The 230,686-nt window shown below is 41.0% G+C and carries 223 protein-coding genes, 1 tRNA gene and 1 riboswitch (2 of these 225 cut by a window edge); of the genes, 122 read left to right on the top strand and 102 right to left on the bottom strand.

Going from position 1 to position 230,686, the window contains the following annotated elements; translation table 11 throughout:
* Positions 1-2,052, bottom strand: partial view of a S9 family peptidase gene (locus KXJ59_RS13570; protein ID WP_295205668.1) — the 5' portion only. It extends 102 nt beyond the left edge of the window; only the first 2,052 of its 2,154 coding nucleotides appear in the window; its start codon is at positions 2,050-2,052; its stop codon lies off the left edge, out of view.
* 84 nt (positions 2,053-2,136) lie between these two features.
* On the opposite strand from KXJ59_RS13570, the gene KXJ59_RS13565 reads away from it, so the two are divergent.
* Positions 2,137-2,490 (top strand): carboxymuconolactone decarboxylase family protein, encoded by a 354-nt coding sequence (locus KXJ59_RS13565; RefSeq protein ID WP_295205658.1) that lies wholly within the window; start codon positions 2,137-2,139, stop codon positions 2,488-2,490.
* A 58-nt stretch (positions 2,491-2,548) separates the two neighbouring features.
* Positions 2,549-3,589, top strand: coding sequence for a 2-oxoacid:ferredoxin oxidoreductase subunit beta (locus tag KXJ59_RS13560; protein WP_295205655.1), 1,041 nt, complete (start codon positions 2,549-2,551; stop codon positions 3,587-3,589).
* 136 nt (positions 3,590-3,725) lie between these two features.
* On the opposite strand, the gene KXJ59_RS13555 is transcribed toward KXJ59_RS13560, so the two are convergent.
* On the bottom strand, positions 3,726-4,376 hold the full coding sequence (locus KXJ59_RS13555; protein WP_295205653.1) for a response regulator transcription factor: 651 nt from the start codon (positions 4,374-4,376) through the stop codon (positions 3,726-3,728).
* 325 nt (positions 4,377-4,701) lie between these two features.
* Positions 4,702-5,589 (bottom strand): cupin-like domain-containing protein, encoded by an 888-nt coding sequence (locus tag KXJ59_RS13550; protein ID WP_295205651.1) that lies wholly within the window; start codon positions 5,587-5,589, stop codon positions 4,702-4,704.
* Between the two features lie 233 nt (positions 5,590-5,822).
* Between KXJ59_RS13550 and KXJ59_RS13545 the strand changes: the two genes are divergently transcribed.
* Positions 5,823-6,431 (top strand): L-threonylcarbamoyladenylate synthase, encoded by a 609-nt coding sequence (locus KXJ59_RS13545; RefSeq protein WP_295205648.1) that lies wholly within the window; start codon positions 5,823-5,825, stop codon positions 6,429-6,431.
* Positions 6,432-6,433: 2 nt separating this feature from the next.
* Here the strand turns inward: KXJ59_RS13545 and KXJ59_RS13540 are convergent, their stop codons facing one another.
* A complete protein-coding gene (locus tag KXJ59_RS13540; RefSeq protein ID WP_295205645.1) occupies positions 6,434-7,033 on the bottom strand; it encodes a ribonuclease HII in 600 nt (199 codons plus the stop codon).
* Positions 7,034-7,260: 227 nt separating this feature from the next.
* On the opposite strand from KXJ59_RS13540, the gene KXJ59_RS13535 reads away from it, so the two are divergent.
* Complete coding sequence (locus KXJ59_RS13535; protein ID WP_295205642.1) at positions 7,261-8,331, top strand: COX15/CtaA family protein; 1,071 nt, start codon at positions 7,261-7,263, stop codon at positions 8,329-8,331.
* Between the two features lie 54 nt (positions 8,332-8,385).
* Complete coding sequence (locus KXJ59_RS13530) at positions 8,386-10,617, top strand: hypothetical protein (protein ID WP_295205640.1); 2,232 nt, start codon at positions 8,386-8,388, stop codon at positions 10,615-10,617.
* On the opposite strand, the gene KXJ59_RS13525 is transcribed toward KXJ59_RS13530, so the two are convergent.
* The 4 genes from KXJ59_RS13525 to KXJ59_RS13510 form a co-directional block, all read right to left on the bottom strand.
* Positions 10,618-11,523 carry a YegS/Rv2252/BmrU family lipid kinase gene (locus tag KXJ59_RS13525; protein ID WP_295205637.1) on the bottom strand — a complete coding sequence of 302 codons (906 nt, stop codon included), beginning with the start codon at positions 11,521-11,523 and terminating at the stop codon, positions 10,618-10,620.
* A 103-nt stretch (positions 11,524-11,626) separates the two neighbouring features.
* A complete protein-coding gene (locus KXJ59_RS13520; protein ID WP_295205634.1) occupies positions 11,627-12,676 on the bottom strand; it encodes a beta-ketoacyl-ACP synthase III in 1,050 nt (349 codons plus the stop codon).
* 124 nt (positions 12,677-12,800) lie between these two features.
* Entirely contained in the window at positions 12,801-13,796 is a 996-nt protein-coding gene (locus tag KXJ59_RS13515; protein WP_295205632.1) for an alpha/beta hydrolase, read from the bottom strand.
* A gap of 59 nt (positions 13,797-13,855) precedes the next feature.
* Positions 13,856-14,221, bottom strand: a complete 366-nt coding sequence (locus tag KXJ59_RS13510; protein WP_295205630.1) for a MauE/DoxX family redox-associated membrane protein — start codon at positions 14,219-14,221, stop codon at positions 13,856-13,858.
* A 161-nt stretch (positions 14,222-14,382) separates the two neighbouring features.
* Here KXJ59_RS13510 and typA point away from each other — a divergent pair, with 161 nt between their 5' ends.
* A complete protein-coding gene (gene typA / locus KXJ59_RS13505) occupies positions 14,383-16,197 on the top strand; it encodes a translational GTPase TypA (protein ID WP_295205627.1) in 1,815 nt (604 codons plus the stop codon).
* 54 nt (positions 16,198-16,251) lie between these two features.
* Here the strand turns inward: typA and KXJ59_RS13500 are convergent, their stop codons facing one another.
* The 8 genes from KXJ59_RS13500 to KXJ59_RS13465 all read right to left on the bottom strand — a co-directional run bounded on the left by KXJ59_RS13500 (position 16,252) and on the right by KXJ59_RS13465 (position 21,150).
* Positions 16,252-16,707 carry a GNAT family N-acetyltransferase gene (locus KXJ59_RS13500; RefSeq protein WP_295205624.1) on the bottom strand — a complete coding sequence of 152 codons (456 nt, stop codon included), beginning with the start codon at positions 16,705-16,707 and terminating at the stop codon, positions 16,252-16,254.
* Positions 16,691-16,882 (bottom strand): hypothetical protein, encoded by a 192-nt coding sequence (locus tag KXJ59_RS13495; RefSeq protein ID WP_295205621.1) that lies wholly within the window; start codon positions 16,880-16,882, stop codon positions 16,691-16,693. The genes KXJ59_RS13500 and KXJ59_RS13495 overlap by 17 nt, the downstream gene beginning before the upstream one ends.
* Before the next feature lie 174 nt (positions 16,883-17,056).
* Positions 17,057-17,443 (bottom strand): hypothetical protein, encoded by a 387-nt coding sequence (locus KXJ59_RS13490; RefSeq protein ID WP_295205619.1) that lies wholly within the window; start codon positions 17,441-17,443, stop codon positions 17,057-17,059.
* Between the two features lie 175 nt (positions 17,444-17,618).
* Positions 17,619-18,026 carry a hypothetical protein gene (locus KXJ59_RS13485; RefSeq protein WP_295205616.1) on the bottom strand — a complete coding sequence of 136 codons (408 nt, stop codon included), beginning with the start codon at positions 18,024-18,026 and terminating at the stop codon, positions 17,619-17,621.
* Between the two features lie 258 nt (positions 18,027-18,284).
* Positions 18,285-19,295 carry a GTPase ObgE gene (gene obgE, locus KXJ59_RS13480; RefSeq protein WP_295205615.1) on the bottom strand — a complete coding sequence of 337 codons (1,011 nt, stop codon included), beginning with the start codon at positions 19,293-19,295 and terminating at the stop codon, positions 18,285-18,287.
* 50 nt (positions 19,296-19,345) lie between these two features.
* Positions 19,346-19,954: a transferase hexapeptide repeat family protein gene (locus KXJ59_RS13475; protein ID WP_295205613.1), complete on the bottom strand. Its 609-nt coding sequence runs from the start codon at positions 19,952-19,954 to the stop codon at positions 19,346-19,348.
* Positions 19,951-20,364 (bottom strand): hydroxyphenylacetyl-CoA thioesterase PaaI, encoded by a 414-nt coding sequence (paaI, locus tag KXJ59_RS13470; RefSeq protein WP_295205610.1) that lies wholly within the window; start codon positions 20,362-20,364, stop codon positions 19,951-19,953. The genes KXJ59_RS13475 and paaI overlap by 4 nt, the downstream gene beginning before the upstream one ends.
* Positions 20,365-20,373: 9 nt before the next feature.
* Positions 20,374-21,150: an enoyl-CoA hydratase-related protein gene (locus KXJ59_RS13465; RefSeq protein WP_295205607.1), complete on the bottom strand. Its 777-nt coding sequence runs from the start codon at positions 21,148-21,150 to the stop codon at positions 20,374-20,376.
* A 60-nt stretch (positions 21,151-21,210) separates the two neighbouring features.
* Here KXJ59_RS13465 and KXJ59_RS13460 point away from each other — a divergent pair, with 60 nt between their 5' ends.
* The gene (locus tag KXJ59_RS13460; protein WP_295205605.1) at positions 21,211-22,218 is read left to right on the top strand and encodes a DUF4421 family protein; all 1,008 of its coding nucleotides are present in this window, start codon (positions 21,211-21,213) and stop codon (positions 22,216-22,218) included.
* Here KXJ59_RS13460 and paaD read toward each other — a convergent pair.
* The 4 genes from paaD to paaA form a co-directional block, all read right to left on the bottom strand.
* Positions 22,215-22,742: a 1,2-phenylacetyl-CoA epoxidase subunit PaaD gene (gene paaD, locus KXJ59_RS13455; RefSeq protein ID WP_295205602.1), complete on the bottom strand. Its 528-nt coding sequence runs from the start codon at positions 22,740-22,742 to the stop codon at positions 22,215-22,217. The two genes, KXJ59_RS13460 and paaD, sit on opposite strands and share 4 nt — an antisense overlap.
* A 3-nt stretch (positions 22,743-22,745) precedes the next feature.
* Complete coding sequence (gene paaC / locus KXJ59_RS13450; RefSeq protein ID WP_295205599.1) at positions 22,746-23,498, bottom strand: 1,2-phenylacetyl-CoA epoxidase subunit PaaC; 753 nt, start codon at positions 23,496-23,498, stop codon at positions 22,746-22,748.
* 20 nt (positions 23,499-23,518) lie between these two features.
* Positions 23,519-23,887, bottom strand: a complete 369-nt coding sequence (gene paaB, locus KXJ59_RS13445) for a 1,2-phenylacetyl-CoA epoxidase subunit PaaB (protein WP_363266166.1) — start codon at positions 23,885-23,887, stop codon at positions 23,519-23,521.
* Between the two features lie 201 nt (positions 23,888-24,088).
* Complete coding sequence (gene paaA / locus KXJ59_RS13440; RefSeq protein WP_295205596.1) at positions 24,089-25,033, bottom strand: 1,2-phenylacetyl-CoA epoxidase subunit PaaA; 945 nt, start codon at positions 25,031-25,033, stop codon at positions 24,089-24,091.
* Positions 25,034-25,188: 155 nt separating this feature from the next.
* On the opposite strand from paaA, the gene KXJ59_RS13435 reads away from it, so the two are divergent.
* The gene (locus KXJ59_RS13435) at positions 25,189-25,851 is read left to right on the top strand and encodes a GDSL-type esterase/lipase family protein (protein ID WP_295205593.1); all 663 of its coding nucleotides are present in this window, start codon (positions 25,189-25,191) and stop codon (positions 25,849-25,851) included.
* Between the two features lie 71 nt (positions 25,852-25,922).
* On the opposite strand, the gene paaE is transcribed toward KXJ59_RS13435, so the two are convergent.
* Positions 25,923-27,002, bottom strand: a complete 1,080-nt coding sequence (paaE, locus tag KXJ59_RS13430) for a 1,2-phenylacetyl-CoA epoxidase subunit PaaE (RefSeq protein ID WP_295205591.1) — start codon at positions 27,000-27,002, stop codon at positions 25,923-25,925.
* Positions 27,003-27,014: 12 nt separating this feature from the next.
* Positions 27,015-27,605 (bottom strand): TetR/AcrR family transcriptional regulator, encoded by a 591-nt coding sequence (locus tag KXJ59_RS13425; RefSeq protein WP_295205588.1) that lies wholly within the window; start codon positions 27,603-27,605, stop codon positions 27,015-27,017.
* Between the two features lie 178 nt (positions 27,606-27,783).
* Between KXJ59_RS13425 and KXJ59_RS13420 the strand changes: the two genes are divergently transcribed.
* From KXJ59_RS13420 to KXJ59_RS13410, 3 genes are all read left to right on the top strand, one after another.
* Positions 27,784-28,707, top strand: coding sequence for a PfkB family carbohydrate kinase (locus tag KXJ59_RS13420; RefSeq protein ID WP_295205585.1), 924 nt, complete (start codon positions 27,784-27,786; stop codon positions 28,705-28,707).
* Between the two features lie 290 nt (positions 28,708-28,997).
* Complete coding sequence (locus KXJ59_RS13415; protein WP_295205582.1) at positions 28,998-29,987, top strand: aspartate-semialdehyde dehydrogenase; 990 nt, start codon at positions 28,998-29,000, stop codon at positions 29,985-29,987.
* 265 nt (positions 29,988-30,252) lie between these two features.
* Positions 30,253-31,035, top strand: a complete 783-nt coding sequence (locus KXJ59_RS13410) for an IPT/TIG domain-containing protein (protein WP_295205579.1) — start codon at positions 30,253-30,255, stop codon at positions 31,033-31,035.
* Between the two features lie 9 nt (positions 31,036-31,044).
* On the opposite strand, the gene KXJ59_RS13405 is transcribed toward KXJ59_RS13410, so the two are convergent.
* Positions 31,045-31,716 carry a DUF2461 domain-containing protein gene (locus KXJ59_RS13405; RefSeq protein WP_295205576.1) on the bottom strand — a complete coding sequence of 224 codons (672 nt, stop codon included), beginning with the start codon at positions 31,714-31,716 and terminating at the stop codon, positions 31,045-31,047.
* Positions 31,717-31,720: 4 nt separating this feature from the next.
* The gene (ligA, locus tag KXJ59_RS13400) at positions 31,721-33,841 is read right to left on the bottom strand and encodes an NAD-dependent DNA ligase LigA (protein ID WP_295205573.1); all 2,121 of its coding nucleotides are present in this window, start codon (positions 33,839-33,841) and stop codon (positions 31,721-31,723) included.
* 143 nt (positions 33,842-33,984) lie between these two features.
* Here ligA and KXJ59_RS13395 point away from each other — a divergent pair, with 143 nt between their 5' ends.
* The 9 genes from KXJ59_RS13395 to KXJ59_RS13355 all read left to right on the top strand — a co-directional run bounded on the left by KXJ59_RS13395 (position 33,985) and on the right by KXJ59_RS13355 (position 42,514).
* Positions 33,985-34,722: an NUDIX domain-containing protein gene (locus tag KXJ59_RS13395; protein WP_295205570.1), complete on the top strand. Its 738-nt coding sequence runs from the start codon at positions 33,985-33,987 to the stop codon at positions 34,720-34,722.
* 261 nt (positions 34,723-34,983) lie between these two features.
* Positions 34,984-36,078: a SusE domain-containing protein gene (locus KXJ59_RS13390; protein WP_295205568.1), complete on the top strand. Its 1,095-nt coding sequence runs from the start codon at positions 34,984-34,986 to the stop codon at positions 36,076-36,078.
* Positions 36,079-36,162: 84 nt separating this feature from the next.
* The gene (locus KXJ59_RS13385; RefSeq protein WP_295205565.1) at positions 36,163-37,038 is read left to right on the top strand and encodes a YicC/YloC family endoribonuclease; all 876 of its coding nucleotides are present in this window, start codon (positions 36,163-36,165) and stop codon (positions 37,036-37,038) included.
* 44 nt (positions 37,039-37,082) lie between these two features.
* Positions 37,083-37,550 carry a gliding motility lipoprotein GldH gene (locus KXJ59_RS13380; RefSeq protein WP_295205562.1) on the top strand — a complete coding sequence of 156 codons (468 nt, stop codon included), beginning with the start codon at positions 37,083-37,085 and terminating at the stop codon, positions 37,548-37,550.
* Positions 37,547-38,524, top strand: coding sequence for an ATP-binding protein (locus tag KXJ59_RS13375; protein WP_295205559.1), 978 nt, complete (start codon positions 37,547-37,549; stop codon positions 38,522-38,524). The genes KXJ59_RS13380 and KXJ59_RS13375 overlap by 4 nt, the downstream gene beginning before the upstream one ends.
* Positions 38,521-39,225, top strand: coding sequence for a response regulator transcription factor (locus KXJ59_RS13370; protein WP_295205556.1), 705 nt, complete (start codon positions 38,521-38,523; stop codon positions 39,223-39,225). The genes KXJ59_RS13375 and KXJ59_RS13370 overlap by 4 nt, the downstream gene beginning before the upstream one ends.
* An 85-nt stretch (positions 39,226-39,310) precedes the next feature.
* A complete protein-coding gene (locus KXJ59_RS13365; RefSeq protein WP_295205554.1) occupies positions 39,311-40,444 on the top strand; it encodes a formimidoylglutamase in 1,134 nt (377 codons plus the stop codon).
* A gap of 80 nt (positions 40,445-40,524) precedes the next feature.
* On the top strand, positions 40,525-41,058 hold the full coding sequence (locus tag KXJ59_RS13360; protein WP_295205551.1) for a PH domain-containing protein: 534 nt from the start codon (positions 40,525-40,527) through the stop codon (positions 41,056-41,058).
* Positions 41,045-42,514 (top strand): PH domain-containing protein, encoded by a 1,470-nt coding sequence (locus KXJ59_RS13355; RefSeq protein WP_295205548.1) that lies wholly within the window; start codon positions 41,045-41,047, stop codon positions 42,512-42,514. The genes KXJ59_RS13360 and KXJ59_RS13355 overlap by 14 nt, the downstream gene beginning before the upstream one ends.
* 1 nt (position 42,515) lies before the next feature.
* Here the strand turns inward: KXJ59_RS13355 and mutL are convergent, their stop codons facing one another.
* Complete coding sequence (gene mutL / locus KXJ59_RS13350) at positions 42,516-44,366, bottom strand: DNA mismatch repair endonuclease MutL (protein ID WP_295205545.1); 1,851 nt, start codon at positions 44,364-44,366, stop codon at positions 42,516-42,518.
* Between the two features lie 122 nt (positions 44,367-44,488).
* Between mutL and KXJ59_RS13345 the strand changes: the two genes are divergently transcribed.
* Entirely contained in the window at positions 44,489-46,210 is a 1,722-nt protein-coding gene (locus KXJ59_RS13345; RefSeq protein ID WP_295205542.1) for a M3 family oligoendopeptidase, read from the top strand.
* 77 nt (positions 46,211-46,287) lie between these two features.
* On the opposite strand, the gene ricT is transcribed toward KXJ59_RS13345, so the two are convergent.
* The 5 genes from ricT to radA form a co-directional block, all read right to left on the bottom strand.
* The gene (gene ricT / locus KXJ59_RS13340; protein WP_295205539.1) at positions 46,288-47,649 is read right to left on the bottom strand and encodes a regulatory iron-sulfur-containing complex subunit RicT; all 1,362 of its coding nucleotides are present in this window, start codon (positions 47,647-47,649) and stop codon (positions 46,288-46,290) included.
* Positions 47,650-47,902: 253 nt separating this feature from the next.
* The gene (locus KXJ59_RS13335) at positions 47,903-49,102 is read right to left on the bottom strand and encodes a DNA polymerase III subunit delta' (RefSeq protein ID WP_295205537.1); all 1,200 of its coding nucleotides are present in this window, start codon (positions 49,100-49,102) and stop codon (positions 47,903-47,905) included.
* Between the two features lie 184 nt (positions 49,103-49,286).
* Entirely contained in the window at positions 49,287-49,817 is a 531-nt protein-coding gene (locus KXJ59_RS13330) for a glutathione peroxidase (RefSeq protein WP_295205527.1), read from the bottom strand.
* 68 nt (positions 49,818-49,885) lie between these two features.
* Positions 49,886-50,575: a ComF family protein gene (locus KXJ59_RS13325; protein WP_295205524.1), complete on the bottom strand. Its 690-nt coding sequence runs from the start codon at positions 50,573-50,575 to the stop codon at positions 49,886-49,888.
* A 90-nt stretch (positions 50,576-50,665) separates the two neighbouring features.
* Positions 50,666-52,039 carry a DNA repair protein RadA gene (gene radA, locus KXJ59_RS13320; RefSeq protein WP_295205521.1) on the bottom strand — a complete coding sequence of 458 codons (1,374 nt, stop codon included), beginning with the start codon at positions 52,037-52,039 and terminating at the stop codon, positions 50,666-50,668.
* Between the two features lie 465 nt (positions 52,040-52,504).
* Here radA and KXJ59_RS13315 point away from each other — a divergent pair, with 465 nt between their 5' ends.
* Positions 52,505-53,194, top strand: coding sequence for a zinc metallopeptidase (locus KXJ59_RS13315; RefSeq protein ID WP_295205518.1), 690 nt, complete (start codon positions 52,505-52,507; stop codon positions 53,192-53,194).
* A 47-nt stretch (positions 53,195-53,241) separates the two neighbouring features.
* Here the strand turns inward: KXJ59_RS13315 and KXJ59_RS13310 are convergent, their stop codons facing one another.
* From KXJ59_RS13310 to KXJ59_RS13300, 4 genes are all read right to left on the bottom strand, one after another.
* Entirely contained in the window at positions 53,242-54,792 is a 1,551-nt protein-coding gene (locus KXJ59_RS13310; protein WP_295205516.1) for an Rne/Rng family ribonuclease, read from the bottom strand.
* 201 nt (positions 54,793-54,993) lie between these two features.
* Positions 54,994-55,089 (bottom strand): AURKAIP1/COX24 domain-containing protein, encoded by a 96-nt coding sequence (locus KXJ59_RS16030; RefSeq protein WP_225975540.1) that lies wholly within the window; start codon positions 55,087-55,089, stop codon positions 54,994-54,996.
* A 33-nt stretch (positions 55,090-55,122) separates the two neighbouring features.
* Positions 55,123-55,974, bottom strand: a complete 852-nt coding sequence (locus KXJ59_RS13305) for a hypothetical protein (protein WP_295205512.1) — start codon at positions 55,972-55,974, stop codon at positions 55,123-55,125.
* A 22-nt stretch (positions 55,975-55,996) separates the two neighbouring features.
* Positions 55,997-56,287 carry an HU family DNA-binding protein gene (locus KXJ59_RS13300; RefSeq protein ID WP_294991008.1) on the bottom strand — a complete coding sequence of 97 codons (291 nt, stop codon included), beginning with the start codon at positions 56,285-56,287 and terminating at the stop codon, positions 55,997-55,999.
* Between the two features lie 216 nt (positions 56,288-56,503).
* On the opposite strand from KXJ59_RS13300, the gene mutY reads away from it, so the two are divergent.
* From mutY to KXJ59_RS13265, 7 genes are all read left to right on the top strand, one after another.
* The gene (mutY, locus tag KXJ59_RS13295; protein WP_295205509.1) at positions 56,504-57,568 is read left to right on the top strand and encodes an A/G-specific adenine glycosylase; all 1,065 of its coding nucleotides are present in this window, start codon (positions 56,504-56,506) and stop codon (positions 57,566-57,568) included.
* Between the two features lie 82 nt (positions 57,569-57,650).
* Entirely contained in the window at positions 57,651-58,082 is a 432-nt protein-coding gene (locus tag KXJ59_RS13290) for a single-stranded DNA-binding protein (protein ID WP_295205505.1), read from the top strand.
* A 74-nt stretch (positions 58,083-58,156) separates the two neighbouring features.
* Positions 58,157-59,491 carry a gliding motility-associated protein GldE gene (gldE, locus tag KXJ59_RS13285; protein ID WP_295205502.1) on the top strand — a complete coding sequence of 445 codons (1,335 nt, stop codon included), beginning with the start codon at positions 58,157-58,159 and terminating at the stop codon, positions 59,489-59,491.
* A gap of 24 nt (positions 59,492-59,515) precedes the next feature.
* Complete coding sequence (locus tag KXJ59_RS13280; RefSeq protein ID WP_295205499.1) at positions 59,516-60,139, top strand: hypothetical protein; 624 nt, start codon at positions 59,516-59,518, stop codon at positions 60,137-60,139.
* A 176-nt stretch (positions 60,140-60,315) separates the two neighbouring features.
* A complete protein-coding gene (locus KXJ59_RS13275; RefSeq protein ID WP_295205496.1) occupies positions 60,316-60,909 on the top strand; it encodes a DUF3109 family protein in 594 nt (197 codons plus the stop codon).
* 6 nt (positions 60,910-60,915) lie between these two features.
* The gene (locus KXJ59_RS13270) at positions 60,916-62,298 is read left to right on the top strand and encodes a LutB/LldF family L-lactate oxidation iron-sulfur protein (RefSeq protein WP_295205493.1); all 1,383 of its coding nucleotides are present in this window, start codon (positions 60,916-60,918) and stop codon (positions 62,296-62,298) included.
* A gap of 12 nt (positions 62,299-62,310) precedes the next feature.
* A complete protein-coding gene (locus KXJ59_RS13265; RefSeq protein ID WP_295205491.1) occupies positions 62,311-63,594 on the top strand; it encodes a polysaccharide deacetylase family protein in 1,284 nt (427 codons plus the stop codon).
* 77 nt (positions 63,595-63,671) lie between these two features.
* Here KXJ59_RS13265 and KXJ59_RS13260 read toward each other — a convergent pair whose 3' ends face one another.
* From KXJ59_RS13260 to KXJ59_RS13225, 8 genes are all read right to left on the bottom strand, one after another.
* Positions 63,672-64,589: an EamA family transporter gene (locus KXJ59_RS13260; protein WP_295205489.1), complete on the bottom strand. Its 918-nt coding sequence runs from the start codon at positions 64,587-64,589 to the stop codon at positions 63,672-63,674.
* Between the two features lie 5 nt (positions 64,590-64,594).
* On the bottom strand, positions 64,595-66,079 hold the full coding sequence (gene purH, locus KXJ59_RS13255) for a bifunctional phosphoribosylaminoimidazolecarboxamide formyltransferase/IMP cyclohydrolase (protein ID WP_295205486.1): 1,485 nt from the start codon (positions 66,077-66,079) through the stop codon (positions 64,595-64,597).
* 61 nt (positions 66,080-66,140) lie between these two features.
* Positions 66,141-68,255 carry a ComEC/Rec2 family competence protein gene (locus KXJ59_RS13250; RefSeq protein ID WP_295205483.1) on the bottom strand — a complete coding sequence of 705 codons (2,115 nt, stop codon included), beginning with the start codon at positions 68,253-68,255 and terminating at the stop codon, positions 66,141-66,143.
* A 30-nt stretch (positions 68,256-68,285) separates the two neighbouring features.
* Positions 68,286-69,482, bottom strand: coding sequence for an ATP-grasp domain-containing protein (locus KXJ59_RS13245; protein ID WP_295205480.1), 1,197 nt, complete (start codon positions 69,480-69,482; stop codon positions 68,286-68,288).
* A gap of 89 nt (positions 69,483-69,571) precedes the next feature.
* Entirely contained in the window at positions 69,572-69,790 is a 219-nt protein-coding gene (locus KXJ59_RS13240) for a hypothetical protein (RefSeq protein WP_295205477.1), read from the bottom strand.
* A 26-nt stretch (positions 69,791-69,816) separates the two neighbouring features.
* Positions 69,817-70,170 carry a hypothetical protein gene (locus KXJ59_RS13235; protein ID WP_295205474.1) on the bottom strand — a complete coding sequence of 118 codons (354 nt, stop codon included), beginning with the start codon at positions 70,168-70,170 and terminating at the stop codon, positions 69,817-69,819.
* 11 nt (positions 70,171-70,181) lie between these two features.
* Positions 70,182-70,760, bottom strand: a complete 579-nt coding sequence (locus KXJ59_RS13230; protein WP_295205471.1) for a sigma-70 family RNA polymerase sigma factor — start codon at positions 70,758-70,760, stop codon at positions 70,182-70,184.
* A gap of 92 nt (positions 70,761-70,852) precedes the next feature.
* Entirely contained in the window at positions 70,853-72,403 is a 1,551-nt protein-coding gene (locus KXJ59_RS13225; protein WP_295205468.1) for a sulfatase, read from the bottom strand.
* A gap of 67 nt (positions 72,404-72,470) precedes the next feature.
* On the opposite strand from KXJ59_RS13225, the gene KXJ59_RS13220 reads away from it, so the two are divergent.
* Both KXJ59_RS13220 and KXJ59_RS13215 read left to right on the top strand, forming a co-directional pair.
* The gene (locus tag KXJ59_RS13220) at positions 72,471-73,379 is read left to right on the top strand and encodes a DUF72 domain-containing protein (RefSeq protein WP_295205466.1); all 909 of its coding nucleotides are present in this window, start codon (positions 72,471-72,473) and stop codon (positions 73,377-73,379) included.
* A gap of 64 nt (positions 73,380-73,443) precedes the next feature.
* Positions 73,444-73,995, top strand: coding sequence for a DUF4136 domain-containing protein (locus tag KXJ59_RS13215; RefSeq protein ID WP_295205463.1), 552 nt, complete (start codon positions 73,444-73,446; stop codon positions 73,993-73,995).
* Here the strand turns inward: KXJ59_RS13215 and KXJ59_RS13210 are convergent, their stop codons facing one another.
* From KXJ59_RS13210 to umuD, 3 genes are read right to left on the bottom strand one after another with little or no spacing between them, the layout of a single operon-like run.
* Complete coding sequence (locus KXJ59_RS13210; RefSeq protein WP_295205457.1) at positions 73,996-75,276, bottom strand: Y-family DNA polymerase; 1,281 nt, start codon at positions 75,274-75,276, stop codon at positions 73,996-73,998. It lies immediately after the preceding gene.
* A gap of 15 nt (positions 75,277-75,291) precedes the next feature.
* Entirely contained in the window at positions 75,292-75,666 is a 375-nt protein-coding gene (locus KXJ59_RS13205) for an endonuclease domain-containing protein (RefSeq protein ID WP_295205454.1), read from the bottom strand.
* Positions 75,667-75,720: 54 nt separating this feature from the next.
* Positions 75,721-76,152 (bottom strand): translesion error-prone DNA polymerase V autoproteolytic subunit, encoded by a 432-nt coding sequence (gene umuD / locus KXJ59_RS13200; protein WP_295205451.1) that lies wholly within the window; start codon positions 76,150-76,152, stop codon positions 75,721-75,723.
* Positions 76,153-76,225: 73 nt separating this feature from the next.
* On the opposite strand from umuD, the gene KXJ59_RS13195 reads away from it, so the two are divergent.
* The 8 genes from KXJ59_RS13195 (at position 76,226) to KXJ59_RS13160 (ending at position 83,700) form a co-directional block, all read left to right on the top strand.
* Positions 76,226-76,825 carry a hypothetical protein gene (locus KXJ59_RS13195; protein WP_295205449.1) on the top strand — a complete coding sequence of 200 codons (600 nt, stop codon included), beginning with the start codon at positions 76,226-76,228 and terminating at the stop codon, positions 76,823-76,825.
* A gap of 46 nt (positions 76,826-76,871) precedes the next feature.
* Positions 76,872-77,486: a 2'-5' RNA ligase family protein gene (locus tag KXJ59_RS13190; protein ID WP_295205446.1), complete on the top strand. Its 615-nt coding sequence runs from the start codon at positions 76,872-76,874 to the stop codon at positions 77,484-77,486.
* Positions 77,487-77,488: 2 nt separating this feature from the next.
* A complete protein-coding gene (locus KXJ59_RS13185; RefSeq protein ID WP_295205443.1) occupies positions 77,489-78,550 on the top strand; it encodes a PA0069 family radical SAM protein in 1,062 nt (353 codons plus the stop codon).
* A gap of 48 nt (positions 78,551-78,598) precedes the next feature.
* A complete protein-coding gene (locus KXJ59_RS13180) occupies positions 78,599-80,011 on the top strand; it encodes an amino acid permease (RefSeq protein WP_295205441.1) in 1,413 nt (470 codons plus the stop codon).
* 73 nt (positions 80,012-80,084) lie between these two features.
* The gene (locus tag KXJ59_RS13175; RefSeq protein ID WP_295205440.1) at positions 80,085-81,524 is read left to right on the top strand and encodes an RNase adapter RapZ; all 1,440 of its coding nucleotides are present in this window, start codon (positions 80,085-80,087) and stop codon (positions 81,522-81,524) included.
* A 6-nt stretch (positions 81,525-81,530) separates the two neighbouring features.
* Entirely contained in the window at positions 81,531-82,256 is a 726-nt protein-coding gene (locus tag KXJ59_RS13170; protein ID WP_295205437.1) for a sugar phosphate nucleotidyltransferase, read from the top strand.
* A 1-nt stretch (position 82,257) separates the two neighbouring features.
* Positions 82,258-83,232 (top strand): Gfo/Idh/MocA family oxidoreductase, encoded by a 975-nt coding sequence (locus KXJ59_RS13165; RefSeq protein ID WP_295205434.1) that lies wholly within the window; start codon positions 82,258-82,260, stop codon positions 83,230-83,232.
* 3 nt (positions 83,233-83,235) lie between these two features.
* The gene (locus KXJ59_RS13160) at positions 83,236-83,700 is read left to right on the top strand and encodes an acyltransferase (RefSeq protein WP_295205432.1); all 465 of its coding nucleotides are present in this window, start codon (positions 83,236-83,238) and stop codon (positions 83,698-83,700) included.
* Between the two features lie 35 nt (positions 83,701-83,735).
* Here the strand turns inward: KXJ59_RS13160 and KXJ59_RS13155 are convergent, their stop codons facing one another.
* On the bottom strand, positions 83,736-84,869 hold the full coding sequence (locus KXJ59_RS13155) for a heparan-alpha-glucosaminide N-acetyltransferase domain-containing protein (RefSeq protein ID WP_295205429.1): 1,134 nt from the start codon (positions 84,867-84,869) through the stop codon (positions 83,736-83,738).
* Between the two features lie 160 nt (positions 84,870-85,029).
* Between KXJ59_RS13155 and rfbB the strand changes: the two genes are divergently transcribed.
* The 13 genes from rfbB (at position 85,030) to KXJ59_RS13090 (ending at position 96,262) form a co-directional block, all read left to right on the top strand.
* The gene (gene rfbB, locus KXJ59_RS13150) at positions 85,030-86,085 is read left to right on the top strand and encodes a dTDP-glucose 4,6-dehydratase (RefSeq protein ID WP_295205425.1); all 1,056 of its coding nucleotides are present in this window, start codon (positions 85,030-85,032) and stop codon (positions 86,083-86,085) included.
* Between the two features lie 2 nt (positions 86,086-86,087).
* Positions 86,088-86,645 carry a dTDP-4-dehydrorhamnose 3,5-epimerase gene (gene rfbC, locus KXJ59_RS13145; protein ID WP_295205421.1) on the top strand — a complete coding sequence of 186 codons (558 nt, stop codon included), beginning with the start codon at positions 86,088-86,090 and terminating at the stop codon, positions 86,643-86,645.
* 2 nt (positions 86,646-86,647) lie between these two features.
* Positions 86,648-87,505 (top strand): glucose-1-phosphate thymidylyltransferase RfbA, encoded by an 858-nt coding sequence (gene rfbA, locus KXJ59_RS13140; protein ID WP_295205419.1) that lies wholly within the window; start codon positions 86,648-86,650, stop codon positions 87,503-87,505.
* 138 nt (positions 87,506-87,643) lie between these two features.
* Positions 87,644-88,525: a MerR family transcriptional regulator gene (locus KXJ59_RS13135; protein WP_295205416.1), complete on the top strand. Its 882-nt coding sequence runs from the start codon at positions 87,644-87,646 to the stop codon at positions 88,523-88,525.
* Between the two features lie 184 nt (positions 88,526-88,709).
* Positions 88,710-89,210, top strand: coding sequence for an RNA polymerase sigma factor (locus tag KXJ59_RS13130; protein WP_295205412.1), 501 nt, complete (start codon positions 88,710-88,712; stop codon positions 89,208-89,210).
* A gap of 24 nt (positions 89,211-89,234) precedes the next feature.
* Positions 89,235-90,707: a phytoene desaturase family protein gene (crtI, locus tag KXJ59_RS13125; RefSeq protein WP_295205409.1), complete on the top strand. Its 1,473-nt coding sequence runs from the start codon at positions 89,235-89,237 to the stop codon at positions 90,705-90,707.
* 49 nt (positions 90,708-90,756) lie between these two features.
* Positions 90,757-91,593: a phytoene/squalene synthase family protein gene (locus tag KXJ59_RS13120; protein ID WP_295205406.1), complete on the top strand. Its 837-nt coding sequence runs from the start codon at positions 90,757-90,759 to the stop codon at positions 91,591-91,593.
* 32 nt (positions 91,594-91,625) lie between these two features.
* A complete protein-coding gene (gene idi, locus KXJ59_RS13115; protein WP_295205403.1) occupies positions 91,626-92,150 on the top strand; it encodes an isopentenyl-diphosphate Delta-isomerase in 525 nt (174 codons plus the stop codon).
* Positions 92,151-92,154: 4 nt separating this feature from the next.
* Positions 92,155-93,654, top strand: coding sequence for a 1-hydroxycarotenoid 3,4-desaturase CrtD (crtD, locus tag KXJ59_RS13110; RefSeq protein ID WP_295205400.1), 1,500 nt, complete (start codon positions 92,155-92,157; stop codon positions 93,652-93,654).
* Positions 93,651-94,334 (top strand): carotenoid biosynthesis protein, encoded by a 684-nt coding sequence (locus KXJ59_RS13105; RefSeq protein ID WP_295205397.1) that lies wholly within the window; start codon positions 93,651-93,653, stop codon positions 94,332-94,334. The genes crtD and KXJ59_RS13105 overlap by 4 nt, the downstream gene beginning before the upstream one ends.
* 1 nt (position 94,335) lies before the next feature.
* Complete coding sequence (locus KXJ59_RS13100; protein ID WP_295205394.1) at positions 94,336-94,806, top strand: sterol desaturase family protein; 471 nt, start codon at positions 94,336-94,338, stop codon at positions 94,804-94,806.
* 29 nt (positions 94,807-94,835) lie between these two features.
* Entirely contained in the window at positions 94,836-95,990 is a 1,155-nt protein-coding gene (locus KXJ59_RS13095; protein WP_295205390.1) for a lycopene cyclase family protein, read from the top strand.
* A 200-nt stretch (positions 95,991-96,190) separates the two neighbouring features.
* A tRNA-Arg gene (locus tag KXJ59_RS13090) sits at positions 96,191-96,262 on the top strand.
* Between the two features lie 251 nt (positions 96,263-96,513).
* Here KXJ59_RS13090 and KXJ59_RS13085 read toward each other — a convergent pair.
* The 8 genes from KXJ59_RS13085 to KXJ59_RS13050 form a co-directional block, all read right to left on the bottom strand.
* Positions 96,514-98,091, bottom strand: coding sequence for a Na+/H+ antiporter (locus KXJ59_RS13085; RefSeq protein ID WP_295205387.1), 1,578 nt, complete (start codon positions 98,089-98,091; stop codon positions 96,514-96,516).
* A 942-nt stretch (positions 98,092-99,033) separates the two neighbouring features.
* Positions 99,034-100,062, bottom strand: coding sequence for a permease prefix domain 2-containing transporter (locus tag KXJ59_RS13080; protein ID WP_295205384.1), 1,029 nt, complete (start codon positions 100,060-100,062; stop codon positions 99,034-99,036).
* The gene (locus KXJ59_RS13075) at positions 100,049-100,372 is read right to left on the bottom strand and encodes a MarR family transcriptional regulator (protein ID WP_295205381.1); all 324 of its coding nucleotides are present in this window, start codon (positions 100,370-100,372) and stop codon (positions 100,049-100,051) included. Before KXJ59_RS13075 ends, KXJ59_RS13080 begins: the two co-directional genes overlap by 14 nt.
* Before the next feature lie 149 nt (positions 100,373-100,521).
* Positions 100,522-100,878, bottom strand: coding sequence for a TM2 domain-containing protein (locus KXJ59_RS13070; protein WP_295205378.1), 357 nt, complete (start codon positions 100,876-100,878; stop codon positions 100,522-100,524).
* Positions 100,841-101,101 (bottom strand): DUF2752 domain-containing protein, encoded by a 261-nt coding sequence (locus KXJ59_RS13065; protein ID WP_295205375.1) that lies wholly within the window; start codon positions 101,099-101,101, stop codon positions 100,841-100,843. Before KXJ59_RS13065 ends, KXJ59_RS13070 begins: the two co-directional genes overlap by 38 nt.
* Before the next feature lie 59 nt (positions 101,102-101,160).
* Positions 101,161-101,739, bottom strand: a complete 579-nt coding sequence (locus KXJ59_RS13060; RefSeq protein WP_295205372.1) for a MarC family protein — start codon at positions 101,737-101,739, stop codon at positions 101,161-101,163.
* A gap of 98 nt (positions 101,740-101,837) precedes the next feature.
* Entirely contained in the window at positions 101,838-102,056 is a 219-nt protein-coding gene (locus KXJ59_RS13055) for a cysteine-rich CWC family protein (protein ID WP_295205369.1), read from the bottom strand.
* Between the two features lie 110 nt (positions 102,057-102,166).
* Positions 102,167-104,080: a TonB-dependent receptor gene (locus KXJ59_RS13050; RefSeq protein ID WP_295205367.1), complete on the bottom strand. Its 1,914-nt coding sequence runs from the start codon at positions 104,078-104,080 to the stop codon at positions 102,167-102,169.
* Positions 104,081-104,192: 112 nt separating this feature from the next.
* Positions 104,193-104,456, bottom strand: a riboswitch (cobalamin riboswitch).
* A gap of 176 nt (positions 104,457-104,632) precedes the next feature.
* Here KXJ59_RS13050 and KXJ59_RS13045 point away from each other — a divergent pair.
* The 5 genes from KXJ59_RS13045 (at position 104,633) to KXJ59_RS13025 (ending at position 111,371) form a co-directional block, all read left to right on the top strand.
* Positions 104,633-105,985 carry an APC family permease gene (locus KXJ59_RS13045; protein WP_295205364.1) on the top strand — a complete coding sequence of 451 codons (1,353 nt, stop codon included), beginning with the start codon at positions 104,633-104,635 and terminating at the stop codon, positions 105,983-105,985.
* 1 nt (position 105,986) lies between these two features.
* Complete coding sequence (locus KXJ59_RS13040) at positions 105,987-107,159, top strand: PLP-dependent aspartate aminotransferase family protein (RefSeq protein WP_295205361.1); 1,173 nt, start codon at positions 105,987-105,989, stop codon at positions 107,157-107,159.
* Positions 107,160-107,243: 84 nt separating this feature from the next.
* Complete coding sequence (locus KXJ59_RS13035) at positions 107,244-108,707, top strand: TolC family protein (protein WP_295205359.1); 1,464 nt, start codon at positions 107,244-107,246, stop codon at positions 108,705-108,707.
* A gap of 34 nt (positions 108,708-108,741) precedes the next feature.
* Positions 108,742-110,094, top strand: a complete 1,353-nt coding sequence (locus tag KXJ59_RS13030) for an efflux RND transporter periplasmic adaptor subunit (protein ID WP_295205357.1) — start codon at positions 108,742-108,744, stop codon at positions 110,092-110,094.
* 269 nt (positions 110,095-110,363) lie between these two features.
* The gene (locus KXJ59_RS13025) at positions 110,364-111,371 is read left to right on the top strand and encodes an NAD(P)H-dependent glycerol-3-phosphate dehydrogenase (protein ID WP_295205354.1); all 1,008 of its coding nucleotides are present in this window, start codon (positions 110,364-110,366) and stop codon (positions 111,369-111,371) included.
* A 269-nt stretch (positions 111,372-111,640) separates the two neighbouring features.
* Here the strand turns inward: KXJ59_RS13025 and hemW are convergent, their stop codons facing one another.
* Positions 111,641-112,768 (bottom strand): radical SAM family heme chaperone HemW, encoded by a 1,128-nt coding sequence (hemW, locus tag KXJ59_RS13020; protein WP_295205352.1) that lies wholly within the window; start codon positions 112,766-112,768, stop codon positions 111,641-111,643.
* 73 nt (positions 112,769-112,841) lie between these two features.
* Between hemW and KXJ59_RS13015 the strand changes: the two genes are divergently transcribed.
* From KXJ59_RS13015 to gldN, 7 genes are all read left to right on the top strand, one after another.
* Positions 112,842-113,828, top strand: coding sequence for a DUF4271 domain-containing protein (locus KXJ59_RS13015; RefSeq protein ID WP_295205350.1), 987 nt, complete (start codon positions 112,842-112,844; stop codon positions 113,826-113,828).
* A 29-nt stretch (positions 113,829-113,857) separates the two neighbouring features.
* The gene (locus KXJ59_RS13010; RefSeq protein ID WP_295205347.1) at positions 113,858-114,655 is read left to right on the top strand and encodes a uroporphyrinogen-III synthase; all 798 of its coding nucleotides are present in this window, start codon (positions 113,858-113,860) and stop codon (positions 114,653-114,655) included.
* 73 nt (positions 114,656-114,728) lie between these two features.
* Positions 114,729-116,783, top strand: coding sequence for a thioredoxin domain-containing protein (locus tag KXJ59_RS13005; RefSeq protein WP_295205345.1), 2,055 nt, complete (start codon positions 114,729-114,731; stop codon positions 116,781-116,783).
* A 187-nt stretch (positions 116,784-116,970) separates the two neighbouring features.
* Positions 116,971-118,254, top strand: a complete 1,284-nt coding sequence (locus KXJ59_RS13000; protein WP_295205342.1) for an SUMF1/EgtB/PvdO family nonheme iron enzyme — start codon at positions 116,971-116,973, stop codon at positions 118,252-118,254.
* Between the two features lie 67 nt (positions 118,255-118,321).
* A complete protein-coding gene (gene gldL / locus KXJ59_RS12995; protein ID WP_295205339.1) occupies positions 118,322-119,068 on the top strand; it encodes a gliding motility protein GldL in 747 nt (248 codons plus the stop codon).
* 60 nt (positions 119,069-119,128) lie between these two features.
* Positions 119,129-120,682, top strand: a complete 1,554-nt coding sequence (gldM, locus tag KXJ59_RS12990) for a gliding motility protein GldM (RefSeq protein WP_295205337.1) — start codon at positions 119,129-119,131, stop codon at positions 120,680-120,682.
* Between the two features lie 10 nt (positions 120,683-120,692).
* Positions 120,693-121,739 carry a gliding motility protein GldN gene (gene gldN / locus KXJ59_RS12985; RefSeq protein WP_295205334.1) on the top strand — a complete coding sequence of 349 codons (1,047 nt, stop codon included), beginning with the start codon at positions 120,693-120,695 and terminating at the stop codon, positions 121,737-121,739.
* A 200-nt stretch (positions 121,740-121,939) separates the two neighbouring features.
* Here the strand turns inward: gldN and uvrC are convergent, their stop codons facing one another.
* The 4 genes from uvrC to KXJ59_RS12965 form a co-directional block, all read right to left on the bottom strand.
* Positions 121,940-123,751, bottom strand: coding sequence for an excinuclease ABC subunit UvrC (gene uvrC, locus KXJ59_RS12980; protein ID WP_295205331.1), 1,812 nt, complete (start codon positions 123,749-123,751; stop codon positions 121,940-121,942).
* A 10-nt stretch (positions 123,752-123,761) separates the two neighbouring features.
* Positions 123,762-124,355, bottom strand: coding sequence for a hypothetical protein (locus KXJ59_RS12975; RefSeq protein WP_295205328.1), 594 nt, complete (start codon positions 124,353-124,355; stop codon positions 123,762-123,764).
* 79 nt (positions 124,356-124,434) lie between these two features.
* Positions 124,435-125,871, bottom strand: a complete 1,437-nt coding sequence (locus KXJ59_RS12970) for an outer membrane beta-barrel protein (protein ID WP_295205326.1) — start codon at positions 125,869-125,871, stop codon at positions 124,435-124,437.
* A 12-nt stretch (positions 125,872-125,883) separates the two neighbouring features.
* Positions 125,884-126,465, bottom strand: a complete 582-nt coding sequence (locus KXJ59_RS12965) for a sigma-70 family RNA polymerase sigma factor (protein ID WP_295205324.1) — start codon at positions 126,463-126,465, stop codon at positions 125,884-125,886.
* A 188-nt stretch (positions 126,466-126,653) separates the two neighbouring features.
* On the opposite strand from KXJ59_RS12965, the gene KXJ59_RS12960 reads away from it, so the two are divergent.
* The 4 genes from KXJ59_RS12960 (at position 126,654) to KXJ59_RS12945 (ending at position 133,033) form a co-directional block, all read left to right on the top strand.
* Positions 126,654-128,312 carry a DUF1800 domain-containing protein gene (locus KXJ59_RS12960; RefSeq protein WP_295205323.1) on the top strand — a complete coding sequence of 553 codons (1,659 nt, stop codon included), beginning with the start codon at positions 126,654-126,656 and terminating at the stop codon, positions 128,310-128,312.
* A 12-nt stretch (positions 128,313-128,324) separates the two neighbouring features.
* The gene (locus tag KXJ59_RS12955) at positions 128,325-129,896 is read left to right on the top strand and encodes a DUF1501 domain-containing protein (RefSeq protein ID WP_295205321.1); all 1,572 of its coding nucleotides are present in this window, start codon (positions 128,325-128,327) and stop codon (positions 129,894-129,896) included.
* 84 nt (positions 129,897-129,980) lie between these two features.
* Positions 129,981-132,392 (top strand): TonB-dependent receptor, encoded by a 2,412-nt coding sequence (locus KXJ59_RS12950; RefSeq protein WP_295205318.1) that lies wholly within the window; start codon positions 129,981-129,983, stop codon positions 132,390-132,392.
* Positions 132,393-132,589: 197 nt separating this feature from the next.
* Entirely contained in the window at positions 132,590-133,033 is a 444-nt protein-coding gene (locus tag KXJ59_RS12945; protein ID WP_295205315.1) for a DUF2721 domain-containing protein, read from the top strand.
* Between the two features lie 95 nt (positions 133,034-133,128).
* On the opposite strand, the gene KXJ59_RS12940 is transcribed toward KXJ59_RS12945, so the two are convergent.
* The gene (locus KXJ59_RS12940) at positions 133,129-134,901 is read right to left on the bottom strand and encodes an ABC transporter ATP-binding protein (RefSeq protein ID WP_295205313.1); all 1,773 of its coding nucleotides are present in this window, start codon (positions 134,899-134,901) and stop codon (positions 133,129-133,131) included.
* Between the two features lie 241 nt (positions 134,902-135,142).
* Here KXJ59_RS12940 and KXJ59_RS12935 point away from each other — a divergent pair, with 241 nt between their 5' ends.
* Positions 135,143-135,616: a ribonuclease H-like YkuK family protein gene (locus tag KXJ59_RS12935; RefSeq protein WP_295205310.1), complete on the top strand. Its 474-nt coding sequence runs from the start codon at positions 135,143-135,145 to the stop codon at positions 135,614-135,616.
* Positions 135,617-135,768: 152 nt separating this feature from the next.
* Here the strand turns inward: KXJ59_RS12935 and KXJ59_RS12930 are convergent, their stop codons facing one another.
* From KXJ59_RS12930 to gpmI, 7 genes are all read right to left on the bottom strand, one after another.
* Positions 135,769-135,978 carry a Txe/YoeB family addiction module toxin gene (locus KXJ59_RS12930; protein ID WP_295205307.1) on the bottom strand — a complete coding sequence of 70 codons (210 nt, stop codon included), beginning with the start codon at positions 135,976-135,978 and terminating at the stop codon, positions 135,769-135,771.
* Between the two features lie 22 nt (positions 135,979-136,000).
* Entirely contained in the window at positions 136,001-136,243 is a 243-nt protein-coding gene (locus KXJ59_RS12925; RefSeq protein WP_295205304.1) for a type II toxin-antitoxin system prevent-host-death family antitoxin, read from the bottom strand.
* Positions 136,244-136,290: 47 nt separating this feature from the next.
* Entirely contained in the window at positions 136,291-136,917 is a 627-nt protein-coding gene (gene yihA, locus KXJ59_RS12920) for a ribosome biogenesis GTP-binding protein YihA/YsxC (protein ID WP_295205301.1), read from the bottom strand.
* A 124-nt stretch (positions 136,918-137,041) separates the two neighbouring features.
* Positions 137,042-139,267 (bottom strand): TonB-dependent receptor, encoded by a 2,226-nt coding sequence (locus KXJ59_RS12915; protein ID WP_295205298.1) that lies wholly within the window; start codon positions 139,265-139,267, stop codon positions 137,042-137,044.
* 386 nt (positions 139,268-139,653) lie between these two features.
* The gene (locus KXJ59_RS12910; RefSeq protein ID WP_295205295.1) at positions 139,654-140,115 is read right to left on the bottom strand and encodes a hypothetical protein; all 462 of its coding nucleotides are present in this window, start codon (positions 140,113-140,115) and stop codon (positions 139,654-139,656) included.
* Between the two features lie 45 nt (positions 140,116-140,160).
* Positions 140,161-140,652, bottom strand: a complete 492-nt coding sequence (locus KXJ59_RS12905; protein ID WP_295205293.1) for a heme-binding domain-containing protein — start codon at positions 140,650-140,652, stop codon at positions 140,161-140,163.
* A 22-nt stretch (positions 140,653-140,674) separates the two neighbouring features.
* On the bottom strand, positions 140,675-142,195 hold the full coding sequence (gpmI, locus tag KXJ59_RS12900) for a 2,3-bisphosphoglycerate-independent phosphoglycerate mutase (RefSeq protein WP_295205290.1): 1,521 nt from the start codon (positions 142,193-142,195) through the stop codon (positions 140,675-140,677).
* Positions 142,196-142,314: 119 nt separating this feature from the next.
* Between gpmI and KXJ59_RS12895 the strand changes: the two genes are divergently transcribed.
* The 4 genes from KXJ59_RS12895 (at position 142,315) to KXJ59_RS12880 (ending at position 145,952) form a co-directional block, all read left to right on the top strand.
* Positions 142,315-142,695, top strand: a complete 381-nt coding sequence (locus tag KXJ59_RS12895; RefSeq protein ID WP_295205287.1) for a DUF4783 domain-containing protein — start codon at positions 142,315-142,317, stop codon at positions 142,693-142,695.
* Positions 142,696-142,792: 97 nt separating this feature from the next.
* A complete protein-coding gene (gene nadC, locus KXJ59_RS12890; RefSeq protein WP_295205286.1) occupies positions 142,793-143,653 on the top strand; it encodes a carboxylating nicotinate-nucleotide diphosphorylase in 861 nt (286 codons plus the stop codon).
* A 72-nt stretch (positions 143,654-143,725) separates the two neighbouring features.
* Entirely contained in the window at positions 143,726-145,615 is a 1,890-nt protein-coding gene (locus tag KXJ59_RS12885; RefSeq protein WP_295205283.1) for a tetratricopeptide repeat protein, read from the top strand.
* A complete protein-coding gene (locus KXJ59_RS12880) occupies positions 145,608-145,952 on the top strand; it encodes a translation initiation factor (protein WP_295205281.1) in 345 nt (114 codons plus the stop codon). Before KXJ59_RS12885 ends, KXJ59_RS12880 begins: the two co-directional genes overlap by 8 nt.
* 125 nt (positions 145,953-146,077) lie before the next feature.
* Here the strand turns inward: KXJ59_RS12880 and KXJ59_RS12875 are convergent, their stop codons facing one another.
* The 6 genes from KXJ59_RS12875 to dnaB all read right to left on the bottom strand — a co-directional run bounded on the left by KXJ59_RS12875 (position 146,078) and on the right by dnaB (position 153,996).
* Positions 146,078-146,527 carry a (4Fe-4S)-binding protein gene (locus KXJ59_RS12875; RefSeq protein ID WP_295205278.1) on the bottom strand — a complete coding sequence of 150 codons (450 nt, stop codon included), beginning with the start codon at positions 146,525-146,527 and terminating at the stop codon, positions 146,078-146,080.
* Between the two features lie 151 nt (positions 146,528-146,678).
* Positions 146,679-148,478 carry a DNA polymerase III subunit gamma/tau gene (locus tag KXJ59_RS12870; RefSeq protein WP_295205275.1) on the bottom strand — a complete coding sequence of 600 codons (1,800 nt, stop codon included), beginning with the start codon at positions 148,476-148,478 and terminating at the stop codon, positions 146,679-146,681.
* Positions 148,479-148,633: 155 nt separating this feature from the next.
* Entirely contained in the window at positions 148,634-149,806 is a 1,173-nt protein-coding gene (locus KXJ59_RS12865) for a hypothetical protein (protein ID WP_295205274.1), read from the bottom strand.
* 99 nt (positions 149,807-149,905) lie between these two features.
* A complete protein-coding gene (locus tag KXJ59_RS12860) occupies positions 149,906-151,540 on the bottom strand; it encodes a L,D-transpeptidase family protein (protein ID WP_295205271.1) in 1,635 nt (544 codons plus the stop codon).
* A gap of 99 nt (positions 151,541-151,639) precedes the next feature.
* Positions 151,640-152,338 (bottom strand): RsmE family RNA methyltransferase, encoded by a 699-nt coding sequence (locus tag KXJ59_RS12855; RefSeq protein ID WP_295205268.1) that lies wholly within the window; start codon positions 152,336-152,338, stop codon positions 151,640-151,642.
* A gap of 71 nt (positions 152,339-152,409) precedes the next feature.
* Complete coding sequence (gene dnaB / locus KXJ59_RS12850; protein ID WP_295205265.1) at positions 152,410-153,996, bottom strand: replicative DNA helicase; 1,587 nt, start codon at positions 153,994-153,996, stop codon at positions 152,410-152,412.
* A gap of 515 nt (positions 153,997-154,511) precedes the next feature.
* On the opposite strand from dnaB, the gene pheT reads away from it, so the two are divergent.
* The 9 genes from pheT to KXJ59_RS12805 all read left to right on the top strand — a co-directional run bounded on the left by pheT (position 154,512) and on the right by KXJ59_RS12805 (position 163,230).
* Positions 154,512-156,929, top strand: coding sequence for a phenylalanine--tRNA ligase subunit beta (pheT, locus tag KXJ59_RS12845; RefSeq protein WP_295205262.1), 2,418 nt, complete (start codon positions 154,512-154,514; stop codon positions 156,927-156,929).
* Positions 156,930-157,072: 143 nt separating this feature from the next.
* Positions 157,073-157,360, top strand: a complete 288-nt coding sequence (locus KXJ59_RS12840; RefSeq protein WP_295205259.1) for a hypothetical protein — start codon at positions 157,073-157,075, stop codon at positions 157,358-157,360.
* Positions 157,361-157,364: 4 nt separating this feature from the next.
* Positions 157,365-157,661 carry a cell division protein ZapA gene (locus tag KXJ59_RS12835; protein ID WP_295205256.1) on the top strand — a complete coding sequence of 99 codons (297 nt, stop codon included), beginning with the start codon at positions 157,365-157,367 and terminating at the stop codon, positions 157,659-157,661.
* A 169-nt stretch (positions 157,662-157,830) separates the two neighbouring features.
* Positions 157,831-159,393: a ribonuclease Y gene (rny, locus tag KXJ59_RS12830; protein WP_295205253.1), complete on the top strand. Its 1,563-nt coding sequence runs from the start codon at positions 157,831-157,833 to the stop codon at positions 159,391-159,393.
* Between the two features lie 97 nt (positions 159,394-159,490).
* Positions 159,491-159,850 (top strand): four helix bundle protein, encoded by a 360-nt coding sequence (locus KXJ59_RS12825; protein ID WP_295205250.1) that lies wholly within the window; start codon positions 159,491-159,493, stop codon positions 159,848-159,850.
* 88 nt (positions 159,851-159,938) lie between these two features.
* Positions 159,939-160,289, top strand: coding sequence for a 50S ribosomal protein L19 (gene rplS / locus KXJ59_RS12820; RefSeq protein ID WP_295205248.1), 351 nt, complete (start codon positions 159,939-159,941; stop codon positions 160,287-160,289).
* Positions 160,290-160,423: 134 nt separating this feature from the next.
* Complete coding sequence (locus KXJ59_RS12815) at positions 160,424-160,633, top strand: twin-arginine translocase TatA/TatE family subunit (RefSeq protein ID WP_295205245.1); 210 nt, start codon at positions 160,424-160,426, stop codon at positions 160,631-160,633.
* A 28-nt stretch (positions 160,634-160,661) separates the two neighbouring features.
* Entirely contained in the window at positions 160,662-162,098 is a 1,437-nt protein-coding gene (gene gatA / locus KXJ59_RS12810; RefSeq protein ID WP_295205242.1) for an Asp-tRNA(Asn)/Glu-tRNA(Gln) amidotransferase subunit GatA, read from the top strand.
* A 70-nt stretch (positions 162,099-162,168) separates the two neighbouring features.
* The gene (locus KXJ59_RS12805) at positions 162,169-163,230 is read left to right on the top strand and encodes a lytic transglycosylase domain-containing protein (protein ID WP_295205241.1); all 1,062 of its coding nucleotides are present in this window, start codon (positions 162,169-162,171) and stop codon (positions 163,228-163,230) included.
* Between the two features lie 2 nt (positions 163,231-163,232).
* Here KXJ59_RS12805 and KXJ59_RS12800 read toward each other — a convergent pair whose 3' ends face one another.
* From KXJ59_RS12800 to KXJ59_RS12785, 4 genes are all read right to left on the bottom strand, one after another.
* Positions 163,233-164,465, bottom strand: coding sequence for an anthranilate synthase component I family protein (locus KXJ59_RS12800; protein ID WP_295205238.1), 1,233 nt, complete (start codon positions 164,463-164,465; stop codon positions 163,233-163,235).
* A 69-nt stretch (positions 164,466-164,534) separates the two neighbouring features.
* The gene (locus KXJ59_RS12795; protein WP_295205235.1) at positions 164,535-164,996 is read right to left on the bottom strand and encodes a hypothetical protein; all 462 of its coding nucleotides are present in this window, start codon (positions 164,994-164,996) and stop codon (positions 164,535-164,537) included.
* An 86-nt stretch (positions 164,997-165,082) separates the two neighbouring features.
* Positions 165,083-166,345 (bottom strand): adenylosuccinate synthase, encoded by a 1,263-nt coding sequence (locus KXJ59_RS12790; protein WP_295205232.1) that lies wholly within the window; start codon positions 166,343-166,345, stop codon positions 165,083-165,085.
* A gap of 157 nt (positions 166,346-166,502) precedes the next feature.
* Positions 166,503-168,764 carry a bifunctional (p)ppGpp synthetase/guanosine-3',5'-bis(diphosphate) 3'-pyrophosphohydrolase gene (locus KXJ59_RS12785; protein WP_295205229.1) on the bottom strand — a complete coding sequence of 754 codons (2,262 nt, stop codon included), beginning with the start codon at positions 168,762-168,764 and terminating at the stop codon, positions 166,503-166,505.
* 188 nt (positions 168,765-168,952) lie between these two features.
* Between KXJ59_RS12785 and KXJ59_RS12780 the strand changes: the two genes are divergently transcribed.
* The 11 genes from KXJ59_RS12780 (at position 168,953) to KXJ59_RS12730 (ending at position 177,363) form a co-directional block, all read left to right on the top strand.
* Complete coding sequence (locus tag KXJ59_RS12780) at positions 168,953-170,776, top strand: ABC transporter ATP-binding protein (RefSeq protein WP_295205226.1); 1,824 nt, start codon at positions 168,953-168,955, stop codon at positions 170,774-170,776.
* Positions 170,777-170,787: 11 nt separating this feature from the next.
* Positions 170,788-171,009 carry a hypothetical protein gene (locus tag KXJ59_RS12775; RefSeq protein ID WP_295205224.1) on the top strand — a complete coding sequence of 74 codons (222 nt, stop codon included), beginning with the start codon at positions 170,788-170,790 and terminating at the stop codon, positions 171,007-171,009.
* Between the two features lie 91 nt (positions 171,010-171,100).
* Entirely contained in the window at positions 171,101-171,514 is a 414-nt protein-coding gene (locus KXJ59_RS12770; RefSeq protein WP_295205222.1) for a hypothetical protein, read from the top strand.
* An 80-nt stretch (positions 171,515-171,594) separates the two neighbouring features.
* Complete coding sequence (gene atpB / locus KXJ59_RS12765; protein WP_295205219.1) at positions 171,595-172,692, top strand: F0F1 ATP synthase subunit A; 1,098 nt, start codon at positions 171,595-171,597, stop codon at positions 172,690-172,692.
* 36 nt (positions 172,693-172,728) lie between these two features.
* Positions 172,729-172,941 carry an ATP synthase F0 subunit C gene (gene atpE, locus KXJ59_RS12760; RefSeq protein ID WP_026768996.1) on the top strand — a complete coding sequence of 71 codons (213 nt, stop codon included), beginning with the start codon at positions 172,729-172,731 and terminating at the stop codon, positions 172,939-172,941.
* A 94-nt stretch (positions 172,942-173,035) separates the two neighbouring features.
* Positions 173,036-173,545: a F0F1 ATP synthase subunit B gene (atpF, locus tag KXJ59_RS12755; protein ID WP_295205216.1), complete on the top strand. Its 510-nt coding sequence runs from the start codon at positions 173,036-173,038 to the stop codon at positions 173,543-173,545.
* Positions 173,546-173,654: 109 nt separating this feature from the next.
* On the top strand, positions 173,655-174,218 hold the full coding sequence (gene atpH / locus KXJ59_RS12750) for an ATP synthase F1 subunit delta (RefSeq protein WP_295205213.1): 564 nt from the start codon (positions 173,655-173,657) through the stop codon (positions 174,216-174,218).
* Positions 174,219-174,253: 35 nt separating this feature from the next.
* Positions 174,254-175,831 (top strand): F0F1 ATP synthase subunit alpha, encoded by a 1,578-nt coding sequence (gene atpA, locus KXJ59_RS12745; protein WP_295205211.1) that lies wholly within the window; start codon positions 174,254-174,256, stop codon positions 175,829-175,831.
* A 135-nt stretch (positions 175,832-175,966) separates the two neighbouring features.
* Entirely contained in the window at positions 175,967-176,536 is a 570-nt protein-coding gene (locus tag KXJ59_RS12740) for a Crp/Fnr family transcriptional regulator (protein WP_295205208.1), read from the top strand.
* A gap of 81 nt (positions 176,537-176,617) precedes the next feature.
* Positions 176,618-176,965: a YciI family protein gene (locus KXJ59_RS12735; RefSeq protein ID WP_295205205.1), complete on the top strand. Its 348-nt coding sequence runs from the start codon at positions 176,618-176,620 to the stop codon at positions 176,963-176,965.
* A 23-nt stretch (positions 176,966-176,988) separates the two neighbouring features.
* Entirely contained in the window at positions 176,989-177,363 is a 375-nt protein-coding gene (locus tag KXJ59_RS12730; protein WP_295205202.1) for a hypothetical protein, read from the top strand.
* A 54-nt stretch (positions 177,364-177,417) separates the two neighbouring features.
* Here the strand turns inward: KXJ59_RS12730 and KXJ59_RS12725 are convergent, their stop codons facing one another.
* Entirely contained in the window at positions 177,418-178,263 is an 846-nt protein-coding gene (locus tag KXJ59_RS12725) for a pirin family protein (RefSeq protein ID WP_295205199.1), read from the bottom strand.
* A gap of 112 nt (positions 178,264-178,375) precedes the next feature.
* Here KXJ59_RS12725 and KXJ59_RS12720 point away from each other — a divergent pair, with 112 nt between their 5' ends.
* The 11 genes from KXJ59_RS12720 (at position 178,376) to KXJ59_RS12670 (ending at position 187,095) form a co-directional block, all read left to right on the top strand.
* Positions 178,376-178,699 (top strand): helix-turn-helix domain-containing protein, encoded by a 324-nt coding sequence (locus KXJ59_RS12720; RefSeq protein WP_295205196.1) that lies wholly within the window; start codon positions 178,376-178,378, stop codon positions 178,697-178,699.
* A 185-nt stretch (positions 178,700-178,884) separates the two neighbouring features.
* On the top strand, positions 178,885-181,089 hold the full coding sequence (locus KXJ59_RS12715) for a TonB-dependent receptor (protein WP_295205193.1): 2,205 nt from the start codon (positions 178,885-178,887) through the stop codon (positions 181,087-181,089).
* Between the two features lie 80 nt (positions 181,090-181,169).
* On the top strand, positions 181,170-181,436 hold the full coding sequence (locus KXJ59_RS12710) for a 2TM domain-containing protein (protein ID WP_295205192.1): 267 nt from the start codon (positions 181,170-181,172) through the stop codon (positions 181,434-181,436).
* A 101-nt stretch (positions 181,437-181,537) separates the two neighbouring features.
* Positions 181,538-182,164, top strand: coding sequence for a hypothetical protein (locus KXJ59_RS12705; RefSeq protein WP_295205190.1), 627 nt, complete (start codon positions 181,538-181,540; stop codon positions 182,162-182,164).
* Positions 182,165-182,212: 48 nt separating this feature from the next.
* A complete protein-coding gene (locus KXJ59_RS12700; protein ID WP_295205188.1) occupies positions 182,213-182,878 on the top strand; it encodes a hypothetical protein in 666 nt (221 codons plus the stop codon).
* A gap of 5 nt (positions 182,879-182,883) precedes the next feature.
* On the top strand, positions 182,884-183,495 hold the full coding sequence (locus KXJ59_RS12695) for a hypothetical protein (protein WP_295205186.1): 612 nt from the start codon (positions 182,884-182,886) through the stop codon (positions 183,493-183,495).
* Positions 183,496-183,498: 3 nt separating this feature from the next.
* On the top strand, positions 183,499-184,185 hold the full coding sequence (locus tag KXJ59_RS12690; RefSeq protein WP_295205183.1) for a hypothetical protein: 687 nt from the start codon (positions 183,499-183,501) through the stop codon (positions 184,183-184,185).
* Positions 184,178-184,468, top strand: coding sequence for a transcriptional regulator (locus KXJ59_RS12685; protein ID WP_295205180.1), 291 nt, complete (start codon positions 184,178-184,180; stop codon positions 184,466-184,468). The genes KXJ59_RS12690 and KXJ59_RS12685 overlap by 8 nt, the downstream gene beginning before the upstream one ends.
* Positions 184,469-184,606: 138 nt before the next feature.
* The gene (locus KXJ59_RS12680) at positions 184,607-185,533 is read left to right on the top strand and encodes an ABC transporter ATP-binding protein (protein ID WP_295205177.1); all 927 of its coding nucleotides are present in this window, start codon (positions 184,607-184,609) and stop codon (positions 185,531-185,533) included.
* Complete coding sequence (locus KXJ59_RS12675; RefSeq protein ID WP_295205174.1) at positions 185,517-186,392, top strand: ABC transporter permease subunit; 876 nt, start codon at positions 185,517-185,519, stop codon at positions 186,390-186,392. Before KXJ59_RS12680 ends, KXJ59_RS12675 begins: the two co-directional genes overlap by 17 nt.
* Before the next feature lie 10 nt (positions 186,393-186,402).
* The gene (locus KXJ59_RS12670; protein ID WP_295205172.1) at positions 186,403-187,095 is read left to right on the top strand and encodes a hypothetical protein; all 693 of its coding nucleotides are present in this window, start codon (positions 186,403-186,405) and stop codon (positions 187,093-187,095) included.
* Here KXJ59_RS12670 and KXJ59_RS12665 read toward each other — a convergent pair whose 3' ends face one another.
* Positions 187,096-187,971, bottom strand: coding sequence for an aldose 1-epimerase family protein (locus KXJ59_RS12665; RefSeq protein ID WP_295205169.1), 876 nt, complete (start codon positions 187,969-187,971; stop codon positions 187,096-187,098).
* 3 nt (positions 187,972-187,974) lie between these two features.
* A complete protein-coding gene (gene pdxA, locus KXJ59_RS12660) occupies positions 187,975-189,126 on the bottom strand; it encodes a 4-hydroxythreonine-4-phosphate dehydrogenase PdxA (protein WP_295205167.1) in 1,152 nt (383 codons plus the stop codon).
* A 69-nt stretch (positions 189,127-189,195) separates the two neighbouring features.
* On the opposite strand from pdxA, the gene rsmA reads away from it, so the two are divergent.
* Both rsmA and KXJ59_RS12650 read left to right on the top strand, forming a co-directional pair.
* Positions 189,196-189,951 (top strand): 16S rRNA (adenine(1518)-N(6)/adenine(1519)-N(6))-dimethyltransferase RsmA, encoded by a 756-nt coding sequence (gene rsmA, locus KXJ59_RS12655; protein ID WP_295205164.1) that lies wholly within the window; start codon positions 189,196-189,198, stop codon positions 189,949-189,951.
* A gap of 23 nt (positions 189,952-189,974) precedes the next feature.
* Positions 189,975-190,913 carry an NAD(P)-dependent oxidoreductase gene (locus KXJ59_RS12650; protein ID WP_295205161.1) on the top strand — a complete coding sequence of 313 codons (939 nt, stop codon included), beginning with the start codon at positions 189,975-189,977 and terminating at the stop codon, positions 190,911-190,913.
* A gap of 82 nt (positions 190,914-190,995) precedes the next feature.
* Here KXJ59_RS12650 and KXJ59_RS12645 read toward each other — a convergent pair whose 3' ends face one another.
* Positions 190,996-191,706, bottom strand: coding sequence for a CPBP family intramembrane glutamic endopeptidase (locus KXJ59_RS12645; RefSeq protein ID WP_295205159.1), 711 nt, complete (start codon positions 191,704-191,706; stop codon positions 190,996-190,998).
* Between the two features lie 179 nt (positions 191,707-191,885).
* Here KXJ59_RS12645 and greA point away from each other — a divergent pair, with 179 nt between their 5' ends.
* The 5 genes from greA to KXJ59_RS12620 all read left to right on the top strand — a co-directional run bounded on the left by greA (position 191,886) and on the right by KXJ59_RS12620 (position 195,638).
* Positions 191,886-192,362, top strand: a complete 477-nt coding sequence (gene greA / locus KXJ59_RS12640) for a transcription elongation factor GreA (protein ID WP_295205156.1) — start codon at positions 191,886-191,888, stop codon at positions 192,360-192,362.
* A 67-nt stretch (positions 192,363-192,429) separates the two neighbouring features.
* A complete protein-coding gene (locus KXJ59_RS12635; RefSeq protein WP_295205154.1) occupies positions 192,430-192,819 on the top strand; it encodes an HIT family protein in 390 nt (129 codons plus the stop codon).
* A 107-nt stretch (positions 192,820-192,926) separates the two neighbouring features.
* Positions 192,927-194,246: an MFS transporter gene (locus KXJ59_RS12630; protein ID WP_295205151.1), complete on the top strand. Its 1,320-nt coding sequence runs from the start codon at positions 192,927-192,929 to the stop codon at positions 194,244-194,246.
* Positions 194,247-194,248: 2 nt separating this feature from the next.
* Positions 194,249-195,118, top strand: coding sequence for an MBL fold metallo-hydrolase (locus KXJ59_RS12625; RefSeq protein WP_295205148.1), 870 nt, complete (start codon positions 194,249-194,251; stop codon positions 195,116-195,118).
* A 154-nt stretch (positions 195,119-195,272) separates the two neighbouring features.
* Entirely contained in the window at positions 195,273-195,638 is a 366-nt protein-coding gene (locus KXJ59_RS12620; protein ID WP_295205145.1) for a hypothetical protein, read from the top strand.
* Here KXJ59_RS12620 and KXJ59_RS12615 read toward each other — a convergent pair.
* The gene (locus KXJ59_RS12615) at positions 195,635-196,429 is read right to left on the bottom strand and encodes a DUF3108 domain-containing protein (RefSeq protein ID WP_295205142.1); all 795 of its coding nucleotides are present in this window, start codon (positions 196,427-196,429) and stop codon (positions 195,635-195,637) included. The two genes, KXJ59_RS12620 and KXJ59_RS12615, sit on opposite strands and share 4 nt — an antisense overlap.
* A gap of 10 nt (positions 196,430-196,439) precedes the next feature.
* Positions 196,440-197,312: a hypothetical protein gene (locus KXJ59_RS12610; protein WP_295205140.1), complete on the bottom strand. Its 873-nt coding sequence runs from the start codon at positions 197,310-197,312 to the stop codon at positions 196,440-196,442.
* 278 nt (positions 197,313-197,590) lie between these two features.
* On the opposite strand from KXJ59_RS12610, the gene ruvC reads away from it, so the two are divergent.
* Positions 197,591-198,154 carry a crossover junction endodeoxyribonuclease RuvC gene (ruvC, locus tag KXJ59_RS12605; RefSeq protein WP_295205137.1) on the top strand — a complete coding sequence of 188 codons (564 nt, stop codon included), beginning with the start codon at positions 197,591-197,593 and terminating at the stop codon, positions 198,152-198,154.
* Positions 198,155-198,272: 118 nt separating this feature from the next.
* Here ruvC and KXJ59_RS12600 read toward each other — a convergent pair whose 3' ends face one another.
* From KXJ59_RS12600 to KXJ59_RS12590, 3 genes are all read right to left on the bottom strand, one after another.
* Positions 198,273-199,070 carry an undecaprenyl-diphosphate phosphatase gene (locus KXJ59_RS12600; RefSeq protein ID WP_295205134.1) on the bottom strand — a complete coding sequence of 266 codons (798 nt, stop codon included), beginning with the start codon at positions 199,068-199,070 and terminating at the stop codon, positions 198,273-198,275.
* A gap of 101 nt (positions 199,071-199,171) precedes the next feature.
* Positions 199,172-199,411 carry a DUF3098 domain-containing protein gene (locus tag KXJ59_RS12595; RefSeq protein WP_295205131.1) on the bottom strand — a complete coding sequence of 80 codons (240 nt, stop codon included), beginning with the start codon at positions 199,409-199,411 and terminating at the stop codon, positions 199,172-199,174.
* Positions 199,412-199,519: 108 nt separating this feature from the next.
* Positions 199,520-200,395, bottom strand: a complete 876-nt coding sequence (locus KXJ59_RS12590) for a permease-like cell division protein FtsX (RefSeq protein WP_295205129.1) — start codon at positions 200,393-200,395, stop codon at positions 199,520-199,522.
* A gap of 268 nt (positions 200,396-200,663) precedes the next feature.
* Between KXJ59_RS12590 and KXJ59_RS12585 the strand changes: the two genes are divergently transcribed.
* A complete protein-coding gene (locus KXJ59_RS12585; protein WP_295205126.1) occupies positions 200,664-203,609 on the top strand; it encodes a class I tRNA ligase family protein in 2,946 nt (981 codons plus the stop codon).
* 21 nt (positions 203,610-203,630) lie between these two features.
* On the opposite strand, the gene KXJ59_RS12580 is transcribed toward KXJ59_RS12585, so the two are convergent.
* Positions 203,631-204,113, bottom strand: a complete 483-nt coding sequence (locus KXJ59_RS12580; RefSeq protein WP_295205124.1) for a hypothetical protein — start codon at positions 204,111-204,113, stop codon at positions 203,631-203,633.
* A 135-nt stretch (positions 204,114-204,248) separates the two neighbouring features.
* On the opposite strand from KXJ59_RS12580, the gene KXJ59_RS12575 reads away from it, so the two are divergent.
* Together KXJ59_RS12575 and KXJ59_RS12570 are read left to right on the top strand one after the other, a co-directional pair.
* Entirely contained in the window at positions 204,249-207,362 is a 3,114-nt protein-coding gene (locus KXJ59_RS12575) for a S41 family peptidase (RefSeq protein ID WP_295205122.1), read from the top strand.
* 78 nt (positions 207,363-207,440) lie between these two features.
* Positions 207,441-208,091, top strand: coding sequence for a peptidoglycan DD-metalloendopeptidase family protein (locus tag KXJ59_RS12570; RefSeq protein WP_295205118.1), 651 nt, complete (start codon positions 207,441-207,443; stop codon positions 208,089-208,091).
* Between the two features lie 76 nt (positions 208,092-208,167).
* Here the strand turns inward: KXJ59_RS12570 and KXJ59_RS12565 are convergent, their stop codons facing one another.
* Positions 208,168-208,818, bottom strand: a complete 651-nt coding sequence (locus KXJ59_RS12565; RefSeq protein ID WP_295205115.1) for an NAD(P)H-binding protein — start codon at positions 208,816-208,818, stop codon at positions 208,168-208,170.
* A gap of 173 nt (positions 208,819-208,991) precedes the next feature.
* Here KXJ59_RS12565 and ruvB point away from each other — a divergent pair, with 173 nt between their 5' ends.
* Complete coding sequence (ruvB, locus tag KXJ59_RS12560; RefSeq protein WP_295205112.1) at positions 208,992-210,026, top strand: Holliday junction branch migration DNA helicase RuvB; 1,035 nt, start codon at positions 208,992-208,994, stop codon at positions 210,024-210,026.
* Positions 210,027-210,101: 75 nt separating this feature from the next.
* On the opposite strand, the gene KXJ59_RS12555 is transcribed toward ruvB, so the two are convergent.
* Both KXJ59_RS12555 and KXJ59_RS12550 read right to left on the bottom strand, forming a co-directional pair.
* The gene (locus KXJ59_RS12555) at positions 210,102-210,800 is read right to left on the bottom strand and encodes a response regulator transcription factor (RefSeq protein WP_295205109.1); all 699 of its coding nucleotides are present in this window, start codon (positions 210,798-210,800) and stop codon (positions 210,102-210,104) included.
* 123 nt (positions 210,801-210,923) lie between these two features.
* Positions 210,924-211,871, bottom strand: coding sequence for a cytochrome c peroxidase (locus tag KXJ59_RS12550; protein WP_295205106.1), 948 nt, complete (start codon positions 211,869-211,871; stop codon positions 210,924-210,926).
* Positions 211,872-211,951: 80 nt separating this feature from the next.
* Between KXJ59_RS12550 and KXJ59_RS12545 the strand changes: the two genes are divergently transcribed.
* The gene (locus KXJ59_RS12545) at positions 211,952-212,323 is read left to right on the top strand and encodes a co-chaperone GroES family protein (RefSeq protein WP_295205103.1); all 372 of its coding nucleotides are present in this window, start codon (positions 211,952-211,954) and stop codon (positions 212,321-212,323) included.
* A 67-nt stretch (positions 212,324-212,390) separates the two neighbouring features.
* Here KXJ59_RS12545 and KXJ59_RS12540 read toward each other — a convergent pair whose 3' ends face one another.
* From KXJ59_RS12540 to KXJ59_RS12525, 4 genes are read right to left on the bottom strand one after another with little or no spacing between them, the layout of a single operon-like run.
* A complete protein-coding gene (locus KXJ59_RS12540) occupies positions 212,391-212,624 on the bottom strand; it encodes a helix-turn-helix transcriptional regulator (RefSeq protein ID WP_295205100.1) in 234 nt (77 codons plus the stop codon).
* Positions 212,624-213,220: a hypothetical protein gene (locus tag KXJ59_RS12535; RefSeq protein ID WP_295205097.1), complete on the bottom strand. Its 597-nt coding sequence runs from the start codon at positions 213,218-213,220 to the stop codon at positions 212,624-212,626. The genes KXJ59_RS12540 and KXJ59_RS12535 overlap by 1 nt, the downstream gene beginning before the upstream one ends.
* A gap of 9 nt (positions 213,221-213,229) precedes the next feature.
* The gene (locus KXJ59_RS12530) at positions 213,230-213,853 is read right to left on the bottom strand and encodes a DUF2975 domain-containing protein (RefSeq protein WP_295205094.1); all 624 of its coding nucleotides are present in this window, start codon (positions 213,851-213,853) and stop codon (positions 213,230-213,232) included.
* A gap of 3 nt (positions 213,854-213,856) precedes the next feature.
* Positions 213,857-214,852: a DUF2975 domain-containing protein gene (locus tag KXJ59_RS12525; protein ID WP_295205091.1), complete on the bottom strand. Its 996-nt coding sequence runs from the start codon at positions 214,850-214,852 to the stop codon at positions 213,857-213,859.
* A 117-nt stretch (positions 214,853-214,969) separates the two neighbouring features.
* Between KXJ59_RS12525 and KXJ59_RS12520 the strand changes: the two genes are divergently transcribed.
* Positions 214,970-216,520: a helicase HerA-like domain-containing protein gene (locus KXJ59_RS12520; RefSeq protein ID WP_295205088.1), complete on the top strand. Its 1,551-nt coding sequence runs from the start codon at positions 214,970-214,972 to the stop codon at positions 216,518-216,520.
* On the opposite strand, the gene KXJ59_RS12515 is transcribed toward KXJ59_RS12520, so the two are convergent.
* Both KXJ59_RS12515 and KXJ59_RS12510 read right to left on the bottom strand, forming a co-directional pair.
* Positions 216,503-218,416 carry an ATP-dependent DNA helicase RecQ gene (locus KXJ59_RS12515; protein ID WP_295205085.1) on the bottom strand — a complete coding sequence of 638 codons (1,914 nt, stop codon included), beginning with the start codon at positions 218,414-218,416 and terminating at the stop codon, positions 216,503-216,505. The genes KXJ59_RS12520 and KXJ59_RS12515 overlap by 18 nt on opposite strands.
* 191 nt (positions 218,417-218,607) lie before the next feature.
* Positions 218,608-220,149 carry a YifB family Mg chelatase-like AAA ATPase gene (locus KXJ59_RS12510; RefSeq protein WP_295205082.1) on the bottom strand — a complete coding sequence of 514 codons (1,542 nt, stop codon included), beginning with the start codon at positions 220,147-220,149 and terminating at the stop codon, positions 218,608-218,610.
* 198 nt (positions 220,150-220,347) lie between these two features.
* On the opposite strand from KXJ59_RS12510, the gene KXJ59_RS12505 reads away from it, so the two are divergent.
* A complete protein-coding gene (locus tag KXJ59_RS12505; RefSeq protein ID WP_295205078.1) occupies positions 220,348-220,707 on the top strand; it encodes a four helix bundle protein in 360 nt (119 codons plus the stop codon).
* A gap of 37 nt (positions 220,708-220,744) precedes the next feature.
* Here KXJ59_RS12505 and KXJ59_RS12500 read toward each other — a convergent pair whose 3' ends face one another.
* The 4 genes from KXJ59_RS12500 to ubiE all read right to left on the bottom strand — a co-directional run bounded on the left by KXJ59_RS12500 (position 220,745) and on the right by ubiE (position 225,069).
* Positions 220,745-222,058 carry a DNA mismatch repair protein MutS gene (locus KXJ59_RS12500; protein ID WP_295205076.1) on the bottom strand — a complete coding sequence of 438 codons (1,314 nt, stop codon included), beginning with the start codon at positions 222,056-222,058 and terminating at the stop codon, positions 220,745-220,747.
* A gap of 116 nt (positions 222,059-222,174) precedes the next feature.
* Positions 222,175-223,515 (bottom strand): dihydroorotase, encoded by a 1,341-nt coding sequence (locus tag KXJ59_RS12495; RefSeq protein WP_295205074.1) that lies wholly within the window; start codon positions 223,513-223,515, stop codon positions 222,175-222,177.
* 118 nt (positions 223,516-223,633) lie between these two features.
* Positions 223,634-224,353, bottom strand: a complete 720-nt coding sequence (locus KXJ59_RS12490; protein WP_295205073.1) for a porin family protein — start codon at positions 224,351-224,353, stop codon at positions 223,634-223,636.
* Positions 224,326-225,069, bottom strand: a complete 744-nt coding sequence (ubiE, locus tag KXJ59_RS12485; RefSeq protein ID WP_295205071.1) for a bifunctional demethylmenaquinone methyltransferase/2-methoxy-6-polyprenyl-1,4-benzoquinol methylase UbiE — start codon at positions 225,067-225,069, stop codon at positions 224,326-224,328. Before ubiE ends, KXJ59_RS12490 begins: the two co-directional genes overlap by 28 nt.
* Positions 225,070-225,229: 160 nt before the next feature.
* Here ubiE and rsgA point away from each other — a divergent pair, with 160 nt between their 5' ends.
* Positions 225,230-226,153, top strand: a complete 924-nt coding sequence (gene rsgA, locus KXJ59_RS12480; protein ID WP_295205069.1) for a ribosome small subunit-dependent GTPase A — start codon at positions 225,230-225,232, stop codon at positions 226,151-226,153.
* A gap of 46 nt (positions 226,154-226,199) precedes the next feature.
* Here the strand turns inward: rsgA and KXJ59_RS12475 are convergent, their stop codons facing one another.
* On the bottom strand, positions 226,200-227,417 hold the full coding sequence (locus KXJ59_RS12475) for an aspartate aminotransferase family protein (RefSeq protein ID WP_295205068.1): 1,218 nt from the start codon (positions 227,415-227,417) through the stop codon (positions 226,200-226,202).
* A 37-nt stretch (positions 227,418-227,454) separates the two neighbouring features.
* On the opposite strand from KXJ59_RS12475, the gene KXJ59_RS12470 reads away from it, so the two are divergent.
* A complete protein-coding gene (locus tag KXJ59_RS12470; protein ID WP_295205066.1) occupies positions 227,455-227,967 on the top strand; it encodes a gamma carbonic anhydrase family protein in 513 nt (170 codons plus the stop codon).
* 90 nt (positions 227,968-228,057) lie between these two features.
* On the opposite strand, the gene bshA is transcribed toward KXJ59_RS12470, so the two are convergent.
* Positions 228,058-229,194 (bottom strand): N-acetyl-alpha-D-glucosaminyl L-malate synthase BshA, encoded by a 1,137-nt coding sequence (gene bshA, locus KXJ59_RS12465; RefSeq protein ID WP_295205064.1) that lies wholly within the window; start codon positions 229,192-229,194, stop codon positions 228,058-228,060.
* A 171-nt stretch (positions 229,195-229,365) separates the two neighbouring features.
* Between bshA and KXJ59_RS12460 the strand changes: the two genes are divergently transcribed.
* A protein-coding gene (locus tag KXJ59_RS12460; RefSeq protein ID WP_295205063.1) for a M20/M25/M40 family metallo-hydrolase crosses the window boundary here: on the top strand, positions 229,366-230,686 show its 5' portion. 44 nt of this gene lie beyond the right edge of the window; the window shows 1,321 of its 1,365 coding nt (coding positions 1-1,321); it begins with the start codon at positions 229,366-229,368; the stop codon falls past the right edge of the window.

Here is a 230,686-nt window from a genome sequence, read left to right as displayed (position 1 = left end):
ATGTCTTACGTACTCTACAGTTCTGCCAAGCACTTTCAGACTTTTGTATAACATTTCACTTTGTATTACACCAGTGCGCAAATCATTTTCTCCATGGAAAATGATAAATGGTGTTTTAATCCTGTCTACATAATTAATGGGTGATTCACGTGCAAGAACAGGTTTTACTTTTTCTTCCCATGGATAACCGCCAAAATAGTTAGGCACCAGGCGCCATGCATTTCCCTCTCCAAAGAAAGTGCCGAGTTCATATACACCCCGTTGGGCGCAAGCGGCTTTAAAACGCTGGTCATGCGCAATGATCCATGCAACAAGATAGCCGGCATAGGAACCCCCAGTAACAGCCAGTCTTGACGTATCAATAAATCCAGCGCCTGCTGCTTTTGTCAGGTAAGTCAATACATCAGATGTAGGGCCTGCTCCCCAGTCGTTTACATTGGCCCTTAAGAAATCTACACCATAACCGCCCGATCCTCTCGGGTTACCATATACTATCACATAACCTTTGGCTGCATAATATTGAAACTCATGCCACATAGAACTTTCACCAGGACCCCACATGGCAGATGGGCCACCATGAATATTAAGAATGGTGGGATATTTTTTACCAGCTTCATAATTGGCCGGTTTCATTACCCAATATTCAACTGTTAATCCCTTTTCATTTACAAAAGAGGCTTTCTCGGGAAAACTTAGTTTCTTTTGTTGTAACCAGTTGTGATTAAAAGAAGTAACTCTTTTTTCACTCTGCATGGCTGTATTGTTGCTGTACAATTCTGATGGATTACTCACCTGTGTTTTGCTATACACGACCATGTCGTTATAAATATCGAAACTGTTAATGCCACCATCATAATCAGATAATTGTTTTACCTGTTTTGTTTTTACATCGGCTCTATATAAAGGGGCGCCACCATTGCTTTGTGCAGTGAAGTAAATAAACTGCTCATCTTTACTCCAGGTAAGTCCACCCTTGTTTCTGTCGAACGGAATGATAACCATATCTGCTGCTTTCCCATTTAATGGCATGATGGCCAGAGAAGGAACACTTACAAATGAGGTACCACCAAACTGAAAAGCCATCCATTTACCACCTGGAGATACTACGGGGTTATTGTAGCTCTTTCCTTTCTCACCCAATACTTTTTTCAAGTTGCTTCCATCGGTATTTGCGAGATAAATTTCATTTTCTAACACCCGGTCCGGATGTTCTGTTAGCATTGCATTACCTGTAATAATTAATTGCTGTCCATCAGGTGTAAATTCAACACCGGAGAAACGGTTAAAACCATGTGTAATTGCTTTAGGTGTTGTATTGCCCTCTGCATCCATTATAAAGAAATGTGTAAAGTTCAGTTCACCCGAAGTGGTAGCTTCCTGCTGTAAGTTTAGCTTATTGAATACTTTGGCTTTTTGTGCAACAGTATTGAGGTTGAGGTAAGCCCTGATTTCTTCGGTATTACCATCGGGGTCGGGTTTGGCATTATTTAATAAGAATTCATTTGCAGCAAACCCTGGTTTTTCCAGCGACCATACCGGTGTTTTTTTGCCCGGGTTCAGCTCTTCATCATTTAGCAACTGTTCAAGACGAAGGTTTACGGAAAAGATGATTTTCTTTCCATCCGGACTCCAACGGGGGCTTCCGGTACCGTATTTAAAACGCGTTAATTGTATGGGCTCACCACCTTCGAGGGATAGGAGGAATAATTGCGCCCGGCCATCTACGGGGCGAACAAAAAGCAGTTGCTTACTGTCGGGGCTCCAGGTTGGCTGTCCGGCCGATTCTCTTCCCCCTGTGATGGCTTTAACAGAAGCGGAACCATCATTATTAAGCAGGTATAACCTGTTTACATAACGGTACTCCCATTTGGTATCGCCTTCGGGCTCAATACTGGTTACGGAGAACAATGTTTTACTGCCATCTGGGCTGATGCTCACATTGCCCACCTGGTTAATTTTAAGCATATCGGTTATTTTAATGGCTTCAGAGCCGGATTGAGCCATCAAAAACTGGGTCAGACAGAGGCTGATCCATAGAAATAACTGCTTCATGGTAATGGTTTAGGTGTTTAAAGTACAAATAAATGACATGCCCAGTCGCAGGCTTTTGTATTTTTACAGGCTAAAAACTGAAATATGGGTAAACTGGCAGAAGAATTTAATTCGTACCGTGAGAAAATGAATGATGTGATCCTGAGTAAGAATAACCTGGTGATGAAGCGCCTCTGGAACCTGGATACCAATACATACGATGATGGGGCTCTGGATAAAAAAACAAAGGAAATGCTCGGGCTGGTGGCCAGTATGGTGTTGCGTTGCGACGACTGTATTAAATACCATCTGGGTAAATGCCATGAACTGGGTATAAATACCGATGAAATGTATGAGATATTTGCTGTGGCCAACATTGTAGGCGGCACTATTGTTATACCCCATACACGCAGAGCCGCAGAATATTGGGAAGAATTAACAGGAGCCACTGCTTCATAAATCTTTTTTCGGAACTTTACAGGAACACCCTGTCTGATCATTTTAATTATTGATAAGCATGTCAGCAACAACTACAACCGCACCGGTATTAACAGCCAAAGATTTTGCCACCGACCAGGAAGTGCGTTGGTGCCCTGGCTGTGGCGACTATTCTATACTGGCACAGGTACAGAAAATAATGCCGGGTATCGGAGTACCCAAAGAAAATATTGTCATTATAAGTGGCATCGGCTGTAGCAGCCGTTTCCCTTATTATATGAATACATATGGTATGCATTCAATTCATGGCAGAGCCACGGCCATTGCAAGTGGACTAAAAGCTACCCGCCCTGAACTGAGTGTATGGATTGTTACCGGCGATGGCGACAGCCTTAGTATTGGTGGTAACCATACAATTCATTTATTAAGAAGAAATTTCGATGTAAATATTCTTCTGTTCAATAACCAGATATATGGATTAACCAAGGGGCAGTATTCACCTACATCTGAAGAAAACAAGATAACCAAGAGTACACCCTATGGTAGTATAGACCATCCGTTTAATCCATTGGCACTGGCCATGGGTGCTGATGCCAGCTTTATTGCCAGGAGTATGGATCGTGATCCCAAACACCTGCAGGCAATGCTCACCCGCTCTCATCAACACAAGGGAGCGTCGATGCTGGAAATATACCAGAACTGTAACATCTTTAATGATGGGGCTTTTGAAATATTTACCGAGAAAGGATCCAAACCAGATGAAGCTTTGTTCCTGGAACAGGGTAAGCCTTTAATTTTTGGTGCCAGTCAGCAAAAAGGAATTAAGATCGATGGAATGAAACCTGTAGTGGTTGATTTAACAGATGGTTCTACCAGTGCAGATGATCTCTGGATACATGATGAAAGAGATTTTTACAAAGCACAGGCCCTCATTCGTATGTTTGATGATCCCGGTCAACAGGGTATTCATTTTCCTCGCCCCTTTGGCGTTTTTTATGAAACAGACAGGGCCTGTTATGAAGATGTAATGGCTATGCAACTGGAAGAAATCATTGCTACCAAAGGCAAGGGAAACCTTGATAAATTATTGCGTGGCAGAGAAGTGTGGGAGATTGTGTAAAACAAAAAAACAGAGGAACAGAGAAATCTTCAACTTCAAAGTTGGATATTTCTCTGTTCCTCTGTTCAATGAAAAGTCCCGGCTTGCTGCCCGGGACTTTTTTTATTCAACAAAATCGATCGAAGGGAGACATGAATTATAACTTTGCGATATCATGTTTAATCGCAAAGAGTGCCAGTCCAACCCGGGTAGCTGTCTGTAGTTTCTGAAAGAGATGATCTCTTGTTTCATCCACATTGCGTAGGCTGGTACCCATGAGTTCTGCTATTTCACGATAGGATTTATCGGTACAGGCCCATCCGAGGAATTCTTTTTCCTGATCGGTGAGTTCTGTGAACTTTAGTATATCAGCATCTTCTTCAGGTGAAGTTTTCATGGTGTGCATGATATTATCACACATCAGTTTGTTCAGGTATACGCCCTTGTTAACAATACCGTCGAGTGCTGCTTTGAGTTCCTGTGGTTTGCTGTCTTTGAGTAAATAGCCTTTAGCCCCGTTTTTAAACATGCGTATGATGGAACGTTCATCATTGAGCATGGTGAGTGCCAGTATTTTTACCTGCGGATAATGTGTGGTAAGCCATAAAGCAGTTTCATACCCATTCATATCCGGCATTGTAATATCGAGCAAGACCACATCAGGTAAATTATTGGAGTCTAATAATTCAATCATGTGTTTGCCGCTATTTGCTTCAAACAAGACTTTATATCCACTAAAAGAATTAACCAGTGAGGCAAGCCCGTTTCTCAACAGTACATGGTCATCAACCAGGGCAATTTGAATCATATAAGACAATTAACAACAATAAAAATCCACATGATGGGGTATGCGGATGTAGATTTTCGATGGTAAATTACATTTTTTTGTGCTGCAAATCTCCGTTTTATCCAGAATTTATCTTTGATGTTTTCACCGAATTGTCATCAGTGAAAACACCCTATTAATTTGGGTGTTTTCAACGTTGGATTTTTTTGAGGACTATACTACTTTTGATATGGGTAGAGAAAAAACAGCAGAAATGCCTGAAATTTTTCTCGTATTCAGTTTTCATTAGGGGTTACAAGTGAAAAAGGCGGCACAAGGCCGCCTTTTTCTATTCTTTTTTGCAAGGTTATATTTCTTCCTTCTGAAGTTCTTTTTCAGCATACTCAAATATTTTTCTCTTCTTCCAGTTATACCATGGATGTGGCATTGTCTTCTTCATCAATGTATCGATATTACGCATACCAAACAGATTCCATACACCATTGAGTTTTCCCCCGAATGATGACTGTAAAGCCCTCAAACTCATGGCAAAGCCACTGTCGAGGTATTCCATGTGATGCCAATAACCGGCAGGCATATAAAGTGTGTCGCCATGTTCGAGTGTAATATCATAACCATTCGCCAGTTTTAATGCGGGGAACTGGTTATAATCCGGCGATCCATTCAGGTGATGATAATTACTGAAATCTGCCAGACTCAATACTTCAAAGGGTTTGCGATATAGTTTATGTTGTTCTTCAAAAGGAAATAATAAAACTTTTTTCCTGCCTACGAACTGGGTATGCAGTATATGACTCATGTCTATATCGAAGTGCATATGAGTAATGCTGGTAGCGCCACCCACAAATAGCATGGGATACCTTTTTATAAAGCCAGTCATCATTTCATCAGGCCAGGTAAAATCTTTGGTGAGCTGTGGAGCGTGCTCAAAAATATTGAACAAAAAAATTCGCCAGGCTGCAGGGCCTGTTCGGATCATGTCAATATAGTCACCAAAAGTTTTATAATCATCTGCCTTATTGATAGGTGTGTAAGCATCGCTTTTAATATTATTGTACAGGCCTACTTTTTTATCACCTACCAGTGTTTTAAAATAATCCCAGTTCCATTTATCGTAAGCAGTCCAGTTTTTGGACATGTTACGCATTACCACCGGTTTTTTAGGCAGGTAGTAATACGCTTTAAAATCTGCAGGGCTGATTTTGTCAACGATATCAACTGCCTGTAAACGCATGGATGAAGTTTTTGCAAAAATAAGAGGAACTCATTGTTAATAAAAGCATAATCAGAACAATTGAAATGGAATGTATAATGTATTGTATGAAGAGTTTTAGCCACAGATTCACAGATTATTGAACGATCATCTGTGAATCTGTGGCTAAAAAATCAACTCTTATTCTTTATACTGAATCAGAGCCAATTGAGTTACTAATTTTATCTTTTGCCATTAAGACCTTATATTTAGTAATGCTGCTTGAGGTTCACCCTGATAATCCTAACCCCAGGCACCTGCGTATGATTGCAGAATGCCTGCTTTCCGGAGGTGTCATTATTTATCCAACAGATACCATCTATGGACTGGGGTGTGATATCTTTCAACATAAAGCAGTAGAGCGAATTGCAAGAATTAAACAGGTTGACCCCAACAAAGCCCAACTAAGTTTTGTTTGTTATGATCTCAGTGATTTAAGTCAGTATACAAAAAGTATTTCAACCCCTTTATACCGTCTGCTGAAAAGTTATTTACCGGGCCCCTATACTTTTATTTTACCAGCGAGTAAGGAGGTGCCCAAAATTTTGCAGAGCAAAAAAAGTACCATCGGTTTAAGGGTACCCGATAATAATATTGCCCGTCAGATTGTACATGAACTTCGTCATCCTATTTTATCGGCTTCACTTCCGGGAGAAATGGTTGAGGAATACACCGATCCTGGTATCATTTATGAAAAATTCGAAAAACTGGTAGATATAGTCATAGATGGGGGTAATGGCGGTATGATACCGTCAACCGTAATTGATTGCACAAAAGATAGCTATGAAGTAATTCGGGAAGGAGCAGGAGAATGGAACGAATAATATTAGATTGGCAGACTTAACTGTTGCGGCATAATATTGAAACTTTTTCGGTGGTGCTCACAAAGACCATATGTTTCGATGGCACTGCGGTGTTCAGCAGTTCCATATCCTTTGTTATTATTCCATCCGTATTGAGGGTATTGTTCATGCAACCGCATCATAAATTCATCGCGATAAGTTTTGGCCAGGATGCTCGCTGCAGCAATACTGCTGTATTTTCCATCACCTTTCACGATACACTGGTGTGCAATTTTTTGGTAAGGAATAAACCTGTTTCCGTCTATCAGCAATAATTCAGGTGTACTGTTTAACTGGTCAATAGCCATATGCATAGCTTTATAAGAAGCTTTCAGGATGTTAATCTGATCAATTTCCTCATTGCTTACAGAAGCTACTGCCCAACTGATGGCTTCTTGTTCGATGATACCTTTGAGTAATTGTCTTTGCTTTGCATTAACCTGTTTACTGTCGTTGAGCAATGGATGCTGGAAATCTCTGGGCAGGATAACGGCTGCAGCAAAAACAGGACCGGCATAACAGCCCCGTCCGACTTCATCGCAGCCTGCTTCAATCAATTTTTGCTGGTAAAATGGCAATAACATTGCCTAAAATTCCAGAAACTTGATGACATAAGGCTATTTTTTTCTGTTTCAGAAAATCCTCTCCGAAAACTCAGCGTCCTCGTGTTCTCTGCGGTGAATCTACTCGAATAGTCACCGCAGAGCAATGAAGAACGCAGAGATTTCGCAGGTAAATGATAAAATCAGTAAAACAAAATCGTTAATCCTTTTAATATCCCAATAACTTTGCCACAATCAAGAATATATATATGGAACAGGTGAATGACAGGTCTTCAAAGCTGGTAGCGAGATGGTTATTATTGGGAGTATTCATGACAGTTATACAGGTAGCCCTGGGGGGTATTACCAGATTAACAGGCAGTGGATTATCTATTACAGAATGGGATGTAATTACCGGAACCCTGCCGCCATTAAATGCGCAGGCATGGCTCACCGAATTCGAAAAATATAAAACTACTCCACAGTTTCAACTGCTCAATTTTGAATTTGGATTATCTGATTTCAAGTTTATTTTTTTCTGGGAATGGTTTCATCGTTTGTGGGCCAGGTTAATTGGATTGGTATTTGCCGGCGGCTTTATCTGGTTTATGATTCGCCGACATTTCAAAAAAGAGATGGTTCGCCCGCTCTTGATTTTATTTTTACTCGGAGCCTTACAGGGAGCTGTGGGATGGATTATGGTAGCAAGCGGACTTACAGGGGACGCCGTATATGTAAAACCTACCAGACTTGCATTGCATTTTATTTTTGCACTGGGACTGCTTTGTTATACTTTCTGGTTTGCCTTGAAATTACTGGTAAGCGAAAAACAAAGTGTTGTTCATTCATCATTAAGAAAAACCAATCTCTGGCTCATTGGTTTATTGGTGTTACAATTATTATATGGGGCTTTAATGGCTGGTCATAAAGCCGCGAACGTAGCTTCCAGCTGGCCAAAAATCAATGGCGACTGGTTGCCACCATCTTTGTTCTCACACAAACCTTTTTTACTGAATTTCATCGATAATAAAATACTGATTCATTTTATACATCGTGGTCTCGCTTATATTATCCTGGTATGGATCATCCTGTGGACCATTCGTATGGCCAAACATAAAGGCAGTATCCTGTTTGAAAATATTAAACGTGTACCATTGTACCTTACATTTTTGCAGGTGTTGCTGGGAATTTTAACTATCTTAACCAGTACGGGTATCGTACCGGGTAAATGGGGTACATTTGAATGGATGGCACAACTGCACCAGCTAACAGGTATGTGTTTATTGTTGTCGCTGGTGGCTACCTTGTTTGTATTACGAAATCGTACTGCCAGTTACTAAACCCGGCGTAACAAAGGTTGAAAGCAAAGACTTTCAATCAAAATGCTGTATCAGATGAACAAGTTGAAACAATATTTATCGGGTTTCTGGTTTTCTTTGCCTGTTCAGTTATTCTTACTTCATTTTCGCAGGTATCAGGTTTTTCTGGTATTCTGGTATATCCTTTTCTCTACAGTAGCGGGCGGATTTATGCGCACTTTTGGTGCAGATTCACTTTTTCTGGCTCCGGAATATTTTGGTAAGATAAACTTACTCAGTACAGCCATCGTTGGCTTTGCGCTGGGTATTTTTATCATGAGCTGGAATATCACCACATTTATTCTATTCAGTAAATATTTTCGTTTTCTGGCCACTACAGCCCAACCTTTTTTAAAATACTGTATCAATAATGCAGTGCTGCCACTTATTTTTCTGGTATTCTATTTTGTAAAAGCAGTGGCTTATGCCCGTTACCAGCAATTATTCGGTACTGCTGAAATTGTTTGGATGGTGGTTGGGTTTGCGGCAGGCATCATATTGTCGATACTGATTGCATTTGCTTATTTTTTTGGAGCCGATAAAACTATTTACAGAAGTATGGCTTCTGTAATTGATACTGCCAATGTACATTATGCACTGGCTTCTAAAAACAATCCCTTGCCAAAAGATAAGGCAGAAATGCGGATCGACTGGTTCTTCAGTGCCAGGCTGGGTTTGCGTAAACCAAGGGATGTACGGCATTACAGTCTTGTTTTTCTCGACTCGGTTTTTAAACGGCATCATTTTGCAGCAGTGATAGCCATTACCATTGCTTTCTTTTTCCTTATAGGCATTGGTTATATTTCTGACGCAAGGTTATTTCAGTTGCCGGCTGCAGCCAGTATCACTGTTTTCTTTGCAATTCTGATTGCTGCTGCGGGAGCTATATCTACATTTTTGCATAGCTGGAGTATTCCGGTTGTGGTAGTGTTATACCTGCTGGTTAATTTTTTATACCAAAAAGACATCATTGACCTCCGTAATAAAGCGTATGGATTGAATTATTCAGACACAACAGAACGACCGGTTTATTCAAGAGAATCGGTGATGCAACTGGCGAATGATAAGGATATAGCGTCAGATAAAAAGACTTATATCCGTATGCTTGATCAATGGAAAGCGAAACAGGGAAGCGATAAGCCGGTGATGTTCCTGATTAATACCAGTGGTGGTGGTATCAGAAGTGCCACATTTACCATGAATGCATTACAACAACTCGATAGTATGTTTGGCGGTGAGTTGATGAAACGTACTTTTCTGATCAGTGGTGCATCGGGAGGTATGCTGGGGGCTGCTTATTTCAGGGAACTCTACTATCGGAAACAAAAGGGAGCCAATATAAACCTGCATAACAAACAATATGTAGAAGATATTTCAAACGATTTGTTGAGCCCGTTGTTTTCTTCTTTTGTTACCCGCGATCTGATGGGACCGGCTAAGCCTTTTATGAAACATGGGTACAGGTATACCAAAGACAGGGGTTATGCTTTTGAACAGAAACTGAATGAAAATACAAGGGGTTATCTCAATAAAACATTAAGTGATTACAAAGCGCCTGAAGAAAAAGCAGAGATACCACTGATTTTTTTTAATGCAGTGATTACGCGCGACGGAAGAAAACTTGTAATGGCTACTCACCCTGCAAGATTTATGATGCGTCCCATTACCGATTCGGTCAATATCCTTCCTTTTGATGCGGATGCCATAGATTTTCATAGTTTTTTCGGCAGGCAAAATGCAGCTAACATAGGCATATTATCGGCCCTCCGTATGAATGCTACTTTCCCCTATGTGTTACCCAATGTATGGCTGCCCACCAACCCGGTTATTGATGTAATGGATGCCGGCCTGCGTGATAATTTCGGACAGGAAACATCACTGCGTTTTGTGGAAGTATTTCATGACTGGTTAAAAGAAAATACCAGTAAAGTAGTGTTGTTGCAATTGCGTGACAGAAGCCTGAGCGACTGGGACCGCCCGCTGGAAGGAACCAGCTTAGTTGGTACTTTCACCAAACCCTTTTTATTATTACAGAATAACTGGTACAAATTGCAGGATTATTATCAGCATGACCAGCTTGAATATAGTTTTGAAGCGTACGGTTCACAGTTTCACCGCATTTGTTTTCAGTACGTTCCTTCAAGAAAGGAAGCGCCTGCCAGCCTGAGTTTTCATATTACCGCTGCTGAAAAAAGAGATATTGCAATGGCGCTGGGAGCGGAAGACAATCAGAAAGAGTTTAAACGCCTGCGTGTACTGATGAAGTAATTATACGGGCTGTATCAGTGAAAAATGATTTTTCATGATATGTATAGAAAGTTCATCTGCTGTTTCTCTGGGTTCACCATCAATATGTAAAGGAGCATGTTTTAAATTTCTTATGGTGATTTGTGGTGTCTGAAAATAGAGGATATTTTTCCTTGTCATATCTTCTACCAGTTGTTGTAATTTATTGTTTCCCCGGATCTGGCGAAGAATGGCAAAAGGTAGTTTTGCTTTGTTCATTTTCTGTACAATCACAATATCGAGCATGCCATCATGCAAACTGGCCTGTGGTGCTATTGTAAAATTGTTGCCAAACTGGTTACTGTTGGCAATGCTGATAAAAAAAGCATCCGAGTAAAAAGAAAAATTATCAAGTTGTATCTCAAACTGGTATGGGGTAGCTTTGAAATAATTGATGATACTTTGTTGGGTATAGGTAAGCAGGCCACGTGAAGCTTTACTGGCAAAATCATGTGCCACCTGTGCATCGAAACCAATACCACTCAACATACAGGAATAGTGCTCATTTACCATAAAAGCATCAATAGGCCGGGATGTTCCGTTGAAAATAAGTGCCAGTGCCAGTTCTGGTTTGGTAGGAATACGTGCTGCGAGTGCCAGACCATTACCCGAACCCACGGGAATGATACCAAACTGAACAGGTAGTCCGTGTAAAGCCTGTGTAATCTGGTTAACAGTGCCATCGCCACCAATAATTACCACATCGGTAATGCGTTCGGCTCGTATTTTTTCACGCAATAGCTGGTAATGCCCGCCGGCATTGGTATGCATGATTTCAAAGGGTATGCCTTTAGCAGTTGTTTCCTTTTCTATTAATTTCTTGATCCCGTCTTTTTTAGAAGTACCTGAAATGGGGTTCACCAGGTATACTATTTTTCTTTCCATCATCTCCTACATTAAAAATGAATATTGCCTTACTACAGGATCAGTCGATTGCAAGCCTGCAATATTGCATTTTCTTTCTGTAAAATCCTGTTAAACTAAAGCTGTACTACCATTTCATCAATGCACTGGCCCAGGTAAAACCACTGCCAAATGCAGCCAGACAAACCAGATCTCCGTCTTTAATTAATCCTTTTTCCCATGCTTCACACAACGCAATCGGAACAGATGCTGCGGTTGTATTTCCGTAAGATTGAATATTATTATACACCTGTGTATCATTCAACCCCAGTTTTTGCTGAACAAACTGACTGATCCGGAGATTGGCCTGATGGGGAATTAGCATATTGATGTCTGATGATGTATACCCGTTTTGTTGTAAAGCTTCCATAATTACTTCCGGGAACTTTACCACTGCTTTTTTAAATACAGAAGGACCATCCATATTCGGGAAATTCTGTGCGTTGTCGATCATGTTATGGCTCATAAACATCTGTCCGATTTCAGCATCATCAAAATCTGCATAATTCTTATCGGCCCAGTAGTTGGCATGCGTACCCGGATTATACATGGCGAGTATTTCTGCAGCTTCGCCATCGCTGTGTAAGTGCGTGCTTAAAATACCACGGCCTTTTTCTTCTGTAGGCTGCAATACAACAGCACCTGCACCATCACCAAAAATTACCGATACATTTCTGCCACGGGTAGAGAAATCCAAACCAAATGAATGTTTTTCACTACCTACTACCAGTATGTTTTTATACATGCCGGTTTTAATAAACTGATCGGCAACACTTAGTGCATACACAAAACCGCTGCACTGGTTGCGTATATCCAAAGCGCCTATCTCACCCATTTTCATAGCACGTTGTAATAACACACCACATCCTGGAAAATAATAATCTGGTGAGAGGGTTGCGAATACAATAAAATCTATTTCTTTAGCCGTTGTGCCTGCTCTTTCCATTGCAATGCGGGCTGCTTCAACAGCCATGGTAGTAGTGGTTTCTTCAGTACGATGCGCATACCTTCTTTCTTTGATACCTGTTCGCTCCTGTATCCATTCATCGCTGGTTTCCATGTACTTGGTAAGGTCCTGGTTGGTAACAACGTTTCTGGGTACGTACATACCAATTCCTGCAATTTTACTGCTTGGCATAGGCAATCGTTTGTTTTCTAACAGGCTAAGATAGGGAATAGCTGATAGTTCATAGTCCATAGTTTATAGTTCATGATCGATAGCAAGAACTATAATTGAAAGTTAAGTAGCAAATAACTATAGACTATTCACCATTCACTTTCATCACTTCCTTCAAAAATGCAGTTGCTTCTTTCTCTACTGTAACAATATCTTTCGACTGAATAGGCGAACCCAGTACATGATTACCGGCATTTGGTATGGCAATCATTCTTTTCAAAGTTGCGGGTGTGCTTACCTGCTCAAACATTTTTTTCATCTCCGATACTTTTACAACGGGGTCCTGTTCTTTTTCATTTTTAAAATAGTAGAGCGTGAGCAGGGGCTGTTGTATTTTCTCGAAGTTAATTTTCGTCATACCTGTTTCTAATAATTCCTGTAATTCTGTTACAGCTTCCAGACGATATTCATGGTTCCAGTATTTCTTGTACTCATCTGTTTTATTGGGAATAATATTCATCTTACCTCCTTTTACCAGCCGGGCAATCTGTAAACCCCATGGGTTATTGGTGAGCCATGCATTCGGATCGTTGATGGCAATATTGGGGGATAATAAAATCAGTCCGGCAATATCGGGATAAGCAGCAGCTAATTGCAGCGCCAATGTACCACCGGTTGATGTGCCCATAAGGATTACTTTATCTCCCAATTGTTTGCCGATGGCATATGCTTCTTTGGCTGTTTCCCATAAACTGGTGGCTGTCATGTTTAATAAAGCATCTGATGTATCGATACCATGACCTGATAAACGGGCAAGATAAAGATTGGCACCAAATTGTTTAGCCAGGTTGCGGTGAACAGGATCACCTTCTTTCTGACTGGCGCTGAAGCCATGGAGGTACACAATAGAATAGGCTGTTTTACCATGAACAGAATCATTGGCCCATACCACCCTTGCTTCATTATCGGGTTTTACTTTGTGTTTCAGTTCAAGAGAAGCTATATAAGTATCAATACTATCTGCAGTAGCCGGAATGGAAGGAAGTGTTGTTGTATACTCAGGTGTTTTAGGATTGGGTCCAAGCAAATAAATAACTACAAGGACGGCAAGAGCGAGTAATATTTTTTTTAGCAATCGCATAATAATCGATGTTTATAGAAAGATAAGCATAGTTCTATCAAGAAATAAACAGACACTATTTATTTTCTGCACCACCATGCCCATGCCATCAATAAAGGGTGAATCAGCAGAAGCCTTACCCAACCCAGCCACTCGGGAACACAAAGTCCATCAGGAATGCAACTGTTGATCTGAATAAAGTAAATATGTGCAGGAATAAAGCATACCAATAAAATAATGATGCCTGTTACGGCAGCTCTTCTTGTTTTAGGTGGAATCAGTAATAGAGCCAACAGTATTTCAGCAATACCTGATACAATATTAATGGTATTGTGCAAGGGTAGATAAGGTGGAATAAGCCCACTATAAAAGGAGGGGTTGATAAAATGGTTAGCCCCTGCTACGAGGTAAAATATCACCAACAGTATAAAAGCTATCTTTTTCATACAATACAGGACAAATAGCGGTGAATTTTGTTGATTTTTCATTGAAACACATAGAGTTACTACATTTTCCCCCTAAAACCCGCCCTTAACAACCGTTAAGTTTATGTATGCGCTTTGCCCTCCCGCCATAAAACCGTACCTTTGCAGCCTTAAAATTTTACATGGAAATAAGAAACATTGCCATTATTGCACACGTTGACCATGGCAAAACAACCCTGGTAGACAGGATTTTACACGCTACTAAAGTGTTCAGGGACAACCAGGATACTGGTGATTTAATCATGGATAGTAATGATCTCGAAAAAGAAAGAGGCATTACCATCTTTAGTAAAAATGCTGCTGTTACCTATAATGGTATCAAAATAAATGTGATTGACACTCCGGGTCACAGTGACTTTGGTGGTGAAGTTGAGCGTGTTTTAAAGATGGCCGACGGGGTTATTCTGCTGGTAGATGCTTTTGAAGGGCCCATGCCGCAAACCCGTTTTGTACTGCAAAAAGCTTTACAACTGAACCTGCATCCAATCGTGTTGATTAATAAGGTTGATAAACCAAATTGCCGTCCTGATGAAGTACATGATGCGGTTTTTGAATTATTCTTCAACCTCGATGCTACTGAAGAGCAGTTGAATTTCCCTACTTTCTATGGTAGTGGTAAAAATGGCTGGTTCAATGATAGTTTAACACAAACTGAAAACATCCTTCCACTGATGGATGGTATTGTAAAATATGTACCCCCACCAAAAGTGGCGGATGGTCCTTTACAATTACAGATCACTTCACTGGATTATTCTTCTTTCCTGGGTCGTATTGCCATTGGTAAAGTAACCCGTGGTTCTATTAAAGAAAACCAACCTATTGCTTTGGTACAGGCGGATGGTTCTATCAAGAAGAGCCGTGTGAAGGAATTGTATGTGTTTGAAGGGATGGGTAAACGTAAAGTAACTGAAGTGCTCACCGGTGACCTTTGTGCGGTAGTAGGTCTGGAAGACTTCAATATCGGCGATACCATTGCTGATGCAGAAAATCCGGAAGCATTGCCGATCATCAGTGTGGATGAGCCAACCATGAGCATGACTTTCAGCATCAATAACTCACCCTTCTTTGGTCGTGATGGTAAATTTGTTACTTCACGTCACCTGCGTGACCGTTTGATGAAAGAGACTGAAAAAAACCTGGCGCTTAGAGTAGAAGATACAGATAGTGCAGATAGTTTTCTGGTATTTGGTCGTGGTATTCTTCACCTGGGCGTACTGGTAGAAACCATGCGTCGTGAAGGGTATGAGCTGACAGTGGGTAATCCACAGGTACTGGTAAAACATATTGATGGCAAAAAGCATGAACCATATGAGGTACTGGTAGTTGATGTACCTAACGAGTTCAGTGGTAAAGTAATTGACCTGGTTACCCAGCGTAAGGGCGAAATGCTGGTGATGGAAAGTAAAGGCGAAATGCAACACCTTGAATTCGATATTCCTTCAAGGGGATTGATTGGTCTGCGTTCACAGATGCTGACGAATACCGCGGGTGAAGCTGTAATGGCACACCGTTTTAATGAATATAAACCATGGAAAGGACCGATTCCCGGAAGAAATAACGGGGTATTGATAGCCAAGTTCCAGGGTGTTACCACGGCTTACTCTATCGACAAATTACAGGATAGAGGTAGCTTTTTTATCGATCCAGGAGAAGAAGTATATGTAGGTCAGATTATTGCCGAGCATATTAAACCAGGAGACCTGAACGTAAATGCTGTGGAAGCAAAAAAACTCACCAACCACCGTGCAAGCGGTAGTGATGACAGTGTTCGTATTACACCAAAACTGCAGTTTACATTGGAAGAGTGTATGGAATATATTCAGCAGGATGAGTGTATTGAAGTAACCCCTAAAAACATTCGTATGCGTAAAACCGTACTGAATGAAGAAGACAGGAAGAAAGTAGCCAGAAGTATGCAGTCGGAAGCGGCTGGATAGTATGCGCTGATTTAAAATAATAAAAGCCATCCCGCTTTACGTGGGGTGGCTTTTTTATGTAGTCAAATTTTTCTGAAAACAAACACTGTTCTCAATGCCTATGTATTGTCCATAATTGGGAATGATGTTATACCCGTTTTTTTTATACAGTTCAATGGCTTCAGGTTGTCTTTTGCCTGTTTCAAGAACTGCAACGGAATAGTTTTCTTCCCGGGCCCATTGTTCCAATGCTTCAAGTATGCGCGATGCATGACCTTTTGAACGCTGTGCAGGCAAAGTGTACATACGCTTTATTTCAACCTTGTCTTTCTCAATTTCCTTAAAAGCGCCACAACTAACAGGCTCATCAAGATCATACAATACAACAACATGATTGAGTTTTTGTATGCTGTTGAACTGGTGATAAAAAGCATGTTCAGCACCATCTCTTTTAGCCAGGTCAGCATCTAATTGTTGAACCAATTGAATAAAATCGGGGTTTTCTGAATTGGTTTTAATGATGCGGTACATTTTCGTTGATATGTGTGAGGTCTGTAGTTGGCACTGCCAGTAATTGATTGGTATTGCAGTTATCTCCATCACAACAGGGAAGGGCATTGGTATTACAAACCGGACATTGATAATGCCCATGCACATGCACCAGTTGTACCAGATGTCCGCAGAAAAGGCATTGTTGTGGTTGCATCCGTGAAATTAATATCCAAAGACGGTTAACGGCATCAGAATTTGTTAACACCCGTGAAAAAGAAAGACCGGTAAGCATATTGCAGCCCACCGGTCATCCCACACTCTTCTCATGTATCTATTTTCTTGTCTCTTGTTCTCTTGAGCCTTGTTCCTTACTCCTTGTTTCTTCTTCTTAATTTCTCTTCACCACCACTTCAGAAACTTCTCTGGTGGTTACATTGATGTCGAAGCTTTCTTTGTACACTTCTTTACCCGACTGAAACAGGAAAGTGAGTTTGTACACATCAGCATCTTTCAGTAACACAAATTTCTTTTCGAACTTTTTGTCGGAGAAATTAGTTTTAAACAGATTCTCGCCATCTTCATTGATAACGGTCAGCGTAACATTGTTACCACTGGGATTGTCGAATTTTACATTGAAGGCCAGGTCATTGTTGAAATAACCCGTGTAATTCACTTCAATTTTTGCTTTGTTGACATCTGTTTTTTCATTCTTGCCGGCTTGTGCAGCAGTAAAGAGGATAACAGACAATAAACCGGTAATGATTGCTTTTTTCATGTTCATATTCTTTTTTGCGTGATAAATAATAATCGTCCTGTTCACACAGGTTTTCGTATCGCAATGAATATTTCGTAAAAGCAAAAACGTAGGAGTTCGATAAGGCAAGGATCGTATAAAGATCATACTTAACTAAAAGCCAGCCGGCTTTTAGTTAAGTATGAAGAAGTAACTATTATTGTTGAACAGCTGCTTTTCTGGCTTCAGTTTCGTTCTGGAACAGGTTAATGTTCTCATCAAAACTTTGTTTACCACTCTGGATACGGAAAGTTAATTTCTCAGCATCTTCTTTAGCCAGTACAAATCTTTTGGCAAATTCTTTTGATGTATAGCTTTCTTTGAAAAACAGGTCGCCTTTCGCATCCAATACCAGCAGGGTGAATTTTTCACCACTTGGGTTATTGAATTTAATGTTGAAAGATGCCTGGTCTTTTGAAGAACCCGCATACTTGAATTCAGCTACAGCTTTTGCAGTTACGGTTTCGCCGGAATTGTTGGCATTCGCCTGAATAAATGTACCGGCAGTTAAAATACCACTCAGGATGATTCCTTTTACGATGGCTTGTACAGATTGCTTTTTCATGTTGTTTCTTTTAAAATTTTGAATAAAATGTTGCTATTCTCCTGTTCGCAGAAGAATTTCCGTAGTGCAAGTAAAAGTTTCGTAAAAGCGAGCCGGCAGAAGCGAAGAAGTATGGATTTGTAAAAAATCCGGGATGTACATCAAAAAATGCTGGTGTACATCCTTAATACCTGCAAGATATAAAAGGTAACCCGCCAAAAAAATGAATTTTGGGTGAGCGGTGTTAACATATAAATAAATCGGATATCTTAACGGGTGTTAGTTTCCTGCTACGGGTTTATTCAATGTTTCCCATAAAAGGTCTTTTAAGGCAGTTAAACCGTTTTGTGTAACAGAGGAAATAAAAAGATGTGGAATACCCTTGGGAAGCTCTTTACTGATGGCTTCTTTTAATTCATCATCCAGCATATCGGCTTTACTGATGGCGATGATAAAATCTTTTTGCAACATCTCCGGATTGTATTGCTCCAGCTCATTTCTGAGGATGTCGAATTCTTTTTTATGATCTGCACTATCGGCAGGAATGAGGAACAATAAAACAGCATTGCGTTCAATGTGACGGAGAAAGCGATGCCCCAGTCCTTTTCCTTCTGCAGCTCCTTCAATAATACCGGGCAGATCGGCAATACAGAACGATTTGGAATCGCGGTAAGCCACCATGCCCAGTTGGGGTGTTAAAGTAGTAAATGCATAATTAGCGATTTTGGGTTTAGCGGCAGTGATTACCGATAACAGGGTTGATTTTCCTGCATTCGGGAAACCCACCAGACCCACATCGGCCAATACTTTTAGTTCGATGTTTTTCCAGCCTTCAATACCGGGTTCACCAGGTTGCGCATGTTCTGGTACCTGATTGGTGGGAGTAGCGAAATTGCTATTGCCTAAACCTCCACGACCACCTTTCATCCAGATGATTTCCTGTCCGTCTTCCAATATCTCGGCTTCTATATTACCGGTTTCTTCATCGCGGGCTACAGTACCAAGTGGTACTTCCAGTATAATATCCTTACCGTCGTGCCCTGTACAATTATTTTTACTACCACCTTCTCCATTTTCCGCCAATACATTTTTGAAATAACGAAGGTGAAGGAGGGTCCACATCTGCGAATTACCCCGAAGAATGATATGTCCGCCACGGCCACCATCACCACCATCAGGGCCACCTTTGGCGGTGAGTTTATTGCGCATAAAATGTTTGGCGCCGGCACCACCATGTCCACTGCGGCAGAAGATGCGGATATAATCGATGAAATTATTTTTCTCAGACACTATTCAATCAAACTTTGGTGGAAATGCAAAGGTACGAAATGTAGGTGGTATCAGGATTTACGCTCTTCATTCCATGTTTTGTAAAAAGGCTGGTTGTTTTCTCCTGCTGATGACAGAGGCTCTGGAACTGCTCTCAATGGCTCACAAATTTTCCAGTATTCATGCATTTCAGCAGGTAATTGCTGGTAAAGGGCTGTTCCTTTTGTTTTCCAGGCAATCATCTCATCACTTACTTCTTTTATTTTTTTGGCCGGATTGCCTACAATCAAACTCCTGGCTTCAAACTGCTCGTCGGCTTTAATCATACTCAGGGCACCAACAATACATTCATCGCCCAGCACTACATTATCCATAATGACACTGTTCATACCCACAAGACAGTTTCTGCCAATGGTGGCACCATGAATAATGGCGCCATGACCAATATGTGCAGCTTCTTTTAAGTAAACAGTAACACCCGGAAACATATGAATGGTACAATTTTCCTGCACATTGCATCCATCTTCAATAATGATTTGTCCCCAGTCGCCACGAATGGCAGCGCCCGGACCCACATATACATTTTTACCAATGATTACATTACCCGTAACTACAGCCTGCGGATGAATGAATGCGGTTTCATGGATGACGGGAATATGTTCTTTGAACTGACAGATCATATCAATGGTTTACCGGTTCTGAAGCAGGTGCCTTTAAAATGTGCCACCTGTTCATTTTTCTGATTGCTGATGGTAATATGGTAAAGCCCCGTACTTCTTCCGTTATGAATTTCTTTTGCTTCAGCTGTTAGGAGATCGCCAACATTTACTGCTTTTGTAAAGTTGATGGAAGTGTCGAGTGCAACAGAAAGGTTGTTGCGATTATTACAGGCAAAAGCAAAAGCACTGTCTGCCAGTGAAAAAGCAATACCCCCATGTACAATACCAAAACCGTTGATCATTTCTGCACGAACGGTCATCGAAATGCGGCTGTATCCCTCCTGTATATCCAATACCTCAATACCCAGCCATTGCGAAAACTGGTCATGCACCATCATATGATCCACTACTTGTCTGAACGGATTGCTCATGTTATTGTTTTAAATCCCTTTAAATATGGGGTTTCTTTTTTCCAGAAATGCCTGTACACCTTCTTTAAAATCAGCCGTTGCTGCTGCTTTTTGCTGGTAATCATCTTCCAGCGATAATTGCGTTTCAAGATCGTTGCTGGCAGAATGATTGAGTGCATGTTTAATATAGGCCAATGCTTTAGTGGGCATCGCTGCAATGGTTGATGCAATTTTTTTGGAAGACTCCATGAATTGATCGTCTTCGAAATATTTATAAATCATACCGAGTCTTTCTGCTTCTTCTGCATTTATTTTATCGCCGAGCATCATGAGTGCACTTGCTTTTTGCCAGCCGATGAGTCGGGGTAAAGTATAAGTACCACCACTGTCTGGTATCAATCCTATTTTTGAAAATGCCTGTATAAAGGAAGCTGATTTTGCGGCTACAACAATATCGCAGGCTAAAGCAATATTGGCGCCGGCACCTGCTGCTACACCATTCACTGCTGCAATAACAGGTTTGGGCATATTGCGTAGTCGGGTGATAATGGGATTATAATGTTCACTTAAAATGCGTTGCATGCCTGGGCCATTCGGATCAACTACTTCTGCCAGATCCTGACCGGCACAAAAACCTTTACCTGCACCGGTAAGATAAACGGCCCGCACTTCATGAAGAGAAGCACATTCATCGAGTTTTGATTGCAGCAATAGTGCCATTTCCCTGTTGAAGGAATTGAGTTTGTCAGGGCGGTTTAACGTAACAAATGCAATACCGTTTTCAATATGGAATTCAATGGATGACATCAATCGTTTTTTGTAAGGCTAAGCTACAGCTATTTCAGCTTTTTTCATTTAATTTACTACATGTATTACCGTTTGTTTCTGTGTGCCTGTTTTTGGTGTCAGTTTGTGTATGTATTTGCTCAGACAGATATAAAACATCAACAGCCTGATAGTATATATGTTACCAGTTACCGTCATTTGTTGAATATTTCAACCGGTCTTCAAACCAATAATGCAGAATTTATTGTGGCTTATCCAAAGAACAATCTTCGTTTCGAACTAAGTCCCCGTGAAACACTCCAGCAGTTTTTATTGTTTCAGTATAAATGGATCAATTTCAGGTATTCTTTTACACCTTCTTATCTCAACCCTGATCGTTCAATGCTGACTGGAAAGAATACACGCTCTTCTTTCGATGTATTTATGGCAGTAAAGAATATTGATATAGCTGTCAGTCACCAGAAATCTATCGGTTATTATGTAAAAAATACCAGAGATATCCTTGCATCATGGAAACCGGGTGACCCATACCTGCAGTTACCTAATCTTGCTACTAAAATGACCAGTATTGAATTTGCATACAATGTCAATAAAAAATTTTCAGATGTAGGTATGATCTCAGGAAAGTCCAAACAAATAAAACATGCCTGGAGTTTTTTACCTGCACTATCTTTCAGTTATACGCATTTTTATGACCCTGCCATTCAGCCTTTAGCCGGGCAACATTCTGAAGATTACAACTTTGATGTGAACCTGAAGCTTCCGTTAGGGGCTAGTTTGGTTTGGGCAAAAGACTGGTCGGTAGCAGCAACTGCAGGTCCGGTAATTGGAGTTAATTTTTTCAGAACAGATACGTACGATCAGTCACTGAATCAACTACAGAATAAAGAAACAAGGTTATCAACTGGTTATTGGGTTCAGAGCGGTTTATCCTATACAAGAGACCGCTGGTATACGGGACTTGATGCATATACCTATCAATACGGTTCTGGTACTGTGGACAGCAGAACACGAAGATTTTTTTATGGACTTGAACTGTATATCGGGAAACGGTTTAATGCGCCCGCTCTGTTAAAGAAATTACTTTAATGACATTTAAAATAATCAAAAGGCTCTTTGCAATCTTCACACCTGTATAATGCTTTACAGGCTGTGCTGCCAAACTGAGAAATTAATGTTGTGTGCCATGAATTGCATTGCGGACATTGTATGGCTTCTTCTTCCTGAAAGGCATCGGGTGTACAAACTGCCTGTTTGTATTGTGGTGGAGCAATACCATAGGCTTTCAATTTATTTTTTCCTTCGGTACTCATCCACTCAGTCGTCCAGGCAGGCGATAATACCTGTTTTATTTCAATGTCTTTAAAACCTGCCTGTAATAAAACCATCCTGATATTGATACTAATTACATCCATAGCCGGACAGCCGCTATAAGTGGGTGTAATGGTAATGACAGGTTTGACGTTATTTTCTCCCGAAGGCTCAACACTTACATTGCGGATGATGCCAAGATCAAGAACAGATAATACGGGTACTTCAGGATCGGTTACAGTTTCGAGCAGTAACCAGATTTTTTTTTCTGTTTCGGTGGTATGATTAGATAAAACTGTCATTGGTTACCATTCGGCTCCGGGATAAGCTCTTTGCAGGAACTGCATTTCTGCCAATATATATCCAAGATGTTCTGTATGTATGCCTTCTTTTCCTCCCTTTTGCGCAAAACTTTTCTCTGGTATGGCAATGGTAGCTTCTGCAAAAACAGCCGATACTTTTTGCTCCCACAATGGTTGTATAACTGCAAGATCAACTGCTATACCACTTGCAGCCAATTCTTTTTCATAAGAAGCCGGTAAAAATAATTCTCCTGTATAGTTCCATATTTCTGCAATCGCTTTTACCATTTTATCATGGCTCTCTGCTGTACCATCACCCAAACGTATCACCCATTCGCTACTCCAGCGCAGGTGGTAGGTTACTTCTTTTAATGATTTAGTTGCAATAGCTGCCAGTTGCTGATCGGCTGATTTTTCAAGTTGCTGGTAAAAATAAAATTGATAGGCACTGAATAAAAACTGACGTAAAGTAGTTTGTGCCCAGTCGCCATTGGGTAATTCGGTGATGAGTAGATTTTTAAAATCGATTACATCACGCAGGTAAGCCAGAGAATCTTCTGTGGCTCCATTATTACTTAATACAGCAGCGTATTGATACAGGTTTCTTGCCTGTCCTATACCATCCAGCGCAATATTTGAAATGGCTATATCCTGCTCAAGTGCAGGTCCATGACCACACCATTCGCTGTTTCGATGACCCAGAATCAGTGCATTATCTGCCAGGTGTAAAGTATAATTAATCAAAGATGTGTTCATGTGGATGTTGATGGCCCCTTTTAAATATGTGTTAACTCGTCTGGCAAATCGTAAAATGTAGGGTGACGATAGGCTTTGTCATTAGCCGGATCATACAATGCTTCGGCATCATCGGGATTGCTGGCATGTATGTATTTACTTTCTACTACCCAGATACTGATGCCCTCCATTCTCCTGGTATACACATCGCGGGCATTTTCTATGGCCATCTGAGCATCGGTAGCATGAAGGCTCCCTACATGTTTATGATCGAGGCCCTGTTTGCTGCGGATAAATATTTCCCATAAAGGCCACTCCTGCTGCGATTTTCCTGAAGTGGAAATATCAGCTGCGCCGTTTTTTCCTTCTCCATAATCGCCGTAATAGTATTTGTTAATGTACTGTTTCATTTTTAGCTGTGAGCTGTGAGCGTTGAGCTGCGAGTTTTTTTGGCTGCTGCTTTTAGCTTATAGCTGCTGGTTTTATTTTAATTATGAAGCTCTTCGTTGCGAATTACTTGCTATTTATTTCTCATGCTCAACTCACCCCTCTTTGTTAAGCAGAAAGGGAGTTATGCTAATTCACTATTTAACATTCACGTTTCACTTCTCTCACGCCCTCTTCTCTGCTAAACGCTGCGCACGCTTTTGTGCATGGGCAGTTGCTGCTTCTCTCACCCAGGCGCCTTCTTCCCAGGCTTTCTTGCGGGCATCGAGGCGTTCTTTATTGCAGGGGCCGTTACCGGCAATTACCTGCCAAAATTCATCCCAGTTAATGGTACCAAAATCATAATGACCTTTTTCTTCGTTCCATTTTAAATCAGGATCGGGAATGGTGAGGTTGAGTATTTTAATCTGCTCTGCACAGATGTCTACAAATTTCTGTCGCAATTCATCATTGGTAAATCTTTTGATCTTCCATTTCATACTTTGAATGGTGTTTGGACTTTCATCATCTTTAGGTCCGAACATCATGATACTGGGCCACCACCAGCGATTGATGGAGTCCCGTGCCATACGGCGTTGTGCTTCTGTGCCACGACTGAGGGTAAGTAATATCTCAAAACCCTGTCGTTGGTGGAAACTCTCTTCTTTACAAACACGTACCATGGCACGTGCATAAGGACCATAACTGGTTCTGCATAAAGGCACCTGGTTCATGATGGCGGCACCATCAACCAGCCAGCCAATGGCTCCCATATCGGCCCAGCTTAAAGTTGGGTAATTGAAGATGGATGAATATTTTGCTTTACCGCTATGCAGTTGTTCATACATTTCATCGCGGCTGATACCCAATGTTTCTGCTGCTGAATAAAGGTATAGACCATGACCCGCTTCATCCTGTACTTTGGCCAGCAGGATAGCTTTTCTTCTGAGGTTTGGTGCACGGGTAATCCAGTTACCTTCCGGAAGCATACCAACAATTTCACTGTGCGCATGCTGACTAATCTGCCTGATTAAAGTCTGTCTGTATTTTTCCGGCATCCAGTCTTTCGGTTCAATACGGATCTCTTTGTCGATCTTCTCCTGAAACATTTGCTCCATATCTTTTTCCATACCCATTAATTGAAGCGTAAAAATACAAAAAGAAATCATTCGTGCTAACAAATGTTAGTATCCGAATTATATTTTTTTTGATCTTTCGTTAGTTTTTGTGGATGATTTTTGCATGCTATTGTTTATTCTGATTAACAGGGCTTTATCTTTCAGGCATGAAAAAGGGATGCTTATCATTTCTATTGATTTTAATCATAAGTGTATCGTTTGCGCAAACGACCACACCCTTCAGGAAAGAGATTGATGCTTTTCTAAAGGCCGACAGTGCAGTTTTTCCGGCTCAAAAACAACTATTATTTGTTGGAAGTTCGTCTTTTACTTTCTGGAAAGACATCAGGGAGTATTTTCCGGGTTATCCAATCATCAATCGTGGTTTTGGTGGTTCGTCCTTAACTGATCTGATACGATATGCAGATGAAATTATTATTCCGTACAAACCCAAACAGGTCATTATTTATTGTGGGGAAAATGATATTGCAGATGCATGGGGAAAGGTTACTCCTGATACTGTATTGAGTCGTTTTAAAACATTGATGTCCATTATCAGGAATAAACTGGGGAAAGTACCAGTTGTATTTGTGTCGATCAAACCAAGTCCGAGCCGCTGGAAAATGGAAGCAGACTTTATAAAGGCAAATCGATTGATTCAAAAATATTTGCGTCGCGATCGAAGGGCTGTTTATGTAAACGTACACAATGCCATGTTGTTACCTGATGGTTCTGTAAACCCCGAACTCTTTGGTAAAGACAATCTGCATATGAATGCAAAGGGGTATGCTATCTGGCAGAAGATTATCGAACCAGTGTTAAAGAAATAAGGATGTAATTTTTTTAGCCACAGATTCACAGATTATTTAATGAAATCCCTGGCTAAAAAAATCAGCAACCATTATTTTACATCAAAATCTACTACTACTTTTTCTGATCGTGGATGTGATTGACAGGTGAGAATAAAACCCTGTTCAATTTCTTCTGGTTCAAGACCGTAGTTTACATCCATCTCTACTTCTCCTTCTACCAGTTTGGCGCGGCAGGTACAGCAAACACCACCTTTGCAGGCATACGGTAGATCGGCTCCCTGTTTCAAAGCTGCATCCAGAATGGCAGTACCGTTTTTTGCAAGATCAAAATCAAAACTAATGCCATCAAGCTTTACCGTGATCCTGCTTTTGGGTTCATTATCGGTATGAATAGTTTGAACTGTTTTATTTCTTTGCTCCTGTCCGGGTATGGTAAACAATTCAAAATGAATTTTCTTTTTGTCTACTCCCTTTTCTTCCAATACATTTTTTACAGCAAAAATCATTTCTTCCGGGCCGCATAAAAAGAATTCATCAGTCTGCGAAACATCAATTGTTTTTTCAAATAATGTATAACATTTAGAAGCATCAATTCTGCCTGCATTCAATATTGTATCTGTTTGTTCCCGCGATAAAATATGGATGAGTCTGAATCTTCCCATGTATTTATTCTTCAGCGCTTCCAATGCTTCCCTGAAAATAATGGAAGGTCTGTTACGATTGCCATATACCAGTGTGAAGCTGCTGGTTGGTTCTGTTACTAATGTGGTTTTGATGATGGATAGTAAAGGTGTGATACCACTGCCTGCAGCAAAACCAACATAATTTTTTTTCTGATCCCCTTTCAAAGGAGTATAGAACTTACCCATCGGGGGCATTACATCCAGACTGTCACCTTTTTTTAAATGATCATTGGCATAGCTGGAAAAAATACCCTGAGCCACTTTTTTTACTGCAACACGCAATTCATTATCCAGTGGACTGCTGCAAATTGAATAGGAGCGACGTATTTCTTCTCCATTAATGGTGGTACGAAGCGTGAGATGCTGACCTTGTATAAACTGAAACTGTTCTTGTAAGGACGCAGGAACTTCAAAAGCAATGGAAACACAATCATCGGTTTCTTTACGTACTTCTTTAACCCTGAGTTGCTCAAAATGTATCGACATGCTGCTATCCGCTTATTGAGTTAATCCACCTACCAAAATCGTCACCATGTTCTCTTCCAGTTCCGATGCACTGATTTTTTGTGTTGATCTGTGCCAGCTCTCAATACCGCTGATGGCGTGTAATATGATAAGTACGGCAGTAGGGGCATCAATTTTTTTCACTTCATTGTTGCGTATGCCCGATTCTATAATGGCTGCAAAACGCTTCCGGTAAATACGACGCTGGTTTTGAAAATTTGATAGATAAGGGTCTGCGAGGTGTTTCCATTCGCGGTCGCTTACATAAACTTCTTCATAGTGGTGAATCATTTCGTTGATATGAAAACGAAGGAGTTTTTCAATTTTTTCAATAGCAGGAATTTTTTCTGCTTCTACTTCATCAATCCTTTGCAAAAAACGGTTGGCTACACTGAAACAGAGTTCATGTAATAATTCTGTTTTCGATTTGATGTGGTTGTATAAACTGGCAGCTTCTACACCAACCGCTTCTGCCAGGTCGCGCATACTGGCTGCTTTAAACCCCTTTTCTCTGAAGAGTGAAGCAGCTTTGGTTACAATCACGTCTTTGCGTGATATGTTTTTATCGGTCTTTATTCTAGCCATGCTACGAAGATAAACAGCTAACGTGTGTTAGCCAAAAAATGATTTGATATATTATTTTTTGTTAGTTTTTGAGCGAGATATTATTTCCGGGTGTCTTGTACAATCAAATATGTAGACCCAGACTAGTATTTACCCCTCAAATACGCTAGTTTCGCACCCCGATAGCAAAAATTAATCTATGTCTTTAGTAGTTGTCGGATCCATGGCTTTTGATGCCATTGAAACCCCGTTTGGTAAGAGTGATAAAATAATAGGTGGTGCAGGTACTTATATTGCCTGGTGCGCCTCCAACTTTACCCCAGTTAAGCAAATTTCTGTAGTAGGTGGCGATTTCCCGCAGGAAGAGCTGGATCAGTTAACAGCCCGTGGTGTTGATTTATCGGGTGTTCAGATTAAAAAAGACGAAAAAACTTTTTTCTGGAGTGGTCGTTACCATATGGATATGAATTCACGAGATACACTCGAAACCCAGTTGAATGTATTGGAGAATTTTGAACCGGTGGTACCCGAAAGTTTTCAGGACTGTGAATTCCTGATGCTGGGTAATCTGGTGCCTGCGGTACAACGAAGCGTGATTGAACAGCTGAAAACCCGTCCGAAACTGATTGTGATGGATACCATGAATTTCTGGATGGAAATCATGATGGATGAACTGAAAAAAACACTGGCCATGGTTGACCTGCTGATGGTGAACGACAGTGAAGCACGTCAGTTGAGCGGAGAATATTCATTGGTAAAAGCTGCTGCGGCTATCATGAAAATGGGGCCCAAATACCTGATCATCAAGAAAGGGGAACATGGTGCATTGCTGTTTCATGAGAACAAAGTATTCTTTGCGCCGGCTTTACCATTGGAAGAAGTGTTTGATCCAACCGGTGCAGGTGATACATTTGCAGGCGGTTTTATTGGTCATATTGCACGTACCAAAGACATTTCTTTTGAGAACATGAAAACGGCCATTATCGTAGGCAGTGCTATGGCTTCTTATTGTGTAGAGAAATTCGGAACCCAGCGTTTGAGAGAAATCAGTAAAGAAGATATCAGCAATCGTATTAATGAATTTGTACAGTTGGTGAATTTTGATATTGATCTGGTAGGGTAGTTGATAGTCCATGGTCAATAGTCCATAGTTAAAGATTCTGCTATGGACCATGGACCACAAACTATGGACTAAAAAATCTTTTGGCTAAAAAACAAAACGCCTCTATTTTCGCAAAGTAATGATGACAATGAAACATACAAAACGTATTAAGAAACCTCTCTGACCGGGAAGTGCCTGAACGTTTGTGTATGATCGAACAATATACTCAGAGGCCTTCCCGAAACGGAAGGCCTTTTTGTTAGCAACAACCATAACTGAACAAACAATCAAAACAAAAACAAACAAACATCATGAAAGTAGCAGTTGTAGGTGCCACGGGGCTTGTAGGCACCAAAATGTTGGAAGTGCTCGCAGAGCGTAATTTTCCTGTAACAGAACTTGTTCCGGTAGCTTCAGAAAGATCAGTAGGTAAGGAAGTGAGCTTTAAAGGAAAACAGTACAAGATCGTGAGCATGACAGATGGTATTGCAGCCAAACCTGCTGTTGCTATTTTCTCTGCCGGTGGTAGTACATCACTGGAATGGGCGCCCAAATTTGCGGAAGCGGGTATTCGTGTTATTGATAATTCTTCTGCATGGCGTATGGACCCCACTAAAAAACTGGTAGTACCGGAAGTAAATGCAGATGTGTTAACCAAAGATGATTTCATCATCGCCAACCCTAATTGTTCTACCATTCAGATGGTAGTGGTCTTGCAACCGCTGCATAAACGTTATGGCATTAAACGTGTGGTAGTAAGTACCTACCAAAGCGTAACCGGTACGGGTAAAAAAGCAGTGGATCAGTTATTCAATGAAAGAAAAGGAGTAGAAGGGGAGATGGCTTATAAATACCAGATAGACCTGAATGTGATTCCTCAGATTGATGTATTCCTGGATAATGGCTATACCAAGGAAGAAATGAAAATGGTAAATGAAACCAAGAAAATTATGCAGGATGACAGCATCCGTGTAACTGCAACTACAGTTAGAATACCAGTAGTTGGCGGACACAGTGAAAGTGTGAATATTGAGTTTGAAAACGATTTTGACCTGGTAGAGCTGCGTGCCATTTTAGCTGCTGCGCCGGGAGTAATTGTACAGGATGATATTGCCAACCAGCAATACCCCATGCCATTATGGGCACATGAAAAAGATGAAGTATTTGTAGGTCGTTTGAGAAGAGATGAGACACAAGCAAACACATTGAATATGTGGATTGTAAGCGATAATCTCCGTAAAGGAGCCGCTACCAATGCTGTTCAGATTGCAGAGTATTTATCGGTGAAAGGATTGTTGTAATTTTTTAAAGCCACAGATTCACAGATTTTGTTTAGTAATCTTTGAATCTGTGGCTTTTTTATTCCCAAATGAGTTGGATGAAAAGTAATATTAATGGTAAGGTTTCTAAAATTGATGATTTCCGGTACGATTAATTAGTTTGTATGTTCCTGAAAGTTAAGCTGTTAGAAAATTTCTTGAGATAGATGGCCTATTAAATTCAGGAGTAGTTACATATAATTTCATTAGTATTTTAAAAAATATTAATTTGTGGTAAAACCCGGTTATGTCCAAGATGATAAAACTTATTGGGAGTATTTTTATTGTAATTTTTTTATCCTCTTGTGATAAGGAAGAAGTACCCGTTTTAAAACCTGTTATCACTTCTTTCTTGCCAATAAAAGCTACTCTTTCAGATCCCATTAGAATTGTAGGAAAAAATTTTACTGGCGCAACTGCTGTAGATTTTGGTGGGGTAGCAGCATTAAGTTTTACCATACAATCTGATAGCGTAATAATGGCAGTGGTTGGCAATGCAGTTAGTGGAAATGTAACTGTTCATAATGCTAATAATAAGGCAGCATTAACCGGGTTTGTGTTTTATCAATCTCAAGATTATACACTCTATGGTACCGCTAATTTTATTGAACAACAGTGGCCACAAGGTAATTTGATAGCATCACAGCAATTGAGTGATACAGCTTTTTTTGCTGTGCTTGAGTTGAATAAGTATGATACAGCCAGAAATGCTTATGTAAATACCTTGGCATATTTGAATTACGCTTCTCAGGAGGGATATGTTAGACTTGTAGGTCTCGCACCCGATTTAAAATCAAGTATAAGTCGGAAAGAGGGGTTTATGAAATTTATAAAAAGTAGCCCTTATCCTTTTTTTGTTATTTATGCAAAAAAAACAAGTAATGGGTTTGAAATACCAATGCAAGGTCTATATCAGGGTGTTGGAACTTATATAATTGGTACAGGTGCTTTATCAAATGGCAAGTTAACATTAACATATAAAACTGAATACAGGGGAAGTATTAAAGAAGCTGTTGTAAGCCAGCAATAATCAAATCAATCACTCTTCTATTCCCCTGTTCAAAAACAATATCAACGGCTGCAAAGTTTCAAAAGCAGCAACAATATCTTTTGCCAACTTATCAGATGTAAGCTGAGTATCTGTAAATGCAGTAGTAGCCACCCAACTCTTTAATTTAATGTACTCAATTGCTGGATTGTCTTTCTCATATCCCTTCGGCTCTCTGCTCAGTGCCATACCCTCTTCACGCTGTAGTGCTTTATAGGTAGCAACAAATTTTTTGTTTTGGATAATCCTGTTGAATTCATCCCAGTTATAATCAATTTCCTGTCTTACTTTTTTAATCACCTCTGCTTCAGGCATCCATAAGCCACCGGCTGCAAAACTCTTCCCGCCAGGTTCCAGGTGAAAATAATAACCGGAGAAAAGCGATTTTTTCCCACCCCTGCTCAGGTACATACCCATATTGGTTTTATAAGGGTCTTTATTTTTACTGAAACGAACATCGCGATTAATACGAAAAACACATTCTTTGGCTGTGAGTGAAGCAATCGAAGCATCTTTCTTTCCCAAACCTTTGATCACTTCATTAACTAAACTGGCATAATCGGCCTTAGCAGTTTCAAAAGATTTCCTGTTTTCATCGAACCATGTTTTATGGTTATTTTTTTTCAGGTCTTTCAGAAATTTAAGGGTACTGTTCTGTAACATAATTTTATTGTGTTGCAATCAATTCCAGAAATTCTGTTTCCGTAATGATTTTAATGGTATTAATTTTTTTTGCTTTCTCCAGTTTGCTGCCGGCATCTTCACCCACAACTAAGTAATTAAGATTCTTACTTACCCCACTAACAATCTGTCCGCCATGTTGTTCTGCCATTGCCTCTGCTTCGCTTCTTTTCAGCTGACTTAATGTGCCGGTAAACAGGAAAGTCTGCCCCTGTAAACTGCCACTGCTGCCAATTTCTTTCTTTTTGTTTTTAAGCTCAAGTCCAAGCTGCTCCAGTTGTTCCAGCATATGAATGTTTTGTTCATTGCTGAAAAACTGGTGAATACTTTTAGCTACTTTGGTGCCCACATCTTCCAATTGTTGTAACTCTTCTTCTGTTTTATTTTTAAAATCGAGCAGGTGTTCTACTGCATTGGCCAGGGTTTTGGCGGTTGTTTCGCCTACGAAACGAATGCCGAGTCCATATACCAAACGATGCAATGGCTGTTGTTTTGATGCTTCGATAGCTGCTGTGAGGTTGTCGAGGCTCTTCTTTCCAAAACCTTCCAGTTGACCAATTTTTTCAAAATCAAGTGTATAAATACCGGGAATATCTTTTAGTAAACCCATTTCATAAAACTTCCGCACATTGGCTTCTCCAAAACTTTTGATGTCCATGGCATCTTTACTCACAAAATGAATCATCTTCTCTACTACCTGCGCTTCACATTCGATATTGATGCAACGCCAAACTGCTTCACCCTCTTCCTTGAATAATTCGCTGTTGCATACAGGACATTGTTTGGGGAACAGGATGCTTTGTTCTGTTCCGTCTCTTAATTCGCTTTGCGACTTAACAATCTGTGGAATAACATCGCCGGCTCTTTCAATTAATACAGTGTCGCCGATTTTCAGGTCTTTTTCCTTGATGTATTCTTCATTGTGAATAGATATACTGCTTACCGTAACACCACCCAGATAAACAGGGTCGAGTTTGGCCACAGGTGTAACAGCCCCGGTTCGGCCTACCTGAAATTCTACATTACGTAATTTTGTGGTAGCCTGTCTGGCTTTAAACTTGAAAGCAATGGCCCATCGCGGATGATGAGAAGTCATACCCATCTGCTCCTGTAAATGAAGATCGTTTACTTTAACAACCATACCATCAATTTCATAGGGGAGATTATCTCTTCCCGCTTCATATGACTGGCAGTAATCAATTACACCCTGAATGCCTTTCACCACTCTTTTTTCTTTCTCCGGTGAACGAAATCCAAGTTGCCATAGCAGTGAAAGATTACCACTATGCGTCTCCAATAATGCTTCGTACTTCCGTACTTCCGTACTTCCGTACTCTTTTGTATAATAACTGATATGATACAAAAAGGCGTCCAGCCCTCTCTCTGCTACATCTTTCGGGTCTTTCATTCTTAAACTGCCTGATGCAGCATTACGTGGGTTGGCCAGGGGAGAGAGGTTTCTTGTAGCTAATAACTGGTTATAATGATTAAAGGATTGTTTACTCATGATTACTTCACCTCTTATTTCTACCTGTTGAATTCCTGCAGATGAAAAATCGGCTGATAAGGGTATTGAACGTATCTGTCTGATATTACTGGTAATTTCTTCCCCTTCCACCCCATCTCCCCTTGTAGCTGCACGAACCAACTGATCGTTTTCATAGATCAGCGAAATACTTGCTCCGTCAAACTTGGGCTCAATACAGTATTCAATTTCTTCTAAACCGGTGAGTTCTTTTGCTTTCCGGTCAAAATCAATCAGGTCATCTGCATTATAGCTGTTGTCGAGGCTCAGCATGGGAACAAGGTGACTTACCGTTACAAACTGACTGTTAAGGCTATTACCCACACGTCGGGTCGGAGAGTCGGGGCTGATAAGATTGGGGTAATCTAACTCTCCTTTTTCAAGTGTTTTATAAAGCAGATCATATTCCTGATCGGCAATCAATGGGTCATTGAGTACATAGTAACGATATTCATGAAATTGTAAAACCTGTCTTAATTTACTAATATGATCAGGTAAAATGGAGAAACCTGTTTCACCGGTTTCTTTTAATAAGTCGGTTGTAAGATTTTGTAACTGACGCGTTAGGTCGGGGGAATACATAGCTATATTTTACAAGATAAAGTTAATTGCTAATCGGATAAGGTGGATTTGATTTGTTGACAGATACAGGCTATTTGTAAACTTTGTATCTTGCCCCACCCTTATTATGGCGATCTGTTCGCTAAAAACTGATGAGTATTCCGATGAAGAAAACAAGCGCTGCTGTGGCTCCAACAAACCATATGGTAAAAGAAGCGGTACAATTAGTACAGGCATATCCTAAAGTACCCCTCACAGTAGATTGTGTGATTTTTGGTTTTGAAGAGAATAAACTAAAAGTGTTGCTTATTAAAAGTGACCTCGAAGTTTATAAAGGACAGTATTCATTACTTGGCGATATTGTTCAGGATAATGAAGACCTCAATGAAGCTGCTTACCGTATACTGAAACAAAGAACCGGAATGAGCGATGTTTTCCTGGAACAGGTAAAAGTTTTTGGCGGCCCGGGAAGACACCCGGGTGGCAGGGTGGTTACTATCGCTTATTGTTCATTGCTCAACATTAATCACCACGAATTAAAAATTCACGATAACGATCTTGACTGGTACGGGGTAAACACCATCAGGGAACTGGCATTTGATCATAAGCTCATTGTGGATGAATGTCATACCTGGTTACAGAAAAGAATACAGGAACACCCACTGGGGTTTAACCTGCTGCCTGAAAAATTTTCTCTCCGTGAATTACAAAACCTTTATGAAGCTATTTTAGGCGTTAGTTTAGACAGAAGAAATTTCCGTAAAAAATTTGCATCGATGGACCTTTTGATTGATATCGACGAAATGGAACAGGATGTACCACACAGACCCGGCAAACTCTACAAGTTCAATTTCGAAAAATACGCCAAAAGTAAGCGCAAGTGGGTAGGTATTGATTTCTAATTAGTTAGACATAGCTCTGTGTCATTTCCCTTTCCTTAATTTAAACAAGAATGGTTTTTGTCGTTTTATTACGACAGGATAAACTGTATTCAGACTACCTTAAAACCCTATCAATACTATATGATGGGGAAAAATCTGTTTATACTTTTGTATTAATACCAAGCCCCCAAATTTATCCCCCTCATTAAAATTCCAATATCCATTTTCAATGTGAGTTGAACTATGTGTGTTTTGCATTGAAGGATTTTAATTGGATCAATAATGAGAAAACTGCCGCACAATTTCCTGTTATTTACCTGCATGTTTGTAATACCGCTTTTTTTCTGCAAAAAGCAGGTAGACTTTGCCAAAGCTGTGGCACATGACCATCTTCCGCCATTATCGTTAACCGTTTCATCTTCTTCGGTAGCCCTCTTTCAGGCAAATGCCAAATTAAATACTGTTCGTTTCGATTGGGGATATAATGGCAGCATAGTAAATGATGCGGTTTATTATACGATTCAGTTTTCATTAAAGGAAGACCAGTTTGAAAACCCCCTGGAAGTGCCGCTGGGCAGCAGTCTGGCAGCAGGATTTTCGGTGGAAGAATTCAATCAATTGATGCATAAACTTATTGAACCGGGAGATGCCGGTGATGTAGCTGCAAGAATTAAGTATATGCGTCAGGTAGCTTATACCCAGAAAGTAGTGAGCGGTGATGAGGTTTATTATTCAGATCAGGTTCTTTTAAAAGTAACTACCTACCGGCATATTATTGCTTATTCAAGTCCCGACTTTTTTACTTTACCCGGTAATTATCAGTCATGGGATCCACTGCTGGCACCAAGAATTGTTTCAAAGCCCGGAGAGAGAGAATATGAAGGGTATGTTTATTTTCCGATTGAATACCCCCAGTTTTTACTGGTTCGTGGTAACCAATGGTCTGATTTTATTTTTGGTTATATCGGTGGTAATAAATTTGGCGTAAAAGGGTCATCACTTTCCATTTTTGGTGGTAAAGGCAGTTATCTTATTCAAGCCAGTACAAACACCAATACATGGGTGTACACAAAAATCAATTCATGGAGTATAACCGGCTCGGCAGTTCAGCATAATGGGAAACTGGATTTAACAATGACACAAGACCCTTCAAACAATTGTATCTGGCATGCAAGTGTAAACCTTATTGAAGGCGATTTATTTTTCAGGGCGAATAATAATAATGCGATTAGGTTTGGTAACGACTGGCCTGCTATTGACCATGTTCCTGATTATAATGCAGACCCAATTCGTATTACCAGAGCAGGAAAATATACTATTGAGTTAGACCTGTCTATTGCAGGTAATTACCTCTATCATATCCACAGAAATCGCTGATAATTGTAGTGTGTTACCAGCTGCAGGCGCTTCCGCATTGTTTTTCAATCATTTCAACTACTTTTACCATCCAACAGAATTACTATGCTATATTCAATGACAGGTTATGGAAGATCGGAGCAAACCATTGGCGATAAAACATACCTGGTAGAAGTTCGTTCCTTAAATGGAAAACAGTTTGATTTGCGTTTGAATATTCCGGCACTTTTAAAGCCGTTTGAATTTGAAATCAGGAACCTTTTAAACGAAGTATTGCAGAGAGGAAGTGTTGAATGTGTGATTACCATCAAGCAAAATGGTGCCAATAAACCTGTTTCAATTAATAAAGAACTGGCAAAAGCTTATTATCAGCCGGTAGCAGAACTGGCCGATGAATTGCAATTACAAAAAGGCGATATTCTAAGTACCATTCTCAAACTGCCTGATGTTATTACCCCTTCTACCGAAATGTTGAGTGATGAGGAATGGAAGGGGTTTGAAACAGTATTAAAAGGAGCAGTGTCTGAATTGAACAACCATAGAAAAGATGAGGGCCGTTCACTGGAAGCAGATCTGTTATTACGCTTGTCCAATATTGAAACACATCAGAAAACAATTTCTGAACTGGAGCCTTTACGCAGAACTAAAATCAAGGAAGGAATTGTAAAAGTGCTGGAGGAAAATGTAGGCAAAGAAAATTATGATCCCAATCGAATGGAGCAGGAACTGATCTATTACATTGAAAAAATTGATATCAGCGAAGAACAGGTGAGATTGAAAAATCACTGCGATTATTTCCGTGCTATTCTTGCAGATAAGGAAGCCGGGAAAGGCAAAAAACTCTCTTTTATTTTGCAGGAATTCGGCCGTGAGATCAATACCATGGGCTCAAAAGCGTATGATTCGCAGATACAGCAAACGGTCATCCAGATGAAAGATGAATTGGAAAAAGCCAAAGAACAGATATTAAATGTGTTATAAAAATACCTGTCACCAGTATTGATCACTTCTTAATTTTTTTATCAGTGAGACCGGCGTATTACAGCTTATTGTTTCTGAGTATTTTCATGATAGCCTGTGGCACCAATAACGTATTTGAAAGAACAGAACGTTTCGCCAGTCATGAGTGGATGGTCAGTCAGGAGCCATTGATGAAGTTTGAAATAGCTGATACAAGTTCTTTCTATAATATTTATGTAGTCATCAGGCACACCGATGCCTATCGGTATAATAATATCTGGCTCAATATCACTACACAATCGCCCAACGATACACCACGGACACAGTTATTGGATATCAGTTTAGCCGACAATACAAAGGGCTGGCTGGGAAGTGGAATGGATGATATTTTCGACAGAAGGGCCCGTATTACCCAGGCCCCCATTCGCCTGAAAAAAGGTACTTATACATTTAAACTGCAACAGGCCATGCGTGAAGATCCACTTGGCTATGTACTGAGTGCAGGTATTCGTGTAGAAAAAGTACAACCATGACTTCTAAAACCAGTAAACGGCTTACCGTAGTAACGGTAGTATACTGGATACTACTATCATACATTGTGGCAGCACTGATCTGGTGGTTTATTGCACTTGAAAAACAGAACCGTAATATTACCAATGTACGTTTACTGGAACTGTTAAAAGATGACCCTCAGTATTTCGAGAAAGCTACACAGATTGAAGCAGCCAAAAAAAGAAAAACAGCGCAGTATGTAGGAGAGGGAGTTACATTTCTCGCCTTGATATTGGTAGGTGCAGTATTTGTATTCAGAGCTACCCGAAGACAATTATTGTTGTCGCAACAACAGCAAAATTTTATGATGGCGGTAACACATGAATTAAAAACGCCTATTGCAGTAACAAGATTAAACCTTGAAACCCTTCAAAAAAGAAAACTGGATGAGGAAAAACAGCAAAAACTGATTGTCAACACCCTGCAGGAAGCCAACAGGCTGAATATGCTGTGTAATAATATTTTACTGGCGGCACAATTAGATGCGGGTGCTTATACTACAACTAAGGAAGAAATTAATTTCTCCGATCTGGTAGAAGGATGTATTGATGACTTCCGCAATCGCTTTCCACAAAGAGCAGTATCGGAAAATATCGGTGAAGGCCTTTACCTGAATGGAGAGCAGCTTTTATTACAAATGCTGGTAAATAATTTACTGGAGAATGCCATGAAATATTCGCCCAAAGAAAGTTTAATTACAATTACCTTGAAGGCAGATAAAAGCGAGCTGGAACTAACCGTTTCAGATGAGGGCATCGGTATTGCCGATGATGAGAAAAGAAAAATTTTCGACAAATTTTACCGGGTCGGCAATGAAAATACACGCAGTACAAAAGGTACTGGTTTGGGACTTTATCTCTGCAGCCGGATCGTAAAAAGCCATAATGGCTACATTTCTGTGACAGATAATCAGCCACAGGGTAGTAATTTTGCAGTTACATTACAACAGGTATGACAAATTCCAAGGCCACTATATTATTGGTAGAAGACGAAGAAAACCTGCATGAGGCACTAAAACTGAACCTCGAAATGGAGGGGTATGAAGTAAGCTCGGCCTTTAATGGCACAGAAGCACTTAAAAAAGTGGCAAATGAATATTTCGATCTGATTGTACTCGATATCATGTTACCTGAAGTAGATGGTATTGCTGTAACAGAAAGCATTCGTGTTAATAATAACGAAGTGCCAATTCTGATTCTGAGCGCCAAAAACAGCAGTACAGATCGCGTACTTGGACTAAAAAAAGGGGCTGATGATTACCTCACCAAACCTTTTAATCTCGAAGAACTGCTGCTGCGTGTAGAAAAACTGATTGAAAAGAATAAGAAAATGCTTGAAAAAGAAACCGTGGGAGACAGTTATGAATTTGGTGACAATAAGATTGATTTTAAAGCCCAGGATGCAATAAGCTGGAATGGACAACATATAGAATTGAGTAAAAAAGAAGCCATGTTACTCAAATTGCTTATAGAGAACAAGGGTGATGTGGTAACCCGTGAAAAAATTTTGCAGGTGGTTTGGGGTTATAACGTATATCCAACCACAAGAACTATCGATAATTTTATCCTGAGTTTTCGTAAATATTTTGAGGCAGACAGCCGCAACCCCCGCTATTTCCACTCGGTAAGAGGTGTAGGTTATAAATACACCGACTAGCGGACTTGCCGACTTCCGGTCTTTCTGACTTTTTTAAACACAATTTTCAGCCGCAATAAACGTTATTGCTCTGAAAAAACTACGCATGTCGCTACAAACTATTATAGATTTCCTGGAGCCGGTAAACATAGCCCGGTTATCGAACGATGAAGGTTTTAAGGATACACAGCTGGGTAAACATATTGCTGTGTATGATGAGGTTTTTCCGGAAATCGATCATGCAGATCTGGTGCTGGTAGGCTGTGGTGAAACGAGGGGCGCCGGGATACAATTTGTAAATACCGATGGTCCGGATGCTATCCGTTCAGAATTTTATAAACTATACCACTGGCATACAGAAGTAGCAGTGGCCGATTTGGGTAACGTAAAATGCGGAGCCACCCTGCAGGATAGCTATGCTGCATTAAGAATGGTGGTACATGAGTTACTGTTACTGGGAAAAAAAGTACTGATTCTGGGTGGCTCACATGATGTAACTACTGCCCAATACCAGGCACATACCATAAATGGAAAAATAATCGATGCTGTTTGTGTGGACTCGAGGATCGATATGGATATGGATAGCGTATTGCCGGCCGATAATTTTCTGGTCGATATGTTTACCGGTATGCCCAATCACCTGAAACATTATAATCATATTGGTTTTCAGAGTTATTTCATGCATCCGCAAATGCTGGAGACAATAGATAAACTTCGTTTCGATTGTTACCGCGTTGGGAAAGTAAAAGAGGATATGAGTGAAATGGAACCTGCTATCCGTAACAGCGAATTATTCAGTTTCGATATTGCCGCCATTCAGCACGCACATGCACCGGCTAACTATATTACCCCCAACGGTTTCAATGGAGAAGAAGCCTGTACACTTATGCAGTATGCAGGTATGAGCCACACCTGCTCAACTATTGGCATATATGGTTATATACCGCAACAAGACCTGCATTCGTTAACGGCTAAACAAATATCTCATATGATCTGGTATGCCATGGATGGTATCCAGAAAGGAAAGCAGGAAGCATCACTTGAGGATAGAAATTCATTTAATGAATTTACCATGGCTTTTGCAGAAGTAGAAACCGTTTTCCTGCAAAGCAAAAAAACAGGCCGCTGGTGGATGCAATTACATGACGGTAAATATGTAGCCTGTAGCTATCGCGACTACCATATTGCTTCCAATAACGATATTCCCGAAAGGTGGTTAAGAGCAGCGGAAAGAATTTAAAATCTTTAATTGTGTAATTTCTTGTTTGGTAAGATTCTGTTCTTTATTGCGACATATATGGAAATAGCTTATTTTTAAATATGTCGTTTTCTAACCTGCCCATTGATACAGAAGGGTTACCGGAAGTTCAGGCGGTGCCCTTCAAACCAATACACTCTGATTACCTGAAAGTATTAAGGATCAGCTGGTTCATCCTGTTTCTTATTGTATTAGGGGGTCTCTCAACCATTTTTATACTGACTAAGAAACTGCAAAATCCAGTAGCAATTTCTATTGCAGCGGGCATTTATGTTTTGTTATTGCTGACTACTGTTATTATTGGTACGGGCTCTTTCAGGCGAAAGCAGTATGCAGTCAGAGAAAAAGATATTTTGTATAAAACAGGATGGATCTTTCAAAACCTGCACATGGTTCCATTTAATCGTCTGCAGCATTGTGTGGTAAATATGGGACCGATAGAAAGAAGATTCGGGTTGGCAACACTTAGTTTATATACGGCGGCTTCTGAAGGGAAAGATATTACCATACACGGATTACTGCAAACAGAAGCCGAACAATTGAAAGAACTGGTAATCCAACAAATTCAGGCATTGAATACAGATGAAAACATTTGAAACACCCCAACGTCAATCACCGTTGGCACTGGTGATGATGTTTTTTAAAATTTTCCGCACTGTTATTACAGTTATCTGGCCTATACTGATTGGTTTACTGCTGGGGCAAAAAAAAGAAAACAGTGAATTAAAATGGCTGATTGCAGGCGGTGCTATACTACTCTTCATTTTAGTGCGTACGGTACTCGATTATCTGTATTTCCGTTTCAGTATTAAAGATGGGCAACTGGTGGTAAGAAAAGGATTCTTTTATAAAACAGCCATTACTGTTCCACTCGAAAGAATACAGGCCGTTCACCTGGAACAGAGTTTTCTCCATGCCGCAACACTTACACATAAACTCATTATCGATACCGCCGGAAAAGAAGGAGCTGAAGTAACCATTTATGCTATACCCAGCTCCGATGCAGTAGCCTTAAGAACCCTGATACTGAACAGGGTAGATGAAAAGGAAATAACAGCAGAAACAACGCCTGCAACAAAACTGGTAAGTAAGTTAGACCTGTCTGGCCTGTTGAAATTAAGTCTGTCGGCCAATCATATTGAAACCATCGCCATTGTAATGGCATTTCTGTTTAGCAGGTATGAAGATGTAAAGCCATTGATAAAAAATACACCACTGCTGAAAAATGTAATTTCTTATGGAGAAGCGGTTAAATATACCTGGCAATTGATTACTACTTTATTTTTTATTGTAACAATCATTACAATTATTATTTCCTGTATCCGCATATTCCTGCGTTTTTATAATTATACGGTGAGAATGGACAGGAAAGGATACTATATACGATGGGGGCTCTTGCAGGTGCGACAGAAAATGATTCCGTTTAAGAGGATACAGATGATTATGTGGAGAAGCAATTTTCTTCGCAGACTTATAGGTCTTGCATTACTCAACCTGAAAGTGGCTGGAACAGATGAAACAAAGAAGAAAGTATTAATTGAATTGCCGATTACTGACAAACAACAGATCAGGCAAATTGTTCCTGTATACCAGCCAGCATTACCTGCTGAAACCGGAACCATAGGGCAGAAAATACATCGATCATATGCTTATCGGAAAACCTTATTTGTTACACTCCCGGTACTATTAGTGGCTGCGGGTCTGGCAGCATTGGTCTGGCAATGGTATGCTTTGCTGGTATTTATCTGGCTGCCATATAGTTTGGGTTTACAACTATTGTATTGTCATAATTTCCGTTTCTGGGTAACGCGTGAAGGATTGCAACAATATAAAAGCACATGGGGAAGGGCAGAAGCTATTCTTAACTGGAAAAATATACAATATGTGCAGGTCAGACAATCGCTGTATCAAAAAAGAAAGGGGCTGGCAACATTAATCATTCATACAGCTGGAGGTAGGTTTGAACTGCCCTATATTAACCATAACGACAGTCTTCAGATTAGTAACTATGCGTTGTATCGAACAGAATCAAGCCAGCAAAAGTGGATGTAAATTATTTTCCAAACATCCTGTCAAGATAATCTTCCTTGAACTCAAGATAAGTGGGAGCTCCTGTGGGTGTAGTATTTGGACTGTCGCATGCAAATAATTCTTCTACCAGCACCAGCATTTCTTTTTGCGAAAGTGATTGTCCGGCTTTAATGGCCTGTTGACGTGCCATACAGCGAACAAGTTTTTCTCTTTTGCTGAATTTAATATCGGCACTGAAATGTTTGAACTGTTCGATCAGTAATTCAATTGCATGCTTTTCATTACCTGCTGTTATATCTGCAGGAATACCCTGTATCACAAAACTATTATTACCAAAAGGTTCTACCTGATAACCAATACTACTGAGGTCGGGTAAAAGATCAGTGAGCAGGGCCACATCTGCGGCGGGTAATTCAAGTGTTACCGGGAACAGACTTTTCTGAGTTGGCATTTGCTGTCCATGAGCAGCCACGCTGTATTTGTCATACAAAATCCTTTCATGGGCCAGTTGCTGGTGAACCAATATAAAACCACTGTTTGTTGATGCGATGATATAAGTGTTATGCAACTGCAGTAATGTTGTATCGGGTAATACCTGTATCGATTGCATACGAGCCACAGGTGTATGTAAAAGTAATCCGCTACTTTGGTCAACAGGGTTAACAGAAGTGCTTTCTTCTTTTTGTGTTTCAAAAAAACTTTTCCAGTGTTTTAACTCACCCTTATTTTCCCGTTCAATAAAATGTGCCTGGTTCTTTTGAGTGAAAGTCTGGTACAGGCTGGAAGAAGCAACGGCATCTTTCTTGTCGGTTGTAAAAGGTTTAGAAACTGCATCAAGTCCCTGTATATCTGCGTTCAGTGTAAAATCGAGAGAAGGCGCAATACTAAATTGGGCAAGGGCATGCTTTACGGCTGCCTGTACAAATGCGTAAATAATTTTCTCATCTTCAAATTTAATTTCCTGTTTCGTAGGGTGTACATTGATATCGACCTGAGACGGATCAAGGTCAATGAACAAAACATATCCGGGGAAACTGTCTTTAGGAATCATCTCATCAAAAGCACTATTCACAGCATGATTGAGGTAAGCACTTTTGATAAAACGGCTATTTACAAAAAAGTATTGGTCGCCCCTGGTCTTGCGGGCGGTTTCTGGCTTGCCTACAAAACCATAAATATTCATGTAGTCAGTTTTTTCTGCCACATGTACCAGTTTGGCATTATAGTTATTACCAAGTATCTGAACAATTCTTTGTTTGAGTGTGCCCGGTTCCAGGTGAAACACTTCCTGTCCGTTACTGGTAAGTGAAAAAAAGATATCAGGAAACGCCATCGAAACCCGGATGAACTCATCCATAATATGTCTGAGTTCGGCTGCATTGCTTTTGAGAAAATTTCTTCTGGCAGGCACATTGAAGAACAGGTTCTTCATACTGATACTGGTACCCACCGGGCAGGAACAGGCTTCCTGTTTACTGACTTTACTGTTTTCAATTTCAATATAGGTACCCAGTTCATCGGCGGCTCTCCGGGTTTTCATTTCTACCTGGGCCACTGCCGCTACAGAGGCGAGTGCTTCTCCGCGAAAACCCATGGTTTTTATTCGAAATAAATCTTCAATCTGCCTGATCTTACTGGTGGCATGACGTTCAAAAGCCATCCGGGCATCGGTGTCGCTCATCCCTTTGCCATTGTCTATTACCTGAACCATTGCTTTACCTGCATCAGATACAATGAGTTTTACCTCGGTTGCGCCTGCATCCACTGCATTCTCCAATAATTCTTTCACCGCACTGGCCGGTCGCTGAATCACTTCACCGGCTGCTATCTGGTTGGCAATATTATCTGGTAATAATTGTATGATATCGTTCACAAAAAGGCTTCTTTCGTTCAGTCTGCAAAAATACGATAAATGCTCCTGCCCTGAACTTTTGTAAAGTTTTAAAGCTTCTCAAAAGTTTTGCAGGTACTTTTGCCTTGTAAAAATTAAAGTATATGACCTTAAGTGCGGATATCAAAAAACTGGAGCGCCGGTTTGTGCCAAAAGACTTTGTAGTGACTACATGGGAGTCACTTGAACCTTTTTTCAAGGAACTGCTTAACCGTGAGATTAACAGCAAGGAAAACCTTGAACATTGGCTAAAAGATATGAGTGAAATAGAAGCGGTGGTAAGTGAAGACGCCTGCTGGAGACAGATACGTATGACCTGCGATACTACCGATTCCAAACTGGAAGAAGCTTTTACGTATTTCTGTATGGAAATACAACCCAAACTTCAGCCATATGCCGATCAGCTAAATCGAAAACTGATCGACAGCCCTTTTGCCACAGCACTCGATCAGGCCAAATATTTTACTTATCTGCGAAGTGTGAAAAAGAATATCGACCTGTTTCGTGAAGATAATATTCCCTTACAGGCCGAGCTGAGTGTTATGCAACAACAGTACGGAGCTATTGCCGGGAAAATGACAGTTGAGGTAGAAGGTCAGGAATACACCCTTCAGCAGGCTGCCAGGTTTCTCGAAAGTCATGATCGCTCTCTGCGTGAACAGGTGTATCGGAAAATACAGGAACGCAGGTTACAGGATAAAGATGCCATGCACGAGTTGTATAGTACACTGATTCAAAAAAGACATCAGGTAGCCAGAAATGCAGGATTTGAAAATTATCGGGATTATAAATTTGTGGAACTGGGCCGCTTTGATTATACCAAAGAAGACTGTTACCAGTTTCATGAAGCAGTGAAACTGCATGTACTTCCCCTGATTGAGAAAATTTATCAGCGTAAAAAACAAAAATTAGAACTCGATACCCTCCGGCCATGGGATACAGAGGCAGAGCCAGCCGGAATAGAACCTTTAAAACCCTTCACAGATGGTAATGACCTCTATGAAAAATCAGTAAGCTGTTTTGAACAACTGAATTCTTTTTTCGCAGATTGTCTAAGAAAAATGAAAGAGCTCGGACATTTTGACCTGGAGAGTAGAAAAGGAAAAGCTCCGGGAGGATATAATTGCCCACTTACAGAAAGCGGCGCCCCTTTTATTTTTATGAATGCAGCCGGACAAATGAGCGATGTTACTACAATGGTACACGAAGGTGGACATGCCATTCATTCTTTTCTGGCACATGAACTGGAGCTGAGTGCTTTTAAAGAATATCCGATGGAAATAGCAGAAGTGGCAAGCATGGCTATGGAACTGTTTAGCATGAACCACTGGCAGGCATTTTTCGAAAACGAAGAAGATTTAAAACGTGCCAAAGAACATCAGTTGGAAAGAACCATTACCATTTTTCCATGGATCGCTATTATCGACAAATTTCAACACTGGGTATATGAAAACCCGGCACATACAATAGCAGAGCGAACTAACAAATGGATGGAAATTTTACAGGAGTTTTCTACCAATAGTATTGATTATACCGGACTCGATATGTTCCGCGAAATTGGCTGGCAGCGGCAATTGCATTTATTTGAGGTGCCGTTCTATTATATTGAATATGGAATTGCACAATTAGGTGCTATTGGTTTGTGGATGCAGTACCAGGAAAATCCGCAAGGGGCACTCAAAAATTATGTAAATGCATTATCGTTAGGAGGAACACGAACCCTCCCCGAATTATATGCTGCAGCCGGTTTGAAGTTTGATCTTTCACCAGCACATATTAAAACCCTGATGGAGTTTACAGCTAAAGAAATGGAGAAGGTAGTATAAGCAACGTAAGAGAAATTAGCTGAATAAAATAAGGCTACTCATTATGGGTAGCCTTATTTTAATTTATATGGGAAGTTTTATTCCTGGGGTTTCGGTGCCTGATCACCACTTTGTTCCCGGTTACCTTGCGGTTTGTTTCTTGGGTCCCTGTTACCCTGAGGTCTTTGCCCTCCTTGTGGTCTGTTTCCATCTGGTCTTGGTCCCTGATTTCTGGGTCCTTGCTGTTGTGGCCGCTGACCCTGTTGCTGTGGCCTGTTTCCCTGCTCCCTGTTACCCTGAGGCCTTGGTGCTTGTTGCTGCTGCGGTCCGCCTCTTCTATCATTACGCTGCTGATCCTTTCTTCTTTTATCATTACGCTCCAGACTGCGCAGGCTAATTTGTCCAACCACATCAACAAAAGCAGGTTCCACTTCTTTGGGTTTACTGCTGGTTACTTCAACAGGCTGTAGCTCATCTACTTTTTGTCCCTGCTGGTTCAGTCTTTTTATTTCTTTTACACGTTGTATGGTAAGAGGGTAGTGTTTGGTATTATTGGGTAACACATACCACATTAGGTTTTTGAAAATATCTTTTTTAATCAGGTAGGCAGTTCCCATTACCGTATCTAATTGATCTGCGTAATCCGGAAAATGCTGTAATGCATCAAGATAAGTATCTAACTCATAATTCAGGCAACACTTTAAACGTCCGCACTGACCACTGAGTTTAGTCTGATTGATTGAAAGATTCTGGTAACGTGCAGCTGTGGTATTTACACTTTTAAAATCATGTAGCCAGGTACTGCAGCAGAGTTCGCGGCCACAACTGCCTATACCACCTACTTTAGCAGCTTCCTGGCGAATACCAATCTGACGCATTTCTACCTTAACCTTAAAATCGCCCGCATATTGTTTAATGAGTTCACGGAAATCAACCCGGTCATCGGCTGTATAAAAGAAAGTAGCTTTTTTGCCGTCGGCTTGTACCTCTACCTCACTCAGTTTCATCTGAAGGTTCAGTACACGGGCCATGGCGCGGCTGCGGGCAAGCATATCCTGTTCGCGCGATTTGCTGATGTGAAAACTTTCTATATCCCTTTCCGTACTACGGCGTAAAATCTTTTTTATTTCAGGGTTCGATTCCTCAACACCCTTTTTCTTCATCTGAATACGTACCAGCTCACCGGTAAGACTCACTTCTCCCACATCAAAACCACTTATACCTTCAACCGTTACATAATCGCCCTTCTCAAAAAATTGTAAAGTGCTGTTCCGGAAAAATTCTTTACGGCTTCCCTGTTTAAAACTTACTTCCACAATTTTGCAGGAACTCTCAGGATCACTGAAAGGGAGGTTCAGAAGCCAGTCATGTACATTGAGACGGTTACAGCCACCTGTGCTGCAACCACCATTGCTTTTACATCCGTTCGGTTTACCCGTGCCACAAGATCCACATCCCATATCTTACATACATTGATCAGGTTAATAACTGAATAGGGTAAAGATTATTGTGTAGAGGCTGCAGTAATGCTATGTGGCGCTGGTTGTGTCACTCACTTCAACGTTCCGATCGCTGATGATCAGTGTATTACGATGATGTATTCCGGTAACTACACATACGCCTTGCCATAATTATAATGAATAGCACTAAGCAATTACAAATCAACCTCTCAAATCTATCCCACATTTGTCTTCAATCCCGCCCAGAGCGGAACTATCCGTTCAAAATTAGGGTTTTGTTCTGAATGATGTGGTAGAGTTTCAAAGTAAGGGCCTGAAACAGCATTTTGGCATTGGCATTCCGTTCAATATAATAAGAGGCCCTGTCCAGTTCTTCAATAATTGCCTGTTGCTGGCTCACAGAAGCTATTTTGTTGAGTCTCACAGCAAAATCGCGTTCCTGGTCGCCTGCATGCACTTTTTCGTTACCCAAAACCCTGATTCTGATGCTGGTCTCGAGCAGGTGATTAAAATAGCGGAGAAATTGTTTCTGTTTCTCCCTGCCCAGTTCACTGATCTCAGCCGTAAACTTTATCTGAGCCAGTGGGCCACCCTTTAAAGTGGCGTTTAGCCAGTCGCGTAACAGACTTTGCCAGTCTTCTTCGGCATGTTGTAGTAATTGAAGCGCTTCCCGGTAATTACCTTCTGCAATAGCTGCTATCTGGCGGGCTGTTTCCGGACTGGCTTTAGCCCTGCCAATCAGTGCCTCTTCAATTTCCTGGTCATCGGGCATCGGAATTTTCACCAGCTGACAACGGCTCAGTATGGTGGGTAGAATCTGTTCATCATTTTCAGCCACCAATATGAAAAGCGTATTGGGTGGTGGCTCTTCTATGAGCTTAAGTAATTTATTGCCCTCTTTACCCAGGTATTCGGGCATCCATAAAACCAGCACTTTGTATTCGCTTTCAAAACTCTTCAGGCTCAGTTTATGAATGATATCATTGCACTCATGAGCTGTAATATTGCCCTGTTTATTTTCTGCACCAATAAACTGCAACCAGTCGTATACATTGCCGTAGGCATATTGCTGAATAAACTCACGCCATTCGCTGATATAATCAGTGCTGACGGGTTTATCACCCGGTTTCCGTGGAATAACAGGATAAGAAAAATGCAGATCGGGATGAATGAGTTGATCTGCTCTGCCAAATGAAGACTGATTGGCAATTTCATCTGGTCCGATATATGCGGGACCAGATTGCATGGGTGTAAATCCACCGAATAAATCAGCCACTGGTTCAGAAGCCGCAGGCTGACAAACTACCAGTTGTGCAAAAGCGAGCGCAAGGGGTAAAGCACCACTGCCTTCTTTACCAAGAAAGAGTAACGCATGGCTGAGACGGTTCTGTTGTACCATTTCTGCCAGGTGTTGTTTCACCGCCCGTTGCCCTATAATATCTTTAAACTGCATGAAGAAAACGAAAGTAAGATAACTGTAGGATTAAAGAAGTAGGTGTGGGGAAGTTTAGAAAGGATACCAGGTGTTGCTTACTTTTTTTGTTATTATATTTTCTTGCAATTGAAGTATTTTATGTGCACAAAAAATCCCGGTAGTAATTAACAACCGGGATTTTTCAATTTTGTATCTGGAAATGTTATTTTACAAATTTCAGAATATCCTCACTATCCGGAGTTACTTTACTTGGGAAATAAGCAATCATTTTACCGTTTTCATCAAGCAAAAACTTATTAAAGTTCCATTTAATTTCTGCATCAAGAACACCGTTTTTTGCTTTGCTGGTGAGCCATTGATAAATGGGTGCCATATCTTCACCTTTAACACTTACTTTGCTGGCCAGTGGAAATTTTACTCCATAATTCAATTTGCAGAACTCCTGAATATCACTATCTGTACTCAGCTCCTGGTTAAAATTACCTGCAGGAAAACCAACTACAACAAGCTTGTCTTTATATTCATCAGCCAGTTTTTGTAAAGCATTGTACTGAGGTGTGTAGCCACATTTTGAAGCGGTGTTTACAATCAGTATTTTTTTTCCTTTGAACTTGGAGAAATCAATTGTTCCCCCAGTAATGGATTTTACTTTGAAATTGTGAATACTACCGTCATCTGGTACATTAAAGGCCGACAGCAATACCACAGAAAGAATGGTTAACAAGTATTTCATGGTTCAGTTTTTTTTCAAATTAACAGCTAATTCAGCAAATTGTTCCGCATTTTAGGTGAACAGACAGCTTAAATGGTATAAGCTGCGGTGGCAATGCTTAACCTGACCCCCGGAACAGACAATATATACGAACCACAGGCTTCGAGGGTTGCCCCGGTAGTCATTACATCATCAACCAGTAAAATATGTTTGTTAATGAGCTTGTCAGGAAAGCGCACTTCAAATACACCTTCCATATTAAGCCACCGGGCTACCCGGTTTTGGGTGGTCTGGCTTTCGGTAAACTGTTTACGAACCACAGTGTTCACCTCAAGGGGTATACCGCATACCTCGCTGATACCCTTGCAGATAAGTTCGGCCTGGTTATAGCCTCTTTTGAACTGTTTCTTTGCATTCAGGGGCAGGGGTACCAGTAAATCAATATCTGTAAAACGACCTGAGGAAAGAATGGCGTGCCCCATCATGCGGCCAAGAAAGAGGCCGGCATTACGGTTGCCCCTGTATTTAAGTTGGAGCATCAGCCCCTGAACCAGTGAATTTTTGGTAAAATAATAGAGCGCCGCCGCCTTTTCTACCCTTAAACGGCCATAAAAAGCCTTTTCAACCGGGTTGCCAGCCTTCTCAAAAAAGCCGGTTTCGGGTAGCTGATGGATGCATCGGCTGCATAGTAAATGGCTCAGCCGTAAAAAATCGCTCCCGCAACCCAAACATTGATGAGGATAGAATAGCTGAAGAAAAGAATGAATAAGGTTGCGCATGGTTCGAAACTAAGAGGAAATATGAACGTATTTCCCGCAATTTTTTCGCAACCTTATTCAAGAAATGATCACTCAATTCATATTATACAATCACGAAAAAAGTTGCTGGTACACTTCATCGACCCTGCCTAAAGCCAGCACCTGAATTTTATAAGCCTGTGGATTGAAACTTTTCTTATTGTATTTGGAGACAAAGATTTTTTCGAAACCAAGTTTCTCTGCTTCGGCAATACGTTGTTCAATTTTATTTACTGCCCTTATCTCACCATTCAATCCAACTTCACCTGCAAAACAAACATGGGGTGGAAGTGGAACATCCTCATAAGAAGAGAGCAAAGCACAGATGACTGCCAGATCGATTGAGGGGTCTTCCACTTTTATACCTCCTGCAATATTTACAAAAACATCTTTTAGTCCGAACTGAAAACCGCCGCGTTTTTCGAGAACGGCAAGCAGTAATTGCAAACGTCTTAGATCGAAACCGGTTACCGTACGCTGCGGTGTTCCATACACACTTTGTGTAACCAATGCCTGTACCTCTATCAGTAAAGGACGCATACCTTCGAGTGTTGCAGCAATGGCACTGCCACTCAACTGATCTTCTCGCTGGGCAATAAGAATTTCTGATGGATTAGACACAACACGCATACCATCGCCTGTCATTTCATAAATACCCAATTCTGCGGTACTGCCAAAACGATTCTTGAGTGTCCGGAGAATCCGGTAGGCGTAATGACGATCGCCTTCGAACTGCAAAACCGTGTCTACCATGTGTTCCAGCACTTTTGGACCTGCAATGGCGCCGTCTTTGGTGATATGTCCGATAAGGAAAACAGGTGTATTGGTTTCTTTGGCAAATCGTTGAAATTCTCCGGCACATTCACGTATCTGTGAAACGGTACCAGCCGAAGAATCGATAATGTTTGACTGAAGTGTTTGAATTGAATCAACAATTACCAATTGCGGTTTCAGCTTTTTAATTTCCTGAAAAATGGTTTGGGTAGATGTTTCAGTAAGCAGGTAAAAATTTTCATTCTGAATCTTTAAACGATCGGCACGCATTTTTATCTGTTGTTCACTTTCCTCTCCGCTGATGTATAAAACAGTGAGTTGTTTCATCAGCAAACCATTTTGAAGGAAGAGGGTGCTCTTGCCAATTCCGGGTTCACCTGCTACCAGAATAATACTACCCGGTACAATACCGCCTCCCAGCACACGATCGAGTTCGGGATCCTGACTCCTGATTCTTTTTTCTTCTGTTGTAGTTACTTCACTCAGCGAAATCGTTTTTGCATTTCTTTTCTCCTGTTTATAATCATCCCATTTTTCCGGTGTTTTATTTCCTTTATCCAATACTTCTTCCGTGAAAGTATTCCATTGAGAACAAGACGGACATTTACCGATCCATTTCGCACTTTCATAACCACAGTTACTACAGAAAAAAGCAGTTTTTATTTTACTCATTTGCTAAAGGTAATGTTGATTTGATGAGTTCTTTTCATGAAAAAAATCATACACAACAGGAGAGAAAAAATTTGCGTGAAAACATTGCTTTTGAAACTAAAAAAAGTAGAAGAAAAAAAACAAAAAATCGCTGAAATGCAACACTGGCGGGCATGTAAAAGGGTCAACATTGCTGTTGACCCCGTTTACTTACTAACCCATTAAATTCTACCACTAAGTTACAAAACCGGGCCATATGGCAAAATAAATTTTACGGCTGTGCATAATTATTTAATATACGATTGTGTTCGTAAATGGCTTTAACATATTGTTAATCATAGCCGTCCGGCCAGTTGATACCCGGTGGGGAATTTTGTCATAAAAAGGGGGTCTTTTTGACAGGAAAAGGGTGCCGGGAGGAGGGAAAATGTCATTTTTGGGTTTGGTAAGCTATTTGCAGCCATTTAAGAAATTGTAACTATGGATATGTCTATCATTTTAGTATCCCTGATTTTCCTTGGAATCAGTTTTCTGGTATCCTCCAGACTAAAGGCCAAGTTTACACAGTATAGCCAGCTACCCATTTCAAATGGAATGAGCGGTAAAGAAATTGCCGAAAAAATGCTCCATGACAATGGAATATATGATGTAAAAATTGTATCTGTTGATGGGTTCCTGTCAGACCACTACAACCCAATGACTAAAACAGTGAATTTGAGCCCGGAAGTCTATAGTGGAACCAGCATTGCCTCAGCCGCCGTAGCGGCCCATGAATGTGGTCACGCTGTTCAACATGCCACTGCTTATAACTGGCTCATGATGCGAAGCCGCCTGGTACCTTTTGTTCAGTTCAGTAGTTCAATTGTGCAGTGGGTATTACTGGCAGGAGTAATATTGGTGAATACATTTCCCATGTTATTACTGGGAGGTATTATTTTATTTGGGTTGACCACATTATTTTCTGTGGTTACATTGCCTGTAGAGTTTGATGCCAGCAAGCGTGCACTGGCCTGGTTAGATAACAGGAATATATTGATTCAACGGGAGCAGGAAGGTGCTAAAGATGCACTTAAATGGGCTGCAATGACATATGTGGTAGCTGCTCTGGCATCAGTAGCTACACTTATTCAATATGTATTGATCTTTTTGAACGGATCATCGAGAAATGATGACTGAGGAATGGAAGATAGACCATGGTCCATGGACCATGGTCTATCTTCTAACTAAAATTTTATTTCTTCTTCTCTCTCATCAAAGAATTTGAATTCTGTGAGATGGTAATTGGTATTGGCCTGGGCTTTTAATTTTACCTTATGTTTCTTTTTCCATTTTTTAATAATGGATGAGAAAAAACCTTTGGTGAGGTAGGAATGAACGATCGGATGCACCACAATCGTAAGGTTCTTGTGTGAATGACTAACGAGGTAATGTAATTTCTTTTCAATCTCATCTTCCAGTAACAGCGTTGATGTAATTTTTCCGGTACCGTTACAGGCCGGACAATTTTCTGCTGTGTTTATATTTACTTCTGGACGCATTCGCTGACGCGTAATCTGTAGCAGGCCAAACTTCGAAATGGGTAATACCGAATGTTTGGCACGATCAGCTTTCATGAATTGCTCCATGGCTTCCTGAACCTTGCGTTTGTTATCGGGTAGTTTCATATCAATAAAATCTACCACAATGATTCCGCCAATATCACGCAGCCTTAACTGACGTGCAATTTCTTCTGCTGCTTCAAGATTGGTTTCAAGCGCATTGTCTTCCTGGTTATTACTTACACTCTTATAACCACTATTCACATCTATTACATGCAATGCTTCTGTATGTTCAATAATAAGGTAGGCGCCACTTGGCAGGTTTACTGTTTTGCCAAAAGAAGATTTAACCTGTTTTGTAACACCAAACTGATCGAATACAGGAAGACCGTTGTGATAGAGTGAAACAATATCTGTTTTATCCGGAGCAATTCTTTGAATGTATGATTGTGTAACCTGAAAGAGATTTTTATCATTAACTACTATTCGGTTGAAATCAACACTCAGCAAATCACGCAGAATACTGGTGGTCTTGGTTTCCTCACTCATGATTCTTACGGGGGCTACCGCACCTTTCAGGTTCTGTTGAATGGTTTTCCAGGTTTCTACCAGCGATAACATATCCTGATGAAGTTCAGCAGTGCTTTTACCTTCAGCCGCTGTTCGAACTATTACACCAAAATTTTTCGGGCGAATGGCTTCAACAATTTTATGCAGTCGCTTTCGCTCTTCTGAAGAATGAATTTTTTTGGATACGGCAACAATTTCATTAAAGGGTGTTACCACCACAAATCTTCCGGGTAAAGAGAGTTCACAACTCAGTCTCGGGCCTTTAGCAGCAATAGGTTCTTTTAAAATCTGAACGAGTACATGCGGTTTGCCATTTAATACTTCGTTGATTTTTCCTGTTTTTACAATTTCAGGTTCAGACTGAAAGCGGGCAAAATCGAAGGGCTGTTCACCTTTATCGCCCATGGCAATCTGGGTAAACTTGATGATGGAACGAGCATACGGACTCAGATCAGTATAATGCAGGAATGCATCTTTTTCGAAGCCTACATCTACGAATGCAGCGTTGAGTCCGGGTATAAGTTTTTTTACCTTACCCAGGTACAGATCGCCCACTGCAAAGTTGGCATCGGTTTTTTCATTGTGCAGCTCCACTAGTTTCTTATCTTCCAATAAGGCTATTTCCACGCCAGTTGGAGCGGCATTAATAATCAGTTCTTTGTTCACAAAGTGCAACTTTTAAATACAAAATCACCTACCGGTATTCGGTATATCAGCATCCACAACATCTGATGGAGCAGCCAGGGAAGGAAAAGGTAAAGTTGCGGGTCGGAAGGTAAGGCTGCTTCCAGATTAGTGTTAAACGGGTCCGGTCTTGCAAAAAATGGCCAGACCAGACCCGTTTTTTATTAAGGTCGGTAGAAGGAACTATTTGTTCTTCTTCTTATGACGATTCTTTCTCAGACGCTTTTTACGTTTGTGTGTAGCGATCTTATGACGCTTTCTCTTCTTACCACAAGGCATACCAAAGTAATTTTATACAGTTAAAAAATAAATTTATCGTTTCAATTCAGCTATTCTTTTTGAAAGCGCCTCTTTTGCTGCCGGCACCGGTACTTTTTCCTTCGCTATCTCATACCATTTTATGGCATTGGCTTTCTCGTTATGGATATCATAACATTCAGCCAGGTTAAAAATAGCATCCAGATTTTCCGGATCTTTCTTTACCACTATAAGAAAGCGTTCAATGGCTTTATCATATTGACCGCTTTTCTTTCCCCCCAAACCCAGCATCATCTGACCAAACAGGTTATCCGGATTTTTCTCTACCACCGATCTGATATTCATAATACCTTCCATCGGATTATCTGAAATATTTCCAAAAAGATAGCAGGCACCTAAACCAATTTTACTCGAATCGTTGGCAGGGTTAAGTATAAGAGCTTTATCAAAAAGAACTTTTGCTTGTTTGGCCAGCCAGTTTTGCATGGCAGGTTCACCCTCTGTCATTAGGTTATTTAAAAACAGATGGGCGGCAAAGGTGAGGTTTTTTTCAGAATTTTCCAACTTAGCAGCTTCTGCCGTGTACCAGGCATAGGGTTCGAAGATGCGCGCAGAGTCGGCCCAGAACCTGGCCAGCTGATGGTAAACATGTATTTGCTGCTCCTTAATATCGCCTCTGATAACGGCATTTTCCAGTGCACCGATACGCACTACCTGCTCCGGACTGATCTTTTCTTTGGCTTTTACCAGTAAGTCTTCGAATTTAATCGATTGATTTTCATGCGAATGTGAAGTATCGCCTTCTGTATGGACGTGCTTATCCGGTGCTACGGTTGGACTAACAAAATAGAGTAAGATAAATAGCAGGACGCCACCACCGGTTAACAGTAATTGTTGTTTTTTCACAAGTCGGAAAATTTCGGCGAAGTTAGTCCGACTTCCGCTTGCTTTTTACTTCACTCACAAATTCTTTTGCGGGTTTAAATGCAGGGATATAGTGTTCAGGAATTTCTACAGCAATATTCTTTTTAATATTACGTCCGATTTTGGCTGCACGTTTTTTCGTAATAAAGCTGCCAAAGCCGCGGATATAAATATTCTGGCCATTAGAAAGACTTTCTTTTACTTCTTTAAACATGGTTTCTAAGGTCACCAGCACATCCACTTTTGGGATACCCGTTTTATCGGAAATCTGGTTGATGAGGTCTGACTTTCTCATTGGAAATAGAATTTTTTGATGAATCAGACTTAAAATAAGATAAAAAAACTGGTATTTGCAAGGAAAGATTGTTTAAATTTTATAGACGTTACTGATTGATAGATAAATGGTTCAAAAATGTAATTCTAAAGCTACCACCCACACATATAAATTATTTGCATCATCTAATAACTTTATTTTCAGTCAAACATTGTTTTCAGAATCTTTGCTCAAGCCATGATCAGCCTATTTACCAAAAAAATAATACTGTGGAACCGGAGTCAAAACAGCCGTGAAATGCCATGGAAAGGCGAAAAAGATCCCTATCGTATCTGGTTAAGTGAAATAATTCTGCAGCAAACCCGGGTTGAACAGGGCTTGAATTATTATAACCGGTTTATTAAAAAATATCCTACTGTATTTAAATTGGCTGCAGCACCTGATCAGGAGGTTTTTAAGTTATGGGAGGGATTGGGGTATTATAACCGATGCCGTAACCTTTTATTTACTGCACGGGAAATTGTAGAGAAGTATAAGGGAATTTTTCCCCGGACTTATGATGATATTTTGCACTTAAAAGGTGTGGGGCCTTATACAGCTGCTGCCATTGCTTCTTTTGCCTATAACCTTCCCCATGCAGTGGTAGATGGAAATGTATTCAGGGTACTCTCACGTTTTTATGGAATTGATACGGCCATCGACAGCACTGCAGGTAAACAGGTATTTTCAGAACTGGCGCATCAGAAGCTGGATAAAAAATGGCCAGGTGAATATAACCAGGCCATTATGGATTTTGGCGCTACGGTTTGTAAACCTGCAGCACCTGCCTGTTCGCATTGCCCGCTTCAGGCAAATTGTTCGGCTTACCAGACGGGAATGGTAAACCGGCTACCCGTAAAAGAAAAAGTACTGACAAGAAAAAGCAGGTACTTCAATTATTTTGTTTTTGAGTGTGATAATAAAACCTGGGTACGACAGAGAACAGGTAAAGATATATGGCAGGATCTTTTTGAATTTTACCTGGTAGAAACTGGTAAATCTCAGCGATGGACGCCTGCGTCTGTAACCGACTGGTTACAGGAACAACTCAACATTCAGCATGTAACTATTCTTGAAATCTCCTCTCCTTTAATACAACAATTAACCCACCAGCAGATTAGTGGCTGCTTTATCAGGGTAGCATTGAAGAAAATTCCCTCTTCATTGTCATCATCTGGTCAATGGCAAACCCAAAAAGGACTATCCAGACTGGCCTTCCCTCGTTTGCTTACCCAATACTTGTCTGCAAAGGGTAAATCCTAAATTTTCAGTAGCTGTTCTTTTGTTGCTTAAAAAAAGTTATTTTTAAGAGTGATTAAACTGCGACGAACAAAAAATCTATTGTATGAGAGGTGTAAACAGAGTAATGCTGATCGGTAATCTCGGAAAAGACCCGGATGTACAACACCTGGAAGGCAATATTGCCGTAGCCAAATTTCCCCTGGCCACTACAGAAACGTATAAGGACAGATCCGGGAAACTGGTTTCTCAAACAGAATGGCATACGGTAGTATTATGGAGAGGATTGGCAGAACTGGCACAAAAATACCTGCATAAGGGAAGTTTGATTTATGTAGAAGGTCGTCTGCGAACACGTAGTTGGGAAGATAAGGAAGGAAATAAAAAATTCGCCACAGAAGTGGTGGGTGATAACCTGATTATGCTTGATAAACGTGGTGATGGCCATGCACCTAATGGCGGAAGTGAAGGATTGGAAGGCTATACTGGTGATGATGCCCCACCTCTGGCAGACCCCGGCGAATCTCTTCCATTTTGATTGTATGGAATTGATATTTTTGCGATGAAGTAAAGAGCAGCCTGGCTGCTGATTGTAAACTTAAACCACCCACTTTGGATCACCATCCGGCATTCGTCCAATTATTGCATACTTATTTTTTGTCGGCACTTCATCCCGAAGGCACAACAGTGCTGGTGATGATTTTACTGGTGTTGCTTTTTCTCTCTTTTGTACTCTCTGGCTCGGAAGTGGCTTTTTTTTCACTTACGTATAAAGACATCAACCTGCTTAAATCGAAGCAGCAGCCGGCATATAAACGTATTGTAGACCTGCTCGAAGAACCGAAAACTTTACTGGCATCCTTACTTATTGCCAATAGCTTTATCAATATCTCCATCATCATTATATCCAACCTGCTGATAGATAATATGTTCAACTTTGAACAGTTCAATGCCGGCTGGGTCGAATTTTTAATCAAAGTGTTGGCCGTAAGTTTTCTGCTGGTATTGTTTGGAGAAGTGATGCCGAAAGTATTGGCTACACAGAATAATATGCGTTTTGCAAAAGATTTTGGCGGCGTGGTGCAGGGCGTTGCTTATACGTTTGCAGGAATGAGTAAATGGCTGGTGAAATATTCTGATATCATCGAACGAAAACTCGCACACAAATCAGGAGGTTCTTATAGCCTTGAAGAACTTGATCATGCCATTGATCTTACAACCAATGAAACGGCGTCTGAAAACGAGAAGAATATTTTAAAGGGCATCATCAAGTTCAGTAATATTTCGGTAAAGCAAATCATGAAAACAAGGATGGATGTCAGCGGGGTAGAATATGGAACTTCATTTAATGAACTGGTATCAATGATCAGCGAGTTGAATTACAGCAGATTTCCTGTTTACAAAGAAGACCTTGATGAAGTAGCCGGCATGATTCACACAAAAGATTTACTGCCATATATTAATGAAGGCGATGGGTTTAACTGGCATAGTTTATTGCGAACAGCTTATTTCGTACATGAACAAAAACCGATTGAAGACCTTTTGCAGGAATTTCAGCAGAAACGAATTCATTTTGCTGTAGTGGTAGATGAATTTGGCGGAACGAGTGGTATTGTTACACTGGAAGACATTTTAGAAGAAGTAATCGGAGAAATAAAAGATGAATTTGATGAGGAGGATAACGGGTATAAAAAAATTGATGACAATAATTACATTTTTGAAGGCCGAACCATGATTCATGATGTTTGTAAAATCATGGATATTCCCGGTGATACTTTTGATGAGGTAAAAGGCGAAAGCGATTCACTTGCAGGATTGGTACTTGAAATAGCAGGTGATATTCCCAAACCCGCACAAGTGGTTATAACAGGCGATTTTGAATTTACTGTACTGGAAGTAGAGAAGAACAGGATTCAAAAAATTAAGGTTTCTATTAAACCCCGTTAAGCTGCTTAAGCTTAGTTTTGAGATATGATAAGAGATAGCAGAAAGACAATAGTCCATAGTCCATGGTCCATTGTTTATGGTTTTTTAGCCCTGGCATTTTTACTACAGTCCTGCAACAGTAGTTTTACCCCCAAACCTAAAGGCTATTACAAGATTCATTTTCCTGAAAAAAACTATCAGTTGTTTGACCAGCCGGGTTACCCTTATTCATTCGAATACCCGAAATATGCACAGATTGTAAAAGACAGTACTTTTTTTGGAGAGACGACAGAGAATCCCTGGTGGATTAATGTAGAATTCCCGGAATTCAATGGAAGGATTTATATCAGTTATAAAACCATCGGGAAAAACCGGTTTGATACATTGGTAAAACATGCTTTTGTACTTACAGGTAAACATTCTGCCAAAGCTTACTCTATCGATGATTCGCTGATGATTACGCCAAACGGTATCAGCGGAATGTTTTTTGCTGTTGGAGGAGATGTAGCCACAGCAAACCAGTTTTACCTGACCGATTCAAATAAGCATTTTCTCAGGGGGGCCATGTATTTTGATGCTGCACCCAATGCCGATTCTCTGGGTATTGTAAACCGCTTTATTTTACAGGATATGCGGCACCTGATCAACACTTTTAAATGGAAACAATAATATAGCCGCCCAGGAATGGGCGGCTCTCAGGCAAACACTGAACTACCCTTCGGTAACCAGTATATTCCATTTACGCAGGAGCCCTCCTTTTGTTACGTAAAATGCTGTTAATTCTGTAGAAATCTTTACAGCTCTAATCTGTAAGCAAGCCGTTAAATCTGATTACCTTCGTAAACATGATAGCGATAGACAATAAACTCATTAGTGATGAAGTAATAGAGGAACAATTTGTTTGCGACCTTACCAAATGCAAGGGAGGCTGCTGCGAAGATGGTGATGCGGGTGCGCCCATGGAGAAATGGGAACTGGAAAAACTGAAAACGCATTACGAAACCATCAAACCCTATATGACCAAAGAAGGAATCGCGGAAATTGACAGGCAGGGTTTATACATTTACGATAAAGAATTCGGGTGGGTAACACCTACCATCAACGGTGCCATTTGTGCATACGGATACAGAGATAAACAAGGTATCATTAAATGCGGTATTGAACAGGCTTATAATGATGGAAAACTCGATTGGAAAAAACCTTTGAGCTGTCATCTTTTCCCCATCAAAACAAAAAAAAGCAGAAGAGATCCCGATATTGAATATGTGAATTATGAACCAAGAGAAGACCTCTGTAAAGCTGCCTGTTCGTTGGGTAAAAAGTTAAAAGTGCCTGTTTATGTATTTCTGAAAGATTCCCTGATCAGGAAGTATGGAGAGGAGTTTTATGAAGCACTGGCAGCAACGGCAGAACATATGAAAAACAACAAAGAAGATTAATCAATTATGACAGATACTGCCGCATCATTTATTGCCAAAAGTACCGTTAAGGCTGCCGACCTGGAACACAGGCGTAAAATCAATTTCAATATTGGTAAATACAACGCAGTTGTTCCCATCGGTAAGCAACAGTTTACTGATGTAATGCAGGTTAGGGAAAGGGCCAAGAACAGCAAGTGGGAGGCAATTGAACACCTTGACCGGTACCTGCTGGAGTTTGAAAAAAAAATCAGCGCAAGAGGAGCTAAAGTAATCTGGGCAGAAGATACAGAGCAGGCTCTGGATGCCATAGGAACAATCTGCAAGGAACGTAATTGCAAAACACTGGTGAAGAGCAAGAGCATGGTGACAGAAGAGATTCACCTGAATGACTACCTCGAAAAGAATGGTATTGAAAGTGTAGAAACAGATCTGGGAGAATATATTCAGCAATTAGACGGTGAGCCACCCTATCATATTGTAACACCGGCCATGCATAAAAGCAAGGAAGATGTAGCCAAACTCTTTGCCAGCAAATTAGGTACAAGACCCGATCTTACACCCGAAGAACTAACATTGGTAGCCCGTCAAAAATTACGCGAAAAATATGTAGAGGCAGAAGTAGGCGTAACCGGTGCCAATTTTATTATTGCCGATATAGGCGCTATCGCAATAACAGAAAATGAAGGTAACGCACGCCTCAGTTGTGCCTGGCCCAAAACACATATAGTAATTGTAGGGATTGAAAAAATGATCCCCTCTGTTACAGACATGGCTACTTTCTGGCCACTGCTGTCTACATTTGGAACAGGGCAAAAAGTAACGGTATACAATACTATTATCAGTGGCCCGCGGCAGGAAAATGAAACCGATGGCCCCGAAGAAATGTTTGTGATTTTGCTCGACAATGGGCGAACCAATCTACTCGCTAACCCCACTGCAAGAGAAGCTCTGTATTGTATCCGTTGCGGAGCCTGCTTAAATGCCTGTCCGGTATATAAAAATATAGGCGGACACGCTTATGAAACCACTTATAGCGGTCCAATCGGTAAAGTAATAACACCACACTTACGTGGGGTAGATGATTACAAACACCTGAGTTATGCCTCTTCTTTATGCGGTAACTGTACAGAAGTTTGCCCGGTAAGAATTAACCTGCATGAATTATTGCTCGATAACCGTCATGAAGCAGTAGTGCAAGGCTCTAGTACAATAGCAGAAAGAGTAGCCTGGAAAGCCTGGAAAATGGCCAGTCTCAACCGTATGATGATGAATATGGGCAATGGTAAAATGAAAAACTGGGTGGTGAATAAAGTTTTCAAAGGATGGTCTCTGCACCGCTCTCAGCTCGATTTCAGCCAGAAAACTTTTAATGAGTTGTGGAAAGAAAAACAAAAACACTCATCTTAAACAGCGAACTGCGTGCTGACTATTTTTTCGCCACATATCAGTCCGCGTCTCCGGTATATTGTAGCTGTATTGTTCAACGAATCGGTGATTCTTACAGATAATGTTGAAATTTATTTATCGAAGGAAGGTCCTTGTATCAATTATTCCAACCAATCAATAGATAAGGGTATACAAGTTATTCCCGTTACATTATTGAAAGAAACAGAAATTAGTATACAGGAAATACAAATACATCGTTGGCAAGACCTGCCGGTTTTCTTCTCCGGCTCGGGAGATATACCTTTTGATATTTTTGCTGCATCATTTTACCTCCTTTCACGTTACGAAGAATACCTTAATCATGAGAAGGACGAATATGGCCGATACGATCATCGCAACAGTATTGCCTTCCAGCATGGTTTTCTGGATATCCCATTGGTTGATTATTGGATGCTGGAACTTGAAAGAGAACTGCAAAAAAAATATCCTGATTATCATTTACCCGAACGGCAATTTGTAGTGCAACCTACGTATGACATTGATGTAGCTTATCGGTTTCGCTATGCCTCTCCTTTTAAAAATATCAAAGGCTATTTCACGGATTTGCTCATGGGCAGGTTTGATGCGCTAATGGACCGATCGGCTATTTACAGTGGCAAACAGAAAGACAGCTATGATATTTATGAGTGGCTTGATGAATTGCACCAGCAACATCAGTTAAAACCTTTTTATTTTTTCCTCGTTGCAGAAAAGCGAAAAGGCTATGATAAAAATGTAGATCCTCATACCAGCGGAATGCGTGAATTGATAAACACGCATGCAAAAAAATACAGGATTGGTATTCACCCGTCTGTTCAAAGTAATGCAGATGCGAATTGTCTGGAAAGAGAAATTAAATTACTTGCCTATCATGCCCAACAGCCAATCTCTGTTTCGCGCCAGCATTATTTGCAATTACACTTGCCTGAAACGTATCAAGCGTTGATAGATATGGGTATTCAACAGGATTATTCTATGGGTTATGGTGCCGTAAACGGTTTCAGGGCTTCAACCAGCCATCCTTTTTATTGGTATGATCTCTCAAAAGAACAAACTACTTCACTCCAGATCATTCCCTTCTGTTATATGGACAGTACGGCTATTTTTTACGAAAGACTGAATGCGGAAATGGCGTTGGAACGGATGCGGTATTTTTTACAGACAGTAAAAAAAACAAGTGGTGTGTTTACTTATGTAATGCACAACCATTTTTTAACAGAACAAAAAGAGTGGATCATGTGGCGTAACATGTATGAAACTTTCCTAAGAACAATCTAACAAAACTCCTTCTGTGTTCTTCTGTGCCTTCAGTGGCATTTAATATTGCCACTGAAGGCACAGAAGAACACAGAAGATTAGCCAACGTCTGCCAGAGCCTGTTCTCTTTGTTTTTTCAAACTTCTGTTTACGAGGAATACACCCACCAATGTAATTGCAGAACCGATTAAAATATCAATGGTTAATTTTTCATCCATCAGTACAGACCCGGTAAGAATGGCAATAATCGGATTGATATATGCATAGAGTGCAGCAATAGCAGGCTCTAAATGTTTCATCGTATAAATGAATGCCACAAAAGCCACAATAGAACTTACAAATACCAGGTAAGCAATAGCCAACCATGTACTGGCAGGAATGGCTGTAATAGGCATAGTGTTGCCAGAAGCCAGCGTCATAATCATGAGTAAGAAAGAACCAAGCAGCATTTGCCAGCCTGTGGCATTGTAGGCGTTAATCTTTACTTTGTTTCTTGCAATGATGATGGTACCAATGCTCCAGCTTAACATGGCAATGAGTGAAAGAATCAATCCCAACACATAACCTTCCGGCTGGCTATGAAAAGCGTTGTCATAAAATACAATACCAATACCCGTAATACCCAATAGTAGCCCCACAAAAGTTACCCAGGTAATTTTTGTATTTCGGAAAAAGATGCGTTCAATAATTACTACCGATAATGGATAGAGTGCGGCAATCAATGCAGCTAATCCACTGGGTATATAACGTAAGGCAACAGTGGCAAAACCATTGGCGATAACAAATAGCAATGAGCCCATACCTGCTAGCCATAACATTTGTTTGGCACTGGGTATTTTTTCACCCCTGATCAGGAAAAAACCAACAAACAAAGCACCTCCGATAAACTGGCGAATGGCAGCTACTTCCAAGCCAGGTACGCCACCTTTAACAGCAATTTTACTGGCTACCCAACTGGTTCCCCAGATGATACTGGTGGCTACTAAACCGATATATGCTTTTTGCTTGGTGGTCATTTATATTAATGGCGGAAATGACGAATACCAGTCATTACCATCGCTAATTTGTTTTCTGTACAATATTCAATACTGTCTTTGTCGCGAACAGAGCCACCGGGTTGAATAAAGGCTTCCATGCCTGCTTCGTGTGCAATCTGAACACAATCATTGAAAGGAAAGAAAGCATCTGAGGCAAGTACCGCACCTTTCAGTTCAAATTTAAACTGGTGTGCTTTTTCAATAGCGTGCCTGAGCGCATCAATACGGCTGGTTTGTCCGCAACCTTTTCCTACCAGTTGCTTGTTTTTTACCAATGCAATGGCATTACTTTTCAGGTGCTTACAAACCAGATTGGCAAATGCAAGATCTTCTTTTTCTGCTGCGGTAGTTTCTCTTCCGCCTACTTCTTCCCATTTGCTGTAATTGCCTTCATCACTACCTTGTTCAAGTACGCCATTCAAAATAGACTTGGATGGCTGTTTCAAAGCAGGTCTATCAGCTTTTAGTTGCAGTAATATCCTGTTCTTTTTACTTTTTAATACTTCAAGTGCATCTGCATCAAATGAAGGTGCAATCAGCACTTCAAAGAAAATTTCATTGATGGCATCGGAAGTGGTTTTGTCAATACTACCGTTGCATACCAGTACACCACCAAAAGCACTTTCAGGATCACCTGCAAGGGCCGCGTCCCAGCTTTCTTTAACAGTAGGTCTTGCAGCTATACCACAAACATTGGTATGTTTAATAATGGCAAAAGTTGTTTCATTGAATTCGCCAATCAGTTGTACGGCGGCATCAACATCTACAAGGTTATTATAAGAAAGCTCTTTTCCGTTCAGTTGTTCAAAAAGTTCAGCAAGGTTGCCATGAAAAACGGCCTGCTGGTGTGGGTTTTCACCATAACGTAAAGATTGCTGATGACCGGGGTTGAAGTAATTGCTGATGGCAATATCGTAATGCATAACTACTTCAAATGCTTTGGCAGCAAATGCTTTTCGCTGTTCAATACTGGTTGCACCCTGTTGTGCGGTTAATATCTGTTCCAGTGTACTATAATCATCTTTGGCTGCAATAACCACCACATCTTTAAAATTTTTGGCGGCAGCACGGATCATGGAAGGGCCACCAATATCAATTTTTTCGATGATGAGTTTTTCTTCACTGGTATTTTTTAAGGTTTCTTCGAATGGATAGAGATCAACAATCACCAGATCAATCTCTGGGATACCATATTGTTTCATTTCCTGTAAATCCTGCTCCTCATACCTGCGACCTAATATGCCACCAAATACCACAGGGTGTAATGTCTTCACACGACCACCCAGAATAGAAGGGTAAGTGGTTAAACTTTCAACTGCTACACATGCAATACCCAGTCCTTCGAGGAACTGTTGTGTACCACCGGTAGAATAAATGGTAATGCCTTCTGCCTGTAAACGGCGGGCAAGGGGTTCCAGACCATCTTTGTAAAAAACGGAAATAAGGGCAGACTGAATCTTCTTTTGCATAAAAAATGAAATATGTACCACCCTGATATGGTGGCTGATTGGTGAATAGTAGCTGCAATCGTCAGAAATCCATTACAAGAGTACCCTGCTCAGGCACCGAATGGTGGCGCAAATGTAGGCTGTCTGCTTCTTTTTTCCATTTCCGGATTTTCCACAGAGGGTTATTGTTATCCCAGACATATAGACTGGCCCTAAATAATTGCTGTAAACTGACGATAGTTACAGCCGGGTTGTTTTGCAGAATAAGTACATCAACTTCAATTGGAGCTGTACCGGTTTTGTGTGAAGGAACGGCGCTAAGCCAGGCTGCAGTAAATTTATTGACAGACATTACCAGATATGGGTTGGGTACAAAAAAAGCTTTTTGTTTGAATCCACCCATCCATGTATGTGTAGATAATCTCATTTTGTGTGTTGCCTCAATCTGTTCCTGTTTGCCGATGCTGATGTATTTTCCTGCACCAAATATTTCTGTAACCGTATTTCCGGGGAGATGATATACAATCAGCCGTTTTTTTTGCCTGATCTCTATATGTCTGTATGCGTACAGGGAAATCCCGACACAAATACAGATAAGTGAATAAAAAGCGTAACGGTTTTTTTTGATGATGATCCATCTGCACAGAAAAAATACCAGCAGGAAATAACAGGTAATTTGAGTTGCATTAATTTGTATATGATCAGTTACTGCAAAAGATAATTGTTCTGTATACCCAATAAAACGATTCATCCATTGCAAGACAATCTGTAATATTTTACCCAGGTATTGTGCAATGAATGAAAAAGGAGAAACGATGAGTAATAGTATGCAGCCATACAAAATGAACCCACTCAATGGAACCACAACCAGGTTGGTGATCATAAAAAGATTGGGAAACTGGTGAAAATGATACAACACAACAGGTATGGTAAAAACCTGGGCACTGCAGGTAACTACCAGTAATTGCCAGCAATAACGGAACACTTTATTGGGAATATACCAGTAACGATAAATGGGCCGGGTAAAAACCATGATACCGGCAACAGCAGCATAAGAAAGCTGAAAACCTACATCCCAAAGGTAAAATGGATTAAAACAAAGCAGGCAAAACATGGAAGCAGCAAGACTGTTAAAAGGATTATTCTTTCGCTGTAACCATTCGCCCAATATCATAAAACTAAAAATGACAGCGGCTCTTAATACCGAAGCACCTGCGCCTACCAGTAAACTAAAACTCCATAATGCTACGAGTAATAAAACAGGCCTTATCCATCTTATATGCCTGATTTTTTTTAAAGGAGAAGTGAGTAACAATAACAGTCCATAAACCAAACCCAGGTGCATGCCACTAATGGCAATTACATGAATAACGCCTGTTCTGCTGTAAGCCTCCAGTAATTCATCTTCCAGATCGAACGTATAACCGATAAGAAGCGCTTCTGCAATTGCCTGTTCCTGTTTTCCGGGAATGTATTTTCGAAGAATAGATAAAACTATTTGAGTTGTCTGAGAGCCCCGGGATGTCTGACTTGTATCTATTTGTTGATATTGACTGGCCCGAAGAAATAAACGATGATAAATATTATTTCTGGATAAATAGGTAGCATAGTTAAACGCGCCGGGATTGGTATTGGTGTCAACAGGTTGTAATGTTTGATTGATAAGTAAACGGTCGCCTTGTTTTAATGCCCCGTTTTTTTCCTCTTTGCTAAAATACAATAGCAACTTGCCTTTTACGGGCAACCATTTTCCATACTCAAATTTATATTCAATAGTAGCTGTTGTTTTGAAGGATTTTTTTCTTTCAACAGGTGTCTCAATTAATCGTATGAGCAGGGGTTGATGAATATTTGTATCATGACCAATCCAGTCTTTGTATGATGTAACTGAATAGGTATGCGTAATAATTGATCCAAGACAAATGAGCAGTATATAAATACCTGATCCAACCCAAACTGTAAGCCTGTATTTCTGTTGAACAGATAAGAATCGAAGAGCAGTAATACCAAGAAGAAGAAAGAGGATAATAGACAGCTCGATGGTAAGCGGGTGCGAAAAATAGTATTGCAGCAATATGCCCGCAATTAAGCCGGGCAATAATCGCAGAAACGGTGCCTGTTTTAAAAATGAAAAAATACCTGAACGCATCCTTAAACCTAACAGAAAAGGCTGCGTATTCTTACGCAGCCTTTTCATTCGAGTATTAATACACCGTATTTCCCGATGTTATCTCGAAAGATTCATACTTCTCTCTTTATACAGTGTTCTGAAATAAGGATCTCTCAGGTCTTTGATGAAGCGGATGGCTTCACCTGTACTTTTCATTTCAGGTCCGAGTTCTTTATTTACGCCGGGGAATTTGTCAAAGCTGAAAACCGGTTCTTTGATGGCATAACCTTCCAGTTTTTTCTCCATGGTAAACTCGGTAAGCTTTGCTTCACCCAGCATTACTTTGGTAGCAATATTCAGGTAAGGTATCTGGTAAGCTTTGGCAATAAATGGTGTGGTACGTGAAGCCCTTGGGTTGGCTTCGATTACAAATACTTTACCATCTTTAATAGCAAACTGTATATTGATCAATCCTTTAATGTTCAGTGCCCTTGCAATCTTCTCACTGTAATATTCCATGGTTTCAACAATCAACGGTGTGAGGTTGAACGCAGGTAAAACGGCATTACTGTCGCCACTGTGAATACCCGCTGGCTCAATATGTTCCATTACACCCATGATATGGAAGTTTTCGCCATCAAAAATGGCATCTACTTCCGCTTCCTGGCAACGGTCGAGAAAGTGGTCGATCAGAATGGTATTGCCGGGAATATGTTTTAACAGGCTGATTACTGCTTTCTCAACTTCTTCATCATTAATAACAATACGCATACGCTGTCCACCCAATACATAACTCGGACGAACCAGTACGGGATAACCTACTTTGTTGGCTACTTCAATGGCTTCTTCTGCTGTAAAAGCAGTACCATATTCAGGATAGGGTATATTCAGTTCTTTTAATAAATCACTGAAACGGCCACGATCTTCGGCAATATCCATGCTGTCGAATGAAGTACCGATGATGCGAATACCTTTCTGGTGTAATCTTTTGGCCAGCTTTAATGCTGTTTGTCCACCCAATTGAACGATAACACCTTCCGGTTGCTCCAGTTCAATAATTTCCCAGAGATGTTCCCAGAAAACGGGTTCGAAATAAAGTTTATCGGCCATGTCGAAATCAGTAGATACTGTTTCGGGGTTACAGTTCACCATAATGGCTTCGTAACCGCATTCTTTAATGGCCAGCAGACCATGTACACAACAATAGTCAAACTCAATGCCCTGACCGATCCGGTTGGGACCACTTCCCAGGACTACAATTTTTTTCTTTTTAGATGGAACCGATTCGTTGGATGATAAAGTAGGATAGCTCATTTGCGACAAATTGCGCAAAAATAAGGGTATGAAAGAATTTCGCCCTGTTATTTTTCAAATAAATGAAAATTGACAGCCAGGAGAGGCTGTTAATCGGCCAGTTCCTCACACTCAAAGCCGGCATTTTGCAGCAATTGCTCCACTTGTCGGGGTGAAATCAAAGGATCAGCTTCAATACGTAATATGTTGTCGCTGTCGTGCAAATCAACATTCCAGCGGTGAATACCCGACATCGGGTTCAGTAAACGGCCTGCATGGTGTACCAAACCTGTATCTTCCAGGTTGGTTTTAAAGATCAGGATGTGCATGCTAACAGTTGTTTGGTTCTTTTGAATTATTCAGCTTTGGCATCTGAACTGACACCGGCTTTTTTCCACATGTTGCACCGGTGTTTCCATTCTTCTTTTATTTTTTCTCTTTCCTCTTCACTCATACCAGATAATTTCTGTTCCATTTTTTCTTTCCATCTTTTTTTATAATCGCCTCCTTTACCACGAAATCCGCCAAATAATATTTTACTCAACACCAGCAAACCCAAGGCCTGCCAGTAATTAACAGTTGATACCTGTACCACTTCTGCCAGAACCCCATTCCAGAGCAGCATTACTACCCAGGCCAGCAGCGCTAAGCAGGCAACGGCAATCATGGTAAAACCAATGATTTTTTTGATCCAGAATTTTTTGTGCATGGTATAAAAATTTAAGATTGATTCAATAATTCATCCCGTAAGTTACCCAGTCTTTCACGCAGGTGTAATACGGCATAGCGCTTGCGGCTGATGAGCGTATTTACGGTTTCTCCGGTTTGTTCAGCAATATCTTTAAAAGGAATGCCTTCAATTTCATTTAATACAAAAGCTTCTCTTTGCGGTGTTGGTAATTCATTTAGTGCTGCATATAAAGCATCCCAGAAGATAGAACGGAGATAGGCTGTTTCGGGGTTGTTTTTATCATCAAAAAAAAGATCAGACCATTCAAAACCCTCCTCTCCATTGCTCTGGTAAAGGTCTTCAAGCAGTTCTGGTTTTTTCTTTCTTTGTTTATCAGTGATTTTGTTGCGGGTAACGGTAAATAACCAACTCGTGAGTTGTTCAATAGGTTTGGTATTACCCATGAACTGGTAAAATACATCCTGCAAAATATCTTCGGCATCGGCCTCACTGCTAACCCGCTTGCGGATAAAGCCCATCAGCCTTTTGCTGTAGGTATTGATAACCTCAGTGATATGCTTGCCGCGTGAGTCGCTCATAGTAGCCTGTATCTGCCATGCCTGATCCATACAAGAAAGGTTGACGAACAAGGCATTTGAATATTGTAAAACACTCCTGTTTTTTTGACCGGAATACATCATTTGTCGCAGTAATGCTGCTTTTATTGCAGTTCCCCGGCTTTTTCATGATCATCGTAATAATCTCTTAGCCTCAATAATTCCTTTTTCATATTTGCCAGCACATCTGCATATTTTTTATCTGCAATCAGATTTTTCTGTTCGGTGGGGTCATTTTTCAAGTCGTACAATTGCCATTCATTAACGGTATAGAAATAAATCAGCTTATGCCGGTCGGTGCGCACACCCAGGTGCTGCAATACCGTATGATCTGCATTGTACTCATAAAAATGGTAATACAAACTGCTCCTTGGAACCCTGGCTCTTGGATCCTTCAATATTGTTTTCAGGCTAAGTCCCTGCATGGATGAAGGAATATCGATACCCGCCACATCTAAAAAAGTAGGAGCATAATCAATGTTCTGCACCATCGTATTATTTTTTGTTCCCGGCTGAATATGACCGGGCCAACGGGCCATTAATGGTGTACGCATCGATACATCATACATCCATCTTTTATCAAACCAGCCATTCTGACCTAAATAAAAACCCTGGTCGGAAGTATATACAATCAAGGTGTTTTGTGCGAGACCGCTATTGTCGAGGTAATCTAATAGTTTACCAACACCTTCATCAACCGAAGCAGCAGTAGCAAGATAGTCCTGCATGTACCACTGGTATTTCAATTTGAGTAACGCATTGCCTTGCGGACGTTGTTCCTGTAATATTTTTCCACGAACTGCATAAATGTCTTTGATCTTTTGTCTTTCGGCAACCGGAATGCGGTTGATGATGCTGTTGTAATAAGCAATCTCAGCAGAATCGGGTTTTAGCCATGGAATATCCATCAGGTATGCAGGATCCACTTTCAGATCACTGGATAATTTCATATCGTGAAGAATACTCATGGTCTGTAGCTTCCATGCAGTTCCTCTTCCGGTGGTGTCGGCATATAAAGTAGCCGGTTCAGGAAATGTTCTGTCTTTAAAGGCTTCAATATTTTTTGGTGAAGGAAAGAAATAACGATGTGGTGCTTTATGATGGAGCAGTAAAAGAAAAGGTTTGCTCTGCTCTCTTTTATGCTGCAACCAGTCAATGGCCTCGTTTGTAATTACTTCTGTGGCATAACCTGGATAGGTTGTTGTATCGCCATTCATCTGAATCAGTCTTGGCTGATAATACAATCCTTGTCCGGGTAATATTTTCCAGTAATCAAAACCGGTGGGATATGTATGCAAATGCCATTTACCTACAATGACGGTTTGATAACCATTTTGCTGAAACAGTTTAGGCATGGTGAGCTGGCTGCCATCAAAACGTGTGCGGTTATCTTTCATGCCATTCTTGTGCGAATGTTGCCCGGTAAGCAAAGTGGCGCGTGCAGGCCCGCAGATGGAGTTGCCTACAAATGCCCGCTGAAACAATACACCTTCATTGGCAATACGGTCTATATTGGGTGTTTTAATGAGTTTCGATCCATATGCACTGATGGCATCTGCATCATGGTCATCGCTCATAATATAAATAATATTGGGTTTTGATTGTGCAGCGCAGAACAATGGGAAAAGCAGGCAGATCAGCAGGTATTTTTTCATATAGCGTATATATTATCGGTCAACAATTCCAGTATAAACCTGTTAGCTTTGTACACAAAGTTTTTTTATGGAATTTGGCCGTGTACCCGAAGCAGAACTGAATACCATTAATTTCTCACTTCCCTCAGAGCCTTTATTCAACCAACAGGTATTGAAAGGTAAGAAACAAAAAGAACCCAGGGTATATCTCGGCTGTGCAAAATGGGGGAGGACGGAATGGGTAGGAAAAATATATCCACCTAAAACCAAAGAGAAAGATTTTCTGGAACATTATGTAAAACACTATAACAGCATAGAGTTAAATGCTACGCATTATAAAGTGTATGGTGCAAGTGGTATTGCCAAATGGGCAGAGAAAGCAAAAGGAAGAGATTTTAAGTTCTGTCCAAAAATGTATCAGGGTGTTACACACCGGGGAAGTTTAAAAGGGAAGGATTTTATTACCACTGAATTTCTGCGTGGCATAGTTGCTTTCGAAGAACACCTGGGTCCGGTCTTTGTACAGGTAAGTGATGCATTTACGCCGAAGCGAAAAGAAGAGCTATTCGATTTTCTCCGTTCGCTACCCACCGATATGCAGTTTTTTTTGGAAGTGCGCCATCCTGATTGGTTTGGTAAACCCGATATTCAGCAGGAACTGTTCAATACACTCAAAGAAATAAATATGGGTGCCGTAATAACAGATACCAGTGGACGCAGAGACTGTGCACATATGCATCTTACAGTTCCTAAAACATTTATCAGGTATGTAGGTAACAGCCTGCATCCAACAGATTATACAAGAGTAGATGAATGGATCGACAGAATGAAACACTGGATTGACCACGGAATAGAAGAACTCTATTTTTTCATGCACATGCACGATGAAGCCTATTCGCCGGAATTAACAGTGTACATGGTTGATCGGTTGAATAAATTATGTGGACTGTCTTTACAAAAGCCCGATTTCGTTCAGCAGCAGCAAACATTGTTTTAGCAGGCATGACGAATATCAGTTTTTATCAAACAATGGTTTTGTAATTTTAATCAAAGCATTTGTTATGAAAAAGCTGATACTGTTATTACTCATCGCGGTTATGTTTAGTCAATGTTCTTCTGTTCGGATATTTAATACCGAAGCAGCTACAGATGCAGAGCCAGCACATTATAAGACATTTGGATTTTATGAAGTAAAAGCATCCGGCGATACCATTCCCCGGACTTTCGATGAACGAATGGCTATACTGAAAAAAGCGATTCAGGCTGAAATGGAAAAGAAAGGATATCGGTTTGTTAGTTCCTCTCCTGATTTGCTGGTGAATATTGGTATTGCGGTGAAGCAGGAAGTGCAAACACGTCAGACCAACTGGCAGAATGATGGTCGTTTTACTTATATGGGTCAGCGTAACTATAGCTGGAAAAGTGAAGAGATTGAAGTAGGCCGTTATCGTGAGGGAACACTTACCCTGCATATTATTGAAGCAGCAAGACATAAGATGATCTGGAAAGGTTCAATGGAAGGCGTTATTCCTGAAAAATCGGACCCTACAGGTAAAACTGCGGGACAGGCTTTACAGAAATTGTTTGCGGAATATCCATTTACGGCCAATTAATTAGCGAACCATACACAATTCATCCCACCGGGTAGTATAACGTGGACTGCGTAACTCCTGCCGCATTTTCCAGTTGCGGGTGGTGCCAGAGGAGGCGAATTTCAGTACATCATCGCGCATGGCAAAGTTTACATTGTCGATGGTGTCCATGAGTAAGCGATGGTTATTTTCTTCCGGTTTTTTAAACAGGTTACCCTGTACCGAATCATCGGGTACAATACCGCTTAACATTACACCTGCTTTTTTATAGATGCGTCCTTTTTCGTACAGGCGTTCTGTTAGTTCAAGCGCAGGTTTAATCAGTTCCTGTGTAAAGGAAGTAGCCACAGGAAGTTTTATATAACTACTCACGGTAGGTCCGTGCCTGAAATAGGTAGTGTGCGACTCTTCTTTCGGCACCACAAATACGCTGATGATATTCGCGGCGCTGTATTGTCTTCTTAATTTTTCTGCAGCCCTTGAAGTATAAGTGGCCACCGCTTCTTTGATATCTTTTAAATCGGTAACCGGTGAACCAAACATACGGGTAGTGGCAATCATTTTTTTTCTCAGTCTTTCGTCTTCCATATCAGAACTAATCATTCCTTTAAGTTCTCTAACAAGTCTTACTCCTGTTACACCTCCTAATTGTTTTTGAGCCCAACCAATATCTTTAATGCTGAGATCGTAGGCGGTATGAATATTCAGTTTTTTCAGTTTTTCTGCATACTGGTATCCTACGCCCCAAACATCATCCACCGGCGTTTTATGCAATGCCTGTTCAATTTTTCGTTTGCTGTCGAGTACCAATACACAATTGGTAACTTGCTTATGTTTTTTCGCCAGCCGGTTGGCTACTTTACTCAATACCTTGGTGGGAGCTACGCCAATAGAAACAGCAATACCTGTCCACTGTTCCACGGTATGGCGTATGTATTGTGCAAATGCAGGGAGTTCCTGGGGCGGAATATGATCGAGGTTTAAAAATGCCTCATCTACCGAATATACTTCAACACAATTGGGCGGAAGTAATACACGCAATGTTTCCATTACCCGCCAGCTCAGGTCGCCGTACAAATTATAGTTAGAAGAAAAAGTAGCCACATTATATTTTTCAATCAATGGCTTAGCCTTGAAATAAGGGCCGGCCATTTCTACTCCCAGTGTTTTGGCCTCATCACTACGCGATATGATACAGCCATCGTTATTACTCAATACCACAACCGGCCGGAGCATTAACTCCGGTCTGAACAGGCGTTCGCAGGAACAGTAAAAACTATTACAGTCAACAATGGCGCGCATGTTCCCCCCTGCCCCCTAAAGGGGGTTGTTTTTTAAGTGTTCATTAATCGTATTGATAACCTGTTCTGTTTGATGTAATATCTCGTCATTGGTAAACCGAAGAACAGTTAGTCCTAATGATCGTAATGCGGCTTCACGTTCCTGGTCATTCATGATTATATCGGCCCTGTTATGAATGGATCCATCTGCTTCAATAACTAATTTTTTTGCATGGCAATAAAAGTCAACGATATAATAGTTTAAAGGATGTTGCCTCCTGAATTTATATCCGTAAGGATGCGTTCTTAAGTGCTCCCATAATTTTTGTTCTGCGTCTGTAGGGCGACTTCTTAATGCTTTAGCCCGCTGAAATATTAGCGGCCCCGCCTCATAAAACATTCTTGTTGTCATATAAAGATTTTTTAAAGTTAAACATCCCATCCCCCCCTTCAGGGGGCTAGGGGGCTAAACCGTATGAATACAATAGAGTACTACACCCCACACCGCAAACCCGGCAAAAGGATCCACTTCAATGTCACCGAATTTTTTATTCTCGGCGATCAGTCTTTTTTTATTGAATCCATCTGCAAAACGACGAATCAGTAATTCGCCATTGAGAATGGCTACAATGATGCGCCCGTTAGCCTGACGAATACTTCGGTCCACAATCAATACATCACCCGGGTAAATGCCGGCATCGGTCATGGCTTCGCTGTTCATGCGAAAAAAGAAAGTAGCGGGTTTATTACGTATCAGTTGTTCATTCAAATCGATGCCTCTTTCCATATAATCGTCTGCAGCAGCACCAAAACCTGTTGCATTGGCCATGGGAACTTCCCACTGGTTAAACTGTTTAGAGCCCTTATAGGCGGCTCCGTACCACTGTTCCCCATCCATATAAATAAAATTTTGTTTAGCTAAATATTTTAGTAAATTTATGCTAAAATATTTATCCGATTAATTTTTGTTTATGGAAATACCAACCATCATGGCACACAAATCAGCAGGTATAGCGGTTAATACACTGAACCGTTATCGTTTAATGGCTTATCCGGATATGGAAACAGAATTGTTGATAAGGGCCGAACAACAATATATACAGAGAAAGTATCGTACAGCCGTTCCTGTACAGCCAACCGGTATTGTGGTGGCTGAATTTATGGCCCGGGAAGATATGGAAGCTACACTGATTCGTTGGATGCACCGGATCATCAGTACACAACCCAGTTTCAGCATCAGTATACAGGGTTTTGGCGCTTTATCGTCCAGGCAATTGTATTTGCGGGTGCAGGAACAAGCACCTTTTCATCAATTGGCAGGAGCCATGCAGGTAGTAGATCAGTATATCAGAAGTTATGATTGTCCACCCGCCAAAAGATTTACGCACCCCTGTCTGCCTTTAACAGAAGCAGTGCCCGATCAGGAATTTAATAAAGTGGTACATGAATATGCCGAGCGGAAAATCAATTTGTCTTTCGAAATAAAAGAGCTGATGCTGATTCGTAACAGGCAGGAGACAGAAACAGGAAAACAGATTAACCTGTTTCGATTACAGCCAGGAAAGATATAATGTTTCCCTGCCCCGGATTTCAATCCGGGGGCAAAAAAGAAAAGCCATGAGCATTTTTTCCAGTGAACACCAGATCGCAGAATACCTGTTGGTGCTTGAACCGCATGAAGCATTGAAACAAACCATACAGTCGGTGAAACAGCATTTTGCAGATAAGTATGATTGTCCAACAGCAGCATATAGCAAACCTCATATCACTTTACTAAAGTGTATGCAGTTTAGTATGACAGAAACCAGGTGGATTCCTAAACTGCAAAGAATAGTAGAAGGGACTACAGCTTTTATGGTAGAGTTGGAAAACTTTGGAAGTTTTCCAACGCATACGATCTATATACAGGTAAAGACAAAAAATCAGATAGTTGAACTGGTAAAATCATTGAAAGAAATTCAGTCGCTGGTTAAACTCGATAAAGAACATAAACCACATTTTATTACCGAACCACATTTTACCATTGCCCGGAAATTACAACACTGGCAGTTTGAACAAGGGTGGAACGAATATGGTAACAGTGAGTTTTCGGGGAGGTTTATAGCAGATCATGTGTTATTGATACGGAAGCGATTGGAAGAGAAAAAATATGAAGTTATTGGGAGATTTAAAATGTTAGGGATGAAGCAAACGGTGGAGCAAATGCAACTTTTCAACTCATCTTCAAAGTAATTATGGAAGACGAAGAGCAATACCTGAAAGGCCGCGGCGCGCAATTCAATCCACGTAACCGGTTCCTTAAAAATGAACGGATCAGGGAGCATATAGAAGCTATCGACGATTGGACTGAGCCGAATGCAGCAACAGTATACCTGGAAGATCAGGCAAAAAGCATTGTGAATAAGGTGGATAGTCCGGATGTGGGTATGTGGTACAGCATGAACCCTTACCAGGGTTGCGAGCATGGTTGTATTTATTGCTATGCCCGTAATGCCCATGAATACTGGGGTTATAGTGCCGGACTTGATTTTGAAAGAAAGATCATTGTGAAAAAGAATGCACCTCAATTGCTTCGTAAGTTTTTGATGAATAAAAACTGGGAGCCTGTGCCGATCAGTCTGAGCGGAAATACAGATTGTTATCAACCGGCAGAAAAAAAATTCAAACTTACTCGGCAGTTACTCGAAGTATGCAATGAGTTTAATCAGCCGGTAGGAATGATTACCAAAAATGCAGGTATACTACGCGATAAGGATTTATTACAGGAAATGGCAAAAAAGAACCTTGTAAGTATTCTCGTGAGTATTACTTCTTTTGATGAAGACCTGCGAAGAACGATGGAACCAAGAACCACTACTGCCAAACAACGCCTGCGTGTGATTAAAGAGTTGAGTGAAGCTGGTGTACGGATGGGTGTGATGCTGGGCCCTATGATACCCGGACTGAATGAACATGAAATGCAAAGAATTATGAAAGCCGCCAGTGAAAACGGCGCAGTGTTCAGTGCGTACACATTTATCCGTTTAAACGGTGCCATCAAACTTATTTTTCATGACTGGCTCTATAAAAACTTTCCGGATCGTGCCGATAAAGTATGGCACCTGATACAAAATGGCCATGGCGGACAGGTAAATGATAGCCGATATGGTGTTCGTATGCGTGGTGAAGGACCCATTGCCGAACTGGTGCAGCAGCAGTATGTGAAGTATAATAAATTGTATAAACTGAATGCAGAACGTTGGGAGTTGGATGCTACAAAATTCAGAAGACCGGGGGAGCAGGGGAGGTTGTTTTAATTGCTTCCTGCTGGCTTGTTTCCTGTTCCTTATCACTTATCTTTAAACATGCCCGCCCTTCTCCGCCAGCTAAACCGAAACACCGCTATTGCCATTGTTGTTGGCGGCGTAATTGGCTCCGGTATTTTTATGAAGCCTTCATTGATGGCGGCGCAATTACAATCTCCCTATTTATTATTAGCTGTTTGGATTGTAGCAGGTGTTATTACCCTGTTTGGCGCTTTATCAAATGCAGAAGTGGCAGCCATGTTTCCCGAAACCGGCGGACAATATGTTTTCTTCCAGAAAATGTATGGAGAAAGATTTGCTTTTTTATACGGCTGGGCGGCATTTGCTGTATTCAATACGGCTGGTAATGCTTCTATTGCTTATGTGTTTTCTCAATACACCAATTATCTTGTTGAATTACCAAGACTGAATGATTCTGTAGAACAGGCCTGGACATTGCATATCCCCTTTGTAGGTAGTTTTTATCCGTTACAACATATAGGCGTGAAGTTATTGACGGTGGCGGTGGTATTGGTATTAACCTATATCAGTTACAGAAGTGTGGAGTATGGGGGCAGGTTACAACGAATACTTACAGCCTTAAAAGCCTTGGCCATACTGGTCTTGATAGGAAGTGTTTTTTTCTCCGGTAAAGGTTCTTTGAGTCATCTTTCAGCAAGCCCGGCAACAGCAGCAGCTGGCTGGGATACTGTGCTACTGTTTATGGCTGCCCTCTCAGGCGCATTCTGGGCCTACGATGGATGGAATAATATTTCATTCGTGGCAGGTGAAATAAAAGAACCACAGAAAAATATTCCTTTGAGCCTGCTTCTGGGACTTGGCTTTTGCATTCTTGTTTACCTGCTTATTAACCTGGCATTTATTTACCTGATGCCCATAAATGTATTGGCCACTTCTACTTTTGTAGCATCAGATGCGGCAACTATTGCATGGGGTGCCGTTGGTGGTATTTGCATTACTATAATGGTCATGTTATTTGTATTGGGTACCACCAATGCCAATATCCTGGCAACTGCGAGGGTTACTTATGCTATGGGCACCAATAACAGATTTCTGTCGTGGGCAGGCAAAATACAACCCCGCTACCATACACCCGGAAATGCTTTGTGGTTAAATGCTATATGGACCATCATCCTCATTTTCAGTGGCTCATTTGATATGCTCACAGATATGCTCATTTTTGTAACCTGGTTCTTTTATGGCATGAGCGCATTGGGCGTATTTATTTTGAGAAAGAAGATGAAAGATATACCAAGGACCTATAAAGTGTGGGGCTATCCCTTTGTGCCATTGATTTTTGTACTATTTACCAGTTTCTTTCTTGTTTCAACATTGTATAATGATATCAGCAACTATATAAATGGGCAAAGCCCCGTAATCAATTCGCTTTTGGGGGCACTCATTACCCTCACTGGCCTCCCTGTATACTATTTTTCAAGAAGAAAGCAATAAGCTATGGGCTATAAGCCATCAGCTATGGACTATTCCCTACTTAGTTCTATTTTCGCCACAAATCAGCATAAACATGGAAGCCGTGATACAAGGCATTGGTGAACTCTTTTCTTCTGTACAGCAAAGAACAGCAGACCGTATTGAAAAACTGCCACAGAGTGGGAGCGACAGAATCTATTTCAGGTTATATGCGGGTGATGATACATTTATAGCCACCTATAATATTAACCAGAAAGAAACCAACACTTTTATCCAGTTCAGCAGACATTTTAAAAAAGCAGGACTCCCTGTTCCGGAAATTCTGGGTGTGAATGCAGATAATACAATTTATATACAGGAAGATCTGGGAACAGAGTCATTATTGAATCAACTGGAAAAATTGGGTCATACCGATGAACCGTATCAACTGTTCCAGAAAAGCCTGGCTGCGCTGGCAAGAATACAAATACTTGGAGATAAAGGACTGGATTATAATTTGTGTCTTACCGCCAAAGAATTTGGTAAACAGGCCATCCTGAGTGATCTCTTGTATTTTAAATATTACTTTCTAGATACACTTCAATTGCCTTACGATAAACAGGCCATGCTCGATGATTTTGAGGCATTGAGCACCTACCTTACCCATACACAATATAAATATTTTATGTTCCGCGATTTCCAGAGCAGGAATATTATTGTAAAAAATGGGAATGTAAGTTTTATCGATTTCCAGGGAGGAATGAAAGGCGCTTTACAATATGATGTTGCTTCCTTATTGTGGCAGGCAAAAGCCGAATTGAGTGAAGAGTGGAAAAACAGTCTCCTGGACTATTATATGGATGAGATTGACCAGCTCCTAAAAGAGCCGGTTGACCGCATCACTTTTGTAAGCCAGTATAATGGCTATGTATTGATTCGTTTGCTGCAGGTAATGGGTGCTTATGGTTTCAGGGGTTTGTTTGAAAGAAAAGCACATTTTCTGGCGAGCATACCATTGGCATTACGTAACCTGAAATTTTTTATCGAACACAAACGCATTGGGATTATTACGCCAGAGTTCGACAGGGTCTTAAAACTCGTGGTGGCGGAAGAAATGGTTCATCGATTCGAGCCACAACAGGCCAATGAACTAACGCCACTTGTTATTCACATCAACAGCTTCAGTTACAAAAAAGGGATACCCTCTGATGAAAGTGAGAATGGTGGCGGTTTTGTATTTGATATGAGGGGTATATTAAACCCTGGCAGGTTTGATGAGTACAAAAAACAGAGCGGACTGGATAAACCTGTTCAGGATTTTCTGGAACAAAGAACCAAAATGAATGAGTTTCTGAATAGTGTATGGGATCTGATTGATATTACAGTAGAAGAGTATCTTAAACGTGGGTTCAGTAACCTGATGATTAATTTTGGATGTACAGGAGGCCAGCACAGAAGTGTGTATGCGGCTGAACAAACCGCAAGGCACTTGCGAAATAAATACAAAGTAAAAACCATATTGCATCATACCAATAAAGAAAACTGGGTAAAATAAGCCATTATGAAAGCAATGATACTGGCAGCAGGTTTGGGTACCAGGTTAAAACCCTGGACCGATCATCATCCCAAAGCACTGGCATTGGTAAATGGGAAATCTTTGCTGGAAAGAAATATTGGTTACCTGCAGCATTTTGGTATTAAAGAAGTGCTGGTGAATGTGCATCATTTTGCCGATCAGATTGTGGCGGCAGTTGAAAAGAATAATGGTTGGGGCAGCAGGATAACCATTTCTGATGAAACAGATGAAGTGCTGGAAACGGGCGGTGGGCTAAAAAAAGCCTCAGACTATTTTGAATCGGAAGAAGATTTTGTGGTAATGAATGTTGACATACTTACACAACTTGATCTTGGCGCCATGATTGCACAACACCTGCAACAGCGACCACTGGCTACGCTCGCTGTTTCTAATAGAAATACATCCCGCTATTTTTTGTTTGATGCAGAAGGTTCTCTGAAAGGATGGCGTAATGTAAATACCGGAGAAGAAAAACCGGCAAATATTTCAACAACAATTGCCGGTCTCAGGCAGATGGCTTTCAGTGGTATTCATGTTATCAATGCAGGCCTACTCAAATTAATAAGCCGTGAAGGCAAATTTTCGATGGTAGATGTATACCTCGATTTGTGTGCCGATCATCAGATAAAAAGTTATGATCATACAGGTGCCGTATTGGTAGATGTAGGCAAGCCTGAAAGTATTCTCAAAGCAGAACAAATTTTTGCCTGATATGCAAAAGATCAGGTATATACTGGTGGGTTGTGGTCATGTGGCTAAACGCCATTTTGACATTATAACTGAATCTGGTGAACTGATAGCCGTTTGCGATACGGATGAAATAGCAGTAAAAAATACTGCTTTACAATATAGTGTACCCTTTTATACCTCTTTAGATCAGCTTGTTCGGCATGTATCGGCAGATGTAGCGGTTGTGTGTACGCCAAATGGTTTGCATGCAGCACATAGCATTTATTTACTCGAAAATGGTTTTCATGTGTTGGTGGAGAAACCGATGGCGCTTACTGCAATAGATGCTGAGAAGGTCATCAGTACTGCGAAAAAGTATCAGAGACAGGTATTCACTGTTTTACAAAACAGGTTTAATCCTGCCGTACAAACTGTTCATAAAGCCATTCAGTGCAATGAACTTGGTAAACTATTCAGTGTACAGGTAAATTGTTTTTGGAACCGCGATCGAAACTATTATGAAAATCACGCATGGCATGGGAATGAAAAATTGGATGGGGGTGTTTTATTTACCCAGTTTAGTCATTTTATAGATTTGGTACATTGGTTTTTTGGTTCGGCAAAGAAGGTATCTGCCATCATGCACAATGTAAATCACCAGTACACTGAATTGAAATCCGATGAAGGAGCTATTTTATTACAGTTTGAAAATGAGATGATCGGCACCCTGCAATTCTCTGTGAATAGTTTCAAAAAAAACATGGAAGGGTCGATTACTTTACTGGCTGAAAAAGGAACAGTAAAAATTGGTGGTACTTATTTAGATGCTATTGTATATGCGGAGACAGACAAGCCTTTGATTGTTGAAGCAGATCAATCCGGGTCATCTTTAGAAAAAGTGTATCAATCAATGATTCGTACCTTACAGCATGGCGATGAATTTTATACTAGCCCTGAAGAAAGCCTGGAAACAATAAAACTCATTGAAAGGATTCATGCAAATACTGAACTGAAATAGAAAATGTCATCATTTAATTCCATACAATCAATCATCAGAGATGTTCAATTTGGCATTAGTGTTACAGTAGTGGAACCTTGTAATTTGTATGAATGCAAAATTGGCGATGATAGCTTTATTGGTCCCTTTGTTGAAATTCAGAAAGATGTTGTTATTGGAGATCGCTGTAAAATACAATCACATAGTTTTATCTGCTCGCTCGTAACTATAGGTAATGACTGTTTTATTGGTCATGGAGTAATGTTTGTAAATGATAAGTTTACTTCCGGCGCACCTGCGGGTGGCAAAGCTGCTCAATGGAAGCCTACAACAATAGCAGATCATGTAAGTATTGGCAGTAATGCCACGATTTTACCTGTACAGATCTGTAGCCATGTTGTAATTGGTGCAGGTGCTATTGTAACAAAAGATATTACAGAGCCTGGTGTATATGCGGGTAACCCTGCTGTATTGCTAAGGAAAATTTGATAATAGTCTATAGTCAATAGACCATGGACTATAGACTATACTTTTACATAAATCTTCTTCTTATCCATCCAGTAAACAATCAGCCAGTAAAAGGCAATCATTGCCAATGCGTAGAGTAATGAGCCATTCCTGAGATCGTCTGAAATGGGTTTGCAGATATGGTTCCAGAACCAGGAGAGAGGGCTGGTAAGCTCGTCTCCATCTTTAAAACGAATAAGTGCAAGTAATCTGGGAAGAAAGCCACTCAATACGAATATGAACAAAGGGTTTTTGCCAAATACATCAAAAAACCTGCTCCATGCTCCTTTGATGCCCCTGAATTCAATGAGGTAGATCAATAAGCTAATGGTTAGCATGGCCAGACCTGTGGTATACAGTACATAACTGCTGGTCCATATTTTTTTATTGATAGGGAAAACCATATCCCAGCAGAAGCCTGCGAAAATTAATACGAGCCCGGCAATCATAAGGTTGGCCAGCATTTCGTAGTTTTTTCCTTTCTGCTGAATGTATTGACCAGCAAGAAACCCGAAAACAACCTGAACAATTGCTGCCATGGTGCTGCTGATACCTTCCGGGTCAAAAGCCACACCTTCACCTTTATACATATGAGCTTCACCCAGTATGGCTTTGTCAATTGAAATCCCAAAATAGCCTTGTAAACTGAAAGGGTCGCCCGCTTTTCCTAACCAAACTGTAATAAACCAATAGAGTAATAGCAGTATGCCGCTAATGACAAAAGCACCTTTTGTTTTTCCATAATACACAATGACAGATGCAAAAAAGTAACAAAGCGCAATTCGCTGCAACACACCAAATATGCGAAGGTTATCTAAGTTTTTGCCAACCAGCGAATCACCCTCCCATTTCACAAAAGGGCTCCAGTGAAGGAGAAGACCAATTAAAAAGATGAGTAAGGTTCTTTTGATGACTTTTTTCCAGAAAAAAGCATCGCCCGCTGCTTCAAAACGTGGCATTACAAAAGCCATGGCATTACCCACTGCAAATAGAAAGAAAGGGAATACAAGATCGGTAGGGGTGCATCCATGCCAGGTAGCATGCTTTAAAGGGCTGTAAATATTTCCCCAGCTTCCGGGATTGTTCACAAGAATCATCAGTGCAACAGTAGCACCTCTGAATACATCGAGTGAATAATAACGTTGGTTCATGGCAGTCGTTTGTGGACGAAAGATAATAAATAGGAGATATTATTGCTGACTAAACTATTCAGATAAAGAGAGAAGGCAAAATTTCTGTTAAGCATGATGACCAACCATCGGATCATATGCGCCCAATTGCTTATTTTGCAGCATTTCCAGCGAATTTTATATGAGTAAAAAAATATTAATTACAGGAGGGGCAGGTTTTATCGGCTCACATGTGGTTCGGTTATTTGTAAATCAATATCCCGATTATACCATCATTAACCTGGATGCATTAACCTATGCAGGCAATCTTGAAAACCTGAAAGACGTTGAATCCAAATCTAATTACCGTTTTGTTAAGGCTGATATCCTGAAAACTGAAGAACTCGAAAGGGTATTTGCAGAATATGCCATTACAGATATCATACACCTGGCGGCAGAATCGCATGTGGATCGATCGATTGTTTCACCACTCGATTTTGTTTATACTAATATTATAGGTACTGTTAATCTCTTAAATATAGCCCGTAAACAATGGGCATTGGATTATAGTAAGCATTTGTTCTATCATATATCTACTGATGAAGTATTTGGAAGTCTGGGTGAAACAGGGTTCTTTACCGAAACAACAGCCTACGATCCCCGATCACCCTATTCTGCCAGTAAGGCATCTTCCGATCATTTTGTAAGGGCCTATCATGAAACTTATCGCCTGCAAACCATTGTTTCCAATTGTTCAAATAATTATGGACCCAATCATTTCCCTGAAAAACTGGTTCCTTTATTCATTCATAATATTATAGAGAAGAAACCATTACCTGTTTACGGAGATGGTCTGTATACCCGTGACTGGCTTTATGTAAAAGATCATGCGAGAGCAATTGATCAGATTTTTCATAAAGGACAACCCGGAGGAACTTATAATATCGGTGGCTTCAATGAATGGAGAAATATTGACCTCGTAAAATTACTGTGTAAATTAATGGATGAGAAACTGGGCAGACAAAGTGGTGAAAGCGAGGAACTGATTACTTATGTAAAAGACAGACCCGGGCACGACCGCCGATATGCAATTGATGCTACCAAGATTAAGCAGGAATTGGGTTGGGAACCAAGCGTAACTTTTGAAGAAGGCTTGTCTGAAACTATTGACTGGTACCTGACAAATAAAGAGTGGTTACAACACGTAACATCGGGGGCTTATCAACATTATTATCAATCCATGTACGTCAATCGCTGATCATGAGAATTGAAAAAACCAAACTCGACGGATGTTATATTATTCATGATACGGTTCATGGAGATAATCGTGGCTATTTCTTCGAGAGTTTTCATAAGAATCGTTTTTATGAACAAACAGGAATGTCGATTGATTTTGTACAGGATAATCAATCTAAATCACAGAAGGGTGTGTTAAGAGGCCTGCATTATCAGCAGGGTGGTTATGCTCAGGCAAAACTGGTTCGTGTATTGCAGGGTAAAGTGCTCGATATAGCAGTAGATATCCGTAAACAATCTCCAACTTTTGGCGAACATGTAGCAATTGAATTGAGCGAAGAGAGCCGTACCCAGTTTTTTGTTCCCCGTGGCTTTGCACATGGATTTGTGGTGTTGAGTGAAACAGCCGTATTCTTTTATAAATGCGATAATTTTTATTATAAGGAATCGGAAGGAGGGATTATTTATAATGATCCTGAACTGAATATAAACTGGCAAATTGCAGAGTCTGAAATACTTTTATCTGATAAAGACAAAGAGTTGCCTCTTTTTCAGGAAGCAAAAGCCACTATAAATTTTTAATCATGAAGGGAATCATTTTAGCCGGCGGATCAGGAACAAGACTGTACCCTATTACAAAAGGAATCAGTAAGCAGTTGATGCCCATTTATGATAAGCCGATGATTTATTATCCCTTGTCGATTCTTATGCTGGCCGGTATCCGCGAGATATTGATTATAACCACGCCTGAAGACAATGCACAATTCAAACGTTTATTGGGGGATGGTTCAGTGCTGGGTTGCAGGTTTGAATATGCGGTTCAGGAAGTGCCCAACGGATTGGCGCAGGCTTTTGTAATTGGTGAATCTTTTGTTGGAAAAGATAAAGTAGCACTGATACTGGGAGATAATATTTTTTATGGGTCCGGGTTTAGTCAACTGGTACAGTCCTTTAATGATATTGAAGGGGCAGCCGTATTTGCGTATGAAGTAAACGATCCGGAACGATATGGTGTAGTTGAATTTGATGCGAATAAAAAAGTAGTTTCTATTGAAGAAAAACCCAGTAAACCTAAATCCAACTATGCAGTACCGGGTTTGTACTTTTATGACAATACCGTGTTAGGTATAGCAAAATCAATTGCACCCTCAGCAAGAGGTGAGTATGAAATTACAACTGTTAATAATGAATACCTGAAGCAGGGTAAACTCAGGGTTGGTATTATGAACAGGGGAACAGCCTGGTTGGATACAGGAACTTTCGATTCATTAAGCGATGCCAGTGAGTTTGTACGGGTAATCGAAAAAAGACAGAGCCAGAAAATCGGATGTATTGAAGAAGTGGCCTGGCGAATGGGGTATATCAGTCACACACAGTTGCTTGAATTGGCAAAATTGTACGCTAAAAGTGGTTATGGTGAATACCTGGGCAATCTGAAATAATAGAGATTAGTAATACCAGACCAGCTATTTCAGCCTGTTCAGTCTTCTTGGGTTAAGTGTCAACTTAACTTCAACAATTTTTTCGATAATTTTAAGGATGATCCTCAAACAAAAGCGAATGACCAGTGTTATTATGACATGGACGCTTTTACCATTAAAGATTTGGAGAACCTGACAGGTATAAAGGCCCACACCATCAGGATCTGGGAACAACGTTATGGTTTTCTGAACCCGCAACGTACGGAAACCAATATTCGTTATTACAGCAATACCGAATTAAAAACGGTATTGAATATAGCCCTGTTGAATAAATATGGCTATAAAATTTCTCATATCGACCGTATGAGTCCGGTTGATATTAAAGAGAAGATACTATCCCTTACCCAGGCAGAGGCACAACAGGAAAGAACAGTCAATGAACTGATTCAGTGTATGATTGATATGGAAATTGAGGCCTTTGAAACTATTGTAGACAGGTATATTTTTTCAAAAGGGGTTGAAAAAACCATCCTTCAAATCATTTTTCCATTCCTTGAACGTATTGGCGTACTGTGGCTTACTAATCATATAAACCCGGCGCAGGAACACCTGGTAACTAATATCATCCGTCAAAAACTGATCATTGGTATAGAAACAATCAATAGCAGGGTATCGCCCAGTAAAACAACTGTATTTTTCTTACCTGAAGGTGAACATCATGAGCTCGGATTATTATTCATGTATTTCCTCATGAAAAATCGGGGTATAAAAGTGCTGTATCTGGGTGCCGATGTGCCTTTACGAGATGTAGAGTATGTTGTAGATCAGAAAAAACCTGATTTTGTTTACACCCACCTCACTTCTCTGGCTGGCAATTTTAACTTTGAGAAATTCCTTTTAAACGTACATCACCGGATGCCTGATCTGCCCATCGTTGTTTCCGGTCAGGTAACACAGAATTATAAAAAGCGCGTGCCTTCAAATGTAAGTCTCCGGCAATCGCTTTCTGAAGTGATGGAATACATTGCAACCCTTTCTTAAAATCAGTTCCCATAACATCATACCCGGTTCATCCGGGTATTTTTTTGCCCTATTTGATGTCTAAACATGTATAACTCGCTGATCCAGTTTGTTTTATATTTTTAGTAAAATATTTAAACAAAATGTTGCTAAAGTCATATTCTTTTGTTTAGTTTTACAATATAAATAATTAAACAATTACGGTATGTCAGTGCTCGAGTTTAACCAGATGTTACTTAATAATACTGAGTTTTTGAAGCCCTTCGCCATCACCCTTACCCGCGACACAGAAGCTGCAAAGGACCTGGTACAGGAAACCATGTATAGAGCACTGGCCAACAAAGACAAGTACAATGTGGGTACAAATATTAAAGCATGGCTCTACACCATCATGCGTAATATTTTCATCAATAATTACCGTAGAAAAAGTAAACAGGCTACCATTTTTGATAACACACCTAACGAATTTTTACTCAATATCAACCAGGGAGCTGTTGCAAATGACGCCATAGCCAGTATCAACCTCAAAGAAGTAAAGACAGCCATACATAACCTGCCTGAGATATTCCGTAATCCCTTCTTATTATATTTCGATGGGTTTAAATACCATGAGATAGCAGAAATGCTGAATGAACCTCTGGGAACCATCAAGAGTCGTATTCACTTCGCTAGAAAACTGCTGAAAAACCAGTTACAGCGGTATTAAGATTTTTGTCTAATTTTCTGATGAGTGAGTAAATCTGTAATTATTATTGGAAGCGGCTTTGCCGGCCTTTCTGCTGCCTCTTTTATGGCCAAAGCAGGATGGAAAGTGACTGTTCTTGAAAAACATGCCACAGCTGGTGGCCGTGCGCGTCAATTTTCGGAAACAGGCTTCACCTTCGATATGGGCCCCAGCTGGTACTGGATGCCCGATGTTTTTGAAAGATATTTTCAACAGTTTGGAAAATCGGTTGCCGACTATTACCAGTTAGAAAGATTAGACCCTTCATATCGCGTGTACTGGCCCGATGGCCCGGTTGATATTCCTGCAACCTATGAGGAGTTACAAGCATTATTTGGCCAGATAGAAGCAGGTAGCGGACAAAAACTTGATTTATTTTTAAAGGAAGCAGCTTATAAATACGATGTTGGTATTCACAAGCTGGTATATAAACCCGGGCAATCACTTACCGAATTTCTCGATTGGGAGCTACTTACCGGTGTATTTAAACTCGATGTATTCAGGTCCATCAAATCGCATGTAGCCAAATACTTCACTCATCCCAAGCTCCGTGAACTTATGGAGTTTCCGGTATTATTTTTAGGCGCATTGCCCGAACATACTCCAGCATTGTACAGTCTTATGAATTATGCCGACATCAAAGGTGGTACCTGGTATCCGCAAGGGGGCATGTACCAGATTGTTAAGGCGATGTATGACCTGGCTGTAGAATTAGGTGTACAGTTTGAATTCAATCAGAATGTTCAGGAAATACGGATTCAGCAGAATGCCGCCAGACAGGTTGTAACACAGGATCGTGTATATGATGCAAAAGTGGTGATTGGCGGGGCCGACTATCATCATATTGAAATGAACCTGCTACCGGAAGCATTCCGAACCTATACACCCGCATACTGGAACAAGCGTGTTATGGCTCCCAGTTGTTTGCTGTATTATGTAGGACTCAATAAACGCCTGGCTAATATCCGTCACCACAGTTTGTTTTTTGATACTTCTTTTGACGTACACGGGAAAGAAATCTATACTACCAAAGAATGGCCCTCAGATCCTTTATTTTACATGAGCGCCACATCGGTTACCGATACCACGGTGGCACCGGCTGGTTGCGAAAATCTTTTCCTGCTGATACCGGTGGCAACAGGGCTAAGCGATGATTCGCCAGAGAGAAGACAGTATTATTTCGAAAAAGTGATTAACCGTCTGGAACAACAAACCGGTCAATCGGTAAAAGATGCCATAATTTACCAGAAATCCTTTGCCCATACCGATTTCGTATCTGAATACAATGCTTTTCGTGGAAATGCCTACGGTTTGGCGAACACTTTGGGTCAAACTGCTGTTTTAAAACCAGGCTGTCGGAGTAAAAAAGTACATAATCTGTTTTATACCGGTCAATTAACCGTTCCTGGTCCGGGGGTACCACCCAGTCTGATCAGTGGAGAAGTGGTAGCCGGAGAAGTAATAAAAGCATTCGGATAAACTATTAAATATATACACAGACCCAGTCTGTATAACAAATCAACAACCAATGATCACACTGTTTCATGAAGTAAGTCAGGATTGCAGCAGGATCACAACAGAGAAATACAGTACGAGTTTTTCGTCTGCTATCCGGTTGTTACACAAGGACCTGCGCACACCCATTTTTAATATTTATGGGTTTGTTCGTTTTGCGGATGAAATTGTAGACAGTTTTCATGATTATGATAAAGCCACATTACTGGCCGAATTTAAAACCGCTACCTATGATGCTATTGAGAAAAAGATCAGCATGAATCCTATTCTCCATAGTTTTCAACTTACTGTTAATCAATACCAGATCGACAGGGAATTAATTGATGCTTTTTTGTACAGTATGGAGCTGGATCTCGACCAGCGCAAATACGACCGTGCCGGATACGAACAATATATTTATGGAAGTGCAGAAGTAGTAGGACTAATGTGCCTGTTTGTGTTTTGTGAGGGTCATAAACAAATGTATGAGCAATTAAAGCCTTATGCCAGAAGCCTTGGTGCTGCTTTTCAAAAAGTAAATTTTCTGCGCGATCTGAAAGCGGATTATGAGGGATTGGAAAGAGTGTATTTTCCCGGATGCGATTTCAGGAATTTTAGTGTGGCAGATAAACAGGCGATAGAAGAAGATATTCAGCGCGATTTTAATCATGCATATGAAGGCATCCTCAAACTGCCTATGAAATCTCGTTTTGGGGTGTATGTGGCTTATAAATATTATCTCTCCCTCTTCAAAAAGATAAAAAAAGTAAGACCACAAAATATCCTTGAAGAAAGAATCAGGATACCAGACTACGGGAAAATATTTATCCTGGCCAAAGCAGGCATCCGCAGTCATTTCAATTTACTCTGATTACACGGTGTAATAACACTTATTTTTATTGTATGGAACATGTGATACTGGTGAACGAACAGGACGAAGTACTGGGAGTAATGGAAAAAATGGAGGCTCACGAGAAAGCTCAGCTGCATCGCGCATTCAGCGTTTTTGTTTTTAATACAGAACATCAACTCTTATTACAGAAAAGAGCACTTACCAAATACCATAGCGGCGGTTTATGGACCAATACCTGTTGTAGTCATCCGCGCCCGGGCGAATTAACAGCAACGGCGGCACAACGCAGGCTCAGGGAAGAAATGGGATTTACCACTGAATTATCAGAAGCTTTCTCCTTTATTTACAAAACATCTTTTGCAAATGGATTAACGGAGTATGAATTTGACCATGTATTTGCAGGAACCTATAATGGTATTATTCATATCAACAGCGAAGAAGTAGACAGTTATGCCTACCGTTCACTCGAAGAAATAGCATCTTTACTGGAACAGGAGCCTGACACATTCACCGCCTGGTTTCATATTGCTTTTCCTAAAGTACACAACTGGTACCTCGAGAACCATAAACCATAAACCGATGCAAGCAAAACCTTCGGCAGTAATCATTGGAGCAGGAGTAGCTGGTCTCGCTGCTGCCATCAGACTGTCTGTTCAGGGTTTTGATGTAAAAGTATTTGAACAGGCCTCACACCCCGGTGGCAAACTCGGTTATTTTGAAGCGAATGGTTATCATTTCGATACTGGCCCCAGCCTGTTTACCCAACCCGCTAATATAGAAGAACTATTTGCACTTGCCGGCGAACCTGTTGAAGAATATTTCCATTACAGAAAAATGCCGGATTCCTGTTTTTATTTTTATGAAGATGGTACAGTCATCCGCGCAGCTGCTGAACCCGATAAATTTGCCGAAGAATTGTATCGCCAGACAGGAGAACCTGTAGAACATGTGAAACAATACCTGGGGAAATCGAAAAAACTGTATGAAAATGTGGCGAATATTTTCCTGAACTATTCACTGCACAAAGCCGCAGTTTTATGGAAAGCGCCTATTGGAAAGGCTTTGAAGACTGTTGGGTTTTCTCAAATGTTTAAGAACCTTCATCAGGTAAACACTGGTAGCTTTAAGAACCAGAAAGTTGTACAACTGTTTAACAGGTACGCCACTTATAATGGCAGTAATCCTTATAAGGCACCGGGGATGTTAAGCCTTATTCCTCACCTTGAACATAATGAAGGCACTTTTTATCCGGAAGGAGGGATGATCAGTATCGCTAATGCCTTGTTTAAACTGGCGGAGAAAAAAGGTGTGCAGTTTTATTTTAACCAGCCGGTAGAAAGAATCATACACTATAATGGCCGTGCAACCGGTGTAGTGGTGAATGGGAAGAATATACCGGCTGCTGTTGTAGTTAGTAATGTTGATGTGTATTTTACTTATCTGCGTTTATTGAATGATCAGATAACTGCAAAAAAAATACTCAAACAGGAACGCAGCAGCAGTGCATTGATTTTTTACTGGGGAATAAAAAAAGAATTTCAACAACTCGGGTTACATAATATTTTTTTCAGTGAAAACTATGAACAGGAGTTTGATCATATTTTCAGGCAAAAAAAAGTCTGTGCCGATCCAACCGTATACATCAATATCACTTCAAAGTGTGAACCAGGTATACATGCACCGGAGGGGAAAGAAAACTGGTTTGTAATGATCAATGTTCCTGCAAATGTGGGGCAGGACTGGGAAAAACTCCGTGAAACATGCCGCTCAATCATAATTGAAAAACTCAGCCGCATGCTGAAGACTGATATAGGTAGGCTTATCGAAACAGAAGAAGTACTGGATCCGGTGTTGATTGAGTCAAAAACAGGTTCATACCAGGGTTCTTTGTATGGTACGAGTTCCAATTCGAGGATGGCTGCATTCATGAGACATCCCAATTTCTCCCGGCAGCTGGAAGGATTATATTTTGTAGGAGGCAGCGTACATCCCGGAGGTGGAATACCTTTATGTTTGAAAAGTGCCGGTATCATGGCCGGTCTGGTACAAGCCGATCAACAAAGAAAAAGACATCATTGAACCGTTATAAATTAAGCATATCAGCATTCATCGCCATTCTCTTTCATGTAAGTGGATTGATTGGTATACTGTTTACAGATCAGAAAGAATGGTTTATTGCCAATACACCACTGAATTTATTACTGATGTTTCTGTTGTTGTTATGGAACCAGCCTAAGCCTAATAAATTCTTTTTACTTTTTGTACTGGCAGCATTTTTAACGGGGATGGGTACAGAAATGATCGGCGTAAATACAGGCAAACTTTTTGGTTGTTATAGCTATGGATCAGTGCTGGGTCCGCATTTTAACGGGGTGCCCTGGTTAATTGGAATCAACTGGTTTGTAATGGTGTATTCATCAGGTGTAATCATGCATTTACTCCATGAATGGATAAGGAATAAGTATGAAGAGTCGGGTACACATCTTTCCCAAAAAATCATTACGCTTTCACTTGTACTCGATGGTGCCCTCCTGACTGTTTTCTTTGACTGGGTAATGGAACCGGTGGCCGTTCAGCTCGGTTTTTGGCATTGGGAGGGAGATGCAATTCCTTTTTTTAATTATCTCTGCTGGTTTCTCATCAGTGCGGCATTATTATGGTTGTTCAGGTACTTACGTTTTGAAAAGGCCAACCATTTTGCGGTACATTTGTTTATTATTCAACTGTTATTTTTTTTAACCCTCAGATGGTATTTATAATATGTTGATCTATTTACTCATCACACTGGCCACATTCTGTATCATGGAAGGCATTACCTGGCTTACACATCGTTTTGTAATGCATGGATTTCTATGGTATTTGCATGAAGACCACCACCAGAAGGGCCCTGGTTTCTTCGAAAAGAATGATGCATTCTTTATCATATTCGCAATACCCAGCTGGTTATGTATTATGCTGGGAAGTATGAATCAGGTATATTGGGTAGTAAGCATTGGAGCAGGGATTGCATTATATGGATTCGCTTATTTTCTGGTACATGAAGTCATTATTCACCAGCGGATAAAACTGTTTACCAGAACCAATAACCGCTATATCAAAGCTATAAGATGGGCACATAAAATGCATCATAAACACCTCGATAAACATGAAGGGGAGAGTTTTGGTATGCTTATCGTAGCCAAAAAATACTGGGATAAAGTGCGCAAAGACGAAATGCTGCAAAGCAAATAGTTGCTTATCTTACCATTGACCATTCACTATTGACCATTCATTCCCATTACCACTATATCATCTCCGGCTCCGGTTGCGCAGGTTTGAGTTTATTGATGCGCATGATGCGAGAACCATTTTTTGATGACAAGAAAATACTTGTTGTTGATAAAGCTCCCAAAATAACCAACGACAGAACCTGGTGTTTCTGGGAACAGGGAGATGGATTATTTGAATCGCTTGTTTATCGTCAATGGACAGAAGTTGATTTTTATTCGACCCATTTTTCGGCAGGGCTTCCATTATTGCCATACCGGTATAAAATGATTCGGGGCATTGATTTTTACCGGCATATACAAGAGCTGGCGAAAGAAAAAACCAATATTCATTTTTTATACGAGCCTGTTATGACAACAGGAACAAAGGATGATATAGCTTTTGTTGAATTAGCATCAGGTACTTATACTGCTAAATATGTATTCAATAGCATTTTATTTCAACAACCTAAGCTACATACAGGTGAGTACATGCTGTTGCAACATTTTAAAGGTTGGGTAATTGAAACTGAAATGCCTGTTTTCAATCCGGGGAAAGCTACATTCATGGATTTTAGGGTATCGCAGGAAGAGGGGACTACTTTTATGTATGTATTGCCTCTGTCTGCAACATCGGCATTGGTGGAGTATACATTATTTACAGCGAAATTACTGTCTCAGGAAAAATACACTACAGCATTAAAATCGTACCTGGAAAAATATCTCGGAATAGCGAAATTTAAAATTGAACATGAAGAGTTTGGTATTATTCCAATGACCAATCATGTTTTTCCATCAATAGAGGGAAGGGTTATTTATATGGGTATTGCAGGCGGTCAGGCAAAGGGTAGTAGTGGGTATGCATTTCAATTTATCCAGAAAAAAACGGCAGCTATTGTTGCAAACTTAATAAAGAGCCGTTTCCCTGCACAACAAATAAATTTGAAAGAAAGAAAGTTTCGCTTTTATGATTCAGTCTTACTGAATGTATTGCATTATCGTAAATTAAATGGCGATCAGGTATTTGCTTCCATCTTTAAAAAGAATCCACCTGCAAGAGTTTTGCGGTTTCTGGATAACGAAACTGGCTTGTGGGAAGATCTTCAGATTATGAACAGTGTACCTACCGGTGTTTTCCTGAAAGCGGCCATGCAAGAGTTATTCCGTTAAGTTTAATTGCTTTCTATTATTTTTGCTGCGTTTTATTGTATGGCCTCGTAGTACCCGCCTTAGGCGGAGATAGTATAAGAGTAACCTTTTATATTAAAATGAGTAGTTTATTGAAATATTGGCCTCGTAGTATCCGCCTGAGGCGGAGAAAGTATAAGAGTGACCTTTTTATATTAAAATTGATAGTTTATTGAAATATTGGCCTCGTAGTACAATGGATAGTATAAGAGTTTCCGAAGCTCCAGATCCAGGTTCGATTCCTGGCGAGGCCACAGAAAATAAGAAATAAGATCCGAAGGACTCCCATGGAGAATAAGAAACAAGAAGCAGGCGGTTGTCCTGTTTTTTTTGTGTACAATGGATAGTATAATCCCCACAATACTGTGGGGACGAAGCTCCAGATCCAGGTTCTCCGCCGCGGTGGATGGCGAGGCCACAGAAAATAAGAAATAAGGTCCGAAGGACTCCTTTGGAGAATAAGAAACAAGAAGCAGGACTCATGGAGAGTTGCTTCCTGTTTGCCTTACATAAACCTGAACTTCTCTTCCTCAATATCAAGCTGGTGTAGATATTTGCGGATAATATCTTCATCGAAATGAGGGTCGGATTGATTTTTCTCCAGTAACCATTGTCTTTGTTCTTCCAGCAGATCCAGATAAATGGTTTTAATTTCCGCGGACATAACAGGGCTAAGGTTGTACAGATTTTTCAGTCGACACTTCTCTGCGATTTGCTGCACGGCTGCATTTGTATTTAATTGATCCTCATACTTACTCGACAGGTGTTTCAAAGAATGTTGTGCCAATGCAGTTTTGATGAATTCATTTGCTTCATGCTCAGGCATGTGGTCATTGTAGCCAGCTATCTTTAACTTTTTAATCAGGTAAGGTAAAGTGAGACCCTGTAATAGCAAGGTGGTTAGTATAACGATGAATGTAATAAACAGAATCAGGTTGCGTTGAGGAAAAGCCACTCCATCCGATAATTGTACCGGTATTGATAAAGCTGCAGCAAGCGATACCACTCCACGCATACCCGTCCAGCCCAATAACAGTGGACCTTTAAAGCCGGGGTTTCTTTCTGCCACATTAATAAAGTTGCGCATTACCAATGTGGTAAGCACTGCGCCGAATGCAGCTAAAATCCGAACAACGATTAATATGGTTGTAATTAATAAACCATACCAGATAGCGTCGCCGAAACCTATGCCGTCCTGTTTAAGCCCGGCAGTAATTTCCGGAAGGTCTAATCCAATCAGCATAAAAACAAGCCCATTCAATACAAAAACAAAACTCTCCCATACATTCACTCCTCTTACACGGGAAGAGCTGTTTAAAAAATAATGCCTTCTGTTCGATAATAACAAACCAGCACTTACTACTGCCAGAATACCAGAACTGTGAATTTCTTCAGCAAAAATATAAACGATATAAGGTGTGATGATGGTGAGGATGATATCCATACTTGCATCCGTAGGCAGGTATTTATGAATGAGCATAAATAACCAGCCGATCAAAAGACCAATACCTACGCCGCCTACTACCATCCATGTAAAACTCAATGAAGCATCGAGCCAGATAAACTGACCGGTAGCAACTGCAATCATTGCAAAACGGAATATAATGAGCGAGGAAGCATCATTCAGCAGGCTTTCTCCTTCGAGAATGGATGCCATTCTTTTAGGAACACGCACAAATTTTAAAATAGCATTGGCACTTACAGCATCTGGTGGCGATACAATACCGCCCAGCAAAAAACCAAGTGCGAGTGAGAAGCCGGGAATAAAATAATTTGCCACAAAAGCTACAGACATGGCTGTTAAAAACACAACGATGAATGCAAAGCTGGTGATGATGCGCCGCCAGCGCCACAATTCTTTCCATGAAATGCTCCATGCGGCTTCATATAAAAGAGGGGGCAGAAAAATAATAAAGATCAGCTCAGGATCAATCTTTGTAACGGGAACGCCGGGTATTATACTAATCAATAACCCTGCAATAACGAGTAATATGGGGTAGGCCACTTTAATCTTATTGGCCAGCATAATGAGTAATACGATGCCTAATATGAGAATAAGATAAAATGGAAAATGCGCTAACATGGTTATTGTTTTCTGTAACTGTTTTAAAATGGGTTTTGTACCAGATGCTGTTATTGGAGCAGGTTACAGGTTCCGGTAGCCTGAAGCGAAGAACTCCTATATCGGCCGCTGATAAAACAAAAGTATAGCCTAGCCGCCGTGGAACATTAAAAATGTGACGCTGTTCTCTAAAATCTGGGACACTCTCCGGCAAAAGCTGGGATAATTGGTAATTTCTCCTCGGAATGGATAATTTTACTGTCCTCAAACCCAATAAAATCAAGGGTTTCATTTTTCGTTTTCCTCAATTGAACCTCGGAGCGCCCCGTGGAACACTTGATTTTATTGACTTTATCCTTCATTTCTCCTCAATTCGTCCTCGAAATGAAAAGAACAACCCTTACTGGCATTGACTTTCATCGAAGCTCCTCCTCATTGCTACCTCTTTGCTACCTCATTGATACCTCTGTTCGTCCTCGGAAACACCTCGGGGAGAGGGTAGAGATTAGGACTTAGGGGTTAGGGGTTGGGTGGAATGTACTTTTTGTTTGGGAGGGGTTAGGGCTTAGGTGTTAGGATTGAAACCAACATTCCCCCGAACCCCTTACCCCGAACCCCTAACACCTAACCCCCAACTGCTATCAATACACAACAAGTAACCGAAAATAAAAATGGCTGCGGTGATAAACGCTATGATCGTGCACGGAGGTGGAAGAGAGGTTACAGTGAGGATGAAATGAGGTGTGAGTAGGGCGGTAATTAAGGGGGTCTTCCGGTTTTAGTAGTATTTCGTTCAAGAGACATCGGCGCAGAACTTCTTTTGATTACGAAGAATCTTCGGAGTAGGAATAGACGATCGCAATATGTAGCTCATATTACTAAGTCTGCAAACATAGCAGAAACCCTAGTATTGTATGTTCGCCTTTCGTCTTAGTAAATCTGTTTTCGAACAGATATCGCTTCTCAATCAGCCAAATAATACCACCAATTAGTATGATTAGTAGTAAAATTGACATAATTACCTTTTATGCCTTTTTGTCCCAATGTATTGTAAACCACCACTTCGGTAGCGTTCCAGTGCCAGAATCGCTCAAAAATAAGTTGAAAAGAGTTGCTCTGTTTCTCATATTGATAGGTTCTCATACCCATGATAGTTGGTTTTGGAATCTCCTGAATATACTTGCCTGTTAAGGACTCTAAATTTTCGGGGTATTCGCCGTTTTCTGTTTTGTATTTTTCAATTGCTGCTATAAGGGGTTCTGTATTTATAATCGCTTTTTCACGGGTAACAGTTGCTACTTTTTCCACTACAAATGTTGAAGTGAGCAAAGCAATTACTGGAATCAAGACAACATATAGTGGGGCAGGATTAAATTTGTACCCGGTTTTCTTTTTCAGTTTTTGGATACGATAAATGATAAAAGTCACCACTAAAAAAATAATAGCTAATGGCCATAAATCAAATCTTCGTCCATCAATCAGTGCCCTGAGTATTTGCAATGGTAAAAATAAAAAAACGGGAGTCAGCACCAGCAACGACGGGTAATAACCGTTGGTCCAACGGTTAAGTTGTTGACCTTTTTTGTTTCGCATTTCAATAATGAGCCACAGCAACCCAAAAGGGGCAAAAACCCAACCTATGTATCCTGTCGTTTGAGCAAATTGAGAAAGACCATGAGCAAAATTGTTGCCTGAACCCGGTAAGAATGGTGCTATGGATGCTACTGCTACCGAAAGAAGGATGAGTAAAAGTAGTAGCCAGCTTGCTGGTTTCATTGTAGTAAGGTTTATATTAAAAATAAGATTGGGTTTTGCAAGTGAGAACAGATCAGTATACAATCGTCTTCGGGCAATTTTCAGTCCATACTTATGCAAATTGTACTGATATTTTTCCAGCAAATCGCCTTCAACTTCTTCATGAAACTCAGGGTGGACAATAATGTGTAACAGTATCATTACCCAGCCTGGCGGTTGTTTTTCAAGCTGATTCATAACTCAAGCCAGGTTTTGGTATAGCTTCCCAGAGACTGTTGCGTTTTTCTCTGTTCTCAGCCATTATTTTTTTACCTTTTGCAGTAATGCTGTAATAGCGTTTGCGTTTGCCGCCACGCTCTTTGGTGGCCTCGCCAAATTCTGAGGTAACCCAACCTTTTTCTTCCATCCGTTTGAGTACAGTTTGTACCCCACCTATTGCCGCCGATCTACCCGTTCGCTTTTCCAACTCTTCGATGATGCCAATACTATAAGCCTTGCCGTTCATTATGGCTACGATCAGAAGTGTTAACTCTTCAAATTCTCCCATTGATTTATTTTTACTCTAAATGTAGTAATAATATTGATATTTACTACTTTTGTAGTAAAAAAATACTTTTATACTGCCCCATTCTGAAAAAGTTGACAAAAAAGTTGATTTATTACTCGTGGCTAAAAGCCCATAGCTCACAGCTACCCTTACCCCATTGAATGAACCATCGCCAAACTCTCCCTTGCCATCTGACTATTGTATTCGAAACAAAGTTGTTTGTGATTAATAGTGTCTACAATGGTTCCAATTAAACAAAGTCCGCCGGTAAAGAGATATAATAAACCCATTCCATTTTGTCTGATCATAAAACGCTGAACACCTGCTACCAGTATAAAACCTAAAATACAACCCAATAAAATCTGGTCGGTTTTTCTGCGTTTGCCATTATATACAGCAATAAAATTGTACAGGCGTTCATCAGATAAACCACCAGTAAGGTTTTGAATAAAAACAAGTTCTTCGCCTTCAAGTGCGGGAATCAGGTTGTACAGATTGGGTCTCATGTGTGGTAAGGGTATTGGTGATGAGTTGCTTTATGCGTATAAATATAATGATAACTGCAAAGATTCCCATCGGATGATGCTGAAAAGAAGCACTAAAACGAAAATGTAATGCATCATGTATGGCATGACCAATACCACAGCCCGGGCATTTGCCCAATTGCAATAAGGTAGAAACACATAAAGACTGTCCTTCTGTATAACCAGGTAAAAAGAAGAGCAGCATTAACGCAGTAATCCAGAAAAGGAGTTCGCTATGTTTAATGAGTTTTTTGATAAGTATACTTATTTTCCGAATGCAGCAATATTGCTGCTAAAGATTTTTACGGCAATAGCTAAAAGTATCACACCAAAAAACTTCCGCACAGCCAGCAGGCCTGCAGGTCCGAGCGCTTTCTCAATAACCCTCAGCGATTTCAAAACACCATACACTACAATAAGGTTAATGATGATGCCACTCAGAATATACAATTCTTCAAAATTGGCTTTTAACGACATTACTGTAGTAAGTGTACCACTACCTGCAATAATAGGGAAGGCGATGGGTACAACAGAGCCAGATTTGGCATCCTTGTCACCCTTAAAAATTTCATGACCCAATACCATTTCCAAACCGAGTAAAAAGATGACCACAGAGCCACCAACAGCAAAAGAGCGGATATCTAATCCCAGTATCTTCAGAAAAGCTTCACCAGCAAACAGAAAGAGAATCATCAGCAAACCCGAAATAAGTGTAGCCTGTGTAGACCTGATACCACCCATTTTATCTTTCAGTGAAATGAGCAGTGGAATGGAACCTACAATATCAATCACCGCAAACAGCGTAAACGTAGTTGTAAGCAGATGATCAAGTTGGAAAGTCATGGTGAGCGGTTTGAATGGTAAGATAAGAAAAAGTGAGTAGTGAGTAGTCAGTAGTGAGTGAAAAATTTGCTCACTACTGACTACTCGCTACTCACTTCCTAAAACCTGAACACATGATGCTTCACCAGCTTGTATTCAAACTGCAGGGCTTCAAGGCAGTTTTTGCAGAGACAGTCTGTGTATTTGCTTTCTATATACACCCGCTCTTCATGACTGAGTTTGGGTGCGCTGCACTGACAGGCAGGTATATTGCCCACTTTGCACTCAAATGCCTTGGTGCATCGCGGGCAATATTTTATTTCATGCTTGTGTGTCATAGTAATCAGTCGAATGTGAAATAGTGAGTAGTGAGTAGTCAGTAGTGAGTAATCTGTAGTCAATAATTTTCACTGACTATTCACTACTGACTACTCACTATTCGCTCTGCTCACCAATTAAACGTAACCCCTGCATTAAAGAGGAAAGGAATGGCATTAAACCCCCTCGCATCAAAAAATTTCTTACCGGTAATATTCTGCGCGTCTGCAAAAAACTTCACTTGCTCATTCAATACATAATCTGCAGATGCACCTACAATGAAATAGGAGGGTAGTGAAATATCTGCACGGCGGTATCCGCCAATATCAAAACGACTGCTTACATATTTTCCTGTAACAGCTACATTCAATCCTTTACACAGATCCAGATTAGCGGCCAGATTAATATGGTGTTTAGGGCGACGCAAAAGATAATCGTACGTAACCGTATCTTTTGTGGTGAGACGGTTCTGTGTTACTTCTTCGCTCAACAGCAATGTATAGTTGGCGCTGAAGCCAGCTTTCCCAAGCTTAGCTGCGAGTTCCCATTCCAAACCATTCACAACCTGTTTTACATAGTTGAAATAGTTGAAAGTAATATAGTTGTAGTCGATGCCATTGCTGATCTTTCGGTTGAAATACACGAGTCTTGTACTGAATTGTTTTTGCTGGAAGCTGGCACCGGCTTCATAGTTCACCGATTTCTCAGCATTCAGTTTGCTGTTCAGACTTAACTGGTACAATGATGGTGCTTTGAAACCACTCGAAATACTACCAAACACACGGAACTGATCGCTGAAACTATAAGACGGATTGAAGGTATAAGTGCTGTTATTACCATAACGTGAATGATCATTATAACGACCTCCCAATTCAACATTGAATTTTTTGTCTGGACTGTTGAAAATAACAGATGCATATAGGGCAGTCTGCGATAAAGAAGTGTCTCTGAACTGGCTTTTGTAAGGCCCGAATGCACTTACCGAGAAATAATTCTGATTATAAGAACTGTAACGATAATCTGCACCTGTAAGTAAAGTGAAACCTTTGCCTAGCCTGGTGCTTGCATACAACTCAACAAACTGCGATTTACCAAAATAGGTATTGTCTTCAAACCAGGTACTGGTTTTATGTGCGCTGTCGTTCCTGTAATTACGTGTGAGTTCACTATACTGGTAATTACCTGTAACGGCGAGCTTTCCCTTTTTATACTGAAACCCTGTTCCTGTGATCAATGATTTATTATTGATATTATAATCGCGGTCATCATTAAATACACCTGCATCAATTCCGGCTTTGTACTGACTGTGCATCAGGAATGCTTTAAATGCAAGATGAGTGCTGGCCTGGTAAAATAACTGACCGCTTGTTACGGTGCCATCATATCTGTCTTTATCATAGTTACGGATACCGGTACTGTCATAGGCAGAAGAAAAACCATTGGTGAAGAGCCTTGCAAAACGTGTAGTATAGGTAAGCTTACCCGCTTTTCCGAAAACCTGCACATTATTTCTGGAAGTACCAAGATTACCCTGGCTCAGTGTGGCTTTTATATTAAATGGTTTGTTGGTGTCTTTTTTTACGGTGATAATATTTATCACACCAGCAATGGCATCGCTACCGTATAAAGTAGACTGTGGCCCTTTACATACTTCAATTCTCTCCATATCATTTACAGAGAAAAAGTTGAGGTCGAAATCAGTTGTAATGGTAGATGGGTCGTTTAGTGGAATACCATCCATCAGTATCAGGGTGCGCCCTGGTGAGGCACCGCGGGTATACACTGTTTGAACACTGCCGGCATTATTAAAAGCGCCATTAATAGTAATGCCTGCCTGTTCGTTTAATAATTGGGAAATGGTTTTACCGCCACTTTTTTCAATCTGTGCCTTGGTGATAACGGTGATTACTTTACCTGTTGTACTTTGTTTTTGTTCGAGTTTGTTGGCTGTTACCACTACTTCATCGAGTGTAACAGTGTCTTTTTGTGCGAACAGGGCAGTGCCTGTAAGCATGCATGCGAGGAGCGTAATTGTTTTGCTCATTGTTATTGGTTAATAGTTGAACAATGAGCTTTCAGGAAACATAAAAAACGGAGAAATATAAATTGCCGCTGCAGACAGCATTTACATTCCATGCTTTTCACCCGAAAGCCGTGAATGATCGTCTGTATGTGGCAGGTCTTCTGGCTTGCTCTCTGTTGTTGAACCTTCCCATCCCGCTTTGCAGAACAGTGGTTAGTAGAAACAACAGTGGTTTTTTGAGTGAGTAGTGAGTAGTCAGTAGTGAGTAACATTTAAACTCACTACTGACTACTCACTGCTCACTACCAGAGCTTACAGCTACGGGGATAGCGCCGGAATTACACCGGACTTCCCTTTTAATCCCTACATATCGGGAACCAAATACAGCGCAAATGTAGGGTGCAGCAGATAATCTGGAAATTAAGTTTTACACGGAGCTGGGGAAAACTGGGAGATGTCCATAGTCGATAGACCATGGTCCATAGCAAGATTCATGGACTATGGTCTATCGACTATGGACTAACCACCATATCCATAAGTTCATTACATTTAACACCATATCATTAAATTCTTATGCAGGGAAATCAAAAATTAAATCTTTTTAGCTTCACCATGATTGTTGTAGGTCTGGTGATTGGAATGGGTATTTTCAGAACGGCGGCTACCAGTGCCAAAGATGCCATTGAACCTTCAGTATATTTTACCGCATGGATATTGGGTGGTTTTGTGGCTTTATGTGGTGCGCTTACCTATGCAGAAATTGGTAGTCGCTACCCGGTAACCGGTGGTTATTATAAAGTGTTTTCTTACGCTTATCATCCCAGTATTGCTTTTGCCATTAATTGTATCATCCTTATCAGTAATGCAGCCAGTTTAAGTGCGGTGGCATTGATTGGTAGCGGGTATATAACAAAATTATTTCCCGGTGTGGCATGGACAGACATTGATAAAGCATTGATTAGTTGTGGCGCCATCATCTTTTTTTATGGCATTAACCTGATGGGTTTGAAAATGAGTTCCCGAGCGCAGAATATCCTGATGCTGATTAAAATAGGAATGATTGTGGTATTGATACTTGCGTTATTCTTCCCCCATGATCAGGGTGCTGTAGTGGCAGCTGCAACCACAGCACCTGTTGGAGCAGTTGAATCGATGAGCTGGATACAGAGTCTGGGTATCAGTTTAATTGCAGTATCATTTACATATGGAGGCTATCAGCAAACCATCAATTTTGGTAATGAAGTGAACCAACCTGCTAAAAATATTCCGAGAGGAATTTTTATTGGCATTGCCATCATTATTATTTTATACCTGCTGGTAAACCTGAGTTATTATACCATTGTTGGTTTCGATCAAATGAAGGGGGAGAAAGAAATTGCATATGTAGTAATGGAACGCACATTTGGTGCTAAAGGTGCCGATATCTTTTCTTTCTTTTTATTCTTTGGTGTACTTGCCTATGTAAATGCGTTGCTGATGAGTAACCCAAGGGTTATGTATGCCATGAGTGAAGAAAAAACATTGCCATCTTCTTTCGCCAAACAAAATCCCAAAAACCAGGTATTTACTTTTTCACTCACCGTGTTTGCTGCTATGTGTATTGTGATTTTATTTTTCGCGCAAACATTTGATAAGATACTCAACTTTACCATCTTCCTCGATTGTTTTGGAATGGTTGCATCGAGTGCCACGATTTTTATACTGCGTAAAAGAACCAAACACCTGGATGGTACAGGCATCTTTAAAATGAAACTCTTTCCGCTGATGCCACTTATTTTTATGAGTGCCTATCTATTTGTTGGTATCAGCATTGCCATGCAAACACCAGATACTGCATTTGTTGGTTTCTGCGTATTACTCGGGTTTATGCTTATTTATTTCATCAGTACCAAATTCAGAAAACCGATTACAGAAAACAAGCAATAGTATGGACCTCTCTTATATATTGAACGAACTCGCTGAAGACAGGGATGAATATTTCAGAGCAGTATCGCCTCCCATTGTACAGACCAGCAACTTTGCCTTTAAAAAAGTAGACGACCTGCGTAAATCGTTTGAAGACGAATATTCAACATGGCTGTATAGCCGCGGACTCAATCCTACGGTTGAAATTTTAAGAAAAAAATTAGCTGCATTAGACGGTGCAGAAGACTGTCTTGTTTTTAACAGTGGAGCAGCAGCTATTTTTGCAGCGGTGTTGGCCAATGTAAAAAGTGGCGATCATATTTTGAGTGTGAAGGATCCTTATACCTGGGCCAGAAAAATGTTTGATGAAATATTACCTCGTTTCCAGGTAACTGTTACCTATATTGATGGAAGATCGGGAGCCAATTTTGAAAAGGCCATTCAGCCCAATACTACAGTCATTTACCTTGAGTCGCCCAATAGCTGGATGTTTGATTTGCAGGACCTGGCTGCAGTTGCAAAACTGGCGCGGGAGAAAAATATTGTTACCATCTGCGATAATAGTTTCTGTACACCCTTGTACCAAAAACCCTATGAAATGGGGATTGATCTTACACTTCAGTCGGCTACCAAATACATTAGCGGGCATAGCGATGTCATAGCAGGTGTTTTGAGTGGAAGCAGTAACCAGATTACCCGTATCTTTAACAGCGAATACAACAATATCGGGTCCGGTATCCAACCCTTCAATGCATGGCTGTTGATCAGAGGTCTTCGAACATTACCGGCACGCCTGGAGCGTATCACCCGCACCACCCACGCTGTAATAAGGTTTTTGAAGTCTCACCCGCTTGTAGAAAGGGTTATTTTCCCTTTAGATACATCATTTCCCCAATATGAATTGGCAAATCGCCAGATGAAAGGGGCATGTGGTTTGCTGACATTTATCCTGAAGACCCAATCCTGTGAAGACATAGAAAATTTCTGTAACGGCCTGAAACACATATTGATGGCGGTGAGCTGGGGTGGACATGAATCCCTGATCATACCTAAATGTGCGGGAATGCCGCGCGACCAGTTCAATCCGGCGCATGAGTTACACCGTAGCCTGCGCCTGTACGTTGGATTAGAGGAGCCGGAATATATCATTGCCGATCTGGCCCAGGCACTGGATGTAATAAAGGACCATTCATAACGACCTATGAACGGTTTTGGTTAATGCTACTCCGCCTATCAGAAAATTATCTATCTGGTTGGGAAACTGTTATTTTTGTTATATATGAAGAAGTTAATTGCCCTTTTGGGTTGTGCCATTCTGGTACAGGTGCAGGCTCAGACTACCAATGAGAAATGGGATCTGCGGAAATGTATTGATTATGCTACACAGAATAATATTTCTGTGAAGCAGGCCGATGTACAGGCCAGAATCAGCGCATTGCTTGCACGACAGGCAAAACTGAATCAATATCCTTCACTGAATATGAGTTCAGGAACAGGTGTGCGTTTTGGTAGATCTATTGACCCTACTACCAACCAGTTCTCTACCAATCAGTTTTTATACCAGAATTTTGGTCTGAATGCCGGCATACAGCTGTATAACGGCGGAGCCATCAAAAACAATATCAAATCTGCTGCATTTAGTGCACAGGCAGCATTGGCTGAAGTAGAAAGAACAGCTAACGATATTTCATTAAATGTGGCTAATTTTTATCTCCAGATACTCGCTTCAAGAGAGCAGGTGAAAATTACACAGGTACAGATTGCACAATCGCAGACCCAGTTAGACATTACCAGAAAAAGAGTGGAAGCGGGAGTGTTACCGGAATTGAACCTTGCAGAAATTGAGGCGCAATTAGCCAGCGACAGCAGCAATTATGTAGCCGCACTTACCGGTTATGAATTGAATGTATTAAACCTGAAAGGTTTATTAAACCTCGATCCGGCAATTGCTTTCGATCTGGAAGCACCGCCGGTAGAAAGTATACCCATTGAAAGTTTTGGTGATCTGCAGCCAGAACTGGTGTACCAACTGGCACTTACTTCACAGCCATTGCAAAAAGCAAATGATTTCAGGATCAAAGCCGCACAAAAATCTGTTCTGGCTACTAAAGGTCAGATGTACCCAACCATTACTTTCGGGGGTAACCTTGCTACCAACTTCTCCAATTCATTCAAAAGAACAACCGGTTTTACCTTTTTGGGTTATAGCCCTGTAACAGGCGCAGAACCCAAAGTTACCATCAGCAATGTAGACTACTATGTACAAAGTCCCTTGTATCGTTTTTCACAAAGCAGCAGGGGTTTTAGTGGATTATGGGAAGGATGGACCGATCAGATCACTAATAACTTTGGTCAGAATGTAGGCCTCAATTTTTCCATACCCATTTTTAATAATGGACAGGCTAAAACAGCTTACCAGCGTTCTAAACTGGACCTGAGAAATGTGGAACTGCAAAAAACACAGGCTGATCTCAAACTGAAACAGGATATATATACCGCATATAATAATGCCACAGCGGCACTCCAAAAATTTAATGCAGGTAAAAAAACAGTAGAGAGCACTCAGAAAGCTTACGATTTTGCCATAAAACGTTATGAAGTGGGTTTACTGGGGGCACTCGATCTCATTACCAACCAGAATAACCTCCTTCGTGCCAAAGTACAGCAACTGGCAAACCAATACGACTATGTATTTAAAATGAAAGTGCTGGAATTTTATAAAGGACAGGGACTGAAACTCTAATAACCGGGTAGTATAAAACAGAAATACAATATCTATGAATAAGAAATTACTTTGGACCATTATCGGACTGGTTGTAGTAGTGGGAGGCTTTATCGGACTGAAAAAAAGTGGTGTGATAGGTAAAGAAGAAGGGCTTAAAGTATCTGCAGAAAAAGCAGCTACCAGAACCATCATTGAAACTGTAAACGCCAGTGGTAAAGTATACCCTGAGATAGAAGTAAAAGTGAGTCCCGATGTGAGTGGTGAAATAGTAGAATTAAATGTAAACGAAGGAGACAGCGTTCGCAAGGGTCAGGTATTGGCAAGAATTTATGCTGATATTTATTCTACCCAAAAAGACCAGGTAGCAGCAGGGGTAGACCAGGCAAAAGCGCAACTTTCTAATTCCAACGCCAGTTTACCCGGGTTGAAAGCCACACTCGATAATGCAAAAGCAGCTTTTGAAAGACAAAGAAAACTCTATACAGAAAAAGTAACATCTCGTCAGGAATACGATCAGGCCGAACAGGCATACCGTTCTGCTGAAGCCAATTATAATGCTGCGAGGGAAGGATTAAAAGGTACCGAAGCCTCTATAATGGGTGCCGAGGCGCAATTATCACGAGCCATCAAAGATCTTTCCAGAACCACCATTACTGCACCTATGGATGGTGTTATTAGTTTACTCGCTGTAAAAAAAGGAGAACGTGTGGTAGGAACAGCACAGATGGCTGGTACAGAAATGATGCGCGTAGCCGATATGCGCAGCATTGAAATAAGAGTGGATGTGGGTGAAAATGATATTCCAAAAGTAAAACTTGGCGATACCGCACTGGTGGAAGTAGATGCATATACCAATCGTAAATTCAAAGGGCTGGTATATAAAATAGCTAACCCTAATACACAGGCAACAGCTACTGCTACATCTACTGAAGTGACGAATTATAAAGTACATATCCGTCTTATTGCAGAAAGCTATAAGGATATGGTGGTACCTGGAAGAGCTTTTCCTTTCCGTCCGGGTATGACGGCCAGCGCAGATATTCAAACCAATACAAAAGAAAATGTATTATCTGTTCCGCTCAATGCTGTAACCACGCGTGAAAAAGAAGGCGAAGGCGAAGGAAAGAAAACAAAAACGGATGATGGCCCGGCAAGTGGCGATCCGGCAGATGATGAAGCAGTGGAAGAAGTTGTGTTTGTGATAGGGAAAGATAAAAAAGTAAAAAAAGTAAAAGTAAAAACAGCTATTCAGGACCTTAACTATATTGAAATTATTGAAGGACTAAATGAAGGCGACCAGGTAGTAACTGGACCATACAATACCGTAAGCAAAATTTTAAAAGAGGGTAATATGGTTGAAGTTGTGGCGAAGGATAAATTATTTGAGGAGAAGAAGAAAGAGTAATTAAGTCCGAAAGTTGGTAAAACCGAAAGTCCGAAGAAGAGCGTATAATTTTATAAAGCCTTATTGTTTTAAGCCTATTATTATAGGCTGCAAAACCTCTGCTTCCTCATGTTCTCTGCGTTGAATAGTCGAGTAGCTCACCGCAGAGAACATGAGAAAATGGAGTTTGTGCGGAGTAGTATCAGCAACCATCCCCGGTCTTTCCAACTCCGGACTTTCGGACTTCCCGTCTACTCTCCGTATGTTTGCAATTGAACAACCCCAGATACATGCAGTATGGAATTATAGGTAGTGGCAGTTGGGCCACGGCTTTGGCAAAAATACTCACAGATAATGGTCATACTATTTACTGGTGGGTCAGAAATGCTGAAACCATTGCTTATATGGAAAAAAGAAAGCATAATCCGCATTATCTGAGTGCCGCTTATTTCAATCCACAACAGCTCCGTTTAAGCAACGATATACACGAAGTGATTGAGGCATCAACTGCTTTGGTTATAGCAGTTCCATCGGCTTATGCTGAACAGGTATTTGAAGAACTGAAACCCGAAGAACTCACCGGAAAAAAAATCATCTCAGCCATAAAAGGTATCCTGCCAACCGATAACCGTTTATTGCATGAATATTTATCAACCCATTACCATGTTCCCATTGAACAATATTTTGCATTACTGGGTCCCTGTCATGCAGAAGAAGTGGCGTCAGAAAAATTATCTTATCTCACATTCTCAGGTAAGGATCATGCTTTTGCCGAACAGATAGCACATGATTTTAGCACTGAATATATTAATACTGTGGTGAATGATGATGTGGTGGGCGTTCAGTATGCGGCAGTATTAAAAAATATTTATGCGCTGGGCGCAGGTATTGCACACGGACTGGAATACGGCGATAATTTCCTAAGTGTGTATATAGCCAATAGTGCCAATGAAATGGTGACTTTCTTGCGCAAAATGGGAGAAACCGAAACACAACCTGCATTACTTACGCCTAACTATGCCGCCTCTGTATACCTGGGCGACCTGCTGGTAACCTGTTATTCGCTGTATAGTAGAAACCGCACTTTCGGCAATATGATAGGTAAGGGTTATTCTGTTAAAGCGGCTCAGTTAGAGCTGAATATGGTAGCAGAAGGCTATAATGCTGCCCGCTGTATTTACCGTACAAACCAAACCGTAAATGCCGCAATGCCCATAGCATCAACCATTTATGAAATACTCTGGGAACATCGCCCTGCCGCTGATGGATTTAAGAAAATAGAAGGGTTTCTGGTATAGGAAAAGTGGTAACTTTATCCCATGCCAGTTTCATTTACCTTATTAAGCCCCATGGTACTCCTGATACTCCTCGGTGGAGTAATTGGCATCAATCTTTTGAGGAAGCTGTTGCATCATTCAAAATCTCATTAATAAGTTTCAAGATACAGGAAGCAAGGATCAAGGAGGAGACAATATTGTCATTTTCAAGAATTTTCTTACCCCATGTTGCTTGATTTCTGGCTCTTTCTTGATCCCTGTACCTTGTCTCTTGATTCTTGTGTCTTAATTTAATTGAGCTGAAACAACTCCGCCGCTATTCCATCGGCGAGGAACTTTCCTTTTTTTGTGAGGATGAGTTGGTTGCCGGATAAATTCAGGTATTCCTCCTGTAAATATTTTTGTGCAGCGGCTTTAATAGCCGAAACATTTTTTTCGCCCCATTTTTTTTCAATCAGTTCCAGCGAACAACCTTCCATGGTACGTAAGCTGGTCATAATGTATTCGTTCAGTTGTTGTTCATCTGTGAGTTGCTCTGCTTCAAAGGGTATCAGATCCTGTTCTATACTTTTCAGGTAAAGTGCATTATTCGAAATATTCCATTGGCGAATACTACCGTTAAAGGAATGTGCCGAAGGCCCTAATCCGAGATATGGTTTGCCCTGCCAGTAACTGCTGTTATGTCTGCTGCGGAAACCGGGCCGGGCGAAATTGGAAATTTCATAATGTTCAAAACCGGCGGCTTCAAGACGGGTAGTGAGTAAATCGAAATGAACAGCCTGTTTTTGTTGATCCACATCTGCTTTAGTTCCTTTTTGTATCAGTTTATCCAAAGCCGTATTGGGTTCAACGGTTAATGCATAACAGGAGAGATGAGGTATGTTGAATGAAATAGCCGTTTCAATATTAGTGATCCACCTTTCATTGCTTAAACCTGGTGTACCATAAATAAGATCGATGGTGAGGTTATGGAAACCTGCATCCTGCGCCAGTTGTATACAGTTTTTAGCCTGACTGGCATTATGTGCCCTGTTCATCCATTGAAGGTCTTCTTCAAAAAAAGACTGGATACCGATACTCAACCTGTTGATTCCTGCTTTTTTCCATTCCAGCAATTTATCGGGTGAAATATCATCGGGGTTGGCTTCTAATGTTATTTCAGCATCCGTGGCGATGGAAAAATGGGAAGAAAATATATCCATCATGAGCATTAATTCTGCTGCCGTTAAAAGTGAAGGTGTTCCTCCTCCAAAATAAATAGTTGATACAGTACCGGTAATAAAATCTTTTCTGATAACAGCTTCCTTCGCAATAGCAGCAGCCATTGCTGTTCTCGATTGTTGTGAAGTAGAGAAATGAAAATTACAATAATGACAGGCTTTTCTGCAGAAAGGAATATGAATATAAATGCCCGACATATTTTACGAAGATACAGGTAAGCAGGCAGGGGTTGATGACTTAGAGATATGGTAAAAGCTTATTTTTGTATCAATGAACTTGCTGAAGCGTAGTTTTTTGGTGCTTACAGGAATATTTTCCTTTCTTATTGGCATAAGCCAAACCGATACACCCGTTCGCAGGGCTGTTGTTCAGCAAAATGACAGTGCTGTTCCGGTTACAAGGCGACAACCCATCGATACGGTATCAATCATTGCAGACACACTTCAACAACAGAGCGACAGTTTAAGGGCCGATTCAATCATACCTGCAACAATACCTATAGCTCCCGGTATCGATACCAGCACGTATAGAAAATATTATACCCATCCATTTTTACCCTTAACACAAAAGCCATTGTTCATGATTTCCGATTTCAGGGAAAGAAGAACGCTGGATGATATGTTTTACCTGTTGATGGGTGTGGTATTGCTGCTGGCTTTTGTGCGAACCGTTTTTCCAAGGTATTTTAAAAACCTGTTTATCCTCTTCCTGCAAACTTCATTGCGGCAAAAACAAACAAAAGATCAGTTGTTGCAGGATAACCTGGCATCCTTGTTTGTAAACCTCCTTTTTATTATTACCACAAGCATTTATGGTGCCCTCGTCATCCGAAATAAAGAATGGCTCGACTACCCGTTCTGGCATATAGTATTTTTTGGAGCCGGTTTGCTGACCATTGTATACTTCGGTAAATTTCTTTTCCTGCAGTTCGCGGGCTGGGTATTTAATTCGAGAGAAGCGGCTGTAAACTATACGTTTACGGTGTTCCTGGTAAACAAAGTACTGGGGGTGCTACTGGTGCCCTTTTTGTTCCTGATGGCCTTTGCCAGACCTGGTTTTAAGGAAGTTGCACTGACTGTTTCGGTTGGATTGGTGTTGCTGCTGCTGCTTTACAGGTATATAATATCCTTTGCCACAATAAGGAACACATTGAAAGTGAACGCTTTACATTTTTTTCTTTACCTTTGCGCCGTTGAAATACTTCCGCTATTGTTATTATATAAACTGATGGCGGATTATATCGGTGGAAGGTTTTAATTTTGCAAAATCTCAGACAGCAAGCTAGCATGGTAAAGAACGGAGCAAAACAAACGGGTACCCCTAAGACCTTAAAAAGAATATTGATCTCCCAGCCCAGACCCGAAAGCGATAAATCGCCTTATTTCGATCTGGAACGGAAGTATAAGGTAGAACTGGTATTTCATCCCTTTATTAAGCTGGATGGGATTCCCGCAAAAGATTTTCGCAAACAGAAAATTGATATCATGCATTATTCTGGGGTGATCTTCACCAGCAGAAATGCCATCGATCATTTTTTCCGTACCTGTGAAGAAATGAAAGTCACCATCGGACAGGATACAAAGTATTTCTGTATTACCGAAGCTGTGGCACTGTATCTCCAGAAATTTATTCTCTATCGCAAAAGAAAGGTATTCTATGGTGCCGATGGTACCAATAAGAGTATGTTCGATGTGATCAACAAACACAAGGAGAACGAGAAATTTCTTTATGTGTGTAGTGAGAACCAACAAGACAATGAAATCGTGAACTGGCTCAAATCGAATAACTGCGAGTTTCAACTGGCATTTATGTATCGCACCATCAGCAACGATATCAAAGAAGTGGTGGAAGGGAAAGAATACGATGTTATTTGCTTTTTTACACCCAGCGGCGTAAAGAGCCTTTTTGATAATATGCCCTCATTCAAACAAAACGGAACTGTCATCGGCGCATTTGGTAACAATACCTCGAAGGCAGTAGAAGATGCAGGATTGAAACTGGAAATTAAAGTGCCATCGCCTCAAAAACCAAGTATGGTATCGGCCCTTGATCAGTTTTTAGCTTCAATACAAACAAAAAAATAAATTCATCATCGCATGACAGATAAAAACCCCTTGCTAACGCAGGGGGTTTTATTTTAGTGGTCAAATTCAGCGCATGTCATCTACAGCCAAACATAATAACCGGTTGATACACGAAACAAGTCCGTATTTGTTGCAACATGCACACAATCCGGTAAACTGGTACCCCTGGGGTGAAGAAGCGTTATTGCTGGCAAAAAAAGAAGACAAACCCATCCTGATAAGCATTGGTTATGCCGCCTGTCACTGGTGTCATGTAATGGAGCGTGAGAGTTTTGAAGATGAAGCCACAGCTGCCATCATGAACGAGTATTTCATCAATATTAAAATTGACCGTGAAGAAAGACCCGATATTGATCATATATATATGGATGCGGTTCAGGCGATGACGGGTAGTGGGGGCTGGCCATTGAATGTTTTTCTTACACCTGATACCAAACCCTTTTATGGCGGTACTTATTTTCCCCCGGTAAGGGCACATAACAGACCGTCATGGAAAGAAGTATTACTAGGTTTATACAAGGCATACACAGAAAAAAGAGATGAGATTGATCAACAGGCTGAGAAACTTACACAGCACCTGCAATCCTCCAATGCATTTGGACAGCAGGCCAATACAACGGGCTGGGTAATGGCAGCGGAAACCATTGAAGACATAGCAGCCAATATGCTGAAGCAAGCCGATACAGAATGGGGTGGTTTTGGCCATGCGCCTAAGTTTCCGCAAACGCAAACCATCCGGTATTTATTAAGACATTTTCATTTTCATGGCGATGCGGCTGCAAAAAAACAGGCATTACTGAGTCTGGATAAAATGATCGACGGTGGTATCTACGACCAGTTGGGTGGAGGTTTTGCGAGGTACAGCACCGATACCGAATGGCTGGCACCTCACTTCGAAAAAATGCTCTACGATAATGCGTTGATTGTAATGGCCATGTGCGAAGCCTATGCAATAACAAAATCAAATAAATATGCAAGGGCTATTCACGAAACCCTGTCGTTTGTAGAACGCGAACTGATGCACGCCGATGGTGGTTTCTACAGTGCACTCGATGCAGACAGCGAAGGGGTGGAAGGAAAATTTTATACATGGTCCTTGCAGGAAATTGAAGAAGTATTGGGAGAAGAAGCTGAATTATTCTGTGCCTATTACGATATAACTGAAGAGGGTAATTGGGAGGAAACAAATATTCTGCGGGTAAAAATGCAGCCGGCTGATTTTGCGGCGGCGAACGGCTTTACAGAAACGGCGTGGCTGGAAAAATTAGCAACATCAAAAACAATACTCAGGCAACGCCGCGACCAGCGGGTGCGTCCATTATTAGACGATAAGCATTTACTCGGTTGGAATGCTTTGATGAATTCAGCCTATGGACAGGCTTACGCCGTACTGGGAGATAACAGGTACAGGGTAATTGCCGAAAAGAATATACAGTTTTTAGAACAGTCATTCAGTAAAGCTGAGAATGGCAGGTGGTTCCATACCTGCAAAGAAGGTAAAGCCGGCATACCTGCTTTCCTGGACGATTATGCCTATTTGATACAGGCATATATACAGTTACAGGAAATAACCGGTAAGGGCAACTACCTGTTAAAGGCAAAAGAACTGCTTGAACTGGTGAACCTGTATTTCAGTGAAGAAAAAACAGGGTTTTACTTCTATACCATGGAAGGACAGGCCGATATTATAGTGCGGAAGAAAGAAGTGTACGATGGGGCAACCCCCAGTGGAAATGCGGTAATGGCCGCCAACCTGCAATACCTTGGAAGGGTGTTCGACAGGAAAGACTGGCTCGACAGGATGCACCAGGTACTGGCCGGACTGGGCCAGGCTGTAGTAAAGCATCCTACCTCTTTTGGGGTATGGGCCATGGTAATGCAGGCCGAACTGGCAGGGTGGAAGGAGGTTGCGCTGATGGGCCCCGGGGCCGGAATTTACCTGCCACAGGTATTGGAACGTTTTTCGCCCAATAAAATACTGCAGACGGAAGAAACTAAAGAATGGGAATTCCCGTTATTAGCAGGAAAAATGCCTAAAGACGGGAAAGTATTGTTTTACATATGCCAAAATTTCGCCTGTAGTGATTATACTACTGATAAAATAGTTGATTTTTTAGCAAATGTGTAACAAGAATTACGGTAATTTGCTGGCTGACAGTGGCTTCGCGCCTTTATCAGATAGTGAAAACAAAATCATAACATTACTGAGATCATCTTTACCCGCCTTGTGAAATTATTGGTTTTTCAATTTGAAAACTGTAGTTCGCTACAGTTCTAAACTTATATTTGTCACTGTCATAAATCACTTTGATCAGATGAAAGGTTTATTAACAACTATTACCCTGGCCGTATTCACGCTAAGCATGAGTTCATGTTTCCTGAATAAGGGCAAAAAGTCGAAGGGCTTACCAGATGACGGTCAGTTACACGGAGTTGCACCAACTGCCAGGCCAAGTATGAGCACACCAAGGAATATGGTGTATATCCCACCGGGAACCTTTCATATGGGGCCAAGTGATGAGGATATCAGTTTCAACTATACCAACCGGAACAGATCTATGTCTATACCCGGTTTCTGGATGGATGCAACAGAGATCACCAACGACCAGTATCGCCAGTTTGTAACCTGGGTACGCGATTCTCTTTCCTTCAAAATTTTATATGGTGGTGGTATCAATAAAGATGATGATACTTCTGCTGTTGACTGGAAAAAAGTACCCCAGATTAAATACGATAAAGCTACCATTGAAAAATTGAATGAACTGAACCTGGCCCCCGATAACCGCCTGTTCGGAAGAAATGAAATTGATCCGGGTAAACTGAAATATAAAGTAGAATATTTTAACCTCGCAGAAGCAGCCAAGCGCGAAAATGCTGACAGACCCCGTAAAGATTTCATTGTAAAATATGATGAGAAAGTGTATCCTGATACACTGGTATGGATCAGAGATTTCTCATATTCATACAATGAGCCAATGACCAAACGTTATTTTGCTCACCCTTCCTATGGTAAATACCCTGTAGTAGGTGTAACCTGGAAACAGGCAGTAGCATTTTGTCATTGGAGAACACATATTCAGAATTCCTTTTTAGAGAAGAAAAAATTTGCAGTAGACGGCGACTATCGTTTACCAAGTGAAGCTGAATGGGAATATGCTGCCCGTGGCGGAAGAACCAACTCCATGTACCCCTGGGGTAACTATTACCTGAGAAACAAAAAAGGATGTCTGCTGGCCAATTTCAAACCTGGTCGTGGTAACTATCCTGAAGATGGTGGTTTCTATACCGTTAAAGCCGATGCCTACTGGGCCAATGAATATGGCTTATATAATATGTCTGGAAACGTAGCTGAGTGGACAGGTTCCTATTTCTATGAAGGCTCTTACAATTTTATGTCAGACCTGAGTCCGGATGTACGTATCGAAGCAGCTGATTCAGACCTGCCCCGTATGAAACGTAAAGTAGTACGTGGTGGTAGCTGGAAAGACATTGCCTATTATTTACAGGTAAGTACCCGTAATTATGAGTACCAGGATACAGCCAAATCCTATATCGGATTCCGTTGTGTAATTGACCTTGCTCCCAAATCAAAAAAATAAAATTATAAGATCTGGTCTTAAGCCAGAAAAAGCCAATACCTAACTATCAAAAACTAAATTCAACATTATGGCCTCAGGTGTTTCTCCCGCAACGAACCGAATTGTAAATGTCATTGTATGTCTTGGTGCCTCAGTGGTAATTTTTGGTGCCATGGCTAAAATTCTTCACCTGTCATGGGCAGACTGGGCGCTGAAGATTGGTCTTACTACGGAAGCATTAATCTTCGTCGTATATGCTATTCTGCCTCCACCCGATATGGGAGCACCAGCTCCTGTAGCTGTTGCTGGTAACCCTGCATTGAAAAGTTTAGATGATATGTTACAGCAGGCCGACATTACGCCTGCCAACTTATCTAAACTGAGTGCCAATTTCCAGAAATTGGGTACTACCGTTGAGAACATGGGTGAGATCAGCAATGTGGTAAAAGCTACGGGTGATTTTTCTGCCAAAACACAGGAAGCTACTGCAGCTTTATCATCTGTGGCTGGTGCAGTAAACCAGGCTACACAATCATTGGCAGGTTTCAACAGCGCATCAGAAAATACCAAACAATTTCATGAGCAGGTGCAGGTATTAACCAAAAACCTGTCATCACTCAATACCATTTATGAACTGGAATTACAGGAGAGCAATAATCACCTGAAAGCATTAAATCAGTTTTATGGTAAACTGGCACAGGCTTCTGCAGCAATGTCGAGCAGCGCTGATGATGCCTTAAAAGCAAAAGAACAAATTGCTGTATTGGCCAATAACCTGGGTAAACTGAACCAGGTATATGGTAATATGCTTACTGCCATGCAGGGTCGTGCATAATAAGCCGGCAACCGAACAACCAAAACCTATTGTAAAACAGCATTAGAAAATTTAAGATAAATGTCATTACCAAAGGAGCCGCGGCAGAAGATGATCAACATGATGTACCTGGTGTTAACAGCACTGCTGGCACTGAATGTATCATCTGAAATTCTGAACGCATTTAAAACGGTAGACAGGAGCCTGGTTACAGCGAGTGGAATTGTGGAGAAGAAAAATGATGAAGTATTCAGGTCGTTTCAGGCAAAAGTAGAAGATCCTAAAACCAGAGAAAAAGCATTACTGTGGTTGCCAAAAGCACAACAGGCAAAAAAACTGGCAGCTGATTTGTATACTTATATGGAGGCGCTGAAAAAAGAGTTGAAAGAAGAATCAGGTCTTACCAAAGCAGAAGATGGAACTGAATCATACAAAGAAGATAACCTCGATGCAGCAACCCGTATGTTTATTTCTGCACCACCTAATGGAAAAGGGAAAGGGAAGGAATTATTTAACAAACTGACAGAATTTAAAAAGCAATTACTGGCCATCGATCCCGAAATGGCCAAAGAAATTGCCGCTTCCCTACCATTGGATCTTACTCCCTTGCCTACTACCAGTGAAGCCGGTAAAGGCGACTGGGCTTATGGTTATTTTCACATGACTCCAACCGTAGCTGCTATTACCATCCTGAGTAAGTTTCAGAATGACGTAAAAAACAGTGAATCACAGGCTGTGGAATATTGTCATCGCCAGATTGGACAGGTAGAACTGATTTATGATGAGTTTCAGGCATTTGCCGGAACCAACTCTCAATACCTGATGCCGGGAGAAGAACTGGTGATTACTGCAGGTATCGGTGCCTTCAGTAAAGCAGCAAAACCAAACATTACGGTTGACGGGGCAGCTGTACCAATCAATGCAGAAGGTGCCGCAGAATATAAAACAAGGGTAAGTAATTCAGGTGCCGGTGTAAAAAAAGTAAGGATATCGTACCTGAAACCTGATGGTACTTCAGCAGTGGTAGAAAAAGAAGTTCGTTATACCGTAGGTGTTCCATCCGGACTGGTGGTTTCTACTGATAAGACAAGGGTTTTCTATCAGGGACTTGATAACGTATTGAGTGTAACCGGTGGAGGTGGAGACGAAAAAGTAAAAGTAAATATTGAAGGTACCAATGTTACCATGCGTAAAGAAGGTGCCGGACAGTACATAGTTGTACCCCAGCAACTGGGAACAGTGGTGGTGAATGCAACAGACGGAAAAAATACACAGCGAATCACCATCCCTGTAAAACGCGTACCCGATCCGATAGCGATTGTAGGTGGAAGTGCGGGTGGTACCATGAACGCAAATGTGTTCCGTGTTCAGAAAGGGGTGATTGCCGACTTACGTGATTTCGTATTTGAAGGGGTGAAATTTGAAGTATTGAACTATATGCTGATCTGTACCGGTAAAGGATTTGATGAACCAGAGTTTGCAGAAGTAAATGGTCCTTCATTCAGTGGAGATGCGATGAACCTCATCAGACGTTGTCAGCCAGGTACCACAGTAACTATTGGAGAGATTAAACTGAAGCAACCGGGTGGTGGAACGAGGAAATTAGACCAGAATATTACATTCATCTTGCAATAAAGCAGTGATTATGAAAAAGACATTCTTATTGTGTGTTACGGTTTCATTGCTGGCAGGTACTACTGCCATGGCACAGGGTTTTGGTAACCTGCGGAATAACCGTAAGCCTGCAGCCGATTCGGCAAACAAAACCAATACGCCAGCTGTTGCCGGCCGCGATACGGTTAAACCCGTAACCAAACCTGCAGTTGATCCTGCTTCTGTAAAACCAACCAAAACCATTGATACCACCATCATCGGCGGTTTTGGGGAAGTGATTCCAAGAAGTTTGCGTAACGAAACTGCTGCCGACCGCAGTCAGACCCGTGAAAAACGTCCTCTGGAATATGAACACCTGCGTGAAGATGATCAGTTATTCAGTGAATTTATCTGGAGAGAAATCGATGCCCGTGAAAAAGTAAACCAGGCATTTATGTATCCCGGGAAGGATGATATGGGCGATCAGCGCTTTTTCTCTATCATGCTGAGCGCCATTAAAAACGACAGCGTAATGGCTTTCTCTGCAGAAGGCGGTGATGATCGTTTTACCAAGCCTCTGACTTACGACGATATCATGAAAATGATGAAGGGACGTCTGGATACCCAATTGGTACAAAATGCCGACAACCCGAATGTGGTAGATACAGCGGTGATTTATGATACTAAATTTGCACCCAATCCAGACTCTATCTACACCTTCCGTGTAAAAGAGCAGTGGATATTCGATAAGGAAGCCAGCCGTTTGTTTGTACGTATACTGGGTATTGCACCTGTAGCTAAACTGGTGATCAACGGAAAATCAACACCCAGAACCCTGTTCTGGATCTATTACCCTGAAATGCGTAAAACACTTACCAAATTCAACGTATACAATCCCAAAAACTACGCTGGCCGTATGACATGGGAAGAGTTGTTCGAAAGTCGCTTTTTCTCCAGTTATATTGTAAAGACCAGCTCTAATAACCCCAGCGACCGTTTCCTTGCTGCCCTTATCAAAGATCCTTTATTCCGTCTCCTGGAAGGCGAAAACATCAAGGAGCGCCTGTTTAATTACGAACAGGATGTATGGCAATACTAATCAGAAAAGAATCATATAATACCCAAAAAAAGGAGCTGAAAAGCTCCTTTTTCGATTAAAAAAACCTTATATTATATTTTTTGAACAAGGATTATTGGTTAATTCAATGGAATCCTTAACTTTACTCCGGTTTTTCATAGGATATTGGATTTTAAAAACGGGGTTGGATTTCTATCCTGACCCCTTTTTTTATTTTAACCCTATCCTTTCTCTTCTGCAAAGAACGCCAGCAACAAGTCGGTTTTTTTGCTGCCTATCACTTTCACCAGCATATCCTTATCCGCTTCCTTTATATTTTTTACCGATCTGAAAGTCTTTAACAAAGCAGCCGCTGTTTGCTGACCGATGCCTTTAATATTTTCCAGTTCATTTTTAAATGTGCCTCTGGATCGCTGATTGCGGTGGAACGTAATGCCAAAACGATGTACTTCATCACGAATACGTCTTACCAGTTTTAAACTGTCGCTGTCCCAGGGTAACTTGATGGAAGCCGTATCACCCGCAAAGAAAATTTCTTCCTCATTTTTCGCAAGCCCCACCAATGTCAGTTGACCGGATAGCCCCAATTCATGAATACTTTCCATGGCGGCACTCAGCTGGCCTTTACCGCCATCAATAATCACCAGTTGAGGGAGTGGGGCCAATTCGGCCTGCAAGCGTTTATACCTCCTGTACACCACTTCTTTCATCGTGGCAAAATCGTTGATGCCCTGCACCGTTTTAACATTGTAATGCCGATAGTCCTTTTTACTCGGCAAACCATCCCTGAAACAAACCATTGCCGATACCGGGTATGCTCCCTGAAAATTGGAATTATCAAAACACTCAATATGCAGGGGTACTTCCTGCAGGTGCAGATAAGATTGTAATTCATACAATACTTTTTTCTTTTCCAGATCGGAACTGCCCTCTAAGTGTAATGTTTTTTTTCGCCTGAGTTCTTCTTTAAAATAGTTCACGTTTTTCAATGCCAGGTCGAGTAGTTTCTTTTTGTCGCCTGCTTTCGGAACAGTAATGGTGATACCGGCATCGGGGTATTCAATATTAAAGGGCAGGATGATTTCTTTGGCAATGCTGTTGAAATCGGTCCTGATACGGTTTACGGCAAAACTGAGTACTTCTTCTTCTGTTTCTTCGAGTTTGGGTTCAAGCGGAACAGTATGTGTTTGTACGATGGTGCCATTAGAAACCATCAGGTAACTTACATAGGCAAGCTCATCGTCTTTCAGTATGGCAAATACATCTACACTGTTCAAATGCCTGCTCACAATAACAGAACTGGCCTGATAGCTTTCCAGGTGCTCAATTTTTTTGCGCGTCAGTTCTGCTTTTTCAAATTCCAGTTGCACCGCCTGTTCCTGCATCTGGGTCTTAAAATGTGCAATAACAGAACCCAGGTTACCCTTCAGCATATTTCTTACCTGCTGCAGGCTCTCTGCATACGAAACGGCATCCTGCAAGCCTTCACAGGGACCCTTGCAGTTACCCAGGTGATATTCAAGGCATACTTTAAACTTACCCTTCTGAATATTATGATCTGAAAGATTGAGCTTGCAGGTACGTAAGGGAATATACTGCCTGATAAAAGCAATCAGCTCACGTACTCTTCCCGCAGAAGTAAACGGGCCGAGGTATTCGGAACCATCATTTATTTTTTTCCGGGTGAGGAAAATACGGGGGAAGGGCTCTTTTTTGATGACGATATAAGGATAAGTCTTGTCGTCTTTTAGGTTGATGTTAAATCGGGGCTGGTATTCTTTGATCAGTGAGTTCTCTAATAAAAAAGCATCCTGTTCAGAATCTACAATGGTGAACTCAATTCTCCTGATTCGCTGAACCAGTTCATGGGTTTTATAAGTGGTAAAGGTTTTGGAGAAATAGGAACTCACTCTTTTACGCAGGTCTTTTGCCTTGCCTACATATAATAACACATCCTCTGCATCGAAATATTTATAGATGCCGGGTTGATGTGGAATGGTATGAGCGCGTTGTTGAAATTCCTGTTGTGTCATGCTGTATTATTCATTCATCATCTGAAGTACTGCCCCATTTTACTTCGGTTAGTTCCTGCCGATGGTAACCATTTCCGGTAGAGAGCGACCTGTTGATCTGAAAGCCTTTAAATGCCCGCCAGTTATGTTGTTCCTGGATACTGGTATCGCCCCGTTGGGTAAATGACCGGATGAAAATACGTTTTACCTGGTTGCTTTGTTCATCCAGCAAAATATCAACCCCCTGTACACGCACTTCACGGTTAACTGCCGTATAATTCAACGTATAGCTATTGGTGCCTGCATCCTGGAAAACGGTTTCACGGTAATTTTTTTTATCCCTGGCATTACTGATGTCTTTAGTTATAAACTCCTGCGCCAGTTGTATAAACTGCATACTGTCTAAAACAGCTGAATCCTTCATACCATTCATGGTGCGATATACATAAATGGGTTTCCTTAAAAGGATTACCTGATTAACCTGCTCCTCAAAAAAAAGTCCCGTAGTAAAAAACCGAGTGCTGTCTGGGGAGGGTTGTAATTGCGTTTCGGGTGCGGTGGGTTCGCCACAGGATATTATAGTGATAATGGTGATCAGGGAAAAAGAAATCAACTGTATTCTCATGCCGTAAAATTATTCAAACTGAATGTAAAAAAGCCACCCGCTTCAGGCGGATGGCTTTAATAAGAAAGCTAGTTTGGGTTTATTGTAACGCCTTGGTAAGGCCGATACGCATTCCATAGTCTAACAGGTACTCCTTAATCGGATACTTGTTAGAGAAAGTGGGCAGGTGCTGGTAACGAATCTGTGGTCCGAGCTGCCAGCTTGTTTTGCCCGATGTATAAGTGAGGTTAAAACCAACACTGGTATTGATATTCCATTTACGCACAAAATCGTTTCCATCGGCATAATGCCTGTAATCGGTAGATAAGAGGTACACGTTTTTATTCAGGTTCAGTGTGGGCTGAACAGAAGCTTCTGCATTCAATCCTACATGTCTGCCCTTCAACACATCCCACTGCAGACCAACCGGAATAGAGAGCTGGTACACTTTATTGGCCAGTTCGGTTTGTTTATACCCTACATTATTATTGTAAGGAGAATAGCGGGTAATATTTTCAACACCATTAAAATTAATCAGCGAAATAGTAGCACGGTCAAAAGTGCTCGACTGGAAGGTTTCTATCTGGTAATGACGGATATTAAGTTGTAAACCCGTTTTCAGTTTCAAACGGTCGCTGATCGTGTACAGCATGGCAAAACCCATTTCCAAACCCACGGCCGGACGATGACGTACCACCTGGTTTACATTGGCTGGCTGATTCAAAGGTGCATTTACCGGTAAAGCAGCAGAGCTGGCCGGCTGAACAAGGTCTTTTACTTTTTCATCAGATAACCTGCGATAGCTGGTAGAAGGAGTGATATAAAACTGGAAACCGAATTTTGAAAATTTCCTCGGTGCTGTTTTTTTAGAAGCCGAAGTCTTGAATATTTTCAGGTTCTCGTTAATAAGCGGATATTTTTCTTCTGTGGGTATAACAGCTACTTCATTATTAACCGATTCATTATTTGCAGGAATACTATTGCCATTATCGGTTGCTGTTACTGTTTCTTCCTTGGCAGTGAGTGTATTGTTGATACTGTTTACCGGAGTAGCATTCAATGAATGCGCTTTATTGATATTGGTTACAGCTACATTCCCCGTTTTGTAAGGCTGGTTATTCATGGTGATGGTAGAGCCCGGTGTAATATTATCAACCGTATAATTTACAGTACTGGTTGCATCCAGCTCTGCAATGGTATTGGTATTGATGGAAGAAGGGGCAAGTGTGTTAAAATAACGCCTGCTTTTTTCGGTAGCGGCATTATTGGCTGCAAGGGCTTCCTGCTGACTCGTAATGACATTGGGTACCGATGGTGGCTGTAAGTGTACATTTTGCTGCTGTGTACTTAAAACGGTGCTCAGGGTAAGTGCAGTAATAATAAAAACAGCAATAAAAGTAAGTGCAGGCCATGAACGGTAGCCATGCAACTCCGTACGTATATTATTCCATACATGATCCGATGGATACATACGGTGCTGTTTTACTTCATCGTGTAAAAACTGCTCAAACTCGTCCTGGTACATCTTCTTATCCATAACAAACAGCGGCTACGATTTATTAAAAGCGGCAAGCCACTGAAAATCCTTTTTTGGTCCTTCGATGATCTTTTTACGGATCAAAATATTTTCAAGCATCGCTTTGGCACGGGTGTACTGGCTGCGGCTGGTACTTTCCTCTATGTCGAGCATAATGCCTATTTCTTTATGACTATACCCTTCCAATGCATAGAGGTTTAAAACCGTTCTGTAACCTACAGGTAATAAACGTATGCATTCAATGATCTGACGGGCCTGCATAATAGATGGTACTGTTTCTTCCCTTACATGTACCGTATTGGCATAACTGATATCCAGACTTTCATTGAACTTTTTATGTTTCTTCAGAAAGTTGATACAGGTATGAACAATGATACGCCTGATCCATCCTTCAAATGCGCCTTTGTTCTGAAACGTATGTATCTGGGTAAATACTTTAATGAACCCTTCCTGCAACATATCTTCCGCATCTTCGCGGTTGGGTGCAAAACGGTAACACACACTCAGCATTTTTGGGCTGAACCGGTTATACAACTCGCGCTGAGCGGCAGCGTCGTTTTGTAAACAGCCTGCGATAATAGCCTGCTCCGTCATGAAGGGGTAAAATAGTTTACCCTAAATATAGACATATTTTACCTTCCGATGCTGCATTGCGTAACGGAATTGTATCTGTGTAAATATTAAGTGAGGATTAATTCGGCTGGTGAACGGAGGAATTTCGGGTAAAAATGGATAATTTAACCTAAGAAGCTGATTCTCACAATCCTATATAAAACCTGCATATGGAAGACATAGCTACCCTGAAGCCAATAACCCCTCCCAAAACGGTATTGGATGATATACCTCCACCCACAACAGGTCTGGCGCCCTATACTGGTCCGTGGACGGAGGCAGAAGTAATTCACCTGCTCAAACGGGCCCTTTTTGGAGCCAAACGAAGCGATATCGCTTATTTTCAATCGCTCACCTGTGCCCAGGCCGTAGATGCTTTGTTAACCATTCCTCCCGATGCACCCGCACCACCCGTAAAAGAATATACCACACCTGCCAACGCCACCACACCCGATACCAATATTCTGCAGGGCGACACCTGGGTAAACGACCCCAATAACGACGGAACGGTGGGTAGCCTACGCAGGGCCTCTTTTAAAAAATGGTGGATGGGACTGATGATTAAACAAGACAGAAACCTGCGGGAAAAAATGACCCTGTTCTGGCATAATCATTTCGCTACAGAAAGTACCGATATCAACGCACAGTTTCTGTATAAGCACCATGCATTGTTACGCAGTTATGCCCTGGGAAATTTTAAAGCGCTGGTAAAAGCCGTTACACTTGATCCCGCTATGCTGGTATACCTCAACGGACAACTAAACCAGGCTGTGGCGCCCGATGAAAACTATGGGCGTGAGTTGCAGGAACTTTTTTGTTGTGGTAAAGGCCCCGGTTCGCAATACACCGAAGAAGATGTACAGGAGTCGGCCAGGGTACTAACCGGGTGGAGAAATAATGCCAATACCATTTCTTCCTTTTACGATAATAACCGCCATGATAAAAAAGACAAACAGTTTTCTTCTTTCTATAACAATACGGTGATCACCGGAAAAAATGGACCCACTGCAGGGGAGGAAGAACTGGATGCCATGCTCAATATGATTTTCGCCACCAACGAAGTGGCAGAATATATGTGTCGCAGGTTTTATCGCTGGCTGGTATATTATGATATTGATGAAACAGTAGAGAATAATATTATCAAACCATTGGCAGTTATATTCCGCAACGCCAATTATGAAGTGGCTCCGGTATTACGTACCCTGCTGATGAGCGAACATTTTTTTGATATCCTTTCGCGAGGATGCCAGATAAAAAGTCCGGTTGATTTAGTGGTGGGTGTCTGTCGTGAATTCGAGATTCCATTTCAACCGGATACTGATTATATCACCAATTATGGGCACTGGAATTATCTCGTGAACCAGGCTTCCAATCTCCAGCAGAATATTGGCGATCCGCCCGATGTGAGTGGATGGAAAGCCTATTACCAGGAACCACAGTTTTATGAAATGTGGATCAACAGCGATACACTTCCCAAACGCAACCAGTTTACCGATACCATGGTGATGAATGGTTACACATTTGCCGGTGCAAAAATGGTGATTGATGGTGCCGAACTGGCAAAAACATTCAGCAATCCCGGCGATCCCAATCAATTGATTAATGATTTCACCAAACTCATGTACCGGATTGATTTGTCTGATACATCAAAGGCACAGATAAAAAAAGATATACTGCTGGGCGGACAGTCGCAGGATTATTACTGGACCAATGCCTGGGATCAGTTCATCAATAATCCGGGCGATATGGCCAATACCACAACGGTACGCAACTATATACGCGATCTCATCAAATATTTAATGAATCTCGCCGAGTACCAACTCGCCTAAAACCTGAACATTATGAGAAGAAGGGATTTTTTACGCAATTCAGTGCCCGCAGGTGTAATGCTGCCCTCACTGATCAATGGTATGACGGTGAAGGCATTTGGTGCAGAATCTTTACTCATGCAGGGCTTGTTTCCACCAACTACCGAAACAGATCATGTACTCGTGATTGTTCAATTGAATGGGGGTAATGATGGTTTGAATACAGTAATTCCGCTGGAATATTTTCCCAACTATATCAGGGCCCGCTCCAATATGTATATCCCCCAGCAAAAAGTGTTGAACCTAACCGGAACAGATAAAGTGGGTTTACATCCGTCCATGACGGGTATGCAGGCATTGTTTAACGACGGTAAGATGAGTGTTATTCATTCGGTAGGTTATCCGCAACCTAATTTCTCTCATTTTCGCGCAACGGATATCTGGATGAGTGCAAGCGACAGCAAGGAAGTAGTAAACAGTGGATGGACCGGCCGTTACCTGAGTTATGAGTATCCCAATTTCCCGAATGGATATCCCAACAGTACCATGCCCGATCCGCTGGCCATACAGATTGGGTCTACTACATCGCTGGCTTTACAGGGTCCGGCGGTGAGTATGGGCATGAGTATATCGAACCCCAATAATTTTTATAACCTCATCAGTGGTGTACAGGATCCTGCACCAAATACACCGGCAGGAAAAGAGCTTACTTATATCAGACAGGTGGCACAGCAAACAACTGAATATGCGGAGAGTATAAAAGCAGCATCCGCAAAAGTTACACAGCAGGCAGAATACCCCAATAACTCACTGGCATCACAATTAAAGATTGTAGCGAGATTGATTGCAGGTGGATTGAAGACAAGAATTTATATGGTGAGTTATGGTGGTTTCGATACACATTCCGCACAGGTAAATTCAACCGACACTACCACAGGTTCACATGCCAACCTTTTAAAGAATGTGAGCGATTCGATCAAAGCTTTTCAGGATGACCTGAAATTGCAGAAAGTAGAAGAGCGGGTAATTGGTATGACTTTTTCTGAGTTTGGAAGAAGAATAAAAAGCAATGGCAGTATTGGTACCGACCACGGTTCTGCCGCACCTATGTTTGTGTTTGGGAAAAATGTGGATGCCAGTGTAATTGGCGATACACCCAATATACCTGTAACCGCCAGCTTTAACGATAACCTTCCTTTTCAGTACGATTTCAGAAGTGTGTACGCCACACTGCTCAACAAATGGTTATGTGTAGATGCCAAAGACCTCGACCAGATTATGCTGAAAAATTTTCAGACCTTACCCATCATCAATTCACTGGCCTGTAATAAATCGGTTAACCTTTCGGGCGAAAGTTTTGTGACCAACTATCCCAATCCGTTTACCAATAGCACCAATATCAGTTTTAAAACGGCTGGTGGACATACACTCATCCAGGTAATGGACACTATGGGGAGGGTAATAGCCAGTTTAACCGACCGGGAATATGAGGCGGGCAATTATAATGTGGTATTTGATGGCTCCCGACTGCCACCAGGCATTTATTATGCCCGTTACCAGAACATGACCATACAGCAGGTACGTACCATGATTAAAGTGCGATAAAAAAATCGGCGAATTTTTTGCAACAATGATGTAATTTTTGAATCTGAGCTATATATTTGCAACAGAGTAGCAAAAATATATAGTATGAACAGATCATTCAGATACATGATGGTTGCGGTGCTTTTGTTGGTAGCAGCATGGGTTTCGGCCATGCCGGCAACAGTTCCGCCCAAAGCAAAACTATCGGGTAAAGTGGTAGACATAAAGGGGTTGCCTTTACCCGGTGCAGCTATTTATATTCATGAAGCACGTACAGGAACCGTGGCGGGAATAGATGGTCAGTTTACCACACCCGAAGTACCTGTGGGTAAATACTTAGTAGAAATATCTTTCCAGGGATATGCCAGCCACCTGGAAGTGATGACGATTGCGGAGAATATTTCCCATGTTTTTACCTTGAAAGAAACGTATGCAGAACACGATGCGGTAACTGTAACCGGGGTGGCATCTGCTACCAAAGTAAAACAATCGGCACAGCCGGTATCCATCATCAAGCGGAGCGATATGCTCAGGTCTTCTTCCACTAATATTATTGATGCTTTGGGTAAACTGGTGCCTGGTGTTTCAGGATTATCTACGGGTCCGGCCATCTCCAAACCTGTTATCAGGGGTCTGGGTTATAACAGGGTGGTTACTATACACGATGGTATTCGCCAGGAAGGACAACAGTGGGGCGATGAACATGGTATTGAAATAGATGAATACAGTTTGCAGCGTGCAGAAGTGTTAAAAGGGCCGGCTTCTTTATTATATGGTAGCGATGCCATGGCGGGTGTACTACACCTCATTACCAATATTCCTGTTGAACAGGGTACGGCAAAAGGTAACCTGATGAGTGCTTTTAATGATAACAACGGATTGCGCGCCATTAGTGCCAACCTGGCGGCTCACGATAAATCGGGTTTTAACTGGAATATCTATGGTACCAGTAAATCGGCTGCAGATTACCGTAATAAATACGATGGCCGGGTTTTCAACAGCCGTTTCAAAGAAAATAATTTCGGTGGTTATCTCGGTATCAATAAATCATGGGGATACAGTCATTTGCTCATCAGCAGTTTTAACCAGCAATTAGGTGTGGTAGAAGGTGCCAGAGACATAGCTTCCGGAGCCTTCCTTATTTTTCCTGAATCGCCGGCAGAAAGGGTTGCCACCAATGATGAACTGAACAGCCGCCAGTTTTATACACCCGGACAAAACATCAATCATTTTAAAATTGCATCAGATAATAATATTGCTGTGGGTTCGGGCAGACTGGCCATGAATATTGGTTTTCAGCGCAACCAGCGAAAAGAACTCGGCGATCCTGATGCGCCAACTGTTCCTGAACTGTATTTCGATCTGAAAACAGTTAACTATAATATCCAGTACCATGCAGCAGAAAAAAATGGATGGAGAACAGCCTATGGTGTAAATGGTATGTTCCAGCAAAATAAAAACCTGGCAGAAGAAGTACTCATTCCCGAATACAATCAGTTCGATGCAGGTGCATTTATTTATACCAAAAAAACATTTCAGCAAAACCTTACACTGAGCGGGGGTATAAGAGGCGATTACAGACGTGTAACCGGAAAAGGTTTTACGGAAGGAACAGAAGTAAAGTTTACCGGCTTCACTAAAAACTTCAGCAATTTCAGCGGTAGTGTTGGGTTGAGTTATAATGCAAACAACGATGTTACTTTGAAACTGAATGTAGCCCGGGGTTATAGGGCACCCACGGTTTCTGAACTCGCGAGCAATGGCGTTCACGAAGGAACCGATCGTTACGAATTTGGTGATACCAACCTGAAAACAGAAACATCCTTACAGTTTGATGCGGGTGTGGAAATTAATTCAGAACATGTAAGTATCAACTTCAATGGTTTTTATAACCGTATTCAGCATTATATTTTTTATGGTAAGTTAACAGCAGCGGCTGGTGGCGATTCATTGGTAAATGTAGATGGAACCGATGTAACAGCATTTAAATTCAGACAGTCTGGCGCCTCACTCGCCGGTTTTGAAATGAATATTGATTTACACCCGCATCCCTTAGACTGGTTGCATTTTGAAAACAGTTTCTCACTGGTAATGGGTCAGTTTGGTCAGCTCATTGACGGCAGTAACCGTTTACCATTCATTCCATCACCCCGTTTACAAAGCGAGCTGCGGGCCGATTTCAAAAAAGCTGGTAAAGGCCTGGGTAATTTATACTTCAAGGCAGAGCTGGATAATGTGAGCAGACAGAACCGCATTTTTACCGGCTACAATACAGAAACAGTAACCGATGGTTATACACTGTTTAATATTGGCGCAGGAACCGATGTATTACACAAAGGCAAAACACTGTTCAGTCTGCACATTGGGTTGAACAATATTACCGATGTAGCTTACCAGAACCATTTAAGCAGACTCAAGTACACCGATGCCAATAATGCCACCGGCAGAACAGGTGTATTCAACATGGGCAGAAATTTCAGTTTGAAACTGAATGTACCAATTGGGTTTAAGCTGTAACATAAATATTGATTGCCACTGAAGGCACAGAGACACTGTCCAGAGGACTCATTTGAGAAAATTTCTGTGCCTTCAGTGGCAATACATCAATTCATAAGCAAACAACTTTTCAAACCTTTCCCTCGTACAAGAGCATCTGTTCCTTGAAGCTTGCAACTTGTTGCTTGTATCTTCCCCCTTGTTTCTTAATTTTAGGTATGGAGATTAACCTCAATACACCCGCTCTTCTGTTCCCTGCCATCAGTTTAATCATGCTGGCTTATACCAATCGTTTCCTCTCTTTATCAAACAGGATTCGCAGCCTGCACGATAAATACCAGAGTCACGAACAGAAACACATTATTCATGGGCAAATTAAAAACCTGCGTTATCGTTTAAAGCTCATAAAAAATATGCAGGCGCTGGGTGTTATAACTTTTTTAGGCTGTATTATCTGTATGTACCTCATTTATACGCAATACATGATGGCCGCTAATGTGGTATTTGCCATCAGTCTAATTTGTTTCGCTTCATCGCTTTTTCTTTCACTCATCGAAATACAACTCAGCACCAAAGCCCTCGAACTTGAACTCAGCGACATTGAAGGCCTGGAAGACCCATCGGTGATTGAATATTTTCGTAAGAAATTCGGACGTGATTAATTTGATAATTTGGAAATGTGCTAATTTGGAAATTTGGAAATGAGGGAGGCTTTATTTCTTAAGTACACAATTAGTATATCAGCCTTCTTACATTTTCAAATTAGCACATTCTTCCTTTCTCCAATCTGCTGTCTCCACATCGCATAATACAATCCTTTTTCTGTGAGCAGGCTTTGGTGGTTGCCTGTTTCTACTACCTGCCCTTTTTCCAAAACATAAATGCGGTCGGCATGCATGATGGTGCTGAGGCGGTGGGCAATCATTACCGTTATCTGTTCTTTTTCGTCGGAGATATGGCGAATGGTATTGGTAATTTCTTCTTCCGTAATACTGTCTAATGCAGAAGTGGCTTCATCGAAAATGAGTAAGTGCGGATGACGGAGTAAAGCGCGGGCAATAGACAAACGTTGTTTCTCACCACCACTCAGTTTTAATCCGCCTTCACCAATCATGGTATCTAAACCTTTTTCGGCGCGGGAGAGCAGGTTGTCGCAACTGGCTTTGTGTAAGGCTTCGAGCAAATCGGCTTCACTGGCATCGGGGTGTACGAAACTCAGGTTCTCTCTAATGGTGCCGGCAAAAAGCTGTGTGTCTTGTGTAACAAAACCAATCTGGTTACGCAGCTCATCAAAATTCATATCGGCACCATTTACTTTATTATAGTAAATATGGCCTTCCTGCGGACGGTATAAGCCTACCAGTAATTTAACCAGTGTACTTTTTCCTGAACCCGATGGGCCAACGAAAGCAATGGTTTCTCCTTTCTTAACATCAAAAGAAATACCATCGAGTGCGCGGTATTGTGCGGTCTGGTGTTTAAATACCACCTGGTTAAATTCCAGTTCTTCAATCAATCCCACCTGTTTGGGTTGATCGGGTCGTGGCTCTACTTTTTTCTCCATCAGGTTATGGAAATTATTCAGCGAAGCTTCTGCTTCACGATAACTCATGATGATGCTGCCAATTTCCTGCAGGGGGCCGAAGATGAAGAAACTATAGAATTGAAGTGAAATCAATTGTCCAACGGTTAATACCTCACGATAAATAAGCCACATAAGTGTGAAAGTTATTACCTGGCGTAAGAAATTAACCATGGTGCCCTGAATAAAACTAAGTGAGCGGATACTCTTTACTTTCTTCAGTTCGAGGCCAAGTATTTTATAGGTATTGGTATTGAGGCGTTTTACCTCCTGATCGGTAAGCCCCAGGCTTTTTACCAGTTCAATATTGCGTAAGCTCTCTGTGGTAGAACCTGCCAATGAAGTGGTTTCTTTTACAATGGTTTTCTGTATAATTTTTATTTTCTTACTCAGCAGGTTGGTAACAAAAGCAATCATTACAGCGCCACCTAAGAAAATGGGGATGATGGACCAGTGAAGTTTGGTGGCATAAATAGAAACAAAGACCACGCTCACAATAATACCAAACAATACATTGATGACATAGCCAATAAACTTCTCTGTATCTGATCTAACCTTGGTTAAAATAGAAAGGGTTTCGCCACTGCGCTGGTCCTCAAATTCCTGGTAGGGGAGGCGCATGGAATGTTTTAATCCGTCGGTGAAAATTTTGGCGCCAAATTTCTGGATAATCACATTTACGGTATAGTCCTGAAAGGCTTTGGCAATCCGGCTCACCATGGCAGTACCCACCAGCAGGAGCAGCATGGTCATTATGCCATTAATGAACTGACTTTCTGTACGCAAACTGCCATCGGCATTGGTTTTTGGGTGATTGGCAAACTGGTCGATGAGTTTTCCAAAGATCATAGGATCGAAAAGAGAGAAAGTCTGGTTAACCGCTGCCAGCAGCAAAGCCAGTAAAACCAGCCATTTATAAGGTTTGAGATAATGCAGGAGTATTTTCATGAAAACGATTTGAAGGTTATTACCTGTCAATTTCCGTACAATTTTTGAAAAAGTGACAAATAAGCAGGGAAGACCATAGCCTATAGTCGATAGTCCATAGTAAAAGCAATCGTATTCCTGCTATGGACCATGGCCTATCGACTATGGCCTCCTTCCTCTATCCACACCTGTGAATAATAAGAAATTCTTAAGTCGTTCGCTGAGAGCAGATTAATCGGTAACTTACAAAAACCTTCCTCATATGCGTTGGAGAAAATTTAACGGCGAACAGATTCAGTTGCCCATTAAAGAAGCGGTGGCAGAAGCCATAAAACGCGAAACTTCACAGGGCATTAAACTCAAAGTATGTATTGGCACCGACAGCCAGGTAAAAGGCGAAGACACCGAGTTTGCAACGGTGATCGTTTTTTTGCGTGAACACAATGGCGGGTTCATGTACATACACAATGAGAAAACAAAACAGAAATACCACATCAAAGAAAGGATGCTGGTAGAAGTAGCCAAAAGTATTGAAATAGCATACGAACTATGCGACCTGTTTATTGAACACCAGGTTGATATGGAAGTGCATGCCGATATCAATACCAACCCACAATTCAAAAGCAACGACGCTTTACGTGAAGCCATGGGTTATATACTCGGAATGGGCTTTGCCTTTAAAGCCAAGCCTGAAGCTTTTGCCAGTAGTTGTTGTGCGGATAAGGTGGTGAACTGAGGATAGTGAGTAGTGGGCAGTCAGTAGTGAGTAAGGTTACTACAGTCCAACATTCACTACTGACTACTCACTATTTTATTCTCCAAAGGCTTTCCTTAACAAAGGTTATTTATATTGAAAGCGACACTGTAATATGTGTAATCTTTTATTTTTTACGCATACACCAATCGATGTTCATCGGTAATGTGTCTGCTGCAGCATCCACTTAAATCGCCTTTTAATGGTTCAGGTTTTCCAATACCTTTAAAAGGGGAGCGGGTGGTGTCTTTGATTAAGTCGTTGATTCTTTGTAATACTTTGTTGTCTTTTTCCAGCCAATACTGATAATCTTCCCATGTCTGTGTCTGAAATACAATTTCCATCGACAGCAGATTTATGGTTCTATTAATTTCCGGGTCTTACCACCCCTTTTTTCATTTCAGCCAAAGCTGCTTCCAGACGGGTTCTATTGGCTTTTGTACCCATTAAGTGTAATGTTTCCTGTTGCGCATTATAATCATCCAGATCCATTACCACCACAGTCTTGCCTTTTGTGCGTGATACCACCACAATTTCACGATCCTCATTTACCCTATTGAGGTTCTCGGCCAGATTTTGTCTGAAGTCTGAATAATTAACCACTTTCATACACAGGGTATTTAAGTACAAAAATGAGTACTTTTTTTAAAATGCATTTAATTGCCACTTTGATTCAAACTTTCAATAAACCCCAACAATTCCTCCCTCCCCAATTTCTTCTCCGCACTGGTAACAAAATGTCTGGGTAAAAACTGCCAGGTGGTTCGGAGGGTATCGAAAAAGGCTTCGATATTTCTTTTTACAACGCCAGGTTTTTCTTTATCGGTTTTGGTAAATACCAGGGAGAACTGCACACCCCATTTGTCGAGCTGACTGATGAATTCAAGATCATTTTTTTGCGGGCCATGTCGGCTGTCGATCAGTACAAAAATCTGGGTGAGGTTTTCGCGTTTACGGAAATAGCCTTCAATCATCTGTTCCCATCTTCTCCTGTCGGTTTGAGAGCGTTTGGCATAACCATAACCGGGTAAGTCTACAATATACCATTTGCTGCGTGGTCCTTTTTCGCCGGCACTGCTTTCTATAACGAAATGATTGATAAGCTGTGTTTTACCCGGTGTTGCCGATGTTTTGGCCAGACTTCTCTGTCCCGTAAGCATATTGATGAGCGATGATTTGCCTACATTGCTTCTGCCGATAAATGCATATTCAGGAACATCAGGTTTCGGACATTTATCGAAGCTGGGGCTCGATATAAGATACTCGGCTTTGCGTATTTGCATGCTGCAAAGTAACTAAAAACCTTTGTTTTTAAATGGCTGTGAGCGATGAGCTGTGAGCTATGAGTAAGCAATACTGTTTTATCAGTACAAATAAAAAAACTCATGGCTCACAGCTCATCGCTCCTTAAAACGAAACCCGCATACTGGCTATTAAATTTGAGCCGGCTGCTACCACACCTGATGAATAAGGACGGTATCGTTGGTTGGTGATGTTTTCCCAACCCAACTGGGCACTTATTTTTTCTGTGATGCGATAGGCCGCTTTAAAATTTAAGGTGTACCAGGATGGTGCAAATGGTTTGCCGTTTGCATCCACCGCATAAATGGACGTTTTGGCCTGTTCGCTGGGTGCCAGGTCTTTATTGGCAATCTCACTGTTATAGTCGAGCAGCAATTGTAAAGTCAGCCCTTTATGCTCATAGTTCAATTGTGTTGAACCAAAGAATGGTGGTGCATGACGCAAGGGTACCTGTTCGTTTTTGGTATCATCGGTTTCTTCTCCTTTGATCCAGTTGAGTTTTGTTTGCCAGTTGAAAGATGGTGAGAGGTACAACTGCCATCCTGTTTGTATGCCCCATACTTTGGCGCTGGCTACATTTTGTATGGCTTCAACACGGCTAAGGGTACCATCGAACATAATACTGCTTTGACCGTTAAACTGGAAAGCTCTTCTGGTAAGCGCGTTATTGAGCCAGGTGTGGAAGAGGTTGAAATAAAAACTGAACTCTTCTGTGCGGTTATATTGTACACCCCATTCTGCGTTCCAGGCATATTCAGGTTTCAGGTTTATATTGGGTACCACCACCACACCGGGTGCACTTTCAAATACTTTGCCGATATCATCAATATTCGGCATCCTGAAACCAGATGATACCACCGCACTCATCTGCCATTCTTTAGACATTCTGTACACCATACCCGTACTCATGGTCAGATTACCTGCAGCTAATGACGCTTCGGTAAAAGGAAATTTGAAGAAACTGGTATCAAAACGGGCTTTCAGTGAATTGTGGTTATACCGCAAACCTGCAGACAGGGTAAGGTTTTCTTTCAGGTTGTTTTTATAACTCAGGTAAGCAGCCAGTGAATTCCAGTTGGAGCCATCCGGATACCGGGAGGCCACTTTGGTAACCGTTCCATTGCCGATATGCTGGTTGATGCCTGTTGAACCCACTTTGTTGTAAACATATTCTGCTCCATAGAATAAAGCCTGTTTCTCGCTGAGTTGTTTTTGAAGATCGAGGTTAACAGCAGAGGCCACCACGGTTTCTGTTTGTGTTCTACGATTATTATTGGCTCTTCTTCTGTCGATACGGCTTTCTTCATAGTCCTGCACCGAGAGTGTAAGTCTTGCCTGATCGTAAATACCGGCTTTCTGTTTATGCAGCACCTGTATATGATGCATCATCCATTCCTGCGGACCATAATTCCATTCGGCAAAACGTAATGAACCACTGGCATATTCTATCAATCTGTCGTAACGTGGAATATTGGATGTGGTAGAATAATGAAATCCATATTGGAGGTCCCAGTTATCAGAAGGTTTATACCGCAGCTTTGAAATAAAATTTCGCTGCTGATACCCCGTGAACTTTTGTACACGAGGATCGGCATTGGTAAAAACAGAATCTACCGTACCGATACGTTGTACATATTGTGGACGCAGGTACCCGGTCTGTCCGCCATTTTTTCCCATTTTCAGATCGCCGAAATCGCTGTAGGTAAAACTGTTGAGAAAAGATAATTTCTTTCCAGCCAGATTAACATCTGCATGCATTGTTTTTTCCTGATTGGCTGACGCATAACGTACACTCGCATTACCTGTTACCAATATTTTTTTGCCGGCACTGAATTTTGGGTTGAGGGTATGAAAATCCATCACACCACCAATGGCATCACTGCCATACAGAATTGATCCCGGACCAAATATTACTTCTGCATCTTCCAATGCCATGGGGTCGAGTGATATTACATTCTGAATATTACCACTGCGATATATGGCATTGTTCATTCTTACACCATCTACCACAATCAATACCCTGTTGGTAGCAAACCCTCTGATCATCGGGCTTCCACCGCCCTGCTGGCTTTTCTGGATAAATATTTCACCCGTAGTTCCCAATAAATCGGCCATGGTTTGCGGGTTCCTTAATTTGGTTTGCTTCAGGTTGATCTTGGTAATACGATTGGGAATTTCATTCAGTTTCTGCTCCCATTTATTATATGACACTACTACTTCATCGAGTTCTTTTCCCGATGCAATACTGTCTTTGTGTTGCTGGGCATGTATAGTTTGGTTGAATAGCAGGCATGATAATAAACAACATGCCCATGCTATGTTTAAACGCATAATTTTTTTTTTATGAATCATTGAAATAACAGAATGGGTGTTTTGATTTCAAAACACTTTCACTAAAGGCATACCCTCCGCTTACTTTTTTTCCTTGATGAAAAAAAGTAACAAAAAAAATCTCCAAAGGAGTCCTTCGGACAAGGCTGTAGAAAAAAAGCTAAAATTTACTTCGTTACGCTACAATGGATGAAATCATAATGAAATAATGAACATCGAATATGAAATGTCCAACTTCGAAATTCGATATTGGCTATTTCTCTGTTCTTCTGTTCACTGAAGCCAGGCATCATCCATTGCTTAACGCTTCACTACGTAAATTTCTTAACGCTTTTTTTCTAAGGCCGGAATAGCGGATAAAATTTCGGGTATATCCTGTTTAGTGATTAAGCGTGCAGATATCCTTTAGGCGGGGGCACAAGAATGCCGGGTTGAAACTGGGGAATTAAAGTTTCGAAATATGCTCCATGCATATTTGCTGGTAAGGTAGTATGCTGTAAAAGAGAAAAAGCAAAGTTCGACTGGTTGCTCACAAAACAGGATGCATATAAAACCAGCAACGGCGATTTCTGATTTTTCTCTGTGGTTTTATCCAGCAGTTGATGCAGTTTTTGTTCCTGGTGATCGTACAAGCCTTTTACGATAAAGGTTCCGTCGGGTTGTTTGGTTACGGTACTTACATCGAATAAGGTTCCGTTTACCACGATCTCTTTATCTTTTTTATACCATTTTAATTTATCCACACGAATAGTACTCAGTTCCTTCGATTTAAAAGCCTGTTTCATTTCAGCACGAATCGTTTTCTGCTGGTAATGGAACAACACAAAACCCATCAGTGGGAATGCCACTAATAGTACTAAAAAAAAGGCAGTAATTTTTCTTAGAACAGACAATTATTTTCGTTTTCTGATCAGGCTGTCGATCGGGTAATGTGCTTTCATGGTATCCATTACCGACTGGGCCCAGGTAGTAAGTGCCACACGTTCATCATCAGTAAGTTTTGCATCGCGGTGTACCCAGGTATAGGAATTGAGTGGCATTTCTTTTTCTTTTACCTGCTCAACTACTTCTTCCATTTTATGGTACTGCTTTCTGAGACTATAGGTACTGTAGTCATCGAAATTCAGGTGACTTTTACCTTCTTTAATATGATCATCTAACCACCAGGTTACAGGTTGTACCGATGCATACCAGGGATAAACAGTATTGTTGGTATGGCAGTCGTTACAGGCTTTGGTAAGAATGGTATTTACATCGGCGGGAACTGCATACAGTGTACTGATATGTTTAGTTTTATCAGTCGATACATTTTTGGCGGGTCGTACAAATTGAATCGCAACAAATGCAATCAGCAGAATAAGCAGTATTCTTTTAAATATTTTCATGTTTCAAAGGTTATTGAGGCCATTAAATTAATACATTTCCCGTCATTTCTTTAGGAATGGGTAAACCCATCACTGTTAAAATGGTAGGTGCAAGATCGCCCAGCTTGCCCGGTTTAATGCTTCCCTTCCATTCTTTGTCGATGATAAAGAAGGGTACAAGGTTTAAGGTATGGGCTGTATTCGGACTTCCGTCTTCATTAATCATAAAATCGGCGTTGCCATGATCGGCTGTCAGGAAAATGGTATAACCGTTGGCCAAACCCGCTGTTACCACCCTGTTTACACAGGCATCTACGGTTTCAGCAGCTTTTATGGCCGCGCTGAATACACCCGTATGACCCACCATATCTGTATTGGCATAGTTAAGGCAAACAAAATCGGCAGTGCCTGCTTCAATTTCCGGCACCAGTTTATCGGTAATCTCAATAGCACTCATTTCGGGCTGCAGATCGTAAGTAGCTACTTTGGGTGAGGGTACCATGATTCTTTTTTCACCTGTATAAGGTTCTTCTCTTCCTCCACTAAAGAAAAAAGTTACATGCGGATATTTTTCTGTTTCAGCAATACGTATCTGTGTTTTACCATTGGCTTCTAATACTTCGCCCAGTGTATTGGTGAGGTTATCGTTTTCAAAAATCACCTGTACATTTTTGAATTTGTGATCATACAGTGTCATGGTTGTATAGTGCAGGTTCAGGGGAGACATATCAAATTCCGGGAAAGCCTGTTGTGTCAATACTTCCGTTATCTCCCTGCAACGATCGGTTCTGAAATTAAAACAGATCACCGCATCATCTGGTTTGATGGTAGCAATAGGTTGATCGTCACCATTTGTAATTACGGTAGGTAAAATAAACTCATCGGTGGTGCCTGCTGCATACGCTTTTTCAATGGCAGTAATGGCATCGGGTGCTGTTGGTCCTGCTGCTTTTACCAAACAATCATATGCCAGTTTTACCCTTTCCCAACGTTTGTCTCTGTCCATGGCATAATAACGACCGCTTACAGAGGCAATGGTGCCGGCACTATTTTTCAGGTGATCTTCTAATTCACGAACAAAACCTAAACCGCTTTTCGGATCGGTATCGCGACCATCGGTAAATACATGAATAAAGAGTTTTGAGATACCATGTTGCTTGCACAAATCGCAGATGGCTTTCAGGTGATTAATATGTGAATGCACACCTCCGTCGCTCACAAGTCCAATCAGGTGTAAGGCTTTATCATTGTTTTTTGCATATGCAAGAGATTGCAGAAACTGCGCATTACCGGCCAACTCACCCGTTTTAACAGCAACATTAATGCGCTGAAGTTCCTGGTATACAATTCTTCCCGCACCCAGGTTCAGGTGGCCTACTTCACTGTTACCCATCTGCCCATCGGGTAAACCCACTTCTTCACCACAGGTAACAAGGGTTGTGTTCGGATATTTATTGTAAAGTGAACTTACAAATGGAACATTTGCCTGCTGAATGGCATCGGAAGATGCTATTTTTCCAAGTCCCCATCCATCCATAATAACTAAAATAACTTTCTTGCTCATATAATAAAATGATCTTGTGTGTTAATTGCTGATTAGGTACTAACTTTATGGTAATACCTGATTCTCCCAAAGTTGGCATGTTTTTGGCACATATAAAGGGAGAAAGCAAAATAAAGTATATGAAATCTTTCTTTTTAACCATCGGATTGGCATTGACCCTGATGTCGTTTACGTTACAGGGACCTACAGATGCGATCGTGCGTTCGCTGAAATCTGCCAATGCAGAACAGGTGGCCGCGCATTTTGATGATTTTGTAGATATGAAGCTGCTGGAGAAAGACGAGGTAAAAAATATGGGTAAAAACCAGGCTACGATTGCCATCAAAAATTTCTTTGCAGAAAAAAGCATCAAAGGCTTTGAAAAGATTTCAGAACGTGAAATCGGCAGCACCATGTATATGACAGGTAAACTCCTGAACAACAATAAAGGCTATAATATTACGGTGATGCTGAAACAGAAAGGTGGGCAATACCAAATCGTAACCGTACGTATCAACTAACCCTCATCTACCTTGTATTCCTGAACCTTGAATCTTGATTCTTGTTCCTTGAATCCTGTTTCTTGCTTCTTGTCTTTTCTTCTGTTAGCTTTGTCCCATGACATTTGATCAGCAACTACAGCTACTCGTTCAATCTGCTTTACTGGAAGATATTGGTAATGGTGATCATTCTACACTCAGTTGTATTCCGGCAGATAAAAAAGGCAAAGCTGTTCTCAAAATAAAACAAGATGGAATATTGGCCGGTATGGTCATTGCAGAAAAGATATTCCGTATACAGGATCCGCAGGTGGTATTTGTACCATATAAGCAAGACGGGGAGCCGATGCATGAAGGTGAAAATGCCTTTGAAGTAACTACATCCATCCATACCATATTATCCTGCGAGCGACTTGTACTGAACTGCATGCAGCGAATGAGTGGAATTGCCACCCTCACAAAAAAATACACCGACCTGCTGAAAGGCTACCATACACAACTACTCGATACACGTAAAACAACACCCAATTTCAGGCTACTCGAAAAAGAAGCGGTACGGATTGGCGGCGGCATTAATCACCGATTTGGATTATATGATATGATTATGCTGAAAGATAACCATATTGATTATGCAGGTGGAATAGCGCAATCGATTGAGAAAGCACATGCTTACCTGCAAAAGAATGCATTATCATTAAAAATAGAAGTAGAAACAAGGTCGCTGGATGATGTAAAGACCGTTTGTATGATGGGACAAGGGAAAGTGTTTCGTATTATGCTGGATAATTTTTCTCCCCAACAGGTTGCAGAAGCGGTAGGTATTATTGACGGGCAGTTTGAAACAGAAGCCAGTGGGGGAATTAACCTGAATACCATTCAATCATATGCAGCCACTGGCGTGGATTTTGTAAGCGTGGGTGGACTCATACACCAGGCGCAAAGCCTTGACCTGAGCCTGAAAGCAGTGATAACTGATTAATCCTTTTATTGGATTTTTTCCTTCTTTCCTTTATCTTGCTGATCACGCTGTAGCCCCGGCGCTTTTCCTGGTATGATAAAATATATTCTTACAGGTTGTATCCTGTTATTCTTTCATGCTGCAATTGCGCAAACAGTAAAAGCAGATTCGCTGATCCGTTCACTTGGGTCAATGACAAAAGATACCCAGTATGTTCGTTTCCTCAACCTCATTGCAGAAGAATTAGCTGATAAAAATGCCGATCGTTCACTTGAATTTGCCAAACAGGGTTTTGATCTTTCCTTAGAACTGAAATTTACCCGGGGGAAAGGAATTTCACTGAACAATATGGGCTGGGCTTATTACAGGAAAGGCGATTATTCAAAGGGATTTGATTTTGCATTACAGGCATTGCGTATCAACGACTCCATAGCCAATCTGCCACAGTTGGCCATATCATATAGGAATGTAGGAGCTATTTATAATTCGCAGGCCAAGTACAGAGAGTCGATGGAATATTTCCGTAAAGAAATGCGCATTCATGAACAATTGAATGATCAGCATGGTATTGGCCGCAGCTTAAATAATATTGCTTTTTCTGCCCATCGCGGAAAGTTCAGGGATTCGGCACTCATATATAGTCATGCTGCACTGGAGCACAATTCTAAATTAGGCGATAAGTACAAGATTGCATTTTGTTTGCGTACCCTCGGAGATATTTATATGGAAGATGGTGCTACAGACAAGGCCATCGATTATTTTTCAGCATCGGTAGCAGCAGCCCGTACAGCGAATAGCAATTTTATTATTGAAACAGCTTTGTACAGACTGGGTAAAGCCTATCAACAAAAAAAACAATGGAAAACATCTATCACATATTTTGAAGAGGCGGTAAAAGTAGCGAAAGAGCTGGGAGCCAAGGGAGAGCAATCAACCATTTATAAATTATTGGCGCAATCATATGCCGCTCTCGGCGATTTTAAAAATGCGTTTCGTACACAGTCCGCCCATGTTACACTAAATGATACTTTATTTGAAGAGCGAAGTAGAGCCCGCTTTGCACAAATGCAGGTGGCATTTGAAACAGAGAAAAAGCAAGCTGAGATTAACCTGTTAAAGAAAGAAGATGAAATTCAAAAGGAGAAGATCAGGGATCAACGTAATTACACTTTCTTCCTGCTGATAGGAGTAGGTCTTGTAATGGCACTCTGGCTTGTAGCCTGGAGAAGAAACCAGTTTAAGCAACTCGTGAATAAACAGCTTCGCTTACAAAAGCAAGCATTGGAACAGGCTTCTTTTCAGAAAGATAAAATATTCTCTATCCTCTCACATGATCTTCGCACACCTATTTCTTCTTTAAGTGCGGTGCTGCAGTTGGTAGAGCAACAAAGTTTATCAGAAGAAGCATTTGCCAGAATAAGGTCTGCATTGGGTAAACAGATCAGCTCATTGAATACCACCCTCGATAACCTGCTCTTATGGTCGAAAAATCAGATGGGCGGTGTTACAGATGTACACCCAACAGATGCAGCTGTATACGATATTGTAGAAAATAATCGCCACCTTTTAACAGGAGCGGCCAGTCAGAAAAAAATTGCCATCATTAATGAAGTCCCCATAAATGCAAAACTGTATGCAGATATACATCATTTGGATATCGTAATACGCAACCTGCTGCTCAATGCATTAAAATTTACAGATGAAGGTGGAGAAGTTACGATACGGTATACTGATGACCAAGGGAATGCTACAATTTCCGTATCAGATTCAGGTGTGGGTATGACAGCAGAGCAACTGGATAAACTATTCAAAATCAATACCCATTTTACCACTCCTGGAACACGTAATGAAAAAGGTGCCGGACTTGGTTTACTGTTGTGTAAAGAATTTGTAGAAGCCAATCAGGGTTCAGTTGCTGTTACCAGTGAACCGGGAAATGGGTCAGTGTTTTCCGTTACTTTGCCAAAAGAAAAAAATGGCTAAAAAAAATACTTCCGATAAAAATGGTTTTGTTTTCAGCACCGACCCCAATTTCAGGTTTGAGGCGGAGGAAAATAAAATAAGAGATACATTGGCTCCTGCTCAACAAACACTCCGTATTCTGCTCGACAAAAAACAACGTGCCGGGAAAGCTGTTACACTGGTAACCGGTTTTATTGGAAAAGAAGAAGACCTCGAGCAATTGGGAAAACAGCTCAAAAACTTTTGCGGTACCGGTGGATCAGTCAAAGATGGTGAAGCCCTTGTTCAGGGCGATCAGCGCGATAAAGTGCTGCAATGGCTGTTGAAAAATGGGTATGCAAAAAGCAGGAAGCTGTAAAACAGCAGAACAGAGAAACAGAGGAATGTTCAATGACCAAATAAAGAAATTTCCTTACTTAAAAATTCCTGTGTTCTTCTGTTCCTCTGTTTCTCTGTTCTTCTGTTTCTCTGTTCTTCTGTTCACTACCTTTCCGTTTCAAACCCTACTTTCCTGTGCGTACCATCACAATACGGTTTGTTGGCTGATTGTCCGCAGCGGCAAAGAGCGGTAGTGCCTTGTTTGGTTTCTTTACTGCCATCGCCATGGGTAATTGTACAATCGGTGGTAATAAGTATGGGGCCGTTTTTTTTGATCTCGATATTTAAAATGCTGGCAGCTTCTGCCTGTATGTCTTTTTGCTCTGTACTTTCTCCTTCAGCATTAAGAAAATAACTTAATGCACCGCTCGGACATTTTCTCACCTGTTCAATAATGGCCTCAGTGGTAGCTGCTTCCATGGCGATCCATGGTTTTCTGGCCGGGTCAAAAACCTCGCGTAACTGTGTCCAGCAAATACGGCTGTGAATACAGGTGTCTGGTTTCCAGACTACCGTTACTTCATTATTGGTGTATTTGAAAGTTGATTTTGGCATGGGGCAGGAGAATGAATTGATGAGTAAGTTATGAAGAATTCAAAATTCAAAATTCAAAATTCAAAAAAATGAATCACTAAGTAAGATAATGTATATGCTTTGTTTGAAAGGCTTACAGGAGATTTTTTTTGGATTTTTAATTTTGAATTATTCAATAATCAATCTCAAGTTTCAACCGGTCTCTTAATTCTTTAACCAGCGGATATTGTTCGGCGATGCGTTCAAATTTTTGTTTACTGTTGAGTCGCATATGAACGGGCACTTCTTCTTTTTCAGTGGTTTCTACCAGGATATTGAATACAATGGCCCTGTTATTAAATGCAGTTTGTATAAAATCAATCAGCATCATTCTCTCCTGTTCCACAAATTTCTGGGCTGTTAATGCCGGAACACTTACGGTAAAATGAATATCGTCTTCAATCTGTAACTGTGCCATTTTAAATGTACCTGCCGATGAATGTTTTTGTTGCTGTTCCAGTTTTACGGCATATTCATTCCAGCATTGTGTGAGTTTCTCCATGTTCAGCACTTCAGCTTCTTTTACTTCTTCAATGGCATACTGATCGCCTACTTTTTCACGCAGTGCATCCAGCAAACTTTTCTTTGGGCCATTGCCGGTTGCTGGCATAACCGGTTTATTGGTATTGGTGCCGGCTGGTACGGGTTTAGGTGGGGCTGTTGTTGAAGCAGGTGCGGACACCACTGTTTTTTTCTCTTCAATATATAACCTGGGAGAAGTTGATTCAGGTGCCGCTTTTACCTGCATAGATGGAATGGGCCTTGTTCGGAAAGCTACCGGACCATCAAGTCGTTTTTTTTTAACAACCTGTCCATTTTCCATGGAAAGTTCAATGGCCTGTTGCAGGAAATTGAGTTTGATAATGGTGAGTTCTACATGCAGGCGTTTGTTGCGAGCCATTTTGAACTGTATCTCTGCTTCATTCAAAATATTAAGGGCACTCACCAGGTACGACATACCAATTGATGAAGCGGTTTGTACATATTTTTCCTGTAAGCCTTCCACCACATCTAATAAAGTGGCAGACTTCGGGTCCTTACAAACCAGGAGGTTACGGATGAATTCTGCAAAACCATTGATGACCAAATCGCCTTCAAAACCTTTTCGGTTGATTTCATCAAATAATAACATGGCACCAGCCATATCCTGTTGTTGTAAGGAAGACAGCAACCTGAAATAATAATCTTCATCCAGGATATTGAGGTGTTCTAATGTATTTTGATATGTTACTGTACCATTGGTAAAACTTACAATCTTATCGAGTATGCTCAATGAATCGCGCATACAACCTTCGCTCTTCTGCGCTATTACCTGAAGGGCGGCTTTTTCTGCTTTTATAGATTCTTTCTCAACAATTTCCTGCAGGTGTTCTACCGTATCGTTATTGGTGATGCGTTTGAAATCGAAAATCTGGCATCGACTCAGGATGGTAGGTAGTATTTTATGTTTTTCTGTGGTAGCTAAAATGAAAATGGCATAGGAAGGAGGTTCTTCCAGTGTTTTCAGGAAAGCATTAAAGGCACTGGCACTGAGCATGTGTACCTCATCTACAATATATACTTTGTATTTACCTGCCTGTGGTGCAAAACGCACCTGTTCTACGAGTGAACGGATGTCTTCAACAGAGTTATTGCTTGCCGCATCCAGCTCATGTATATTGAGCGATGTGCCGCTTTCAAATGAAACACAACTATTACAACTGTTACAGGCTTCGCCTTCGGCAGTTGGATTGGTACAATTAATTGTTTTAGCCAGTATACGTGCACAGGTTGTTTTGCCCACACCCCTTGGACCACAAAACAAAAAGGCATGCGCCAACTGGTTGTTTTTGATGGCATTTCTTAGTGTGGTTGTAATATGCGACTGCCCCACCACCGTATTAAAATTCTGTGGTCTATACTTACGCGCCGAAACAATGAATTTATTATCCATATCAGTGGTGCAATATAAGGAGAAGCTGGTAGCTTCTATCTGCTAGCTTTTAGCTTCTAGCGGAATGTGAAAAAATAGCTACTAGCTTCTAGCTGCTAGTGGAATGAGAAAAACACTTTCTTATAGCTAGCAGCTAGTGGCTAGAAGCTAGTAGCTTATTTATACTCCATCTCCGGATGCCTTTCAAACTCCTTGCTCCGATCGAACAAATAGCGGAAAGTAACCATGCGGCGACTTGGTACTCCGCCCAGGCTTTTGTATATATTCAGCATTTTGGGATTCCAGTCGCCGGCCCAGCCCATTTCATATTCATAATACCAGCCAGTATTCTGAATGAGCAAAGCACATTCATTGATCATAAAACTATCGATACCCAATGCCTGGTATTTTGGTACTACGCCAAAAGCCAAACCGGTGAGTCGCTTGCAGGCTCCTGTTTTTTTCATCCATAACAGGTGCAGCTTTTGCCAGAGCCCGAATTTGCCGTTAAAATGTTTGAAATACTGGTTGATATCGGGAATATTAATGAACATGGCGATGGGCTCTTCTTTGTAATAGGCAAACCATACGACCCTCTCATCCATAATGGGTTTCATGGTATTGAAGAGTTTGATCACCTGGTCTTGGGTAATCTCTTTATTCTCTCCATGTTGTGCCCAGGCAGCATTATACACAGTGGCAAAATCGCCTGCATATTTCTCCAGTTCCGATAATTTGGCATGTCTTGCTTCATAACCGGGTTTGGCTTTGAACTTGGCATGCCGCTCTGCGAAACGAGGAGGGAGCGGATCATCCACTTTCATGGAATAATAATACTGGTTATAATAATTCTGAAAGCCATAATTCACAAAAAGCTGTTCATAGTAATCGGGATTAAACGACATACCATACATGGGTTCTTTATCAAATCCTTCAACCATCAATCCCCACCATTTATCACGGTCGCCATAATTTATAGGTCCATCCATGGCTTCCATACCCTGTTCAATGAGCCATTGCCTGGCAGTATCAAATAAAAGATTGGCTGTAGCCTGGTCGTTGATGCAGTCAAAAAAACCAACACCGCCGGTTGCAAAATCGGTTCCTTTATTGATGTATTTGCTGCTGGTAAATGCAGCGATACGGCCAACAGGTTCTCCTTCATCCGTTTCTACGATCCAGCGTTTGGCAGTACCGTATTTGAACTGTTTATTCTTATCCGGATTGAATACATCGCTCACCTCATTATCTAACGGACGGATATAAGCAGGATTGTGACGGTTAAGCGAAGCACTCACTTCCAGAAAAGCCTTTACAGTAACATTATCATTAACCTCAATCAGGTGCATGGTTAAACGGTTTATACAAATGTAAGAAAGTCGGAAAGACCGAAAGTCGGAAAGTCCGAAAGACCGGGAGTCGGGAAGTTTGGGAGAAAGTTATTGGTGTTAGTGTCCTTCTTCCGGACTTTCCGACATCAGACTTCCGGACTCCTGACTAAACAACTTCATCGCCATCTTCTCATCATGTTTATAAATATCCTTTCTGAAATTCAGTTGTCCCTCCTGATTAACCCAGGCAGTGAAATAAACGATGAAAACAGGGATCGATTTTTTCAGTGGCACCCATTTTTCTTTTTTAAGATGCATGGCACTGTCTATTTTTTGAGTGGTCCAGTTACTGTCGCTTCTTAAAAGGTATTGCGCCAGTTTTTTGGGTTCGCCCACACGGATACAACCATGACTAAAACTTCTACTGCTCTGCGAAAAAAGATTTCGGTTAGGGGTGTCATGAAAATAGATGCTATAATTATTGGGAAAGAGAAATTTTACAAGTCCCAGTGAGTTGGCTGGCCCGGGCATTTGCCTGATGACGGGAACACTGGCTTGTTTTACAATTTCCATATTGTGTTTGGCGAGGTAATTGGGATTCTTTTTAATGCCAGGTAATATTTCACCCCGAACAATACTTTCCGGAACGTTCCAGTATGGACTGAAAACAATGTATTGTAAACGATCATTGAAAATAACGGTACTGTTGGCTGATGTACCAACAATGACATTGATATTGAATTGAAGTCTGCCACTATCATAAACATGCATCATAAATTCGGGGATGTTTACCAGGATATAGTTGGTGTCTTTTTCAGGTGGCATCCAGCGAAGTCGTTCGAGGTTAATGAGTATCTGGCGCAGGCGTTGTTTCATAGGAACGTTTAGTTCGGCGATCATTTTATTGCCGATGACGCCATCTACAGTAAGGCCCATTCTTTGCTGGTATTGTTTGGTGGCCAATACAAGAGCGGTATCAAAAAAAGGAGAGCCGTCGTTTTGGGTAAGATCACCCAATAATTCCAGGTGTTTTTTTATTGGTAAAATGATTTCTGACGAATCTCCTTTACGTAAAGATTTTTTTAAAGTAGGGATGGAATCAAAGCTGGTTTCTTTACTGAGGCGGCTATAGGTTTGTACAAATTGCTGTAAGCGTTTATACTGGCTATTCTGTGGTGCATATGCTTCTGCCGATTTATGCAGGATGGTGGAATCGAGTAAGGCATGCACATCTATTTTTTTTCGTGGAATAAACCAGCCAAGTTCTGCTGCATCAATATCGCTTCCTTTATATACTTTGGCTGCGTATTGGAAAAACTGACCGGTTAATAAAAGTTCTGTTTCCAATATCTGTGAATCTGCAATTTTTTTCTTTGGTGCAGTTGTCTGCATACCTTTTAGCAAAGAGTCGAGTACAGGGTTGTAAATACTACTGTCTGAAAAACTGGCAATATAGTTTTGTTGCAGGTTATTAAAGTTCAATGCCTGTTCAGCCAGTCCTGCAGAGTCAAACCATGCATAAGCATAATTCCTGTCCTTATAAAAATCGTTGAATTGCTGTGTGAAATTTTGATATTGACGGTGGTTAGATAAAAAAGCAGACAGCCTTGTGCTGTCCATGAACAGGTTGTTAAAAGATGTAACTGTGGTAATACTTGTATCGCGTATTACGGGTTTTCTGCTTTTGCCATTTTTGCAGGAAGAATATAGTAGTGCCAGGAATATAGAAGAAACGATCAGTGCTTTGCTCATGTGATGAATATACGAAAGAGGGGAATAAAAAATGCCACTGAGGGCACAGAAAAACACAGAAATATTTAGTGCTTTTCTGTGTCTTCAGTGGCATTCTAATTATATTGAAAGCAATGTAGCCCCCACAATACCCGCAGTCTCCGTTCTCAATCTGGTATTGCCAAGTGAAACGGGTTCAAAACCCTTATCAAGGGCCATTGTAATTTCCTGGGGTGTAAAATCGCCTTCCGGACCAATCAGCAGGAGTGAGTTGTTTTCTGTTTTAATACCAGCTAATGATGTCTTCTTATTTTCCTCGCAATGCGCTATCAGTTTTTGCGTTTGCGTAGCGTTATGAATGAGTGTACCAATCTTGACTGGTTCATGTAATGTTGGTAGCCAGCTCTGCTGACTTTGCAACATGGCTGCCACTAATATCTGCTGCATGCGATCGAAACGAAAACGTGTATGTTCAGTGCGGGTACAAATAAGTGGTATAATTTCGGTTATCCCTATTTCAGTTGCTTTCTCTAAAAACCATTCAAAACGACTGGCATTTTTCAAAAGCGAAATGGCAATACTGATTTGTTTTTCTGGTGCAGGAACAATGGTTTCTTTTTCAATAACAACGGTACAATGTCTTTTATCTTCCTGTGCAATACTTGCGGTGTACAAGCCGCCTTTTCCATTGGTAAGTTCAAGTGCTTCTCCCGATTTCATTCTCAATACCTGAATACAATGCTTGCTTGTTTCCTCACTCAACTGAAAATGTGTGGAAGTAAATGAAACAGATGGTTCAAAGAAGTAAGGTAAAGCCATAATTATTCAAACTACTTTCTTATTACTTATTTCCTATTCTCCAGGGGAGTCCTTTGGACCTTATTTCTTATTTAAAAGGGCGCGTCATTTTCTGCATCAAATCCTTCATCAAAATCGCCGCCATTCATTTTACTGCCTTTCTGGATAAAAAGTTTGCCCGCATCTCCTCCTGCTGCTGATCCGCCACCGGTAGGTACGGTGCCTGGTGCAACGGGTTTCCAGTTACCTCCGCCAAATCCACCACCATCAGCTTCCCATTCTTCAAATTTCTGGATCTCCAGTTTGGCACGCAGTTTTATGGTTTCAAGCGAACCATTACGGTGTTTGGCAATACGTATATGTGTTTCACCATGTGTGCTTTCTCCCATTTCATTGTTCATTACTTCGTAATATTCGGGGCGATAAATAAACATAACCATATCGGCATCCTGCTCAATGGCACCCGATTCGCGAAGATCACTCAACTGTGGCATCTTACTTTCCTTGCGTGTTTCAACGGCACGACTCAACTGGCTGAGTGCAATAATGGGAATACCCAGTTCTTTTGCCAGTGCTTTCAGGTTTCGGGAGATATTGCTGATTTCCTGTTCGCGGTTATTGTTACGGTCGCCGCTGCCACTCATCAGCTGCAGGTAGTCGATGATGATGATGCCTACATTGTGTTTGTTTACCAGACGACGTGCTTTGGCACGGAATTCGAAAATGTTCAGTGCTGCGGTATCATCAATATAAATAGGGGCCGTTTCCAGTTTTTTAATACCCTTGCTGTGTAATTGCTGGTACTCATAATCTTCCAGTTTACCACGGCTTATTTTCTCCATTTTAATTTCACTCTCGGCACTCAGGATACGTTGCACCAACTGTGCGGCGCTCATCTCCAGTGAGAAGAAACCAATAGGAATAGGTTTGGTAGGGTGTAAGGCAGCATTGCGCGCAAGGTTTAATGCAAATGCAGTTTTACCTACAGATGGACGTGCTGCAAGGATAATAAGATCGGTTGGCTGCCAGCCATAGGTAATCCGGTCGAGTGTAGGAAAACCACTGGGTACACCAGATATATCTTCTGTTTTGGTACGCAACTCATCAATACGGTTGATGGTTTTGGCGAGTACGTTTCCGATGTCTTCAAAATTCTTTTTCAGGTAATTGTTGGTGATGTTGAACATCTTTGTTTCACTGTCGTCCAGTAAATCAAATACATCGGTGCTGTCTTCATACGCATCCCCAATAATTTCACCGCTGATGCGTATCAGTTCGCGCTGAATAAATTTCTGTAACACAATACGGGCATGGGCATCAATATTGGCGGTAGATACAACGGCATTGGTAAGTTTGGTAACATAATAGGGGCCACCCACTACATCTAACTGCTCACGCATTTTCAATTCCTCCACTACTGTGAGGATATCGATGGGCATACTCTTCTGTTGTAAACCCTGCATGGCCCTGAAGATGAGCTGATGTGCTTCTACATAAAAACATTCCGGTTTAACAATCTCAGTAACGGTATCAAAGGCACTTTTCTCCAGCATAATGGCGCCCAGTACCGCTTCCTCCAGTTCTTTGGCTTGTGGCGGTACTTTGCCATATACCATGGTGCTGAGGTCTATTGCAGGTTTTCTTCTTTTGCGGTCTTTATTTAGGCTGGTCAGGTCCATCTTCGTAGCTATTCTTTTAGTTGGTTGTTAGTAAGAAACCTATCCGAATCCTTAGTGGCTGTTCCATGTTACGGAATTGTTACCTCGGCAGTTAGGGGGAGCGAATATGGCGTAGAATTTTTTCATCTTAAAATTTTTCTTTGCCATTTTTCATCCACAGCTATTCACAGTTCCACGCAGGTTATTCACTGCTCTATTCACACAAATTACAAAGCTTATCCCCCAAAATCAAAAGTTTTCCGCCTCCCGGCACAGGAAATACACAAATAGGTGTGTACAAAGAAATTTTAGAAAAAGGGGGTTGGGGAGGAAGAAAAAACGTAACTGGAAAAAGCTACTAGCAGCTAGCTTCTATCTGTCAGATGGATCTGTTTTTAGTATTTACGACCTTCGAAATAGAAGCAAGCTGCCGTTAAATAATGGCTTGGAGCTAGCAGCTAGCGGCTAGCAGCTCAAAGCCAACGGCTTTGCCGCTTATTATCCTTACTTTTACGCCCCGAAAAGAGCAACCGAATATGACCATTAGTTACAATTGGCTGAGTGAATATCTTCCCCGTACCATCGAACCAGAAGCTTTGTCAAAAATCCTGACCGCTATCGGTCTGGAAGTAGAAAGCCTGGAAGCGTATGAAAGCATTAAAGGTGGATTGAAAGGTCTGGTAATAGGAGAAGTACTTACCTGCGAGCAACACCCGAATGCCGATAAACTGAAAGTAACAACGGTAAACGTTGGCGGAGATACTGTGTTACAAGTGGTTTGCGGTGCTGCCAATGTAGCCGCCGGACAAAAAGTAGTGGTTGCAACAGTGGGTACTACTATTTATCCTGTAACCGGTGAACCCCTCACCATGAAAGTGGCCAAAATTCGCGGAGTGGAAAGCCATGGTATGATTTGCGCCGAAGATGAAATTGGAGTAGGTACAAGTCATGACGGGATTATGGTACTACCGGCCGATGCGAAACCCGGCCAGCCTGCTGCCGATTTCTTTTCACCTTATTCCGACTGGATCTATGAAATTGGTCTTACGCCAAACAGAATGGATGCGATGAGTCATCTGGGTGTGGCTAAAGATGTATGCGCTTATCTTACCCATCATGAAAAGGAAACAAAACCGGTTACACCATTTAGTAACGAGTTTAAAGTTGACAATAACAGCCTGCCCATCAGGGTTAAGGTGGAAAATACGGAAGCATGTCCGCGCTATGCGGGTGTTAGCATTAGCGGGGTAACTGTACAGGAGTCTCCTGCCTGGTTAAAAAACCGTTTGATGGCAATCGGACAAAGACCCATCAATAATATAGTAGACATTACCAATTATATTTTACATGAAACAGGTCAGCCACTTCATGCTTTTAACGCAGACGCTATTACAGGCGGAGAAGTAATTGTAAAGAATATGGCTGAGGGAACCAGTTTTATTACGCTCGATGAGAAGGAAAGAAAACTATCTGCAGAAGATCTCATGATTTGTAATACTGCAGACGGTATGTGTATTGCCGGCGTATTTGGTGGTACAAAAAGCGGCGTAAATACAACTACAAAAAATATTTTTCTGGAAAGTGCCTGGTTTCATCCTGTTTCCATTCGTAAAACATCTTTACGTCATGGATTAAGAACCGAAGCCGCTACCCGTTTTGAGAAAGGTGTGGATATTTCTAACTGTGTTCAGGTATTACAAAGAGCTGCATTATTGATTAAAGAAGTGGCCGGTGGTGTTATTTCAAGTGATGTGGTAGATGTATATCCGCAACCACAACCTAAAAAAGAAGTAGCTGTAAAATACCATTACATTAAAAAACTGAGTGGTAAAAATTATCACCCCGAAAATGTAAAACGTATCCTCAAAGCACTGGGTTTTGAAGTGACGAAAGAAGATATTGATGAACTTACTGTTGCAGTGCCTTATAGCAAACCCGATATAAGCATACCAGCGGATATTGTTGAAGAAATTATCAGGATTGATGGGCTGGATAATATTGAAATACCTACATCTATCACTATCAGCCCTGCAGTAGAGCAACTGGGGATGAAGGAAGCGTTGAAAGATAAGATAGCCGGATATTTGGTAGGATTGGGTTTTGTTGAAATTCTCACCAACTCCATCACCAACAGTAAATATTTTTCGGAAGAAGTATTGGGTGGAACAGTGAAAATGATCAATAACCTGAGTGCCGAACTGGATGTATTAAGACCTTCCATGCTCGAAACCGGTTTGGAAACCATTGCCTATAACCTGAACAGGAAAAACCAAAACCTGCAGTTGTTTGAATTTGGTAAAACCTATGCCACAACCGGCACAGGTGAGTATGCAGAAGCAGAACATTTATGCATCTACCTTACCGGTCAGGCACATGAAGCCGGCTGGAAAGAAAAACCTGATGCTTTTGATATTTATTATGGTAAAGGAATTGCCAAAGCAATAGTGCAACTGGCGGGCATATCATCAGTTCAGCTACAGCCATCAGTCGACAATTCGAATCTGCTTGTATTGTTTGCAGGTAAGATAGAGGTAGGCACAGTAACTGAAGTTGAGAAGAAAACTGCAACTGCTTTCGACATCAAACAAACAGTAGTTTTTGTTGATATTGATTATGCTGCTTTGGTAAAAGCAGTACGCAAACAAAAAATAGTTTACCAGGAAGTGAGTAAGTTTCCAGCGATGCAACGCGATCTTGCGATGGTGGTAAACAGTAACACTACTTATGCTGCTATTGAAACCGTTGTGCAGAAACTGAAATTATCACGCCTGCAGGATATGCGCTTGTTCGATGTATTTGAAAGCGATAAACTGGGAGCAGGAAAAAAATCGATGGCCATCAGTTTCACTTTTGTGGATGAAGAAAAAACGCTTACCGACAAAGAAGCAGATGCTATGATGGGTAAGCTGGTGCAGGGGTTGGAGAAAGAGCTTGGGGCGGAGATTAGGAAGTGAGTAGTGAGTAGTCAGTAGTCAGTAGTGAGTGTTTACCCCTTACTCACTACTGACTACTCACTACTGACTACTCACTAACTACCCGTGTATAACTGGTGCACTAAAAATGCAGTAACGCTTAAAAATGAAGTTAACTTAGAGAGATGGTAGACCTTGAGCTACATATTAGAGCTGTGCAGGACAAACTTCAGTTATTGCTGAAGAGTCATCAGGTATTGACCCGGGAGAACCAGCGTATACAAAAGGAGCTGGAGAAAAGTCAGCAACTGTTGATTCAGCGCGATGAGCATATATATGCGCTCCAGCAACAGATTGATGCACAAAAACTGGGTACATCGGCACAATCACCGGAAGAAAAAGCATTGCTCGAAAAACGCATCAACGGCTACCTGAAAGAGATTGATAAATGTCTGGCTTTATTAAACACCTGATTCCATGGCAGAACTGATACCTGTAAATATTGTTATTGCCGACCGCAGTTACCGTCTTCGTATTGAAGCAGCTGACGAGGAAATGGTGCGCAAAACCGCCAATCTCATCAATGATAAGATCACAGAATTCCGGAATAACCTTGCTGGTAAGGATATGCAGGACTATGTAGCCATGGTACTACTCTGGTTTGCCACCGAACAAAACCAAAGTGGTATTGAATTGGTAAAATGGCAGGAAGCCGCCGATAAACTCAGCAGCCTGGAGCGTCAGCTCGATAAGGCCCTGGAGGAGAGCCAATAGACCATAGTCTATAGGCCATGGTCTATCAACTATGGACTTTCCTACCCTTATTTCACTTTTCTTCTACGTATTTAATTATCTTCGCTTTTATCCGTTTACCCATTATGGTAAATTGTGATGTGTAATTGTGAACCAATGATTCTGAACTATTTAAAAATTGACCAACAACATGGAGACGATTGTCTTGATAATAACCGGAGCCGTATCATTGATCGTGGGGTTGATAGCAGGTAAATTTATTTTTGCCAAAAACACCCAAAAACAGATCGACGATGCCCATTTACAGGCACAAAACATTCTCAAAGAGGCCGAACTCAGGTCTGAAACAATTAAAAAAGAAAAACAGCTTGAGGCAAAAGAACGTTTTGTTCAGCTGAAAGCAGAACATGAGCGTGAGGTAAACGAGCGCAACCGCAAAATCAGCGAGTCGGAGAACCGTGCCAAGCAGAAAGAAATTTCCATCAACCAGAAAGAAACTGCTTTAGACAAACAGATTAAAGAAAATGAGGCGATCAAGGAAAACCTCAACCGCCAGATTGAAGTGGTAAACCAGAAACGCACCGAACTGGAGAAACACCAGGAAGAACATATACGTCGCCTGGAAAAAATTGCGGCACTCAGTGCGGAAGAAGCAAGGGCACAATTGATAGAAAGCCTGCGTCAGGAAGCTCAAACAAGGGCACTTTCCATGCAGCAGGAAATCATAGAAGATGCCAAACAGAAAGCCAATAAGGAAGCTAGAAAGATTGTCATTCAATCGATTCAGCGTACCGCTGCTGAGCAGACTATCGAAAATACAGTTACTGTCTTCAACCTCGAAACCGATGAAATCAAAGGACAGATCATTGGCCGGGAGGGTCGTAATATCCGTGCCATTGAAGCTGCAACAGGTGTTGACCTGATTGTAGATGATACACCGGAAGCCATTATTCTTTCTTCTTTCGATCCATTGAGGAGAGAGATTGCACGTTTGAGTTTACAGCGATTGGTTGCCGACGGACGTATTCACCCCGCCCGTATTGAAGAAGTGGTAGAAAAAACACGTCGCCAGTTGGAAGAACAGGTGATGGAAATAGGAGAGCGTACGGTGATTGAAATGGGTATTCATGGTCTGCATAAAGAGCTGATCCGCATTGTAGGTAAAATGCGTTTCCGTTCTTCTTACGGACAAAACCTGCTGATGCACAGTCGCGAAACAGCAAATCTTTGTGGCATTATGGCGGCAGAGCTGGGAATGAATCCTAAACTGGCCAAACGCGCGGGTTTACTGCACGATATTGGTAAAGTACCTGATGAAGAAACTGAATTGAGCCACGCATTGTTGGGTGCCAAGCTGGCTGAAAAATATGGTGAGAACCCCGCGGTGGTAAACGCCATTGGTGCCCACCACGATGAAATGGAAATGCAATATGTAATTTCTCCGATTGTACAGGCTTGTGATGCCATCAGTGGTGCACGTCCGGGTGCACGCAGGGAGATTATGCAACAATATTTACAGCGTATTAAGGACCTTGAGAACCTGGCACTGGCTTATCAGGGTGTTGAAAAAGCCTATGCTATTCAGGCTGGTAGAGAGTTGAGGGTAATTGTGGAAGCAGAAAAAGTTAGCGACGGCGACAGCGATAAACTCAGCTTCGAAATAGCCCAGAAAATTCAAACCGAAATGACCTATCCCGGACAGATTAAGGTTACCGTGATCAGAGAGAAGAGAGCGGTGAATGTGGCGAGGTAGGAAGAAGGCTACTAGCTGCTAGCTGCTAGTTTACGATATAAAGAGAGCTGCTTCGTTTGTACCGAAGTGGCTTTCTTTATTATTGTGGCTAAAAAACATGATAAATTTTAAAAAACTCAAGGTCTGGCAATTAGGTTTTGATATTGCGAAAGAATGTTATATTCTCGTATCTGCTTTCCCAAAGGAAGAAAAATATGCTCTTGTAAACCAGATTACAAGAGCCGCGGTTTCAATACCTGCTAATATTGCGGAAGGTAGTAGTAGGAAAAGCGCAAGAGAGTATGCACATTTTCTTGAAATCGCACTTGGTTCTAGTTATGAGTTAGAAACGCATGTCTTGCTAGCGGAAGCGTTGTGTTACGGAGATTTAAGTATAAGTAAATCAATACTTTATAAACTGTCCGAAGAACAAAAAATGCTTCTCGCTTTCATTAATAAAATTAAAACCGACGGCTAGCAGCTAGCAGCTAACAGCTAACAGCTCAAAAACTTTTGGAGAATCCCTACTGCCTCCTTACCTTTGCCGTCCGCAAAAATTAAATGTTATGAACGCAGCAGTTCAGTTTGTACACGAGCAGTTAACTGTAAAGAAGGAGTATCCTAAGTTTAAAGCAGGTGATAATGTCACTGTAAACTATAAGATCATTGAAGGTGGTAAAGAGCGTATCCAGAGCTTTCGTGGCGATGTGATTAAATTGCAGGGTAATGGTGCTACTGCTTCTTTTACCGTACGTAAAATTTCTGATGGTGTAGGTGTTGAGCGTTTGTTCCCCATCCTGTCGCCAAATATTGATTCTATCGTATTGAACAAAACCGGTAAAGTACGTCGTGCTAAATTGTACTACCTGCGTGAGCGCAGCGGTAAGAGTGCACGTATTAAAGAAAAACGTTTCTAAGCAAATCTGCTTACTCATATTAAAAGCGGAAGTTGGTATAAAACCGGCTTCCGCTTTTTTGTTTACGTTATGAATAGTTTTTTAGTTTGGTAGCAAATTTGTTTTACTTTTGAAGTCTACAAAAATTACAAACAATGTTGTTGTCTACATTACTTTTTGGTATGCCCGGTGGAAGTGAATGGATTGTTATTGTGTTGGCAGTATTGATCCTCTTCGGTGGCAGAAAAATTCCCGAGTTTATGCGTGGTCTGGGTAAAGGTATCCGTGAGTTTAATGATGCAAAGAATAACGTGAAGAAAGAAATTGAAGACGGTATCAAGGAGAAAGACCAGGCTGCACAATAAATTTTTCATTTAAAAAGCCTCTTAGCCTTTGTTTCGCTTCAGCACAATCAAAGACTATCATATCGCATTACAGAACGGCCAAACCACCTGTGTGGAGGCCGTTCGTTTTTATGTAGATACTATCCGGCGTGATACAGCACTCAATGCCTGGCTCAGTGTGTATGAAGATGAAGCACTGGCCCTCGCTGCTCAACTGGATGCATCTCGCTCAGCCGGCCAACCACTAACAGCTTTACATGGTGTAATTGTTGGTTTAAAAGATGTAATCTCTTATAAGGATCATCCCGTATCTGCAGCCTCAAATATCTTAAAAGATTTTACAGCTATTTACGATGCAACGGCAACAGTCCGTTTAAAAGAAGCCGGCGCCATTATCATCGGCCGGCAGAATTGCGATGAGTTTGCAATGGGCAGTACCAATGAACACTCGGCATATGGACCGGTAAAAAATGCACTTGATACTTCGCGGGTACCCGGTGGTTCATCTGGTGGGTCGGCGGTGGCTGTGCAGGCCGGACATTGCATGATTAGCCTGGGAAGCGATACAGGAGGCTCAGTACGGCAGCCTGCAGACTTCTGTGGTATCATTGGTCTTAAACCAACCTACGGTCGTATATCGCGTTATGGATTGATTGCCTACGCTTCTTCCTTTGACCAGATTGGTATTTTCGGAACGAATATAGCCGATGTGGCACTTGCCTTAGAGGTGATTGCCGGGGCCGATGAATTTGATAGTACCGTTTCAACTAAGCCCGTACCTGCTTATGTGGATGAAATAGATAACCCTGCCGTTACGCCTAAAAGAATTGCTTATTTCAAAGAAGCGCTGGAACATACAGGTCTTGACCCTGCTATAAGAACAGCTACAGAAGCCTTTATCAAAAAATTAACAGACCAGGGCCATACCGTAGAACCGGTTGATTTTGAACTGCTTGAATATGTGGTTCCAACTTATTATATCCTCACAACTGCTGAAGCCTCCAGCAATCTCTCCAGGTTCGATGGGGTACGTTTTGGTCATCGTTCCTCCCTGAAATTTGAGGACCTGAATGCCCTCTACAAAACCTCCCGCTCGGAAGGTTTTGGTAAGGAAGTAAAACGGCGCATCATGCTTGGCAGCTTTGTATTGAGCGCTGGTTATTTTGATGCTTATTTCACTAAGGCTCAGCAGGTTAGATCACTGTTGCATACACGTACGCAAGCTATTTTTCAACAGTACGACGCCATCATTTCACCTACAGTTCCCGCGCCGGCATTTAAAATAGGTGAAATGCAAAACGACCAGGTTGCCATGTTCCTGGCCGATATCTATACCGTATTTGCCAATCTGGTAGGTATACCGGCTATTTCGGTGCCTTTGTTCAAACACCCCAATGGAATGCCCTTCGGGCTCCAGATTATGACTTCTCAGTTCGATGAGGTATCTTTGCTCCGTCTTTCGAAGCAGTTTATGGAACTGGCTTAGCTGTTCAGATTGCTTCCAACAACCCTAACCCAACTGCACCCATTTACTCAAACAAATTGATAATCAACGAATGAAGTGGTTCGGTATTAGTATACAAAGTCATATAAGCGTCAGCAAAGCTTTGCTGATCGGTTTTTCCTTTGTAGCCGGTAGTCTGGGTATTATGTCTTTTACCGCCGACCCCGGAAACGGATCAAAATCATTTTCAGACTCACTCAACGATAAAACTGCATTTAAAAGTCTTTTTGCCAATAATCGTTTCGATGCTTCAAAACCTTATGCAGGTCAGTTAAATCCTCGTGCCGTGGCTTTTGTACAGGAATATGTGCGGAAGAATGGCGAATACCTGGAGAAAATGAAAAGCTGGGGTAAACCTTATCTGGATCTCTATGATAATATTTTAACCGTCTATGGTCTGCCCCGCGAAATGAAATACCTGAGTGTGATTGAAAGCTCGTTGGGTGCCAATCTGGTTTCATGGGCAGGTGCCGCTGGTCCATGGCAGTTGATGCCTTATGAAGCACGTCGTTTTGGATTGAGGGTAGGATCTGTTGACGAGCGCACTGATTATTATAAAAGTACGCATGCTGCTGCCAAACTCATGCGTGAGTTGTATGCCGAGTTCAACGACTGGTTACTGGTAGTGGCAGCTTACAACGCGGGTGCCGGTAGGGTAAAACAGGCCATCAGAAAATCGGGGAGCAAAGATTTCTGGGACCTTCAATACCATTTGCCGGAAGAAACACGTAACCATGTAAAAAAATTCATTGGTACCCATTATGTGTTTGAAGGCAGTGGTGGCTGGACTACCATGACGGCCGCAGAAACCGAACTGAAAAAAGCTGCTATGCAAACCAGTGCTGAAGTAGTACTGAGTCCGGAAGAGATAAACAACTCCGCTGTAGTAGAAATCAATGGAAGGTATAATTCACTGGTAGTTACCAATGCCTTGCTGATGGACCTTAACCAGTTTAACCGATGGAACCCGGGTTTTGATAAGACATTGGCAGAAGGAAAAAAATACTCCATGCGTATCCTGAAAGACAAGGAAACAATTTTCCATGCTAAAAAGCAACAATTATTGATGGAATCGGTTAAAGCTTTACTGGAAGGAACTGCCGTTTCAAAATAATGTTATTCTACCTGCAGCACTTTCCTGATAGCCGCTGCTTTCAATAAACATTCTTCATATTCTTTTTCAGGATCACTGTAAAAAGTGATACCACCGCCTACCTGATAACCGAGGTATTGATTGGCTGCATTGTACAGGATACTTCTGATGACAACATTAAAATCGAAATCGCCATTCGGATCAATATAACCTACTGCACCGGAATAGAGACCGCGTTTTGTTTTTTCATATTGTTCAATCAGTTCCATTACTCTTTTTTTGGGTGCGCCTGTCATACTACCCATAGGGAAGCAGGCTTTGAGGATGGAAGAGAATGGTACATTTTCATCCAGTTCACCTTCAATGGTAGAAATCATCTGGTGTACCTGTGGAAAACTGTAAATGCCAAACAGTTCACTTACTTTCACTGAACCTTCTTTACAGACCTTGCTGAGATCATTACGTACCAGGTCTACCACCATTACATTTTCACTTTTATCTTTTTCACTTGCTTTCAATTCTTCAAGCAGAAGAGTATCGGCTTCTTGATTCAGGAGGTTTCGCTGAATCGTTCCTTTGATGGGTTGTGAAATTAACCGGCTTCCTTTTTTCTGTAAAAACCTTTCCGGGCTGGCGCAAAGCAGGTGCCGGCTTTCGTGTTTATAATAGCAGGCAAACGGATTGGGCGAAATAGCCGTTAATTGTTGATACAGCGATACCGGGTCGATTTGTATGTCTGTGGCATAAAATTCCTGGCAATAATTAATCTCATAACAATCTCCACGTAGTATATGTTGTTTGAGTTGTTGAATGATCTGTATGTATTCATTCCTGCTAAGACGCGACTCTATTTTTAATGAAGATGTTTTTGCAGGCTCAACAGGTAGAACAGAAATTATTTCCCGGTATATCTCTTCCGGATTACTTTGATCATAACAGCTGATCTCCAGCTTATCGTACTGAAGTTTTAATACTACTGCCGGAACAAAAAAGAACAGATCCGGAAACTGAATGGCATCTGGATGAATGGAGCTAAGGGTTTCAACCTGATTTTTATTATCGTATCCTATATGACCGAATATCCAGTTGCCCTTTTGTTGTTGCAGGAAAGCATCAAGTTCTGCAAACTTTGGATTGTCTGTGGTTTGAGCAATACTGCCACAAGCTGCCAGACATTCAAGGTTTGTATTGCCAGACTGGTATAGATGGTTATCCAGAAAAGAACAAATGTTGAACCGGTTTACCCAGCTCAACATTTGCGCTTTACATTCTTTGGTATCTGTTATCGGGAAAGAATGAGTGATATGCAGTTGGTTTAGGACGATCTAGAAATCATCATCGTCGTCATCATCAAATCCGCCGCTTTTATCGTTGAAGAGATCAAATTCTTTGAAGTCTTCGTCTAACTTAAAATCGTCGTCATCTTCTTCACCTTTTTTCTTGGCGCCACCGCTGACTTTTTTCCCTTTGCTTTTAGGAATATCAAATTCGTCGAAGTCTGGATCCCAGTCATCGTCTTCTTCTCCCTTTTCCCAATCGTCACCAGTTTCTTCATCTACATCTTCATCATCTTCGTCGTCTTCATCTTTCGATTTTTTAGATGCAGATTTTGATGCTGTTTTTTTTGCGGAAGGTTTTACATCCATTTCATCATCATCTTCATCCAAATCATCATCATCGTCTTCCATTTGCTTCTTGCTTTTTGGAGACGGTTTCTCGTCAGCATTTTTAAGTGCTGTTTTCTTCGGGGCGGAGGATTTATTATCCTTATCAGATTTTGCTGCCATATTCCAATAAGATTGACTGCGTAAAATTTCAACGCAAATTCTTATTAACCAAAAAAATTTTTCTGTTACAAATGCGATGCCACAAACTATAATCTTACAATCTGTTCCCGGCCGGGGCCATTGGAAACAAATTTAACGGGTGCCCCCACATAATTATTAATAAAATCAATATAAGTTGACATCGTTTCGGGTAAAGCTGCTGCTTCCTTTATGGCTGTTGTATCCATATTCCAGCCAGCAAAACTTTTCCAGACGGGTTCAATATCTATTCCAGACATCTGGAAAGGAACTTCTGTTGTTTGTGTACCACCCAAGTTATACGCGGTACAAACATTCAGTTCATTAAAACTATCCAGTACATCTGCTTTGGTCATGATGATCTTGGATACCCCATTGATCATACAGGCAAACTTCAGTGCAACCAGATCAATCCAGCCGCAGCGGCGTGGACGGCCCGTAGTAGCACCAAACTCGCTTCCTATTCTTCGGAGTTCCTCACCTGTAGCATCATGTAATTCGGTAGGGAAGGGCCCACCACCTACACGGGTACAATAGGCTTTGGTTACACCCAGTACATCGTTAATTTGCCTGGGCGATACACCTAAACCAGTGCAAACACCTGCTGAAGTGGTATTGGATGAGGTTACAAAAGGGAAAGTACCAAAATCGATGTCGAGCATACTACCCTGTGCACCTTCGGCCAGTACTTTTTTTCCTTTGCTGATATTATCGTTGATAAAATATTCGCAATTAATCACATTCAAGGTCTTCAGGAATTCTAATGCCTCAAAAAATTCCTGTTCAGATGCCGAAATATCTTCTGTAAAGTTGAAGTTATCCAATAAAACCTGGTGCTTGTTGCGTAGGTCGGTATATTGTTTTGAAAAATTCGGATGTAAAAGATCTCCAACCCGCAGGGCGTTTCTACCCGTTTTATCCATATAAGCAGGTCCGATACCTTTTAAGGTAGAGCCAATTTTTGATTCACCTTTTTGTAATTCTGAAGCTTTATCCAGCGCACGGTGTGTAGGAACAATAATATTGGTTCGCTGTGAGATAAAAAGATTCTTACGAACATCTACACCATAGGCGGCAACAGCATCGCATTCTCTTTTCAGGGTTACCGGATCAAGTACTACCCCGTTTCCGATAATATTAATGGTGTTCTGGTGAAAAATACCTGATGGTATCTGGTGTAATACCATTTTTTTTCCGTCTACATATAAAGTGTGCCCGGCATTGGGGCCACCCTGAAAACGGGCTATAATATCGTATTCCGGTGCGAAGTAATCAACAATCTTTCCTTTTCCTTCATCACCCCACTGTAACCCGAGTATAACGTCGACCATAATATTGCTTTGAATCGCGGCAAAAATAGGAGATAGTTCGGGGTTTGTTGTGTTTGGGAAGGAATATTTTTAAAGAGGGCTAAATCAAATTCAAAAACCAAAAGTCAAAATTCAGAATGACTTTTTTTGACTTTTGAATTTTGGCTTTTGAATTCTTTTATTTCCCTTCTGTTTCTGCGTCAAAACGATCAACTGTTTGTATTCCATTGAGCGATTTAAGGCGGGCTACCAGTTCTTCCAGCTCTTCCTTATCGTGTACGAATACTTTGATGGTACCTTCAAAAAGGCCTTCCCTTGATTCAATGGTTAAACCTGCAATATTAATCCTCAGATCGCCACTGATTACATTGGTTATTTTATTGATAACCCCTACATCATCCAGTCCGATAATTTTCAGACCGGTCAGGAAGGAAATCTCTTTGTTTTTTGCCCATTTGGTTTTTACAACCCTGTGACCATAGTTGGCCAGCAATTGCGCGGCATTGGGGCAACCGGTTCGGTGTATAATCAACCCTTTGCCGGTACTCACAAAACCAAATACGTCATCGCCCGGAATAGGGTTACAGCATTTGGCCAGTGAATACATGATTTTGTCACTGCTCTCGCCAAAAATAATCAGCTCCGATTCTTTTTTACCATATGTTTTTTGTGTTACATCAGTAAGAGGTTCCTGAATAATGGGTTTGGGTTTGGGAATTTCTATCTTATCGCCCAGCACCTGAAAATCTTTGAGCTCTTTCAGGTCAATTATTTTGGTGGCAATTTTATAATGCAGATCGAGCGATGAAGGAAGTTTGTAAAACTGAACCAGCTCTTCCATATTATACTGGCTGTAAGCGGCACCCATACTCTCCAGTTTTCGCTGCAGCACATATTTACCATCCTCGGCTATTTTTCTTTTCTCTTCTCTAAGTGCGTCTTTAATCTTGTTGCGTGCCTTGGCTGTTACCACAAAACCCAACCAGTCTTCTGAAGGTTTTTGTTTATTGCTTGTAATGATCTCCACCTGATCGCCACTGCGTAATTTATGGCTGATGGGTACCAGTTTATGATGCACTTTGGCGCCAATACATTTGGAGCCAATGGCAGAGTGAATAGAAAAAGCGAAATCCAAAGCCGTACTGCCTGTAGGTAACATCTTTACTTCACCTTTTGGGGTGTACACATAAATCTCCTCGGCAAGAAATGATGTTTTGAAGTCTTGCAGAAAATCTACCCCTTCTGTATCCTGTGTACTCAACACTTCACGTATTTGTCCGAACCATTTATCAAAACGATCCTCATCGTTACTGCCTTCTTTGTATTTGTAATGGGCAGCCAGACCTTTTTCAGCGATTTCGTTCATTCTTTTGGTACGGATCTGCACTTCCACCCACTTACCCTGTGGTCCCATTACCGTCGTATGCAAGGCTTCGTAACCATTGCTTTTGGGGTTGCTCAGCCAGTCGCGCAAACGTTCAGGAGAGGGGCTGTATTCATCGGTGATCATGGAGTATACTTTCCAGCAATCTTCTTTTTCTTTTTCGGTGGGTGAATCGAGAATTACGCGAATGGCAAAGAGATCATATACTTCTTCAAAAGCCACTCCTTTCTTTTTTATTTTATTCCAGATGGAATGAATGCTTTTGGGTCGTCCATAAATTTCGAAATTGAAATTACCCGCCTGCATTTTTTCTTTTAACGGACGAATAAATTCATTAATGTAACGGGTTCTTTCACGTTTGGTTTCGGCGAGTTTTTTAGCGATATCCCTGTAAGCTTCCGGCTCCATGTATTTCATGGAGAGGTCTTCCAGTTCTGTTTTTATGCTGTATAAACCCATCCGGTGAGCCAGTGGTGCATATACCCAAACCGTTTCAGAAGCAATTTTCAATTGTTTCTCCCGCTTCATATGGTCGAGCGTACGCATATTGTGTAAACGGTCGGCCAGTTTAATGAGAATTACGCGGGGATCATCGGTCAGCGTCAGTAATATTTTTTTGAAATTCTCTGCCTGTTGAGAAGTATTGGTGTCTATCACCGTAGAAATCTTGGTGAGTCCATCAACAATACGGGCGATTTCGGTACCAAATTCTCTTTCCACATCTTCCAGACTGATATCGGTGTCTTCCACGGTATCGTGTAAAAGGGCGCAGATGGTACTACGTACACCCAAACCAATTTCCTCCACACAAATCATGGCTACGGCAATCGGGTGCAGAATATAGGGTTCTCCACTTTTGCGGCGCATGGTTTTATGGGCATCTGCAGCCATTTCAAATGCATGACGCACCAATTCTTTATCGCCTTTTTTCAGCTTCGATTTCAGGCTGCGCAATAATGCACGATAATGCCTGATGATCTCATTTTTTTCCTGTTCAGGATTCAGATTATACTTGGGTAATGCCGCCTCAACCGGTATTTCTTGCGCTTGCTCCATATCTATGTACGAATATACGAAATGAGTGAGTAGTCAGCAGTGCGTAGGGAGTATTTTGGAGTATGACTTACGGTTTTATCAATTCCAACATCCACTCACTATTCACTCCTGACTACTCACTATCTTAACTAAATTTTACAGCATCGGTAACCACCACCCCGGCTTAGTTGTTAACTTTGGCACCTGTCATGACCGAAACGAGTAAAAAGAAAGTCTTCGATTTTTCCTTATTGTCAAGGGTATTCCAGTTTGTAAAACCCTACCGGACCAGTTTCTACCTCAGCATCATGCTGGCGGTATTGATGGCGGTATTTGCACCTGTAAGACCCTATTTAATCCAGCTAACGGTTGATAAAGCCACAGGAAAAAGCATATTGATACCTGGCTGGCTGGATACGCTGTTATTCAACACCGATTTGTCTGATGCCAGCCGTTTTATCATTTCGGTTACGCTCTTTCAGATTGTATTTCTTTTTATAGAAACAGGTATTCGTTTTGTATTCAGTTTTATTACAGCTTCCATGGGGCAGCATGTAGTGAAAGATATGCGGATAGCTACTTACAGGAAGATACTGGGGTTAAACCTCCGCCAGTTCGATAAAACACCTATCGGTACTTTAACCACCCGAACCATTGATGATATAGAAAGGATCAATGATATTTTTTCAGACGGACTTATTCCTATCATTGCCGACATTCTCGTAATCGTGGTAACGCTTGGTGTCATGTTCTGGGAAAACTGGCAGTTAACTTTGATCTGTCTGGCGCCGTTTCCCATCATGATTATTGCTACTTATTATTTCAAGGAAAGTGTCAACAAAAGTTTTATCAGTGTAAGAAATGCGGTGGCCAGCCTGAATGCTTTTGTACAGGAACATATTACCGGTATGCAGGTGGTGCAGGCATTTGCAGCGGAAGACCGGGAAATGAATAAGTTTAAAAAAATTAATGCAGAACACCGGAATGCGAATATCAAAGCCATTTTCGCTTATTCTGTTTTCTTTCCTGTAGTGGAAGTGGTGCTGGCCCTCAGCACCGGTTTACTCGTATGGTGGATCGCCGGAAAACCCGATGCTACGAGTCCGGGTTTGTTGATGGCTTTTATTCTCTACCTCAACCAGATATTTCGTCCGCTTCGGGTAATCGCCGATAAATTCAATGTATTACAAATGGGTATGGTGGCTGCAGAAAGGGTATTCAAAGTAATGGATAACCCAGATGAAATTACAGCAGCAGATCATGGTACCCATCAACCCGACCATATCAGAGGCGATATAGAACTGGATCATGTTTCATTTGCCTATACAGATGAACAATATGTATTGAAAAATATCAGTTTTAAGGTAAAAGCTGGTGAAACAGTGGCATTGGTTGGGCATACAGGCAGTGGAAAAACATCAGTGATCAGTTTATTAAACAGGTTATACCAGGTTCAGCAGGGAGAAATAAGGATCGATGGTGTAAATATTAATACTTATGATATCGACAGGTTGAGAAAAAGTATGGGTGTAGTACTACAGGATGTATTTCTTTTCTCCGGTTCTGTGATGGATAATATTACACTGCGTAATCCGGCTATTACCAAAGAACAGGTGGTGCAGGCGGCAAAAATGATTGGGGTGCACGATTTTATTATGCAACTCCCGAGTGGTTACGATTACAATGTTATGGAAAGAGGGAGTACGCTGAGTTTAGGGCAGCGACAGTTATTATCTTTTATACGTGCATTACTGTATAATCCATCCATCCTTATTCTCGATGAAGCCACTTCATCAATTGATACAGAAAGTGAGATGCTGATTGAAAAAGCGATCGATCAACTCATCTCAGGCAGAACATCTATTGTTATAGCTCACAGACTGTCTACCATACGCAAAGCGGATAAGATTATAGTGTTAGATAAGGGTGAAATAAAAGAGATGGGTAGCCATGAAGAACTCTTGTTAATGGGCGGATTTTATGCTAAATTGCATGAGATGCAGTTTGAGAAAAAGAAAACTGTATTGGTCTAAAATCAATGGCCATGAATAGCGGAAAACAAATAAATAATGATGAAGTGCCAGGCAAAGATTCTGTTCAGGAATCACAGCCTGTATATGGCTTTGTTTCAAAATCACCCGAAGAGAAATTAGCCGATCTGGTTTTCAGATCCGATATAGAAAAATTACAGGCTTTTACAAAAATGTTACAGAGGAATGCTACTTTAAAAAGAGGCATTGTTACTTACCCCGCTGAAAAATCATAATCTAACGGATTTTTATGGACATGCTTGATGAGGAATTCATAGCCTTTTGGCGCAGCTTGAATGAACATCAGGTAAGGTATATTATGGTAGGGTGTTAGCCACATTCTTTTATGGATACAATCGGGTTACGGAAGATGTTGACATGTGGATAGAGGATACGCTAGAGAATCGAAAAAGATTGAGAGCCTCTTTCAGGGAATTGGGTTATGGCGACATAGAATCGTTGGAAACAATGGAGTTTGTTCGAGGCTGGACCACCTTTTATGCAGCTGGGGTAGAACTTGATATTATGACTTCCATGAAAGGGCTGGAAGATGCATCGTTTGTGGAGTGCTATGAAATGGCAGCATTTGTTACCCTGGAAGGTGTAAAAGTACCATTCTTGCATATTAATCACTTGATTGCCAATAAGAAAGCTGTAAATCGCCCTATAGACCAGATGGATGTTATACAACTTGAAGAAATCAAAAAACTCAAAGAAAAAGAAGGTAAAACGGGCAACTGATTTTTTCCTGATTTTCTCTTGAATCATTTACTGTTTTCACCCCCTTTACCCCTATCTTTGCCGCAAATTTCGAGACAGGTATGGCCCGCATGAGCGTAAAATCTTTACTGGTAGCGACTTTCAGCCTTTTTATATTGCTGTTTTCTACTGTTTCCTATGCCAACGATAATCCCCAGGGTGGTAACACCGCTGGTGAAGGTCATGCTGCAAAGGAGTTTGATGTCACTGAAACCATTCTCGAACACATTAAAGACGACCATAGCTGGCATTTATGGGGTCATACCACCCTGCCTTTACCGGTAATCCTGTATTCCGATAAAGGACTGGAGGTATTTTCTTCTGCCAAACTGATGGATGAACATCATGAACCTGCAGTTTATGCCGGTAACTACAACTACAAAACCATTGAAGGGAAAGTAAAAGTGGTGAATGCTGATGGTACGGTTGATCAAACATTATCAGCTAAAGTCTGGGATTTCTCTATCACGAAAAATGTGGCCTCTTTATTTGTTTCCATCGCCATTCTTTTGCTGGTATTCCTTACGGTTGGCGGTGCTTACCGAAAGAGAGGGGTAAAATCTGCGCCAAAAGGCTTACAGTCATTTATGGAGCCAATTGTTCTTTTTGTACGCGATGAAGTGGCAAAACCCAATATCGGTCATAAGTACGCTAAGTACATGCCTTTCCTGCTCACGATTTTCTTCCTGATCTTAATCAATAACTTTTTGGGATTGATTCCTTTCTTCCCGGGTGGAGCCAATGTGAGTGGTAATATCGCCTTTACCATGACCCTGGCTGTGTTTGTGTTTATTGTGGTAAACCTGAATGGAAACAAAAGTTACTGGCAACATATTTTCTGGATGCCTGGTATGCACTGGAGCATGAAACTGTTCCTGGCTCCTATTGAATTGATTGGGGTATTTACCAAACCCATTTCACTGATGATCCGATTGTTTGCGAACATTACAGCGGGTCACATCCTTGTACTGAGCTTAATCTGCCTGATCTTCATATTTAAAACTGTGTTTGCATCTGCTATTGCTGTGCCTTTTGCGGTGTTCATCGGATTGATTGAATTGCTTGTGGCTTTCCTGCAGGCATACATCTTTACCATGTTGAGCGCCATGTATATTGGTATGGCTACAGAAGAGCATCACCATGAAGCAGCGCATCATTAATAAAACTTTTTTCACTCACAATTAAAACATAAAACAATGGTAGTAGGAAGTGTTGCCGCAATCGGCGCTGGTTTAGCTGCTATCGGTGCCGGTATCGGTATCGGTCAGATTGGTAAAGGTGCAGTAGAAGGTATTGCACGTCAGCCAGAAGCTGCTAACGACATCCGTGCAAACATGATCGTTGCTGCGGCTTTCGTAGAGGCGGTTGCCCTGTTTGCGGTGGTAGTTGCCCTGTTGGGTAACGGATAATCCGTTCAACTTTTTATACGGACCCCATGCAAAGGGCGGAAGGGTCCGTATAATTTTCAGGAAGAATTTTGAAACGCAGTTATAAACTTAGTTTATGTTATTAGAAATAAACCCGCTGGTATTACCCGACATCGGACTTGTATTCTGGAATACCATTGCATTTATTGTACTCTTCTTCGTATTGCGTGCTTTTGCGTGGAAACCCATGCTGAAAGCCATTCACGATCGTGAGCAGGGTATTGAAGATGCACTGAGCAAAGCCGACAAAATGAAGGCTGATATTGCAGCCATGCAGAGTGAAAATGAAGCATTGCTGGCAAAAGCCCGTGAGGAAAGAGCAACGATGATTAAAGAAGCAAAGGAAACTGCCGATAAAATGGTAGCCGATGCAAAAGATAAAGCCAAAAGCGAATACGACAGGATTGTGTCTGATGCGCAGGTTGCGATTAACCAGCAGAAAAACGCAGCACTTACCGATGTTAAAAATCAGGTAGGCTCATTAGTGGTAGAAGTGGCAGAAAAAGTATTACGCAGAGAACTGGCCAACAAATCAGAACAGGAAAGCTATATTAAGCAACTGGCTGATGGAGTGAAGCTGAATTAATTTGGAAATGAGTGAATTTGGAAATTTGGAAATGATAATTCAATCCTTATTTCTTCATCCACACTCATATCCAAATTTCCAAATTTCCAAATTTTCAAATTGATTATAAATGCAGAATCCACGTTTAGCAGGAAGGTATGCGAAAAGTCTGGTTGACCTGGCTACAGAAAAAGGTCAGCTTGAGTCCGTGTATACCGATATGAAATACCTGCAGGCTGTTTGCAGGAGCAGCAGAGATTTTGTAAACCTGTTGAAAAGTCCGGTAATTAAAGCCGATCAGAAGAACAGTATCATTACAGCTGTAACCAACGGAAAAGTAGGAGAGCTCACTGCTGCTTTTAATAACCTGTTGGTGAAAAAAGGTCGTGAAAGCGATTTGCCGGAAATAGCAGAAGCATTTATTGATCAATACAATGCTATCAAAGGCATTCATAAGGTATTACTTACCACAGCTATTCCTGTAAGTGAAGAGCTGAAACAGTCTATAGAACAGAAAGTAAAAGCGGAAAAAAACTTTGCCAATATCGAACTCGAAATCAAAACAGATGAGAGCCTGATTGGTGGTTTTGTTCTTGAATTCAATAATAACCTGGTTGATGCAAGTATTTTGCGCGACCTGAAAGACATTAAAAAACAGTTCCTGCAGAATTTATATGTTCAGCAGTTACGATAATAACAATCACAAATCATCAATAAACAGAATACATCATGGTGGACATTAAACCCGATGAAATATCAGCGATACTGAGACAGCAGCTCAGCAATTTCAATGTATCGGCCGATCTGGAAGAAGTGGGAACCGTATTACAGGTAGGTGACGGTATCGCCCGTGTGTATGGCCTGAACGGCGTACGCAGTGGTGAACTGGTAGAATTTGAAAGTGGTGTAAAAGCCATTGCCCTTAACCTGGAAGAAGATAATGTGGGTGTGGTACTCATGGGCGAAAGCGGCGATATTAAAGAAGGCGCCAAAGTAAAAAGAACCGGTAAAATTGCCTCTATCAAAGTTGGTGAGGGCGTTGTTGGCCGTGTAATCAATACTTTGGGTGAAGCCATTGATGGTAAAGGCCCAATCACCGGCGACCTTTATGAAATGCCACTGGAGCGTAAAGCACCAGGTGTAATTTACCGTGAGCCTGTAAAAGAACCATTACAAACTGGTATCAAAGCTATTGATGCAATGATTCCCGTAGGTCGTGGACAGCGTGAGCTGGTAATTGGTGACCGGCAGACTGGTAAAACAGCCATCTGTGTGGATACCATTATCAACCAGAAAGAATTTTATGATGCAGGTAAACCTGTTTATTGTATTTATGTAGCCATCGGACAAAAAGCTTCTACCGTTGCCGGTGTAATGAAGACTTTGGCTGATAATGGTGCAATGGCTTATACTACCATCGTATCTGCTTCTGCATCAGATCCAGCTCCACAGCAGTTCTACGCGCCATTTGCCGGCGCTGCTATTGGGGAATTTTTCCGTGATACCGGTCGCCCTGCACTAATCATCTATGATGATTTATCAAAACAGGCGGTTGCTTACCGTGAGGTTTCTCTGTTGTTGAGAAGACCTCCCGGACGTGAAGCTTATCCAGGTGACGTATTCTACCTGCACAGCCGTTTGCTGGAGCGCGCAGCGAAAGTAATTGCCAATGATGATGTGGCTAAGAATATGAACGATTTACCAGAGTCAATCAAACACCTTGTAAAAGGTGGTGGTTCGCTCACTGCATTGCCAATCATTGAAACACAGGCTGGCGACGTATCTGCCTATATCCCAACCAACGTAATCTCGATTACCGATGGACAGATATTCTTAGAAGGTAACCTGTTTAATGCAGGTATCCGTCCTGCAATTAACGTGGGTATCTCTGTAAGCCGTGTGGGTGGTAATGCGCAGATTAAATCCATGAAAAAAGTTTCGGGTACACTGAAACTCGATCAGGCCCTGTATCGTGAAATGGAAGCTTTCTCTAAATTCGGTGGTGACCTCGATGCTGCTACTAAAATGGTACTCGATAAAGGTGCCCGTAACGTAGAAATTCTGAAACAAGCTCAGTACTCACCATTCTCAGTAGAAAAACAGGTAGCGATTATTTACCTCGGTACGCAGGGTCTCTTGCGTGAAGTAGCGGTAAAGAAAGTGAAAGAGTTTGAAGCACATTTCCTGATGGAAATGGAGAACAAACTGCCTGATGTACTGGCTGAGTTTAAAAAAGGTAACCTGCCAGAAGATGGTGTCAATAAAATGACTGAACTGGCAAAAAGCCTGATGCCTCAGTATAAATAAGCGAAATAGCTTTGATAATATAGGAGCCCCCGGAACAATTCCGGGGGCTTTTTGTTGTTGCCATAACCGCTTCGTACAGATTTAATATTTTGAAGCTGTACTTCAGGAGCCTGTAATTAATGCTAATTACCTTATATGCACCAGATTCTGGAACAACATATCCGCTCTAAACTTGGGAATGATACAGGTGGACTGGAAGAAGTAATCAGCTACTTCAAACCAATGAAACTGAAGCGTAATGAATACCTGCTGCGCGAAGGTGAATTATGTCGCTCCTGTTATTTTATAGTAAGTGGGGCTGTACAGGTTTTTACAATTGATGCAGCCGGGAATGAAACTACACGCGATTTTATTTTTGAAGAACAATGGTTGATGGAAATCAATAGTTTTCTGCAACAGGTACCATCAAAAGAATTTTTTCGTTCCATTGAAGCTTCGCAGGTATTGGCCATCAGCCGAGAGCATTTTATGGAACTATCCATTCGCTTTCCACAGTTTGAAAAGATGTACAGACAGATACTTGAATTGTCTTACGCTAATTCGATTTATCGAATTAATACATTTGTTTCAATGGATGCACTGGAACGTCTGCGATGGATGATGGATAATCAGCCTAAACTCTTTACGAGATTATCCAGTAAAATGATCGCCTCTTATCTCGGTATTTCAGCCGAAACCTATACCCGTTTAAAAGGGAAATTATAAAGTCTTGACATTTATCAAGAGTCCTGCGTACTCGTTTTTTCATTTTTGTAAGGTCAAATCATTCATCAAAAAATTACAATTATGAAAGAGTACCTGTTATTGTTCTACAACCAATCCGGTAATGGAAAGTATATCACTTCACCCGATGATATGCTCGATGATATGCCTAAGTGGCAACAATGGATTGGTAATATTGCCATGCAAGGGAAACTTGTATCCAGCCAGCCGATTGAATTCGACGGAACGGTAGTCACAAAAAAGGGGATACAGCAAGGACCCTTTATTCAGGGAAACATTTTGCTTACCGGATACCTGCTTTGTAAAGCAGACAGTTTAGAAGAGGTGAAAGAATGGTCTGCAACCTGCCCAATCCTGAAATATGAAAATGGTAGTGTTGAAATCCGTCCTGTAATGCCTTTCGAAATATAATACCTAACCATCAAAACTATTTTATGCGAAATATATTAGCCGCAGGACGATGGTTATTTATTCTGTCATTCCTGTTATATACAGGCTTACATTTCGGCCTGCCACAAGCGGGTGCCGAAATGATACCCTCTTTTTTCCCGGCGAGAGTATTGCTGAATTATGTTACCGGAATATTGGTAACAGCTTTTATCGTTAGTTGCCTGATCGGAAAATACGACCAGCTTGCTTCAATGCTTATGGCATTGTATGTTTTACTGACGATATTTTTTATTCATATTCCGCGTGCTGCAGACAATACCAACGATATGTTGAATATTTTCCGCAATATCATGGTAATCGGTGCCTTACTCATGTATGCAAAAGCATTTGCAAAAGATCGCTTTCTTGCTGCGAATTAAAGAAGTGAAACACTACCAGCCCGCATGAACTGGTAGTGTTTTTATGAAGTCATATTAGTCGCTTGTATAAGGTTCAAGATGGCCCATTTTACCTTCTGCATAACGTTTTCTGGTTTCTTGCATCTGAGCAGCCGTAGTCATCACAAATGGACCGCCATAAGTAATGCTTTCCTGTAAGGGAATGCCTGTTGCAAACATAAATTCCAGGCCATCATTGTCTGCGTTTATTTCTACAATATCACCTTCTGTATCATAATTGATCAGTCTTTGTCCGTTAATAGCCTGATTGGCCGTTGTACCGCTTCCCTTTAATCCATATACAAAAGCCATTTGTGCAGAGGCCAATTCAATTCTTTTCCCTGGCTTGAGAGAAATATGTAAAAGTGTTACATCTGTTACCATGCGATTTGGTGAAGACAATGCCCCAAAACTGCCATGTATTACGCGAATGGTATAATCATCTGTTTCCAGTTCAGGTATATCAGCCGCGCTTGCGTGCATGGCTTTTGGCGATATCATGCGTTGGTTTTCAGTATGATTCACCCATATCTGAAAACCATGAGTGGTTATACCTTTTATGGAAGGAAATTCATCATGATGAATTCCACTGCCGGCCTGGGTAATATGTAAACCGCCCGGTTCAATTGTGCTGAAATCACCATTGCTGTCGCGGTTGATAAAGCTTCCCTGACTATCCGGAAGCATATAAGTCATTACTGAAATACCTGCATGTGGATGAGGACCGAAAACAGGTCTGTCCATATTAAATTCTGTAAATACCAGAAAGGGTTCAATCGGGTAATCTTTTGCCATGATGTTCACACCCTGTAATCCCGGGAAATCGGGTGAGAAATTCAATTGTGTATTGGCTGTAACCTGTTTAATACGATGTTTCATCATTTGTTTTATCGTTATAGAAAGCAAATATCTGTGCGTTGCTTTACATTTGCAAGTAGTTACACTTATGTACAGTAGTAACATCTTGTAAAGTGTTATTGTAAAACAATGTGTTGTGAAAAGTAAAAAAATCGTTAAGAAAGAAAATGCCTGCCCGGTCAGAAGTACACTTGATCTTATTGGGGGTAAATGGGCTTTTGCCATTCTCTATACCCTGATGGATGGTACCAAGCGGTTTAAAGAACTGGAAAGAGCCATCGAAGGTATCAACACAAGAATGCTGGTAAAAGAATTAAAGTCTTTGGAGGCCAACGGTATTATTAAACGGAAAGCTTACGCTACTGTACCACCTACGGTTGAATACAGTTTAACAGCAATGGGAAAAAACCTTAAACCTGTATTTTCCGCGATACAGAAATGGGCAGCTGAGCATATTTAGCTTTTATTTTACCATACCATTTACAATTACCAGGAGTGATCTCTCCCTCATCTGTATCATTAGAAAGCTTCTTTATTCTTTATAGTGTTGATAATCAATAAGTTAATTTTTTATAGAAAAGTTTCATTTATAATTTGGTTTATAAAATAAACTATTCTATGTTTGCTCTGTCAAAACAACGAGCAATGAAAAAAAGCATAATAGCCCTGCTGATACTGGTACCCTTTCTGGCTGGGGCGCAGGTAAAAATCACGGGTTCTGTGAAAGATCATAAAGGACGCATACTCGCAGGCGCCAATATCGTGGTAAAAGGATCATATGATGGCGGCGTATCAGATTCAACGGGTCATTTCTCTTTTAAAACCTATGAGAAGGGCAAACAGGTGGTTGTGGCTACCAATATGGGTAATAAAACGGTAGAACAGGAAGTTACTATCGACACCACAATCATCAGTATTGATTTTGTGTTGAAAGAAGAAATCAGCGAATTAAAAGCAGTAACCGTTACCGCCGGAAGTTTTGAAGCAGGCGATAAGAAAAAAGCAGCCACCGTATTGAGTTCATTGGATGTATATACAACGGGTGGTGCCAATGCCGATATCTCGGCCGTGGTAAAAACATTACCCGGTGCACAACAGGTGGGTGAACAGGAAGGTTTATTTGTTCGCGGTGGCGCCGGTTATGAAGCCAAACAATTTATTGATGGAACACTGGTGAATAATCCTTTTTTGGCAAGTGTTCCCGATATCGCATCAAGGGGTCGTTTTGCACCAGCTTTATTTAAAGGAACCATTTTTAGTACAGGTGGTTATTCAGCTTTATATGGCCAGGCACTTTCTTCAGCACTTATCATGGAGAGTATTGATATACCCGATCGTTCAGAAGTTTCTGCGTCCATATCTGCATTGTTGCTGGGTGCTGGTCTGCAGAAAGTAGCGAAAGATAAAAAATCGTCATGGGGTGGTAATTATGGTTACACTAACCTGGCTGCGTACTTCGGTATTGTAAAACAACAACCGGAATATTTCAGAATGCCTGACTTTCATACAGCCGACCTGAACTTCCGCACCAAAACCAAAACAGGTGGTATGGTAAAATACTACAGCACTTTTGGCTCAAGTGATCTTGGTTTACGCAGGGCCAATATCGATGACCCCACCCTTAAAAATGCATTTGGCCTGAATAACCTTAACTGGTACCATAACCTGAGCTGGAGAGATAACCTGGGTAATGGCTGGAAAATGAATCTGGGACTGGGTTACAGCATCGATGTAAATAAAATTGATCAGCAAATTCAAAACCAGCAGAACCAGAAAGTAACAACGGGTCAGCCCTGGATCGATAACAGCAATTTCAACATCAATACCCGTTCCGATTTGTCGCAGGTAAAAGCTGTATTTGATAAACGTTTAAGTGGGATCAGTGTAATACGTTTTGGTGGTGAATACATGTATTTCTATAACAGAAGCACGTTCAATAATTTTAAAGCGCTCTTACCCGATCATTTCAAAGCCTTATTTTCTGAAGCTGATCTTTATATAACCAATGACCTGGCTGCTAAAGTAGGTGCTCGTTTTGAACATTCATCATTGATCAACAAAGCCAATATCGCACCTCGTTTGTCGCTGGCCTATAAAACAGGTAAAGGTGCGCAGATGAGTGTTGCTTATGGTGAGTTTTATCAGAAGCCGGAAAACACATATCTGTATAGCACAACCAATTTCGGTTATTCAAAAGCAACACACTATATCGCCAACTATATCAAGAATACCACATTGCAAACCTTTAGAATTGAGGCATTCTATAAAAAGTATGATGGTCTGGTTAAAACCTATCCGGTTATGAACAATGCAGGTGCAGGTGATGCAAAAGGAATTGAATTGTTCTGGAGAGATAAAAAAACATTCAAAGGCCTCGATTATTGGGTGAGTTATTCTTATCTCGATACCAAGCGCGATTTCCTCAATTACCCTAAAGAACTGCAACCCACATTTGCGGCCAATCATACAGCATCATTTGTGATGAAACGTTTTATCAGCAAAATCAATACAGGATTCAACTTCACCTACTCCTATGCAACAGGCCGGCCTTATTACAACCTGCAGCAGAGTGGTGCACAATTTATAATCGCCGACCAGGGAAAAACCATGGATTATCATAACCTGGGTTTCAGTTTTAACTACCTCACTTCTTTAGGAAAAGCGTATGCGGTAATAGTAGGTTCAGTAACCAATGTGCTGAATAGCAAACAGGTATTTGGCTATAACTATTCTTATAATGGCGCAAGAAAAGAAGCCATTACGCCACCTGCACCACAGTTTTTCTTTCTCGGTGTTTTCCTGAGCTGGGGTGTAGACAGGAGACAGGATGCAATTAATAACAATTTATAGGCTACAAGCTGCAAGAAAGAAATCGAGAAACCTCCGAAGGAGTCCTTTGGACAAAGATCAAAAAATAAAAAATAAATTTTATGAACAACGAACAACGCGATGAAGAACTCTGGCAGATTGCAAAAGCAAGAGCCGGTTTTAAATGGGGGGTATTCAGCTATTTTGTAGTAAATACATTCCTTGTAGGGATTTGGTTTTTCTCTCCAGGAGACCACCCCTATTTCTGGCCCATCTGGCCAATATTAGGATGGGGTGTTGGACTTGCCTTCCAGTATTTTCACGCATACCATGGCAGTAAATTTTTGAGTGCTGCGAATGAGTATGAGAAGTTGAAGAACAGGAAATAAGGAATAAGGAACAAGAAATAAGAAATAAGCTGCAAGAGAGAAATCTCAAAAGGAGTCTTTTGCACAAGAAATCAAAGATCAAAAAATCAAAAATCAATTGTATGAAACAAATCATCATTATTTTATCAATGTTATTTGCCGGTCAGTTAGTGGCGCAAACTAAGTATGAAACAGGTATGCAAAAAGGGCTGGAGCAATTTGCTGCCGTAAAATCTGTGGAAGACATGGCAGCGGCATCGGCTTTTTTTGAAAGAATTGCAGATGCAGAAAAAGATAAATGGCTGCCTTATTATTACGCTGCTTATGCCAATCATTTAACAGGCTGGATGAACCCTAAAGCCGATAAAGATAAAGTAGCGGAAAAAAGTAAGGATCTGTTAAGCAAAGCAGAGGCCCTCGAAAGAAATGCAGAAACCTATTGCATGCGTCAAATGATTGCCATTCAGCAAATGACGGTTGATCCTATGTCGCGCTGGCAGACTTATGGCACAGAAGCCGGTAACGCCCTCGCAGAAGCCAGGAAAATAGATGCTGCCAATCCAAGAATTTACTTGCTGGATGGACAAACACTGATGAACACACCGGAAGCATTTGGCGGAGGTAAGGCTGTGGCAAAAAAATTATTTGAAAAAGCAGTGGAACTGTTTGGGAGTTTTAAACCAGCATCTCCTATACATCCCACATGGGGTAAAGATCAGGCTACACAATTGTTAGCTGCCTGTCAGTAATTTGATTTGTAAACTCATGGAACTACACAACTGTTCCAATAACTTTAAATGATGGATCAATTGTTTTCAGTTTTATTGATGCTTCATATTGCAGGTGGTGGTACCGGGTTAATTGCCGGTACCATTGCCGCATCAGTAAAGAAAGGATCAAAGCCACATCTGTTATCGGGTATTGTTTTCTTTTGGGGCATGCTCACTGCATCGCTCAGTGCATTGGTATTGAGCCGGATTCCCGGTCATGAAAACCTTTTTCTTTTTGCTGTAGGGGGCTTTACATTATACATGATTCTTACCGGGTACAGGATTGTTATTTTAAAACGTAAATTCAAGACGATACCTGTAAAAATCCCGTTAACTGATTACCTGATTACTGTTTTCGGATTGTTGTTTGCCATTTTCCTGCTGATACAATCTGTAAAAGGATTATTGAATGGTTATATGTTTAGTATTGTACCGGGTGTTTTTGGTGGCATCTGTTTGAGTTATGTGCTGCTCGATGCAAAACTATTTATGGGTCGTACCACTATCAAAACCTCATGGATGTACAGTCATATAGTTCGTATGATGGGCGCCATGATTGCCTCATACACTGCATTCCTGGTAGTAAACGTACAGATTGAAATGCAGTGGATATTATGGTTATTACCCAGTGTAATTGGTAGTATCTTTATTACCCAGTTTATCCGGAAATATGTTGTGTCTACCCAAAAATAACTGCCATGTCTGAACAAGTACAAGATAACGAACAGGGAAAAGATTTTTCTCCCGAAGAAAGTTTTCAGTTGATTAAATCCATGATCAGCAAAACAAAAGATGCTGTTGCTGTAGACAGTTTTTATTTACTGTTTTGGGGATGGCTGGTTTTTGTATGCTGTGTGGTGGAATATGTACTGATGGTTTGCTTCAAATACCCATATCATAGTTTTGTATGGTTGACCATGCCATTGGGCGGTATCGTTTCAGCAGTTTATAGCACAAGACAGGCCAGAAAGAGAAAATCAACAACCTATATTGAAGAAGCATTGGGCTTTCTCTGGATTGCCATAGGGATGGCTTTTTTTGTAATGGTATTTATTAATGTTATCTCAGACGCCTGGAAAACTGCTTTTACCTACTATATACTCATGTATGGTATCGGCACTTTCGTGAGTGGTAAACTCATCAGGTTCCGGCCATTGGTAATCGGTGGAATACTAAATTTTATCCTTGCTGCCGTATCTATTAAGTTTAATTTCGCCAACCAGTTACTGATTGGTGCGTTGGCGATATTGATTAGTTATATCATACCCGGCCATTTATTACGAATCAGACATAATACCAAAAAGCAATAAATCATGGCAGATGAAAAAAAAATGACGGAACAGGAAAGCCTGGACCTCATTACCAATATGATCCGCAAGGCCAAAGGCAGCTACCATGAAACAGGTATCGGTTCACTGCTATGGGGTACAGTGGTGGCTATTGCATCTTTTTTGACTTATTTCCAAAGGACTTACGATTTTAATATAGGATTTGATATCTGGTTGATTGTACTGGCGGCCATTATACCACAGATCGTTATATCGGTACGGGAAAAACGATCAACACAGGTAAAAAAATATGAAGATGACGCCCTCAATACCGTATGGCTTGTTTTTGGTATCAGCATATTTGGTTTGAACTTTTACCAATCAATTGTACCAGGTGTAACGGCTGATATCATTCAACAGGAAGGCTGGCAAATGACAAAAAATTACCTCGATGGCAGTAAACCCGATGAGATACTAAAACCTTTTCCGCCCAGTTTCTATTCTTTATTCATACTGCTTTATGCCTTTCCTACATTGGTAACAGGTATTGTAAAACAGTTTAAACCCATGTTATTCGGTGCTATTATTGCTTATGGATTATTTATCTGCTCCTGTTTTACCCGCTCAGAATACGACTGGTTGCTGGGTGGTGCGGCAGCCATCATCTGCTGGTTTATTCCCGGCATTATTTTAAGAAGAAAATACCTGGCCCAACAGCGAAAGCATGTTTAAAGAACTGGATCCCATATTACATTCACAATTACGACTGGCCGTCGTAAGCCTGCTTATTGGTGTAAAAGAAGCGGAATTCACTTTTATCCGCGAAAAAACCAATGCTACAGCAGGTAACCTGAGCGTGCAGGTCCAGAAACTGAAGGATGCTGGTTATATTGAAGTAACTAAACAGTTTAAAGACAATTATCCCCAAACAACCTGTAAGATCACCCCCAAAGGCATAGAGGCATTTGAAGCCTATGTACAGGCTTTGCAACAGTACCTGAAAGTAGGGGGGTGAGGAGTCGGATGTAGGATCTCGGATGTCAGATTTGAATAGTAGGGAAGTTTATAGTCTATTAGACCATAGTCCAGCTTTTCACTTTTTCTTCTGCTTATCTCCCAAACTTCCGCAGTACTTTTGGTGTTATAGTAATACATGCAATCAATTATACAGGTAAAAGGATTAACCAAGTCATTTAAAAACCTCACTGCCGTAAAGGATTTATCTTTTACCGTGAACGAAGGTGATGTGTACGGATTCCTCGGTCAGAATGGAGCCGGTAAAAGCACTACCATCCGGATGTTACTTACCCTGATTGAACCAACTGCCGGTTCCATCGAATTATTTGGTATGCCCCTTAACACCCACAGGACTGAAATACTCAGACAGGTAGGAGCCGTGATTGAAAAACCTGATGTTTACAAATACCTCAGCGCCATTGAAAACCTTCGCATTTTTGCCCGTCTGAGTGGATTGAAACCTACCGACCAGCAGTTAATGCAACAGCTTGAAATGGTAGGTCTGGCAGGCAGAGCAAAAGATACAGTGAAAACATTTTCGCAGGGAATGAAACAAAGACTGGGTATTGCGGTGGCGCTGATCCATGACCCCCAACTGATTATTCTTGATGAACCCACCAATGGACTTGACCCACAAGGTATTGCGGATATCAGAAACCTGATTCGTCATTTGAGCCGTGACCTTAATAAAACCGTCCTGGTATCATCGCACCTGTTGAATGAAATTGAACAGATAGCAACCAGGGTACTGATCATTGATAAAGGAAGTAAACTGGTGGAAGGTGCGGCTGCAGATCTCTTCGATCCCTCACAAACACTGGTTGAACTGGAAACATTAAACAATGAAGCTGCTTTATTACAATTACAGGAAAGTAAATGGGCGGCTAACCTTCAGCCAAGAAGAACAGGTGCTTTGCTGATCAAGCTCCATAGGAATCAGATACCTGGCTTACATAAAGACCTGGTAGAAATGCAGATTCCCCTACTTTCCTTACAGCCACGTCATTCGCTGGAAGATTATTTTTTACAGGTAACATCAGGACAACATGCGCACACTCATTAATATTGAATTGTACAAAATATTCAGAAGGCCAAGAACCTATATTGCTTTCGCTGCTATTACAGCATTGATTGTACTCATTCAGTTTGGACTGAAAGTAGATGGGCAGACTTATGTAGATTTTATGTTGAACGATATTGGTTCAACGCTTGAAATTGATGGAAATGTCCTTAATGGGTACCTGATTTGTTATATAATGTTGCAATTATTACTGGTACATGTGCCATTACTGATTGCGTTAATTGCAGCAGATATGATTTCGGGAGAAGCCAATATGGGCACACTCAGGGTATTGCTCTCAAAACCCTATAGCCGCACTTCTTTTATGCTGGCAAAATTTATTGCGTCAACCATCTATACATTACTGTTATTGGTATGGCTTGCTTTTCTTGCATTATTTGTAAGTATGTGGATTTTTGGAACAGATGATATGTTCCTGATGAAAAGTAACTACGTAGTCTTATTAAAAGAGAACGACGTATTCTGGAGATATATTGGTGCATTTCTTTTTGCAGCACTGGCTATGACAACAGTTGCTGCATTGGGCTTCTTTCTGTCGGTATTTGCTGAAAACTCTATTGGCCCTATTGTGGCTACCATGAGTGTAATTATATTTCTGACCATACTGAGTACCATGAATATTCCGGTTTTTAATATCGTAAAACCCTACCTCTTTACTACCCATATGATTAGCTGGAAAGAGTTTTTTGATATACAGGTAACAGAGTCTAATGAAGCTATTCTGGGCAGTATTCAGAATAAGGAACGGATACTTAATTCAGCCATTGTGCTATTTATTCATATCATCCTATTTGTATCTGGAGCTATTATGGTATTCAGAAAAAAAGATATTTTAAGTTAAAAGAAATACCATGCAGAAAATTGTCATACTGTTTTTTATTTTCCAATTCGCTCTCTCTGCTTCAGGTCAGGATGCAACGGCATTGGTGATGAAAGTAAAAGCTAAACTTGATCAGGTAAACGACTATGAAGCCGATGGGAAAATGAAAACGAATGTTGCATTTATTAAAGCACCAATCGGCAAAGTGAAAATTTTTTATAAAAAACCCAATAAGTTCAAGCTGAAAAAAGATGGTGGTATTTCTCTTCTTCCGAAAGGTGGTGTTTCAGTTAATATGAATTCACTCGTAACAACTGATGAGTTCGTGGCTTTGGCAGCTGGAGAAGCTGTTGTAGGGGGTGTAAAAACAACCGTTGTAAAAATGTTACCTACCAACGAAAACAGCGAAGTGGTGTTAACAACCATGTATATTGATGAAGCTAATCTGCTCATTAAAAAGGCCGTATCTACCACCAAAGAAAATGGTACTTATGAAATTGAAATGAGCTATGGGAAATTTGCTTCTTACGGTTTACCCGATAAAGTGATTTTTAGTTTTAATACTAAAAATTATAAATTACCTAAAGGGCTCACACTTGAATTTGATGACAATGAAAAGCCGCTGACAGAAGAACAGAAGCTGAGAAATAAAAAAGGACGAGTGGAAATTACTTATTCGAGTTATGCCATTAATAAAGGTATAGCAGATACGGTATTTAAATAATCAGAACAAAGTAATCGACCAGTCGCGCTGAAATTCTTCTCCCGGAGTCAACTTGTAGATGCCTTCTTTCTCTTCAAGCTTGCCGGATGCAGTTACGCTATCGGCTATACCACACCAGGGTTCTATGCAAATAAAATCGGCGTCTTTTGCACTCCAGATACCCATATAAGGAAAGTTTGAATAGGTTAAGCAAAGACCATGTGGATGCTTATTGCATAAAATGGAAATGCTGGTAGACTGAAGAGCTTTGAATACCAGTGCGTCTCCGTAAAATAATGATTTACGCAACGCCAGCCGATCTGTATCGATAAAAAATGTTACGGGTACTTCTTTAATTAACCCTGCATCTGATAAAGGCCAGATACCTGCATCTTCTTTCTGATTAAACTGAAGATAATAATCCTCAAATACAGTTCCTGTAACCAAAGGCACTGCAAATGCAGGATGTGCACCAACAGAAAAATACATTTCCTGTTTATCTGTATTCTTAACATTGTAAGTGACAAGAACATTGTTTTCTTCCAGGCGATAGCCTATGGAGAAAGAAAACCTGAAAGGATACACAAGCAGGCTTTCACTATCGGCCGACAAAGAGAAAATAATTGAATCTTCAGATGGCTGTATTGCCTCAAAAATTCTTTCACGTGCAAACCCATGACGGCCTAACTGGTACTCGTTATTATTGAACCGGTAACTATTATTTTTTAATCCGCCAACAATAGGAAATAAAACAGGGCTTTTTTTGCCCCAGAAATCCGGGTCGCCAGACCACATATATTCCAGTCCGTTGACGCAATGACGGATATGCTGAAGTTCAGCCCCTTTATCGCTGATGCTTACCGATAAAAATTCATTGGAAAGATGGTAAAGCTGCATGTGTTATTCTGTTTCTTCAATCCTTTCATCCACTGCATTGGCGAGCATACGTGCACTCATTTTACGAAGCGGGTTCAACCGCATTTCTGCATAACCCATACGGAGACGTATAATTTCAATACATTCAAAAACAGCGGCGAGGAATGAACTGTGATCAGCTTTACCTTTTCCGGCAATATCAAATGCAGTTCCATGATCCGGACTGGTACGAACAGCATTTAACCCGGCAGTATAATTTACACCTTCACCGGCAGCGAGTGATTTAAAAGGTATGAGACCCTGATCATGGTACATGGCGAGCACGGCATCAAAACGTTCATGTTGCCCACGGGCAAAAAAAGCGTCTGCGCTGTAAGGCCCAAATACCAGCATATTATGTTTGGCTTCTTTGATAGCAGGTTTAATAATGGCTTCTTCTTCACTGCCAATCAAACCCTCATCACCAGCATGTGGGTTAAGACCCAACACAGCAATTTTGGGTTTATCAATACCAAAATCTTTTTGCAAACTACTGTGCATGATTTTCAGCTTGCTCAAAATACCTTCTTTGGTAATATGTTTGGCTACATCAGCAACTGTTACATGTTCGGTAACAAGACCTATCCGCATATTTTCAGCAACCATGAACATGAGTACATCATTCACACCAAAAAGATCTTTCAGGTAAGGGGTATGACCACTATAATTGAAATCGGCAGACTGTATATTCTTTTTATGTATGGGTGCAGTAACCAGACCATGAATATGGCCTGCTTTCAGAGCCTGTGCTGCTTCTTTCAGCGAAATGAGTGCATATTTTCCGCCGGTTTCATTTAATTGTCCGGGTGTAATGGCTATTTCTTCTTCCCAGCAGGGATAAATATTAACCTGTTTGGGGTTGAGCCGGCTGAAATCTTTTCCGCTGGCATAGTTAAAATTGATGTCGGGTAAACTCTTCCGGTAAAAATTGATGCTTTTATTACTGGCAAAAACAACAGGTGTACATATGTCGAGTAAACGATGGTCGCCCATGGTTTTCAGAATCAGCTCAAGACCAATGCCGTTTATGTCGCCACAAGAGAAACCAATCACAGGTTTTTGCATTTCATTCATCAGGAAAGCTTTAGATGGTAAAAATACGGATAATTCAGGGATGGAGATCAGTTCGTAGTCCATAGACCATGGTCCACAGACTATGCTACATCTGCCATCAGACATCCGACATATAAATGTATTTTTGCTTCAATGGAATATACCCTTAAAAAATCGCTGGGGCAGCACTTTCTGAAAGATGAAAATATCTGCAGGCAAATTGTAGATGCTTTGAAACAGGAAAGTTTTTCGCAACTGCTGGAAGTGGGTCCGGGAGGTGGTGCATTAACCAAATATCTGCTTCAGCTACCTGCTATTGATTTTAAAGCAGTGGAGCTGGATGATGAGAAGGTGACTTATCTGGAAGATACTTATCCTACCATCAAAGGAAAAATCATTCACGAAAGTATATTAGAAGTTAACCAGCCATTTAATGAACAGTTTACAGTGGTGGGTAATTTTCCTTACAATATTTCATCGCAGATATTGTTCCGTATACTTGAATGGAAGAAACAGGTGCCCGTAATGATTGGTATGTTTCAGAAAGAAGTGGCAGAAAGGATAGCATCGAAATCGGGTAATAAAGAATATGGGATATTAAGTGTGCTGGTTCAGGCATTTTATGAAGTGGAATACCTGTTTGATGTGCCACAGCAGGCATTTAATCCGCCTCCGAAAGTAATGAGCGGTGTTATTAAACTAAAACGAAGAGAAATTGTTAGTGAGATGAAGAGTGAACGCGCATTTTTTGTACTGGTAAAAGCAGCGTTTAACCAGCGGAGGAAAATGTTGCGTAATCCCTTAAAAGGGATGTTTACACCGGAAGTATTGCAGGAAGCAATTTTCACGAAAAGAGCAGAACAGTTAACCGTTGCCGATTTTGCGGCACTCACATTCAGGATGAAATAACAAGGAAATAGACAAGAAAGAAAATGACAAGGAAAAAGGTGATTATAACAGCGAAAGCTAATCCGTATTTGATGGAAAGACTGGATCGGGCGGGGTATGAGTGTGTTTATTTGCCAGAGATTAATTACGAAGAATTAAAAGAACAAATTAGTGACTGCACAGGGTTAATTGTTACGACCCGGTTACAGATAGACCGTGTGTTGCTGGATGCTGCTACTTCACTTCAATGGATCGGACGTTTGGGAAGTGGGATGGAAAAAATAGATGTAGCTTATGCAACATCAAAAGGAATACAATGTGAAAGCAGTCCGGAAGGAAATCGGAATGCAGTAGCCGAGCAGGCATTGGGCATGTTGCTGAGCCTGATGAACAAAATTAATAGCAGTTATCTGGAAGTAAAAGCCGGTAAATGGATCAGGGATGCCAACAGGGGTGATGAGCTTACGGGTAAAACAGTGGGTATTATTGGTTTTGGAAATACGGGCGAGTCATTTGCTAAAAAACTGGCTTCGTTTGACGTTACCATACTGGCCAATGATCTCTTTAAAACCGATTTTGCAAAAGGTGCTGTGAGAGAAGCAGGAGTAGAACAGATTCAATGTTATGCAGAAGTGGTGAGTCTTCATCTTCCCTTACATGAAGCTACCTATCATTATGCAAATGATCATTTTTTTAACGGATTTGAAAAGCAGCCCTATTTTCTAAGCACTTGCCGTGGAAGAATAACTGATACCAAAGCATTGATACGTGCACTAAAAAACGGGAAGATAAAAGCAGCGGCATTGGATGTATTGGAAAACGAAAAACTGGAAACTTATACAGAAGATGAAAAAGCAGATCTAAATTGGCTATTGGAACAACCCAATGTAATCATCACACCGCATATTGCTGGCTATAGCCATGAATCGTATTACCTGATGCCGAAAATTTTGTTGGATAAATTAGGAATACCAGGCCTTTAAACCCTGCGTAATCTCTGTGTTCTCCTTTCTCTGCGGTGAAACAATAATTACTGATCACCTCAGAGAAAGGAGAACACAGAGGTTACGCAGAGAGATTTGAGTATGTTTTCTCTCCATCTAATTTTCTTACATAGAGCCATGTACAGATTGCGGGCACGAATAATTGATAAATCACCATAAATAAAGAAGATGCCAACGCATTTTGCTGAAATGAGGGATTCTGAACAGGTAACAGCATATGCTTGCCGATAGAACCACCTGAAAAAAGAATGCTGCCAACACAATTCCAGCCAAGGTGTAAGCCAATGGGGAGATAAAGTGAATTGGTTTTAAGAAAAGCATACGCATACATCCATCCGGCAGCCGCTGTGATCAGGAAAATAAAAATCATTTGTACAGGCTGACCAAATGCTCCGAAAGAAAACCAGTGGTATATGCCAAATGCAACGACAGATAGCCAGAGACCTTTGGCAGGTCCGAGTCTTTTCATGGCAATGTACAATAAAGCGCCTCTGAAAATGAGTTCTTCATAAAGTACAGAACGGAGCATCCACCATAGAGCCTGGCCAAAGTCTGACAGACGATAAGAAGTATTCAGTTGCCAGGAAATGCCCGTAAGTAGTGACCTGATCAGGTGGTAGCCGGTTGCCAGTAGCACGGCAATGGTTATTCCAATCAGTAACTGAATTAAACGTTTGCCGGAAACTTGCCAACCCAGTACTGAGAGATTTTTTCTTTCAATCAGCTTTAATAAAATCAGGGAAAGGAAGAGTTCTACCAAAATTCCAATCATAACTAATTGATTTTTAGTTTTTTAGCTGATTTTCAATAACATCAAGATAATTGATTATTTTAAATAAAAAACAATAATAGAAGCAGTGAATTCTATTATATTTTCTATTTTTACAGTCATGCAACGCTGCAATCAAATGTGGCGTTGTATTTTTTTTACCCTTTTTAAACCGAAAGAATATGAGTGAGAGTACCATGTATGTTACCAAGGAGACATTTGAAAAAATGCGTGGAGAGTTACAGAAGATGAAATCGGTAGAACGCCCTGCCGCTTCCCGGGCCATTGCAGAAGCAAGGGAGAAAGGCGACCTGAAGGAAAATGCTGAATATGATGCGGCCAAAGAGGCCCAGGGTATGCTGGAAGCCAAGATCAAACAACTGGAAGGCGCCATCGCCAATGCCAAAATTGTGGATACCAGCGATATTGATACCAGTAAAGTAACCATTCTTACCAAGGTAACCATTACCAATATTGCCACTAAAAAAACGGTTACTTACCAGATTGTAGGCGAGAAAGAAGCAGACCTTAAAGCAGGTAAAATTTCTGCCGGCTCACCCATTGGTAAAGGTTTGATGGGAAAAACAATTGGAGAAGTAGCAGAAGTGCAGGCGCCAACAGGTATCATTAAATTCAAGATCGAAGACATTACTATTTAACTCATATAGCCACTGCAATGAATTCAACACAGGTGTTCATTGCAGTGGCTTATTATCGTCTACCAGTATGACCATTTTCTCCAGAATTATAGCAGGTGAAATTCCATCATACAAAATTGCTGAGAACGAGTCGTTCTTTGCTTTCCTTGATATTTTTCCACTGGCAGAAGGGCATGTTTTGGTAGTCCCGAAAAACGAAACGGATAATTTGTTTAACCTGCCGGATGAATACCTTTCCGGGATTCTTTTGTTTTGCAAACCCATTGCCAAAGCCATCGAAAAAGCATTCCCCTGTAACCGTTGTGGTATTAGTGTAGTAGGCCTTGAAGTGCCACATGCCCATGTACACCTCATTCCCATTAACAGCGCCGACGACCTCAACTTTACAAGAGGTAAACTTAAACTCAGTGCTGAAGAGCTGAAAGCTGTTCAGCAGAAAATTCTGGCAGAACTGTAGGGAGTGAGTAGTCAGTAGTGAATAGTCAGTAGGAAATATTCTTTCACTCACTACCCACAACTCACTACTCACTTTTCTCCTATCTTTAGTCAAACAAACCCCTCCACATGCAAACGACTGCTTCTAAAAGAGTCATCAATGGCTGGGCCATGTACGACTGGGCCAATAGTGTTTATAACCTGGTTATCACATCTACCATCTTCCCGGCCTATTTTGAATCGGTAACAGGCGATGGTAACGATGCCACTTCAAACGATAAAGTTTGGTTATTTGGCCGCGAGTTTGTTAATACTTCATTGTACAATTATGCATTGGCTGTGGCATTTATGATTGTGGCAATCATGTCGCCCATGCTTTCATCCATCGCAGATTATAAGGGTAACAAAAAGAGTTTTCTTTTCTTTTTCTGTACCATGGGTAGTATTGCCTGTACTGCCTTGTTTTTTTATAACAGCAGCAACCTGGCGTATGGACTTGCCTGTATGATTATTGCCTGTGTGGGTTATTGGAGTAGCCTTGTTTTTTACAATTCCTTTCTTCCTGAAATTGCGGCACCCGTTGATCAGGATCGTGTGAGTGCAAAAGGTTTTGCAATGGGGTATATAGGAAGTGTGATTCTTCAGATCATTTGTTTTGTTTTTGTATTAAACCCCGGTTTGTTTGGCATTACATTAGGAAAAGCCTCACAAATTTCTTTTTTGTTGGTAGGTATCTGGTGGTGGGGTTTTGGTCAGTTGGCATTGAGCCGTTTGCCAAAAACAGTACCAGCGGGTAACCCCAACAGTAAAGGCAGTATTTTTACCAATGGGTATAAAGAACTGAATAAGGTATGGAAACAACTCAAACACCTGCCTGTGCTAAAAAAATACCTGGCAGCATTTTTCTTTTTTAATATGGGAGTTCAAACGGTAATGTTAGCCGCTACCTTATATGGCAAGAGTGAATTGAATATTCCTACCACTAATCTGATTATCTCTATCCTCATCATTCAACTGGTAGCTGTGCCGGGTGCATTTACTATCGCCAAACTATCTGACAGGCTGGGTAATTTCCGTGCACTTATGATTACAGTAGCTTTATGGATTATGCTTTGTATTATAGGATATCTATTACCCAGAGATGGCATCAACGAATTTTATGCACTTGCCGTGCTGGTTGGTTTTGTAATGGGAGGTATTCAGTCGTTAAGTCGAAGCACTTATGCTAAACTGATGCCCGAAACAAAAGATACCACTTCTTTCTTCAGTTTTTATGATGTAACAGAAAAGATAGCAATTGTAATCGGGATGTTCAGTTTCGGTTATATCAATGAATACACTGGCTCACAGCGAAACTCAGTGCTCGCACTGGTAGTGTTCTTTGTTATTGGATTGATATTACTCACATTTGCATCAGCCACCAAACACAAACAGGGAAAAGTAGCATAAAGATGAAACTCTATTCAATCAACAGCGGATATTTTAAACTGGATGGCGGAGCTATGTTTGGTGTAGTACCAAAATCGATGTGGAATAAACTGAACCCCTCCGACGAGAATAATATGTGCTCCTGGGCCATGCGTTGTTTATTGGTAGAAGATGGCAACAGACTTATTTTAATTGATAATGGCATGGGCGATAAACAGGATGCCAAATTCTTCGGTCATTATTATCTCCATGGCGATGATACATTGGATAAATCATTGGCTCAATATGGTTTTAACAGAACTGATATTACGGATGTTTTTCTTACACATCTGCACTTCGACCATTGTGGTGGCAGTATCATTCGTGCGGCTGATAAACTGGTACCCGCATTTAAGAATGCTACTTATTGGAGCAATGAAAAACACTGGAACTGGGCGATAAAACCCAACGACCGCGAGAAAGCCTCATTCCTGAAAGAAAATATTCTGCCCATACAGGAAAGTGGGCAGTTACAATTGATTGACACCCCGTCAACCAATTTTACCAACGACGGCCGATTGGAAACAACTCCGTTTATGAACGGTTTTTCTGTTCGATTTGTGAATGGACATACCGAAAAAATGATGCTTCCGCAAATACAATACAGGGGTCGCACATTGGTATATATGGCCGATTTACTGCCTTCTACGGCTCATTTGCCTATTCCGTATGTGATGGCATATGATATGTTTCCACTCACCACACTACAAGAGAAAAAGAATTTCCTACAGGAAGCGGTGGAAAATAACTACATACTGTATTTTGAACATGATCATTTAAATGAATGCTGCAGTCTGCAACTCACAGAAAAAGGGGTAAGGGTTGCAGAAACATTTCCACTTTCTGCTTTATAAAATTTTAGTGTATTGTAGTATTTCACCTGGTTTTTTACTATAAAAAAACAGTGAAAACACGTCATAAAATCAGTGTTTTTCAGACACTTATTGCCATTGTTTCATATTAAGTTTACATTGAAATCCTAGCTTTAACACGCTATTTTAAAATCCAATGTCTAAAAACCAGGTAACTGGATGTCCGAATTGCGGGTGCCGGATATCCTTCAGGCAGTTTGTTCTGCTCAACAATTTTTCCGCGATCAACTGCGATACCTGCAATGCCAGGATAGAAATATCCAATAGAAATGGCAATGCGGTTATCGCAGCTGTATCTGGTCTTATTTCAGCCGGTGCGGTTGTTTTTTCTGCCTATGCAGGTAAACAGTATTTTAATTCTTTTTTTCTGGGGCTTATGGGAGGTATTTTTATGGCCACCATTTTTGTGCTGATCATCTGCCGCTTATTATACAAACGCTCGCAATTGTACAGAAGTGTCAACAGCCGACCTATTCATTATAGTGAAAGCGCAGTTGTTTAGCGATTGAAACTGATCATCGAGCTTAAAGGATAACGCAGGTTGCGGTATTGCATCATATCTACTTTCACACTTCCTACAACGATCGGACTCTCAATACGGAGCGGTATATGATTTGGATCGTCGCTCACCCATACCGTCATTTTTTCACCTCCTTCAAATAAAGTGCCTTTTACCAGCAAGGGTTTAAACTTGATGGCACGGAACTTACCATATTTGGTTTTAATGGTTTCTTTCCCCATGTATTTGATATAAAGATTATACACTTCATTATCAAGAAACATGGCGAAAGGAATTTTATCTTCAGGCTTGTATTTATTGAAGTCGATATTACGCGCATAATAAATGGAACTCAGCACATCCTGAATGCAGCCGGGTACTTTATATACACCTTCTGTTGTTATAGCCGTATTCGTTTCCTGGTTGAAAGTAATATTCTCAAATTTTTTATACCCGCCTTCCTCAATATTGCGGATGAATTTCAGTGGCTGAAGATTGGCTGTATCTATATACGACTCATAGCGGTCGCGTACTTTAAATATCCAGTCATAGCTGGGGTTTGAGCTTCCCTTGCCCACAACATGATAAGCAATGCGGTTATTCATTTTATCGAGAGATACAGAAAAGTTGGCGCTACCAGCATTTACATACAAGCCAATAACAGAATAAAATACATTAAAGGAAATACTTTCTCCTTCTTCAAATGCTTTATTGCGGATGCCACAAAACTCATCTCCGGCCGATAAAGGTTGTAAGCCAATGACCCATGCTGTTAATAAAAGAAATTTCTTCATGCTTGCCTGTCTATTTATTGTTTCTGAACAACCGAATGCCCAGTAGAAAAATACTTCCCGCTACGGCCGGAATAATCAGGTTTATAATCCAGATACTCCCGGTGGTTGCAATGATGCCTAAGAGGTTAGAGCTTAACAAGCCGAATAAGAGCAAACTCACTTCACCCCTGATACCCAGTTCGGCCAGTGTAATGCTCGGTACAATCGATAAAACCAGTAACATTACGGCCACTAATGCTGCTGTATCAACAGCACTTATTCCTACTTCGAACACCTGCATCATTAGTACATATTGCACTATAAATACAACGTACCGGAGCGCAGAAAGAAGTAAAATTTTTGTTAAGAACCACCAATCCAGCTTCTCCATATTCTCTACTACAAATCGGTATCGTGCCACGAATGGTATTTTTTCGAGTAACCGGATCAGCCAGGACAACTTATAATACATAACAATAAGTAAAATCGTGCCAAAACAGAGTACACTCATCAGGCCGGTTAACCAGAACATAGACAATCCTTCAAGGTGGTGGGTTGCATCAAGAATAAAAAACCGCATATATAACATGCCAAGCAAGCCCATAACAAAGTTCACTATGATTAAACTCATGCTGCCTACCATTGAAATAGCCATCCCTTTCAGGCGATGACCATCATCGAGATAAAGCGATCTCGCTGCCGATTCACCCAAACGGTTGATGCTGTTGAATACCAGTGCATGTCCCGACAAAGTGGCTTTCATTGCTTTGCCAAAGGAAACTTTTTGTACAGAATTAACCAGTACTTTCCATTTAAATGCTTCCACACCAAAATTGGCTCCAAGTAACAGTACTACCAATATGAATTTCCAGGATTGGGAACCACTGGCTGAGGCAAGAATCATATCCCATGACTGCTGCAGGTTATCCTGTGTCTGTATTTGCCTGTAAATCGAATATCCGAGCCATACAAAAAGAATAGGGCCAAGAAAATAATTGAGGAATATTTTAAAACGCTTGTTCAGAAAAAGAAATATTTATTCAGTACAAAGAACGGGGAAATAAGGGAGATAGTGGATAGTCCATGGTCCATAGGCAATGGTAAAACCAAATCCGTTTTACTATTGACTATGGACCATAAACCATGGACTCTTCCTTCTTTCTTCCGTATTTTCACCCCTGAATGGCAAAAGATGAAATTATATTAGGGATAGATCCCGGCACCCAACTGATGGGTTATGCTTTATTGCGTATTCATAAGGGACAGCCACAGGTTTTATTGATGGATGTTTTGAAACTAACTGCCCAAAAAGATATCTATGCCCGTCTGGAAACCATTCATACCCGTGTTTGTGAGTTGGTTAAACTATATAAACCATCCACCTTTGCTATTGAAGCACCCTTCTTTGGTAAAAATGTGCAGAGTATGCTGAAACTGGGAAGGGCGCAGGGTGTGGCTATTGCAGCCGCTATACAGGCTGGTTTAACGGTTACTGAATATTCTCCTAAAAAAGTAAAACAGTCCATCACCGGTAATGGTAATGCCGATAAGGATCAGGTATGGAAAATGTTACAGCGTATTTTACAGATCGAAGAAAAGCCACAATACTTTGACGCCACCGATGCACTGGCAGTGGCACTTTGTCATCACTATCAGTCATCATCGCCGCTGGCAGCAACAGGTAAAGGACTGAAAGGATGGGAAGACTTTATTACAAAAAATCCGGGGAGAGTGAAGAAGATTTGATGATGTCGGATGTCGGATGTCGGATGACGGATGACGGATGACGGATGACGGATGATTTTTGACTTTGCAAGTTACAATTCTTTTCAAATCAGACATCAGCGATCCGACATCATCACATCTATTTCAAGTATCCAGTTAACACAAGTACCAGCAAGATGGCGCCTCCGATTACCCTGTACCAGCCAAATAAACGAAAGCCATGCTTTTGAAGAAAACCGATAAAAAATTTAATGGCGAGCATGGCTACTATAAACGCAACCACATTACCCACTGCCAATGCTATCAGGTTATCTGTATTGGTTAACATCTCCGGATTTTCCTTCCAGGCTTTGAGTAATTTATAGCCTGTTGCAGCGGCCATCGTAGGCACAGCGAGGAAAAAAGAAAATTCTGCGGCCAAACCCCTGTTTAGTTTTTGCTGCATACCACCAATAATACTTGCCGCACTTCTGCTCACACCCGGAATCATGGCTACACATTGCCATAAACCAATCATAAAGGCACGAACAAAACCAATTTCCTCTTCTTTCTCAATTACGGGCTGCTGAAACAGTTTATCGATAAATAATAAAACCACACCACCAGCTAACATGGTAATGGCTACCGTGAGTGGACTTTCCAGCAGGTAATCAATCTTATCAGAAAACAAAGCCCCAAGAGCGAGTGCGGGAATAACAGCAATCAGCAGCTTGAGGTAAAAATTCCAGCGATTGAGGGGGAAGAATTTTTTACGATACAATACCACCACCGATAAAATGGCACCCAACTGAATGGCCACTTCAAATAATTTGGTAAAATCGTCTTTGGCAATGCCTAAAAAAGAACTGGCAATGATCATGTGACCAGTAGATGAGATAGGCAGAAATTCTGTTAATCCCTCTACAATAGCAATTATGATGGCATCGAATATAGACATGGGAGAGTAAATGATGAATGGGCAATGGTGAATGGTCAATGGTGAGGGGTCAATGGGGAATAATTTCTTTATACTTATTATTCACCATTGACTATTCACCATTACTTACTTTTTTTAAAGATGGCATATATCTCTACAACCAGGCCAATGATGATAAGAATTGGTGCAATGGTAATGCGGGTAGTGCCATAAACTTCTTTGTAATCAAAAACATTGGGGTCGCTGCTCTTGCCACCGCTCATGAGAAAAAATCCGAGGGCAATAATCACAGCACCTATCAGCATCCACTTATAATTTTCTTTCGTAAAAAGAGGGGCTGCTGTATTTTTTGTTTCACTCATATAAGTTGGTTTTATTGGTCAATGGTTAAAAGTGAGTGGTGAGTAGTCAGTAGTGAGTTGATACAAGTAGTAGTTTACTCACTGCTCACTATTCACTACTCACTAAAATTAATAAAGGTCATCCAGTTTCATCTTCAAATACTTCAACACACTGCGATGGGTGCTATATACAGAAATGCCTACACCCAGTATAATCAATCCACCAAATAGGATAAAAGTAAGCTTCCAGTCGCGAATGGCTTTCAGTTGCGGAAACTGGCTCTCGGCCCAGCTGATAATACTGAATAGTAATAAAATAGCAATGCCGGCACTGATGAGTCCATTAATTACAGCCCTGATATTTAAAGGCCGTGCAATAAAACTGCGGGTGGCGCCTACCATCTGCATGGTTTTAATGAGGAAACGGTTACTGAACATGGCCAGACGAATGGTATTGTCAATACTAACAATTACAATAAGACAAAGAATAATAGCAATTACCAGAAAGATCAGACCAATTTTAGCGGCACGTTCGTTCAGGTTACCTACCAGTGTTTGCGGGTATTGAATATCAGTAATCTGGTTGCCATATTTGCCGAGGAGTTCGGTAGAAATATGTGCCAGACTGTCTTTGTTTACATAATTGGCTTTCGCATAAAAATCAATACTCTCAGGAAGTGGGTTCATGTCGAGTATTTTGGCCCAGTCTTCATTGTTCTCACGGTTCCATATCTCCTGTGCCATTTTTTTGTCGACATAAGTAACTGTCTTGGTATAGGGCCTGCCTGCAATATATTGCTGAATCTGCCCGATGGTATCCTTGTTCAAAGTACGCAGATAGGCACTGATACGGATATCTTCCTTAAAAGCATTACCCACCGAATTAATATTCAGGAAAAACCACCCCATGATACCCATGATCAGCAATACCAGTCCTACACCAATGATGGAATAGATATAATTGGGTTTGCTACGTTTTAAAGAAGATTTTGCGCTGTCTGCCATACTTACCGGTTTTTCTTTCCCCCTTCTCCTTTCAAGGAGAAGGGCAGGGGATGAGGTAGCAAATGTAGGGTTTTGATGCCTAAAGACTTACATTTGCAACCACTCTAACGATCATTTTACCATTGAAAATAGAGCAATCCTGGGTTAAAAATATGTTAGGATTGCAGGCAGCCGGCGAAAAGCACTGTACCCACAGTTGCTGACCTCCATTTCTGCCCATTCAATAACGGCTGAACAGTATCAAAAATTATATAGAACAGGATCAAATATGGAATACAATTTCACGCAGATTGAGCCTAAGTGGCAAGACAAATGGAAAGATGATGGCATTTATAAGGTAAACATCGATCCGTCGAAGCCCAAATACTATGTATTGGACATGTTTCCTTACCCAAGTGGAGCAGGGTTACATGTGGGTCATCCATTGGGTTATATTGCTTCTGATATTGTAAGCCGCTTTAAACGACTTAAAGGTTATAATGTATTACACCCGATGGGTTTTGATGCATTCGGATTGCCCGCTGAACAATATGCGATTGAACATGGCATTCATCCGAAAAAAAGTACAGAAACCAATATCAGTAACTTTATTGCGCAGTTAACCAAAATTGGTTTCTGTTACGACTGGGATCGTGAAGTACGTACCTGTGAACCTGCTTACTATAAATGGACACAGTGGATTTTTCTCCGGCTATTCAATAGCTTTTATAACAGACAACAACAAAAATCGATACCCATTACCGAACTGATCAAAGCATTTGAAAACAAGGGTAATGCCGATCATATTTGTCCGGGTGATAACAGCATTCATTTTACGGCCGCTGAATGGAAAGCATATACAGAAAAAGAACAGCAGGATATATTAATGCATTACCGTCTTGCCTTCTGTGGTTATGGTGAAGTAAACTGGTGTGAAGCGTTGGGAACTGTATTGGCCAATGATGAAGTGGTAAATGGGGTGAGCGAGCGTGGCGGACATCCTGTAGTAAAAAAGAAATTACGCCAGTGGTACCTCCGTATCACTGAATATGCAGATCGTTTATTAACCGGCCTCGACACCATCGAGTTCAGTGAGGCCATGAAAGAAATGCAGACAAACTGGATCGGGAAATCGTCAGGAGCGGAGATTAGCTTCGAGCTACGAGCTATGAGCCACGAGCAGAAAAATGGCTCACAGCTCACAGCTCACAGCTCACAGCTTCTTGTCTACACCACCCGCCCCGATACCATTTTCGGCGTAGACTTTATGGTAGTGGCACCGGAGCATGAACTGATTGAAAAAATTACCACAGCTGAACAGAAAGAAGCAGTAGAAACTTATATCACCTATGTAAAAAGCAGGAGCGACCGTGAGCGACAGGCGGAGAAAAAAATTACAGGTTGTTTTACGGGGGCCTATGCCATTAATCCATTCGACGGAAGAGAAATTCCGGTATGGATATCTGAATATGTACTGGCAGGTTATGGAACAGGTGCTATTATGGCCGTGCCCTGTGGTGATGAGCGTGATTTTAAATTTGCACAGCACTTTAATATTCCCGTTACCAATATTATCGGTGATGCATTTGACGGAACCGAAGCCAATGCAACCAAAGATGCGATACTGAGTAACAGCGATTTTTTGGATGGAATGAAAATGCGTGATGCTATTGAAGTAGTGATTAATAAACTGGAAGCAATGGGCATCGGCAAACGCAAAGTGAATTATAAAATGCGTGATGCCGCATTCAGCCGCCAGCGTTATTGGGGAGAACCGTTTCCAATTGTATGGAAAGATGGAATCGCTTACCCACTCGATGAATCACAACTGCCACTTGAATTACCCGATGTAGAATCATACAGTCCCGGCCCTGAAGGCGAAGGCCCACTCGCAAACATCCCCGAATGGACCAATCAATTTAGTGAGAAAGGCGTTTTGGAAACGAATACCATGCCTGGCTACGCTGGCAGCAGTTGGTATTTCCTGCGCTACATGGATCCTCACAACGACAAAACATTCTGCGACCGCACCATCAGCGATTACTGGAACCAGGTTGATTTATACATTGGCGGAACCGAACATGCAGTGGGACATTTATTATACAGCCGCATGTGGACCAAAGCGCTCTACGACCTTGGACATATTGGTTTTGATGAGCCGTTCAGGAAATTGTTGAACCAGGGGATGATACAGGGGAGTAGTAGGTTTGTGTATAGAGTTCAATTTAAAAATATAGACGAAGTTTTTAAAACTGGCGATATCACTGGAGGTGCTACAATATTTATTCCTGAAAATGATTATCATAAATTAATAGAAATAAGTGTTAATGACAATAAAGGTAGAATTGATTATTTGAAGAATAAATATCCTTCGAGTAAGGTTATTTCAAACGCAGGAAATGCAATAAGTGTTACCAGACTTCATGTTGATGTGAATATAGTTGATGGGTATGAATTGAATAAAGATGAGTTTGTAAAATGGAGGCCAGAGTATGCTAATGCTGAGATAATTTTGGAAGATGGAAAGTATATATGTGGTTCGGAAGTAGAAAAAATGTCTAAATCAAAATTCAACACAGTAAACCCAGATACATTGGTTGAAAAATTTGGCGCCGATACATTTCGAATGTACGAAATGTTCCTCGGCCCGGTAGACCAGAGCAAACCCTGGGATACCAAGGGTATTGAGGGCGTACACCGGTTCCTTAAAAAATTATGGCGCTTGTTTTTTGATGAAACAAAAGGTAAAATATGGACCGATGCTGCACCAACAGCAGAAGAATTGAAGGTATTACACAGAACCATCAAAAAAATTGAAGACGATACCGAGCGTTACAGCTTTAACACAGCTGTGAGTGGTTTTATGATCTGTGTAAATGAACTGAGCGACCTGAAATGTCATAAAAAAGAAATACTTGAATCATTACTCATTCTTATTACACCCTATGCCCCACATATTGCCGAAGAACTCTGGCAGCAATTGGGTAACAGCGGTTCTGTTCTCAATGCATCCTACCCTCTGTTCAATGCAGCATATGTAACAGAAACGAGCAAGGAATACCCTGTTAGCATTAATGGTAAAATGAGAACCAGTCTTACCATTGCATTGGATGCAACGGAAGAACAGGTAAAAGAGATCGTACTCGCTAACGAACTCGTTCAGAAATGGATGGAAGACAAGCCTTTGAAGAAACTGATTTTTGTGAAAGGGAAGATGATCAATGTGGTAGTATAATTAACCAACAGTATAGATGAATTATTGCGCAGCTATTTTTTCAAATATTATTTCAAATACATAATCCTTCATTTCTGGCGGTGAAATGCTCATATATAATAAACCATTTTTAATTGCAGCAGTACGTTTAGTAACGATTTTTTTACCTGGACTTTCTTCAGAAATGATTTGTATCTGATTGGTCAGTTTTTGAAAACAGTACCGGATATTATCAGTATCCTCACCAAGCATTCTCGCATGCAAACTACTGTCATTCTTGAAATGAAGTAGCGCATCTTTGTACATGTCTTTTTGAAATGCAAGTATAACTTGTTTTAGCGAATCCCTGCGATAAGTAAAATCCATAGCAGACGAAAAATGAATGGAGTCTGTTTTAAAGTTGATATATGTAGCTCCGTTATTCACAGCAATAACCTTCCATTTACCAATCAGCGAGTTGTCGCATTGGCCGGCAGCAGTATTACTTAAGAGTATCCAAATGAAAAGAACAAAGAATGATTTCATGAATGTACAGGACTTAAGTAAATATAGTGAATAAATATTAAATATGATTGCTATCAATTCCAATAACCGCTGATCACAAGACCTGGTTATTTCCTCCTCTATCTTAATTATCTTGTATATCCAAAAACCTCATTCATGAAAAGGATATTGTCCTGTATACTCGCCTGTTTATACCTGAGTACCGCGCAATCACAAACCAGTCAACCTTATTTTTTGTCGAACCCTGCACTGAGTCCCGACGGAGAAACCGTTGTTTTTGCCTTTGAAGGCGATCTCTGGAAAGCAGCCGTAAAAGATGGTAAAGCCACGCGTATTACAGCCATGCAAGGGTATGAAACCAGCCCCCGTATTTCACCTGATGGCCAGTGGCTCGCATTCAGCAGCCGGCAGAAGGGTAATGCAGATGTATACATTATGCCCTTAACCGGCGGCGAAATAAAACAACTCACTTTTCATAGCGCCACCGATGAAGTAAATAACTGGAGCTGGGACAGCAAGAAAATCTATTTCACCTCTAACCGTATGGGACAAATTTCCGGTTTTACAGTTGGCATTAATGGGGGTACTGCACAACGTTTATTCGGCGACCATTTCTTTTTACTGGATCATGGTCTGGCCGAGCATCCCTCAGGTGATGTATATTTCAATGATACCTGGGAAAGCACCAGCCAGATAGCACGTAAACGTTATAAAGGACCATTCAACCCCGATATTCAGTCGTATAATATCAATAACAAACAATACAGGAAACATACAGATTGGGAGGGCAAAGATTTTGCATCAACCATTGATAAAAATGGCAAACTCTATTTCGTTTCAGACGAGGCCAATGGTGAATACAATCTCTATACCCTGGACAATGAAAAGAAAACGGCACTTACCCGTTTTAATTCATCCATCAAAACACCCATCGTAAATGCAGCGGGAAATAAAGTAGTATTCGAAAGAGACTACCAGTTATGGTTGTATGATGTGTCATCTAAAAGAACGGAGAAACTCAATATCAGCCTGAATAGGAACTATATATTACCTGCTGATAAGGATTATAATGTGCGAGGAGAAATTACAAATCTGGATGTGTCACCCGATGGAAAAAAGATTGCATTCTCATCGCGCGGAGAAATTTTTGTAAGTGATGTAGATGGTAAATTTATTCAGCAGATCAACAAAGGGAATACTGAAAGGGCGAAAGAAGTAAAATGGATGACTGATAATAAAACCATCCTCTTTAACCAGACTGTAGATGGTTACCTCAATTGGTTTACAGTTGCTGCCGATGGAACCGCTCCCGTAAAACAAATTACCAAAGACGTAAAAAATAATCGCTCGGCTGTGTTGAATAAAACACGTACCAAAATGGTATACCTGAGTGGGCGTGATGAAGTAAAACTGCTCGATCTGAAAAGCTGGGAGAATAAAACACTTGTAAAGGATGAAATATGGGCTATTCAGAATTCTGATCCCGGTTTCTCTCCCAATGATGAGTATGTTTATTTTACTGCTATCAGAAATTTTGAACAGGATATTTTTATTCATCACCTGAAAGACAATCGTACGGTTAACCTTACCAATACCGGTGTAACAGAAGCAAGCCCTGTATGGAGTCCTGACGGAAAATATATTTATTTTATTTCGGCCAGAACGAGACCCTCATACCCTTTTGGTATGCAAAATCCGCGTATATACCGGATGCCACTGGAAAAAATAGATGCTCCTTATCGCAGCGATAAATATGAGGCGCTGTTCAAGACAGAGAAAAAAGATACTACAAAAAAAGAACCGGCACCCATAAAGATAGATGCATCGAAGATCATGGACAGGCTTGAGCAGGTGGGACCAAATTTCGGATCGCAGTTTTTGTTGAATGTGCTACAGAAAGGAGAGAAGACGATTGTATTATATGTAAGCAATCATGCAGAAGGCCGGGCCTCTTTATGGAAAACAACACTGGAACCATTTGAAGCACCAAAGACAGAACGGATTGTGGGTGCAGATGCGTTTAGTGTAGATTATGCGGAAGGCGGAGATAAAATGATGGCCATTATAAATGGATCGGTTTATAAATTGAACCTGGATGCGAATAAAGTAGACCCTGTTGCCATTGCACAGGTATTCAGAAGAAACCTTTCTGGAGAATTTGCCCAGGTATTTCAGGAAACATGGGCCCATGTAAACGAAAATTTTTATGATGAAAAATTTCATGGAATAGACTGGCTGACTACGCGTAAACGTTATGAGGCATTTGTTCCTTTTATCAATACCCGTGGCGACCTGCGTACTTTACTGGCAGATTTATTGGGTGAACTCAATTCATCACACCAGGGTTTTAATTCTGGAGGTGATGAAGAAAATGTTCAGTTGTCGAACAGAACCATGGAAACAGGAATCATTTTTGACAATAATGATCCATACAAAGTAAAATATGTAGTGGCTGGTAGTAATGCAGACAGGGCTACTGTTGACGTTCGTCCGGGTGATGTATTATTGAAAGTGAATGATGAAACTGTAAATGCTGCAACAGACAGAAATTACTATTTCAGTAAGCCATCGCTTGATGGCGAACTTAGTTTAACTTTTAACCGTAACGGACAAACCATTACCACCAAAATTCATCCACAGGCATCTTTGTTTGCAAACCTCTCTCAGGAGTGGAGTGAAATCAACCAGCAAAGAGTGGATCAAAAAACCAATAACCGTGTGGCTTATCATAATATGAAAGACATGGGTGGTGGGGAGTTGGAGAAATTCCTGATTGATATGACACAGGATTTCTACCAGAAAGATGCACTGATTCTTGACCTCCGTTATAATACCGGTGGTAATGTGCACGATGAAGTATTGAAATTTTTGAGTCAGCGTGCTTACCTGCAATGGAAATACAGGGAAGGAAAACTCACGCCACAATCTAACTTTGCACCTGCTGATAAACCCATTGTATTATTGATTAATGAGCAATCATTGAGTGATGCAGAAATGACATCGCAGGGTTTTAAAGCATTGAAACTGGGAACTATCATTGGTATGCCTACATACCGCTGGATCATCTTCACGAGTGGTACAGGTTTGGTGGATGGCTCTTTTGTACGTCTGCCAAGCTGGGGATGTTATTCATTAGATGGAAAAGACCTGGAAATAACTGGTGTAGAACCCGATATTAAAATCCCGATGACTTTCGAAGACCGCCTCAATGGCCGCGATCCGCAACTGGATAAAGCGATTGAAGAAATTATGAAGAAGTTGAGAAAATAATTTTAGCTATAATCTGTGAATCTGAGGCTTAATTTTTTGCCACAGATTCACAGATTTTTTTTGAATAAATAGTATTTCATGTTTCACCCGATTGTTCCATTTGACATCGCCACGGATCATCTGTATCAACTTGACCTCACAGCCAATAACACGGATATTACAGATGTATTGGTAAATGATACACAACTCTTTTCTGAATACATTGAGAACTGCCTTACTCATTCCGGATCCCGTTATGCCATTGGTGGTTATGATGAACACCGAACTGTTTACAGCAGGAGTAAGGTATTTGATGGAGCCGATGAGCCACGGAGGTTACATTTGGGAACTGATATCTGGGGGTCGGCCGGAACACCTGTATTTGTGCCGATGGAAGGAGCTGTACATAGTTTTGGATTTCATGAAACCTATGGCGATTATGGGGCAGTCATCATTCTGCAACATCAGTTAAACGGAGTATTGATCCATAGCTTATATGGCCATCTTTCTTTAGGCGATCTGGATGGTTTGTATGAGGGTAAGCCGGTTGAAGCCGGAGAACAGCTGGCACATTTTGGAATGCCCGAAGAAAATGGGCACTGGCCACCACATTTACATTTTCAATTGATCACTGATATGCAGGGGATGAAGGGAGATTATCCGGGTGTTTGTAAATTCAGTGAAAGAGAAAAATACCTTGACAATTGCCCTGATCCTACTTTTATCTTGAAATACACTTTCAATGTATAACCTTTCTTCTGTGTTTTTCTGTGTCTTCTGTGGCAATTAATAATGCCACAGAAGACACAGAAAAACACAGAAAGGGTTATTCGAATTTTTTGATCTCATCAGATGAAATAAAATGGATACCATCTTCGAATTGGTGAGCAGCCTTTTGCATAGCTTTTGCAATGCTGAGTGCTAAAACAGGCTGGTATTTTTTTAAAGGCCCAATCAACAGAGGTCCGATAATTTTTGTCAATAGCATGGCTATTTTTTCTCCCACCCGTCTTTCAGATCGTTCACCCATAATCAGTGATGGCCTGAAAATACAGGTGCAGGAATAACCCAACACCTGTATAGCTTTTTCAACCTCACCTTTTATCCGGCTATAAAAAATGGATGATTGTTCATTTGCGCCCACCGCACTAATCAGTAAAAACCTGCTTGATCCTGCGGCTCTTTGTAATTCGGCTACTTTCTGTGGATACACCAAATCAACCTGTCTGAAAGCGAGCTGCGATCCTGCTTTTTTGATGGTAGTACCCAAACAACAAAATACATCATCAGCCTGAACAGCCGTATCTAATCTTTCATAATTCACTATCTGTTGCTGCAGCCTGGGATGACTGATGGCGATCTGTTTACGAACATATATGGTAACAAGACTGTATAAATCGTCGGCCAGTAGTAATTGTGCTAATACCTGCCCGGTTAAACCACTGGCACCTAAAATCAATGCAGTTCTTTTTTCCATGGCATGCTTTTCTCAAAGCTACGCATATTCGTGAATGGTGAATGGTGAATCGTGAATAGAGAGTATTAGTCTTATTCTTTTGCAAACAGTGAGTCGAAATCATATTATTCACCATTGCCCATTCACGATTGACGATTGACCATTCACCATCAAATATTTAGTAATTTCGCCTCATGTCGAACCCCAACCTCAATAAAGACCCGATGAACCTGAGTGCAGCAGAAAAAGAGTTTGAGAATGCTATTCGCCCGGCAGAGATCAGCGATTTTTCGGGTCAGCCACAGTTGATTGAGAACCTTGTAATATTTATTAAAGCTGCAAAACTAAGGGGAGAGGCACTGGATCATATTTTGTTTCATGGCCCTCCAGGTTTGGGGAAAACAACATTAAGCAGGATTGTAGCAAATGAATTGGGTGTAAATATCAAAGAAACTTCAGGACCTGTTATTGAGAAACCCGGAGATCTTGCCGGACTGCTCACCAACCTGCAACCCAATGATGTATTGTTTATAGATGAGATTCACCGTTTGAGTACCGTGGTGGAAGAATACCTGTATGCTGCCATGGAAGATTTCAGAATCGATATCATGATCGACTCCGGACCGAATGCCAGAAGTGTACAGATTAATTTGAATCCATTTACATTGGTAGGTGCCACCACGCGCAGTGGTTTATTAACTGCGCCATTATTATCCCGTTTTGGAATCAAATCGAGACTGGAATATTATCATGCAGATACCTTACAGAAAATCATACAAAGGAGTGCCGCTATTCTGAATACAGCTATTAATACTGATGCAGCATTTGAAATTGCGCGTAGAAGCCGTGGTACACCCCGTATTGCCAATGGCCTTTTAAGAAGGGTGCGCGATTTTGCACAGGTATTAAATGATGGCAAGATTGATATGGGTATTACGCAACATGGCCTCAAAGCATTGAATGTAGATGAACATGGGCTCGATGAAATGGATAACCGCATACTGCTCGCTATCATTGATAAATTTAAAGGAGGCCCTGTAGGTCTCACCACTATTGCAACTGCAGTTGGTGAAGAAGCAGGTACCATAGAAGAAGTATATGAGCCTTTTTTAATTCAGGAAGGTTTTTTGCAGAGAACACCGAGAGGTCGTGAAGCAACTGCCAAGGCTTATTCTCATCTCAACCGTTCGTTCAGGCAAGGTGGAAATCAGGTTGATTTGTTTGTATAAAAAAATAAGCCACAGATTCACAAATTAGTTAAATAATAATCTGCGAATCTGTGGCTTACAATATTCAATCAAATACTAAGGTGCTACCAGGCGGAACCCGTTCCCGTGAATATTCACAATCTCAATATTGGAGTCGTCTTTCAGGTATTTGCGTAGTTTGGCAATATACACATCCATACTTCTGCCATTGAAATAGGTATCGCTGCCCCATATTTTTTTGAGGGCACGTTCACGGGGTAATAAATCATTTTTATGTTCGGCCAGCATTTTTAATAATTCATTCTCTTTTGGAGAAAGGGTTTGGGTGCTATCGCCATTTTTCAACTCACGCAATTTTGGATTGAAATGGTATTTACCCAGATCGAATTCAATATTTTCGTTGCTTTTGTTTTCTTCCTCATTACGTTTGAGGATAACCCTGATTTTCAGTAACAACACTTCACTGTCGAAAGGTTTGGTGATATAATCATCGGCACCGAGTTTATATCCCTGAATAATATCTTCTTTCATGGTTTTGGCACTCAGGAAGAATAAAGGAATATCAGGGTCTACATCACGAATTTCTTCTGCCAGTGTGAAACCATCCATATTGGGCATCATCACATCAAGCAGACAGATATCATATTTTTCACGTTGAAAAGCGGCAAGTCCTAAACGTCCATCGCGTTCCAGTGTTACTTCGTAATCGTTCAGTTCCAGATAGTTCTTTAACACCATACCAAGATTGGTATCGTCTTCGCACAAGAGTATCTTATATTTTTTCTTGTCTTCCATGGTTTTAAATTTATGTGAAATAAAGATAATTCACTCCGAGTTATCATCCTACTGTCTGCAATCTTTTGTTAAAAGAGGTAAATACATGCAGCTAAATAGCCCGGGTTCAACTGTTAGACGTGCTTAATGTTGTTTTTGGAAACGCTTATCTGTTAAGGTTTTCAAAAAACTAACAAGATCATTTTTCTCCTGTTTATTCAGTCCGATAGGAACTCCCATTGTTGTATCCATATTTACGGGGTTTAATACGAAGGCACCAGGATTGTTATAGTAGTCTATTACTTCTTCCAATGTCTGAAACATTCCATTGTGCATATAAGGGGCAGTTAATGCAATGTTTCTTAGTCCGGGAGTTTTAAATTTTCCAAGGTCTTCTTTTTTCCGGCTGATCCTGTAACGCCCTGAATCATTTAATGCATAGCCATCGAATAAGCCAATATTTTTAAACTGATCATCTGTAAAGTCGGGCCCCCGATGGCAGTCGAAACATTTGGTTCTTTCACTGATAAATAATTTTCTTCCTCTTTCTTCCGATTCAGTAAAGGCAACCAGGTCATCTATATATGCATCGAAACGGCTGCTGTCTGTTTCCAGCGTTCTTTCAAATGCAGCGAAAGCAGCACCCAGATTGGTACTGTTGGGTAATGTCTTGAAAATGCGTAAGAATAGTTTTCTGTATCCGGCATCTGCATTCAATCGTGCCACGGCTTCTTTAACCGGTAATCCCATTTCATCGGGGTGGGCAATCGGCATTAATGCCTGTTGCTCCAATGACTTCGCACGGCCATCCCAGAAAAAATATGGACGGTTTTTCATGTTCAGTACCGATGGGGTATTTCTTGCAGTGGCTCTTCCTTCAATGCCTTTACTAAAAGCAAGGGTATCCGAAAAACCATATTCAGGAATATGACAACTGGCACAGCTGATGCTGCGGTCTTTGGATAAGATTTTATCGTTGAATAGTTTTTGTCCCAGTGCTGCTTTTGTACTAACCGGGGGTGGGGAAGTATATGAAGAAATCAATAGCCCTGTAACTGCGAACAAAATGAGAGAGGCAATCGTTTTCTTCATACCGTAAAAATACTGAAAGTGAAGATTTGTTTTTTTCTGTTTTATTTTTGCGGCTGATAAACAGGATAAATACTTACGCTATGCTACTCACATCTGACAATAAACTGAAAAAACTGGTTGTTATTGGCGACCGTGTGTTGATACGGCCATCTAAACCCGATGAGCAAACAGCCAGCGGGCTGTACTTGCCACCGGGTGTACAGGAGAAAGAGAAAGTACAGCAGGGACATATTATTAAAACAGGTCCGGGTTATGCCATACCCATGCCAGTGGATGACGAACCCTGGAAAACAGAAGAAGATCAGGTGAAATATGTTCCCTTGCAGGCACGTGAAGGAGATCTGGCTATTTTCCTGCTAAGTGGTGCTACAGAAGTAATGTATGAGAAAGAGAAATATTTTATTGTTCCCCAAAGTGCCATACTGTTACTGGAAAGAGAAGAGGAATTGTAAATTAAAAGGCGCTGGTTCATGATACAATGTGCAAATAATCGATAGACTATGGTCCATGGACCATAGTCTATCTTTTAAATAACTGCTGATAACTTTCTTCATCCATATATTCCAGTAAATCTCCTGGCTGACATTGAAGGATGCGGCATATTTCTTCCAGCGTAGAGAAACGGATGGCTTTGGCTTTCCCGCTTTTCAGGATACTCATATTGGCAATGGTAATACCCACACGCTCACTTAATTCAGTGAGACTCATTTTTCGGCGGGCCAGCATAATATCGAGGTTTACAACAATGGGCATCAGATGGTTAGCGCTTGTTCGGTTTTAAGTTGCCAGGCTTTTGTATAAATGCTGCTAAAGATAAGCAGTATTATGGCTACCATGCTGTTTGGCAATAGTGCATCCGTTGTGCTAAGTAGAACAAATGCGGCGTTTGTTTTTTCCAGTACAATGGCTTTCAGCCAGTATCGCTGTGCCATATCTATAAAAACAGCGAGTATAAAAACGAGGGCAGCATAAAAAATATAGCCACCAATTTTTTTGTACAGGTCATTTCCCTTCTGAAGTGTTTTAACAGTCAGTAACACCAATATTGAAAGTATGGAAAAACAGACAGCGTCTGTAAATTCTTTCGATAACAGGGTTCGTTTCCACCAGGGAAGATCTTTAATAACAAGGGTTCCCTTAAAATACAAAACAGCTCCCTCAAATTGTTTAACAGGTTCTTTGCTGAGTGTAGCCGTGGCCGCTGGTTTTACATCCAGTTTTAAATAGGGATCATTTTTACTGAAAATACCAAAGCCTATTCCAATACTGAAGATATTTACAAGAGCAAACAGTAAGAGCATCCACCCAATCAGATGATAATTTTTCAATTGTTTGGCAAAAGCTGACATGGTAAAAGATTAAATGGTGAGTTGTTGATCTTGTTTTAGGTTAAAAGCATTCCTGTAAATCCTGCTTATCCATAGTACAGTAATACCAAGCCAGAATGGAACAGGTACAAACATAAAACTGTTGGTATGATAGATAAACTGGTTATTGGTAAGCCTGTTTATTTCGGGGATTGCATAAAAGAAAGTACGGATTACGTCCAGGATCCAGAAAATAATGAGGGCTATTCCAATTAACCTGATTCTTTTACTGATATCAGTCTGGAAAAGAACCGTGCTATGAATATGAGGTAATAAGCGGAGTATTAGAATGGATAATATAATAATAAGCGCACAGTTTAATATGTCGAACTCTATAATACTCTCAGGTAATAGTAATTTTTGAGTGAAAGAGGGTTGCATGATCTCCAGTTTTCCTGTAAGCTTTATGTTATTATTTCCATAGTTGGAAATTGTGGTATCAAAGTGCGGATAATCAAAAGTCGGGTGCACCGGTACAGCAATGCTGCTATCGCTAAACAGGTTGCCGAATATCATTAAAGTGCCCAGAATGATAAAAGTCCAGGCACCCAGTTTTATGCGGGTGAATACAGCCTTTTCTTTTAAAGAATAGTATTTGCCAATATAATTTCTCATAGGTCAGATGGTTAAAGATTGATCGTGTTGAAGCCGGTAGCCTCTGCGGAAAGCAAATGCGAATATCAGTGTAATATAACCTGCAACAAGCCAGACAATACTGTTTGAGATCATCAGACGCAGATTAAGTGAAAAAGCTGCCGGTATTTTTTCTTTATATATCCAGTGGGTTATATAGGCCAGAAGAATATCGAAAAGAATAGAGCCTAAAATTGTAAATGCAATCAGAAAAAGTCTTTTATAGGTTCTTTCTTCAAAACAATTTTTACTGGCAATATCTTTTAAAACCCAGAGGGGTAATAAGAAGCAAACAATAACAAAGAAAACTTTAAATAGTATTGTCAGGCTGCCGAGTATGATTTTTAAAGTATCATATTTTGTTTTCGATACTTGTATATACAATGTTCTGGGTTCATTTTGATTATATTGTTTTTCCTCTGGTAAGTCTGCAACATCAATATCTATTTTTTTTATTTCATAATGACCCAATCGGTGCTTTCTTACAGAATCAAAGTGAGTCCACACAGGATACTTTAAATAGGACCAGCCACTATCTCTCAATGTTTCATGATCTTTTGCCAGAAAATAATTGCCCAGTCCCAGATAGTACCTGACAGTTTTTTTTAGTGGGGTACTTTTAATTCCCCGTTTTGAAGGATCAATAAAAAAAGAATCTCTTCTGGTGGCTGTATAAAATCCTACATAGCTGGCAGCAAATCCTTCAATACTAAATGTATTATTGAATTTTTTTGCGTCTCTGATCCATTGAAGACTGTCTTCAATAGCTTTATACCGGTAGTGTGGCAGCGAGTCGTTAAAAATGAAATCGGAATGGAAAGTGTCGATCATGGTTTCATCGCTGATGGAACTGCTTTCAAAATAGCTTCCATCATTGGAACTCCAAAAAGGGAAACCTGTCCAGACAAACAGCACTATTAAGAGCCCGGGTAGCCAAATCAGCCATGAAAGAAGCCGTTTTAGTAGTTGAAGGAATCTCATTTGCACTATTTATATGCTAAATAACTAATAATTATTGATAAACAATAAATATTCATTATTAAATATTTTATTTTTCAATGCCTACATCCCTTAATTTGTAAGCTTAAACCGCTGATTATGGCAGACAAACAGGCATTTATAGACGCAGTAACAACAGGTTATACTTTTAAAGGCGAGCAGGTAAAAATTGGCGTAGCCATGTTGAATGGAGAGGTAGTAAGCGGAGCTGATATCAGGCTGCCCTTAAAAACCATGAATCGTCATGGGCTGATTGCGGGTGCTACCGGAACAGGAAAAACAAAAACATTGCAACTCCTGAGTGAGGCACTTAGTGATAACAGTGTTCCTGTTTTATTAATGGATATCAAAGGAGATCTGAGTGGGATTGCAGCAGCAGGACAAAGCAATGAAAAACTGATTGAGCGAAGCCAGAAACTGGGTGTGCCATTCACCCCTGCCGCATACCCCGTTGAATTACTTACACTGAGTAATGAAAAGGGAGCACGCTTGCGCGCTACGATAAGTGAGTTTGGACCTGTTTTACTGAGTAAAATTTTAGGCTTAAACGATACACAGGGAGGATTGGTGGCCATGATTTTTAAATATTGTGACGACCACAAAATGCCCTTACTCAATCTCAAGGATTTTATTAAAATATTGCAGTACATCGGTAATGAGGGAAAGGCAGAGATTGAAAAAGAATATGGTAAAATATCCACCACCTCAACCGGCACCATTCTTCGTAAAATCATTGAACTGCAACAACAGGGCGCTGATATTTTCTTTGGAGAAAAAAGTTTCGAAATCGATGACCTGATGCGGATCAGTGATGACGGCAGGGGGATGATCAGTGTATTACGTGTAACGGATATGCAGGACAGGCCAAAACTCTTTTCTACTTTTATGCTGCAGTTACTTGCTGAGTTATATGCCAGTTGTGCGGAAGAGGGTGATCTTGATAAACCCAAACTGGTATTATTTATTGATGAAGCACACCTTGTTTTTAATGAAGCCTCAGAAGCTTTGTTACAACAGATAGAAACGGTTATTAAACTGATACGCTCCAAAGGTGTAGGGATCTTTTTCTGTACACAAAACCCGCAGGACATACCTGCTTCCATACTGAGTCAGCTGGGTATGAAGATTCAGCATGCATTACGTGCTTTTACTGCTGCCGATCGTAAAACGATTAAACAGGCAGCTGAGAATTTCCCGGAAACAACATTCTATGAAACAGACGAGTTGTTGACACAATTAGGTATAGGGGAGGCACTGGTAACTTTATTAAATGAAAAAGGGATACCTACACCTTTGGTACATGCCATGTTATGTGCACCCCGCAGCAGGATGGATGTATTAACCGAACAGGAAATAGATGAGCTGGTTACATCGAGCAAACTGGTAGCCAAATACAGTAAAGAAATAGATAGTGAAAGTGCCTATGAAATATTAACTGCCAAACTCGAAGAAGCAGCAGAAAGAAACCAGGAAAGACCAGAACCCGAGGAGGAAAAAACAACAGGCAGAAAAAAGAAAGAAGAAGGTTTTTTTGATAACCCGGTTGTAAGACAGGTTGGAAGAACAGCTGCAAGTGTAATTACAAGAAGTCTTCTGGGTGCATTGGGGTTAGGTGGCAGAACAAGCAGCAGGTCAAGAAAAAGGTATTAGACTAATTCTTCCCGTTTCATCAATTTGTAGCCTGTCTTCACTTTGCAGAAATTCAAGAACGGTCCATATTTTATCTTTCGGGAATGCCTGAAGTTGCTGTAATAAAAGCGGGACTGTATTGTATTCTTTTGAAATAAGGTTCTGCACAGATTTCTCAATCGATGCAAATTCATCAGCAGTTAATTGCTTTTTCTTTTTGTTCAGGCAGTTGTCGCAAACGCCACAATCTTTTAAAGCTGTATCGCCAAAATAAGATCCTATAAACCTGCTGCGACAGGTATCTGTTTGCTGAAGATATTGGATCATGGTATTGACCCTTTCGGCATATTGCTTTTTCCGGTTTATATAAGCGTCCTGATCAATATGCAGGTATCTGGCGGGAGCACGATTGAATAAATAATGTATCTGCGGTGTTTCTTTTTGCGGGAGGTATTCTATAATGCCGAAAGCCATTAATTGAAGCAACTTGTTTTTTACTTCATCAATATTCAGTCTTGTCATTTTGGATAACTGTGATTCAAATATCGACACACGGTTATCAAAAATACCCTCGTAAGAGCGTAACAAACTCCTGAGCACCAGTTCAAGCCCGGGATGTGCTGTTTCAAACTGGTAAAGTGTTTCTTTATCGGTTGTAAATATTACCTGTGACGGCAGAAAAATATTCTCAGCAAAACTGATATGACCTTCCTGTTCCAGCACTTTCAAAGCATTGATTACCGTAACCATATCAAGTTTAAAACGGGCAGTAAATGCTTTGATATCAAAATCAAAATACCCTCCTTCACCAGTACCAACGGGTAATTGAAAGAAATCGGCCAATGACTGGTAAACAGACTGTATGACGGGAATGGGAGGGTAACGTTTATCGGGCAGGTTTTGCAGTTGTAATACATCATCATGCTGATAAAGTAAAACTGCAAATGATTTTTTCCCGTCTCTGCCTGCACGACCGGCTTCCTGGTAATAATTTTCAAGACAGTCGGGAATAGTATAATGTATTACTGAGCGAACCGCGGCTTTGTCAATACCCATTCCAAAAGCGTTGGTGCAAACCATGATTCTTATATCGTTGCTGATCCAACTGTTTTGTTTTTTGGTTCTTTCTTCCTGCGATAAGCCCGCGTGATAAAAATCTGCAGAAAACCCCTGTAACTGTAATAACTGAGATACTTCTTTGGTCAGCTTTCTGCTGTTACAATAAACGATGCTGCTGCCTGAAACATTTTTCAATACACTGATGAGTTTGTTCATCTTGCTTTCTACAGAGAAAGAACTGTAGGATAAAGCCGGTCTTTCAAAAGACTGGCGGAAGATATTATGTTTTTTGAATTGAAGTTTTGCAATGATATCAGCCTGTACTTTTTCGGTAGCCGAGGCACTGAGAGCAATAACAGATACCTCTCTGAGTTCCTGACGCAGACTGGCAATCCTTAAATAAGGGGGTCTGAAATCGTAACCCCATTGTGAGATGCAATGGGCTTCATCAACGGCGATCAATGAAATATCCAATGCAGATAAATATTCCCGGAACAATGCCGACTCGAGTCGCTCTGGTGATAAGTACAAAAACTTATAATCGCCACGTGAAGCTTTTTGTAAAGTGGTTCTTACTTCTGAATGATTCATGCCGCTGTTAAGTGATGCAGCGGGGATGCCTTTATCTAGTAAATGTTCTACCTGATCGCGCATCAATGCAATGAGTGGACTGATCACCAGGCACATACCATCCAGTATCATGGCAGGTACCTGGAAACAGATAGATTTACCTCCACCGGTGGGTAATAAGGCAAGTGTATCTTTTCCATCCAGTACAGACTGAATAATTTCTTCCTGCATGGGCCGGAAGGAATCGTGCTTCCAGAACTGCTTTAAAACATCAACAGGGTAAGACATTGCATAGGTGAAGTGAAAATGAAAATTGAGCCATCGACAACAGACATATGCTGTAAACAGCAAACCAGTTCAAAAATAAGATTAAAGGCTGAGAGATGATTTTTTGAAAAATGTCGAAAATTTCCGAAAAATGATCGCGTACGCCTAACTTTCTCATTTCCTATTTCTCTGTTCCTTATTCTTCTGTTTTCTTACCCTGCCCACCCTTCGCGATCAAGACTTCTATAATGAATCGCTTCCGCCAAATGCTCCGGCTGTATATCAGCACTACCCGCTAAATCAGCAATCGTTCTACTTACTTTTAGAATGCGATCATATGCACGGGCACTCAGATTCAATTTTTCCATGGCCCTTTTTAATAAGTTTTCACCCACATTACTAATACGACAAATTTCTCTGAGTTGTTTACTACTCATTTGTGCATTGGCATATACACCATTTGCGTCATTATATCTTTCAGCTTGTATTTCTCTGGCTTTAATTACACGCTCACGAATGGTGGCAGAATCTTCTCCATTTTGCTGATTGCTGAGTTCACTGAAGGCAACAGGAGTAACTTCTACATGCAGATCAATCCTGTCTAATAGTGGCCCTGAAACTTTATTGAGGTATTTCTGCACAATGCCGGGTCCGCAGGTACATTCTTTTTCGGGATGGTTATAGTATCCGCAGGGGCAGGGGTTCATAGATGCAATCAACATAAAATTGGCAGGAAAATCCAATGCAATTTTTGCCCTGGATATGGTTACCCTTCTCTCTTCCATCGGCTGTCGCATTACTTCAAGAACCGTTCTTTTAAATTCAGGTAATTCGTCAAGAAATAACACGCCATTATGTGCCAATGATATTTCACCCGGCTGAGGTACACCACCACCACCTACCAATGCCACATCGCTGATGGTATGATGGGGTGCGCGAAATGGTCGCTTGCTGATGAGTGAACTATGTTCCGGTAATTTTCCCGCCACACTATGAATCTTTGTTGTTTCCAATGCCTCCTGCAAACTGAGTGGAGGCAATATGGTGGGCAGTCTTTTAGCCAGCATGGTTTTGCCGGCACCAGGCGGACCAATTAAAATGGCGTTATGTCCGCCAGCCGCTGCAATTTCTAAAGCTCTTTTGATATTTTCCTGCCCTTTTACATCAGTAAAATCAAATTCAAACTGGTACTGGTCACCAAAAAATTCTTCACGTGTGTTTACAAGAACAGGCTGAAGACTGGTTTCATCTTTAAAAAAATCTACTACTTCAGTCAAATGCTCCACACCATAAACCTGCAGGTTATTTACCATTCCGGCTTCACGTGCATTGGCTTTGGGTACAATTAATCCTTTAAACCCTTCTTTACGAGCCTGTATGGCAATGGGTAATGCACCTTTTATAGCTTGTATACTTCCATCCAGACTTAGTTCACCCATAATCACATATTCTTTCAGCAGTTCCACGTTTTCGAGTTGTTCACTGGCACCTAAAATACCCAGTGCAATGGGCAGGTCAAATGCAGAACCCGATTTTCGGATATCGGCTGGTGCCAGGTTTACCACAATCTTGGTACGTGGCATATCGAAACCATTGGTTTTGATAGCACTTTCTGTTCTTTGTAAACTTTCCCTCACTGCATTATCGGGCAAACCCACAATCTGGTAATTCTGACCCGCACTTACATTTACCTCAATGGTAATAGTAATGGCTTCTACACCATAAACAGCACTGCCAAAAGTTTTTACAAGCATGGTATTAAAGTCAAAAATGAAAAGTCGAAATTCAAAAACAGGAAGTAAGATAAAGAAGAGAACCATAATAAAAACAAAACAGGTAGATATACGGAGTATAAACACCTGATTTTATGGCAGATGTCAGATGTTAGATCGCAGATTTGATATGCTGCGTCTGGTTCGGAGTGTGTTTTAGTATTTTGACTTCAAAAGAATATGAATAGAACAATATTAGAGCAGAGAACTAAGCAATTTCATATTGATGTAATAAAGTTGTGTTTTTCTTTGCCTAAAAATGTAGTCGGCTTTGAAACAGGTAAACAGTTGATTAGATCTGCCGGCTCTGTTGCTGCTAATTATAGGGCATCAAAACGAGCAAAGTCTATATCAGATTTTATCTACAAAATTGAAATTGTATTGGAAGAAGCAGATGAATCATTGTACTGGCTACAGATAATTTTTGAAGCAGGATTAACGAAGGATCATTGTATTGAGTCCTTAATGCAGGAAGCCCATGAATTAACAGCTATCTTTTCTGCAACAACCAAAACGGCAAAGTCGAAAATCAAAAAATAAATCTGATATCTGCCATCTGCCATCTGAAAATCTGGCTCTATAGTTTTTCCAGCAACTCCACCACCCCTTCTTTTCTGAGTATCAGGTAGCCAAGCCTGTCGTTGCTGATGCCTTCTTTGAGCTGGTAGCTGAAAATTAGTTCATCATCACTCACACTTGTTTCAAAATAACGGAACTGTATATTGCTGAATTGTTGCAGTGGTTCGCCGATTTCGTATAAATGAGTAGATAGAATAAATAGTACATTTTTCATTTTCCGTAAACCTTCAATAACAGTTGTACTACATTTCATTGCATCCTGTACATTAGTGCCTTTGAAGAGTTCGTCAATCAGTATAAGCCAGTTTTTCCCATCACTTATTTTTTCTATTGTATTTCGTATTCTTTGTACTTCATTGAAGAAATAACTCTCACCTTTAATGATATTGTCTACTACATTGATATTACTCAATAAGCCATCAAATAAACTCAATTGCATTTGTTTTGCCGGAACGCCCATGCCCAAATGAGCGAGATAAACATTTATACCTACAGCTTTAATAAATGTACTCTTGCCAGCCATATTGGCACCGGTTAGGAAAAGAAAATTTTTATCTCTGCTCATATCCACATCATATGATACAGGTAGCTGTAATAAAGGATGATACAATCCGGTAGCTTCAATATAGGGCTGCTCCGATTTACATACTTCCGGAAAACTGAACTCATATTTTTTGCAGGCAATACTTAATGATAAAAAAGCATCAATGCGGCTATAAATATCAATCAGTTCAAAAAACTGGTTCTTGTAGTGAGAGCGTATAAAATTTGCATAGTGTAGTATTTTCCAGTTACTCAATCCCTCTTTTGACTGTGTGCTCATTTCGGGAATAACTCCTTTGTTCAGGAGCATTTCAATTCTTTCTGCCCATATGCGCAACTGCATACTGGAACAGTTTTCTTTCAGTAGCCTTGTAATTTCATTCATGCCTTTCACAAAGTCAATACAATGTGAAATGGTATAACGTGTTAATGAAAAATCAGGAGCATTTAATATTTTATAGAAAAAGCTGTTGATAGCATTCGGCTGTGTTGGATATTTATTGATCTGCGATTCATAAAATCGGGCAATAACCATTACTGTTCCATTGGTGATACTAACAGGCCAGCGATCAATTAAAGGAATAAGATCACGTATGGTTTGCTGGTTGCTTTCAATAGCTTCTACTGTCGATAAAGGTTTAGCCAGCAAGTCATACAAATATTCCCTTCCTCCACTGGTATGTGTATGGTCCAGAAAATGTACAACCGATAACTCTTCCTCACTGTGAAAGATAGAGAGGTCGGCAAGTGTGGTTTTGTCTATCTGCATGTGCTAAAGTTAGGTAGTTAGGAAGACCGAAAGTCGGAAAGCCCGTAAGACCGAAAGAGGGTTGTACCGGAGATATCGTCTCCGGACTTCCGGTCTTCCCGTCTTTCGGACTTCTTCTATCTCTCAAACGCCAGTCTCATCCCTTTCTTAGATTCATCAAATGCCCCTTTTCCATATACGGGATGTCCGTTTACAAAAGTATAGTTGATGGTGGCGGGTAGTGCCTGCCCTTCGAGCGGACTCCAGCCACATTTGTAGAGAATATTATCTTTCTGAACAGTGTAACCTTCATTCATATTTACCAGAACAAGATCGGCATAATACCCTTCCCTGATAAAACCTCTCTCTTTGATCTGAAAACAGGTGGCTACTGCATGACTCGTTTTTTCTACTACTTTTTCCAGGCTAATCTTTCCTTCTTTTACATAATGCAGCATTAGTCCGAGCGAATGTTGAATTAACGGCAAGCCTGCATGTGCATGCTCATAATCTTCCTGTTTTTCGGCCCAGGTATGCGGAGCATGATCGGTGGCAATTACATCGAGCCTGTCGTCGAGTAAAGCTTCCCATAATGCTTTACGGTTATGGGGTGCTTTGATGGCGGGGTTACATTTGATCTGGTTACCCAGTATTGCATAATCGTCGCTGGTGAAATGTAAATGGTGCACACATACTTCCGATGTTATTCTTTTATCTGCCAGTGGAAGCATATTGCCAAATAACTGTAATTCCTTTTCAGTGGTGATGTGTAAAATGTGTAAACGTGAATTGTATTTTTTAGCGTACTGGATGGCTTTGAATGATGATTCAAAACACGCATCTTCATTACGGATGATGGGATGATCGGATGGTTCCAGTTTCCCCTTTTGTGCCTTGAGTGCCTGTAAATTATTTTTTATAATGCTTTCTTCTTCGCAGTGTGTGGCGATCAGCAGTTCCGATCCGGCAAATACTTTTTCCAGTACCAGCGGACTATCTACCAACAAATTTCCTGTTGAGGATCCCATAAAAACTTTTACACCGCATACCTGGTTCTTTTTTTCATTGGCGAGTAATATTTCCTCAATATTATCATTGGAAGTACCCATGTAAAAAGAGTAGTTCGCCAGTGAAGTATTTTTTCCTGTTTCATATTTCTGCTCCAGGAGTTCGTGGGTAAAAGCGGGCGGACTTGTATTCGGCATTTCCATAAAGCTGGTAACACCTCCAGCAACAGCAGCTTTGGCTTCAGTATAAATAGTTGCTTTGTGGGTAAGGCCCGGTTCGCGGAAATGTACCTGGTCGTCAATGAGGCCGGGTAACAAAAACTGGTTACTGCCATCAATTTCAATGGCGTTTACGGATGGGTTGAGGTTGCTGCCTATTTGTTCAATTCTTGCATTCCTGATCCATACATCACCATAGACAATGCTGCCCTCATTAACGATACCCGTATTTTTAATGATATAGTCTTTCATGTGTTTATTTTTATTGATTTCGGTCACAACCTGTTTTGTAAAACGGGATGGAATTTACCCAATAATATTTCAGTTGCCTGACAAGCAACGCAATTTATTACATCATTAGCACTAAACCTTAATCTTCGAGGTGAATAGAGAAAATGATCATGCGCGACTGTATCTTTTCCATTACATTGGAAAAGCGAAGCGTAGGGTCGTATTGATGGATATTAGACAGGCCGTAACTGAATTTTATTTCTGGTGATACGGTTACAAAAGGCAGGTAGAAATTAAAGCCAATACCGGTTTCAAAACCAAAGTCATTTCTTTTCAATTTCAACAGGTCTTCCGATAAACGGGCTGCTGAATTGCTCGACAGGTCGGTATCCAGTTTAATTCCACCCAACAAATAGGTCCGGAAATTACCGATACGATCGGAATTGAATTTAAAATGAAGCGGCAGGCTGATCAATGTTGCCGGAAGTGTTTGTCGCTGAAAAGCAGCTTCTCCGGGTCTTGGTTTGCCCAGGCTGTAATCGATGTATTTTGAACCCCCGATAATCAACTGAGGATTGGCCCTGAACTCTAAGCGATCAGTCATCTTTACAGTGGCGAGCAGTCCCATAGTTATACCACCACTCGAACCGGGTTGTACAGATAAAATTGAATCGTTTTGCAGGAATAAGGGTGATTTATTCTGGTGCAGATAGGAACTGTTGTACCCCAGCGTTAGGCCAAAATAATAAGGCAGGTCATCGTGATTGGGACGATAACGCTGTTTCTGGGCTGTAACAGTCAGCGTACAGATAACAAAGAGAACGGGCAGGATTACTTGCTTCCGCAATAAATAGTGCATATGCCGAAACTGAGTTTTTTCAGATAAGTTTGAGTAAATCCTGCTTCATGCATAATATTTAAAAAATTTTGCCCTTCAGGAAAGGCTTGAACACTATCGTTCAGGTATTGATAAGCATCTTTATTTTTCGCAAATAATCCACCCACGCCTGGCGTTACTACATTCGTATAAAAATCACAGAGCTTTCTGAACAGAGGCTGACTGGGTCTTGAAAATTCCAATACCACCAGTTTACCCCCCGGTTTTAATACCCGGTACATTTCGGCAAGCCCTTTGTCGAGGTGAGCAAAATTTCTCACACCATATGCCACTGTAACCGCATCGAAATGATGATCGGGAAAATGAATGGTTTCGCTGTCGCCTGTTTGTAATTCAATCACCTCATTCAACTTCAACCGGGTGAGTTTCTCTCTACCCAGTGCCAACATTCCTTCCGATATATCTATGCCAATGATCTTCTTTGTTTTCAGCATGCGATGGGTCATGATGGCCACATCGCCGGTACCCGTTGCCACATCCAAAATCAGTTGCGGTTGAAGCGCTTTCAGTTGCCCGATGGCTTTTTTTCGCCACTGTATGTCTACTCCAGCAGTGAGAAACCGGTTCAGGAAATCGTACCTGAATGCAATGCTGTTAAACATCTCCGCCACCTGTTCCTTTTTGCCCTGTTCACTCTGCCGGTCAGGAACTACCTCATCGTGCGCAAACTTTGCCATAAGGGTACAAAGATATTGAATTCCAGCCTGAAGGTGAGTCATTGTTGGTTGATATGCCCCAAAACAGGGGTTAATGTTTCGCAAATATTCGATTCCGGTCTTTTCCCCTGATGTATATAGATACGCTAAAAGCCATTACCGCTTACTATCTTCGTTGCCAATGAGAGCCAGAATCTATAAATCAACAGGCAGTTGGTATGTGGTCAGAGGGGAAGATGGCAAAACCTACCAGGCCCGTATAAAAGGTGTAATGAAGATTGAAGGCATTACTTCCACTAACCCCATTGCGGTAGGTGATGAAGTAAAAATGGAGATTGAAGAAGTACAGGAAGAATCGGCTATTATCAGTGAAATTTATGACAGGAAGAATTATGTGGCCAGGGTTTCGCCCCATAACAAACACCAGCATCATATTATTGCGTCGAATCTCGATCAAAGTCTGCTCTTTGTAACATTGAAAGATCCAAAGACCTCACAGGGGTTTATGGACCGCTTCCTCATCTCCTGCGAAGCTTTTCATGTACCCGCTATTATTGTTTTTAATAAAGCGGATCTCTATAAAAAGAAAGAACTCGAAAAATTTGACCGGCTCAAAGAAATTTATGAAGCAATAGGGTATACTGTTTTATTGTGCAGTGTTACCGAACAAAAAGGACTGGATGAAGTAAAAGCATTGCTCAGCAATAAAACTTCCTTGTTGAGTGGGCATAGTGGTGTAGGAAAATCAACTTTTATCAATGCCCTCTTCCCCGAATTCAACCTGCGCACACAGGAAGTAAGCGGCTGGAGCGGAAAAGGAATGCATACCACCACTTTTGCAGAAATGTTCGATCTGCCCGGAGGCGGGCATATCATCGATACACCGGGTATACGTGAACTGGGTCTGGTAGATATCAGCAAAGAAGAATTAGCACATTATTTTCCCGAAATGCGTGAACGGATGAATGACTGTCAGTTCAATAATTGTATGCATATAGAAGAACCCAATTGTGCCATTAAAAAAGCAACAGAAACCGGGGAAATTTCAGCAGAAAGATATTATAGCTATCGTACTATTCTGGATACAATGGAGAGTGAGTGGTGAGGAGGGAATAGTGAGTAGTCAGTAGTGAATAGTGAGTGTTTAACTTTTACTCATTGCTCACTATTTCATCAATACTTCGAAGAATAATACCGCAAACCTGTTTTAGTTCTGCTGCTGTAATAATCAGTGGTGGTGCTATTCTCAGCCTGTCAGGGGCAAATAGAAACCAGTCGGTAATTAATCCGTTTTGTACACATTTATGTACTATTTTCTGATTGGTTATTGCGTCTTTAAATTGCAATGACATCCACAGTCCATGTGAGCTTTTTTCAATGATAGCAGGATGGTTTAACTCTTCCTGTAGTATTGTTTCTTTTTCTTTTACAACTGAAATCATATGGCTGCCGGTGAGTACTTCAAAAGCTGCTTTACCCGCTGCACAGGATACAGGATGTCCGCCAAATGTGGTGATATGTCCGAGTACTGGATCATAAGTGAGGGTCGACATTAATTTCCTGTCTGCAATAAAAGCCCCCAACGGCATACCACCACCCAATGCTTTCCCCAGTAATAAAATATCAGGCACAACTGCAAATTGCTGAAAGGCCCATAAAGTTCCTGTTCTGCCAAAGCCAGCCTGTATTTCATCAAAAACCAGTATTACACAATGCTCATCGCATTTCTTTCGGATAGCAGCAAGCCATTCTTTTCCTGGTTTTTTTATACCGCTCTCCGCCTGCACTGTTTCCAGTATTACACAGGCAACGGTTGAGTCAATGGCATCAATCACTGCATCATCGTTGTAGGTATAATGATGTATGTCGGGAAGTAAAGGCCTGAATGCATTGCGCCAGTATTCACCACCCATTATACTCAATGCACCTTGTGTACTGCCATGATAAGCATCTGTAAAGGCGATTATTTTTGAGCGGCCTGTAATCCGTTTGGCCAGTTTCATGGCACCTTCTGTGGCTTCTGCGCCGCTATTGGTGAAATAAACACAGTTGAGTGAGGATGGCAGATGATCGGTTAACAGTTTGGCATATTGTACCTGTGGCGCTTCAATAAATTCTCCGTACACAATCAGGTGCATATATGCAGCAGCCTGCTCCTGTACCGCTTTTACCACTGAAGGGTGACTGTGTCCAATATTACAAACGCTGAAACCGGAGATCAGGTCAGTATATTGTTTTCCTTCTACATCCCAGAGATGAATGCCAGCGGCTTTCACCATTTCTATACCAATGGGCGCAGTTGAAGTCTGTGCCAAATGCTGCAGGAAAACTTGTCTGTTAGAAATACCACTCATTTTACTAACTTTCATTAAAGTTCAACATTCACTATTCGAAATTCGATATTTTATGCCAGTAATCCTTCCCGTTCTTGGTAAACATCCACAATTTGGTGAAAACTGTTTTATAGCTCCGAATGCCACCATCGTGGGTGATGTAGTTATGGGCGATGAATGCAGTATATGGTTCAATGCTGTCATTCGTGGCGATGTACACTATATTAAGATGGGGAATAAAGTAAACGTTCAGGATGGCGCAGTCATTCATTGTACCTACCAGAAAAACCCGACCAATATTGGAAATAATGTTTCCATTGGTCATAATGCACTGGTGCATGGCTGTACCATTCACGACAATGTACTGATTGGTATGGGGTCTATTGTTATGGATCGTTGTGTGGTACACAGTAATTCCATTATTGCTGCCGGTGCAGTAGTATTAGAGGGTACAGTAGTAGAAGCTGGCTGTATTTATGCTGGGGTACCTGCTAAAAAGGTAAAAGATGTATCACAAGAGCTGGTTCATGGAGAAATTGAACGTATTTCCAATAACTATGTGATGTATGCGTCGTGGTTTAAATAGTAAGGGCCAATGGTCTATAGTTCATGGTCGATAGTCCATCGTAGCAGGTATTTCTTGCTATAAACCATCAACTATGGACCATTAACTTCTTTAACATGGTCCCATTCTGCAAAAACGACTATATAATTTTTCGTAAACAGGAATGATATTTTTAATATCGAATCTGCAGGCCTGCTGATAAGCAGCTTCTTTCATGGTTTCCAGCTTCTGATCGTCTTTTAGTAGTTCAATCGCATACCTGCTCATGGCGGCTACATCGCCTACATTCGCCATATAACCTGTTTCTCCCTGGGTATTAATTTCGCTCAAACCACCCGCATTGGAGCTGATAACAACCGATCTGGCTGCCATGGCTTCCAGGGCCGCGAGACCAAAACTTTCATACTCAGAAGGGAGCAGGAAAATATCACTTACTGCCAGTATATCTTCCATTTGTTCCTGCTTGCCGAGGAAACGAACATCGTCTTCAATACCCAATTCACGGGTCATTTCTTCTGTACCGGGTCTTTCGGGGCCGTCACCTACCATTAGTAATTTGGCAGGCATTTCTTTTCTTACAGCTGCAAAAATTTCTATCACATCTACCACACGTTTTACTTTCCTGAAGTTGGAAGCATGGATCAGAATTTTTTCTCCATTGGGTGCAATCACTTTACGGAAAGCATCAATAGGTTTTTTATTGAAACGACCCACATCTACAAAATTATGAATCACTTCAATTTCTTTGTGTATAGGGAAAAATTTATAGGTTTCTTCTTTCAGGTTCTGTGAAACAGCAGTTATAGCATCACTTTCATTGATGGAGAAGGTAACCACCGGTTCATAGGTTTTATCTTTTCCAACCAGTGTAATATCTGTGCCGTGTAAAGTAGTAATGACAGGTATATTACGGTTGGTTTTCTGTTTAACGATCTGTTTTGCCATATAAGCGGCAGATGCATGTGGAATGGCATAATGTACATGTAACAGATCGAGGTCATGGTTCATGATCACATCAACCATGGTACTTGCCAATGCTACTTCATAAGGAGGATAATCAAAAAGCGGATAAGTAGGTACCCTTACTTCATGATAAAAAATATTTGCATTGAATACATTCAGTCTTACCGGTTGCTGATAAGTAATGAAATGTACCTGGTGTCCTTCATCCGCCAATGCTTTTCCTAATTCTGTTGCAAGCACTCCGCTACCTCCGAATGTGGGGTAACATACTATTCCGATACGCATGTTTTTCTGGTTTATGGTCTATAGTTAAAAGTGTATGGTACTAAACCATCAACTATGGTCTATAAACCATGGACTATTAACTATTCCCCCTGCAATTAACAACAATTCTCTGAATACTGCTTCCCGCTCATATAACTTGAAAAAACATGACAAATGATTAACTTTAGTGCTATGAAAAAACTAGTCTTTCTTTTATTCTTATCTCCCATGGTTCTGTGGGCGCAGCAGGATGATGCTGCTATGATTAAAAAAATATCAGACGAAATATTACGTAATGGTAAGGCTTACGACCTGCTTTACCAGTTAACCAAGCAGGTTGGTGGCCGTATTGCAGGCTCTCCACAGATGTACAAAGCTGAAGTCTGGGGTGAAAAGTCCTTGAAGGAAATGGGAGCAGATAATGTATATCTCCAGGAATGTATGGTTCCCCGTTGGGTACGTGGTGCCAAAGAAGATGCACGCGTGATAAGTATTAATGGAAAAACAACGAACAGAAAACTGGATGTGCTGGCGCTGGGTAATTCACTCGGTAATGGCAAACCCATAACGGCACAGGTTATAGCCTTTAACAGTTTTGAAGAGATGGAAAAAAGAAAAACAGAAGTAAAAGGGAAGATCGTTTACTTCAATCATTCTTTTGATCCTACCAATATCAAACCTTTTGTTTCTTATGGACAAACAGGGGTATCTCGCAGAGCTGGCCCAAGTGCAGCAGCAAAATACGGGGCGGTAGGTGTAATGATTCGTTCTCTCACCGAATCAACCGCCAATGACCCGCATACCGGAAGTACTGCATATAATGATTCCTTCCCCAAAATTCCGGCCATTGCTATGGGGCCAAGAGATGCAGATTATATATGGGAGCTGAGTAAAAAATCCAGCTTTACCGTAACCATGAAAACCAGTGCTAAGTTTTTGCCTGATACCATCGGGCATAATGTTATCGGTGAACTGAAAGGAAGTACGCATGCGGATGAAATTATTACAGTTGGCGGTCACCTCGATAGCTGGGATGTAAATGAAGGGGCACACGACGATGGTGCAGGAGTAGTTCACACGATTGAAGTAATGCGTGCCCTTAAAGCCATTGGTTATACGCCAAAACGTACCATTCGTTTTGTATTGTTTGCCAATGAAGAAAATGGTATGCGTGGAGGAAACAAGTACGCAGAAGTGGCAAAAACAAAAAATGAAAAACACATTTTTGCACTTGAAAGTGATGCGGGCGGATTTACGCCAAGGGGTTTTGGTTTTACAGCACCTAAAGACAAACACGATAAGGCTCAGCAATGGCTGCCTTTATTAAAACCGTATGGAACAGAAGATATGTCGGGTAGCGGTGGTGGTGCCGATATTGGACCATTGAACAGAACATTTGGTACACCTATTGCCGGATTTATTCCTGATCCGCAACGCTATTTCGATCTGCACCATGCTCGTACCGATGTATTTGAAAATGTGAATAAAAGAGAACTGTTACTGGGTGCAGTTA

This window comes from Sediminibacterium sp. (genome assembly GCF_019264485.1).
In the GTDB taxonomy this organism is placed as follows: Bacteria; Bacteroidota; Bacteroidia; order Chitinophagales; family Chitinophagaceae; genus Sediminibacterium.
This window is presented reverse-complemented; position numbering and strand designations above follow the sequence as displayed.

Excerpts from the sequence above, each read along its gene's own strand:
- KXJ59_RS13565 (WP_295205658.1), top strand. The coding sequence starts at position 2,137 with ATGGGTAAACTGGCAGAAGAATTTAATTCGTACCGTGAGAAAATGAAT.
- KXJ59_RS13560 (WP_295205655.1), top strand. The coding sequence starts at position 2,549 with ATGTCAGCAACAACTACAACCGCACCGGTATTAACAGCCAAAGATTTT.
- KXJ59_RS13555 (WP_295205653.1), bottom strand. The coding sequence starts at position 4,376 with ATGATTCAAATTGCCCTGGTTGATGACCATGTACTGTTGAGAAACGGG.
- KXJ59_RS13550 (WP_295205651.1), bottom strand. The coding sequence starts at position 5,589 with ATGCGTTTACAGGCAGTTGATATCGTTGACAAAATCAGCCCTGCAGAT.
- KXJ59_RS13545 (WP_295205648.1), top strand. The coding sequence starts at position 5,823 with ATGCTGCTTGAGGTTCACCCTGATAATCCTAACCCCAGGCACCTGCGT.
- KXJ59_RS13540 (WP_295205645.1), bottom strand. The coding sequence starts at position 7,033 with ATGTTATTGCCATTTTACCAGCAAAAATTGATTGAAGCAGGCTGCGAT.
- KXJ59_RS13535 (WP_295205642.1), top strand. The coding sequence starts at position 7,261 with ATGGAACAGGTGAATGACAGGTCTTCAAAGCTGGTAGCGAGATGGTTA.
- KXJ59_RS13530 (WP_295205640.1), top strand. The coding sequence starts at position 8,386 with ATGAACAAGTTGAAACAATATTTATCGGGTTTCTGGTTTTCTTTGCCT.
- KXJ59_RS13525 (WP_295205637.1), bottom strand. The coding sequence starts at position 11,523 with ATGATGGAAAGAAAAATAGTATACCTGGTGAACCCCATTTCAGGTACT.
- KXJ59_RS13520 (WP_295205634.1), bottom strand. The coding sequence starts at position 12,676 with ATGCCAAGCAGTAAAATTGCAGGAATTGGTATGTACGTACCCAGAAAC.
- KXJ59_RS13515 (WP_295205632.1), bottom strand. The coding sequence starts at position 13,796 with ATGCGATTGCTAAAAAAAATATTACTCGCTCTTGCCGTCCTTGTAGTT.
- KXJ59_RS13510 (WP_295205630.1), bottom strand. The coding sequence starts at position 14,221 with ATGAAAAAGATAGCTTTTATACTGTTGGTGATATTTTACCTCGTAGCA.
- typA (WP_295205627.1), top strand. The coding sequence starts at position 14,383 with ATGGAAATAAGAAACATTGCCATTATTGCACACGTTGACCATGGCAAA.
- KXJ59_RS13500 (WP_295205624.1), bottom strand. The coding sequence starts at position 16,707 with ATGTACCGCATCATTAAAACCAATTCAGAAAACCCCGATTTTATTCAA.
- KXJ59_RS13495 (WP_295205621.1), bottom strand. The coding sequence starts at position 16,882 with ATGCAACCACAACAATGCCTTTTCTGCGGACATCTGGTACAACTGGTG.
- KXJ59_RS13490 (WP_295205619.1), bottom strand. The coding sequence starts at position 17,443 with ATGAAAAAAGCAATCATTACCGGTTTATTGTCTGTTATCCTCTTTACT.
- KXJ59_RS13485 (WP_295205616.1), bottom strand. The coding sequence starts at position 18,026 with ATGAAAAAGCAATCTGTACAAGCCATCGTAAAAGGAATCATCCTGAGT.
- KXJ59_RS13475 (WP_295205613.1), bottom strand. The coding sequence starts at position 19,954 with ATGATCTGTCAGTTCAAAGAACATATTCCCGTCATCCATGAAACCGCA.
- paaI (WP_295205610.1), bottom strand. The coding sequence starts at position 20,364 with ATGAGCAATCCGTTCAGACAAGTAGTGGATCATATGATGGTGCATGAC.
- KXJ59_RS13465 (WP_295205607.1), bottom strand. The coding sequence starts at position 21,150 with ATGTCATCCATTGAATTCCATATTGAAAACGGTATTGCATTTGTTACG.
- KXJ59_RS13460 (WP_295205605.1), top strand. The coding sequence starts at position 21,211 with ATGTATTACCGTTTGTTTCTGTGTGCCTGTTTTTGGTGTCAGTTTGTG.
- paaD (WP_295205602.1), bottom strand. The coding sequence starts at position 22,742 with ATGACAGTTTTATCTAATCATACCACCGAAACAGAAAAAAAAATCTGG.
- paaC (WP_295205599.1), bottom strand. The coding sequence starts at position 23,498 with ATGAACACATCTTTGATTAATTATACTTTACACCTGGCAGATAATGCA.
- paaB (WP_363266166.1), bottom strand. The coding sequence starts at position 23,887 with ATGAAACAGTACATTAACAAATACTATTACGGCGATTATGGAGAAGGA.
- paaA (WP_295205596.1), bottom strand. The coding sequence starts at position 25,033 with ATGGAAAAAGATATGGAGCAAATGTTTCAGGAGAAGATCGACAAAGAG.
- KXJ59_RS13435 (WP_295205593.1), top strand. The coding sequence starts at position 25,189 with ATGAAAAAGGGATGCTTATCATTTCTATTGATTTTAATCATAAGTGTA.
- paaE (WP_295205591.1), bottom strand. The coding sequence starts at position 27,002 with ATGTCGATACATTTTGAGCAACTCAGGGTTAAAGAAGTACGTAAAGAA.
- KXJ59_RS13425 (WP_295205588.1), bottom strand. The coding sequence starts at position 27,605 with ATGGCTAGAATAAAGACCGATAAAAACATATCACGCAAAGACGTGATT.
- KXJ59_RS13420 (WP_295205585.1), top strand. The coding sequence starts at position 27,784 with ATGTCTTTAGTAGTTGTCGGATCCATGGCTTTTGATGCCATTGAAACC.
- KXJ59_RS13415 (WP_295205582.1), top strand. The coding sequence starts at position 28,998 with ATGAAAGTAGCAGTTGTAGGTGCCACGGGGCTTGTAGGCACCAAAATG.
- KXJ59_RS13410 (WP_295205579.1), top strand. The coding sequence starts at position 30,253 with ATGTCCAAGATGATAAAACTTATTGGGAGTATTTTTATTGTAATTTTT.
- KXJ59_RS13405 (WP_295205576.1), bottom strand. The coding sequence starts at position 31,716 with ATGTTACAGAACAGTACCCTTAAATTTCTGAAAGACCTGAAAAAAAAT.
- ligA (WP_295205573.1), bottom strand. The coding sequence starts at position 33,841 with ATGTATTCCCCCGACCTAACGCGTCAGTTACAAAATCTTACAACCGAC.
- KXJ59_RS13395 (WP_295205570.1), top strand. The coding sequence starts at position 33,985 with ATGAAGAAAACAAGCGCTGCTGTGGCTCCAACAAACCATATGGTAAAA.
- KXJ59_RS13390 (WP_295205568.1), top strand. The coding sequence starts at position 34,984 with ATGAGAAAACTGCCGCACAATTTCCTGTTATTTACCTGCATGTTTGTA.
- KXJ59_RS13385 (WP_295205565.1), top strand. The coding sequence starts at position 36,163 with ATGCTATATTCAATGACAGGTTATGGAAGATCGGAGCAAACCATTGGC.
- KXJ59_RS13375 (WP_295205559.1), top strand. The coding sequence starts at position 37,547 with ATGACTTCTAAAACCAGTAAACGGCTTACCGTAGTAACGGTAGTATAC.
- KXJ59_RS13370 (WP_295205556.1), top strand. The coding sequence starts at position 38,521 with ATGACAAATTCCAAGGCCACTATATTATTGGTAGAAGACGAAGAAAAC.
- KXJ59_RS13365 (WP_295205554.1), top strand. The coding sequence starts at position 39,311 with ATGTCGCTACAAACTATTATAGATTTCCTGGAGCCGGTAAACATAGCC.
- KXJ59_RS13360 (WP_295205551.1), top strand. The coding sequence starts at position 40,525 with ATGTCGTTTTCTAACCTGCCCATTGATACAGAAGGGTTACCGGAAGTT.
- KXJ59_RS13355 (WP_295205548.1), top strand. The coding sequence starts at position 41,045 with ATGAAAACATTTGAAACACCCCAACGTCAATCACCGTTGGCACTGGTG.
- KXJ59_RS13345 (WP_295205542.1), top strand. The coding sequence starts at position 44,489 with ATGACCTTAAGTGCGGATATCAAAAAACTGGAGCGCCGGTTTGTGCCA.
- ricT (WP_295205539.1), bottom strand. The coding sequence starts at position 47,649 with ATGGGATGTGGATCTTGTGGCACGGGTAAACCGAACGGATGTAAAAGC.
- KXJ59_RS13335 (WP_295205537.1), bottom strand. The coding sequence starts at position 49,102 with ATGCAGTTTAAAGATATTATAGGGCAACGGGCGGTGAAACAACACCTG.
- KXJ59_RS13330 (WP_295205527.1), bottom strand. The coding sequence starts at position 49,817 with ATGAAATACTTGTTAACCATTCTTTCTGTGGTATTGCTGTCGGCCTTT.
- KXJ59_RS13325 (WP_295205524.1), bottom strand. The coding sequence starts at position 50,575 with ATGCGCAACCTTATTCATTCTTTTCTTCAGCTATTCTATCCTCATCAA.
- radA (WP_295205521.1), bottom strand. The coding sequence starts at position 52,039 with ATGAGTAAAATAAAAACTGCTTTTTTCTGTAGTAACTGTGGTTATGAA.
- KXJ59_RS13315 (WP_295205518.1), top strand. The coding sequence starts at position 52,505 with ATGTCTATCATTTTAGTATCCCTGATTTTCCTTGGAATCAGTTTTCTG.
- KXJ59_RS16030 (WP_225975540.1), bottom strand. The coding sequence starts at position 55,089 with ATGCCTTGTGGTAAGAAGAGAAAGCGTCATAAGATCGCTACACACAAA.
- KXJ59_RS13300 (WP_294991008.1), bottom strand. The coding sequence starts at position 56,287 with ATGAGAAAGTCAGACCTCATCAACCAGATTTCCGATAAAACGGGTATC.
- mutY (WP_295205509.1), top strand. The coding sequence starts at position 56,504 with ATGATCAGCCTATTTACCAAAAAAATAATACTGTGGAACCGGAGTCAA.
- KXJ59_RS13290 (WP_295205505.1), top strand. The coding sequence starts at position 57,651 with ATGAGAGGTGTAAACAGAGTAATGCTGATCGGTAATCTCGGAAAAGAC.
- KXJ59_RS13280 (WP_295205499.1), top strand. The coding sequence starts at position 59,516 with ATGATAAGAGATAGCAGAAAGACAATAGTCCATAGTCCATGGTCCATT.
- KXJ59_RS13275 (WP_295205496.1), top strand. The coding sequence starts at position 60,316 with ATGATAGCGATAGACAATAAACTCATTAGTGATGAAGTAATAGAGGAA.
- KXJ59_RS13270 (WP_295205493.1), top strand. The coding sequence starts at position 60,916 with ATGACAGATACTGCCGCATCATTTATTGCCAAAAGTACCGTTAAGGCT.
- KXJ59_RS13260 (WP_295205489.1), bottom strand. The coding sequence starts at position 64,589 with ATGACCACCAAGCAAAAAGCATATATCGGTTTAGTAGCCACCAGTATC.
- purH (WP_295205486.1), bottom strand. The coding sequence starts at position 66,079 with ATGCAAAAGAAGATTCAGTCTGCCCTTATTTCCGTTTTTTACAAAGAT.
- KXJ59_RS13250 (WP_295205483.1), bottom strand. The coding sequence starts at position 68,255 with ATGAAAAGGCTGCGTAAGAATACGCAGCCTTTTCTGTTAGGTTTAAGG.
- KXJ59_RS13245 (WP_295205480.1), bottom strand. The coding sequence starts at position 69,482 with ATGAGCTATCCTACTTTATCATCCAACGAATCGGTTCCATCTAAAAAG.
- KXJ59_RS13240 (WP_295205477.1), bottom strand. The coding sequence starts at position 69,790 with ATGCACATCCTGATCTTTAAAACCAACCTGGAAGATACAGGTTTGGTA.
- KXJ59_RS13235 (WP_295205474.1), bottom strand. The coding sequence starts at position 70,170 with ATGCACAAAAAATTCTGGATCAAAAAAATCATTGGTTTTACCATGATT.
- KXJ59_RS13230 (WP_295205471.1), bottom strand. The coding sequence starts at position 70,760 with ATGGATCAGGCATGGCAGATACAGGCTACTATGAGCGACTCACGCGGC.
- KXJ59_RS13225 (WP_295205468.1), bottom strand. The coding sequence starts at position 72,403 with ATGAAAAAATACCTGCTGATCTGCCTGCTTTTCCCATTGTTCTGCGCT.
- KXJ59_RS13220 (WP_295205466.1), top strand. The coding sequence starts at position 72,471 with ATGGAATTTGGCCGTGTACCCGAAGCAGAACTGAATACCATTAATTTC.
- KXJ59_RS13215 (WP_295205463.1), top strand. The coding sequence starts at position 73,444 with ATGAAAAAGCTGATACTGTTATTACTCATCGCGGTTATGTTTAGTCAA.
- KXJ59_RS13210 (WP_295205457.1), bottom strand. The coding sequence starts at position 75,276 with ATGCGCGCCATTGTTGACTGTAATAGTTTTTACTGTTCCTGCGAACGC.
- KXJ59_RS13205 (WP_295205454.1), bottom strand. The coding sequence starts at position 75,666 with ATGACAACAAGAATGTTTTATGAGGCGGGGCCGCTAATATTTCAGCGG.
- umuD (WP_295205451.1), bottom strand. The coding sequence starts at position 76,152 with ATGGATGGGGAACAGTGGTACGGAGCCGCCTATAAGGGCTCTAAACAG.
- KXJ59_RS13195 (WP_295205449.1), top strand. The coding sequence starts at position 76,226 with ATGGAAATACCAACCATCATGGCACACAAATCAGCAGGTATAGCGGTT.
- KXJ59_RS13190 (WP_295205446.1), top strand. The coding sequence starts at position 76,872 with ATGAGCATTTTTTCCAGTGAACACCAGATCGCAGAATACCTGTTGGTG.
- KXJ59_RS13185 (WP_295205443.1), top strand. The coding sequence starts at position 77,489 with ATGGAAGACGAAGAGCAATACCTGAAAGGCCGCGGCGCGCAATTCAAT.
- KXJ59_RS13180 (WP_295205441.1), top strand. The coding sequence starts at position 78,599 with ATGCCCGCCCTTCTCCGCCAGCTAAACCGAAACACCGCTATTGCCATT.
- KXJ59_RS13175 (WP_295205440.1), top strand. The coding sequence starts at position 80,085 with ATGGAAGCCGTGATACAAGGCATTGGTGAACTCTTTTCTTCTGTACAG.
- KXJ59_RS13170 (WP_295205437.1), top strand. The coding sequence starts at position 81,531 with ATGAAAGCAATGATACTGGCAGCAGGTTTGGGTACCAGGTTAAAACCC.
- KXJ59_RS13165 (WP_295205434.1), top strand. The coding sequence starts at position 82,258 with ATGCAAAAGATCAGGTATATACTGGTGGGTTGTGGTCATGTGGCTAAA.
- KXJ59_RS13160 (WP_295205432.1), top strand. The coding sequence starts at position 83,236 with ATGTCATCATTTAATTCCATACAATCAATCATCAGAGATGTTCAATTT.
- KXJ59_RS13155 (WP_295205429.1), bottom strand. The coding sequence starts at position 84,869 with ATGAACCAACGTTATTATTCACTCGATGTATTCAGAGGTGCTACTGTT.
- rfbB (WP_295205425.1), top strand. The coding sequence starts at position 85,030 with ATGAGTAAAAAAATATTAATTACAGGAGGGGCAGGTTTTATCGGCTCA.
- rfbC (WP_295205421.1), top strand. The coding sequence starts at position 86,088 with ATGAGAATTGAAAAAACCAAACTCGACGGATGTTATATTATTCATGAT.
- rfbA (WP_295205419.1), top strand. The coding sequence starts at position 86,648 with ATGAAGGGAATCATTTTAGCCGGCGGATCAGGAACAAGACTGTACCCT.
- KXJ59_RS13135 (WP_295205416.1), top strand. The coding sequence starts at position 87,644 with ATGGACGCTTTTACCATTAAAGATTTGGAGAACCTGACAGGTATAAAG.
- KXJ59_RS13130 (WP_295205412.1), top strand. The coding sequence starts at position 88,710 with ATGTCAGTGCTCGAGTTTAACCAGATGTTACTTAATAATACTGAGTTT.
- KXJ59_RS13120 (WP_295205406.1), top strand. The coding sequence starts at position 90,757 with ATGATCACACTGTTTCATGAAGTAAGTCAGGATTGCAGCAGGATCACA.
- idi (WP_295205403.1), top strand. The coding sequence starts at position 91,626 with ATGGAACATGTGATACTGGTGAACGAACAGGACGAAGTACTGGGAGTA.
- crtD (WP_295205400.1), top strand. The coding sequence starts at position 92,155 with ATGCAAGCAAAACCTTCGGCAGTAATCATTGGAGCAGGAGTAGCTGGT.
- KXJ59_RS13100 (WP_295205394.1), top strand. The coding sequence starts at position 94,336 with ATGTTGATCTATTTACTCATCACACTGGCCACATTCTGTATCATGGAA.
- KXJ59_RS13085 (WP_295205387.1), bottom strand. The coding sequence starts at position 98,091 with ATGTTAGCGCATTTTCCATTTTATCTTATTCTCATATTAGGCATCGTA.
- KXJ59_RS13080 (WP_295205384.1), bottom strand. The coding sequence starts at position 100,062 with ATGAATCAGCTTGAAAAACAACCGCCAGGCTGGGTAATGATACTGTTA.
- KXJ59_RS13075 (WP_295205381.1), bottom strand. The coding sequence starts at position 100,372 with ATGGGAGAATTTGAAGAGTTAACACTTCTGATCGTAGCCATAATGAAC.
- KXJ59_RS13070 (WP_295205378.1), bottom strand. The coding sequence starts at position 100,878 with ATGAGACCCAATCTGTACAACCTGATTCCCGCACTTGAAGGCGAAGAA.
- KXJ59_RS13065 (WP_295205375.1), bottom strand. The coding sequence starts at position 101,101 with ATGCTGCTCTTCTTTTTACCTGGTTATACAGAAGGACAGTCTTTATGT.
- KXJ59_RS13060 (WP_295205372.1), bottom strand. The coding sequence starts at position 101,739 with ATGACTTTCCAACTTGATCATCTGCTTACAACTACGTTTACGCTGTTT.
- KXJ59_RS13055 (WP_295205369.1), bottom strand. The coding sequence starts at position 102,056 with ATGACACACAAGCATGAAATAAAATATTGCCCGCGATGCACCAAGGCA.
- KXJ59_RS13050 (WP_295205367.1), bottom strand. The coding sequence starts at position 104,080 with ATGAGCAAAACAATTACGCTCCTCGCATGCATGCTTACAGGCACTGCC.
- KXJ59_RS13045 (WP_295205364.1), top strand. The coding sequence starts at position 104,633 with ATGCAGGGAAATCAAAAATTAAATCTTTTTAGCTTCACCATGATTGTT.
- KXJ59_RS13040 (WP_295205361.1), top strand. The coding sequence starts at position 105,987 with ATGGACCTCTCTTATATATTGAACGAACTCGCTGAAGACAGGGATGAA.
- KXJ59_RS13035 (WP_295205359.1), top strand. The coding sequence starts at position 107,244 with ATGAAGAAGTTAATTGCCCTTTTGGGTTGTGCCATTCTGGTACAGGTG.
- KXJ59_RS13030 (WP_295205357.1), top strand. The coding sequence starts at position 108,742 with ATGAATAAGAAATTACTTTGGACCATTATCGGACTGGTTGTAGTAGTG.
- KXJ59_RS13025 (WP_295205354.1), top strand. The coding sequence starts at position 110,364 with ATGCAGTATGGAATTATAGGTAGTGGCAGTTGGGCCACGGCTTTGGCA.
- hemW (WP_295205352.1), bottom strand. The coding sequence starts at position 112,768 with ATGTCGGGCATTTATATTCATATTCCTTTCTGCAGAAAAGCCTGTCAT.
- KXJ59_RS13015 (WP_295205350.1), top strand. The coding sequence starts at position 112,842 with ATGAACTTGCTGAAGCGTAGTTTTTTGGTGCTTACAGGAATATTTTCC.
- KXJ59_RS13010 (WP_295205347.1), top strand. The coding sequence starts at position 113,858 with ATGGTAAAGAACGGAGCAAAACAAACGGGTACCCCTAAGACCTTAAAA.
- KXJ59_RS13005 (WP_295205345.1), top strand. The coding sequence starts at position 114,729 with ATGTCATCTACAGCCAAACATAATAACCGGTTGATACACGAAACAAGT.
- KXJ59_RS13000 (WP_295205342.1), top strand. The coding sequence starts at position 116,971 with ATGAAAGGTTTATTAACAACTATTACCCTGGCCGTATTCACGCTAAGC.
- gldL (WP_295205339.1), top strand. The coding sequence starts at position 118,322 with ATGGCCTCAGGTGTTTCTCCCGCAACGAACCGAATTGTAAATGTCATT.
- gldM (WP_295205337.1), top strand. The coding sequence starts at position 119,129 with ATGTCATTACCAAAGGAGCCGCGGCAGAAGATGATCAACATGATGTAC.
- gldN (WP_295205334.1), top strand. The coding sequence starts at position 120,693 with ATGAAAAAGACATTCTTATTGTGTGTTACGGTTTCATTGCTGGCAGGT.
- uvrC (WP_295205331.1), bottom strand. The coding sequence starts at position 123,751 with ATGACACAACAGGAATTTCAACAACGCGCTCATACCATTCCACATCAA.
- KXJ59_RS12975 (WP_295205328.1), bottom strand. The coding sequence starts at position 124,355 with ATGAGAATACAGTTGATTTCTTTTTCCCTGATCACCATTATCACTATA.
- KXJ59_RS12970 (WP_295205326.1), bottom strand. The coding sequence starts at position 125,871 with ATGGATAAGAAGATGTACCAGGACGAGTTTGAGCAGTTTTTACACGAT.
- KXJ59_RS12965 (WP_295205324.1), bottom strand. The coding sequence starts at position 126,465 with ATGACGGAGCAGGCTATTATCGCAGGCTGTTTACAAAACGACGCTGCC.
- KXJ59_RS12960 (WP_295205323.1), top strand. The coding sequence starts at position 126,654 with ATGGAAGACATAGCTACCCTGAAGCCAATAACCCCTCCCAAAACGGTA.
- KXJ59_RS12955 (WP_295205321.1), top strand. The coding sequence starts at position 128,325 with ATGAGAAGAAGGGATTTTTTACGCAATTCAGTGCCCGCAGGTGTAATG.
- KXJ59_RS12950 (WP_295205318.1), top strand. The coding sequence starts at position 129,981 with ATGAACAGATCATTCAGATACATGATGGTTGCGGTGCTTTTGTTGGTA.
- KXJ59_RS12945 (WP_295205315.1), top strand. The coding sequence starts at position 132,590 with ATGGAGATTAACCTCAATACACCCGCTCTTCTGTTCCCTGCCATCAGT.
- KXJ59_RS12940 (WP_295205313.1), bottom strand. The coding sequence starts at position 134,901 with ATGAAAATACTCCTGCATTATCTCAAACCTTATAAATGGCTGGTTTTA.
- KXJ59_RS12935 (WP_295205310.1), top strand. The coding sequence starts at position 135,143 with ATGCGTTGGAGAAAATTTAACGGCGAACAGATTCAGTTGCCCATTAAA.
- KXJ59_RS12930 (WP_295205307.1), bottom strand. The coding sequence starts at position 135,978 with ATGGAAATTGTATTTCAGACACAGACATGGGAAGATTATCAGTATTGG.
- KXJ59_RS12925 (WP_295205304.1), bottom strand. The coding sequence starts at position 136,243 with ATGAAAGTGGTTAATTATTCAGACTTCAGACAAAATCTGGCCGAGAAC.
- yihA (WP_295205301.1), bottom strand. The coding sequence starts at position 136,917 with ATGCAAATACGCAAAGCCGAGTATCTTATATCGAGCCCCAGCTTCGAT.
- KXJ59_RS12915 (WP_295205298.1), bottom strand. The coding sequence starts at position 139,267 with ATGCGTTTAAACATAGCATGGGCATGTTGTTTATTATCATGCCTGCTA.
- KXJ59_RS12905 (WP_295205293.1), bottom strand. The coding sequence starts at position 140,652 with ATGAAAATATTTAAAAGAATACTGCTTATTCTGCTGATTGCATTTGTT.
- gpmI (WP_295205290.1), bottom strand. The coding sequence starts at position 142,195 with ATGAGCAAGAAAGTTATTTTAGTTATTATGGATGGATGGGGACTTGGA.
- KXJ59_RS12895 (WP_295205287.1), top strand. The coding sequence starts at position 142,315 with ATGAAATCTTTCTTTTTAACCATCGGATTGGCATTGACCCTGATGTCG.
- nadC (WP_295205286.1), top strand. The coding sequence starts at position 142,793 with ATGACATTTGATCAGCAACTACAGCTACTCGTTCAATCTGCTTTACTG.
- KXJ59_RS12885 (WP_295205283.1), top strand. The coding sequence starts at position 143,726 with ATGATAAAATATATTCTTACAGGTTGTATCCTGTTATTCTTTCATGCT.
- KXJ59_RS12880 (WP_295205281.1), top strand. The coding sequence starts at position 145,608 with ATGGCTAAAAAAAATACTTCCGATAAAAATGGTTTTGTTTTCAGCACC.
- KXJ59_RS12875 (WP_295205278.1), bottom strand. The coding sequence starts at position 146,527 with ATGCCAAAATCAACTTTCAAATACACCAATAATGAAGTAACGGTAGTC.
- KXJ59_RS12870 (WP_295205275.1), bottom strand. The coding sequence starts at position 148,478 with ATGGATAATAAATTCATTGTTTCGGCGCGTAAGTATAGACCACAGAAT.
- KXJ59_RS12865 (WP_295205274.1), bottom strand. The coding sequence starts at position 149,806 with ATGCACCTGATTGAGGTTAATGATAATGTTACTGTAAAGGCTTTTCTG.
- KXJ59_RS12860 (WP_295205271.1), bottom strand. The coding sequence starts at position 151,540 with ATGAGCAAAGCACTGATCGTTTCTTCTATATTCCTGGCACTACTATAT.
- KXJ59_RS12855 (WP_295205268.1), bottom strand. The coding sequence starts at position 152,338 with ATGGCTTTACCTTACTTCTTTGAACCATCTGTTTCATTTACTTCCACA.
- dnaB (WP_295205265.1), bottom strand. The coding sequence starts at position 153,996 with ATGGACCTGACCAGCCTAAATAAAGACCGCAAAAGAAGAAAACCTGCA.
- pheT (WP_295205262.1), top strand. The coding sequence starts at position 154,512 with ATGACCATTAGTTACAATTGGCTGAGTGAATATCTTCCCCGTACCATC.
- KXJ59_RS12840 (WP_295205259.1), top strand. The coding sequence starts at position 157,073 with ATGGTAGACCTTGAGCTACATATTAGAGCTGTGCAGGACAAACTTCAG.
- KXJ59_RS12835 (WP_295205256.1), top strand. The coding sequence starts at position 157,365 with ATGGCAGAACTGATACCTGTAAATATTGTTATTGCCGACCGCAGTTAC.
- rny (WP_295205253.1), top strand. The coding sequence starts at position 157,831 with ATGGAGACGATTGTCTTGATAATAACCGGAGCCGTATCATTGATCGTG.
- KXJ59_RS12825 (WP_295205250.1), top strand. The coding sequence starts at position 159,491 with ATGATAAATTTTAAAAAACTCAAGGTCTGGCAATTAGGTTTTGATATT.
- rplS (WP_295205248.1), top strand. The coding sequence starts at position 159,939 with ATGAACGCAGCAGTTCAGTTTGTACACGAGCAGTTAACTGTAAAGAAG.
- KXJ59_RS12815 (WP_295205245.1), top strand. The coding sequence starts at position 160,424 with ATGTTGTTGTCTACATTACTTTTTGGTATGCCCGGTGGAAGTGAATGG.
- KXJ59_RS12805 (WP_295205241.1), top strand. The coding sequence starts at position 162,169 with ATGAAGTGGTTCGGTATTAGTATACAAAGTCATATAAGCGTCAGCAAA.
- KXJ59_RS12800 (WP_295205238.1), bottom strand. The coding sequence starts at position 164,465 with ATGTTGAGCTGGGTAAACCGGTTCAACATTTGTTCTTTTCTGGATAAC.
- KXJ59_RS12795 (WP_295205235.1), bottom strand. The coding sequence starts at position 164,996 with ATGGCAGCAAAATCTGATAAGGATAATAAATCCTCCGCCCCGAAGAAA.
- KXJ59_RS12790 (WP_295205232.1), bottom strand. The coding sequence starts at position 166,345 with ATGGTCGACGTTATACTCGGGTTACAGTGGGGTGATGAAGGAAAAGGA.
- KXJ59_RS12785 (WP_295205229.1), bottom strand. The coding sequence starts at position 168,764 with ATGGAGCAAGCGCAAGAAATACCGGTTGAGGCGGCATTACCCAAGTAT.
- KXJ59_RS12780 (WP_295205226.1), top strand. The coding sequence starts at position 168,953 with ATGACCGAAACGAGTAAAAAGAAAGTCTTCGATTTTTCCTTATTGTCA.
- KXJ59_RS12775 (WP_295205224.1), top strand. The coding sequence starts at position 170,788 with ATGAATAGCGGAAAACAAATAAATAATGATGAAGTGCCAGGCAAAGAT.
- atpB (WP_295205219.1), top strand. The coding sequence starts at position 171,595 with ATGGCCCGCATGAGCGTAAAATCTTTACTGGTAGCGACTTTCAGCCTT.
- atpE (WP_026768996.1), top strand. The coding sequence starts at position 172,729 with ATGGTAGTAGGAAGTGTTGCCGCAATCGGCGCTGGTTTAGCTGCTATC.
- atpF (WP_295205216.1), top strand. The coding sequence starts at position 173,036 with ATGTTATTAGAAATAAACCCGCTGGTATTACCCGACATCGGACTTGTA.
- atpH (WP_295205213.1), top strand. The coding sequence starts at position 173,655 with ATGCAGAATCCACGTTTAGCAGGAAGGTATGCGAAAAGTCTGGTTGAC.
- atpA (WP_295205211.1), top strand. The coding sequence starts at position 174,254 with ATGGTGGACATTAAACCCGATGAAATATCAGCGATACTGAGACAGCAG.
- KXJ59_RS12740 (WP_295205208.1), top strand. The coding sequence starts at position 175,967 with ATGCACCAGATTCTGGAACAACATATCCGCTCTAAACTTGGGAATGAT.
- KXJ59_RS12735 (WP_295205205.1), top strand. The coding sequence starts at position 176,618 with ATGAAAGAGTACCTGTTATTGTTCTACAACCAATCCGGTAATGGAAAG.
- KXJ59_RS12730 (WP_295205202.1), top strand. The coding sequence starts at position 176,989 with ATGCGAAATATATTAGCCGCAGGACGATGGTTATTTATTCTGTCATTC.
- KXJ59_RS12725 (WP_295205199.1), bottom strand. The coding sequence starts at position 178,263 with ATGATGAAACATCGTATTAAACAGGTTACAGCCAATACACAATTGAAT.
- KXJ59_RS12715 (WP_295205193.1), top strand. The coding sequence starts at position 178,885 with ATGAAAAAAAGCATAATAGCCCTGCTGATACTGGTACCCTTTCTGGCT.
- KXJ59_RS12710 (WP_295205192.1), top strand. The coding sequence starts at position 181,170 with ATGAACAACGAACAACGCGATGAAGAACTCTGGCAGATTGCAAAAGCA.
- KXJ59_RS12705 (WP_295205190.1), top strand. The coding sequence starts at position 181,538 with ATGAAACAAATCATCATTATTTTATCAATGTTATTTGCCGGTCAGTTA.
- KXJ59_RS12700 (WP_295205188.1), top strand. The coding sequence starts at position 182,213 with ATGATGGATCAATTGTTTTCAGTTTTATTGATGCTTCATATTGCAGGT.
- KXJ59_RS12695 (WP_295205186.1), top strand. The coding sequence starts at position 182,884 with ATGTCTGAACAAGTACAAGATAACGAACAGGGAAAAGATTTTTCTCCC.
- KXJ59_RS12690 (WP_295205183.1), top strand. The coding sequence starts at position 183,499 with ATGGCAGATGAAAAAAAAATGACGGAACAGGAAAGCCTGGACCTCATT.
- KXJ59_RS12685 (WP_295205180.1), top strand. The coding sequence starts at position 184,178 with ATGTTTAAAGAACTGGATCCCATATTACATTCACAATTACGACTGGCC.
- KXJ59_RS12680 (WP_295205177.1), top strand. The coding sequence starts at position 184,607 with ATGCAATCAATTATACAGGTAAAAGGATTAACCAAGTCATTTAAAAAC.
- KXJ59_RS12675 (WP_295205174.1), top strand. The coding sequence starts at position 185,517 with ATGCGCACACTCATTAATATTGAATTGTACAAAATATTCAGAAGGCCA.
- KXJ59_RS12670 (WP_295205172.1), top strand. The coding sequence starts at position 186,403 with ATGCAGAAAATTGTCATACTGTTTTTTATTTTCCAATTCGCTCTCTCT.
- KXJ59_RS12665 (WP_295205169.1), bottom strand. The coding sequence starts at position 187,971 with ATGCAGCTTTACCATCTTTCCAATGAATTTTTATCGGTAAGCATCAGC.
- pdxA (WP_295205167.1), bottom strand. The coding sequence starts at position 189,126 with ATGGACTACGAACTGATCTCCATCCCTGAATTATCCGTATTTTTACCA.
- rsmA (WP_295205164.1), top strand. The coding sequence starts at position 189,196 with ATGGAATATACCCTTAAAAAATCGCTGGGGCAGCACTTTCTGAAAGAT.
- KXJ59_RS12650 (WP_295205161.1), top strand. The coding sequence starts at position 189,975 with ATGACAAGGAAAAAGGTGATTATAACAGCGAAAGCTAATCCGTATTTG.
- KXJ59_RS12645 (WP_295205159.1), bottom strand. The coding sequence starts at position 191,706 with ATGATTGGAATTTTGGTAGAACTCTTCCTTTCCCTGATTTTATTAAAG.
- greA (WP_295205156.1), top strand. The coding sequence starts at position 191,886 with ATGAGTGAGAGTACCATGTATGTTACCAAGGAGACATTTGAAAAAATG.
- KXJ59_RS12635 (WP_295205154.1), top strand. The coding sequence starts at position 192,430 with ATGACCATTTTCTCCAGAATTATAGCAGGTGAAATTCCATCATACAAA.
- KXJ59_RS12630 (WP_295205151.1), top strand. The coding sequence starts at position 192,927 with ATGCAAACGACTGCTTCTAAAAGAGTCATCAATGGCTGGGCCATGTAC.
- KXJ59_RS12625 (WP_295205148.1), top strand. The coding sequence starts at position 194,249 with ATGAAACTCTATTCAATCAACAGCGGATATTTTAAACTGGATGGCGGA.
- KXJ59_RS12620 (WP_295205145.1), top strand. The coding sequence starts at position 195,273 with ATGTCTAAAAACCAGGTAACTGGATGTCCGAATTGCGGGTGCCGGATA.
- KXJ59_RS12615 (WP_295205142.1), bottom strand. The coding sequence starts at position 196,429 with ATGAAGAAATTTCTTTTATTAACAGCATGGGTCATTGGCTTACAACCT.
- KXJ59_RS12610 (WP_295205140.1), bottom strand. The coding sequence starts at position 197,312 with ATGATTCTTGCCTCAGCCAGTGGTTCCCAATCCTGGAAATTCATATTG.
- ruvC (WP_295205137.1), top strand. The coding sequence starts at position 197,591 with ATGGCAAAAGATGAAATTATATTAGGGATAGATCCCGGCACCCAACTG.
- KXJ59_RS12600 (WP_295205134.1), bottom strand. The coding sequence starts at position 199,070 with ATGTCTATATTCGATGCCATCATAATTGCTATTGTAGAGGGATTAACA.
- KXJ59_RS12595 (WP_295205131.1), bottom strand. The coding sequence starts at position 199,411 with ATGAGTGAAACAAAAAATACAGCAGCCCCTCTTTTTACGAAAGAAAAT.
- KXJ59_RS12590 (WP_295205129.1), bottom strand. The coding sequence starts at position 200,395 with ATGGCAGACAGCGCAAAATCTTCTTTAAAACGTAGCAAACCCAATTAT.
- KXJ59_RS12585 (WP_295205126.1), top strand. The coding sequence starts at position 200,664 with ATGGAATACAATTTCACGCAGATTGAGCCTAAGTGGCAAGACAAATGG.
- KXJ59_RS12580 (WP_295205124.1), bottom strand. The coding sequence starts at position 204,113 with ATGAAATCATTCTTTGTTCTTTTCATTTGGATACTCTTAAGTAATACT.
- KXJ59_RS12575 (WP_295205122.1), top strand. The coding sequence starts at position 204,249 with ATGAAAAGGATATTGTCCTGTATACTCGCCTGTTTATACCTGAGTACC.
- KXJ59_RS12570 (WP_295205118.1), top strand. The coding sequence starts at position 207,441 with ATGTTTCACCCGATTGTTCCATTTGACATCGCCACGGATCATCTGTAT.
- KXJ59_RS12565 (WP_295205115.1), bottom strand. The coding sequence starts at position 208,818 with ATGGAAAAAAGAACTGCATTGATTTTAGGTGCCAGTGGTTTAACCGGG.
- ruvB (WP_295205112.1), top strand. The coding sequence starts at position 208,992 with ATGTCGAACCCCAACCTCAATAAAGACCCGATGAACCTGAGTGCAGCA.
- KXJ59_RS12555 (WP_295205109.1), bottom strand. The coding sequence starts at position 210,800 with ATGGAAGACAAGAAAAAATATAAGATACTCTTGTGCGAAGACGATACC.
- KXJ59_RS12550 (WP_295205106.1), bottom strand. The coding sequence starts at position 211,871 with ATGAAGAAAACGATTGCCTCTCTCATTTTGTTCGCAGTTACAGGGCTA.
- KXJ59_RS12545 (WP_295205103.1), top strand. The coding sequence starts at position 211,952 with ATGCTACTCACATCTGACAATAAACTGAAAAAACTGGTTGTTATTGGC.
- KXJ59_RS12540 (WP_295205100.1), bottom strand. The coding sequence starts at position 212,624 with ATGCCCATTGTTGTAAACCTCGATATTATGCTGGCCCGCCGAAAAATG.
- KXJ59_RS12535 (WP_295205097.1), bottom strand. The coding sequence starts at position 213,220 with ATGTCAGCTTTTGCCAAACAATTGAAAAATTATCATCTGATTGGGTGG.
- KXJ59_RS12530 (WP_295205094.1), bottom strand. The coding sequence starts at position 213,853 with ATGAGAAATTATATTGGCAAATACTATTCTTTAAAAGAAAAGGCTGTA.
- KXJ59_RS12525 (WP_295205091.1), bottom strand. The coding sequence starts at position 214,852 with ATGAGATTCCTTCAACTACTAAAACGGCTTCTTTCATGGCTGATTTGG.
- KXJ59_RS12520 (WP_295205088.1), top strand. The coding sequence starts at position 214,970 with ATGGCAGACAAACAGGCATTTATAGACGCAGTAACAACAGGTTATACT.
- KXJ59_RS12515 (WP_295205085.1), bottom strand. The coding sequence starts at position 218,416 with ATGTCTTACCCTGTTGATGTTTTAAAGCAGTTCTGGAAGCACGATTCC.
- KXJ59_RS12510 (WP_295205082.1), bottom strand. The coding sequence starts at position 220,149 with ATGCTTGTAAAAACTTTTGGCAGTGCTGTTTATGGTGTAGAAGCCATT.
- KXJ59_RS12505 (WP_295205078.1), top strand. The coding sequence starts at position 220,348 with ATGAATAGAACAATATTAGAGCAGAGAACTAAGCAATTTCATATTGAT.
- KXJ59_RS12500 (WP_295205076.1), bottom strand. The coding sequence starts at position 222,058 with ATGCAGATAGACAAAACCACACTTGCCGACCTCTCTATCTTTCACAGT.
- KXJ59_RS12495 (WP_295205074.1), bottom strand. The coding sequence starts at position 223,515 with ATGAAAGACTATATCATTAAAAATACGGGTATCGTTAATGAGGGCAGC.
- KXJ59_RS12490 (WP_295205073.1), bottom strand. The coding sequence starts at position 224,353 with ATGCACTATTTATTGCGGAAGCAAGTAATCCTGCCCGTTCTCTTTGTT.
- ubiE (WP_295205071.1), bottom strand. The coding sequence starts at position 225,069 with ATGGCAAAGTTTGCGCACGATGAGGTAGTTCCTGACCGGCAGAGTGAA.
- rsgA (WP_295205069.1), top strand. The coding sequence starts at position 225,230 with ATGAGAGCCAGAATCTATAAATCAACAGGCAGTTGGTATGTGGTCAGA.
- KXJ59_RS12475 (WP_295205068.1), bottom strand. The coding sequence starts at position 227,417 with ATGAAAGTTAGTAAAATGAGTGGTATTTCTAACAGACAAGTTTTCCTG.
- KXJ59_RS12470 (WP_295205066.1), top strand. The coding sequence starts at position 227,455 with ATGCCAGTAATCCTTCCCGTTCTTGGTAAACATCCACAATTTGGTGAA.
- bshA (WP_295205064.1), bottom strand. The coding sequence starts at position 229,194 with ATGCGTATCGGAATAGTATGTTACCCCACATTCGGAGGTAGCGGAGTG.